The sequence below is a fragment of the Stenotrophomonas sp. genome (assembly GCF_050737575.1).
Taxonomy (GTDB): domain Bacteria; phylum Pseudomonadota; class Gammaproteobacteria; order Xanthomonadales; family Xanthomonadaceae; genus Stenotrophomonas.
The window spans coordinates 115,344-346,029 of the sequence record NZ_JBOHXW010000002.1 but is presented as its reverse complement, the minus strand read 5'-3'; the positions used below and the strand labels follow the sequence as shown (position 1 = coordinate 346,029).

The following is a 230,686-nucleotide window of genomic DNA, read 5'->3' as shown; positions in this document are numbered from 1 at the left end:
CCGGCAGACCCGGCTCCAGCTTCTGCGTGGCAGCGTTGAACGCCTTGCAGAATTCCATGATGTTCAGACCGCGCTGACCCAGCGCAGGACCGACCGGCGGCGAGGGATTGGCCTGACCGGCCTTCACCTGCAGCTTGATGTAACCGACAACTTTCTTTGCCATTTGAGTACTCTCCGGGTGCTAGCGCCTTGCGACAACAGGCTCCCCATCGGACCGAGAATCACGCGTCCCGGCATCGCGCTTTGAAATCCTTGAATCGCACCAAAGGCCACCTCGCGGCAGCCTTTGATTGAGCCCCCATTACAGGGAGCCGGCAATTCTAACAGTTTTTTCAACGCCCGCCTGAACAGGCGGACACAAAGGCATCAGACCGCCTTTTCGACCTGACCGAACTCGAGCTCGACCGGGGTGGCGCGACCGAAGATCAACACCGAGACGCGCACGCGGCTCTTCTCGTAGTTGACTTCTTCCACAACGCCATTGAAATCGTTGAACGGACCTTCGGTAACACGGACCATCTGGCCCGGCTCGAACAGCACCTTCGGACGCGGCTTCTCAACACCTTCCTGAACACGATCCAGGATGGCAGCAGCCTCTTCGTCACGAATCGGCAGCGGGCGATCAGCGGTGCCGCCGATGAAACCCATGACCTTCGGGGTTTCCTTCACCAAGTGCCAGCTTTCGTTGTCGATACGCGGAATGCCGCCTTCTTCGTGCGTCTCGATCTGGACCAGCACGTAACCCGGGAAGAACTTGCGCTCGGAACGGCGCTTCTGGCCGGAGCGCATCTCGATTACTTCTTCCGTGGGAACCAGGACGTCACCGAAAAGCTCCTGCATTTCGTCACGCACAATGCGGTCACGCAATGCCTGCGCTACCGACTTCTCAAAACCTGAATAGGCGTGAACGACGTACCAACGCTTCACTGATATCTCCTCAACGACCCAAGAACCACTGGGTCAGCTTCTGGATCACGAAATCGAACCCACCCAGGACCAGGCTCAACACGATCACCACCACGACCACCACCCATGTCATACGGATGGCTTCCTGGCGGGTCGGCCAAACGACCTTACGCAGTTCAAAACGGGATTCGGAAAGAAATTCGAGCGTCTGGCGGCCCTTGGTGCTCAGCATGAACACGCCACCACCGGCAACCAGACCCACTACGACAGCCAAGGCTCGCAACTGGCCGGACCATGCACCCAACTGGGCAGCACGCACCGGCTCAGAGAACCAGTACCACACGAACAGGCCCGCCAGCACCAACAATGCGGCGCCGACATACTTGACGATATCGCCACCGGAAGCGGCGGACTTGGAGTGGTCGATCTTGCTGTTCATCCGACTCTTGTTGCTAGTGCGACCAAGGTCACTGGATAGAGAGTTGCAAGTGGCACGCCAGGAGGGACTCGAACCCCCAACCTGCGGTTTTGGAGACCGCTGCTCTGCCAATTGAGCTACTGGCGTACTGAAAAAACCTGCCTTCCCTTAGACGGCGAAGGCGGACCGGATTTCCCGATCCGCCTTTCGCAAGACCGGCAGCGCTAAGCAACCGCCGGTATTACAAAATTACGCGATGATCTTGGCAACCACACCGGCGCCGACGGTACGACCGCCTTCACGGATGGCGAAGCGCAGACCTTCGTCCATTGCCACCGGGTTGATCAGGGTGACGGCCATCTTCACGTTGTCACCCGGCATCACCATTTCCACACCTTCCGGCAGTTCGCAAGCGCCGGTGATGTCGGTGGTACGGAAGTAGAACTGCGGACGGTAGCCCTTGAAGAACGGCGTGTGACGGCCGCCTTCGTCCTTCGACAGCACGTACACCTCAGCTTCAAACTGGGTGTGCGGCTTGATCGAACCCGGCTTGGCCAGAACCTGGCCACGCTCGACGTCGTCACGCTTGGTGCCGCGCAGCAGCAGACCGGCGTTGTCGCCTGCCTGACCCTGGTCGAGCAGCTTGCGGAACATTTCCACACCGGTGACGGTGGTCTTCTGGACCGGACGGATACCGACGATTTCGATTTCTTCGCCGACCTTGATCACGCCGCGCTCGATACGACCGGTCACCACGGTGCCGCGGCCCGAGATCGAGAACACGTCTTCCACCGGCATCAGGAAGGGCTTGTCCACGTCGCGCTCCGGCGTCGGGATCCAGGTATCCAGTGCATCGACCAGCTTCAGGATGGCCGGCACGCCGATGTCGCTCTGGTCGCCTTCCAGCGCCATACGAGCCGAACCCGAGATGATCGGGGTGTCATCGCCCGGGAAGTCGTACTTGCTCAGCAGCTCGCGGACTTCCATTTCGACCAGTTCCAGCAGCTCAGCGTCGTCCACCATGTCGGCCTTGTTCAGGAACACGACGATGTACGGCACGCCGACCTGACGCGACAGCAGGATGTGCTCGCGGGTCTGCGGCATCGGGCCGTCAGCAGCCGAACAGACCAGGATCGCGCCGTCCATCTGGGCAGCACCGGTGATCATGTTCTTGACGTAGTCAGCATGGCCCGGGCAATCGACGTGGGCGTAGTGACGCGACTCGGATTCATACTCAACGTGCGCGGTCGAGATCGTGATACCACGAGCCTTCTCTTCCGGGGCGGCGTCGATGGACGAGTAATCCTTGAATTCGCCACCGAAACGCTCTGCACCGATCTTGGTCAGTGCGGCGGTCAGCGTAGTCTTGCCGTGATCGACGTGGCCGATGGTGCCGACGTTGACGTGCGGCTTGGTACGTTCGAACTTACCCTTGGACATGGCTGACTCTTCTCGGTAACAGGTTGGTTATGGCGCTATCGGCAAGATGGTGCTCACGAAAGGAATCGAACCTTCGACCTCCTCCTTACCAAGGAGGTGCTCTACCGACTGAGCTACGTGAGCGAGTTTTCTATTATGACATGTTTTCAGAATCGTTCAATGGAGCGGGAGACGGGAATCGAACCCGCACCATTAGCTTGGAAGGCTAAGGTTCTACCGTTGAACTACTCCCGCACCGGGAACACACATCACAACATTAAAACTGGTGGAGGGAGGTGGATTCGAACCACCGAAGGCGTAAGCCAGCAGATTTACAGTCTGCCCCCGTTGGCCGCTTGGGTATCCCTCCGCTCCACCCCTTTTTTGAGGACCTTGGCCTAAACGGTCAGGGGTGGGAGAGCGCGCTATTCTGGTGATGAAGGCCGAAACTGTCAACAGAAATCTTCACATCTGATGAAATATTTCTGTCCACGCGCGGCACACACATCATTCGCCAGGCATCTTCAGCTTTTCACTGTCGAAAATCGCAACGTGCGGCACGCCATCGGCGCCAATCCAGCCGCGGTACATCCCCTCTGTATTGAATGGCGTGGAAGCGCTGCCGTCAGCCGACAACACGATGGCACCGCCATCACCGCCCAACTCGGGCACGCGCTTGCCAATGACCTCTTCACCGGCTTGCGCCGCGGTTTCTCCGAGGTATTGCATGCGGGCGCAGATTTCATGCGCGACCGCCAGGCGAATGTAGAACTCGCCCCAGCCCGTGCCGGACACCGCGCAGTGTGTGCTGGCGTAGGTGCCGGCGCCGATGATCGGTGAATCGCCAACGCGACCGTAGCGCTTGTTGGTCATGCCGCCGGTCGAGGTGCCAGCGGCCAGCTTGCCTTCCGTGTCCAGCGCCACCGCACCGACGGTGCCGAAATGCTTGGCGGTTTCCAGATCGGCATGTGCCTGGCCGTTCGCTTCTTCCCTCAATGCACGCTGCAGCTGCTGCCAGCGCTTCTCGGTGCGGAAGTAGGAAGGATCGACCAGCGGAATCTTCTGTTCGGTAGCGAACATCTCCGCGCCCTCGCCCGCCATCATTACGTGTGGCGAATGCTCCATCACCGCACGCGCGAGCAGGATCGGGTTCTTCACGGTGTGTACGCCAGCCACCGCGCCCGCGCGCAGCGTGGCGCCATCCATCAACGAGGCGTCCAACTCGTTCTTGCCGTCGTGGGTAAACACCGCACCGCGACCGGCATTGAAGGTGGGATCGTCTTCCAGCACGGTGATGGCGGCGGTCACTGCGTCCATCGCCGGCTTGCCCGCCATCAATGCTTCGTGACCTTTGCGCAGCGCTTCGGTCAACGCCGCACGCGCAGCGCGCTCCTCCTCCGGACTGAAATCCTTGCGCTCGACACCGGCACCGCCGTGGATGACCAGCAATGGCGAGGTCGCCGCCATCACGGCACCCGAGGACAACGACGCAAGGCCCAGCAATACCGCGGAAGTCAGCTTCATGTTTCGTCACTCCGGAAATGAACCCGATTCTAGGCGCCACATCGATGGCCTGAACAGAGACACATGAAAAAGGGGCCGAAGCCCCTTTCTACTCACACCCGCATGCGCGCCGCTCAGTGTGGCCGCAGCTGCAGTTCGCCATCCACCACGCTGGCGACAGCGGTGAAGGCCGCGTTGTCCACCTTGAAGCCATCCAGATGCAGGCGACTGCCCTCGCCCACGCCGGTCACCGGAATGGCGCTGAAATCCAGCGGTTCGCCGTTGCTCAATCGAGTGGCGGCATGGCGCGGCATCACCAGCCAGGCATAGCCGTCGTTCAAGGAATAGACGCGGCCACGTCCATCGGCCTCCACACACAGTGCGGTGTCTTCATCCACGCCGATGCCGACGATGTCGTTCTGGCCCTTTTCCTGTGCGGCACGGGCGACGAACACAATCAAGCGACCGAGCCGATCACGCTTGGCGAAGTGGGTGTCGGTGACCACGTTCGACAGATAGGGCATGGTCAGGAAATCCTTGTCCATGGTGACTTCATCACCCAACGGATCATTCATGGCGGCGTGCGAATTGACGCTGCCACCATCCAGTGCGCCATAGGCATGGCCACCGAGGATCGCCAGCCCAGCGCTGGTGCCGCCAATCGGCTTGCCAGCACGGATGTGCTCGTTCAATGCCGTATTGAGCGCAGTGCCCTTCCAGAAACGGATGTAGCGCGCCTGATCACCGCCGGCGATGAAGATGGCATCGGCACCGCGCACCACACGCAGCACCGCCGGATCGTCGGCGGCCTTGCGACTGTCGAACACCAACGTCTGCACGGCAGTGACACCGCCGATGTCGTTGTAGATCTCCTTCTGCAGTTCATCGGCGCCCGACGCACGCAGCACCACCACGCGGCCGTGACCGGCACGCTCGACCCACCAATGGAATGCATCCGGCGCGAAGTCGCCACCGCCCATCAGCATCATCGCGGCCTCGGTCTTGCCCGGGCGCGGCGCGGCGAGATCGCCGATCTCGTAGTACTGGTAGCCGGACTGGGAAATCGCGCGCGCATCCTGCGCAGCGGCAACACTCACCACGCCAGAAAATAGTGCCAACAGAAACCATCGACCGAGCGAAGAACTCTTACGTTTCATTACGCCTTTCAACCTGCACATGTAATCGCTTACAGCCCTAATGCCAGACTTTCCGGCAGTGGTCAAGGTTGTAAAAAAGGTGTTAGATGCGGCAAGCCCATTCACTTTTTCTGACTGGGATAGCCGGCACCTTCTGAGGCGCTGGATTGGGATTTTCCAGAACACTTTTCATCAGAGAGCTGATTCATGCGTAGACACGCAATGGTGTGTTCAATCCAGCTGGCCCTGTTGGCCATGTCTGCCCCCGTCCTTGCCCAGACCCCAGCAGGAGGCCAGCCACAACAACTGGACACCGTGCAGGTCACCGGCTCACGCATCCCGCGCGCGCAGGTGGAAGGCCCAGCGCCGATCACGGTGGTGACGGCCGAGCAGATTCAATCGGCGGGATTCACGTCCGTCCCTGATGTACTGCGCTCGTTGAGCCAGAACGGCGGCAGCACCCAAGGTCAACAGAACACCACCGGCGCGCAATCCACGCCTGGCGCGCAGGCGGTCGATCTGCGCGGTCTTGGCCCCAACCACACGCTCGTACTGGTCAATGGCCGCCGCATTGCCGACTTCCCGCTGCCGCTCAATGGCCGCAGCAACTTCACCGATGTCGGCAACATTCCGCTGGGAATGATTGACCGCGTCGAAGTGCTGACTGGCAGTGCATCGGCGGTGTATGGCTCCGACGCAATGGCAGGCGTCATCAACTTCATCCTGAAGAAATCCACCGATGGCACCACCATCGATTACCGCTATGGCGACACCAGCCGTGGCGGTGGTGAGTCGCACAAGCTGACGCTGACCACCGGTTTTGAGAAAGGCAATTTCAGCGGCATCGTCGGCGTGGAGTTGTTGGACAAGCGCCCGCTCTGGGGCACCGAACGCGGCGTGCAGGATTCAACCCTCGACTCCCCCGACGAATCGCGGCGCCGGCCGCGCCTCACCGCCCAGCTGATGAACTGGGAAACCGACGAGAACATTGCGCCGGCCGATGATTGTGCGGCGATGTCTGGCCTCAATGAGGGCACCACCGTATTGGCGGAGGGCGACTACGGCCCTTACTGCGGCAGCGAGCGCGCCATTGCGTACCGCACCATCGAAAACGAGCGCAAGGGCGCCAACGCCTACGGCTCGTTTGAATACCGCTTCTCCGACAGCCTGTCCTGGTTCGCCGATGTGCAGCTCGGCCATCAGAAGGTGAAGCTGCTGACCGGCACCAACGGCAACGATGTGGCCAGTGACCACATGGGTTGGGAATTCCACGATCCGGCATCGACCGACAACTATCGCAACAAGATTTTCTACAACGCCGCCACCGGCCAACGTGAACTGTGGACGCGCCAGTTCACGCCCGAAGAAGTGGGCGGCCTGCGAAACCGCATGAACACCACCACACAGAAGACCATGGCAGTGACCACCGGTCTGAAGGGCTATTTCGCCGACGCGTGGAACTGGGAAGCGGCGTACAACCATTCCGAGTACAAGGCCGATGTGAAGATGCCACGCATCAAGGCCGATGCTGCCAACCGCCTGTTCCTGGGCGAGCGACTGGGTTACGACGACGATGGTTATGCGATCTATAGCCCCGATCCGGCTCGCCTCTACACGCCACTGACCACGGCCGAGTTCGCTTCCATCGCGGCGATGTCCACGTTCAAGCCCAAGGCGAAGAACGACAACCTCAGCTTCACGATCGACAACTCCGCGCTGTTCACCCTGCCCGCCGGCGATGTCGGTTTCGCCGGCGCAGTGGAATACGGCAAGCAGTCCTATCGCATCAATCCCGATCCACTCGCACTGACGGAAGATGCGTATTACGGCCCCCGCTACGGCGATGGCAACGGCGACCGTGATCACTGGAGTGCCGCTGGCGAACTGCGCATACCGCTGCTGTCCACGCTGGATGCAAGTGTGGCCGGCCGTTATGACCGCTATAGCTACGGCAACAAGGACCCGGGCAAGTTCACCTACAGCGCCGGGCTTGAATGGCGCCCCATCGACACGCTGCTGATCCGCAGTTCCTACGGCACCGGCTTCCGCGCGCCGGACATGCACTACCTGTTCGCAGGCGACGATTACTACCGCACCCGCTATGCCACCGACTATTACCAATGCCGGACTACCGAGCCCGGTATCACCGACGGTGATTGCTACAGGCTTGGCGACTACGATGGCAGCACCTTTGACGTCTACAACGGCAACATGCAGCTGGACGTGGAGACCAGCAAGTCGTTCTCCGCCGGTTTCGTATGGTCGCCGGTCGCCAACTTCGATCTGGCAGTGGACTACTACAAGATCCGCATCGAGAACCAGGTGCAGACGCAGGATCGCGAACAACTGCGGATCGACGAAGCCAACTGCCGCCTCGGCGTCACCGACAGTGGCGCTTCGGTGGACATCAATTCACCGACCTGCGTTGACGCCCTGGCCCGCGTCATCCGCGATACGGATGGCAACATCACCAGCGTCCACTTCAGCCCGATCAACATCGCCAACGAAGAGACGTCGGGCATCGACGTTGCCGCGCATTACCGCCTGCAGACCGCAAGTGCCGGCAACTTCAGCTTCAGCGGCAACTACAACTGGACGCACCGCCACACGCGTCAACAGTTCCCGGGCGACCCGTCCGAAGACATGCTCGACGTCAGCTTCAGCGCCACCACCCTTCCGCGCACCAAGGGCAACCTGGGCGTGAGCTGGGACAAGGGTGCATGGGGCGCGAGCCTCTTCGGCAACTACCTGGGCCGCGTGGCCAACTACGACAACGATGCGTGGACCGATTCCACCTGGCGCTTCAATGCCGGCGGGCGTTATGACATCAACGACCATCTGCGCGTCTCGGTGTCGGTCAACAACCTGTTCGACAAGATGCCGCCGAAGGACGCCACCTGGTCCAACTACCCGTACTACGACACGTCATGGTTTGACAGCATCGGCCGCAGCTACTTCGTGCAGCTGACCTGGAAGCTGGGTGGCAGCGCGCTGTAAGCACCGCCACCATGCTCCAACCACAAAGCCCGCCGCATGGCGGGCTTTGTCTATTGAGGGAAAACCGAACGTTCCCGGCAGGACTTTATCGGCTGCGAAAATAAGAATTAGCTGATGTGCGCATCAGCCGGTGCTCCTTAGCATGCAGCAATGCATCGCCTCCTGCCTCGGCGCCCGGTTGTTGACGCCCCCTCGATGGCCGCCACGGTGCTGCTGCGCTGGCTGTCACTGTGTGTACTGCTGTGCCTGCTGGGCGCGGCAGGCTTCTATCTTGCGACGCAGCTGGGTGAAGACGCCTCACAGCATCGCCGAGACATGAATGCTGCGGCGTATCGGGCACAGCTGTACTTCGATCAACGCGAAGCCTTGCTGAACTATCTCGCGGATTCCGTGGTCACATCGCCCACGCTGCGCATCGACCCTTCCGCAGCCGACAATGTCGAGGACATGCGCTGCGTGCCGTTGGGCAGCAATCGCGATGGCCTGCCATTGCAGTTGTTGCTTTCCGCAAAGGCCGAGGACACGCTCGATGCGCTGGGTGCCCGGTTGTTGCATGTCAGCGATGATCCGGATGTTTCGATGCGTTGGCTGCATACCTCGTACCCTGACAGCGTCTCTCTGCTTCCGGAATTGAACCCCGCGTTGCTGTATCAGCACGCGATGTCAGCACACGGCAGCACGCGGGTGTTCTGGGTGGCACCGCCTCAGGAGAACGCAGCGCTCTATCTCTACCGCGCCGTAGGCGACAGCATTGATCCGCAGAACTGGCTGATCCTGGTGCTGGATGCACATGCGGTAAGCCGCGCCATCAAGCCCAGCGGCGTCGGCACCGTCACGCTGTTGAATCCTCACGACGTCCGCGTAACTTCCAACAGCACTGGCGCAACCCTACTCGCCACATGGATCGGCACACATCGAGAGGATGCATTCTCCGTGGTGTGGGCACACGGGCTGCCGGGGGGACTGGCGCTGGTCAAAGGTGTCGGCCAGGACGGCTGGCGGGTGGTCTATCACCTGCCGATGACTCAGCTGCTGCGCGACATCGGCAGTCATATCGCAGGTACCTTGCTGCTGTGCTTGCTGGCGGCAGCCACCTTGTGGGCATTGATGCGGCGGGTTGACCGGCAGTTGATCCAACCTGCGCACACGAAATATCGTCAACTACTGGAAAGTTTCGATTTCGGTGCCACCGTGATCGACCTGGCGCCAATCGGCATCTGCGTCCTGCGCTGCCGCGATGCCAAGGTGGTGCTTGATAACCAATGTGCACGCGATTGGCTGGGGTGGGACACCAGCAAAGGCGACTGGAATGGCCCGTGGCGGCATATCAACAGCACGTGCATGCCGCATGCCCGCAGCCCCATTGATTTCACCACCGGCGATGGCAGACAACTGCAGGTGTTGTATGCGACCACGCGTTACCACGACGAAGATGTGTTGCTGTGCGTCTTCAATGACGTCAGTCAACACCAGCAGATGCGTACGGCACTGGAAGCCGCGCGCACGAGCGCAGACAACGCCAGCCAGGCAAAAAGTGCATTCGTGGCGACACTGAGCCACGAGATCCGCACACCGCTGTACGGCATGCTCGGGACCTTGGAGCTGCTGACGCGCACGCCGCTGGACGCGAAGCAAACGCAGTATCTTCGCCTCATCCAGCAATCTTCGTCGGTACTGCAGCAACTGATCCGCGACACGCTGGATGTCTCTCGAATCGAGTCCGGTCAGTTGTCCCTCTCGGTCGCCGCCTTCTCGCCGCTGGATCTGGCCGAGGCCACGCTGCGCTCCTACGCCGACGCGGCCATGCGCAAACACTTGCAGATACTGGTCTGCACCGATCCACAACTGCCCGCACAGGTGCTGGGTGATGCCGACCGCATTCGCCAGGTGTTGGGCAACCTGCTCAGCAACGCCATCAAGTTCACTGACGCCGGCCGCATTTTTCTACGAGTGCACTTGCTGGGATGCAAGGGCGGCATTGCATCCATCCGTTGGCAGGTCACCGATACCGGCGCGGGCATTTCTGCGCTGGAACAGACGCGGTTGTTCAAGCCATTCGGGCAACTCAACAGTCAGGCACGCGGCGAAGGCAGCGGCCTGGGGCTGGCCATCAGCGATCATCTGGTGCGCTTGATGGAGGGCGAACTTCATCTGGTCAGCGAGCCTGGATCTGGCAGCAGCTTCAGCGTGATTCTGCCGCTGCCACTGGTCGACGCCGTCGGCACCGCCGCTGAGGACGACGCGCCACATCTGCAGGTCGATCCGCCCGTCTATGTCCGCGCCGCCATTCCCGAACTGGTGGAAAGCGCCTGCCAGTGGCTGCAACGCTGGGGCGCCACTGCGCTTCCCTACGTCGAAGGCACCGCACCGAGCACGGCCGACGCGATCCTCATCGATAGCGCCCCAGGTGACTGCCCTCTCCTCACCTGGTCAGGCCCGCGTGTTGTCGCCTTGCCGGAAGCAGGTGAGATGCCAAGCCGGGATGCGTCCCACCCGAACCAGGTGTCGGTGACAGTGTTCAGCATCCGCGCCATCGCCCAAGCCGTTGCCGACCTGCAGGGCAGCGTGCATCCAGCACCCGCTGCGGCGACGCCAACAACGACAATCCAGCTTGGGCTGCGCGTGCTGGTGGCCGAGGACAACCCCATCAACCTGTTGCTGCTCAAGGAGCAGTTGAGAACGTTGGGATGCAGCGTAGTCACTGCCTGTAATGGGCGCGAGGCATTGGCCTACTGCGTCACCGGGCAATTCGATGCTGTGCTGACAGACCTCAACATGCCGGAAATGGATGGCCTGAGTTTGACGCGTCAGTTACGCGAGCGCGGCTTCGCCGCCCCCATCATTGGCGCCAGCGCCGATGCCACCGCCGAAGACCGCACACGCGGCTTCCACGCAGGAATGGATGACTACCTGCTCAAGCCCATCAACATCGAAACGCTGCACCAGGCACTGAGCAAGGTGCAATGCGGTGACACGTAGCGCGCCGAAGGCCATGCGGCGACCACTCCCAACCCTCGCATCCCGTCACTTTCACAATGCGCCACAGGCATCCACCAAACCGCACTCGCATCGACGCCGCACGATCAACGGATCTCGTCCCACAGCACGTCCCTATCCCCGCCATGCACGCGCATGGCGCTATCCACGGAGCTGCAGACAATGGACCTGACTTTCACCGGCATGCACAGCGACCCGATCGTAATCCCGCAATCGATACGCGACGCCTTCCTGCCCGCGATGCGCAGCGATCAACGGCGGTTGACGGCGGCAATGCAGCTGCAGCGTTTTGATCTGATGCAGCAGATGTTGCATCGCATTCGCGGTGCGCTGGTGATTGTCTCGGCACAGCACCTTGCCGACACAGCCAAGCTGATCGAGGACGCCATCACCAAAGGCGCCGCCCCGGAAGACTGCCTGGAATTCACCGGCCGGTTTCTGGCAACGCTGGATTCCGCGCTGTCCAGCCTGGAACTCACCGACTGGCAACGCACCGATCCCAACGTCCCGCTGCCACCCATTTAAGGGACATCACGCATGAAGATCATCATTGCCGACGACCATCCCATCGTATTGGCCGGTGTCCGTGACGTCATCGCGAACGACTCGCGCTTCGACATCATAGGTCAGGCGCTGTCACCAACAGCGCTGGTGGAAATGATGTTCGCACTCACACCAGAACTGGTGATATGCGACTACAACATGCCGGGCGACGGCCCACTCGGCGATGGCATCAAGTTGATTTCGTACCTGCGGCGCCACTTTCCGAACTGCAAAGTGCTGGTGCTGACCATGATCTCCACGCCTTCGATGGTTGCGGCGATGTACCGCGCCGGCGCCAACGGTGTCGTGCGTAAAAGCGGCGACTTGATGGAACTACGCGTGGCCCTGTCCACGCTGTTGTTGCGACGCGTCTACCGTCGGCAACAATCGCCGGAAGAGCGGCGGCAGACGCCGGAGAGCATCCGCGAGATGGCCCTGTCCCCGCGCGAATTTGAAGTCATCCGTCTGTTTATCAGCGGAAAGAGCGTGAGTGAGATCGCCAGGCGATTGAACCGCAGCAGCAAGACCGTCAGCACGCAGAAGATCAACGCCATGCGCAAGCTCGGTACGCAGAGCGATCAGGACCTGATCACGCTGTGCCTGGAATCCGATCTTTTCCGCTGAGTCGCATCGCCAGGCAAGTTCTCCACAGCCCATGTGGAGACTGTCGAGGGAAACATGTGGATAAGCCGTGGCAGTCGTTGCGCGACAAGCGTTTCGGAGGGCCGATCAATTTTTCACCACGCATCGAATCGGTGATCAACGCCGCGACCGCATGCAATCCAGCACGTTTTCCACACCCCATGTGGAGCGGAGTGCGGGAAAGATGTGGATAACCACGCACAACGCAGTCACACCAATACTCTGCGAAGCGTGGTCAATTTTTCACCAGCCATTCGACTGAGCAGATCGCAATGCGGAAGATCGCTTCGGTCACTTTTCCACACCCCATGTGGAGTGGAATGCGGGAAAGATGTGGATAAGCTGAAAAAATCCAAATACAACAACAATTTACGAACCATGATCAAATTTTCGCCAGCAGCATGAAGGGTCGCAGCAGCGCCATGCTTACCGGCGAAAAGACACTTCGCGCGCGAACGCCCTTCAACAACCCGCTGAAACCACCTACGCCCAGACGCAACAAAGCCCCGCAATGCGGGGCTTTGTTGTCCTGCTGCAACGTTGTCTGGATCAGACGTTGAAGCGGAAATGCAGCACGTCGCCTTCCTTGACGATGTAATCCTTGCCTTCCAGACGCAGGCGGCCTGCTTCCTTGGCGCCCTGCTCGCCCTTGAGGTTGATGAAATCCTCATAGCTGATGGTTTCGGCACGGATGAAGCCGCGCTCGAAGTCGGTGTGGATCACGCCCGCTGCCTGCGGTGCGGTGGAACCCGCGCGCAGCTGCCAAGCACGGACTTCCTTCACACCGGCGGTGAAGTAGGTCTGCAGGCCAAGCAGCTTGTAGCCAGCACGGATCACACGATTCAAGCCCGGCTCTTCAAGACCAAGGTCCTTCAGGAACTCATCGCGGTCGGCATCGTCCAGCTGCGCCATTTCTTCTTCGATCGAAGCACACACCGGCACCACTTCGGCACCTTCGGCCTCGGCGCGCGCGCGCACCACGTCCAGCAGCGGATTGTTCTCAAAACCGTCTTCGGCAACGTTGGCGATGTACATGAGCGGCTTCAGCGTGATCAGGAACATGTCCCGGATCAGCGCCTTCTCTTCGGCATCCAGGCCGGCCGAACGCGCCGAACGACCCTGATCCAGTGCCGCCGACAACTTTTCCAGCACCGGCTTGCGGGCCAGCGCTTCCTTGTCGTTGGCCTTGGCCGCGCGGGTCGCGCGGTCCAGTGCCTTCAACACGGATTCCAGATCGGCCAGCGCAAGCTCGGTATCGATGGTCTCGATATCGGCGATCGGATCGACCTTGTTGGCGACGTGGATGACGTTGCCATCCTCGAAGCAGCGCACGACGTGGGCGATGGCGTCGGTCTCGCGGATGTGGGCCAGGAACTTGTTGCCCAGACCTTCACCCTTGGAGGCACCGGCAACCAGACCGGCGATGTCGACGAACTCCATCGTGGTCGGGATCACGCGCTCCGGCTTGACGATCGCAGCCAGCGCATCCAGACGCGGATCGGGCACCGGCACGACGCCCGTGTTCGGCTCGATCGTGCAGAACGGGAAATTGGCCGCAGCGATGCCCGCCTTGGTCAGTGCATTGAACAGGGTCGACTTGCCCACGTTGGGCAGACCGACGATGCCGCATTTGATACCCATGCTAACTCCACGATTCGAGATTCCGGCTTGCGCTCTCCAGCAGGCATCTGCCCGGGAAACCGCAAGCCGCAATCATGGCCGTGCGGTATGCAACCGCTTCATGGCCTCACTGAAATCACCTGCCACTGCCAGCGGCATCACGTCGATGGCCGCGTCGATGGCTTGATCCATCAACACCGCATCCTGAGGCGAGGGACGATTCAACACCCAGCCCACCACGCGGTCCTTGTGACCGGGATGGCCGATGCCCAAACGCAGACGATGGAACTTGCCGTGGCCAAGCAGACGAATGGTGTCACGCAGGCCGTTCTGGCCGCCGTGGCCGCCGTCGAACTTGAGCCGTGCCACGCCAGGCGGCATGTCCAGTTCGTCGTGTGCGAGCAGCGTCTGCTCCGGCTCGATCTTCCAGAACCGCTGTGCAGCGGTCACGGATTTTCCGGAAAGATTCATGAAGGTCGCCGGCTTGAGCAGCCACACCGGCTGTCCGCCAATATCAACCTTGGCAACTTCACCGAACAGCTTGCTTTCAAGCGTCCAGCGGGCGCCCGCCCGTTCTGCCAGGGCCTCAACGAAATGAAACCCGGCATTGTGCCGGGTCCGGGCGTGTTCGGGTCCGGGGTTTCCCAAACCGACGATCAATCGCAAGCCAGTCATCTGTCAGATGCATCCGTCATGCCCGCCCCGGAGGGCGGGCACAACATGCCGATTACTCGGCCGCTGCTTCTTCTTCAGCAGTGCCAACCTTGGCGATGACGACTGCGTCGTCATGGCCCTTGCCCAGCTTCAGCGCCGGAATTTCAACGCCAGCCGGCAGCTTCAGGCCCGACAGGTAGATCACGTCGCCAGCCTTCAGCTCGCCCAGGTCGACTTCGATCGACTCCGGCAGATCCTTCGGCAAGCAGGCGATAGCCACTTCCTTCAGTTCGTGGGTGACCAGCACGTCGGCAGCCTTGCCAGCCGGCGAGGTGTCTTCGTTGATGAAGGTCAGCGGCACCGAAGCGTGCAGCACTTCATTTTCGTTCACGCGCTGGAAATCCAGGTGCATGACCAGCTGCTTGTACGGGTGACGCTGCATATCGCGCAGCAGCACCTTGTGGATGGTGCCGTCGAGGTTCAGGTCGATGATCGAGGAGTAGAACCAATCGTTGAACTGGGCCAGCCAGATCTCGTTGTGGTTGAACTCGACCTTCACCGGCTCCTTATCACCGCCGTAAACGATACCCGGGACCACACCGGCATGACGCAGGCGGCGGCTCGCACCCTGACCTTGCACGTCACGACGGGCGACTTTGATTTCGTGGGACTTTGCCATGTTGACTACTCTAGGTTGTTGCACCGCCTCGCGGCGCTGCGTAAAGACTCTTCCGCGACCAGAAGAGCCCGTTGTGATCCCCGGCAAGCCGGGGATCGGGTTCATCAATCCACGTACATCGAGCTGACCGACTCACCGAAGGCGATGCGGCGCATCGTCTCGGCCAGCATTTCGGCCACGCTGATCTGGCGGATCTTGGGACAGACGCGAGCCACTTCGGAAAGCGGAATCGTGTCGGTCACCACCAGCTCGTCGAGCTGGGAGTTGTTCAAATTGTCCACCGCCGGGCCCGAAAGCACGGCGTGGGTGCAGTACGCGGCCACCTTCAGTGCACCGCGCGCCTTGAGGGCAGCAGCGGCAGCACACAGGGTGCCGGCGGTGTCGACGATGTCATCGACCATCACGCAGGTCTTGCCTTCAACGTCACCGATGATGTTCATCACCGTGGCGACGTTGGCACGCGGACGGCGCTTGTCGATGATGGCCAGATCGGCATCATCCAAACGCTTTGCCACGGCGCGGGCGCGTACCACGCCGCCAACGTCCGGGCTGACCACGATCAGGTTGTCGGTGCCGTAGGCGCGCCAGATATCGGCAAGCAGCAGCGGCGAGGCATACACGTTGTCCACGGGCATGTCGAAGAAGCCCTGGATCTGATCGGCGTGCAGGTCGACCGTGAGGATCTGGTCGGTATTCACGGCCGAGAACATCTTTGCAGCGACCTTGGCGGTGATCGGCACACGCGAGGAACGCATGCGGCGGTCCTGACGGGCATAACCGAAGTACGGCACCACCGCGGTGACGGACGCGGCGCTCGCGCGCTTGAGCGCGTCGATGATCACCAGCAGTTCCATCAGGTTTTCGGCACTCGGGGCGCCGGTGGACTGAACCACGAACACGTCCTGCTTACGCACGTTTTCCTGGATCTCGACCTGCACTTCGCCGTCGGAGAACTTGGAAACCAGCGCCTTGCCCGGCCTCACCCCCAGTTCCTTGCAGATACTCTGCGCAAGGTGACGGTTGGCATTGCCGGAAAAGACCAGCAGGTTCGGGGAATCTTGCATGACAGCTCTCTCGGGCGGGGGCGAGTAGCGGAAGGATCGGGATTACAGCAGGGATGGCGCGTGTTGCGATTCGCGCACATCCGTTGTGCTTACAACCTCAGGGAAGGGAGTGGCAGGGGCGGTAGGATTCGAACCTACGAATGCCAGGATCAAAACCTGGTGCCTTGGGCCTCTTGGCGACGCCCCTGCATCAAACAATTCCCGTCGTATCCAGTGCATCAAGCAGTGGCGAGCGATCAACACCCGCTGCTACCCATGCCCGCAGTTCTTTCGGCAATTTCGCCAGGGCCTGCTCTGCAGCAGTGCGCGTGGTGAATTCGACGAAACAACCGCTTCCCGACCCCGTGAGCCGTGCCCGACCGATACCTGACAAGGCCTGGAACACTGCCTCGATGGCAGGTTCCCGACGCCGTAGCACCGGTTCGAACGCATTTCCGAGGACGGTCCCGGAAGCGAAGTCCGCTATTTTCACGGGCACAGCATCCCGCGTCAAATGCTGTGAGTGAAAAAGTTCAGCCGTGGGCACGTGAACACCCGGATCCACCAGCACATACCACGCTTCTGGCAGGGTAATTGCCTGCAGCTTTTCACCCACGCCTTCGGCCCAGGCACTACGTCCGCGCGCAAAAACCGGCACATCGGCGCCCAGTTTCAGGCCGATGGCGGCCAGCGCATCCTCATCCAGACCCGTGCCCCACAGCGCGTTCAGCGCCACCAGCACGGTGGCCGCGTCGGACGAACCACCACCGAAACCGCCGCCGGCCGGAATTTTCTTCTCAACCCGGATATCCGCACCTTGACTGCAATTGGTCGCCGTTTGCAGGGCGATTGCGGCACGAACGACCAGATCATCCGACTCCGCCACGCCCGGCACCGATGGCCCGTCGCGGTGAATCCGGTCGTCTTCGCGCAGGCGCAGGCCGATGCGATCACCCCAGTCCAGCAGGCGAAAGACCGTCTGCAGCTCGTGGTAACCGTCCGGCCGCCGGCCGGTGATATGCAGGAATAGATTCAGCTTGGCCGGTGCTGGCCAGTACGACCAACCCGCCGTGTCGACCACACTCATTGCCCGCCCACGCCCCATTCATCAACGATCAACCGCACCTTGGCGTCGCCATTGACCGCCTCGATACGGCGCGGCAACGAGGGACGACCGGCGTCGGCCGGGTACCAATCCAGGTAATCAACTTGCCAACCCTGCTGGCGTAATACGCGCGGACGCCCTTCGGCGTCGAAGCCCTGGTGATCCGGAATGCCTGCCGCCTGCGCGGGAAGGCCGCGCACCCAGTCAGGCAACTGCGCAACGGGAATCTCCCAACCGGTGGCCTGCAGCAGCACCTGGCCGGCGTCATCGCCACCGCGCGGGCCGCCGTCCAAGCCTTCCAGCCGCGCTTGCTGACCCGCACCGCCGGTCAGCTGCCAACTTTGCCGGGTGACGGGTGCCGAGAGACTGATCCGATAGGTCTGATCCTGCTGTTGCCAGTCGATACGGCCATTGCCGCCCTTGTTGCCCTTGCTGATGGCAACCCGGCCCTGGAACGTCCACTCCGGCTGCGCGCGCAGCGTGGCTTGGCGCGCCTGCTCGGCGGCCTGCGCCTGCGCGGAAACGCGCTCCACTTCCGCCGCTACCGGTGCTTTCTGTTTGGTGGATACCGAGGTACATGCGCCCAGCGCGCCCGCCACCAGCAGCACCAGTGGTGCCCGCCACATCATTGTTTTCATGCGCCAAATTTCTCGATCGCACGCTGCAGCGCGCGGTTGTCCGGATCCAGTTTGCGGGCCTCGTCGAAGAAGCGTCGCGCTTCCTCCTTATTGCCCAGCACCCACAGCACTTCGCCGACATGCGCGGCGATTTCCGGGTCCTTGTTCAAGCCCCAGGCGCGGCGCAGATGCACCAGCGCTTCTTCGTTACGACCCAGGCGATACAGCACCCAGCCGTAGCTGTCGACGATGGCGGCGTTGTCCGGCTCGGACACGCGTGCGCGATCGATCAGCTCCAGCGCTTCCTGATAACGCTGGGTGCGGTCGGCCAGCGTGTAGCCCAGCGCATTGAGTGCCGCAACGTTTTCCGGCTCGGCCACCAGAATCTTGCGCAGATCGGCCTCGGCACGCGGCACGTTGTCATTGCGCTCCCAGGCCAGCGCGCGGGCATACAGCAGCGCGCTGTCGTCCGGATACGCGGCCAGGCCACGGGTCAGGACATCCATTTCCGCATCGGCATTGTTCTCGCGCTGCTGCAGCTCGGCTTCCAGCAGATACGCATCGCGACGCAGGTCGTCATCCACCGCGGCATCGGCCTGGATGGCATGCACTTCGGTGGTGGCCTGCGCCTTTTTGTCCATCAGGTACAAGGCGTTGACCGCTCGCAACTGCGCTTCGCCGCGCTGCGGGCCGCCGGGCACGCCGTGGTACCAATCCACGGCTTCCTGGTAGCGCTTGAGGTATTCGGCGATCTTGCCCAGCAACAGGCGCTGCTCGGGATCGGGCTTGCTGGCCTTGCTGGAGATGTCCTGATACAGCGCCAGCAGCGCCACATCGTCCTTCTGTTTGGCCAGCAACGAGGCACGCATGCCCCAGGTCTGCAGGTTCTGTTCGCCCATCGCCAACACGTGCTCGGCCGCCGTGGGTTCGCCCAGCATGTCGTAGGTGATGGCCAGTGCGTTGCGCAGCTCCTGATCCTGCGCTGCCTTGGGCTCCACGTTCTTCAGCAGCGCCAACGCCTCGTCTTTCTTGCCGGCCTGATTGAGCTGGCTGGCGTGCAGCAAGGCCACGCGCGGCTCGTCCGGGAAGCGCTTGACCACTTCACCGACCATGCGCCGCGCCAGTTCCGGGCGCTCCATGCGCAGGGCCAGCCGGCCGAACTCCTGCCAGGCTTCCAGATCCTCGGGAATGGCATTGGCGTCGACCAACTCACCCAGCACCTGCGCCGGCACCGCCGGATCACGGCCGCCGGTGGCCAGCGCCAGCAACGCGTAGCGCCAGGCACGGGGTTCGGAGGAACGCAGCACGGCCAGCAGTTCCTTGCGGGCCAGACGGGTGTCGCCCTTGCGCATGGCCAGCGAGGCACGGGTGGCGCGCACCGCTACCGCGCCCGGATCGCGCTGCGCCCAGAGCGCCAGCGCGCGGCTGGCGCCGGCATCGTCGCCGGCCAGCATGGCGATGCGGGTCGCCCGTTCGGCCAGTCCCACATCCCCTTCCGCCTCCTGCGCCGCCTGCAGATACCAGCGCGCCGAATCGGCCAACTTACCGGCCTGCAACGAAAATTCCCCGGCCAGGACCGGGGTCATGGGACCTGCTGCTTCAGCCGCAGAGGGCGCCTGAGCGGTCCGCGCGGGGGCCGCCAGCACCGGAAAAACCGGCAGGGAAAACAACAGAACGGTGCATATGCGATGGAATACGGGCATCTGACGCGACCGGGCCGTAAAATGGCGGCCTTCAACAGCCAGCAGCTTATCGCAAGCAACTGAACAGATGACCCTGTGGGTGCTCGGACTCAATCACCAAACGGCGCCGGTGGAACTGCGCGAACGTGCTGCCTTTGGCGGTGACGCTTTGCCGCGCGCGATGGATTCGTTGCGCCAAGCGCCACAGCTGGCCGAAGCGGTGTTGCTGTCCACCTGCAACCGCACCGAGCTGTACGCGGTGGCCGAGGACAGCCAAGCGCTTGCGCACTGGCTGGAACACCACGCCGGCAACCTGCAGGGCTATCTGTACCAGCACAGCGAAAGCGAGGCCGTGCGCCACCTGTTCCGCGTGGCCACCGGTTTGGATTCGATGGTGCTGGGCGAACCGCAGATTCTGGGTCAGGTTAAGGATGCCTGGGCGCGCGCGCACGACAGCGGCGTCATCGGCCATCAGCTCGACCGCCTGTTCCAGAAGTCGTTCTCGGTCGCCAAGCGCGCCCGCACCGACACCCGCGTGGGCGCCAATCCGGTCTCGGTGGCGTCCACCGCGGTGCGGCTGGCGCAGGATTCATTCGCACGGCTGGACGAATCCACCGTTCTGCTGGTCGGCGCTGGCGAAACCATTGAGCTGGCCGCCAAGCACTTGAGCGAAGCCAAGGTGAAGCGGCTGCTGATCGCCAACCGCACCCTCGCCCACGCACAGGACCTGGCCAGCCTTCATGGCGGCGTGGCGCTGCCGCTGAGTGAGCTGGAACGGCACTTGGGCGAGGCGGATGTGGTGTTTTCGGCCACCGCCGCACGCGAACCGGTGATTCTGAAAAACCACGTTGCCACCGCCCTGCGTTCGCGCAAGCACAAGCCGATGTTGTTGTTCGACCTGGCGGTGCCGCGCGATATCGAAGCCGGCGTCGGCGAGCTGGCCGACGCCTATCTGTACAGCGTTGACGACATGGAACGGGCGGTGGAAGAAAACCGCCGCAGCCGCCGTGAAGCCGCCGCCGAGGCCGAAGCCATCATCGATCTGCAGGTTGGCCGTTATCAGGACAACCTGCGCGCAGCCCAGTTGCAGACGCCGATCCGCCAACTGCGCGCCTTTGGTGAAGCCTCCCGTGCCGAACTGCTGGCCAAGGCCCGGCAGCAACTGGCCCACGGCAAGGACGCGGATGAAGTGCTTGAGCAATTGGCGCACGGCCTGACCAACCGCCTGCTGCATCCCCCGACAGCCGCCCTGCGCCAAGCCGCGCTGGACGGCGATACTGACCTGACCCGCGCCGCCGAGCGCCTGTTCCCGGCCACACCCGGGTATCACCACCCTGTAGTGAGGACCGATGACGCCGACCCTGCGCCGTAAGTTGCTGGCCCTGGCCGAGCGCCGCGAAGAACTGGAACGCCTGCTTTCCGACCCGGCCGTCGTCGCCGACAACGAACGCTTCCGCAATTTCTCCCGCGAGTTTTCGCAATTGGAGCCGGTCGCCAACGCACTGGCTGCCGAAACGCGCGCCAAGGCCGACCTGGCCTCGGCTGAAGCGATGCGCGCTGATCCGGAACTGCGTGAGTTGGCCGAAGAGGAAATCGCCGCTGCACAGGAGCGACTGCAGGCGCTGGACGAAGAACTGGCACTGCTGCTGGTGCCACGCGATCCGCGTGATGAAGGCAATCTGTTTCTGGAGGTGCGCGCCGGCACCGGTGGCGACGAAGCGGCGATCTTCGCTGGCGATCTGTTCCGCATGTATGCGCGTTATGCCGAGCGTCAGGGCTGGAAGGTCGAAATCGAATCGGACAACCCGGGCGAACATGGCGGCTACAAGGAAGTGGTGGCGCGCGTGGTCGGCCGTGGCGCGTACTCGCGGCTGAAATTCGAGTCCGGCACCCACCGCGTGCAGCGCGTGCCCGCCACCGAATCGCAGGGCCGCATCCACACCTCCGCCGCCACCGTGGCGATCATTCCCGAAGCCGATGACGTGGAAGATATCGTCATCAATCCCGCTGATCTGCGCGTGGATACGTATCGCTCCTCCGGCGCGGGTGGCCAGCACGTCAACAAGACCGAGTCGGCGATCCGCATCACGCATCTACCCAGCGGCGTGGTGGTCGAATGCCAAACCGAGCGCAGCCAGCACGCCAATCGCGACAAGGCAATGAAGCGCCTGAAAGCGCAGCTGCTGGATGCCGAACGCAGCAAGCAGGCCGCGGCGCAGGCGGAATCGCGGCGCTTGCAGGTTGGCAGCGGTGATCGCAGCCAGCGCATCCGCACCTACAACTTTCCGCAGGGACGCATCACCGACCATCGCGTCGAAGGACTGACCCTGTACGACCTGCCCAACATCATCGAGGGTGAGCTGGATTCGTTGGTGAGTCGTTTGCAGCACGAACACCAGGTGGATGAGTTGGCACGTCTGGCCGAGGGCAGCTGAGCCTACACCCACTCCCTTGTGCGCAAGGGATGCTTTAGCTGCTGCTTTGGCTTTTGACTTACCGGGTTCCCTTCCGCAGCGACGGAGCTGGCAGATACGGCCCCAAACGGGGAGCGAAAGCCTTTGATCTTGTTTCTGCTTCAAGACCCAACAGCGAAAGCAGAATGCAGAAGCAAGAGCTTTCACTCCCCTTCGGGGAGCGAGTTACTTTTCTTTGCTTGTGCAAAGAAAAGCTAACCAAAAGAAGCGCTCTTCAACAGCCGGAGGCTGGTCAAGCACACCCTGCCTCCGCGCCCTGCGCGCTGCGCGCTCCAGGTCCACTCCGCTAACGGGATTTTTCGACTAGACATCCGTGTCTCGTCGAAAAACGACGTGCATCCATGCACGTCGCCCCATTCGGGGTCTTGTCCGTCAGCTCCGTCGCTACGGAAGGGAACCCAAACATCAAAAACCAAAGCCAGAGCCAAAGCCAAAGCCAGCACCAGAACCCATTGCTCTCCTTTGCTGCGCGAAAGGGAGAGCGCGCACGCAACATTCCTCGCCATGCTTCCTGCGCTGCTTCCGCCGATGCGCCCGACCGAGCAAAAGCCTGGCCGACACGGCAGAATCACGGCAATTGCTCCAACCGCAGCCTGATTCAATGCCCAACGCCCCCAGCGAACGCGACCAGCTTCGCAATGCCGTCACCCGCCAGCCTGCGGACTTCATTGCCTGGGTAATGTTGGCCGACGCCGAACTCGGTGCAGGCGATATCGCTGCTGGAGAAGCCGCCGCACAACGCGCTTTGCGCCTGCGCCCGGATCATCCCGAAGCCCTCGCCCGCCTCGGCCGCGCGCGCTGGATGCAGAACCAGCATCAGCAGGCGGCCGAACTGCTGCAGCGCGCCTGCCAACTGGCGCCGCAACATCCCGGCATGGCGCTGTGGCTGGGCCATGTGCTTGAAGACGCCAACCAGCCCGAAGCCGCTGCCGACGCTTACCGTCGCGCGCATCAGTTGGCACCGGATGAGGCCTACATGGCGGCGCAGCGGCTGAACTGGCAACGCCGCCTGTGCGACTGGCGCGAACTGGATGCCTTGTCACGCCAGGTTCGCAGCGCTGTCGCCCAGGGCAACCCGGCCGTGGAACCGTTCGCCTTTCTCAGTGAAGACGCCAGCCCGGCCGAGCAGCTTGCCTGCGCCCGGCAGCGCGCGCAGGTGCTGGCGCAGTCCATTCCGCGCCTGCCTGCCACCACCGTGCGCAGTCATGGCCTGCTACGGGTCGGCTTCCTGTCCAACGGCTTTGGCGCGCATCCGACCGGCCTGCTGACGGTGGCGTTGTTTGAACAACTGCGTGCCGCTCCCCAACTGCAGCTGCATTTGTTCGCGTTGAATCACGACGACGGCAGCGGCATCCGCAAGCGCCTGCACGCGGCCGCGCATGTGCTGCACGATGTCTCGGCACAGCCGCATATCGCCATTGCACGCCACATTCGTGAGGCCGGCATTGATGTGTTGTTCGACCTGCGCGGCTGGGGCGGCGGTGGCACGCCGGAGGTACTGGCGATGCGACCTGCGCCGGTGCAGATCAACTGGCTGGCCTACCCCGGCACTTCGGGTGCGCCGTGGCTGGATTACGTGCTGGCCGATGATTTCGTGCTGCCGCCGATGCTGGAGTCCGCCTTCAGTGAAAAGGTGCTGCGCCTGCCGCGCGCCTTCCAGCCATCGGACAACACCCGCGTTGTTGATGAAGCGCCGTCGCGACGCGATTGCGGGCTGCCGGCGCAAGGCGTGGTGTTCTGCTGTTTCAACAACAGCTACAAGCTCAATCCGCGCAGCGTGAGCCGCTTGCTTGACGTGCTCAAGGGCGTTCCCGGCAGCGTGCTTTGGCTGTTGTCCGGGCCGGGCAAGGCGGATGAGCGACTGCGCGAGGTCGCGCGCCACAACGGCGTGGAGCCGTCGCGATTGGTCTTCATGAGCAAGCTGCCGCATCCGCAGTATCTGGCGCGCTATCGCCACGCCGACCTGTTTCTGGACACGCATCCATACAACGCGCACACCACGGCCTCCGATGCGCTGTGGGCGGGTTGCCCGGTGCTGACCGCGCCCGGCGATACGTTCGCTGCGCGCGTGGCCGGCAGCCTCAACCATCACCTGGGGCTGGACGACATGAACGTGGCCGACGATGCCACTTTCATCGCAACCGCCATCACCCTGGGCAATGACCCGGCCGCACTGCAGACGTTGCGTCAGCGGCTGGCCGATGCACGCAACCGTGCTGGGGTGTTCGACATGGCCGGCTTCGCAACGGACTTCGCTGCACTGTTGCAGCGACTGGCTCGCGAGCACGGCTGGCAAGGCACTGACGCCGGCTGACACCACGCTGCGCTAGGCTCGGCACTTCACACCGGGAGCGACCATGGCCAAGCTCAAGCGCAAGGAATACGAACAGCTGCTGGAACCCATGCAGCTGGAACTGGCCAACATGGCGCGCTGGGCACAGCATTGCGGGCAGCGCGTACTGGTCCTGTTCGAGGGCCGCGACACCGCCGGCAAGGGCGGCGCCATCCAGGATGTGGCAAAGCACCTCAACCCACGCCAATGCCGCGTGGTCGCGCTGCCCAAGCCCACCGAGCGCGAAAGCACGCAGTGGTATTTCCAGCGGCACATTGCCCACCTGCCGGCTGCGGGCGAAATCGTGTTGATGGACCGCAGCTGGTACAACCGCGCCGGCGTGGAAAAGGTGATGGGCTATTGCACCGATGCGCAATACCAGGCCTTCCTGGCGCAGGCGCCGGTGTTCGAGAAGCTGCTGGTGGACGATGGGATTCTGTTGTTCAAGTACTGGCTGTGCGTGGACCAGGAGCAGCAGGAAAAACGCTTTGCCGAGCGCCGCGAGGATCCACTCAAGGGCTGGAAGCTGTCACCGGTGGATTTGAAGTCACGCCTGGCGTATGACGACTACAGCCGCGCTCGCGAGGCCATGCTGCAGGCAACGCATAGTCACCACGCGCCGTGGACGCTGGTGGATTTCAACGACCAGAAACGCGGCCGACTGACCTTGATCCGCGACCTGCTGGATCGCCTGCCTGACACCCATATCGACGAGCCACTGGTGGAGTTGCCGCCACTGAAGGGCAAGCCGAAGAAAGAGAAATATGGCGTGGTGAAGCCGTTGCCTTCGATAGTGTTGAGCATCGATGCGCCGTAGGCGTTCGCATCCTCTGGCCGGGAGTTGCGTTGAACAAAAACGCTGAAGCCCCTCTCCCGTTTACGGGAGAGGGGTTGGGGTGAGGGAATGCTTTTTGGAAGCATTGAAGCCCCTCATCCGCCCTTCGGGCACCTTCTCCCGCGAGCGGGAGAAGGGAAGGAGCCCCTCGCTATCGTCTTACGCCGCCTTGCCGCCGGCAGCCGCAATCGCCTGCTCGATGTCGTGCGCGTTGACTGGGCCCAGGAACTGCTTGGCAACCTTGCCGTCCGGTGCGATCAGGTAGGTCATCGGCAAGCCGCGCGGGGTGGCGAAATCACTGGGCGGGCGGTAGGTGTCAACGATGGCGATGGGATAGGCCACGGGGTGCTCTTTGAGGAAGGTCTGCATCTCGTCCAGCTCGATGTCCTCGTATGCCAGCCCGATCACTTCCACGTTGCTGCGCATGGCGTGCAGCGCCGACAACTCCGGCATTTCCTGCAGGCACGGTGCGCACCAGGTCGCCCAGAAATTGATCACCACCCACTGCCCGCGATGGCTGGCCAGATCGTAGGCCTTGCCGTCCACGGTCTGCACCTTCAACTGCGGCATCTCCGCGGTCTGTTGCACGACGCCAGGCTGTTCCGCTGCGGCGGGCTCGGTGGCTTGCGGCGGCGTGGTGGGCGCCGGTTCGGGCGTTGCGGTGGGTGCTGCGGGTTTGCAGCCCGCCAACAGCAGGCCCAGCAACGCGAAGGGAAGCAACTTGCGGATCATCGGGAATCTCCAGTGTTCGTGTAGATATCGTCCACGCGGCGCTTGAGCAGCTCGCGCAATGGCACGCGCAGTTCATCCAGCGCGCGGCAGGCCGCCTGGCCCAGTGCGTCGTCGCGGAAAGGCAGGTATTCCTCGGCCACCGGAATGCGTAGCTGCGCGCTTTCGTACAGCTCGTTCAGGGTGATGCGATCCAGGTCGCGGGCCAGAAACCATTGGCCTTGTTCGTCACGACGCAGCAGGTCGATGCCTTCCATCTGCTCCAGCAACTGCTGCAGCAGCGAGTCGGTGAGCATCGGCTCCAGCGTCAGTATCTGCTCTTCGTCCAGCCCCTTGCCCTGTTCCCGCGCCTCGCGGAAACGGCCGAGCAGACGCAGCAGGCCATACAACTCGCCGCCCTGCGGCAGCCGCAAGGCCACCGGCTGGTAACGGAAGGCGGCACTGGAGGACGCCAGCGATGCGCCGAGCAGTACCGACACCCAGCCCAGATAGATCCACAGCAGCAGGATCGGCACGAACGCCACGGTGCCGTAGAGCTTCTGGTACGACTGGAAACTGCCCAGGTACAGGCCCATGCCCCACTTCACCGATTCCAGCATCAGCACTGCCAGCATCGCGCCCGGAATGGCGTGCCGCCACTTCACGGTGTGGTGCGGCACCACGCGGTAGATCAGCACCACGCAGGCCAGTTCGATCAACACCGGCGCCAGCCGCAGACCGATATCCGCCAGCCAGCGGCCTTCGTTGGTGCCGAACAACGGCAGCGACAACACCTTGGCCGACACCGCCAGCGAGGCGGCAGCCAGCATCGCGCCCAGCGTCAGCACCGTCCAATACACCAGGAAGCGGGTCAGCGTGGGCCGCGCCGAGGCGACCCGCCAGATGCGGTTGAAGGTCTGCTCGACGTTGTTGAGCGTAATCAGCAGCGACACTACCAAAGCGATGAAGCCGGCGGCGGTCAGTTGCCCGGCACTGGCCGAGAACTGCCGCAGGTAGCCTTCCGCCGCACGCGCTGCCGACGGCACGAAATTGGAGAACACGTAGTCACTCAGTGCCTCGCTCCAGCGCTCGAACATCGGGAACGCCGAGAGCACACCAAACACCACGATGGCCAGCGGCACCAGCGCGAAGACCGTGGTGTAGGCCAGTGAACCCGCCGCCTGGAACAGGCGGTCATCGACAAAGCGATGCCACAGAAAGCGCGCGAAGCTGATGTTCCGCGCCCGGTCGCGCACGCGTTCCATCCATAGATTGAGTGAGTCCAAAGGTTCCATGCGGCAAGGGTACCCGATGCAAAGCGCGGCCCGCATCGCCGATACTGCCGGCTCCTGCGTGATGATTGGATGGTGTGATGGCGGAAATCCTGGTGCTGTATTACAGCCGTGGCGGCTCGGTGGCGCGGTTGGCCCGGCAGATCGCCCGTGGCATTGGCGAGGTGCCCGGCATGAGCGCACGCCTGCGCACGGTGCCGCCGGTAGCCGCTGTCACCCAGACCAGCGCTCCGCCGGTGCCTGACGATGGCGCCCCGTATGTGGAGATCAGCGACCTGGCCGAGTGCGACGGCATCGTGCTGGGCAGCCCCACCCGCTTCGGCAACATGGCCGCGCCGGTCAAACACTTTCTGGATGGTCTGGGCGCCGAATGGGTGAACGGCACGCTGGCCGGCAAACCGGCCGCCGTGTTCACCTCCACCGCCTCGATGCACGGCGGCCAGGAATCGACTCTGCTGTCGATGCAGATCCCGCTGCTGCACCACGGCTGTCTGATTGTCGGCATCCCGTTCACCGAGCCGGCGCTCAGCCACACCACCACCGGCGGCACGCCTTACGGCGCCAGCCATGTGGCCGGCGCCCAGGACGATCCGCAACCCAGCGACGATGAAGCCCATCTGGCCCGCGTGCTGGGCCGACGCGTGGCCGACATCGCCAAGCGGCTGGCGCAATGAGTTCGCGCGGCCGCGATCTGCTGCTCAGTCTGGCCTTGCTGCTGCTGGCAGCGTTGTTTGCGTGGTGGTTCCGCGCCGACCGCCAATTGGTTGCCGTACTGCTGATATTCGTCGCCCCACCGCTGCTGTTGCTGGCCGGCGTACTGGCACAGCGTGCGGTCGCCCGCTTCTGGGCCGGGGTGCTGGCGCTGTTCTGGTTCAGCCACGGCGTGATGAATGCCTGGGCATACCGTGACGTGGCGCTGTACGCCTGGGCCGAGATTGCGCTGTCACTGCTGATCGTGGCACTGGTCAGCGTGCCGGGCGTGCGTGCGCGGTTTGCGCGTAAAAAGGCCGAGCAAGGCTGAAGCCGGGCTGGGAAAGCGGGTAGCGCCGAGCCATGCTCGGCTGGAGCTTTCCCGACGACGCGCAGCCGAGCATGGCTCGGCGCTACAGGGCTTTGCCTCGCTCGACGCTACCGGGCCTTCCGGCTTTATCATGCGCAGCATCGCGGCACAGCGCCGCACGCAGTCACCGCAAGGATTTACCGCAATGATGGAAGAACTCCTGGTCGTCACCACCGGCGGCACGATCGACAAGATCTACTTCGACGACAAATCCGATTACCAGATCGGCGACCCGCAGATCGGCATGATCCTGCGCGAGCTGGGCGTGACGTTCCGCTTCAATGTGATCCCGATCCTGCGCAAGGATTCGCTGCACATCAGCGATGACGACCGCGAGCTGATCCGCGCCACCATCGCCGCGCAGCCGACCCGCCATGTGCTGGTCACCCACGGCACTGATTCGATGGTCGCCACCGGCAAGGTGCTGCAGACCATTCCCGACAAGACCATCGTGATGACCGGTGCGCTCAGCCCGGCGCGGTTCCGTGGTTCGGATGCGGAGTTCAACATCGGCTGCGCCATCGGCGCGGTGCAGTCGCTGCCGCCGGGTGTTTTCATCGCCATGAACGGCCGTATCTGGGACCCCACCCAGGTGCGCAAGAACGTGGACGCAAACCGCTTCGAGGCGATCTGAGTGGCCAAGGGCACTCGCGCCAACGCCGCCCTGGACAAGGCCGGGATCGCCCACGGGTTGCACGCATATGACTATTCGGCCGATGTCGATAGCAAGGGCCTGGCCGCCGCGCAGGCGCTGGGCATCGCGCCAGCACGGATGTTCAAGACCTTGATGGCGTGGGTGGACAAGCAGCCGGTGATCGCGGTGATCCCCAGCGACCAGCGCTTGTCGTTGAAGAAACTTGCCGCCCATTGCGGCGGCAAGCATGCGCAGATGATGGAAGTCACCGAGGCCGAGCGCCGCAGCGGTTACAAGGTGGGCGGCATCAGCCCGTTCGCACAACAGCGCCCGGCCAGCATCGTGTTTGCCGATGACGTGCAACAGCACGCCTCGGTGTACCTCAACGCCGGCCAACGCGGCCTGCTGCTGGATATCGCCCCGATCGATGCACTGCGCTTTCTGCAAGCGCAGTGCGCGGACATTCTTGAGGGTTGAGTTGGACTTGAAGCCTGGGCCTGGGCTTGGGATTACGTTTCCGACCATCTCTCAGACCGTCATTCCCGCGCAGGCGGGGCTTTCAACCGACGAATGTCGGGTAATCGCTGTGGCTTCCGCTGTCAGGTGGCTGAACCAGATCCAGCACGATTCCCGCTACGCGGGAAGGCCTCGCTGAGCGCAACAGCCTCACAGCACCCTCACCCCAACCCCTCTCCCGCTCGCGGGAGAGGGGCTTGGAGAACTGCGAGTGCAAGCAACATGAGCCCCTCGCCCGCGAGCGGGAGAGGGGTTGGGGTGAGGGCAGCCGTTGAAAACCAACCCGCAGCCACAACCGTCAACAAAAAACCCGCCACGTCTCCGCAGCGGGTTTTTAAAGTTTGCGTGGCGGCAGAACTCAGCCGGCCAGGCGCACCAACCAACCGTGACGGTCCGGCTGACGGCCGTACTGGATGTCGGTCAGTTCCTTGCGCAGCGACATGGTCACTTCACCCGCCGGCGCGCTCAGGTCGCCTACCGAGAAGCCTTCACCCTTGAGCTGGCCAATCGGAGTGATGACCGCCGCAGTACCGCAGGCGAACACTTCGGTGATCTCGCCCGAAGCCACGCCCTGCTTCCACTCGTCGATGGTCACCTTGCGCTCTTCCACGTTCATGCCGCGGTCGCGGGCAAGTTGCAGGATCGATTCGCGGGTGATGCCTTCCAGGATGCTGCCCGACAGTTCCGGGGTGACCAGGGTATTGGTCTTGCCGTACACCAGGAACACGTTCATGCCGCCCAGTTCTTCCAGGTACTTGCCTTCGACCGGGTCCAGGAACAGCACCTGCGAGCAACCCTGTGCCTGCGCCTGCTGCTGCGGCAGCAGCGAAGCGGCGTAGTTGCCACCGCACTTGGCCGCGCCGGTGCCGCCCTTGGCGGCACGCGCGTAGTCGGTGGACAGCCAGATGGCGACCGGTGCCACGCCCTTGGCGAAGTACGGGCCGGCCGGGCTGGCGATCACGTAGTAACTGGCCTTCTGCGCGCCGCGCACGCCGAGGAACGCCTCGTCGCCGATCATGAAGGGGCGGAAGTACAGGCTGGCCTCGTCGGCATCGGACACCCAGTCCTTGTCCAACGCCACCAGTTGCTTGAGCGACTCGACAAAGATGTCGGCCGGCAGCTCCGGCAGCACCAGACGGCGCGCCGAACGCTGCAGGCGTGCCGCGTTGGCTTCCGGACGGAACGTCCACACCGAGCCGTCAGCGTGACGGTAGGCCTTGATGCCCTCGAAAATTTCCTGACCGTAATGCAGTACGGCAGCGGCCGGGTCCAATGCGATCGGGCCGTACGGCGTTACCGCCGCGTCGTGCCAGCCGGTGTCCTTGTCCCAGCGTACGGCCACCATGTGGTCGGTGAAGTGCAGGCCAAAGCCCGGCTTCTCCAGGATCTTGGCGCGCTCATCGGCGCTGCGCGGGTTGGCCGAACGGGTGACAGCAAAGCTCAGGGAAGACTGGGACACCGGGTAATTCCTTCCAGATTGCGGGATGGGCACCGGCGCCACTGCGGCCGCCGGTTGATTGCGAGCCGGCTTCCCCCTGCAGTTTCCAGTCAACACCGGTGCTGCAGGAGCGAGCCAACCGTTACAGCATGCCAGTTTCCAGACGCGCCGCCTCAGACATCATGTGACGCCCCCACGGTGGGTCGAACACCAGATCGACGTCGGCCTGCGCCACCGTCGGAATCATTTCCAGTTTGCTGCGCACGTCGTCGACCAGAATCTCACCCATGCCGCAACCGGGCGCGGTCAGGGTCATCTTGACGTCGACCTCGCGCTGGCCATCGTCCAGGTGCTTGATGTCCACTTCGTAGATCAGCCCCAGGTCAACGATGTTGAACGGGATTTCCGGGTCGAAACAGGTCCGCAGCTGCTGCCAGACCAGTTTCTCGACGTCTTCGTCGGCGGCGCCTTCGGGCAGTTCCAGCCCCGGCGGCGGTTCCTTGCCGATGGCGTCGCCATCCTTGCCGGCGATGCGGAACAAGTTGCCTTCGACGAACACGGTATAGCTGCCACCCAGTGCCTGGGTGATGTAACCGTAACTGCCAGCGGGCAGGGTCACGCTATCGCCCTGCGGCACCATGACGGCCGGGCAATCACGTTCGAAATGGACGGGTTCACTGCTACGCGAATACATGTGGATCGATATGGGGACGCGGGGGCTGCCCGCAAGGTGCGACATTTTATCCGACTGAGCGCCTCCCCCGCTGACCGGCTATGCTGCGTGACCTGTTTGGGAATACCCATGTCCTCTGTTTCCTCGTCGGCGCGCTCCACCCACCACTGGCTTTGGCCACTGCTGTTGCTGCTGGGAAGTATCACCATCACCGTCGCGTGGCTGCTGGCCGCGCTGGCCACCGGCACCCAAGCCGGCTGGATGGCGGTCGTGGCTGCGCTGGAAGCCGCATGGATGCTGCGTCTTGGCACATTCCGTGCCGGCCCGGCCCGAGTGGCCGTCGCCATCGCCGCGACGCTGTTGATCGCATTGGCCGCCAACTGGGCAATTGCTGCTGCGTACATCGGCGGGCCGATGGGGCTCACTCCGTGGGAATCAGCGTTTCGTATGGGGCCACATCTGGCCTGGACGCTGCTGTCGCTGGCCAACGGCCTGGCAGAGGGCATCTGGCTGGTGATCGCCGCGCTGGTGGCCTGGCGCGTCGCGCGCTGAGCACGCCCTGATCTTGCTGGGATTTCATCCCAGCCCACGAGTTGAATCCTGATCGCATTCCTGGCTACGGATATCGGCGGCCCGTGGAGGCGTTGTCCGTAGGTTGGGATGAAACAACGCGCAATCCCAGCGATGACGGGCGATTGCATCGTCTGTGCCGGGACGCCATCCCAGCCTACGACCCTGGTTGGGTGCCGCTGTTCATTTCCCCACCAATCACTCCTAGTAATTTCGGTTACACAAAATTTCACCCATGTGAAACCAAATGTCAGTTTCGGCACATTTTTCTGTGCCGGAACGGCACATCCAAAGGCGTTAAATATTCGTAATTTCGTGACTCCCCTGCACCAACACAGCGGAGTCAAATGTGAGTATCCAGCCTCTGAGTCACGCAATTCGTTGTGCCCTGTTGCCCGTGTCCACCGCCGCACTGGCGCTGGGAGCGGCTGGCAGCGTCCTTGCCCAGGACACCCCGCCCAAGGAAGAGGCCACCAATCTGGACCGCATTCAGGTCACCGGCTCGCGCATCAAGCGCGCCGATCTGGAAACCTCCAGCCCCGTTTTCACCATCGACCGTCAAAACATTGAAAGCTCTGGTGCCGCCACGGTCGGCGAATTCCTGCAACGCACGCCGGCCATTGCCGGTGCAGCCACCAATCCCCAGGTCAACAACGGCGGCGGCGCAGGCGCGGCCACGGTCGATCTGCGCGGCCTGGGTGTGAACCGCTCGCTGGTGCTGGTGGATGGCAAGCGCTGGATCGGCACCATCTCCAATGCCAACGGCGCGGTGGACGTGAACTCCATCCCGATGGCGCTGATTGAACGCGTGGAGGTGCTGAAGGACGGCGCATCGGCCATCTACGGTTCCGACGCCATCGGCGGCGTGGTCAACTTCATCCTGCGCAAGGATTTCCAGGGTCTGGAAGCCAGCGCCTTCTACGGCACGTCCTCACGCGGCGATGCCTCTACACAGCGTTTCGATGCCACCTTCGGCATGGTCGGCGACAAGGGCCGGATGATGCTCGGCGCCAGCTACGACAAGGAAGATTCGGTCAGCGCCGCCGACCGCAGCTATTCCAGTCAGCCTTATCAGTTGTATGCCGGTGAAAAAGGCATCGGCGGCACCAGCCGCATCCTGACCGGTCGTTATGTCGTACCGCGGGCGTCGGCCACCGGTGTGGACCTGACTGATCCCGCCTGCCCGGCCCCGCCGACTGATCCGGGTGATCCCGACAACGTGACGTTGACCCGCATCGAAGGCCGTTCGGGCAGCTCGCAATCCGATTTCCGCTGCTTCAATCCCGCCACCGACGTCTACAACTTCCAGGCAGACGGCAACCTCAACCTCACACCGCAGGAACGCACCGCGTTGTTCATGAGCGGCAGTTACCAGCTCACCGACAACATCGAAGCCTTCATGCTCGGTTCGTGGTTGCGTACGGAATCCTCGTTCTTCATCGCGCCGCTGCCATTCGATGGTCGCGCTGCCGTGGACAACGTGCCGATCAGCGCGGACAGCCTCTACAACCCGTTCGGCGTGGACATCACCGATGCACGCCTGCGTCTGCGTGATTTCATCCCTACCCGCACCACCCGTTTCGAGACCGAGACCTACCAGATCACCGGCGGCCTGCGCGGTGTGTTTGGTGACAGCACTTGGAGTTGGGATGCGTCCTATGGCTATGGCCGTACACCGCAGTCCTCAGCCGTGCGCGGTTATCTATACAGCCCGGGCCTGACCGATGCGTTGGGGCCGTCGATGATCGACCCCGCCACCGGCAATCCGATCTGCGTCCGCACGCCCGGCGATCCGGCCACCGCAATTGCCGGCTGCCTGCCAGTCAACTTCCTTGGCCCTGCACCGGATGCAAGCACCCCGGCCGGACAGGCGCAGCTGGCCGCGTTGGAACTGATCAACCCGACCATCCACAGCACCAACGAGAACGACCTGAAGGTCTTCAACGCCAACGTCACCGGCGACCTCTTCAGCATGCCCGCCGGTGCGGTATCACTGGCCGTCGGTGTGGAACGTCGTATCGAATCGGCCAGTTCCAGCAGCGACTTCCTGACCATCATCCCGCCGGGCGAAACCGTCTGCCTGATCACCCAGGAAGCCTGTACCTTCGGCGACATCAACGGCGAGTTCGACGTCAACGAAATCTACGCCGAGGCCTTGATTCCGCTGCTTGCGGATGTTCCGTTCGCCGAGAAGCTCAACGTTTCGCTCGGCACGCGGTATTCGGACTACTCCAACTTCGGCGGCACCACCAACTCCAAGATCGGCGTGGAATGGAAGCCGTTCTCCGACCTGTTGGTCCGCGCCACCTATGCCGATGTATTCCGCGCCCCCACCATCGGCGATCTGTACTCGCCCACCGTGCCCAGCGCCAGCACCTACACCGATCCCTGCAATGGCTATACCGGTGGCAACCCAACGGCCTGCGCTGGCGTGCCGACGAACGGCTCGTTCCGCCAGAGCAACAACCAGGTCACCTCGTTCCAGGTGTCCAATCCCAACCTGTTGCCGGAAGAAGGCGATGTGCTGACCTACGGCTTCGTCTACAGCCCGAGCTGGCTGGAAGGCTTCAGCGTCACCGCCGACTACTGGCGCGTGAAGCTGGACCAGTTCATCACCAACCTGCCGGAGAACGTGCTGCTCAACCAGTGCTTCAACTTTGGCCGCTTCTGCGACACCTTCGTTCGCGACAGCGCGGGTGATGTCGCACAGATGACCAACGTCACCGGCAACTTCGGCTCGCTGAAGACCTCCGGCATGGATCTTGGCTTCCGTTATCTGTTCCCGGAAAACGGCTGGGGCAAGTTCAGCTGGAACCTAGATACGACCTATCTGGCCGAGTACGAGGTGCAGCTGCTGTCCGGCGACCCAAGCAGCAATGTCGGCGCGTTCCCGGGTATTCCCGGCAGCACCGGACTGGCCGGCACGTTCGTTGACAACGCGTCGTCGGGCTTCGGCAACATGGCCCGCTGGCGCGCGCTCAACGACCTCAGCTGGACACGCGGCAACCTCAGCGCCAGCCTCACCACACGCTATGTGCACCATGTGTATGAGGCGCCCGATGTGGCTGACGTAAAAGACCCCGGCTATGTCGCCCGGCGCCGGGTGCCATCCTTCACCCAGACCGATTTCCAGATCGGCTACCGCCTCGAGGGTCTGAACAACAGCTCCATCCAGATCGGCGTGCGCAACCTTACTGACCGCCAGCCGCCGTTGATCTATTCTGGCTTCAACGCCTCGACGGACATGCGGACCTACGATGCAATCGGCCGTTACTACTGGATGCGCTGGACTGCCCGCTTCTGACCTTGCGTCAGCAACACCTGCATCCGCCGCGGCACCTGCCGCGGCGGATGTTCATGGCAGCGACCTGCGCCACTACATCCGCACCTACGACAACAGCCTGGCGCCGGAGCTGTGCGGCAAGCTGATCGACTCGTTCAATACACTCGCACGCTTCCAGCAGCGCAATGGACGAGGCGTGCGCGCTGGCCTGGAAGAAAGCGCCTGGACCGAACTGGATGTCAGCAAGCTCTCGGATGCCGGATTTCTGGCTTTTTTCCGCCAACTTGTCAGCCAGTCATTGCAGCGCTACAACGCCGATGTCGGCCTGCCCATCGCGGTGCCGGACAGTCCATTGCTGAGCCCCTTGATCCTCAAACGCTACCGCGCGGGCGATGAAGAAAAATTCCAGACGCACTTTGATTCGATCAACGAGGTCTGCGATCGCTACCTGGTGTTCCTCTGGTATTTGAACGATGTGGACGACGGCGGCCAGACCTGGTTCCCGGGATTGCAGACTGGCGTTGCACCGCGCGCGGGGCGGCTGCTGATGTTCCCGCCGTACTGGATGTACGCGCATCAAGGGCAATCCTCGCCGCATCAGGACAAGTACATTCTGTCCACTTACCTGCGCTTTCCGCAGCGTCAGTCCAGCCCGTAACCGTAGCGCTGCAGCCACGGCGCAAGTGTGGCCAAGATGGCTTCACTGAAGTGCTCGCGATAGCGCAACCAGCGACCGACCGCATTGGCGTTGATCGGCTGAATCACCTGCGCGTAGCTGGGCGTATTGATACGCCGCGTGCGTGCCGCTGATGCTTGGTGCGAGGCCAATTGCGCCGGCTCCAGCTGCAGCGACAGGAACGCCATCACCGCGTCCAGTTCCGCTGCCGGTGCCTGCACCAGATCTTCGTAACGCAGCACATGCACCTGTGCAGGAACGAGCTGCCGCTGCGCCTCCCACCACGCCATCACCGTCGCATAGGTGTTGGCGGTGGATTCCAAGGAGGCAAACGCCAGCGCACCGCCATTGATGCCGAACGCCTGCATATGGCAACTCAACACGCAGTCGCAGGGATGTCGCAGCAACAGCAGCCATTGCGCCTGCGGAAACAACCGCGCCACGTACGGCAATCGGGTCATGGTCAGCGGATATTTATCCACCAGACGGCCGCTTGGCTGCAGATGGCGATGCACTTGCTGCCAATAGATTTCACGCGCCTGCTTGAGTTGTTCGGACGTCAGCCGATTCAACGACGCATCCAGGTCGTCATCGTTCCAACCGGACTGCGCGCGCAGGTATTCAATCGCAACCTCCAGCGCGGGCCGCTCATCCAGTACATCCAACTGCCGATGACCGTCGAGCATGCGTTCCAGCAGCGTTGTACCGGAGCGCGGAAAACCAACCAGGAAGATCGGATCGGCCGGCTGCGCATCATCCACCATTGCATTCCATGCCTCCGGCGCGTGCTGCCGCATGCTTTGCTGCAGCCAACCGAGCACGGCCGGCGCGGTGGCATTCGGCATGCGCTGCTGGAATGCGCGGCCTGCAGCATCGTGCGCGCGCGCCAGCGCTTTCATCACCTCATCAACCGCGCCGCCTGCGTCATGGCACTTTGCCTGCTCGAACTGCAGCTGCGCCTGCATCGTCAGCGGAACGGGCTGTGGCAAGGCAGCACGCAGGCATTCGATGGCTTCAAGCGCGCGTCCTTGCCGACGCAACACCCGGGCCGACGCCAGCGCCCACATGCCGCTGGTATCCGCTGCCGCCAGCTTCAGCGCATCGGCGGCGTCATCAACGCGATTGAGCCGCTCAAGCAGCAGCGCCAAGCGGATGCGCGATTCGTGATCTGCAGGCATCGCCGCCAATCGCTGCTGATAAAGCGCGAGCGCCTGTTCGTCGTTGCCGGCCTGCGCCCACAACCAGGCCAACGCGCCTTGTTGAACAACATTCAGATCAGCCGCACGGATACCGACAAGACACGCCGCCAATTCATCAAACCGCTCCAACTCGGACAACGATTGCGCGTACGCCAGACGCACATCGGCTGCATCCGGCTCAACCGCGAATGCCTTCTTCAGCACCTCATGCGCATCCACAAAACGCTGCAGACCCAGCCACGCCAGCCCCTGCCCCAGCAGTACCGCGACGTCGTCACCTGCCAATTCACGCGCATGCTGGAAGGCGCTATCGGCAGCCGCGTGATCGCCACATTCCAGACAGGCGTTGCCAAGATTGATCCACGCATCCGGCGCTTTCGGCTGCCGCTGTGTCGCCTCACTGAACAAGGCGCGTGCTTCTTCTGCCCTGCCTTGTTGCGCCACCGCCAACGCCAACAATTGCAGTGCGTCCATCGCATCAGGCGTAACTTGCATTACATGTTTCAGCAGCGCCTCGGCTTCATCGGCGCGCCCGCATTGCAATCGTTCAAGCGCCTGATCGAGTTGAATCTTGGTCACTGCAACGCCCTCTTCAGTTACGGAAGAAATCATCTCTGCGAATTCACAACAACGGGCTATCCGAATGCAAATTCAGGTACGTCGGCCACTCTCGTCTGTGCGCAGCATAGAGTTGTCTGGAAGCCTGGCAACTCTCTCACAGGCGTAGCCTTCCTCAGCCCCGCGATGCAGCGGGACAAGCAAGGACCTTCCAGATCTGCCCGGCTTGCCCGGGCTTTTTTTTCATTAGTTTTTCACACACGTTTCCGCGAACATGAGCGCGGCGATCACGGCTGCACCTTGCGTGCGCAGGTGACAGCAAGCACGCGCAATCCGCTGATGTGTTCTCCCGCCATTTCATCGCACCGCAGGCCTCATGCCAGCCACGGAACCACAGTGAGAATCCAGCATCATCCGCTTCATGGTGCCCAGTCATTGGACCTGCACACGCAGCCGCTGCCGCAGGTACATGCCATTGTCGGCAACAGCCGCGGCTCACGCCTGACCATTCCGGCCGGATGGATCAGCATCACGCTGGTGCTACGTGGCGTACTGGAACTGGCCAGCGGCGATTCCCCCTGGCAGTTGATCTCGCACCATCAACAACTCTGGCTGGATGGTGGCCTGCGCCTTGTCAGCCGCACGCCCTGTTGGTGGCTGTGTGTCGCCGCACCGGCGCCGTTGTGGCGTGAGCTTCCGCACAGTTCGCCTTGCGACACCAGCCTGATTCCGGTGGAAACCCGTTGCCCAACACCGTTGGCCCGCGCCTTGGTGCATATCAGCCGCACGCACTGGTTCGACAAAAACTGTGATGCCGGAACCATCATCGACAACATGGTCTGGCTGCGCGATGCCATCGTCGAGCATCAGGACGCCCAGCATCAGCAGATGGACCGCTGCAGCGGCCGCACTGCGCTGCGTCGGCATCAGACCTTGTTGCGCCTGCTCCGCGTACAGCACCTGATCCGCTGCAATATCGATGACCGTATCGACCTGACCCGGCTGGCCGCCATCGCCAACTATTCGCCCACCCATCTGATCCGCGTATACCGCGAGGTCTTCGGCGAGACGCCCAGCGAATACGCCACGCGGCTGCGTCACCAGCGCGCGTGGGAGCTGGTGCGCTCCACCGAGATGTCTGTCTGCGAGATTGCCGATGCACTCGGCTTTGAAAGCGAGAGCGCGTTCTGTCGTGCGTTCAAGCACGCATTCGGCTGCACCACCAGCGAAGCGCGGCGTGGTGCCCGCGCCATGATCGCCGTGCATGGTCATGTCGGTTTGACCAGCGATGACGCCCGTCACATCCGCACGGGCGAACCCGTGCCGATGCTCTGACCGCTGACTCAGTGCCCGCCGTCCAGCGCCTTCAACTCGCTGACCAGTGAGCTCGCCGCTTCGGCACCGTCGCCGTACAACATGCGGGTGTTGTCGGCGTAAAAGAGCGCGTTTTCGATGCCGGCAAACCCGGTGCCCTTGCCGCGCTTGATGACAATGGTGTTCCGGGAATTGACCACGTCCAGAATCGGCATGCCGTAGATCGGGCTGGTCGGATCGGTCTTGGCGACCGGGTTGACCACGTCATTGGCACCGATCACCAGCGACACGTCGGTGACGGCAAATTCGGGATTGATGTCGTCCATGTCGGCGATCAGGTCATACGGCACGCCGGCCTCGGCCAGCAGCACGTTCATATGCCCGGGCATGCGCCCTGCCACCGGGTGGATGGCGAATTTCACCTTCACTCCGCGCTCGATCAAGCGCTGCGCCAACTCCCAGATTTTGTGCTGGGCCTGCGCCACCGCCATGCCGTAGCCGGGCACGATCACCACGCGCTCGGCGAAGGCCATCATCGCGGCCACATCGGCCGCTTCAATGGGCTTCTGGCTGCCGCTGATTTCCGCACCCTGACCACCGCCACCGAAGTTGGAGAACAGCACGCCGCTGATCGGTCGGTTCATGGCCTTGGCCATCAAGCGGGTGAGCAGGATGCCGGCCGCGCCGACCATCATGCCGGCGATGATCAATGCCTCGTTGCCGAGCACATAGCCTTCAAACGCCACCGCCAGGCCGGTGAACGCGTTGTACAGCGAAATGACCACCGGCATGTCGGCGCCACCGATGGGCAGCGTCATCAACACGCCCAATGCCAGCGCCACCACGAAGAAGCTGATGATCGCCACCGGTTGCAGGCTTACCGCCGCCCACACGCCCAGCACCACCATTGCCACGGCGACCAACAGGTTGAACACCTGCTGTCCCGGGAACGTGACCCGCTTGTCGAGGCGACCGTCGAGCTTTGCCCAGGCAATGATCGAACCGGACAGCGACACCGCACCAATCGCCGAGCCGATCACCGCCAAGGCCAACACCGTGTTGGATGGCAGCCGCGCCGCCAGATCGGCAATGGCCTGCGCGCTCCAATGGCTGGTGTCGCGACTGGCCACATCCGAAAAGCGCAGCAGTTCCACCGCACCAATCGCCGCCGCCGAACCACCGCCCATGCCGTTGTACAACGCCACCATCTGCGGCATGTCGGTGATGGCCACCTTCTTGGCCGACACCCATGCCAGGCCGGTGCCCAGCACCAGCGCCACCAGGATCAGCGCGATGTTCTGCAGACCCGGCAGGAAGAACGTGGCAACGGAGGCGATCAACATGCCCAACCCGGCCCAATGGATGCCGCTGCGCGCGGTCTTGGGCGACGCCATCCGCTGCAGGCCCAGCAGGAACAACGTCGCGGCCACCAGATAACTCGTTTTCACCAGCAACAGCATGCTCATGCACCCGCCTCCGAAACACCGTGTTCTTGTTTGCCAACCTGTTTGTCCAGGCGATGGTGCTCACGCATTTCGATGGCTGTTTTCAGCAGGCCGATCATGCCCAGCCCAAACGCCACCAGACCCAACGAAAGCTGGCTCAATGCCGTGGAATCGGCCAGGGCCGCACCCAGCAGGCCCAATACGATCGGCACCAGCGTCTGCAGAGCGATCAGCCAGAGCATGAAGCGACCCTTGCGCGGGTCCTCCCATACCTTGCGGGAGACCTTGTTCTGCGTCTTGGTGGGATCCTGCAGCGACGCCATGCCAATGCCCACACCGGCATACAGCAAGGCACTGTTGTAGGCATCGAGCATGCCTTCCATTCCATTGAAGAGCGGCCGCGCCGCGTACGCCAAGCCCACCAGTAATGCGGGGTATTGCAGATAACTGAGCCACTGAAAAACCTGCCGCACATCCAGCTGACGCGCGGGGGCCGCGGACGTCGTCGCCGTCATTGCCCCTTCCCGTCCGGCTTTTTGGAGCTCTTGAACATCTCCAGCATGCGCTCGGTGACCACATAGCCGCCGGCGGCATTGCCCGCGCCCAGCATCACGGCGATGAAGCCGATGGCCTTCTCCAGCGTGGTGTCGGCATGTCCCAGCACCACCATTGCACCAATCAGCACGATGCCGTGGATGAAGTTGGAACCGGACATCAACGGGGTATGCAGGATCACCGGCACCCGCGAAATGATCACATGGCCGGCAATGGCTGCCAGCATGAAGATATACAACGCCACGAACCCATCGCTCATTGCTGCTTTCTCCAAGGCTGGAACGGCCTGCCCGGCATCATAACCATGCCGGTCAAGCCGATGCGACCGTTGCGGTGTCAACCAATCCGGCCCTCGCGCGTTAACACCCCCAGTACCGACCGGAACGCTACCCTGTGCTGGTGACCAGCCCACCCCTGATGCCCATCGCCCCACCCGCCTCGCTGGATGCCTTTCTGGCCGGCATCGGGCCGCGCGCCTTCCGTTTCGCCGAGGCCGGCCTGCGCCAGCGCGACGATGCGCTGGACGCGGTACAGGACGCGATGGAACGCATGCTGGGCTACCGCGAGCGGCCATCCGAGGAATGGACACCGCTGTTCTGGAGCATCCTGCGCCGGCGCATCATCGACCTGCAGCGCCGGCGTGGTTTCCGTTTGAAATTCTGGGCGCCGCAGGAAGAACACGACCAGGACAGCACCATCGACTGGGCCGATGAAACCGCCGGCCCGGCCCAGCAACACGAGCAGCAGCAGGAGTACGCGCGGCTGGTACAGGCACTGCGGCAGTTGCCGGCCCGCCAGCGCGAAGCGTTCGGCCTGCGCGTATTGCAGGAGCTGGACGTTGCGACCACGGCCAAGGCCATGGGCTGTTCGGAAGGCTCGGTCAAAACCCACCTGTCGCGTGCGCGCGACGCTTTGCAGAAACAACTGGAGGCCACGCGGTGAATCGCATGCCCACATCCCCGCACGAAGATTTCGACCAGTCGCTGCGGCAGCTACAGCAACGGGCCGAAGGCGCACTCTCGCCTGCCACGTTGTCGCGGCTGCGGCAGGCACGCCAGCAGGCCAGCGCAGCGCACGCGGCGGGGTCACCCTGGCGGCGCCGTGGCTGGTGGCTGGCAACGGCCTGCTCGGCCGTGCTGGCAGTGACGGTGGCGGTGCGCTTCAACACCACCGCACCGCCGGTCCTGCCGGCCAGCACCGCTGCGATCTCCGGCGACGATGCCGCCGATGACACCTTGCTGTTCGACGAAAGCCCGGAGCTATATCTGTGGCTGGGTTCGGACGGCGCCTTGGCAATGGAATGAACACCATGAAGATCCTGACACCGCACCTGCTCCTGCCGCTGCTGCTGGCCTTGGCCAGCGCGCCCGCATTTGCCCAGCAACCACCGCTGCCGGAATGGGAGCAACTCAGCCCAGCCCAGCGCGAAACTCTGATCGCGCCCATGCGCGACCGCTGGAACGCTTCGCCCGAACGCCGGCAGCGCGTATACGACCATGCCCGCAGCTGGCAGCAGATGACGCCGGAGCAGCGCGAACAAGCCCGGCGCGGCATGCACCGCTTCGAGCACATGGCACCGCAACAACGTCGCGAGGCGCAGGCCTTGTTCGCCAAGATGCGCGGCATGGACAAGGCGCAACGCCAGCAGCTGCACGACCAATGGCAGAAGATGACGCCGGAGCAGCGCCGGCAATGGGTGGAAGCAAATCCGCCACCGGCGCGGCCGCAGCGTTGAGGGTTGGCAGTTTTTAACCGCGTAGTGCGCGGCGCATAACCCGTAGGCTGGGATGAAATTCCAGCAGGCTTGCTGCTTTTCGCTTGGGCTTTTTGCACGGAAGCGGAGCAAAAGCGGAACGTCAAACGCTCCCCTCATCCGCCCCTGCGGGGCACCTCGCTCCGCGCCCCGGCCACGCACAGCGTGCGTGGCGTTCAGCCATGCACGAGCCAGTGGCTCGTAAGGCCGCATGCCCTCACCCCGCTCGCGGGAGAAGGGATTGCGATGTCGCCCAGTGTCAATGAGTCGTTCTGCACCACGAACGTTTCAGAACAAGCGAAACGTCAAAGGCCCCCTCATCCGCCCTTCGGGCACCTTCTCCCGCATGCGGGAGAAGGGATTGCAGTGTCGCTCAGTATCAGTGAGTCGCTCTGGACCGCGAACGTTTCAGAACAGGTCGCTCCGCGCCGCGAACGTTTCAGCACAAGCAGAACCCATCCCTTCTCCCGCATGCGGGAGAAGGTGGTGCGAAGCACCGGATGAGGGCGCTCCTGGCTTCTGGCTCCTGGCTTCTGGCTCCTGGCTTCTGGCTCTTCGCTCCTGGCCGTTGACGCGTGGCGCTTCGCCTTCGCCCCAAACCTCAAACCGGCGGAATCTCCCCGCCCGCCGGCCGTGCCGGCCACACCGTCTTGGCCAACAATTCATCGTTCCAATCGAACTGCAGCGCGCCGTCCTTCAGGAACAGCGCGACGAAGTTGTAGACGTTGCGTGCGTACATCTCGCTGGCGTGCACCGCGCCCATGCTGGCCAGATCCAGCGGGCCGGCGACGGTGACGCCACCGACATCCACGGTTTCGCCCGGGCGCGTGGCTTCGCAGTTGCCGCCGGTTTCCGCGGCCAGATCCACGATCACGCTGCCGGGGCGCATGCCGTCCACCATCGCGGCGGTGATGATTTTCGGTGCCGGCCTGCCCGGCACGGCGGCGGTGCAGACCACCACATCCACGCCTTTCAGATGCTCCGCCAGCCGGCGCTGCTGCTCGGCACGCTCGTCGTCGGTCAGTTGCCGCGCGTAGCCGCCTTCACCTGCAGCGCTGACGCCCAGATCAAGGAACTTGCCACCCAGCGATTCAATCTGCTCGCGGGTTTCCGGGCGCACGTCGAAACCTTCCACCTGCGCGCCGAGCCGCTTGGCCGTCGCTACCGCCTGCAAACCAGCGACACCGGCACCGACGATCAACACCTTGGACGGACGAATGGTGCCGGCCGCCGTCGTCAGCATCGGGAAAAAGCGCGGCGCGAGCTGGGCCGCGATCAAGGTTGCTTTATAGCCGGCCATGCCGGCCTGTGAGCTGAGCACGTCCATCGCCTGCGCCCGCGTGGTGCGCGGCAAACGTTCCAATGGGAAGGTCTGCAGCTGCCGCGATTGCAGCGCGCTGCTGCGTTCGGTGTCGGCCTGTGGATGCAACATGCCGACCAGCGTGGCGCCGGGTTTGAGGCGTGCGATCACATCCGTTGGCGGCGTCTGTACGCACAGCACCAAGTCACCCTGTTCCAGCGCGTCATCCAACTGCGCGCCGACATCCAGATAGGCCTGATCGGTGAAACCGGCAGACTGGCCCGCGCCGGGCTGCACATGCACCCGTGCGCCTGCGGCCAGCAACTTCTTCACTGTTTCCGGGGTGGCGGAAACGCGCCGCTCACCGCTTGCAGCTTCCTTCAACACCCTTACATCAACGGCCATTCCGGTACCCGATGCGCAGTGGATCAACGCCCGGATCGTAGCAAAGCCGAAGCCGCGCGGCAGATTGTCTGCCGCACGACGGTCAGTTGGCTTGTGCGGCCTGCGGTTCGAGGCGGTCGATCACGCCCTGCATGGCACTGTCGAAGGCGCCATCGTCCACATGCGGACGTAGTCGGCCCAGCCGCACCATCACCGCCAGTTCCTCGGGCGAGGCCACGCAGAAGCGGATGCCGCGGCGGCTGACGAACAACAGCCGCGACGAGATCGGGCTCACCCAGGACAGCTTGCCGGCCTGCATCTTGCCGTCCTTGTCGATGAAGTCCAGCCAGGTGCCGATTTCCATGCGGCGGAAACGTTCGGCGTCGGCATCATCGAATTCCTCGGCCTTGGCGCTGTTGCCGAACTCAATGGCAGGCGCTTCCTGTGCCGGCGGGCTGGGCAACACCACCTGCGGTAATTCCGGCAGCGCGCGTTCCAGTTCGGGACGGGCTTCGGCGATGGCCTGCAGCGTGTCGTGCAGGGCGTCGATGGCACTGCTGCCGCCGTCGCCGTGCAGGCCCACGCTGGAAAACACTTTGCGCAGCGCCGGCTGACAGGCCTGCAGCCACGGCTTGCCGACAATGTGCCGGCGCGCCTGGGCAACTTCTTCAAGCATGTCGTCGGCCAGCTTCAAGGCTTCATTGATGCCCTCGCCTTCGTCGCCTTCGCGCAGCAGCGTCATCGTCAGATGATGGCTCCACGGCTGGCGCAGGAAATCGTCGATCGCCTTCGGCAGCGTGGCGCCTTCCACACGCTTGTCCAACTCGGCAATCGCGCGGGTGCGCGCCATCTCCAGTTTTTCCTGGCCGCGCTGGGTTTCAGCGGCACGGCGCTCGGCAATTTCGATGCGGCGGCGGTGCTGCGCCAGGAACTCGCGGAATTCTTCTTCCAGAGTCAGGAAGATCGCCAGGTTCTCGTTGAACTCGGCGGTCAGCCGCTCAATGATCTCTTCGACCTTGCCCATCAGCGCGCGCTCGGCCTGGCTTTCGCCAGCGTTGCCTTCGCAGGCCTCGGCCAGCGAGTTGAGCAGCTTGCGGGCGGGATGGGTTTTCTGCACGAACATGCGCCGGTCGAGCATGGCGACTTTGACGAACGGCACCACCAAGCGGCCGATCAGCTCACGCGAGCGGCCTTCCAGATCACGCTCGTCCAGCATCACGTCGAACAGCATGCCGACCAGATCGATGGCGTCTTCGTCCTGCGGGTCCAGGTTGGCCTGCGACGGATCAACGCCCAAGCGGGTGGCGCCGGACAGCACTTCGCTCTTGAGCCGCTGCGCCAGCGATTCACCGTCTTCGCCGACCGCGGCGCGCAGCGTGGCGCTGGGCGTGGCCTGCAGCAACGACAGCACCGACATCATTTCGCGCTGGTTGAGCGAACGTTGCTGCGCGTTGGCGTTGTTCAGCGCGGCGCCTGCGGCACTCACACCTTCGCGGGTCTGGCGGGTCTGGGCCAGCAGTTCGTGCAGCGCTTCAAGCACCACACTCTGGTGATTGACAAAGCCGCCGTCTTCGTCAAAACCACCGCCCGCCGATGCGCCACCGGCGTCATGGCCGGCACCGCCGGACATGCTGCTGCGGCGCTGGCTCCAGCGTTCAGAGAACCGCTGCGCCCACATCGGGGCGTGGCCGGCGTCCTGGCTGTCGTCGTCATCCTGTTGTTCTGCAGCCTTCGGGCGCACCGGTGCGGCACGGCGCGGGGCCGGCACTTCCGGCGCGGCGCCGGCCTGGGCCAGGCGTTCGTCCACCGATTCGTACAACTTGCCGATGCCGGCGGCGAACTCGCGCTCGCACAGCTTGAACAGCACCAGCCGTACTTCCGGGGCCAGCTCGCAGGTATAGAACGCTTCGTGCACGGCCACGCCGATGTGCTCGGGGCCGATGGGATTGGTGTCTGCGTCCAGCGCGGGTACGCCGCCGATCCAGGCCAGGCGGTGATCCAGCCGCGCCAGCACCTGCTTCCAATCGCGCAGCAGCACGGTTGCGAAATTACGCACCGCCAGCCGCGATTCAAGAATGTGTTCGGGGACCAGACTCAGGCCGCCGCCTTCACTCTGGCCGGCCAATACGCTGTCGGCCGACAACGGCGTGCCGGCTTCCAGCGCTGACCAGGCCTGCCGCAGGTGGCTGCCGAAGCGCTGGGCAATTTCGTCGCGGCGCCGGCGCAACTCACGCATGCCGTCCAGAAAGGCCAGCTGCGAAGGGCCAGCGGTTTCGGCACGGTCAAACAACACGTCGTCAAAGCCAGCCAACACCTTGCTGAACGCCTGTGACAGCAGTGGCAACGCGGCCTCGCGAGCCATCGCCAGCAAGGTGGGATTACGGCCGGGCTGACCGGCCGGGTGCGGATTGGACATCATGCGCAAAGGCTCCGCACCTGATAAGGCGCTGGACTACTGGAAAACGGATGGTTGATTGCAGACGCGGCCCCTGAACCCGCGAGCGCATGGTAGGCGGATAAGCTGAACAGGGTCAGTGATGCAGTGCGCACTTCGTACCTCATGACCGGCAGGCCGGTATAAGCCCACATGCTAAGCGTGCTGCGGGATATTGGCGAATCCTGCTGCTTTCAGGGCCGCTGACGGAGTGCACAGAATTGCCGGCTGCGACGCCTTCAGGGCCGTCTTGGCCCCGACGTCTATAATCCATGACCGTGTTTAGCCCCCGGTGAGTCATGCCCGACAACTGCTTCTTGCAGGCGCTGGACCAGCGCCTTTCGGTCCCCTCCAAGCAACTGGGTGAACCCGCCCCGGACACCGCCACCCTGCTGCGGATGCTGCAGTCGGCCGTCCGCGTGCCCGACCACGGCAAGCTGGTGCCGTACCGCTTCCTGCAACTGCGCGGCGATGCGCGTCACGCGCTGGGTGAATTCCTGGCCCAGCGCAGCCGTCAGCGCGACCCACAGGCCGCCGAGGCCGTGGTCGAAAAGGACCGCCTGCGGTTCTCGCACGCGCCGCTGATCGTCACCGTCATCGCCCGTCTGCAGCCGGACCACAAAGTGCCCGCACAGGAACAACTGCTGACCGCCGGCAGCGTGTGCTTTGCGCTGCTGCAGGCCGCGCAGGGCTTCGGCTTCGGTGCGCAGTGGCTGACCGCGTGGATGGCCTACGACGCCGAGGTCGCCCGCCATCTCGGGCTGACCGACAACGAGCATATCGTCGGCTTCATCCACATCGGCACGCCCAAGCTGCAGATGCCCGACCGCGACCGCCCGGACCCGGCCACCTTGCTGCAGGACTGGCAGCCGTGAGCGCAGCGCCGGTGCGGCAACCGCTCTATCTGATCGATGCCAGCCTGTATGTGTTCCGCGCCTGGCACTCGATGCCGAATGAGTTCCAGGACAACCAGGGTTGGCCGGTCAACGCCGTGCATGGCTTTGCCCGTTTCCTGCTGGACCTGCTGGAACGCGAGCGCCCGCGCCATATTGCAGTGGCCTTCGACGAAGCGCTGGACAGCTGCTTCCGCCACGCGCTGTACCCGGCCTACAAGGCCAACCGCGATCCGGCACCAGACGAACTGCGCCGCCAGTTCGCGCATTGCAAGGCGCTGTGCGCAGCACTGGGACTGGATGTATTGGCTGACCGCGAATACGAAGCCGATGACCTGATCGGCAGCGCGTTGCAGGCCGGCCATCAGCACAGCCTGCGCGGGGTGATCGTCTCCGCCGACAAGGATCTGTCGCAGCTGCTGCTGGAACACGACGAGCAGTGGGATTACGCGCGCAACCAGCGCTGGGGCGCGGCCGGCGTGAAGGCACGCCACGGCGTGCATGCGCACCAGATGGCCGACTACCTTGCGCTGTGCGGCGACGCGGTGGACAACATTCCCGGCGTTTCCGGCATTGGCGCCAAATCGGCCGCGGTACTGCTGGCCCATTTCGGCAGCCTGGACACGCTGCTGGAACGCATCGACGAAGTGCCGTTCCTGCGCCTGCGCGGCGCCGCCACCATGGCGGTGCGCCTGCGCGAACAACGCGAGCAGGTGTTGTTGTTCCGCCAGCTCACCACCGTTGCGATCCATGCGCCGCTGACCAACGCGCAGCCTGCCTTCGTGCGCAGCCCCGCCGATGCGGACATGCTCAGCGGCCTGTGCGAAGCGCTGCGCTTCGGCCCGCTGACCCGGCGCCGCCTGCTGGCCGCAGCCGGCATTGCATCCCCTTCCTCTCCCGCCAACGAGTTCGCATGAGCCAGAACACTGCAGCGCCCCGCGTCGTCTACGAAGGCAAATACCAGCGCATGGTCGTGCGCGGCACCTGGGAATACAGCGAGCGCACCCACGCCGGTGGCCTGGCTGCGATCATCATCGCAGTCACGCCGGATGATGAAGTGCTGTTCGTCGAACAGTTCCGCGTGCCACTGCAGGCGCGCACCATCGAAATGCCAGCCGGCTTGGTCGGCGACATCACTGCCGGCGAATCCATCGAGGATTCGGCCGTGCGTGAGTTGGAAGAAGAAACCGGCTGGACCGCCGACCACGCCGAGGTGCTGATGATTGGCCCCACATCATCCGGCGCCAGCAGCGAGAAGATCGCCTTCGTGCGCGCCACCGGTCTGCGCAAGGTCGGCAGTGGCGGCGGCGATGCCAGCGAGGACATCACCGTGCACAGCATTCCGCGCAACCGCGCCGCTGCGTGGCTGGTGGAAAAGATGGGCGAAGGCTACGAGCTGGACGCCAAACTCTGGGCCGGTCTGTGGATGATCGAACACCACCTCGACGGGAGGCCGCGTGGCTGATTCAGGCCTGCAATCGTTGCCGGCCCTGCTCGGCGCCGACGACCCGCCACTGTTCACCGTGCACAACCCGCACGGCAGCTCGCCGTTCGTGTTGTTGGCCGATCACGCGGGCCAGCAAGTGCCCAGGATTTTGAGTGATCTCGGTTTGCCGCAAGCCGAGTTGGACCGCCACATCGGCTGGGACATCGGCATTGCCGGCACCACCCGCGCGTTGGCCAAACGGCTGGATGCGTGGGCCATCGAACAAACCTATTCGCGCTTGTTGATCGACTGCAACCGGCCGCTGGCCTCGCCCACCTTGATCCCTGAGATCAGCGACGGCACCGCCATTCCCGGCAACCTCGGTTTGAGCGAGGCGCAACGCGAGCAACGCATCGCGGCAATCCACACGCCGTACCACGCGCATATCAACAGCGAACTGGATCGCCGCCGCGATGCGGGCGTCCCCACGCTGTTGGTGATGATGCACAGCTTCACTCCCGCGATGAACGGCTTCCAGCGTCCGTGGCAGGCCGGCGTGCTGTATCACCAGGACACGCGCTTTGCGCATGCGTTGTTGAAGGCACTGCGTGACGAAGGCGATCTGGTAGTCGGCGACAACGAGCCGTATTCGATCAACAGCAACAGCGACTACGCGGTGCCGATGCACGGCGAAGCGCGCGGTCTGGTGCATGTGGAACTGGAAATCCGCCAGGACCTCATCGCCGATGCCGCCGGCCAACAGGCATGGGCGGAACGACTGGAGCGCATCTTCCGTGCCCTGCAGCCGGAGCTGCTGCAACGGTAGTGCCGAGCCACGCTCGGCGGGAATTTCGCAGGGAACCCAGGAGTTGGGATTCGGGGTTTACAAGAAGCGGCTGCGCCGCTGCCCCTCTCCTGCCTGCGGCATCCTCTCCCGCAGGGGGAGAGGAGTACAGCAACCGCGCCGTTCCGCTTTGCCGCTTTATGCGGCGAAGGAATCGGTGGCGCGCACCAGCGCATCCACGTTTTCGGCTTCAAACGCGGAGTGACCCGAGGCCGGCGAAATCGTCAGTTGCGCCTTCGGCCAGGCCTTGTGCAGTTCCCAGGCATTGGCCAGCGGGCACACCACGTCGTAGCGGCCGTGCACGATCACGCCGGGGATATGCGCGATCTTGTGCGCGTCGCGCAGCAGCTGGTCTTCCACGTCAAAGAAACCACCGTTGACGAAGTAGTGGTTCTCGATGCGGGCGAATGCCAAGGCGAACTGCGGGTCTTCGTGGCTGTTGATGAAGTCGTCGTCCACGTGCAGGAAGCTGGTGGCGCCTTCCCACACGCTCCACGCCTTGGCGGCGGCCAGACGGGTGGCTTCGTCATCGCTGGTCAGGCGGCGATGGAAGGCGGAAATCAGATCGTGACGCTCCACCTGCGGAATCGCTGCGATGTAGTGGTCCCACGCATCCGGGAACAGGCGGCTGGCGCCTTCCTGATAGAACCACTCCAGCTCCCAGCGGCGCAGCATGAAGATGCCGCGCAGCACCAGTTCGGTGACGCGCTGCGGATGGGTTTCGGCATAGGCCAACGCCAGCGTCGAACCCCAGCTGCCGCCAAACACCTGCCACTGCGCAATGCCCAGCTTTTCACGCAGCTTCTCGATATCGGCGACCAGATCCCAGGTGGTGTTGTCCACCAGATCGGCGTGCGGCGTGGAGCGGCCGGCGCCGCGCTGATCGAACAGGATGATCCGGTACTTGGCCGGGTCGTGGAAACGACGCATGTTGTCCGAGCACCCACCGCCCGGGCCACCGTGCAGCATCACCACCGGCTTGCCGTCCGGGTTGCCGCACTGCTCGAAATACAGCGTGTGGCGATCATCGACCTGCAGCGTGCCGGTGTCGTAAGGGGTGATTTCGGGGTAGAGCGTGCGCATGGCAACCTCGCGGGAAACGGATTCGCTAGTTTAGCGCAGGGCTGTTTTCGCAATGTCTGCGAAGTGTTTGTGCGGGATTTGCAGCGCTTGGCGGTTTGCCCTCGCCCCAACCCCTCTCCCTCAGGAGAGGGGCTTTCATTGCGCGATCTAGCGTGGCGGGTAAGTGGCCGGTGTGATGCGGTCCAGCAACAGCAGGCCATCGAAGCGTTGCCGTGCTTCGGGCAGTGACAACGTCTCCTGGTAATCCATGCTCCACAGCCGCGCCGCCGGGTTGTTCTCGCCCGGCAATGCACCGGCATGCAGGTCAATAAACACCGCCCCGCTCGGCGATGCGGCGGTCAATGCGGGCTCCAGCAAATCCGGCTTGGCCTGCACATCGATCACGTGTTGATCGACGTAGTCCAGGTAGCGCCCCTGTGCACCGGCGAAATGCAGCACATAGGTATGCGCCTGCAACGCCGCGGGCAGCGCACGGGTGACGTTGTCCACCGGCGGCAGGCCACCGGCATGGCCGTCGCGATAACCGCCCAGCCGATTGAGATGCCCGAAGTGTCCCCACACCACCACTTTGCGGCCGGGATAGGCCTGCTCCATCAGCCACTGCAGGTTGCCGGCCATCACCGGATCGTGTTCGTCGAAGGGCCGCCGCTGCCACACCACTTCGGCCATGCGCTGCACGCTGGCGTTGACCCGCCGCCAGAAACCATCGCTGTTGAACACATCCTCACCGTGCGCGCTGGCCGGCGCCGACAGCAACGTGTCCAGCCATTGTGCGTCCTGCAGGAACTGCGTCTGCTCGGCTGCATCCGCCTTGAACAGTTGCCCATCGAGTAGACGCTGCGTCTGATCCAGATGACGTTCCAGACGTAGCGTCTGCGACGCATCCAGCAGTTGCCGCGAAAGATGCGCACGCAGCTGCGGCACCAATTCCTTCCTCGACAGGCTGCCACTCAGCCGCCCGTCCAAACCCGCCAACTCCAGCGGCCGCGCGCTGCTGCGTTGTGCATCCAGATAATCGAACAGCGGCCACACCTCGGTGCTGTTGGCATACATGTAGAAAATATTGCCCGGTGCCAACGTGCGCACCGGTTGCCGCAGCTGCCACAGGCGCGCCACGTCGAAGAAGCCGCTTTCCAGCACCAGCACATCAAAGCCCTTGCGCGCGTGCAGGTAGCGCACTACGCGGGCCTTGTAGGCGTAGACATTGCCTTCGCCATGCGTGAGTTCGTCGAGCATCACGATGCGTTTGTCGCCGATGGCATCGCCCAGTGGCGCCAGGTCGGCGAAGTCATCCTGCACGGGAATTTCCGCACGCACCGGATGCAGCGGTGCATCGGCGGCACATGCCGCAACCGACAGGCAGACCAGCAACAGCGCCAGCAGGAAGCCGGCATTCGGCAATCGATTCATCAGGCGTCCACGGTGGCTGAGGGCGTCCCGATCCTAGGTGCGCCCCTGGCCCGTTGTCACGGCAAAAGCAGGGTTTTGCTGACCGACAACTGCAATGTCCCGCGCACTGACGCCTTGCGGCGCGACGCCTGTGTCCCTGCATGCATCAAAGACGCGCCACCACTGCGACGGCGCGTCATTGCATGACGTTCTGCAACGGACGATCAGACAGCCAGTCGCCCCAACGTGACCCGGTCGCGCTGTTCCATATCCTGCACGGTCTGCGCTTCGGCAAAACCGGCCTGTTCCAGCAATTCGCGGATCGCCTCGCCCTGGTCCCAACCGTGTTCCAGCAGCAGCCAGCCGCCGGGCACCAGATGTTCGTGTGCCCCGCCGATGATTTCGCGGATGGCATCCAACCCATCCGCACCGGACGCCAATGCCGGCGGCGGCTCGAAACGCAGGTCGCCCTGCTGCAGATGCGGGTCGCCCGCCGCGATGTACGGCGGGTTGCTGACGATCATGTCGAAGCGGTCCGCACCCAGCGCGGTGTACCAATGACCGCGACGGAACCAGACGTTTTCCAGCCCGTGCGCCTGTGCGTTCTTCACCGCGACGGCCAGCGTGGGGCCGAGCAGGTCGGTCGCCATCACCGTCGCCAAGGGCCGCTCACTGGCGATGGACAAAGCGACCGCGCCGCTGCCGGTGCCCAGGTCAGCCACCCGCACCATGTCGTCGGCCGGCAACCGCGCCAGCGCCTGTTCGACCAGCAGCTCGGTTTCCGGGCGCGGGATCAAGGTGGCGACGTTGACTTCGAGGTCCAGCGTCCAGAAACCGCGTCGGCCGACCAGATAGGCCAAGGGATGACCTTCCACGCGGCGCTGCAGCAGCAGCTCGAACCGTTCCCGGTCGGCCTCGTCCACCGTATCGGTGGCATGGGCAAACAACCAGGCGCGTTCCACGCCCAGCACATGAATCAGCAACTGCTCGGCCTCGTGCCGTGCCTCTTCGCCCGACAGCCGTGCGGCGGCATCACGCAACAGTTCGGCAACCTTCACCGTGGACACTTCTCTACCTCTTCGCGGGACGTTTCCGGACGGCGAGGATAGTCACCGCGCCCGGCGCTGCCTACCGCTCATGCATTTGCCATGGATATAGCGCGCCTATGCCGAAGCGTTCAGCTTGGCCAAACCGGTGCTTGGAAACCCGCCAAAGCCCCCGATATCAAGGCCTGGGCCCATCTCGCGGACCCCGGCGATAGTTAAAACCTATTGATACGATGCATCCAATTCATTTGTTTTATTAGTTTTTGCCTATTAGTCTTGCCCCAACGATTCACCCAGACCCTTCACCCAAGAGGAAGCACCATGTCCCTTATCAACACCCAGGTTCAGCCGTTCAAGGTCAACGCGTTCCACAACGGCAAGTTCATTGAAGTCACCGACGCCTCGCTGAAGGGCAAGTGGTCCGTGCTGATCTTCATGCCGGCCGCATTCACCTTCAACTGCCCGACCGAGATTGAAGACGCTGCGGACAACTATGCCGAGTTCCAGAAGGCCGGTGCCGAGGTCTACATCGTGACCACCGATACCCACTTCTCGCACAAGGTGTGGCACGAAACCTCGCCGGCCGTTGGCAAGGCGAAGTTCCCGCTGGTCGGCGACCCGACCCATCAGCTGACCAACGCGTTCGGCGTGCACATTGCCGAAGAAGGCCTGGCCCTGCGCGGCACCTTCGTGATCAACCCGGAAGGCGTGATCAAGACCTCGGAGATCCACTCCAACGAGATCGCCCGTGACGTGTCCGAGACCCTGCGCAAGCTGAAGGCTGCCCAGTTCACCGCCGCACACCCGAACGAAGTGTGCCCGGCCAAGTGGAAGGAAGGCGAAAAGACCCTGACCCCGTCGCTGGACCTGGTCGGCAAGATCTAAGTCGTACCCGCTCCCACCCCGCCCTCGCGGCGGGCGTGGGGGTGAACCGCAGCGTGTTGATGCCAGCCAGCACCACGCCCGCACGCCACGCAGCCCGCTGCGGTTCACCCCTACTTTTTACTGGCGCCCCGCTTCACGCAGCGGCGCCACTCCCCCGCTTTGCCTCAACGAAGGAGTTGACCGTGCTCGACGACAGCCTCAAGACTCAGCTGCAGCAGTACATGGGCCTGCTGCGCCAGCCACTGCGCCTGATCGCCTCGCTCGACGACAGCAGCGCCAGCCAGGACATGCGCGGCCTGCTTGACGATATCGTCGCGGCCGGCGGCGGCAAGATCACGCTGGATACCTCCGGCAACGATGCGCGCACGCCCTCGTTCGTCATCGCCCGCGAAGGCCAGAACCACGGCGTGCGTTTCGCCGGCCTGCCGCTGGGTCACGAATTTGAATCGCTGGTGCTGGCGCTGCTGTGGACCGGCGGCCACCCGCCGAAGGTGACGCAGGAAGTCATCGACAGCATCACCGCGATCGATGGCGAGTTCAGCTTTGACGTCTATATGTCGCTGACTTGCCACAACTGCCCGGACGTGGTGCAGGCGCTGGCGCTGATGGCGATTTTGAATCCGAAGATCAGCACCACGGTGATCGAGGGCGGCACGTTCCAGCAGGAAGTGGAACAGCGCCAGGTGATGGCGGTGCCGATGGTGTTCCAGGGCGGCGAGATGTTCGATTCCGGCCGCATGAGCCTGGAGCAGATCGTCGCCAAGCTCGACACCGGCGCCATTGCCCGCGAGGCCGAGAAGATCAAGGCCAAGGACGCATTCGACGTGCTGGTGGTGGGCGGTGGCCCGGCCGGTTCGGCAGCGGCCATCTATGCGGCCCGCAAGGGCATCCGCACCGGCGTTGCCGCTGAGCGTTTCGGTGGGCAGGTGCTGGACACCATGGCCATCGAGAACTTCATCTCGGTGCAGCACACCGAAGGCCCGAAGCTGGCCAGCGCGTTGGAAGCGCATGTGCGCGAATACGACGTGGACATCATGAACCTGCAGCGTGCCACGCAATTGGTGCCGGCCGGTGCCGATGGTCTGGTCGAAGTGCAGCTGGAAAACGGTGCCTCGCTGAAGTCCAAGACGGTGATTCTGTCCACCGGCGCACGCTGGCGGCAGATGAACGTGCCGGGCGAAAACGAATACCGCAACAAGGGCGTGGCGTACTGCCCGCATTGCGATGGCCCGCTGTTCAAGGGCAAGCGCGTGGCGGTGGTCGGTGGCGGCAACTCCGGCATTGAAGCAGCCATTGATCTGGCCGGCATCGTCAGCCATGTCACCGTGTTCGAGTTCGACAGCAAGCTGCGCGCCGACCAGGTGCTGCAGGCCAAGCTCAACAGCCTGCCCAACGTGAAGGTGGTGCTCAACGCACAGACCACCGAAGTGCTGGGCGACGGCCAGAAGGTCACCGGTCTGGTCTACTCCGACCGCGTCGGTGGCGATTCGCACCGGGTCGAGCTGGAAGGCATCTTCGTGCAAATCGGCCTGCTGCCCAACACCGAATGGCTGCGCGGCACGGTGGAACTGAGCAACCGCGGCGAGATCATCATCGACGACCGTGGCCAGACCAACGTCCCGGGCGTATTCGCCGCCGGCGACTGCACCACGGTGCCGTACAAGCAGATCATCATCGCCATGGGCGCTGGCTCGACCGCAGCACTGAGCGCGTTCGACCATCTGATCCGTACGCCGGCACTGCAGCCGGAAGCGGCAGAAGCCGAAACCGCCTGAAGCCTGAAGCCCCTCTCCCTCTGGGGTGAGAGGGGCAGTTTGCGAACCACTGGTTCGCTGCCTCACGAACGCCCCCGCGTCAGCGCGGGGGCCGGGGCGCGAAGCGGAGGTTGCGGTGAGGGTAAGGGTGAAACCCATTGCTCCCATGAAATCCATGGAGTTCGCCACCCTCATCTGCCCCTTCGGGGCACCTTCTCCCACGGGGAGAAGGAAACATCCGGGAGCCCGACATGAACCTGCGTGACCTCAAATACCTCGTCGCGCTGGCCGAACACAAACACTTCGGCCGCGCCGCCGCGGCCTGTTTCGTCAGCCAGCCCACGCTGTCCACCCAGATCAAGAAACTGGAGGAAGAGCTGGGCGTGCCGCTGGTCGAACGCGCACCGCGCAAGGTGATGCTGACCCCGGCCGGGCGCGAAGCCGCCGCGCGTGCGCGCAGCATCGTGGCCGAGGTCGAGCAGATGAAAGAAGCCGCCCGCCGCAGCCGTGACCCGGAAGCGGGCACGGTGCGCCTTGGCATCTTCCCGACACTTGGTCCGTACCTGTTGCCACACGTGGTGCCGACCCTTCGCCAACGTTTTCCGCAACTGGAAATGCTGCTGGTCGAGGAAAAGAGCGACGTGCTGATGGCGCAGCTGCGCAACGGCCAACTTGATGCCGCGATCCTGGCGCTGCCGATCAACGACGACCAACTGCATATCGAGTTTCTGTTCGAGGAACCGTTCGTACTGGCCGCGCCGGAAGGCCACCCGCTGACATCACATGCCTCGCTGACCATGGACGATCTGTCCAACCAGCGCCTGTTGCTGCTGCAGGACGGTCACTGCCTGCGCGATCAGGCCTTGGATGTCTGCCACTTGGCCGGCGCGCTGGAAAAGTCCGAATTCCAGGCCACCAGTCTGGAAACGCTGCGACAAATGGTCGCAGCCAACGTCGGCGTGACCCTGCTCCCCATGCTGGCGGTGAAGCCGCCAGTAGCCCGTTCGGAAAACATCCAGCTGATCCCCTTCAAAGGCGACCCGGGCCCGAACCGCCGCATCGCGATGGTCTGGCGCCGCAGCTCGGCAATGGGCGCGTTCCTGCAGCAGCTGGCAGAACTGTTCAGGCAGCTACCGGCTGGCCTGCTGGAGATCGCCCAGACGCCTGTGCGAGCGCGGGCCTGAAGGCGCGAGCGGCTTAATTTGGCGTTTGTCGCAGGCGCCAAAGCAAACACCCAACCCCTCCCCGAACCTCCCCTTGCCTCCGGCAAAGGGAGGGGGCCGTTTTGCTCGAACTGGCCAGATCGCCGGAAAGCCGCTTCTACCCCATCCCTTGCGCTGGAGGCGGAGGGAAGGGCTGGGGAGGCGTGGCCTTCAAGATTTCCCTTGAGCAATCCCTGCCCACAAAGCTGAACACTGCGGCCCCCCACATTGCATCCGGCCGTAGTCGGCCCCATGATCGGTACAGGGTCGCAACCGGCCCGTGTTACCAGCACAATAGTGATCAGGCGGCGCCGACAAGGCGTCGCCTTTTGCTTGCTTTTTCAATAGATTTTTTTCAACAGATAAGGAACATCCAATGACCAGCCACAGCGGTCTGCCGCCATCCATCACTGTCTCCAGCCGCGACCTGGCTCGCCTTGAGGCCATGCTCGACTCCCCGGCCCTGAGCCGGCACCCCGCCGCTGTCGCTCTGTCCCTGGAGCTGGAACGCGCGCAGGTGCTGCCGCCGGAAGAAATCCCCGCAGGCATCGTCACCATGCATTCGCGTGTGGATTGCGTTGACGAGCTGCACGATGAAACGCATTCCCTGACCCTGGTCTATCCGCACGAAGCGGATTTCGACAAGGGCCATGTCTCGGTTCTGGCACCGGTTGGCAGCGCCCTGCTCGGCCTGTCGGTTGGTCAGACCATCGACTGGACTGCGCCGGGTGGCCGTCAGTTGCGCCTGCGCGTGACCGCCGTGCATTACCAGCCCGAAGCGGCTGGCGACCTCAACCGCTGAGCGCACCGCGCCGGCACCGCTCCACAGGAACACGCAATGACCCAGGCCCCCTCCAAACTCGCCCAGCTGCGCGAACTGTCCGTTGTTGTCGCCGACACCGGCGACTACGACGCCATCAAACGCCTGCGCCCGGTGGACTGCACCACCAACCCGACGTTGGTGAAAAAAGCCCTCGACCTGCCGGTCTACGCCGGCCTGATCGAGCGCGAGCTGCAGTGGGGCCGCGCGCAAACCGGTGACACGCAGGCCATCGCCAACGCCGTGGTTGATCGCCTGACCGTCGGCGTTGGCACCATGCTCGCGGAGCTGGTGCCCGGCCGCGTCTCCACCGAAGTGGACGCCGACCAGGCGCACAACACCGAGGCGACGATTGCCAAGGCGCGCGAATTCATCGCCATGTACGAAGCGGCCGGCGTGTCGCGTAGCAAGGTGTTGATCAAGATCGCCGCCACCTGGGCCGGCATCGAAGCGGCCCGCGTGCTGCAGGCCGAAGGCATCGATTGCAACCTGACGCTGATCTTCAACCCGACCCAAGCGCTGGCCTGTTCGGAAGCGGGTTCGTTCCTGATCTCGCCGTTCGTCGGCCGCATTCTGGATTGGTACGTCGCCAACGGCCAGACGCCTGCAAGCATCGACGAAGACCCGGGCGTGCAGTTCGTGCGCGGCGTATTCGCCGAGTTCAAGCGTCGTGGTTCCAACACCGTGGTGATGGGCGCCTCGTTCCGCTCCACCGCACAGATTGAAGCGCTGGCTGGCTGCGACCGTTTGACCATCTCGCCGGACCTGCTGGAAAAGCTGGATGCCGATTTCGGCGAGCTGCCGCGCAAGCTGGTGGCCGGTGCTGTGCAAGCGGTGAATGTCGCAGCGATTGATGAAGCGCAGTTCGATGCGGATATGGCCGCCGATCCGATGGCGACGGAAAAGCTGGCCACTGGTATCGATGCGTTTGCGAAGGATCTGCAGACCTTGCGTCAGCGGATTGCGGATGAGTTGGCGGCCTGATTTTCAGGCGGGGATGAAGCGAAGCGGAGGCCCCGCCAAACAAGCAGAAGCCTGACAACCTCCCTTCTCCCGCGTGCGGGCGAAAGTGCCCCGAAGGGGCGGATGAGGGGGCTTTTGCTCTACGTGCTTTCAGAGCGCCCTCACCCCAACCCCTCTCCCGTAAACGGGAGAGGGGCTTGAGCAAAGGCTTTAAGCAAAGCCTAAAAAATCCCCAGCTCCAGGCCTGCTGCGAGCAATGCACCCAGTTCCCGTGCACGTTCCAACGCTTCCTCCGGCAACTGCTTCACCGCCGCAATCGCCTCCGGCGTCTGTGCATGCGTACACACCAGCACCGGCTCGGCCACTTCGCGCATGCGCAGCCCCAACGCAATCCGCTGCAGCTGCGCAATGGTCGGATGCCCATCCGAGCCGGCGCTCACCAGCAACGCATACGGTTTTCCCTCGCAGCGCCCCAATAGCGGGTAATAACTGCGATCAAAAAAATCCTTCATCGCGCCGCTGATCGATGCCAGGGTTTCCGGCGTGGCGAACACCACCGCATCGGCGGCCAGCACATCTTCAGCACCTGCGTCAGCGGCGTGCAGAACGCTCACCTGCACCGCCTCACCGCCCACGTCACGCGCCGACGCAGCCAATGCCTCAGCCAGCGTGCGCGTAGCGCCGGTAAAGCTGTGCCACACCACCAGCAAGCGTCGTGGTGCGGCCCCCATCACTCAGGCGTCCAGACCAATCGGGCAACTCACGCCGGTGCCGCCAATGCCGCAATAGCCATTGGGATTCTTCGCCAGATATTGCTGGTGATAGTCCTCGGCGTAATAGAACGGCGGCGCCGGGAAGGCGATTTCCGTGGTGATATCGCCATAGCCCGCCGCATGCAGCTGCTGTTGGTAGACGTCACGGCTGGCCAACACCGCGTCGTACTGTTCCTGCGTATGGCAGTAGATGGCCGAGCGGTACTGCGTGCCGGTGTCGTTGCCCTGGCGCATGCCTTGGGTGGGATCGTGGTTTTCCCAGAAGGTGCGCAGCACCGTATCCAAGCTGACCTGTGCCGGGTCAAACACCACCCGCACCGCTTCGGTGTGGCCGGTGAGCCCCGAGCAGGCTTCCTCATAGGTTGGATTGGGCGTGACGCCGCCCTGATAGCCGACGGCCGTGGTCACCACGCCGGGCAATTGCCAGAACTTGCGCTCGGCGCCCCAGAAACAGCCCAAGCCCACCTCCAGCACCTGCAGGCCGGCGAAATCACCGCGCAGCGGTTGGCCGTTGACGAAATGCACGTTGTGCAGCGGCAATGCCGCCCCACGCCCCGGCAACGCTTCTTCCGGGCGTGGCAGGCGCTGCTTGAACGCACCGATGCCCAACAGCCCTTGGCCGATTCCCAACATGATCAACTCCTCACAAAAACGTAGGTGCGATGCCACTGCATGCCCTCGCCCACAATGGGCGGGAACCGCCATTCAGGCCGGCAGAAACCCCGGCGCGTCGTCATCATCGGAAATGGGGTCGGCCGGGCCCGCGTCCAAGTCCAGAAGTGCGACGACTTCATCGGCCTCGGGCTTGGCCATGTCCGGCACGCACACCCGCAACAGGCCGAAGATCGGCAGCTCGCCGCCCGCGCCCAGCAGCGACTCCCCGAACACAAACGCCGGGATACCCGCATCCTCCAGCGCGTGTTTGACCAGATGCGCGTCGAACAGGTTGTTTGTCTGGTAGACCAGCTGCATGGCGGCTCCTTGGCCGTTCAGGCCCGCCGGCACGGAGCGCGGCGGGCAGTCTGAGCGACGGTTCATGGACGTGACGGGATTGCGCGGCCTCAGCATAGGCCTATCGGCGGCAGGCCGCGCTCGCCTCGGCTAAACTTGCGGTTTACTTTAGAAAACGCCGCGCCCCCATGTCCGAGAACACGCCTGCCGCCGACGCCACGCCGGAAAACGCCCCCGCCGAAAAGCGCGACTTCATTCGTCAGATCGTCCGTGAGGACCTGGCCAGCGGCAAGCACACGGCCATCAAGACCCGCTTCCCGCCCGAGCCCAACGGCTACCTGCACATTGGCCACGCCAAGTCGATCTGCCTGAATTTCGGCATCGCCGGCGAGTTCAACGGTGTGTGCAACCTGCGCTTTGACGACACCAACCCGGCCAAGGAAGACCCCGAGTACGTCAACGCCATCCAGGACGACGTGCGCTGGCTGGGCTTTGAGTGGAACGAGCTGCGCCATGCCTCGGACTATTTCGATGCCTATTACCTGGCCGCGCAGAAGCTGATCCGCGACGGCAAGGCCTACGTCTGCGACCTGTCGGCCGAAGAAGTGCGCGCCTACCGCGGCAGCCTGACCGAGCCAGGCCGCCCGTCGCCGTACCGCGAGCGCAGCGCCGAGGAAAGCCTGGACCTGTTCAAGCGCATGCGCGCCGGCGAATTCCCCGATGGCGCCCGCACCTTGCGCGCCAAGATCGACATGGCCAGCGGCAACATCAACCTGCGTGACCCGGCGATCTACCGCATCAAGCACGTCGAGCACCAGAACACCGGCAATGCGTGGCCGATCTACCCGATGTACGACTACGCACACGCGCTGGGCGATTCGCTGGAAGGCATCACCCACTCGCTGTGCACGCTGGAGTTTGAAGACCACCGCCCACTGTACGACTGGTGCGTGGACAACGTGGACTACGCCCACGACAACGCGCTGACCCAGCCGCTGGTCGACAAGGGCCTGCCGCGTGAAGCCGCCAAGCCACGCCAGATCGAGTTCTCGCGTTTGAACATCAACTACACGGTGATGAGCAAGCGCAAGCTGATGGCGCTGGTCACCGAGCAGTTGGTCGATGGCTGGGACGACCCGCGCATGCCGACCTTGCAGGGCCTGCGTCGTCGCGGTTACACGCCGGCAGCAATGCGTCTGTTCGCCGAGCGCGTGGGTATTTCCAAGCAGAATTCGATGATCGATTTCAGCGTGCTGGAAGGCGCACTGCGCGAAGATCTGGACAGCGCCGCGGCACGCCGCATGGCGGTGATCGATCCGCTCAAGCTGGTGCTGACCAACCTGCCCGAAGACCACGAAGAAACCCTGACCTTCAGCAATCATCCGAAGGACGAGAGCTTCGGCACCCGCGAGATTCCGTTCGCACGCGAGCTGTGGATCGAGCGCGAAGATTTTGCCGAAGTGCCGCCGAAGGGCTGGAAGCGTCTGGTGCCGGGCGGCGAAGTGCGCCTGCGTGGCGCCGGCATTGCCCGCGTCGATGAAGTGATCAAGAACGACGCCGGCGAGATCATCGAGCTGCGCGGCTGGCTGGATCCGGAATCGCGCCCGGGCATGGAAGGCGCCAACCGCAAGATCAAGGGCACCATCCATTGGGTCAGCGCCCAGCACGCGGTGGAAGCCGAAGTGCGTCTGTACGACCGCCTGTTCTCGGTGGAAAACCCGGACGACGAATCCGAAGGCAAGACCTACCGCGATTACCTGAACCCGGAATCGCGCAAGGTCGTCACCGGTTACGTCGAGCCGTCCGCCGCGCTGGCCGCACCGGAGCAGTCGTTCCAGTTCGAGCGCACCGGCTATTTCGTTGCCGATCGCCGCGACCACACCGCTGCCAAGCCGGTGTTCAACCGCAGCGTGACCTTGCGCGATACCTGGACCGCGTAAATCAGTCCGTGTAGTGCCGAGCCACGCTCGGCATGGGCGTTTCTGATCGGGCCAAGCCGTAGGCTGGGATGAACATCCCGGCCTACGGATCGCATGCAGATCGCGAGCTACTTCTTCCCCGGCTCCACCACGCTGCTGCGCCATACCTCCAGAAACTGGCGCCGCTTCAGTGCGTCCAGATACACCAGCAAACCCGGGCCCAGTTGGATCGGGCGCAGGTTGCGGGCCGGGTCGTTGTCGCGGCCGTCGCCGCGAATGATCGGCATCAACCGTGCTTCACGCGACAGCACCTGCTGGCCGCGCGGTGACAGCAGGTAATCCAGAAACTGCTTGGCTTCGGTCGAATGCGGACTCGTGCGCGGGATCACCGCCGTGCGCAGCACCACCAAGGTGTAGTCCTCCGGTTCAACGATACCCAACGGTGCGCCCGCATCGATGCGCGCCTGTGCATACGAACCGAGCACGTTGTAGACCAGCGACAGTTCGCCCTTGCTCACCTTGTCCAGCAGCACGCCGGTACGTTCTTCGCGCACGACGCCGTTGTCGCCCAGCGCGCCGAACAATGCTCCAGCGATGCTGCCGCGCTGCGCATCCTGGGTGGCCAGCAGATAACCGACGCTGCTGCGCTCGATGTCATAGGTGCCAACTTTGCCGCGCAACGGTGCGTCTTCGGCACGCAGCAGATCCAGCAACTGGCGACGCGTGTGCGGCACTTTGGCCGTCGGCAAGGCGCGGGTGTTGTAGACCATCGCCACCGGTTCGTAGCTGATGCCGAATGCCTCGTTGCGCCATTTCGCCCAGGCCGGCACCGCTTCGGTCTGCAATGAGCGGTGCGGCAATGCGTGGCCGTCGTTGACCAGCTTTGCCTGCAGGTCCATGCCACTGGAAATCAGCAGGTCTGGCGACGTCGGCCCTTGCCGATCACGCAGATAACGCGTGTACAAATCCTGCGCGATGATGTCCTCGTAAACCACCTCGGTTTCCGGATGCAGCTGCTGGTAATCGGCGATGACCACGGCAAACACTTCGCTATCGGTGGTGCCGTGGATGCGCAGATGTTCGGTGGCCGTGCCACGCGCGGGAAAACGCTGTACGTCGCCCGGCGCAGCCAGCGCCTGCCATGCGATCAGCGCACACACGATCCCCAGCAACCAACGTTTCATGCAGCACTCCGGGGCAGACGAATGGTGGCGACCAGGCCACCTTGCGGGCGGTTGGCCAGATCGATGCTGCCGCCGTGACTGTCAACAACGCGTTTGACGATGGCCAGGCCCAGACCGGCGCCACCGGCCGGTGCATCTTCGCCACGACCAAAACGCTCGAACACACGCTCGGCATCGGCGGCGGTGATGCCCGCGCCGTGATCGGCGATGGTCAATACCGCGTGTTTCCCATCCACCGTCAATGCGATCTGCAAGGCGCCGTCACCACCGTATTTGAGCGCGTTGTCGACCAGGTTCTTGATGGCCTCACGCAGCAACAACGCATCGCCATTGACCAGCACCACGGCATTGGTCATCGCCAGCTGTACGCGCGGCGCGGGCCCGGCCTGCGGCAAGGCTTCATGCAGGGCTTGATGCACGGTTTCGGCCAGATCAACCGGTTGAAAGCGCTGCAGGTGTGAGCGATGGATCACGCTGGCGTCGCTGAGCAACTGGTTGAGCAGGCGGCTCATATGTGTGGCGTTGCGTTCGATGGCCTGCAGGCTGCGGCGCATGTCCTGCGGGTCTTCATCGTCCAGCGCCAATTGCGCCTGTGCGCGCAGTGCCGCCAACGGCGTGCGCATCTGGTGTGCGGCCTCGGCCATGAACGCGCGCAGGGTTTCGTTGCTGCTGGACAGGCGTTCCATGAAGCGGTTCAACGCCGCCACCATCTGGTCCATTTCGCGCGGCACCCGCGCATCCAGCGGTTTGAGGTCTGACGGCTCGCGGCGCGACAGCTCGCGCTCCACCCGCACCAACGGCCGGAAAACACGATGCACCGCGAACGCCACCAAGGCCAGCAACAAGCCCGACAGCACGCCGATGGCCAACAGCGCGCGGTTCACCATGTCCTGCGCCAACACCGCGCGAGCGCGGCGCGTCTGTCCCACCTGCACCTGCACTTCGCCCTGCGCCGAGGCGGCGGCAAAGCTGCGTGTGACCACCACAAAGCGAACCAGTTCGCCGCTGTACGGCGCGTCGAACAACTGCGCGCGCGTGCCTGGTTTACGTGGTGGCGCGGGCAGATCGCCATAGCCGGTAATCAAGCGGCCCTGGCTGTCGGCAACGCGGTAGAACACCCGGTCTTCCTCTGCCATCGACAGCAGGTCCAACGCGGCATACGGCAGATCCACCTGCCATTGGCCCTCGACCAAGGCCACCGAATCGGCAATGGACAGCGCCGAGGACACCAACAGGTGATCGAACGAACGATTGGCGGCACGCTGGCCGTATTCGCGTGCGGCGAACAACAACGCCACTGCGAACACTGCCAGCAGCGCGCCGAGATACAGCATCAAGGTGCGTCGCAGTGACACCGGCGCGCGTGCTTCAGTCGGCTCCATCGGTGCCACCGTCGCAGGCTTCCAGCATGTAACCGACACCGCGCACAGTGGTGATGCGCAGCGGCGCGCCGATCAACTTTTTTCGCAGGCGACCGATGTACAACTCGATGGCATTCGGCCCAGCTTCGTCATCAAAACCGAACAGGCCGTTGCCGATTTCATCTTTGCCAACCACCTGCCCCAGCCGGCCGACCAGAATCTCCAGCAGGCGGAATTCGCGATTGGGCAGCTCGATCTGCGCGCCATCCAGGCTCACGCGATGCGCGGCGTTGTCGAACTGGAAACCGCCCACCTGCACCACACCACTGGCCTGCCCGCGCGTGCGTCGCATCAGCACCCGGCAACGCGCCTCGAACTCGCGGAAATCAAAGGGCTTGCCGAGATAGTCATCGGCACCGACATCCAGCGCCTGCACGCGGTCTTCAATGCCATCGCGCGCGGTCAACATCAACACCGGGGTGCTGTCGCCGCGCTCGCGCATGCCGGCCAGCACGCGCAGGCCGTCGAGCTTTGGCAGGCCGATATCCAGCACGACCAAGTCGAAACTTTGATAGCGCAGCACGCTGGCGGCGGCCAGGCCGTCGGCCTGCCAATCCACCGCGTGGCCACTGCGGCGCATGCGACGGATGATCGCATCGGCCAAATCCGGGTTGTCTTCGACCAGCAGCAGGCGCATGGGGCACGGGGGGCGTGGGGAGCGGGAATGCTAACGCGCAGGCGCGCCTCGCGCAGGCATCTCGCTTCGTTTGATGCAGCGCACAAACCACTGACAGGCGGATGACAGCTTGCCGCCGCCAGACTGCGCCCTCGCACCGCCCGGTGCCTCATCCGACGCGCCCGATGCGCACCAAGGAGGGTTCATGAGCAACCACACAGCATGCTGGCGCAACGGCGCCGCACTGACGTTGATGGCGCTGGCCGCACCCGCTTTTGCTACCGATGATGATCGCCCGGTCACGGCCACATTCGGTGGCCGTCTGCATCTGGATTTCGCCAGCTTCGACAACGACGGTCGTGGCACCCCGAACAAGGACGACACCGAAGTGCGTCGCGCCTGGCTGGATGTCTCCGGCAAATTCTTCGCCGTGGATTACAAGTTGGAAGCCGACTTCTCCGGCGACCAGGTCGAAGCCAAGGACGTTTACGTCAGCCGCAGCTTCGGCGATGCCGGCAAGCTCACCGTGGGCCAGTTCAAGCAGTACTACTCGCTGGACGACCGCACCGGCTCCAACTACGGCAGCTTCCTGGAACGCGCCAGCGCGGCCACCACGTTGGCACCGCTGTACCGCCTGGGTGCGTCGTGGCAGGCCAATCCGGGCGACTTCACCTGGGCAGCCAGCGTCTACAGCCTGGAAAGCATTGATGCGTGGAAGGTGAAAGGCCGCGCTGCCGGTGGTCGCGCCACCTGGGCACCGAGCCCGGCTGCCGGTGATGTGCTGCACCTCGGCGTGTCGCTGGCACGCGAGGCCTATGACAACCCGGGCGCCAACGGCGTGCCTGCACTGCGCATCCGCCCGCGCCCGGCTGGCCATCTGTCCGACGAAAGCCGCCTGACGATGGTGGATTTCTCCGCCGGCCGCGATACCGACGTCAACAAGTGGGCACTGGAATACGCGCAGGTACACGGCCCGTTGTCGTGGCAGGGAGAGTTCAGCGGCGCCACCTTCGACGACGGCGCACAACGCGGCGACGTGATGGCCGCGTACGGCATGGTCAGCTGGTTCGTCACCGGCGAATCACGCAGCTACGACCGCAAAACCGGCCGCTTCGCCCGCATCAAGGACATCCGCCACAAGGCCGGCGCGTTCGAGCTGGCACTGCGCTACGACCAGATGCGTGGTGCGCAGCACCTCGACGGCCAACCGGACCTGCGCCGTGCCAGCACCGAAGCATGGACGCTGGCAGGCAACTGGTACCTGCGCGACAACCTGCGCTTGATGCTCGACCTGATCGAGAGCCGCAACCGCGATCGCCTGGCCGACACCACGCTGGACCGCACCCGCGCGGTTACCGGCCGCCTGCAATTCGATTTCTAAGCCCTTCCTCCCCGTCCCATTCCCACAAGGAGTCTGCAGATGATGCTGACCATCCTCGGCTTCGGCATGGTGCTGACGTTCATGTATCTCATCATGAGCAAGCGCCTGTCACCGCTGGTTGCACTGATCACCGTCCCCATCGTTTTCGCCCTGATCGGCGGCTTCGGCGCCGGGCTGGACGAGATGATGCTCGACGGCATCAAGAAGATCGCGCCCACCGGCGTGATGTTGATGTTCGCCATCCTCTACTTCGGCGTGATGATCGACGCCGGCCTGTTCGACCCGCTGGTACGCATCATCCTGCGCATGGTCAAGGGCGACCCGATGAAGATCGTGATGGGCACTGGCGTGCTGGCGATGCTGATCTCGCTCGACGGCGATGGCTCGACCACCTACATGATCACCGTCTCGGCGATGCTGCCGCTGTACCGGCGGTTGGGCATGAACGCCTTGAACATGACCTGCGTGACCATCCTCGCCGGTGGCGTGATGAACCTCACGCCGTGGGGCGGCCCCACCGCGCGTGCCGCCACCGCGCTGCATGTGGATCCAGCCGATGTGTTTGTGCCGCTGATTCCAGCGATGGTGCTGGCCTGTGCGGGCATTCTGTTGCTGGCCTGGTATCTGGGCATGAAGGAACGCCGCCGCCTGGGCGTGCTGACGCTGCCGCAGGGTGGTTCGTGGATGGACGCCAGCGTCTCCGACGACGGCGATGCGCTGCCCACCGTGGAAGATGCCGAAGACACCAAGCGGCCCAAACTGCTGTGGGTGAACCTGGTGCTGACGCTGGCCTTGATAGGCGCGCTGGTGGTTGGCCTGCTGCCGATGCCGATCCTGTTCATGGTTGGCTTCGCCATCGCGCTGGTCATCAACTACCCGAACCTGGCCGAACAGCGCCGCCGCGTGGTGAATCACGCCGGCAATGTGTTGTCGGTGGTGTCGCTGATCTTCGCGGCGGGCATCTTCACCGGCATCCTGTCCAACACCGGCATGGTCGAGGCGATGTCGCGCGGTTTCCTGTCGGTGATTCCAGATGCGTGGGGCCCGTACCTGGCGGTGATCACCGCCATTGCCTCAATGCCGTTCACCTTCTTCATGTCCAACGACGCGTTCTACTTCGGCGTGCTGCCGATCCTGTCCGAGGCCGCCGGTCATTACGGCATCACTCCAGTGGAAATGGCCCGCGCTTCATTGGCCGGGCAGCCGGTGCATCTGCTCAGCCCGCTGGTGCCGTCCACGTATCTGCTGGTGGGCCTGGCCAAAGTGGATTTTGCCGACCACCAGAAGTTCACCCTGAAATGGGCGGTGGCGATATCCCTGTTGCTGATGATCGGCAGCCTGCTGTGCGCCTTGTACCCGCTGGCCGCGTGAACGGCCCCGCCTTGAACTGGAGCTTCATATGACTCTTCGCATTGCATACGTCACCAGCGGCATGGGCAGCGTGGGTACTGCCATCTGCCAAACCCTGTCGCGCAGCGGCCACACCGTGGTCGCCGGCTGCGCGCCCAATTCGCCACGCAAGGCCAATTGGTTGCGGGAACAGCGCGAGCTGGGCTTTGACTTCATCGCCTCCGAAGGCAACGCCACCGACTGGAATTCCACCGTCGCCGCCTTCGCCAAGGTGCGAGCGGAAGTCGGTGAAGTCGATGTGCTGGTCAACAACTCCGGCGGCAGCCGCGACATGCTGTTCCGGCAGATGACGGTGGAAGATTGGAATGCGGTGATCGCGTCCAATCTCAACTCGCTGTTCAACCTCACCAAACAAGTGGTCGATGGCATGGCCAGCCGTGGCTGGGGCCGGGTCATCAATATCGGCTCGGTGAGTGCGCAGAAAGGCCAGATCGGCCAGGTCAATTACGCCACGGCCAAGGCCGCGATGCATGGCTTCAGCCGTGCGTTGGCCGCTGAAGTCGCCGCGCGCAATGTCACCGTCAATACGCTTTCACCCGGCTACATCGCCAGCCAGGCGATCAGCAGCTTCCCGCCGGATGTACTCGACCGGCTCGCCGCATCGGTGCCGATCCGCCGTCTCGGCAAGCCCGAGGAAGTGGCAGCATTGTGCGCATGGCTGGCCTCGGATGAAGCGGCTTATGTGACCGGCGCCGACTATGCCGTCAACGGCGGCCTGTACATGGGTTGATCCCCGCTTTCATCGTCTCCTCAAGACGACGCCGCGATGTTCTGCATCGCGGCTTTTTTTCGGCTGCGCTTGTAACGACCAATTGGCTTCGCAGAGTGGTTGAGCGCCGGCTGCACCGCGCCAGACCTTCATCGCCCTGAGCGCCGGCTCCCAAGCCTTGAAGCTTTCAAGCCCCTCTCCCTTCACGGGAGAGGGGTTGGGGAGAGGGCGCTTCAGCTTTTACGAGAGATCAGCTCGGGTCATGCCAGCAATGGCTCAACCACCGCGCCACCTCCAGCCAATTCCCGCCGCCACTCAAACCACTTTTCACAGCCACCACAGCTGAACACGCCCCACCGCTCCAGTGAGGCCATCCTCCCAGTCCGCTACACTGGCCGCCGTTTTGTCCAAAGGTCGGTCATCGTCATGCTTCACGCGCAGGTTCATCTCACTCTCCCCGTCTGGATCCACGATGCGGTCGACAGCCAGCACGCGTATACCAGCGACGCGGACAAGGTGGCCCTGGCGATCGAACTGTCGCGGCTGAATGTCGAACACGCCAGTGGCGGCCCGTTCGGCGCCGTGGTGTTCGGCCCGGATCACCGCGTGATCGCTGCCGCCGTGAACCGCGTGGTGCCGCACGCCACCTCGCTGGCGCATGCCGAAAACATGGCCTATATGCTGGCCCAGCAGAAGCTCAATACGCCGCGTCTGAACGCCGAGCTGTCGCCGATCACCCTGGCTACGTCCTCGCAGCCGTGCTGCCAGTGCTACGGCGCCACCGTGTGGGCCGGCATCGACCGCCTGCTGATCGGTGCCAATGCGGCCGACGTGGAAGAACTCACCCCGTTCGACGAAGGCCCGCTTCCGGCGGATTGGGTGGGTGAGTTGAACAAGCGTGGCATCGAAGTCGTCCAAGGCATCTGCCGCGACGACGCACGCGCAGTGCTGCACAGCTACGGCAAGAACGACGGCGCGCACTACTGACTTTCCAAAGCCCCTCTCCCGCTAGCGGGAGAGGGGTTGGGGTGAGGGCCCGGCAAGCCGCATGCTACCTGCAATCAAGTCGTGCCCACCCTCATCCGCCCCTGCAGGGCAGCTTCTCCCAACAGGAGAAGGAAGCCCCCTCTGCTCGACACCAAGGATTTCCATGACCGGCCTGCTCTGCTACTGCCGCCAAGGCTTTGAACCGGAACTGGCCGGCGAATTGAATGAACGTGCCGGCGCTGCCGGCATCGCCGGTTATGCGCGCACCCAGCGCAATGACGGCTACGTGGTGTTTGTCACCGACGAAGCCGCCGCGCTCAACCAGCGTCTGCAATGGCGCGACCTGATCTTCGCCCGCCAGAAACTGCAGGTGCTGGCCGAACTGCCGCAGCTCGATGCCAGCGACCGCATCACCCCGATCATCGCCGCACTGGAAGGTCAGCCGCGTTTTGGTGACTTGTGGGTGGAACACCCCGATTCCGACGCCGGCAAACCGCTGGCCGGCCTGGCCCGCAGTTTCGGCAACGCACTGCGCCCGGCGCTGCGCAAGGCGGGCCTGCTCACCGACAAAGCCAACGGCAAGCTGCCGCGCCTGCACATCGTGTTCGTTGATGGCACGCATGCCTTCGTGTGCGTGGCCGACACCCGCGACAGCGCACCGTGGCCGCTCGGCATCCCGCGCCTGAAGCTGTTGCCCGACGCGCCCTCGCGCTCGGCGCTGAAGCTGGAAGAAGCGCTGATGACGCTGCTTACCCCAGAGGAGCGCGAAGCGCTGGTCGTGCCCGGCATGCGTGCCGCCGACCTCGGCGCCGCGCCCGGCGGCTGGACCTGGGTGCTCACCCGCCAGCACCTGCGCGTCAGCAGCATCGACAACGGCCCGCTGCGCCAGCATGTGATCGACACCGGACTGGTCGAACACCTTCGCGCCGATGGCTTCCATTGGCAGCCGGAGGTGCCTTTGGACTGGATGGTCTGCGACATGGTCGAACAACCCCGCCGCGTCGCCGAACGCATGGGCACCTGGCTGCGCGAAGGCTGGTGCAAGCACGCCATCTTCAACCTCAAGCTGCCGATGAAGAAGCGCTGGGACGAGACCAAGCTGTGCCTGGATCTGTTCGCCGACAAGGCCGATAAATCGCTGATCATCCGCGCCAAGCAGCTGTACCACGACCGTGAAGAAATCACGGTATTCGTGACGCCGCGGCCCAAGGGCTCCTGATCAAAGCCCCTCTCCTGCGAAGCGGGAGAGGGGTTGGGGTGAGGGCAGCTTCTGCATCTGCTTTCAGCGTTTGCCTAGCTTTCGCTCTCCGCGACAACAGCAAAGCCAACGCGCCCTCATCCGCCCTGCGGGCACCTTCTCCCGCTTGCGGGAGAAGGGATAAACAGCAAAGCCAAAGCCCAAGCCAAAACAAAAACCAAAACCAAAGCCAAAGCCAAAGCCAAAGCAACAGCCGCAGCAGACGCTGAAAGCACGAACCCGCGCTTTCCTCTGCATGGTTGCCCAAGCAACCACACCCTCGCTCCAGCACAACGCTCTGGCACACTCCGCTTCCACCCACACGGAGGCCGCCGTCATCGCCCGTCAGATCACCCTTGCCCGCATCGCCGCCTCCGCGCTGATCGCCGTTGGCAGCACCGCATGCGCTGCCGACAACTTCATCGTCCGCGACCACGTCGCCGATGGCACCTTCACCCAAGGCATCGAAGGCCCGGCCACCGGCCCGGATGGCGCGCTGTATGTCGTCAACATCGGCAAGGACGGCACCATCGGCCGGGTGGATGACAGCGGCAAGGCCGCACTGTTCGTCACCCTGCCCGACGGCAGCATCGGCAATGGCATCCGCTTCGGCAATGACGGCGCGATGTATGTCGCCGACTATCCGAAGCACAACATCCTGCGCATCGATCCAACCACGCATGCGGTCAGCGTGTTCGCGCACCTGCCCGATGCACATCAGCCCAACGACATCGCGCTGGCCCCGGACGGCACGCTGTATGCCAGCGATCCAGATTGGGCCAAGACGGACAACGGCCAGCTGTGGCGCATCAATCGCGACGGCAGCGTGCACCTGCTCGAGCGCGACATGGGCACCACCAACGGCATCGAGGTCAGCGCCGACGGTCGCCATCTGTATGTCAACGAAAGCGTGCAGCGCAACGTCTGGGCCTATGACCTGGATGACGCCGGCAATATCTCCAACAAGCACCTGCTGATCCGCTTCGACGACCACGGCATGGATGGCATGCGCAGCGATGTGGACGGCAACCTCTATATCGCCCGTTACGATGCCGGTGTAGTCGCCGTGGTGTCACCCGCTGGCGAATTGCTGCGTGAAGTTCCGCTCAAAGGCCGCAAGCCCACCAACGTGGCGTTCGGCGGTGTCGATGGCCGGCAGGTATTCGTGACCTTGCAGGATCGCGGCGCGGTGGAGACCTTCCAGGTTGATCGGCCCGGACGTGAATACGGCCTGCAGCACACCGGCACCCGCTGAAGCCGCCCCAGTCTCAATCCATGCCACAGGGATCGTGCATCCTGTGCATTCATGGGAGCACACCGATGCATGCAATTGAACTGAAGAACCCGGCCGCGTTCGGCGACGAATTCCTGCGCCTGACCCTGCTGCAGGGATTCCAGTCACTGACCAAACGCGACCTGGAACTGCTGATCTTCGTGCTGCTTGAGCGCGATGGTGCCATCGAACGCAGCGCCTCCAATGCCGCCGTGGCGCTGCAGTTGCGGGTGACGCCGGCCAAGGTCAAAGGCCTGCGCCGCGATGGCTATGCACGCTGGCGCGCGCTGGTGCCGGAGGAAGGCGACAACGCCCTGCAGCGCATCGTCGCAGCGGCGCTGACCGAGGCCAACCTGCGCGCCTGCATCAAGCACGTCACCGAGCGCAGTCGCAAGGAAGGCTTCCTCGCCATCCGCATCGAGCATCCCGACGATGCGCAGCGTTTCGAGCAGGCCATTCTCGATGTCGGCGCCATTCCGGTATACGAGCGCAACCGCGAGGTAGTGGCCGTACGCTTCGACACGTTGCTCACCATCGCCGAGCGCTGGAACTATCTGCAGCCCGATCCCAAAGCCATCTCCGATGCCTTGAAGAAGCTCGCCCCGACTTCCGAAGAAGTGGCCGATCTTCTGAAGAAGGACATTAGCCAGTTGCGTTGGGACGACGCGCGCCGGGCACTCAACAGTCTCGGCGCCAAGGCCATCAGCTCAACCGCAGAGGGCGGCCTCAAAGGTCTCTTGAAACTGGTCTTCCCGTTCATTCCGGGCTGAGGCTGCATCTTCATGATGGCCCGGCTACCATCCGGGCTGTTCTCCGGCGCCGCATGAATCACTGCAGTGCGCCGCCCCCCGCACTCCGATAGAAGCCACCATGACCGTTCCCGCACTTCGCTACGCCCTGCCGTTCGCCATCGCCGCGCTGCTGCCTTTCGCCGCCCTGGCACAAAGCGCTCAGCGGCCCGCGCCGGCGGTGAGTTCACCGTTGCTTGATACGCCGGTCAGCGTGCGCGAACAGCCATTGGCCACTGGCAAAGTTACCCACGCGGTACAGATCCAGACCCCACCGGGACATGCACAGGTCACCGTGCGCTCAGTGCAGGCGGACAGCGTGGTCGGCAATTACCGCATTGATTTCGATGCGCTGGATCTCAACGGCGACGGCTTCATCAGCCGCGAAGAAGCGCAGAGCAACCCGGCATTGGCTGACGAATTCAACGCATTGGATACGGGACGTCGCGGCAAGTTGTCGCGCGAACAGCTGGCCGGCTGGCTGCGCTGAAAGCGCCGACGCTCAGCCAACCACAACACCCGGATCGCAGGCGGCTTTCGTAGGAGCGGCGTCAGCCGCGAAACACGCAGTGCCGAACGCAACATCCGCTCGATTGCCCTGCACATCGCCAGCATCGCAACCAAGCTCGCTCCTGCCGCCGCATCCATCTCACAACCCCGAGGCGCGCTTCCAGAACAGCGACAACAACGGCGGCATGCGCCCGGCCAAACCCAGCAGCGCACCGCGCGCCAGGGTGAGGTGCATTTCGTCGTTGGAGAACACCTTGTTGATCGCGTCAAAGCTGTAAGCGGCCACCGTATTCTCACTGCGACGCGTCCGCGCCCAACGCTGCAGGCGGTGCGCGGATGTCCAGTCCTGACGCCGCTGTTTCGCATCGCGGACCAGATCACGCAGCGCCGCGACATCACGCAACCCCAGGTTCACGCCCTGCCCGGCCAGCGGATGCACCACGTGCGCCGCATCGCCCAAGGTCAGCACGCGCCCCGCGACATAACCCTTGGCCAACTGCCGGCGCAGCGGGAACGCAGCGCGCGGTGAAGCCATCTGCATCTTGCCCAGACGGCCAGCAAACGCATTGGTGAGTTCGCGCGCAAAACTTGTATCGTCCAAAGCCAGCACACGCTCGGCCTCAGCATCAGGCAAGGTCCAGACAATGGAACTGCGGTGCTTGTCGTACGGCAACACCGCGAGCGGGCCGGTATCGAGGAAACGCTGCCACGCGGTGGCTTCATTCGGCAGCTCGCTGTCGACATAGCCGACCACACCGCGCTGGCCGTAATCGTGGCGGGTGACGTCCAGCCCGGCCAGCGTGCGCAAGGTCGATTCGGCGCCGTCGGCCGCGATGGCGATGGCCGCCTCGATGCGTCGGCCATCGTCCAGCCGCAGGCGCACGCTTTGCGCATCCTGCTCCATCACTTCCACGCGCGCCGGGCAATACACCTGCACGCCGGCAGCCGGCAACGCGGCCCACAGCCGGTCCACCAACAATCCGTTCTCGACAATCCAGCCCAGCTCGCGCCGGCCCAGCGTGTCTGCATCAAAGGTCAGATCGCCGCCACCGCCGGCGTCCCACACCCGCATGCGGCGATACGCGCAGGCGCGGCCTTGTTCCACCTGCGACCAGACGCCAAGTGAATCCAGCAGCGCCGCGTTGTCGGCGGCGAAGGCAAACACGCGCAGATCCGGCTGTTGCGGCGACCACGGCGACGGCTCGCGGCCTTCCACCAAGGCGACCTGCAACCCTTGCTTGGCCAAGGCCAACGCGCAGGCACCGCCCACCACGCCGCCACCGACCACCACTGCATCCCATTGCCCGCGGCGACTCATCGCACTTCGCTCCTGCACAGTTCGGGCACCTGCCCACGGAAACCCATCGCGCCGCCGACCAGAAACGACTGCACCGGCGTCGCCTGCGCCGCGGCCACCAAGCCCAGGCTGCGCAGCGGGCGCATCAATGGCGACGCATTGCTGGTCAACCGGGCCAGTCCATCGGAGAACGCCAACGTCTGCTCGCGGTCGGGGCCGCGTCGCTGCACATAGGCCTGCAGCAGCGCATCGCTACCTGCGTCCTGCGACGCATCGCCGATCAATTCGGCCAGAGTCAGCGCATCGCGCAGGCCCAGGTTGAAACCCTGCGCGCCCAGCGGGTGAATCGTCTGCGCGGCGTTGCCCAGCAGCAGCGCGCGTTCGCCCACCAATTTCTTCGCCAGCACCTGGATCAGCGGATACGCACTGCGCGGACCGCTTTCCAGCAGGCGCCCGGCACGCCAGCCCACCGCATCCTGCAGGCGGGCCAGCCACGCGGTGTCGCTCAATGCCATCACCGCATCAGCTTCATCGCGCGCAACGCCGTGGACCACACCGTAATGACGGTCGCCGCGCGGCAGCAGCGCGGTCGGGCCGGTATCGGTGAAGCGCTCATAGGCGCAACCATCCGGCGCCTTGGCCGGACGCACCCGCGCCACGAACAAGGTCTGCAGATAATCGTGTTCGGTAACGTCGATCCCCAGCGACTGACGCACCGCGCTGCGGGTGCCGTCGGCGCCGACCACCAACCGCGCCTGCAGCCGACGCTCGCCATCGGCGTCGGCAATCACCACGTCGCGACGGCCTTCAGCACTGGCGCCCAGCCCAACAAACGTGGCCGGGCGGTAACGGGTGAGGTGCTTCAGCTCGCCCAGCCGCGCTTCCAGCGCCTGGCCGAAGTCGCGCGCCACCACCACCTGGCCAAACGCCTCGCGGCCGTAGTCCTGCGCCTGCATCACCACCCGGCCGAAATCACCGGCGCGGCTGACATGGATGCGCCGGATCGGGCTGTCGGCGTTGCTCAGGCGCTGCATCACGCCCAACGCGGTCAAGGCATTGACGGTGGCTGCGGCAAAACTGAGGCTGCGCTGGTCGAACACCGCCGGCAGCGTGCCGCCCGGGGTCGCCTCCACCAAGCCCACGTCCACGCCCAGCCCATCCAGGGCAATGGCCAGGCTGGCACCGACCAGCCCGCCGCCTACGATCACTACGTCATGGTTCGCACTCATGGGCGCCATGATAAAGGTTCCCCTGCCCGCGTCGGCTCCGCTCATGCGGCGCTGCAACCGCAGGTTCACCCGCACTGCGGCTAGAATGGCCGCCTGATTCCGCCGGACCGATCACTGTCATGACCGCCAACGCCCAACGTCTCTTCGTCCTGTCCCTGCTGGTGCTGCTGATGGCTGGCACCCGCATCAACCATTTCGCGCCGATCCCGGATGCGTCCTGGGCGGTGTTCTTCATCGGCGGCTTCTACCTGCGCAACTGGACCCGCTGGGCGTTCCCGTTGCTGATGGGCCTGGCCGTGGTCGTCGACTGGGCGGTCATTTCCAGCCAGGGCATGAGCTTCTGGCAGCACTACTGCGTCTCGGCCGCGTACTGGATGCTGATCCCGGCGTACTTCGCCATGTGGGCCGGCGGCATGCTGCTGCGTCGTCATTACAAGCGCGCCAGCCTGCAGTCGCTGGGCCTGTTGGCCGCCACCCTGATCGGCTCGGTGGCGCTGTGCCATCTGATCGCCCAGGGCAGCTTCTACTGGATCAGCGCCTCGGTCGCCGAACCGACCTTCGCCGGTTGGGCCAAGAACTACGCCGATTGGCTGTTGCCGTACCTGCGCACCGCCGCCCTTTACACCGGCGTCGCCGCGTTGGTGCAGGTCGCTGTTGAAGTGGTCGGCAAGCAGTCGGCCACTGGCCGCACCGCGCACTAAGGGCGGTCTGCAACCATGGGTAACCGCCTTTCCAAGATCTACACCCGCACCGGTGACGATGGCAGCACCGGCCTGGGTGACGGCAGCCGCACCGGCAAGGATTCGTTCCGGGTCAACGCCTACGGCACCGTCGATGAGGCCAACTCGGCCATCGGCGTGCTGCTGGCCGTGGACCTGCCCGAAGACGTGCGCAACCTGCTGACCACCATCCAGCACCAGTTGTTCGACCTGGGCGGCGAGCTGTGCATTCCCGGCCACGCCGCCATCCACGCCGCCGACATCGACGCGCTGGAGCAGCACCTGGACCGCTACAACGACGACCTGCCGCCACTGAAGGATTTCATCCTGCCCGCCGGTGGCGAGGGCGCCGCGCGTTGCCACCTGGCCCGCACCATCGTGCGCCGGGCCGAGCGCGAAACCGTCGCCCTGGCGCGTGTTGAAGAGGTACGCGGTGAAGCAGTGCGTTACCTCAACCGCCTGTCGGACCTGCTGTTCGTGCTGTCCCGGGTACTGGCCCGCGCCAGCGGCCACGGCGAAGTGCTGTGGAACCACGAGCGCCGTCGCGGCTGATCGCTGCGGCAGTTCGCCAGCGCCAATTGCCCATCTGATGCTTTGGTAGGGCCCGCCGCGCAAAGCTCTGCGCAGCCGGTTACAGTTCGGCAATGCTCGTATTCACCCATCCCGCCTGCCTGGGCCACGACCCGGGCGCCGATCATCCTGAATCCCCGGAACGCCTGCGCGAGGTGATTGCCGCCTTGCGCGGCGAATTCCCCGATCAGCTGCAATGGCGTGAAGCGCCGCCGGCCAAACTGGGCGAACTGGCGCGGGTGCATTGTCGTGAGCTGATCGACGACGTTCTGCAGGCGCAGGCGCAACCGCTGCGGCGCATCGACCTGGACACCTTCACCTCGCCCGGCTCGGCCAGTGCTGCGCTGCATGCGGCCGGTGCCGGTGTGGCGGCGGTCGATGCGGTGATGCTGGAGGACAACGCACGCCGCGCGTTCTGCGCAGTGCGCCCGCCCGGCCACCACGCCACCGCCGATACCGCGATGGGCTTCTGCCTGTTCAACAACGCCGCCATCGCAGCCGCCTATGCGCGCGACAAGTACGGTCTGGAGCGCATCGCCATCGTCGATTTCGACGTTCACCACGGCAATGGCACCCAAGCGATCTTCGAGACCGACCCGCAGGTGGCGTATTACAGCACCCACCAATCCGGCCTGTTTCCGTACTCGGGCAGCATGCGCGAGCGCGGCGTCGGCAACATCTGCAACATCCTGTTGCCCCCGGGCAGTGGCGGGTTCCGCTTCCGCAATACCTGGGCCGACGAGATGCTGCCGCAGATCGAAGACTTCCGGCCACAGTTGCTGTTCATTTCCGCCGGATTCGACGCGCATATGCGCGACCCGCAAGCCGACCTGATGGTGGAAACCGAAGATTTCGGCTGGTTGACCGCCGAACTGGTCAGCATCGCCAATCGCCACGGCAGCGGCCGTGTGGTCTCCCTGCTGGAAGGCGGCTATGACCTGCAGGCGCTGCGCGAATGCAGCGTGGCGCACGTCCAGGCCTTGCTGGACGGCTGACTCGGCCGCCGCAGCCGACTCCTATCTGACTGACACGCATCCATCGCGCATGCCGGCCTGCCCCGGCAACGCAGACGCCGTCGTCAGCGGGGTCAATGAACCCGAACCGGCTCCCTCCAACCACCTTCATTGCCCCCATGCAGGCGATGGGGCAAGCTAGCGACCGTTTTCCCCCGAACCCTGACCGCGTGCGCCGAGCCTTCCGCCTGCTTCCGTTACCCCTGGGAATTGCCATCTGCCTGCCGGCGATGGCCGATGATAAGCCGGTGAACTGGGGCCTCTGCCCAGCCACCGACGTCCTGCCCGCCTTCAGCGAAGCACCCAAGGCCGATCCGGCCGCTGCCGCCAGTCGCGAGCAGTTGCCCACCGATATTGAAGGCAATGAGCTGAGCGGCACCAGCACCATTCCCCAATACCAAGGCAATGTGGTGCTCAAGCGCGGTGACCAGTTCATGGGCACTGACAACCTGCGCTTCGACACCGAGACCGGCAATTACATCGCCGAGGGCAATGTCCGTTATTCGGACACCTCGATCCGGATGATGGCCGAACGTGCCGAAGGCAACCAGGAAGCAGACAGCCACAAGATCAGCAACATCCAGTACCAGTTGGTCTCCCGGCGCGGCAACGGTGGCGCCGAGTCGATCGACCTGCAGGGCTCGGTGGGGCAGATGCACCACTCCACCTACACCACCTGCGATCCCTCGCAACCGGTGTGGAAGTTGGTAGCACCGCAGATCGAAGTGGACAACGAGGCCGGCTTCGGCACCGCCCGCAACGCAGTGCTGCGTATCGGCAAGGTGCCGGTGTTCTATGCGCCCTGGTTCAAATTCCCGATCGATGACCGTCGCCAGACCGGTTTGCTTTACCCGAAGTTGAGCATGTCCGGCCGCAACGGTTTCGACTATGCCCAGCCGATCTATTTCAACCTGGCCCCGAACTACGACGACACCCTCAGCCCGCGCTACATGAGCAAGCGCGGCCTGATGCTGGACAACGAGTTCCGCTATCTCTATTCCGGCGGCAGGGGCCAGCTGGATACCGCGTATCTGCCCAACGACTCGTTGCGCGACAAGGATCGCGGCAAAGTCCAGTTCAGCGGCTACCACAACATTGATCGCCACTGGCAGGCCCGCGCCAACGTGGCCTGGGTCAGCGACGAACGCTACATGGAGGATTTCGCCAATCGCCTGCTCGGCGTGACGGCCTCCAACCTGCAGAGCAGCGCCGGCCTGTACGGCTCCGGCCGCAGCTGGACCGCCGGTCTGATGGCCGACGAGTGGCAGCTCACCGATTACACGTTGACCGAAAGCTCCCTGCCCTATAGCCGCCAGCCACGCCTGTTCGGCACCTGGGAGGAGAGCTACGGCAACTGGTTTGAAACCGGCGTTTACGCTGAAGCCGTGCGTTTCACCCACGACGACATCCACCAGAAAAGAGTTGATGCCGATGGCGAGTACGTCCGCACCGGTCAGGTAACCCTCAAGCCCGGCGGCTCCCGCCTGGACATCAAACCCTATATCTCGATGCCGCTGGCCGGTGCCTCCTGGTACATCACCCCGACCCTGGCCTGGCGCTACACCGCCTATGACCTGGAGCGGGGCCTGGCCGACGACATCCGTCGGCAGAACCTGCAGGCAGCTGGCATCAACCCGAATACGGCTACGCCGGAGCAACTGCGCGGTAACACCTCGCCCAGCCGCAGCGTGCCAATCGGCAGCATCGACATGGGCATGTTCTTTGACCGCGAGACCAGCATCGGGGGCAAGTCCTACCTCAACACCCTGGAGCCGCGGCTGTTCTACCTGAACACGCCGTACCGCGACCAGGACGACATGCCGCTGTTCGACACCCGTGCCTTCACCTTCAGCTGGGGCCAGTTATTCCGCGACTCGCGCTTCACCGGCGCAGACCGCCAGAACGATGCCAACCAGCTGACCACGGCGCTGACCACCCGCCTGATCCGCCAGGAAGACGGACGTGAAAAGCTGTCGGCCAGCATCGGTCAGATCACCTATTTCGACGATTCGCTGGTCACCCTCAATCCCAATGATCCGGTCGTGCGCGACGGCAAGTCCGCGTGGGTGGCCGACGTCAACTGGGCCATCACCGACCGCTGGACGCTGGGCAGCACCTACCAGTGGAACCCCAAGTACCGCAAGGAAGATCTGGCCAGCATTCGCGGTCGCTACCTGTTCCCGAACGACGGTATCGTCAACCTGAGTTACCGTTACCGCCGCAATCCCAGCACCAATACCGATCAGCTCAAACAGGTGGATTTCTCCTTCCTGTACCCGATCAATCCGCGCTGGAGCATTGTCGGTCGCTATTACTACTCGCTGCTTGAAGCCGACAAGAAGCCGCTGGAGATCATCGGTGGTGTGCAGTGGGACAGCTGCTGCCTGGCCGTGCGCGCGCTGGCCCGTCGTTACGTCAAGAACCGCGAGGGTGACCTCAACAACTCCTTCCAGATCGAGTTCGTGCTCAAGGGCCTGAGCTCGGTTGGACAAGACACGGACCGCACTTTGCGCCGTGCTATTCTCGGCTACAACCGAGATGACCTGTACCTCGTACCGCCCAGCAACATCGAGGCGCTCGAGGACGACTACGATCCGAATCTGATTCCATGACCAAAACTCTTCCCGTAGTCCTCGCCACTTTGCTGGCGTTTTCCGGTGTGACTGCTCCTGCAGCCGCCCAGCAGCAGAACGAGCCGCTGGATCGTATCGCCGCCATCGTTGACGAAAACGTGATCCTGCAGAGCGAACTGCAGCGCGCGGTCAACAACATCAAGGGCCAATACGCCGGCCGCGAGGCACAGTTGCCGCCGGACAGCGTGCTGGAGCGTCAGGTACTGGAGCGTCTGGTGCTGGTCAAGCTGCAGGTGGCGCGTGCCGATGGCAGCGGCATCCATGTCAGCGACGAAGAACTGAATCACGCCATCAGCAGCATCGCCCAGCAGAACGGCAGCGATGTCGACACGCTGCGTCAGCGACTGGCCCAGGACGGCATCGGTTTCTCCGATTTCCGTAACTCGGTGCGCGAGGAAATCATCACCCAGCGTTTGCGCCAGAGCTTCGCGCAGAGCCGCATCAGCGTCAGCGAAGGCGAAGTTGACGCCGCGCTGGCCCAGCAGAATGCCGGCGGCGCGCAGTACCACCTCGCCCACATCCTGGTGGCTGTGCCCGAAGGCGCCACCGCCGAGCAGATCGCCACCGGCCAGAGCAAGGTCGATGGCATCAAGAACCTGCTGGACAAGGGTGAACTGGATTTCGCCGCAGCAGCGGTGCGTTATTCGGACAGCCCCAACGCTCTGGAAAGCGGTGACCTGGGCTGGCGCAGTCTGGATGAAATCCCCAGCGCGTTCTCCAACCAGATCAAGAGCATGAAGTCGGGCGATGTGCTTGGCCCGATCCGCGGTCCCAGCGGCTTCCAGCTGCTGAAGCTGGTGGAAGTGCGTGACAGCAATGCCGGCGGCGATGCCCGCAAGGTCACCGAGCTCCACGCCCGTCACATCCTGATCCGCGTGACCGACCAGGTCAGCGACGCGGCTGCCAAGGCCAAGATCGAAACCCTGCGCGCGCAGATTGCCGGCGGCGCCGATTTCCAGGCCGTGGCCAAGGAGTCCTCGGACGACACCAACAGCCGTGGCCAGGGCGGTGATCTGGGCTGGTTCCCGGCCGATGCGTTCGGCCCGGATTTCGGCAAGCAGGTGGAAAGCGTCAGCGATGGCGGCGTGACCGGCGCGTTCCGTACCGATGCCGGCTGGCACATCGTCCAGCGCGTCGCCACGCGACAGACTGATGTGACCGACGACAACAAGCGCGCACAGGTGCGTGAGCAGATCGGCCGCCGCAAGCTGGATGACGAGTACAACCGTTTCCTGCAGGAGCTGCGTGGCGAAGCCTACGTCAGCTTCCGCAGCGGTGACCGTGCCGAAGGCACGGCCGAACCCGAACCTACCAAGCCCTGATCGATGATTCCCCAGCTCGCTCTGGTTCCGGGCGAGCCTTCCGGGATTGGCCCGGAACTCTGTATCCGACTCGCCCAACAGCCGCGCAATGATTGCCGGCTGTTGGCATTTGCAGACCCGGATACCCTGCGCGCGGCCGCTGCCGCACTGGCCCTGCCGCTGCAGTTGCTGCCCGAAGATGCCCGCGCCGTTGCGCCCGGCGACCTGCGCCTGCGCGCAGTACCCAATGCTGTCCCCAGCCGGTTTGGTACGCCCGACGCCCGCAATGCGCGTGCGGTGATCGACGCCCTGCTCGGCGCCGGTCAGGCCTGCCTGGACGGCAGCCTGGATGGCGTGGTCACTGGCCCGGTGCACAAGGCGGTGATCAACGAGGGCGGCATCGCCTACAGCGGCACCACCGAACTGCTGGCCAACCAGGCCGGGGTGGACGTGGTGATGATGCTGGCCAACGACATCGTCCGCGTTGCCCTGGCCACCACCCATTTGCCGCTGCGGGACGTGGCCGACGCCATCACCGCTGCCGGCCTGCGCAAGGTGATCAGCACCACGCATACCGCGCTGCGCCGTGATTTCGGCCTGTCGCAACCGCGCATTGCGGTGCTCGGGCTGAATCCGCATGCCGGCGAAGACGGGCATCTGGGCCGCGAAGAACTGGACGTGATGATCCCGTTGCTGGAGCAGCTGCGCAGCGAAGGCATGAACCTGATCGGCCCGCTGCCGGCGGACACCGCATTCCTGCCGGCCAAGTTGGCCGGTTTCGACACCGTGCTGGCCATGTATCACGACCAGGGCCTGCCGGTGCTCAAGTACAGCGGCTTCGAGCAGGCCACCAACATCACCCTCGGCCTGCCCTACCCGCGCGTGGCCGTGGACCACGGCACCGCGCTGGATCTGGCCGGCAAAGGCGTTGCCGACCCCTCCAGCTTGTTTGCCGCCACGGTTTTGTGCGCCAGGCTGGCTGCACAACGTAAAATCCCCCAATGAATTCCTCACACTCCCCGCGCATGAGCGGCAGCGGCTTCAGTGCGCCGCCGAAGAAGCAGCTGGGCCAGCATTTTCTGGCCGACAAGTACTACGTCGAAAAGATCGTGATGGCGGTCGACCCGAAGGGCGACGACCGTCTGGTCGAAATCGGCCCCGGCCAGGGCGCCATTACCTTCCCGTTGCTGCGCCGCCACCCGCGGCTGACGGTCATCGAGTTCGACCGTGACCTGATCACGCCACTCACCGAAGCCGCCGCGCCGCTGGGCGAGCTGACCATCGTCCACCGCGACGTGCTGCAGGTGAATTTCACCGAGCTGGCCGCCGGTGGGCAGATCCGTCTGGTCGGCAACCTGCCCTACAACATCTCCTCGCCGATCCTGTTCCACGCGCTGGAACACGCCGCCGCGATCTCTGACATGACCTTCATGCTGCAGAAGGAAGTGGTCGACCGCATGGCCGCCGGCCCGGGCAGCAAGGTCTACGGCCGTTTGAGCGTGATGTTGCAGGCATGGTGCGAAGTCCAGGCGCTGTTCGTGGTGCCGCCGGGCGCGTTCCGGCCGCCGCCGAAGGTGGATTCGGCCGTGGTGCGCATGGTGCCGCGTGATCCCGCAACGGTGGGCATCAATGACCGCAAGCGCTTTGCCGATGTGGTTCGCGCCGCGTTCGGCCAACGCCGCAAAACCCTGCGCAACGCGCTCAACGGCGTGATTGACGAGGCCCAGTTCGCGGCCGCCGGCGTGCGCAGTGACGCGCGTGCCGAACAACTTGAAGTTGCCGATTTCATCCGCCTTGCCAACCTGCCGCACGCTTGATTGCGGCAGTTGCGCATTCCGATCACCTGCTTTTGCTTACACTCCCCGCATGGAAGATTCCCGCCACTACGCGATCGAGATCGAGGTCTCCCCTCGCTTCATCGACGAACAGTCGGCCCCTGAAGACGGGCGCTTTGCGTTCGCCTACACGATCCGCATCCACAACCGCGGCACCATGCCGGCGCGGCTGATCAGCCGGCATTGGCGCATCACCGACGGCGAAGGCCGGGTCGAGCACGTCGACGGCGATGGCGTGGTCGGTGAACAACCGCGGCTGCGCCCGGGCGAGGAGTTCCGTTACACCTCCGGCATCATGCTCGGCACCGAGCACGGCACCATGCAGGGCCACTACGACATGGTCGCCGACGACGGCACCGAGTTCGCTGCGGCGATCGCGCCGTTTGTATTGGCCATTCCCAGGACGCTGCACTGATGGCGATCTGGGCAATCGGCGACCTGCAAGGCTGCTACGACGTCACCCAGCGCCTGCTGGAGAAGATCAACTTCGATCCGGCTGCCGACAAACTGTGGTTCTGTGGTGACCTGGTCAACCGTGGCGGGCAATCGCTGGAGACGCTGCGGCTGGTGCATTCGCTGCGCGAGCAGTCGGTGGTGGTGCTCGGCAATCATGACCTTTCGCTGCTGGCCATCGGCGCACGCAGCGACGAGGAGCAGCGCAAGGTCAACCAGGACCTGCAGCGCATCGTGCTGGCCGAAGACCGCAATGTGCTGCTGGACTGGCTGCGCATGCAGAAGCTGGTGCACGTGGATCGCGAGCTGGGCTGGATGATGTTCCATGCTGGCCTGGCGCCGAAGTGGACTGTTGCACTGGCCGAAAAGCATGCGCGCGAAGTCGAGCAGCAGTTGCACGGCAATGGCTATCGCAAGCTGTTCCGCAACATGTACGGCGACAAGCCGGTGTGGGCGCCGGGTCTGAGTGGCTACGACCGCTCGCGCGCGATCATCAACATGTTCACCCGGATGCGTTACTGCACGCCGGGCGGGCGCATCAGCATGGAAGACAAAGGCACGCCCGGTACGCAGGCACAGGGCATGTACCCGTGGTTTGAAGTGCCGGGCCGGGTCGAGCGCGAGTTGAAGATGGTCTGCGGCCATTGGTCGGCCTTGGGCCTGACCATCACCCAGGGCGTGCACGCCATTGATACCGGCGCAGTGTGGGGCGGCAAGCTGACCGCACTGCAGTTGGACAGCGAAGACCTGCGCGTCGTGCAGGTGCCGGGCCGTGATGTCCCGGCACCAGTGCCGGGCGCACAGCCGCCGCGTAAGCCCCAGCCGGCGGCACAAGCGGAACGTCGCGCTGAGCCGCGCAGTGAAGGCGGCAACAACGAGCGCAGCGAACAACGCCGACGCCCGCGTCGCCATCGCCCGCGCGGCAATGGCGGTGGTGCTGGCAACGGCAACCCGGGCGGCAACCAGAACAAGCCGGCGCCGACCGAATGAAGCCTTGGTCATCGGCATCGCTGCTGATGGCCATGCTGTTGCTCGGCGCCTGCCAACAAAACCCGGATGCGGTAGATGATCACGCCGCAGCTTCGATCGAACCCGCCGCTGCAGTTCCCGCACCGTCGCCACCGTTGGTGGCTGCCGCACGCGCGCAAGTTGGGCGCACTGTCCGCTACGATCCCGCCTACTTTTCCCTGCGATATCCGAACGGTGACGTGCCCCTAGATCGCGGCGTCTGCACCGATGTGGTCATTCGCGCACTGCGCGAACAAGGCATCGATCTGCAGGCGCGCATCCATGACGACATGCGCGCGCACTTCTCTGAATACCCGGCGTTGTGGGGGCTGAAACGGGCTGATCCAAACATCGATCACCGCCGCGTGCCCAACCAGATGCGCTGGTTTGAGCGGCAAGGCTGGCAGCGGCCGAGCAGTGATCACGCCGGTGATTATCGTCCCGGCGATATCGTGGCGTGGAAGCTCAACGGCAATGGGTTACTGCACATCGGCATCGTCTCCGACCGGCGCTTGGCCGATGGCACGCCGCTGATTCTGCACAACATCGCGCGCGGCACGCAGGAGGAGGATCTGCTGTTCCAGCACGCGATCATTGGACACTACCGGCCGGCAGTTTGATGGCTGGTGTGGGGGGAGAAGCACCTCTCCCCAGCCCTCTCCTTCGCCTGCGGCGAAAGGGAGGGCAAAATGCAGAAGCTTCGCAACCTGACAGTTCACGTATTCCGTCCTGTCCCTTTGGCGTAGCCGCGGGAAAGTTGGGCTTTTCAATTGCCGATCACCACAACCGCTTTGCGGTCGAGGCCGCTCACCTTCGCTGGTAGTGCACGAAACGGAACGCGAACGCGTGCCGCTCATCGGCGTGATGCAGTTGGCTGTCCACTTCCTGCCATTGCGCCCGGTCAACTTCGGGGAAGTGCGTGTCTGCCGCTACTTCCGTCTCCACCCAGGTCAAGTACAGATCCGTGGCCTGATCCAGCAGCAGGCGATAAATCTCGCCGCCACCGATCACACACAACTCGCTGGCGCCCTCTTCTGCCGCGATGGCCTGCGCCTGCTCCAATGACGCCACCGCACGCATCCCGGCGAACGGCACCTGGCCGCTGCGGGTCAACACAAGGTTGGTGCGGCCCGGCAGTGCGCGGCCCAATGATTCGGCGGTCTTTCGCCCCATCAGAATCGGCTTGCCGAGCGTCAGCGCCTTGAAGTGTTTGAAATCATCCGGCAGATGCCACGGCATCGCGTTGTCGCGACCAATGCCGCGATTGCGATCGAGTGCGGCAATAAGCGAAAGCCGGGAACCGGGGGCAGCGAACGGAGAATCGCCTGAAGTCACCGCATCTGCATGACCCAACATTCCCGGTTCCCGGCTCCCCGTTCCCTGCGCTTGGTTCATACCGCCACCGGCGCCTTGATCGCCGGATGCGGGTCGTAACCATCGATGCGGATGTCGTCGAACTGGAAGCCAAACAGGTCGGTCACTTCCGGGTTCAACCACAGCGTGGGCAGCGCGCGCGGTTCGCGCGACAGCTGCTCGCGGGCCTGTTCGTAATGGTTGGAATACAAATGCGCGTCGCCCAGCGTGTGCACAAAATCGCCCACGCCCAGGCCGGTGGCCTGCGCGACCATATGGGTCAGCAGCGCGTAGCTGGCGATGTTGAACGGCACGCCGAGGAAAATGTCGCCGCTGCGCTGGTACAGCTGGCAGCTGAGCTTGCCGTCCACTACGTAGAACTGGAACAGGTTGTGGCATGGCATCAGTGCCATCTGCGACAACTCGCCCACGTTCCACGCGCTGACCACCAAACGTCGCGAATCCGGGTTGCGTTTGATCTCGTCCACCAGCCACTGCATCTGGTCGATCTGTTTGCCGTCGGCCGTCGCCCAGCTGCGCCACTGCTTGCCGTACACCGGGCCAAGGTCGCCGTTGGCATCGGCCCACTCGTCCCAGATGTTGACCTTGTTGTCCTTCAGGTAGCCGATGTTGGTGTCGCCTTTCAGGAACCACAGCAGCTCGTGGATGATCGAGCGCAGGTGCAGTTTCTTGGTGGTGACCAGCGGGAAGCCCTGGTTGAGGTCGAAGCGCATCTGCCAACCGAATACGCTGCGCGTGCCGGTGCCGGTGCGGTCGGACTTCTCACTGCCATGCTCGAGGACGTGCTGCAGCAGATCCAGATAGGGCTTCACGCTTTCTCTCCAGTGGGCAGGACGGGATGCAGGACCGGGGCGCAGCGCGACATCAGCAGCAGGCCAACACCGAGTGCGATCAGCGGCAGGCTCAGGATCTGCCCGCGCGTGAGCCAGTCGAACGCGACATAGACGCCGTTGTCGGGCATGCGCACGAACTCGACCAGAAAGCGGAAGCTGCCGTACATCAGCGCGAACAAGCCAGACACCACATAACGCGCGCGCGGTTTCATCGAGAACGCCCACAGCACGACGAACATCACCAGCCCTTCCAACAACGCTTCATACAACTGCGAGGGATGGCGTGCGTACTGATTGAGCAGGCCGGCTGCGTAGTCCTGCTGGATCTGCGCGGCAGACATCAGTTGCTGCATGGTCGGCAAGCCGGCGGGAATGTCCTTCAACGGCGCATGCGGGAAGATCACGCCCCAGCTGGCATTGGTGAACTTGCCGTACAACTCGCCACCGATGAAGTTGCCCAGCCGACCGAAGCCCAGGCCCAGCGGCACCAGCGGCGCGACGAAATCCAGCGTGTCGAAGACATGCAGCTTGTGCTTGCGCGTCCACCACCAGCCCGCCGCGATCACACCGAGCAGGCCGCCGTGGAAGCTCATGCCGCCTTCCCACACCCGCAGCAGGATCAGCGGGTTGTGCAGGAAGTCAGCGGTTGCATAGAACAGCATGTAGCCGATGCGCCCGCCCAGCACGACGCCGAGCATGGCGTAGAACAGCAGATCGGAAAAACCATTCATGTCCACGCCGGGCAGGCGCCCGGCACGGATGCGGGTACGCCCCAGCCACCAGGCGGCGGCGAAACCCAGCAGGTACATGACGCCGTACCAGTGCACCTTGATCGGCCCCAGCGAGAAGGCGATGGGGTCTATGTCATGGAGGTAGATCATGCAGGTGCTGTCCAGCGAAACGAACGATTGCCTATTCTCAGGGCAGCCTCCCCCGGGCTCAAGCCATGCCGTCAGGTCAGCCCGTTGCGGGTTCAGCCCAGCAGCTGCGGTCGATCCGGCAATTCATTGCCTGACGGGCGTGAGGAATCCGGCGGGAAGTACATCGCCAGCAGTTGTGAAACCTCGGCCACCGCCGCCAGCACGGAGGCTTCGCGATCGCCCTGCTGCAGTTGCTCGCGCAAGTGGTCGCACACCTGTTGCCAACGCGCCGCATCCACCGCCTCACGCAAGCCACGGTCGGCGACGATCTCGATGGCGTGATCGGCCAGCAACAGATAGATCAACACACCGTTGTTGGCACGGGTGTCCCAGGTGCGCAGTACAGCGAAGGCATGATCGGCACGATCACGCGGGCTGACGCCCTTCCAGATGGCGGACAGCGGCAAGTCGGATTCAACCGCGAACATCACCTGGCCGTCGTGCAGACGCTCGCCCTCGGCGATGGCCTTGGCGATGCGATCCAGGCTCGGTTCCGGGAAGGCCGCCTGCGCTGAAGGTGCAAACAGATGCCGCCACCAACGCATCACCAACTCCCCGAGGCGCCACCGCCTCCTGAACGACCACCGCCGCCACCCCAGCCGCCGCCTCCTCCGAAGCCACCGCCGCCGAAACCGCCACCGCCTCCAAATCCGCCTCCACCCCAACCACCGCCACGGGCGAAGCCGCCACGCGACGCATTGCCGAACGAGAGGAAGAACGCCACCAGCGCGGCAATGCCGCCGCCCATCATCGACAACAGCAGCAGCCCGGCGCCACCGGCAAGCAGCCCAGCCACCAGGCCACGCAGCGCGCGTGGCAATCGCGACAACAGCACACGCATGAACGCCGATGCCAGCACACCGATGACGATGGCGACGAAGAAGGTCTGGTCGCCATCACCGCCCGGCTCGCGGTTGCTGCTCACCGGCGGCGGCAGTTCCTCGCCGTCGATCAGCTTGACCAGCACGGCCGTGGCGGCAGTGATGCCACCGGCGTAATCGTCCTGACGAAAATGCGGCACCAGGTATTCCTGGATGACCCGGTTGGCGATGGCGTCGGGAATGGCGCCCTCCAATCCGTAACCCGGCTCGATCCGCACCCGCCGGTCATTTTTGGCGACCACCAACAACACGCCATCGTCCACACCCTTGCGGCCGATGGCCCATTGCTCGATGACCCGCGTGGCGTACTGGGAAATTTCTTCCGGCGCGGTGCTGGGTACGATCAGCACCTGCAGCTGGCTGCCCTTGCGCTGCTGCAGGGCCAGCGCCTGTTGTTCCAATGCCTGCTTCTGTGCGGCATCCAGAGTGCCGGTGGTGTCGACCACCGGCGAATCCAGCGGCGGAATCGGCGCCAGCTGCTGCGCACCGGCCAAGCCTGCCCAGCTCAACCCGAGCAGGCAGACCAGCCACCACAGCCGTGGCAACACGCCACTCACCGATGCCGACTCACTGCGCCGGAGCCGGGGCCGGCGGCGTGGCCGGCTGCGGGTTGCCGAACTTCACTTCCGGTGGCTGCGAAATCTGCGCCTCGTTCTCGACCGTGAAGTTGGGCTTGGCCGCATAGCCGAACATTTTTGCGGTGATCACCTGCGGGAACGAGCGGATGTAGGTGTTGTAGTCCTGCACCAGCTGGATGTAGCGACCGCGCGCCACGGTGATGCGGTTTTCGGTGCCTTCCAGCTGCGCCTGCAGGTCACGGAAATTCTGGTCCGACTTCAGCGTCGGGTAGTTCTCGCTGACCACCAGCAACCGCGACAGCGCGCTGCCCAGTTCGCCCTGCGCCTGCTGGAACTGCTGCAGCGAGGCCGCATCGTCGGCATTGACCTGGATCTGCCCGACCTTGGCGCGAGCGTTGGTGACTTCGGTCAGCACCTGCCGTTCCTGCTGGGCATAGCCCTGCACGGTGTTGACCAGGTTGGGAATCAAATCGGCGCGGCGCTTGTATTGGTTCAGCACCTCGGACCAGCCGGCCTTGACCGCTTCGTCCTTCTGCTGGATGGCGTTGTAGCCACACCCGGATATCGAAATCACCGCGACAACAAGCAGCATCAGACGGAGGTACTGGCGCATGGTCGGACCCTTGGACGGCAGAGGGGCCGAGCATGCCACGGTCCGTGTGCAGCGTGTGCATACAAGAAGGGCCGGCAATGTGCCGGCCCTTCGGTTGCTGCGGGGCGAACCTGACCGACGTGATGGCCGGCCAGCTCACTCGCTTACCAGTTGTCCGCGCCCGGCACGTGGTGGGCCTTGGCGTTGCGGCGCATCAGCAGGTTCAACCACTCCACCATCACCGAGAAGCCCATGGCGGCGTAGATGTAGGGCTTGGGCACGTGCACGTCCAGGCCATCAAGCACCAGCACCGCACCGACCAGCAGGATGAAGGCCAGCGCCAGCAGCTTCACGGTCGGGTTGGCGTCAATGAAGCGGCCCAGCGGGTTGGCCGCCAGCAGCATCACCGCCACCGACAGCAGCACCGCGCAGACCATCACCGGTACATGGTCGGCGATGCCGACGGCGGTGATGACCGAGTCCAGCGAGAACACGATGTCGATAACCGCGATCTGCGCGATCACCATGCCAAACGACGCGGTGGCCTTGGTGGTGGTCGGGTCGGCATCTTCGCCGCCGCTGACCAGTTCGCGGATTTCCGCGATGCCCTTGTAGAGCAGGAACAGACCGCCAATCACCAGCACCAGGTCACGGATGGAAATGCCCATGCCGAACACGTTGAACAGGTTGTTTTCCATGTGCGCCAGGTAAGCCAGCGACACCAGCAACAGGATGCGGGTGATGCACGCCACCGCGATGCCGACGCGACGTGCCACCGGGCGCTGATGTTCCGGCAAGCGGCCCACGGCGATGGAAATGAACACCAGGTTGTCGATACCGAGCACGATTTCCAGCGCGCTCAACATGAACAAGGTCAACCACACATTGGGGTCGGCAAGAATCTCAAAAGACATGCAGGCAATCCTTCAACAAAAACGTGAAACCACCGCCACTCGGCGGATGGTTTTTCAGAGAAAACGCGGCGCCAGGATCAATCCCCAGCACAGCAACACATTCATCATCAGCACGAACACCGCGGCCGATCCCATGTCCTTGGCGCGCCCGGCCAGCACGTGGTACTCCGGGCCATAGCGCTCGATCACGGCCTCGATGGCCGAATTGGCCAGCTCCATCGCCAGCACCAGCAGCATCGAGCCGATCAGCAGCACCTGTTCGATCGGCCCATGCCCCAGCCACAGCGCCAGCGGCGCCAGCACCACGAACAGGCAAACCTCCAGCCGGAACGAGGACTCATGCAGCCAAGCGGCCTTCAGGCCCTGCCAGGACCATTGCGCCGCCTTGAAGATGCGGGCCGGCCCGCGCGGCATATGCCCGGTCTGATCAGCCATGGGACACCTGGCACGCAGCCACGCGACGGTCACACCAAAGTTGCCGGAACTGGGAAGCTGGCATGCAGAAAATACCGGTTGGGTGGAAAAACAATCGGCAATTTTGCCACATTCGCCCTCACGGCACCCTAAGCCGGGTCCCAGGGCGCCTCAGCGGTAGTGCAGGGTTGCCGTGGTGCCGACGCCTTCACGGCTCTCCAGCGTGATCCGCCAGCCGCAGCGTTCACACAGCCGCCGCACGATGGGCAGGCCCAGCCCGGCGCCCTGTGGCTGGCCTTCCTCGCCCCGGAAAAACGGCTCGAACACCCGCGACAACGCTTCAGCGCTCATGCCGATGCCGGTATCGCGCACCACCACCCGGCCCTCTGCCACCTGCACCTCGATTTCGCCGGCATCGGTGAAGTGGCAGGCATTGCGCAGCAGATTGCCGACCACGACATGCATCACCCGTGGCGGTGCCACCATCGGCTGCGGGCCATCAATCAGTAACCGCAGTTCCACGGGTTTGCCGACCAGCAGCTCAGCGACGGCATCTACTTCCTGGCGCACCACATCGCCCACGTCGAAGGCTTCGGACAATGGCTCTACGTCGGTTTCGCGGGCCAGCAGCAGGAAGGCATCGACGATGGCTTCCATGTCGCGACCGGAGCGCTGGATGCGCTGCAGCCCACGCTGCAGGCGCGGGGTGAGCCCGGGGTCGGCCAAAGCCATGTCGCTGGCCATGCGGATCACCGTCAATGGCGTGCGCAGTTCGTGACTGGCATCGCGGGTGAAGTTGCGCTCGCGGGCAACGTGTTCACTGACCCGACCGGCCATGCCATGCAACGCCAGCGCCAGTTGCCGCGCCTCGCCCTGCACTTCGGCCGGCAATCGCTCCGGCGCCAGCTCGCTGGCATCGGGGTAACGCGGGTCCCAGCGCGCCACCCGCCGCGCCAGCCAGTTCACCGGCGACACCAACCGCCAGGATGCCCGGTAGGTGAGCCACGACAAAGCGTAGATCGCCAGCAGCACCAGCATCACCGGCAACACGCCGAGCCAGAACGCCGCGCGGCGCGCCTGCGAATGGGGAAACACCAGATACAGCCGAGCACCCGGCTGCTGGTCAACCAACACCAGCTGCTCGGCAGCTTCCACCTCATGGAAACCCGGCGCCAGCGCGCGTAGATCGGCCGGAATCTGTTCGGCAGGCTGGCCATCGGCCAGCAGATAACCACGGATATGACGCGTATTGGGCAATGGCGCATCGGCCGACTGCGCACGCAGCGACCAGTAGTGCTGCGCCTCGTCCTTCAGCACCACATTCACCAAGCCGTGCTGGATCAGCAGCGATACCAGATAGCCGCCCAGCAGCACGCCCAGGCTTGCCAGCAGCGCCTGCAGAATGAACGCGACTTTGATCTTGTGCGGCAAGCCGTACGGCATTGCGTCCATCCCCCTGAACCGCCGTGATTATAGGGAGTGACCGCCTGCCAATGACGCCATACCCACTGCAACCGCCGCCCGTCATCGGCGGCGGTTATGCCTGCTCTGAGGGTCAGCCCATCGGCTGGCCGATGTCGGCGATGCGATAGCCCGCGCTCTGCACGGTGTGCAGCAACGGGCGGTCGAACGGCTTGTCGATGATTTTTCGCAGGTTGTAGAGGTGGCTGCGCAAGGTGTCCGAATCCGGTAGGCCATTGCCCCAGATCTCGCGCTCGATCTCCTGGCGGGTGACCACGCGCGGCGATTCGCGCATCAAGATGGTGAGCAGGCGCAGGCCAATCGGCGACAGCTGCAACTCGCTGCCGGCGCGGGTGGCGCGCATGCTGACCGGGTCCAGCACCAGGTCGGCGACCTTCAAGACCTCGGCGCCCACTTGGCGGCGTTCGCGGCGGATCAGCGCACGCAGGCGCGCTTCCAGTTCCTGGATCGCGAAGGGTTTGGTCAGGTAGTCATCGGCGCCGTAACCCAGCCCGGTGAGTTTGTCGTCCAGCGTGTCGCGCGCGGTCAGCATCAATACCGGCGTGGATTTACGCGCTTCATTACGCAGGCGGCGGCAGACTTCGATGCCGTCCAGACGCGGCAGCATCAGGTCCAGCACCACCACGTCGTAGCTGTTCTCGGCCGCCAGCCGATAACCGTCCAGGCCATCGACCGCGTAGTCCACTTCAAAGCCCTTGCCTTCCAGGTACTCGCCAATCATCTCGGAGATGTTGCGGTTGTCCTCGACAACCAGCACGAGCCCGGATGATTCCTTGGTCTGTCGCATGGAGCCTCCTTAGTCTTCAGCTTTGTGAAAGATGCCGGATGACAAGTAGAAACCATGTGAAGGCATCTGGCGGGAATTTGTTTTATCTGCAACCAAAACAAGGCCGTCGCGGCAAATCCGGCCGCGCGATCCGCGTCCCGACGCTGATGGCAGTGGCAGCCACCCAAGCATGCATTCGCCACTTTCAAAATCGATGACAGCGCAGGCCTATGCTGTCGGCCCGTCCCCGACAAACCCGCTCATGCCCGCCCCGCCCTTTACCGCCTACCTGTATCCGGTGTTGCTGCTGATCGCCAGCAATGTGTTCATGACCGTGGCTTGGTACGGCCACCTCAAGTACAAATCCGCGCCGCTGATGACCGTCGTCCTGGTCAGCTGGGGCATCGCGTTCTTCGAGTACTGCCTGCAGGTGCCCGGCAATCGTTTGGGCAGCGCGGTGTATTCGGCACCGCAGCTCAAGGGCATGCAGGAAGTGATCACCCTGCTGGTGTTTGCGGTGTTCTCGGCGACCTATCTGGACCAACCCTTGAAATGGAACCACTGGGCCGCGTTCGGGCTGATCGTCGTGGCGGCGTTGTTGATGTTCAAGGAGTGAGGCGACGGCGGCTGACGGGTAGGAGCGCCTTCAGGCGCGAAGCCGGGGCTCCGCCCGCCGATGCGGTTGCTGCAGTTGCAGGCCGCATCAGCTTCGCGGCCGAGGCCGCTCTTACTTGGCCGCATCGACGTACTGGGTGAACACCGCATCGATCTTCGCGCTATCCACTGCCGCGCCGTCCTTGACGGCCTCGGCCTGCTCGAACAGCGGAATGATCATCGCCATGCCGTCCAGCTTGGTCTTCAGGTGCACGCCCGGCGCCTTGCCGAGGAAGCCATCCCAGCGCTGACGCACCTGCGCCCAGAAGCCCGACGTGCCCTTCCAGTAGCTGTAGGCAGGCGCAAAGTCGACGTCCGTGGTCTTGAGGTAATCGTTGAAACCGAACTCGCGCGCGATTTCCACCTGGCTGCCGTCAGCATTGCGCTGCACCTTGGTGTTGAACTGTTCGTGCGTCCAGCCATTGGGCGTGAGCGTGTGACGGTTCACCACGGACAACGCGTTGTAGTCGCTGCGCTTGGTGTACTCACGACGCGGCAACGGGCGCCAGCTCAGGTCGCTGGTCCAGGTCGGCACGTTGTTGTCGTAGCTCCACTTGCCGGTGCCGCAGTAACGCGGCGCGTCACTGACTTCGTACACGCATTGCGTCCAGGCGCCCTGGTTCACTGCTGCGGGGATGCTGCGCACCAACCAGTTCTGGTCGGCAGTGAACTCAAAACGGTTGGGCGCTTCGTACACCCAGTCCTGACGCCAATGCTTGGTGACGTGGCCGCTCTTTTCATCCACCAACAGGTGCTGCAGCACGATGCGCTGCGGCGTGTCTTCAATGACGATCACCACTTCATTGCCGCCGCTGCGCATGGCCGCCGCGCGCTCATAGCCGGGCTTGAGCAGGACGGTTTCGTCGAAGGCGAAATCCACGGTGTACTCGCCCTGCATGGCCAGGATGAAATCGTGGTCGCGGGCGATGCTGGCGGGTGCTGCACTGGCGGCACCGCAGGCGGTGGCGAGCAACAACAGGCTGGCGTGATGGAGCTTCATTGAGCGTTCCTTTGTGCGTTGCGAAGAGGGAATGGCCATCCGTGGCCGCAGTCGATCCTTCGGAGTCGGCCCTTGCGGAACCGGAGAGAGAAGGTTTGGTGTTACCAGGACACCGCGACGCTGGCCGATACCGTGCGGCCCGGGTTGCTGTAACGGTCGATGACAGTGCTGCCGGTTGCCAGCGTCGAGGTGATGCTGGACCAGTCGATGTAGTTGCGATCAGCCAGGTTGAACACGCCGACGTTGAACTTGGCACCGGGCGCGAACTCCCAATGGCCCATCAGGTCGAGCACACCGTAGCCGGCCGGGCGGTAGGCGTCTGCATCGGCGATACGGGTCTTGCGCTTGGCAAAGGTGCCGGCCAGTTCCACGCCCCACGCATCACGGTCGTACATCAGGCCGACCGTGCCACGCAGCGGGTCCACCGAATCCAGCGGCACGTCTTCGGTACGGTTCTGGCCGTGCGACCACGCCAGTGCGCTGCGCAGCGACCAACCGTCCAGCGCAGCGCTGAGCTGACCGAAATCCACACCGGCCTTCAGCTCCGCGCCGTAGATACGGGCTTCGGAAATATTCTGCGACTGGAACACCAACAAGCCCTGCGCGTTGCGGCCGACGTTGCGCTGCGACTCGATGAAATCCTTGTAGTCGTTCCAGTAGCCGCTGACGCTGACGTAAGCGGCCGGAGTGAGATAACGCATGCCCAGTTCCACCCCATTGCTGGTTTCCGGCATCAGGTCCGGATTGGGAATGGCGGTGTAGCCGAACATCACGTTGGTGAAACCGAGGTTCACGTCGTTGTACGGCGGCGAGCGGAACCCGTGCGAATAACCGGCGAACAGTGACCACTCATCGTCGAAGCGCCACACCATGCCCAGCTTCGGCGACACGCTGGTCTTGCTCAGCGACGCGACCGGCATATCTGGATTGTCCTCGCGGAAGATGCTGTCCAGCTCCGGCGAGAGGCGGTAGTGATCCACGCGCAGGCCCGGCACCAGCGACAGCCGGCCGCCGGCCATGCGCATTTCGTCCTGCACATACAGGCCCAACTCGGTGGTCTTGCTGATCGGGAAATCACGCACCGGGAATGCATCCGGAAGAATCGTGGTGCTGGTGCTGCCATTGGCCAGCACCTGGAAGCCATCACGCTTCTGCTTCACTTCGGTCCACGCGCCATCAAAGCCCCAGGTCAATGCGTGTTCGACATCGCCGGTCTGCAGGCCCTTGTTGAACTGCGCCTGCGCGCCATACACGCGCTGGTCGAAATTGAACTCGCGATGACGACGGCTGCCGTTGGTGCGGCCTTCATTGGTGACCTGCGTGGTCTCGCTGTCCTGGCGGTACAGCTGCCAATGCAGGCTGTCGGCGAACGCACTATTCAACGCATCCATTTCATGCGCGAACGAAACGCGCGTGCGCGTCTGTTTGTCGTGCGCGGTCATATCGGTGGTGGTGCGTGCCGAAGGCGTCGGATGCGTATCGTTGATCGACGAATAGACATCGGTATCGGTGATGTCTTCATTTCCTTCCACCGTCAAACGGAAGCGCTGGGTGTCATCCGGTGCGTAGACCAGTTTGGACAACATGCTGCGACCGTCGCGCTCCTGCGGATTGGGCGCGGTGCGGGTGTAATCGTGGCTGCGGTTGTCGCCCTTGTTGTCGGTTTCCTGGCCTTGGCGATGGTTGACGTTGACCATGCCGCTCCAGCGCTCGCCGCCAAACGCGGTGGTGACGCTCCCCAACAGGCCCTGCCAGTCACCGTCGTAACCGAACTTCAGGCCGACGTAACTGTCCTTGCCGTCCTTCAGGTAGTCGGCCGGATCTTTGGTAACGAATGCCACCACGCCGCCCAACGCATCGGAACCGTACAGCGAGCTGGCCGGGCCGCGCACGATCTCCACGCGCTTGAGCGTTTCCAAATCGGTGAAGTTGCGGTTGGCGTTGGCGAAATTGCCAATGTCGAAACTCTTCGGCATGGCGATGCCGTCGGTCTGGATCAGCACGCGATTGCCGTCCAGGCCACGGATGCGGAAGCCGCCCAGGCCGAAACGGGTCGCGCTGCGGGTCACCGAAATGCCCGGTTCGTAACGAACCAGATCGCTGATGTCATGCACCAGCTGATTGTCCAACTGCTCGCGGTCGATCACGTCCACGGTCGCGGCGACGTCGCTGACGGCACGTTCGGTACGGGTGGCGGTGACCTGCACGCGGTCGAAATCACGCGTATCGGCCGAGGCAGCGGTTTCTGCGTGCACGGGAGAAAGTACCGCCCACAGGGCAGCACTCAGAACAGTTGGACGAATCATGGAAGCCTTGAATCCGTTGGAGATGCAGAACCCTTGGCGGGACGACCGGATTGCCTGGACAACCCGGCCGCTGCCAAGGGGGGGAGAGATGTGCGATTCAGACGGGCAAGGCGCACGGCGGCGCCGGCCCACAGGGAACGCGACCTGCCGTTATTTGGTCAGGATCAACTTGTCGTTGCTGGTGTGGCGCAGGCGATAGAACTTGTCGCCGTGCTGGATGACGATTTCACGCTGGCCCTTGAGCAGGGCGCCGCTGTCGACAACACCGTCGGCCGACATCAACTGGACCGGACGCTGCGGCAGGTGGAGGGTGCGGGGGCGAAGCAGGATGGGCTGAGCGGACATCGAGGTGATTCCGTGCTGGGGACGGAGTTGATGATAATGATTCTCAATATCAATGCAATACCCATTCGCAAAAAGAATTCGCATCACCCATAGGAGCGGCTTCAGCAGCGATGCCCGAAGCATCTTCCGCGACAGCTAAACCCTGCGATTACAGCCACGCAGACGCCGGCTGCATCGCCGACTTCGCGGCTGAATCGCTCCTACCCTGCTGTCGCAGATAGCAGAACGGCCCGGTGCGAGGCCGGGCCGTTCAAGTGGACGTCATTGCTACCGGAAACGGCGGCAATCAGCCAAAGATGGCTTCGATGCGCTGCCAGCCCTGCGCGTCCACGCGATCCAAGACATCCAGCGCGCGCAGGTTTTCCTCCAGCTGCGAAACCCGGCTGGCGCCGAGGATCACGCTGGACACGTTCGGGTTGCGCAGGCACCAGGCAATGGCCAGCTGCGCCGGCGACTCACCCAGCTCGGCAGCCAGCGCACTGAAGGCGCGCACCTTGCCCAGACGATCCTCTGCCGGCTCGCCAAGCACGGCGGTCTGCAGCCATTCCAGCGACGGCTGGCCCAGGCGCGAATCGGTGGCGATGCCGTCGTTGTACTTGCCGGTCAGCAGGCCCGAGGCCAGCGGCGACCAGATGGTGGTGCCCAGCCCGGCATCGGCGTACAGCGGCGCGTACTCCTGCTCCACCCGCTTGCGGTGCAGCAGGTTGTACTGCGGCTGCTCCATCGTCGGTGCGTACAGGTGGTTGGCGCGGGCGAAGGCCACGGCCTCGGCGATCTGCGCACCGGACCATTCCGAGGTGCCCCAATACAGCACCTTGCCCTGGCGAATCAGGGTGTCCATGGCCAGTACGGTCTCGCTGATCGGGGTTTCCGGATCCGGACGATGGCAGTAATACAGGTCCAGGTAATCCACCCGCAGGCGCGTGAGCGCGGCGTGGCAGGCGTCGGTGACGTGCTTGCGCGACAAGCCGCGCTGGGTCGGCGCCGGGTCTTCGGCCGAGCCGAAAAACACCTTGCTCGACACGCAGTAACCGTCGCGCGGCAGGCGCAGGTCGGCGATCACATCGCCCATCACCTGCTCGGCGCGGCCCTTGGCATAGCCCTCGGCGTTGTCGAAGAAGTTGACCCCGTTGTCCCAGGCCGCGGCGACCAGGTTGCGGGACTCATCGCGCCCGATCTGGCTGCCAAAGGTCACCCAGGCGCCAAAGGACAGGGCGGAAAGCTGCAGGCCGGACGACCCGAGACGACGGTATTGCATGGCTCACTCCAGGATTTCAGTCCGCGCCGGCAGCGCGGAAGGGCCGCCAGTGTAACTGGCCGACCTGCCCGTTCAGCCCTCAGACCTTGCCGATACCGGCGCAATCCAGACAGTTCGCCGCATATGCCCCGAAGATTCTTGCCCGGCATAAGCCGCTGCTCTAGGCTTGCGTCTTTTGCGGGTTCGCCCGGGGATTCATCATGGTCGAAGGTTTGGGCAGGATTGGCTTCGGCCTCTTCGGCCTGGCGGTGCTGTTGGGCATCACCTGGCTGTTCTCCAATAACAAGAAAGCAGTGGACTGGAAGCTGGTTGCCACCGGCATCACCCTGCAGATCGCTTTTGCCGCGCTGGTGTTGCTGGTTCCCGGCGGCCGCGACGTGTTCGACTGGCTGGGCAAGGGCTTCGTCAAGATCCTGAGCTTCGTCAATGAAGGTTCCAACTTCATTTTCGGCAGCCTGATGGACATCCCCAAATACGGCTTCATCTTTGCGTTCCAGGTGCTGCCGACCATCATCTTCTTCTCGGCGCTGATGGGCGTGATGTACCACCTGGGCGTGATGCAGGCCATCGTGCGGGTCATGGCGGCGGCCATCACCAAGGTGATGCGCGTGTCCGGTGCGGAAACCACCAGCGTCTGTGCCAGCGTGTTCATCGGCCAGACCGAAGCCCCGCTGACCGTTCGCCCGTACATCTCCAAGATGACCCAGTCCGAGTTGATCACGATGATGATCGGCGGCATGGCGCACATTGCCGGCGGCGTGCTGGCGGCGTATGTGGGCATGCTGGGCGGCGGCGACCCGGCCGCGCAGGCGTTCTACGCCAAGCATCTGCTGGCCGCGTCGATCATGGCTGCACCGGCCACGCTGGTGATCGCCAAGCTGCTGGTGCCTGAAACCGGCACCCCGCTGACCCGTGGCACGGTGAAGATGGAAGTGGAAAAAACCTCTTCCAACATCATTGATGCCGCTGCGGGCGGCGCTGCCGACGGCCTGCGCCTGGCGCTGAACATCGGTGCGATGCTGCTGGCCTTCATCGCCCTGATCGCCCTGCTCAATGCGCCGCTGACCTGGATCGGTGATGTCACCGGCCTGGCGGCCGCCATCGGCAAGCCGACCAATCTGGCCACCATCTTCGGTTACGTGCTGGCCCCGATTGCCTGGGTGATCGGTACGCCGTGGGCCGATGCCACCACCGTGGGTTCGCTGATTGGCCAGAAGGTCGTGATCAATGAATTTGTGGCGTACATGGACCTGTCGCAGATCATCCAAGGCAACGTTCCCGGCGTCACCCTGAGTGACGAAGGCCGCCTGATCGCCACCTACGCGCTGTGCGGTTTTGCCAACTTCAGCTCCATCGCCATCCAGATCGGTGGCATTGGTGGCCTGGCACCGGACCGTCGCCAGGATCTGGCAAAGTTCGGCCTGCGTGCGGTGCTGGGCGGCACGGTTGCCACCCTGATGACCGCTACCATTGCCGGCGTGTTGACCCATTTCGGCTGATTCATCAGCCAACTTAGAGACGTAGATTCCATGAGTTCTGTTGTCATTGCCGGTTCTTTCAATGTCGACCATGTCTGGCGCTGCGATGCCCTGCCCGCGCCAGGGGCGACCATTGCCGGACGCTACAGCACCGGCCCCGGCGGCAAGGGCTTCAACCAGGCCGTGGCGGCCCGCCGCGCCGGCGCCGAGGCCAGCTTTGTCTGCGCCCTGGGTGACGACGCCGGTGGCACGCTGGCACGCCAGCTGGCAGCAGCGGACGGCATCCAACTGGTGGCCGAAGCCAGCAGCGAGCCGACCGGCACCGCCGGTATCTACGTCGATGGCCGTGGCCGCAACTCCATCGTGATCGGCGCTGGCGCCAATGCCTCGCTGAGCACGGAGTTCATGTCGGCCAACGCGGCACTGATCAGCGGCGCCAAGGTGCTGCTGGCACAGCTGGAATCGCCGGTGGAAACCATCGAAGCCGCACTCAGCCTGGCCCGTGAGGCCGGCGTGTTGACCATGCTCAACGCCGCGCCGGCCAATGCGCCGTCCACCATCAGCCTGCTCAAGCTGGCCGATGTACTCACCCCGAACGAAACCGAGTTCGCCGCCCTGCTCGGTCGCCATGTCGGCGAACGCGTGGAAGCGGACGACGTGGCCGCGCTGGATGGCGCCAGCCTGCACGCGCTGTGCCGCAAGCTGTCGGGCAACACCGTGGTGGTGACGCTGGGCGCAGTGGGTGTGTTTGTCTCGCATGACGAAGACAAGCTGCGCGGCGACAGCCAGCCGTACTACCGCGTGGCCGCCGAGTCGGTGCAGGTGGTGGACACCACCGGCGCCGGCGACGCCTTCAACGGCGCACTGGCCGCCTCGCTGGCGCATACACCCGATGCAGCGTTCATCAAGCACGTGCGCTTTGCCAACCAGTACGCCGCCCGCTCCACCGAGCAGGAAGGCGCAGCGGTGTCGATGCCGCGGATGACACCGGCCGACGCCTGAGTCCATCCACATCGTTTGATCCCATGACGGCCCGGAAACGGGCCGTCATGCCGTTCAGGCGCCACGTTCCTGTCGGACAACTACAATACGCAGCATGCAGATCGGCCCCTACACCATCGCCCCGAACGTGGTGCTCGCTCCCATGGCGGGCGTCACCGACAAACCGTTCCGACAGCTGTGCAAGCGGCTGGGTGCGGGTTTGGCTGCCTCGGAAATGACCATCAGCGATCCGCGCTTCTGGAATACCCGCAAGTCGCTGCATCGCATGGACCATGCCGGCGAACCGGCACCGATCAGCGTGCAGATCGCAGGCACCGAACCGCAGCAGCTGGCTGAAGCGGCGCGTTACAACGTTGACCACGGCGCGCAGATCATCGACATCAACATGGGCTGCCCGGCCAAGAAAGTCTGCAACGCCTGGGCCGGCTCAGCGCTGATGCGCGACGAAGCCTTGGTCGCGCGCATTCTTGAAGCGGTGGTCAACGCGGTGCCGGTGCCGGTCACGCTGAAGATCCGCACGGGTTGGTGCGCGGACGTACGCAATGCACCGGCCATCGCCCGCATCGCCGAAGACAGCGGCATCGCCGCGCTGGCCGTGCACGGCCGCACCCGCGACCAGCACTACACCGGCGTGGCCGAGTACGACACCATCGCCGCGATCAAGGCGATGCTGCGCATCCCGGTGTTGGCCAATGGCGACATCGATTCGCCGCAGAAGGCCGAGCAGGTGCTCAAGCACACCGGCGCCGATGCGGTGATGGTTGGCCGCGCCGCGCAGGGCCGGCCGTGGATCTTCCGCGAGATCGGCCACTACCTGGCCACCGGCGAACAGCTGCCGCCGCCATCGCTGCAGGAAGTGCGCGACATCCTGATCGCCCACCTCATCGACCTGCACGCCTTTTACGGTGAGCCGCAAGGCGTGCGCATCGCCCGCAAACATCTGGGCTGGTATGCCAAGGATCGCCCCGAAAATGCCGCCTTCCGCGCGGTGGTCAACGCTGCTGAGAGCACCGACGCACAGCTGCGGCTGACCCGCGATTACTTCGATGCATTGATCGCCGGTGAAGTGCCGGCACGTTCACCGGCGGCGTGATCAAGAAAGCGCTGGGATTTCATCTCAGCCGACGCAGCTGATCTACCGCCGCAGGCTGGGATGGAGCAACGCGCAATCCCAGCGCGCTTCGCAGCTCAATGCATCACACCAGATCCGGATGCCGATCCACCAACGCCTGCTTGCGTTCCTGCAGGTCACTGATCCTGTTCTGCAAGCCATCAATCTGCACATCCAGATCATCCACACGCGCTTCGATATGGTCATACGCTTCCTGCAGCAACTCGCGCGCCTCGCGGCGGCTGGACGCATTGGGTGTATCGCCATGCAGTGGACGATTGGCGGTTTCACGCATCAACAAAGCCGTCACCAAGCCCACCACGGCCACCACCATCAAGTAGTACGCCGGCATCATCAAATCGCCGGTCACCTCTACCAACCACGCCGCAGCGGTCGGTGTCAGGCCGCAGAAGATCACCGAAATATTGAACGCCGTGGCCAGCGCGCTGTAACGCACGCGCGTGGGAAACATCGCCGGCAACGTGGACGCCATCACGCCGATCAGGCAGTTCAACAACACCGCCAGCAACAACAGGCCCACAAAGATCAAACCGATGTTGCCGCTGTTGATCAGATGAAACGCCGGGATCGCAGCCACCAGCAGACCAAGACTGCCGGCCGCGATGAAGGGCCTGCGCCCAACGCGATCACTGGCCCAGCCCACCATCGGCTGCACGAACAACATACCAATCATCACCACGATGATGATCAGCACGCCGTGATCTTCGGAGTAATGCAGGTTGTGCGACAAGTAGGTCGGCATATAGGTCAGCAACATGTAATAGGTCACATTGGTGACCAGCACGATGCCCACGCATACCAGCAACGAACGCCAATACTTCGTCGCAATCTCCATGACAGAGATGCGCGGCGGACTGCCAACGGCGTCCTGATCCTCGCGCTCCATGCGCTCCAGTTGTTCGGTAAAGGCCGGCGTTTCTTCCGCCGCATGGCGCAGGTACAGGCCGATCAGGCCCAACGGCGCAGCAAGGAAGAACGGCACGCGCCAGCCCCATTCCAGAAAACGCACTTCCCCAAGAATGCTGCTGAGTACCACCACCACGCCCGCACCCAACACGAAGCCGGCGATGGAACCAAAATCCAGCCAACTACTGAGGAAGCCGCGCTTCCGATCCGGCGCGAACTCCGCCACGAACACCGCTGCACCGGTGTACTCACCGCCCACCGAAAACCCCTGCACCAACTTGCATAACAGCAGCAGAATCGGCGCAAGGATGCCGATGCTTTCATACGACGGAATCAAGCCGATGCAGAACGTACTGATCGCCATCAGGATGATGGTGGCCGACAACACTTTCTGCCGCCCGAACTTGTCGCCCATCACACCGAAGAACACGCCACCCAACGGACGCACCAGGAACGGCACCGAGAACGTACCCAGCGCGGCGATGGTCTGCACACTCGGCGACGCCTCGGGAAAAAACACTTTGCCAAGGGCATAGGCAACAAAGCCGTAGACACCGAAGTCGAACCATTCCATTGCGTTGCCAAGCGCAGCGGCGGTGACGGCTTTTTTGACTCTGCCCTTGTCGATGACGGTGATGTCACCAATCTGCATCGGTTCATTACGAATAGCGGATTCACTTGTAGACATGCAGTACCAGTCCTCCCGTGATTGAGTGGGATGCGTGCAAGGCCTGGGCACACTGAATCCAGCGCAGGCCGTAATGCGCACGAATGAATGACCCACAGCAGCGCTGCGGGAACGGTCGGGGACAGTAAAGAACCAGGAACAAGGCCTGGAAAGGCGAAAAGCCGGCTGTCCAAGTACCCAGGCGTGAATGCCCTGCGCGAAGCGCGTGAGGTACCGAGCCTGCTTATTTTACGCGGGCCGGTGTTAAGACAATCTAAAGATCACGCCACGCGCGCATTCATCCGCGCGTGCAAATGCATTCAACGCACTTGTTTGAATTGCCTTGAAACAAGCGTATTTCTGCAGAAAACAAGCAACGCCGCGGCCATGCAACCCACCGCGTAGCAGGCGATATCGCCCCACGAGAACGTGTTGCCGATGACCGTGTACATCACATCGCCACGCACGAATCCCAATCTTTCCGCGAGTCGAAAGTACTGCGCGAACTCAATGCAGCAGGCAAACACGAACACCGCCAGCAGCAGGACGTAATCATTGGCACGCAGCACGCTGCGCACCGCCGCATAGATCAGCACTACCACCAGCGCGTCACCCAGATACGCGCGTATCCACGACACATGCGGCAGCTGCGTGGCGATGATCACTTCCATCACAAACACCAGCACCGCCAGAACGGCATGTGGCCAGCTGAAGCCAAACGCCAGCCGTTGCTGCGAAACACGCATATCCGACCTCAGCGCCAGTTGGCGTTGTTTTCCCAGAACGTCACCGCACGGCGATACGCATCACGGTCCATCGACACGCCCGAGCCGCCCTCTTCCACACCCAGTGCGTTGCGCATCATGGTGATCGGCGCCATCGGAATTTCTTCCGGCGCAGCGGTGTACAGGCAACCAACCACGCCCCACTCCGCATCGATGACCGAGCCTTCTTTTTCCAACTGTTCGCGGCTGTACATGATGACCACCAGGTAGTCGGCCACCGGTGATTCCACGCCTTCAAACCAGCGCACCAGTACCGGCAATTCTTCGCGCATGCGCGCCTCATACGCCGAACGCAGCAGATGGCGATTGTCGTCCGTGATGGGAACGGTCAGGCAACGCGTGCTGGTCCAGTTGCGATAGACAAACAATTTGCAGAACGGCGCATAGCCATCAATCACCTTGTCCGGCGCGTGTGCATTCAAGTGCTGCTCGAACTGCTCGGCGCTGCAATCCTGGATGGTATTGGGGCGCGGCGTGCGCGGGAACAAACGGGTGCGGGCAAACGAGGTGAGATGGATGGACATGGCAAGGTCTTTCGGAAGCTGCGCACATTGTCGGTGATCGGCGCCCACCATGGCAGTGGCCGCGTATTGAACGGCAGGAAAACATTGCCGCTGCGCCTACGCGGTTACGACAGCACTCCGACGTTCGCACGCCGACAGTGCGTACTGTCCCTGCAGAGCACTGCCATGCGCCACATCGATTCCCGCGATGCCATCAAGGTGCCCGCCATCACCCTGGGCTTCTGGGTCATCAAGATATTGGCCACGACGCTGGGCGAAGTCGGCGGTGATGCGGTCAGCATGTCGATGGGGCTGGGCTATCTGCTGAGCACGGCATTGTTCGCGGTGGTGTTTGTGCTGGCGGTTGCCGCGCAGATCCGCGCACGCGCCTTTCAACCTTGGCTGTACTGGTCGGCCATCATCGCCAGCACCACCGTCGGCACGACCCTGGCCGATTACGTGAAGCGCTCGCTCGGCCTGGGCTACAACGGCGGCACCGCCTTGCTGCTGTCGCTGTTGCTGGCGTCGTTGTGGCTGTGGAGGCAGGCAACCGGCTCGGTCTCCGTCGCCAGCATCAACACGCCACGCAGCGAGCTCTTCTATTGGCTGACCATCACCTTCTCGCAGACGCTGGGCACCGCGCTCGGCGATTGGGTCGCCGACACCCAGGGGCTGGGCTACAGCGGCGGCATCGCGCTCTTTTCCGGCCTGCTCGCCCTGATCGCGCTGCTGTACGCCACGACCCGGCTGCCGCGCACCCTGCTGTTCTGGTCGGCCTTCGTGCTCACCCGGCCGCTGGGCGCCGTGGTGGGCGACTTCCTGGACAAACCCCTCGACCACGGCGGCCTGGCCTTGAGCCGCTACGCCGGCACCGCGTTGCTGCTGTTGGTCATTGCCGCCTGCGTCGCATGGCTGCCGCAGCGGCCCGCCGCACGGGCGCACTGAGGCCCAGATCGCGGTCTCGCCTGAAACCATTGCACATCCATCTTGATGGAGAGATATAATGCCGAGCATTCCGATATGCCCGGCTGCTTTCCATGACCGCGATCAGCTTCGAGTTCTACCCGCCCAAGACCGACGACCAGCGCGCACAGCTGGACCGCACCGCTGCCAAGCTCAAGGCGCACGGCCCCGAGTACGTGTCCTGTACGTTCGGTGCCGGCGGTTCGACCTTGAGCTACACCTCCGAAACCGTGCGCCACCTCAACCAGCACCACGGCCTGCAGGCGGCGCCGCATCTGTCGTGCGTGGGTGGCACCCGCGAGGAGATCCGCGAGCTGCTCAAGCTGTACCGCGCCATCGGCGTGAAGCGCTTGGTCGCGCTGCGCGGTGACTTACCTTCGGGCATGGGCTTCCCCGGCGACCTGCGCTACGCCTCCGAGCTGATCGCCTTCATCCGCGCCGAGCACGGCGATGCCTTCCGCATCGAAGTCGGCGCCTACCCGGAAACCCACCCGCAAGCCAGCGACGCACTGGCCGATCTTCGCCACTTCAAGACCAAGATCGACGCCGGTGCCGATGCGGCCATCACCCAGTACTTCTACAACGCCGACGCCTATTTCCACTTCGTCGATGCCAGCCGCAAGCTCGGCGTGGACGTACCGATCATTCCCGGCGTGATGCCCATTTCCAACTTCAGCCAGCTGCGTCGCTTCTCCGAACAATGCGGCGCCGAGATCCCACGCTGGATCAGCAAGCGTATGCAGGCTTTTGGTGATGACGCCGAGTCGGTACGCAGCTTTGGCGCCGACGTGGTTGCCACCTTGTGCGAGCGCCTGATCGCCGGCGGTGCGCCATCGCTGCACTTCTACACGTTGAATCTGGCCAAGCCGACCCACGCCGTGTTGCAGCGCCTGCGCAGCGCCTGATCAACAACACCACCGCCGTCACTTCCTGCAAACCGGCGCAGCCGCTACGCTTGCGCGATGCGAACCGCGTTGCTGCTGTTGTTGTCTTCCTGCCTTGCCCTGTTGGCGTTCAACGCGCAGGCGCAGCAGGTCAACCGCTGTACCAACGCGCAGGGCCAGACGGTCTACGGTGATAAGCCCTGCGAGGTCATGGGCGCCCGTGCACGGCTGTTGCCGGCGCGCCCTGCCGGTGGCAGCGGGCTATACCGCGACAGCTGTGCGCGCCGCCTCAGCGAGCTGGTGGGGCAGATTCAATCCGCCGCGCAGGCGCAGGACGCCAACCGCCTGTCCAGCATCTACTTGTGGAACGGCCTGTCCACCGCCGCCGCCACCCAGGTGATGGACCGGCTGCATGAAATCGTGCAGCGGCCGCTGCTGGATATCGCGCCGGTATTCCCCGAAGTGGCCTCTTACGAGCCGGCACCCACCGAGCCTTTCACCTACACCGATGGCACTGCGGTAGACCCCACGCAAACCACTCCGGCCCCGCTGATCAGCAACGCCGCGCCGCCGGCGCGTCGGCCGGTTGCCCTGCGACTGGAACAAACGCTGCCACGCAGCAGCACGCCCACGCGCACCGTGTTCCGGCTGCGGCGTCAGTACAACTGCTTCTGGATCACGCTGTAGGCGCAGGCCACAGCGAACGGATCGCCGCCACGCCCAGCGCACCATGTTGGCGCGCCTTTTCGATATCACTGGCGGCCATGCCACCAATGGCGTAGATCGGCAGCGACACCTGCTCACGCAACTGCTCGAAGGCCTCCCAGCCCAACGGCGCTGCGCCCGGATGCGTGGCAGTAGCCTGCACCGGCCCCAACACCACAAAGTCACAGCCCAGCCGCTGCGCGGCCTGCAGCTGGGCCAGATCGTGGCAGGACGCCGCCACCGGCAACGACTCGGGCAATGGCCGCGCAGACAGCGACAACAACTGCTCGCCGCCCAGGTGCACGCCCACGCCCAGCTCGCGCGCCAAGGCGATATCACGGTTGAGCAGCACCTCCACCTGCGAGGCGAAACGCTCGGCCACCGCACGCGCCAATGCGTCGCGGTCGCTCGCCTGTGGCGTGCGCAGCTGAATCCGACGGATACCGCTTTCAATGGCCGCGCCGATTCCGCCCAGCCACGCCTCGACGCCCTGTCCCGGCTCGGGTGTGACCAGATAACGGTCGGGCTGACGCAGCGCCGCCACCACCGGCAGATCGGCCGGCGGCATCGAGTAGCGCGACAGCTTGTCCGGCGTCACCCAGGTAATGGCTTGGCCTTCACGGCCGCGCGCCGAACCTTTCCAGCTGCGCACCATGCGCACTTCCAGACGCAGGCGTTTGTCCGGATACAGCTGCGGCACATCCATCAACCACTCGCCGATCTGCGCCTCGATGCCAAGCTCTTCGTGCAGCTCCCGGGCCAGCGCCTGTTCCGAGCTTTCACCGGGCTCGCGCTTGCCCCCCGGGAACTCCCACAAGCCCGCCATGTCACTGTTGCCAGTGCGGCGGTTGAGCAGGATGCGGCCACGCGCGTCGGTGATGACGGCGGCCACGACATGGATGGAGCGCAAAGGAGAATTCATGGGCTGAGAATGCCGAAAACCCCGCCGAACGCGCAACGGTCACATGCGCCCCGGAAGCAACAGGCGGCATACCACCACGCAGCATGGGCACCCGCAACACGGCAGGATCGCCAAAGAAAAACCCCGCTTTCGCGGGGTTTTTCGTCAATCAGTTCAACTGACCGTGGCAGTGCTTGTACTTCTTGCCACTGCCGCAGGGGCACGGGTCGTTACGGCCGACCTTGGGCTCGTTGGCGGCGTTGACCACCTCGGCGGCCTCTTCGTCGGCGCTGTAGCCACCGTTGTCCTGGTGCTGGAACTGCGACATCTGCAAACGCGCTTCGGCCTGCTGGCGCTCCAATGCCTCCATCGCGGCGACTTCTTCCTCGCTGCGCACGCGCACGCGCGACAGCAGGTTGATCACTTCGCTCTTGACGTCTTCCAGCATCTGCGAGAACAGCTCGAAGGCTTCCTTCTTGTATTCCTGCTTGGGCTGCTTCTGCGCATAACCACGCAGGTAGATGCCCTGACGCAGGTAATCCATGCGTGCCAGATGCTCCTTCCAGCTCTGGTCGAGCACGGTCAACATCACGTGCTTTTCCAGCGCGCGCATGGTGTCGCCGCCAACGGCCGCTTCCTTCTGTGCGAAGTGCTCTTCCATCCGCTCGACCACCTTCTGCGCGATCGCATCGGCATCCAGTTCTTCGTGCTGCGTGACCAGACCCACCACGTCCATCTGCACGCCCAGCTCGGTGTCCAGCGTGGCCTGCAGGCCAGCCAGGTCCCACTGCTCGTCCACCGAGTTCGGCGGCACGAAGCGCGCGACCAGGTCATAGATCACATCGCCACGAATGCCGTCGATGTTTTCCTTCACCGAGTCCGCGTCCAGCAACTCATCGCGCTGCGAGTAGATCACCTTGCGCTGGTCGTTGTTGACGTCGTCAAAGTCCAGCAGGTTCTTGCGGATGTCGAAGTTGTGCGCTTCGACCTTGCGCTGCGCTTTCTCGATCTGACGGCTGACCATGCGGTCTTCAATGACGTCGTCTTCCTTCATGCCCATCATGCGCATCGCCTTCTGCACCCAGTCAGAGGCGAAGATGCGCATCAGGTTGTCTTCCAGCGACAGGTAGAAACGGGACGAACCCGGGTCACCCTGACGGCCGGAACGACCACGCAGCTGGTTATCGATACGACGCGATTCATGGCGCTCGGTGCCGACGATATGCAGACCGCCCGCAGCCTTCACGGCTTCGTGGCGCTCCTGCCATGCCGCCTTCACGGCGGCTTTCTGCTCCTCGCTGATGTCTTCACCCAGCTCGTGCAGTTCGGTTTCCAGCGAGCCGCCCAACACGATGTCGGTACCGCGACCGGCCATGTTGGTGGCGATGGTCACCGAGCCCGGACGACCGGCGTTGGCGACGATGGTCGCTTCGCGGTCATGCTGCTTGGCGTTGAGCACTTCGTGATGCACACCCGCCTTGCGCAGGTGCTCGGACAACATCTCCGAGGTTTCAATCGAGGTGGTACCCACCAGCACCGGCTGACCGCGCTTGGCGCACTCTTCGATATCGGCCAGCACCGCGTTGAACTTGCCCTGGCGGTTGAGGAACACCTGGTCCGGGTAGTCCTTGCGCACGGTCGGCTTGTTGGTCGGAATCACCACCACTTCCAGGCCATAAATGCTCTGGAACTCGAAGGCTTCCGTATCGGCCGTACCGGTCATGCCGGACAGCTTCTTGTACATGCGGAACAGATTCTGGAAGGTGATGCTGGCCAGCGTCTGGTTCTCACGCTGTACCGGCACGCCCTCCTTCGCTTCCACGGCCTGGTGCAGGCCATCGGACCAGCGACGACCGGCCAGCGTACGACCGGTGAATTCGTCGACGATCACCACTTCGCCATCGCGCACGATGTAGTCCACGTCACGCTGGTAAATAGCGTGCGCGCGCAGTGCGGCGTTGAGGTGATGGACGACAGTCAGGTTCTGCGCGGCGTACAGGCCGTTGTCGTTGTCTTCGCCGATGATGCCGGCTTCGCGCAGCAGTTCTTCTGCATGCCCCATGCCTTCTTCGGACAGGTGCACCTGCTTGCCCTTTTCATCCACCCAGAAGTCGCCCTCGCCGTCTTCCAGCTCCTGTTTGATCAGGTGCGGCACGACGCGGTTGACGCGGATGTACAGCTCGGGGGAATCATCGGCCGGGCCGGAAATGATCAGCGGGGTACGCGCTTCGTCGATCAGGATCGAGTCGACTTCATCGACGATGGCGTAATGCAGGCCGCGCTGGTAACGATCAGCCTTGGTCAGCGCCATGTTGTCGCGCAGGTAATCGAAACCGAATTCGTTGTTGGTGCCGTAGGTGATGTCGCTGCCGTAGGCCTCACGCTTGTCACCGTGCGGCATGCCCGGATAGACCACGCCTACGCTCAGGCCCAGCCAGTTGTACAGCTTGCCCATCTGCGCGGCATCGCGGCGGGCCAGGTAGTCATTGACCGTGACCACGTGGACGCCCTTGCCTTCCAGCGCATTGAGGTAGACCGGCAGCGTTGCCACCAGCGTCTTGCCTTCACCGGTACGCATTTCGGCGATCTTGCCCAAGTGCAGCACCATGCCGCCGATCAGCTGCACGTCGTAATGGCGCATGCCCAGCACACGCAGTGACGCCTCGCGGCAGACCGCGAACGCCTCCGGCAGCACCTTGTCCAGGGCTTCGCCACCGGCGATGCGCTCACGGAATTCGGGCGTCTTGGCCTTCAGCTGGTCATCGGAGAGCTTCTGGATCTCCGGCTCCAAGGCGTTGATCTTGGCGACGATACGGTTGAGCTGGCGCAACTGGCGTTCATTACGACTGCCAAAAACGCGGGTAAGCAGGCTGTTGATCATTGAAGGAACCGGTTTGAATGAAATGCCGTGCGACAGACAGGCCCCCTGGGACCTCCCCTCACAAACGAAACAGGGCGCAATGCGCCCTGTCGATGGCAACGCCTATTGTAGCTTGGGGCGAGGGCTTGGCGATTCAAGCTCCCGACCCAGCTATTTGTCAGCCGCGGCTGAGACGCCCCACGGGCGTGTTGCCGCCTTCGCCGAGGAACTTGCGCGGGTTCATCACCTGGCCGTTCTGCCAGACCTCAAAATGCACGTGGGCACCGGTGGAACGGCCCGTGGAACCGGCCTTGGCCACTTCCTGCCCGGCACGCACCAGGCTGCCCTCACGCACGGTCAGGCGCGAATTGTGCGCATACAAGGTCTTGTAGCCGTTGCCGTGGTCGATCTCGACCACATTGCCGTAGCCGCCCTTCACCCCGGAATAGCTGACCACACCATCGGCCACGGCCATGACCGGGTCACCGACGCGGGCGTGGAAGTCCATGCCCTTGTGGTTGCCAGCACCGCGACCAAACGGGTCAGCGCGGGTACCGAAGCTGGAGGTGATGTAGGTGTTGCTGATCGGCATGCGCGACGGCACGGCGTTCTGCTCAAGCTGGTGATCGAACAGCAACGATTCCAGCACCGACAACTGTTTGCCTGAAGCAGCGAACCGCTGCCCCAGCACCTGTAAGTCGGTGACAACCGCGCTGGCCGGGATGTCCTGGGTCGGGCCCGGCTCGCCTTCACCCATACCGGGCGTTTCGTTGAAGTCGAACTCGCCGTCCTGCAGCTTGCCCATCTGGGTCAAGCGCTCGCCCAGCGCGTTCAGACGCGTGGCCTGTGCCTGCAGCTCGCCCAGACGCGCGGCCAGAGCATTGACCTGGGTCTGCGCATCGGCGCGCACCTTGGCCAGCTCCTGCTCCTGCCGGTCAACCTTGGCTTGCAGCGCCGAATCACCCACCATGCCCAGCGCCAGGCTCAAGGCCAAGCCCACCAGACAACCCAACCCAAGTACGCTGCCCAGCAACGCCTTGGGGCGATCCTCGAAATACATCTGAACGCGAGCGAGCGCCGTCTTGGCCTGCCGTTCACGCGTTTTGATTACGATCTTTTTAAATGTCATTGAAGAATTCTTATGTCTGAGCCGAAATCCAGCGTTCGTTCCCGTTCCGCGCCCAAACAGGCGCTGGAAGCGGCGATGGCGGACAAAGCTGGAAACCCGTTGCGACGAGCCCTGTGGCTCGATGCGTTGGACCGGCAATTGCGCCCCCATCTGCCGCCGGCGCTGGCAAACCGTTGCCGGTTGGCCAATGTGGACGGCGAACACCTCGTTTTTCTCGTCGAATCGCCGGTGTGGCATGCCAAGGTACGGCTTGCCGAGGACCAGCTGATCGACGCGGCCCGATCCATCGGGCTGAAGGCCACGCGAGTGACCGTCAAGACTGCCACTGCGCCCCCGCACTCCCCAGTGCGTAATGACCAGCGCAGTACCGCAGTTTCGGAAGCCACGCATAAGGGATTGCGCGACGCCCTGGCTGCACTCCAGGACGTGAAATCCACGCGATCCTGAAATCCGGGAGCCGTACCGGCCCCGGTTCCCGCCCTTTGCCCAACGGGTCAAAGCAGGAAGCCGGAGGAATCCTAGCGGTGGATTGCCCCCCGGGAGTTAGTCTTTTGTTAATTTTTCGCTAAATTCAGGCTCGAACCCTTACTGGGTTCACAAATCCATGACATAGCTGCATCTGGTCCTAAGAATTCGCCAGCGCTCTTACACATGGATGCGGGTCGCCGGGTCTCGCCAGCGCAGAATTCGGAATGAAGCGCGCGGACGGAGGGGCGGATGAGCAACCGGGGCATTAAATGCCCGACTGCGTCCTTCTCCCGTTTACGGGAGCAAGGTGCCCCGGAGGGGCGGATGAGGGGCTTTTGATGTTCTTGGGAACCCGACATCCATTGTCAACCAGCGTGCCGGCTGACTCGTTTGCGCCGATTTCGACGCCCCCTCACCCCACCCCCTCTCCCGCAGGCGGGAGAGGGGCTCAAGCAGGGATTTGGTGCTTATCCGGCACATCTCGGTAAAGCCTCGGCGAAGCATGGCTTCGCTCTACTCAGGTCCAAGAAGGTCCGGGACAGGCTGTTGGAATATCCAAGAAGTTCCCGCTCGGCCACCCATGCAGTTCCGTGGCTGGACATGGCTGACATGGATTTCCTCAACGCCAGACAGCAGAACGGCCGGTTGAACCGGCCGTTTCAGTGTTTCTTTGTGTCCCGCCTCAAGCGTAAGCCGGCAGACCGTAGACCACCGGGTCGGCGGCAACCGGGGAATCGAAGCTGGCCCATTCCCAGGCGGTTTCGTCGGCCAGGAGGGCGCGCACCAGCTTGTTGTTGAGCGCATGGCCAGACTTGAAGCCATCGTAGGCACCGAGCACCTGGCCGCCGGCCAGATACAGGTCGCCGATGGCGTCGAGGATCTTGTGGCGTACGAATTCGTCGACGTAGCGCAGACCGTCTTCATTCAACACACGGAATTCGTCCAGCACGATGGCATTGTCCATCGAGCCACCCAGGCCCAGATTGCGCTCGCGCATGTACTCCAGGTCACGCATGAAGCCAAACGTGCGGGCGCGGGAAATCTCTTTGACGTACGCAGCCGTGGAGAACTCGATCTCCGCGCGCGACTGCTTGGCCGGAATCATCGGATGGTCGAACTGGATGGTGAAGCCCAGTTTGTAGCCTTCATATGGGTCGAAGCGGGCAACCTTGTCGCCGTCGCGCACCTCCACCGTTTTGAGGATGCGCAGGAAACGCTTGGGCGCGTCCTGTTCGACAACGCCTGCCGACTGCAGCAGGAACACGAACGGGCCCGAGGAGCCGTCCATGATCGGCAACTCAGCCGAAGACAGTTCCACGATCACGTTGTCCACGCCGAGGCCGGCCAGGGCCGACATCAGGTGTTCGACGGTTTGGATCTTGGCACCTTCACAGGTCAGGCCGGTGCACAGGGTCACTTCGGTGACCAGGTCTGCACGGGCCGGCACGACAACCACCGGATCCAGATCGACGCGACGGAACACGATGCCATGGTTCACCGGCGCAGGGCGCAACGTCATATAGACCTTGTCACCGCTGTGCAGGCCGACGCCAGTGGCGCGGATCGTGTTCTTGAGGGTGCGTTGCTGGATCATGGGTTCGGAACCGGATAAGCCGCGCATGCGCGGCTGGGGACAAACAAGAATAACACGCGTTAACAACCGCTCCCCGGAACGCCAGACAACGGCAGCACGTACAGGGAAGGACGGAAAATGCCGCCGGGCCGATCCTGGCCCGGCGACAAAGGACATGGTTTTGCCCGTCAGGGTGGACATCCCTGACGTGTATTGCAGCGGCAACTGCCCCGCTCCGCTTGGACGAACCGGCCCGACCCGCGCCGCCGACAGGCGCGTGACCAGACCCGGTCCGCTCAGACGAGCCGGACCAGCCTGCCGATCAGTCTGCCTGGCGGCGCAGGAACGCCGGAATATCCAGGTAGTCGTTCGGCAGTTCAGCCGCCGCCGGCGAGGCCGACGAAGCGGAAGAAGATGCTGCCGCGGTGTCTGCGCTCGGACGACGCAGGCCCATGCCCAGCGAGTTGCCGACTGCCTTGGCCACAGCATCGGCCGGGCTTTCGTACTCGCCGAATTCCGGCTGACCGGTGGTGGCGTTGCGGACGAGCTTGATCGGTGCGCGCTCGCCCGGACGCTGTGCGTTCTTGGCGGTTGCACGGTTCAGGCCGGTGGCCACAACGGTCACGCGCACTTCGTCCTGCATGTCCGGGTCCAGCACGGTGCCGACCACGACCGTGGCGTCTTCCGAGGAGAAACCTTCGATGGTGCGGCCGATTTCGTCGAACTCGCTCATGGTGAAGTCCGGGCCGGCAGTGATGTTGACCAGGATGCCGTTGGCACCGGCCAGATTCACATCGTCCAGCAGCGGGTTCTGGATGGCGGCTTCGGCGGCGGCCTGGGCGCGGTCATCGCCACGCGCGGTGCCGGTGCCCATCATGGCCAGGCCCATTTCCGACATCACGGTGCGCACGTCGGCAAAGTCGACGTTGATCAGACCCGGACGCACGATCAGATCGGCGATGCCCTGCACCGCGCCCTGCAGCACGTCGTTGGCGGCACGGAAGGCCTGCACCATGGTGGCGTTGCGGCCGAGCACGGTGATCAGCTTTTCGTTCGGGATGGTGATCAGCGAGTCGACGTGCTGGCTCAGTTCTTCGATGCCCTTCAGCGCGACCTGCATGCGGCGACGGCCTTCAAACGGGAACGGCTTGGTGACCACGGCCACGGTCAGGATGCCCATTTCCTTGGCCAGCTGTGCCACCACCGGCGCAGCGCCGGTGCCGGTGCCACCGCCCATGCCGGCGGTGATGAACACCATATCCGCACCCTGCAGCGCGTCCATGATGCGTTCGCGATCTTCCAGTGCGGCCTGACGGCCGACTTCCGGGTTGGCGCCAGCGCCAAGGCCCTTGGTGACGTTGGTACCCAGCTGCAGCTGCAGCTTGGCACCACAGTTCTTGATGGCCTGCGAGTCGGTGTTGGCAGTGATGAATTCCACGCCATCGACGGCGCTGTTGACCATGTGGGCCACGGCATTGCCGCCGCCACCGCCAACACCCACCACCTTGATCACCGCGTTCGGTGCCATCTTTTCAATCAGTTCGAAATGCGCCATGTCCATGTCCTCTCTATTGCCGTGATTGGGTCGAGCATCCGGGAAGAATCCTTCTCCTTCTGCGCCCGCCCGCACCGGCGAGTTGTTTTAGGTTTTCCGCTTGGGGTTACCCCTTCACGGTGGTTGTTGCCTGTATCAATGACTGCGTTACTGCACTTCGTCTTGCCCTACTGCTTGCTTCACTGCCTTACTGCCTGGCACCGCGCTTAGAACTCGCCGCGGAACCAGTTTTTCAACTTGTTGAACAGGCTGCCGGCGCGCCCGGTGGGCAGCGACGGACGACGCGGGTGTTCGATCTGACTGCCCATCAGCAGCAGGCCCACGCCAGTGGCATGCACCGGATTGCCAACCACTTCGCCCAGCCCGGTGACGTGCTGCGGAATACCCACGCGTACCGGCATCTGCAGCATTTCCTCGGCCAGTTCGACCACGCCTTCCATCTTCGAGGCTCCGCCGGTGAGCACCATGCCGGCGCGCACCATTTCCTCGAAACCGGAGCGACGCAGCTCGGCCTGTACCATTTCAAAAATTTCTTCGTAGCGGCCCTGCACTGCCTGCGCCAGCGAATGACGCGGCATGCGACGCGGCGGGCGATCACCGACCGACGGCACCTGGATGCTTTCTTCGGCGGTTGCCAGCTGCGCCAGCGCACAGGCGTAACGCACCTTGATCTGCTCGGCTTCCGGCGTCGGCGTGCGTAGCATGTGCGCGATGTCGTTGGTGACGTGGTCACCGGCAATCGGCAACGAGGCGGTGTGGCAGATCGCGCCTTGCACGAACACGGCGATGTCGGTGGTGCCAGCACCGATATCCACCATCACCACGCCCAGCTCGCGCTCGTCGGCGGTGAGCACGGCCACGCTGGAGGCCAGCGAGGAAAGCACCAGGTCATCCACCTGCAAGCCGCAGCGTTGCACGCACTTGCTGACGTTGGCGGCGGCCGACTGCGCGCACACCACCAGGTGCGCATGCACCTCCAGGCGCACACCGGTCATGCCGACCGGATTGCGGATGCCTTCCTGCGAATCGTCCAGCACGTATTCGCGCGGAATCGCATGCAGGATTTTCTGGTCGGCCGGAATCGCCACGGCCTTGGCCGCTTCCAGCACGCGGTCCAGGTCGCCCCAGCTCACTTCGCCTTCGCGGATCGGGGTGATGCCCTGCGAGTTGCGGCACTGCACGTGGTTGCCGGAGATCGACGCATAGACTGAACGGATCTCGCAGCCGGCCATCAATTCCGCTTCTTCGATGGCGCGCTGGATGGACTGTACCGTCGATTCGATGTCCACCACCACGCCGCGCTTGAGCCCGCGCGATTCATGCGAGCCAATGCCGATGACTTCGATCGGGCTGCCTGGCGAGTACTCGCCCACCAGCGCCACCACCTTGGAGGTGCCGATATCGAGCCCGACGATCAGTGATTTATCACCCTTGCGATTCATGTCCTGTCCTGCGTTTGCTTTGTGGCCGGCGGTGGGGTTCCCCAGCTCAGCGTGAAACCATTGGTATAGCGAAGGTCGGCGCGCTCGATCGGCACCTGCGTGCGCGTGAGCTGAGGCAGCACGCGCACGAAGCGCGACAGCCGCGAACGTGCATCGTTGCGGCCGACGATGATTTCGGTGCCGTTGTTCAACGCCAGCGACCAACTGCCGCGCGCGTCCATGGCGACCTTGCGCACGTCCACACCGGCTGGCGCGAACAAGGCACGGGAATCGTTGTAAAGCTCGACCACTTCCGCGGTCTTGGCATCGGGGCCGTCCAGCTCCGGCAGCGGCGCGTTTTCCAGGCCATGCGGCACAGCGAACAAGCGGCCCTGCTCGGACAACAAACGATCCTTGCCCCAGCGTGCAAACGGCTTGTGTTCGACGATGGAAACTTCCAGCACGTCCGGCCACTGCTTGCGCACGCGCGCGCTTTCCACCCACGGTAGTTTTTCGACGGCGTGCTGGGCGTCCTGCAGCTTCACTGCGAAGTAGCCGGCACGCGCATATGGCAGCAAGGTCTTCTGCAGATCTTCGGCCGGCACCCGCTCGAACTCGCCATGCACGCGCAGCTTGGCCAGCGGCCAGCGCTCGGTGCCGACCCAGCCGTTGAGCACCGCAACCACCGGCAAGGCGACCAGCGCGATGGCCAACAACCAGGCAAGGATGCGCAGCACGGCATTCATTGCGCGCCCTCCCCTGCATTCCAGGCGCAGGCGCGCAGCACCGACCGCAGAGCAGTGGTGCATGCAGGCAGCAACGGGAATGCATGAAGGTTCATTCGCCCGTGGACTCCTTGAAGCCTTCGGTCGCCACAATCTGGGCAACGTGGCCGATGTCGCCCGCGCCCATCATCAACAGCAGATCGCCGTCCTGCAGCACGTCCGGCAGCACCGACACCAGATCAGCGGCTTGACCCACCACCACCGGCTCGCTGCGGCCGCGCGCACGAATGGCGCGTGCCAGCGACTTGGAATCGGCACCCGGAATCGGCGCTTCGCCGGCCGGGTAGACCTCGCTCAGCACCAGCGCATCGACTTCCGACAACACCGCAGCGAACGCATCGAACTGGTCGCGCGTGCGGCTGTAACGGTGCGGCTGGAACGCCACCACCAGACGCTGCGACGGCCAACCGCCACGGGCCGCGGCAAACACCGCTTCCAGTTCGCGCGGGTGATGGCCGTAGTCATCGATGACACGAACTTTTGCACCCTTGTGCGTGGTCACGATGCCCAGGTCATTGAAGCGGCGACCAACGCCTTCAAATTTTTCCAGCGCCGAGGCGATGGCTTCCGGCGCCACGCCCAGCTGCCAGGCAACCGCGGCAGCGGCCAATGCATTGAGCACGTTGTGCTTGCCCGGCAGCGCAAGCTTCACCGGCACGCTGCTGCCTTCCGGCAAGCGCAGGGTGAAGCGCATGCACGGACCTTCCTGCACCACGTCTTCAGCACGCACGTCGGCGTTGCTGCTCATGCCATAACTCATCACGTGACGCGGTGTTTTGGCGGCAAGTGCGGCCACCTCCGGGTCGTCGATGCACAGCACGGCCAAGCCATAGAACGGCAGGCGCTGCAGGAATTCGGCAAAGGCTTCCTGCACGCGAGCGAAGTCGTTACCGTAATTTTCCAGGTGATCGGAATCGATGTTGGTGATCACCGCGACCAGCGGATTCAGGCGCAGGAAGCTGCCATCACTTTCATCGGCCTCGGCCACCAACCACTGGCCACCGCCGAGCTTGGCGTTGGCACCGGCTGCCAACAGCTGGCCGCCGATGACGAAGGTCGGATCCAGTCCACCTTCGCTCAGCACCGCAGCAGTCAGCGAGGTGGTGGTGGTCTTGCCGTGCGTGCCGGCCACCGCGATGCCGCGACGGAAGCGCATCAGCTCGGCCAACATCGCCGCGCGCGGCATGATCGGAATGCGTTGGCTGCGCGCTTCCATCAACTCGGGGTTGTCGTCGCGAATGGCGCTCGACACCACCACGCAATCGGTGCCCAGCACGTTGGCGGCGGAGTGACCGCGCATCACGCGCGCGCCCAGCCGCGACAAACGGCGGGTGGCCGCGTTGTCGGAGTTGTCGGAACCTGACACTTCGTAGCCCAGCGTCAGCATCACTTCAGCGATGCCGCTCATGCCGGTGCCGCCGATGCCGACGAAATGCACGCGCGGGAATGCGCGCACCAGATCAGTGGTGTCGTGGAGGCGACGGCTCATTGTGTGCCTCCGATGTGGCGGGCGCGGGAGCGCGGTGCCGTGTTCATGCTGCTTCCTCAAAAATGATGTCTGCGATGCGTTCGGCCGCATCGACCTTGGCCAGTGCACGCGCGGCTTGCGCCATCTGCATGCGAGCGGCGAGATTGTTGACGAGCGCGCGCAGCACGCCCTCCAGGTTGGTGGCCAGTGCGTCGTCCTGCTTGAGCAGTTCGGCGGCACCGCGCTCGACCAGATATTCGGCATTACGGGTCTGGTGGTCATCGACCGCGGCGGCAAACGGCACCAGCACACTGCCGATGCCCACCGCACACAACTCGGCCAGCGTGGATGCGCCGGCACGGCACACCACCACATCTGCCCAGCCATAGGCCGCTGCCATGTCACTGATGAAGGCATCAACGCGACCGGACACACCGGCATCGCGATAGGCCTGCAGTGCTTCTTCGTGCAACTTCTCGCCGCACTGGTGCCAGACGTCGATGGCAACGCTGTCGCCCAGCGCAGCCAGTGCCTTGGGCACGGCATTGTTCAATGCGCGCGCACCTTGGCTACCGCCCAGCACCAGCAGACGCATGGGACCCGTGCGATCCGCCAAGCGCTGTTCCGGCACCTGCAGCGCGGCGATTTCAGCGCGCACCGGGTTGCCGACGACTTCTTCTTTGCCACCTGCAAAACTGCCCGGGAAGCCGGTCAGCAGCCGCCGTGCAAAGCGCGACAAGATGCGGTTGGTCATGCCCGGCGCACGGTTCTGTTCGTGCACCAGCAACGGCAAACCGTGCAGACGCGCGGCCATGCCGCCGGGGCCGGACGCAAAGCCACCAAAGGCGACCACGGCGCGCGGATTGCGATCACGCAGCACGTAGCCGGCATCACGAATGGCGCGCAGCACACGGACCGGCGCACCCAGCAGCGCCAGCTTGCCTTTGCCGCGTAGGCCGGAGATGGCCAAGGTGTCGATCTGGATGCCGTGCTGCGGAACCAAACGGGTTTCCATGCCGCCATCAGCACCCAGCCACACCACCGGCACGCCGCGCTCGCGCAGCACCTTGGCCACGGCCAGACCCGGGAAAATATGACCGCCGGTTCCGCCCGCCATGATCATCACCGGGCGCGGCTTCGTGTTGTTCGGCGAATTGCTCATGCAATCCTCCCGAACGTCGGCTCAACCCGCTGCTGCATACGGCTGGTGCCTCGTGTGGCGTTGTTCTGCATGGCTGCGGCCACCGCCGAAGCTGACGGTGCAGCTGCCGGTGCCAACTCAGCGTCTTCGACCATCGGCTCGATGTCGTCGCGCACTTCCTGGCGACGCACCGCACGGTTGTATTCGTAGGACACGCGCAGCAGCAGGCCCATCGCTACGCAGGTCATCATCACGCTGGAGCCGCCGGAGGAGATCAGCGGCAGGGTCAGACCCTTGGTCGGCAGAATGCCCAGGTTCACGCCAATCGACACGAAGGTCTGCAGGCTGATCCACAAGGCAATGCCGAAGGCAATGTAACCGGCGAAATGACGGCGCATTTCGATGCAGCGCATACCCAACCAGAACGCACGGCCGACCAGCAGCACGTACAGGCTGATGATGCCACACACGCCGATGAAACCCAGCTCCTCGGCGATCACCGAGAAAATGAAATCGGTATGCGATTCGGGCAGGTAGTTGAGCTTCTGGATCGACGCACCCAAACCCACGCCCGTCCACTCACCACGGCCAATGGCCATTAGTGCGTTGGACAACTGATAGCCCGAGCCCAGCTGATCCTGCCACGGGTCCATGAACGAAGTGACGCGGCGCATGCGGTACGGCTCGAAGATCACCAGTAGCACCAAGCCCGGCAGCAACAACAACACCGGCAGGATGATGCGGGTGATCTGAGCGCCGCCCAGCACCAGCATGCAGATGGTGATGCCCAGCAGCAGCATCGACGAACCAAAGTCCGGCTGCATCAGCAACAGACCGACCAGCAGACCAACCACGCCGACCGGCTTCAACATCGCCTGCCAGGTCGCATTGACCTCGTCGCGGAAGCGCACCAGGTAGCTCGACAACCAAACGATGTACAGCACCTTCACCGCTTCCACGGTTTGGAACTTGGACACGCCCAGGTTCACCCAGCGGCGGGCGCCATTGACGCTGCTGCCCAGCCCGGGGATGAACACCACGATCAACAACGCGAAGCAGCCCAGCAACAACAGCTGGTTGTACTTCTCGATTTCCTTCAACTCCACCCGCATCGTCACCATTGCCAGAATGACGCCGATGCCGATGAACACCAGGTGGCGGGTGAGGTAATAGAACGGACTCTGCGTCAGCGCGATGGAGCTGGAAGCCACCATCACGATGCCGATCGAAGCCAGGGTCACGGCGGCGCCCAACAGCCACTTGTCGTAGCTGCCGCCAATGGCTTCGAGTCGGGTTGCCTGGCGCGAGTAGTCGTCCATCAGCGTACCTTCAAGGTTGCCAGGCCGATCAACACGAGCACCACCGAGATGATCCAGAAACGCACGATCACGCGCGGCTCCGGCCAGCCCTTCAGCTCAAAATGGTGGTGAATGGGCGCCATGCGGAACACGCGCTTGCCGGTGAGCTTGAACGAGGCCACCTGGATCATCACCGACAGGGTTTCGATCACGAACACGCCGCCCATGATCACCAGCACCAGTTCCTGGCGCACGATCACCGCGATGGTGCCGAGCACCGCACCCAGCGCCAGCGCGCCGACGTCGCCCATGAACACCATGGCCGGGTAAGTGTTGAACCAGAGGAAGCCCAAGCCTGCGCCGGCAATGGCCGCGCAGATGATGACCAGTTCGCCGGCACCGGGAATCTGCGGGATCTGCAGGTAGCTGGAGAACACCGCATTGCCCGAGGCATAGGCGAACACACCCAGCGCACAGGCCACCAGCACCGTCGGCATGATCGCCAGGCCATCCAGGCCGTCGGTCAGATTCACCGCGTTGGAGAAACCGACAATCCAGAAGTAAGCAATGGTCACAAAGCTGATGCCGGCCAGCGGCAGCGCGATGGACTTGAACATCGGGATGTACAGCGTCAACGCCGCCGGTACGTCGGCCGTGTAGAACAGGAACAAGCCCGCGCCCAGACCGAAGATCGACTGCAGCAGGTACTTCCAGCGCGACTTCAAACCGTTCGGATCGCGCTTGGCAATCTTCAACCAGTCGTCGTACCAGCCAATGGCGCCGAAGCAGAGCATCACCGCCATCACCACCCACACATAGCGGTTGCGCAGGTCAGCCCACAGCAGCACCGAGATCAGCACCGTGGTGATGATCAAGCCACCGCCCATGGTCGGCGTACCGGCCTTGGAAAAATGGGATTGCGGGCCGTCCTTGCGGATCGGCTGGCCACCCTTGAGCTGGGCCAGGCGACGGATCGCCATCGGCCCCAGCCACAGCGACAGACCGAGCGCGGTCAGCGCGCCGAGAATGCCGCGGAAAGTGATGTAGTTGAACAACCGGAACAAATCGTCCAGCTGCTGCAACCAACGGGCCAGTTCAAGCAACATGCATAGTGTCCTCGCCGCGCCCCAACAGCGCGGTCACAATCTTGTCCATGGCACTGCCGCGCGAGCCTTTGATCAGGCAACGCACGCCAGCATGAAGTTCGGTTTCCAGTGCAGCGGCCAGCGCGGCGTGCGAGTCGAAGTGACGCCCGCCCTCACCAAATGCCGTTGATGCGGCTTCGCTCAGCGGGCCCAGCGTGTACAGACGCTTGAGTCCGGCTTCGCGGGCGTGCTGCCCGGCCTGTGCGTGCAGCGCCTGCGCGCCCTCGCCCAGTTCGCGCATGTCGCCCAGCACCAGCCATCCTTCCTGTTTGCCGGCGGCCAATGCACTGATCGCAGCAGCCAGCGAACCCGGGTTGGCGTTGTAGCTGTCGTCGATCAGCACCGCACCGTTGACCAGCGTGTGTGCAACCTGACGACCCGCAACCGGGCGCGCCTGCGCCAGCCCTTCCACCACCAGCGGCAGGTCGATGCCCGCAGCCAACGCCAGTGAAGCGGCAGCCAGCGCATTGAGTACGTTGTGGCGGCCAGCCAGGTGCAGCTCCACCGACGCATCGCCCTGCGGCGTGATCAGGGTGAAGTGCGAACCTTCGCCGCCCAGCACGATGGCGCTGGCGCGCACATCGGCACTGTGTTCCAGCCCGAAGCGCAGCACCTTGCAACGTGCCGGCGAGCCAATGAAGTGCTGCTCGAAGAATGGCGCAAATGCATCGTCGGCATTGATCACCGCCACGCCGTCTTCCGGCAGCGCCGCGTAGATGGCGCCCTTGGTGGTGGCGACGCCCAACAGGCTACCCATGCGCTCAAGGTGCGCGGCGGCGACGTTGTTGACCAGTGCGTAATGCGGGTGCACGACATCGGTCAAATAGGCGATATCGCCCGGCTTGCCGGCGCCCATTTCATACACGGCGTAGTCGGCATCTTCCGGTGCGTCGATCACCGCCAGCGGCAGGCCGATTTCGTTATTGCGATTGCCCGGTGTGGCATAGACCTGACGGCCTTGCGCCGGTGCAGCGTGCTGCAGGATCGCCAGCAGCAGCGACTTGACGCTGGTCTTGCCGTTGCTGCCGGTGATGGCAAACACGCGTGTGGCACGGTCATGCTGCATGGCGGCGGCAATCCTGGCCAGCGCCAGTTCGGTATTGGCAACCACGATCTGCGGCACGTCCTGCGGCTGCAGGGTATCCACCAGCAATGCACTGGCACCACGCGCTACCGCGTTGGCCGCAAACATGTGGCCATCAAAACGTTCGCCACGCAGCGCCACATACAGACTGCCTGCGCTGAGCGTACGGGTGTCGTTGCTGACCGCATCAATCGTGGCGTCTTCGCCGTGAATCTCGCCACCGGCCCAATGGGCGATCAGCGACAGTGGAGTGCGCTTCATGAACGCACCTCCTGGCCGACGACGGCGCGCGACTTCAGCGCGCGCGATGCCACGTCGGTGTCATCGAAAGGATGTTTGATACCTGCAATCTCCTGATAGGGCTCGTGGCCCTTGCCGGCAACCAGCACGATGTCACCGGGGCCGGCCTGCGCAACGGCCGCGCCAATGGCGCGGGCACGGTCACGCTGCACATTGACCCGGGACGCGTCAGCAAACCCAGCCATGATGTCGGCGACGATCACGTCACCGTCTTCGCCGCGCGGATTGTCGTCAGTGACAAACACCACGTCGGCCAGTTCTTCGGCAATGGCGGCCATTTGCGGACGCTTGCCGGTGTCGCGATCACCGCCGCAACCGAACACGCACAACAGACGGCCATTGAGATGGCCATGCAGACTGCGCAGCGCTTGTTCCAGCGCGTCGGGCGTGTGTGCGTAATCAATGACCACGGTCGGCTCGCCTTGGCCACCAAGGCGATTCATGCGTCCGGCAATCGGCTGCAATTGGCCCAGTACCTCGGCAATCGTCGACGCCGGCTGACCCAGCCCGTGCAATGCACCGGCCACCGCCAACAGATTGTCGACATTGAAGCGGCCCAGCAGCGGGGAACGCAGCGGATAGCGCGCCTCGCCGATGACCAGGTCGAAGCCAATGCCCTGCCCGTCCAGCACCAGATTTTCAGCACGCAGCGTGGCGCCGCTCTGGCCAGTCGAGCTCAGGCCAATGGCCTGCACGTCCGACGCCAGCGTGGCGATCAGCTCGCGGCCGAATGCATCGTCCAGATTGATCGCCGCAGCCTTCAACCCTGGGCGCTGGAACAGCTTGGCCTTGGCGGCGCCGTAGGCCTCCATGCTGCCGTGGTAATCCAGATGATCGCGGGTGAGGTTGGTGAACACGGCCACGTCGTAATGCACGGCATCGACGCGGCCCTGGTCCAGCGCATGCGAGCTGACTTCCATTGCCACGGCCTTGGCACCGTCGTCGCGCAGCTGTGCCAGTACCTGATGCATCTGCAGCACCAGCGGCGTGGTGAAACCGGTCGGCACCACATTGCCGTACAGGCCAACGCCGAGCGTGCCAATCGACCCGCAGCGGATGCCCAGCAAATGCCACGCCTGCGTCAGCAACTGCACCGTCGAAGTTTTACCGTTGGTGCCGGTGACACCGACCATCGTCATTGCACGCGACGGATGACCGTGGAACTGGTCGGCCATCACGCCCATCCGCGAACGCAGACCGGGCACCGCGATGGCTTCGGCCGGTGCAGGCAATTCAGCGGGCGCCGGCGGATCAAACAACACCGCAACCGCACCGGCCGCCTTGGCCTGTTCGACAAAACCCAGCCCGTGCGCGCCAAAGCCGGCAATCGCAACAAACGCATCGCCCGGGCGAACAAAACGCGAGTCCAGCACCAAGCCGCTGACCTGCGGATCGTGCGCCAGCGTCAGCTCAGGCAGCAATGTGGACAACGGCATGGTGCGGCTCACTGGCGCACCTCCGTCGGAGCCGCTGTTGGCGCAATGGCCGTCGGCAACGCGGCGTCGAATTCAGCAGCCGCATTCGGCGCGTCAATCGCTTCCTGCGGAATCGGCAACGGCGCAGCGCCGCTGCCCGGCTTGCCACCCACCTTGCCCGCGGCCTGCGCAGCCAGCCACGACTGAATGTCGTCCGGCGGCACATCCATCAGACGCAGCGTGCCTTCCATCACATGGTGGAACACCGGTGCGGATACCAGACCGCCGTATTGCTTCGCGCCCTGTGGATCGTTGACCACCACCACCGCGGCAAAGCGCGGCGCAGTGGCCGGCACCACGCCAGCGAACAGCAGATTGTAGTGACCGCGCTCGTAACCGTTGGGGCCATTCTTGCGCGCGGTGCCGGTCTTGCCGGCAACGTGATAGCCCAGAATCGCCGCCTGCTTGGCGCCGCCATTGGTGACCACGGTTTCCATCATCCGCACCACTTCCTGCGCGATAGCGGGCTCCAGCACTTGCCGCGCCTCGTTGCGCTGCCCCTTGATGAAGGTCGGTTCGATCACGTTGCCGCCGTTGGCCAACGCCGAGTACGCCTGCGCGATCTGCAGCGGCGTCACTGCCAAGCCGTAGCCGTAGGACATCGTGGTTTTGGTGGTGCCATACCAGTTCGGGCTGCCAGGACGCGGCACGACGCCGGACGACTCGCCCGGGAAGCCGCTACCCGGTGCCACGCCATATCCGAAGGCGCGCACGCTGTCGTAGAACGTCTGGTCTGGAATGCGCGCCGCAATCTTGGCCGCACCGATGTTCGAGCTGCGGGTGATCACGCCGGTGACGTTGAGCACGCCGTTGTTACGCGGCACGTCGCGGATGGTGTAGCGGCCCAGCGACAGATAGCCCGGATTGGTGTCGATGACCGTGTCCGGGGTGACCACATGGTTCTGCAACGCGGTGGCGATGGTCAGCGGCTTCATCGTCGAACCCGGCTCGATCAAGTCGGTCACCGCGCGGTTACGACGCGTGTCCGGCGTGGCGCCACTGACCGCGTTCGGGTTGTAGGTCGGCAGGTTGGCCATAGCCAACACTTCACCGGTGGCCACGTCCATCACCACGATGGAACCACCGGCGGCCTTGTTCTCGGTGACCGCATTGCGCAGCTCGCGCATGGCCAGGAACTGGATGCGGCGGTCGATGCTCAGGGTCAAATCTTTGCCGGGCTCGGCGGGGCGCACCTGATCGATGTTCTCGACAATCGCGCCCTTGCGGTCGCGGATCACTTTCTTGGCACCGGCCTTGCCGCGCAGCCATTCGTCGAAGGCCAGCTCCAGCCCTTCCTGGCCACGGTCGTCGATGTTGGTGAACCCCAACACGTGCGCCATCGCCTCACCCTGCGGGTAGAAACGACGGAACTCGCGCTGCGAAAACACGCCCGGAATCTTCAGCGCCACGACCTGCTCGGCCACATCCGGATTCATGCGGCGGCGCAGGTACATGAATTCCTTGTCGGCCTTCTGGGTGAGCTTGGTGGTCAGCTCATCGACCGGTAGACCGAGTGCACGCGCAAGCTCGGGGATGCGTTCCGGCGCCTGCAGCAATTCCTGCGGATTCGCCCAGATCGAAGCGACCGGCGTGGAGACCGCCACCGGCTCGCCGTTGCGGTCGGTGATCATGCCGCGCGAGGTCGGGATCGGTACTTCGCGCAGGTAACGCGCTTCGCCCTGGCGCTGGTAGAAATCGCTGTCGATCAACTGCACATAAGCCGCACGGCCAACCAGCGTCACCGCACACAGGCCCAGCGCAACGCCGACCATCATCAGGCGGTTGCCGAGGTCGAACTGGCTGCGGGTGCGGTTGCGGCTGGATTTGTTCACGGGCGGATCACCACGATGTCGGCCGCTTCCGGGAACTTCATCCCCAGCCGACCGCGCGCTTCCTGATCAACACGCGTGGCCTGCGCCAGCGTTGCCTGTTCCAACTGCAGGCGGCCGAACTCGATATTGAGTTCGTCGCGCGCGTGTTCGAGCTTGGACAGCTCGACAAACAGCTGCCGATGACGGTGACGCATGAACACCACACCGATCGCCGAAGCGATGGTGCAGGCCAGCAGCACGATCAACAGCAGACGGCTCATCGCGCGTCTCCCTTGGAGGCCGGGATCGGGGAATGGGGATTGGGGAATGAAGCTTTACCGGGGTTCTTCAGTCCCGGTTCCCCACTCCCTGTCTCCCGCTTCTCAGCAACCCGCAGCACGGCGCTGCGCGAGCGCGGATTGACCGCCAACTCGTCGTCTTCCGCCTTGATGGCACCGCCAATCAGGTCCAGCGTCGGCACGAACACGCTGATCTCGGGCAGACGGCGGTTGGTCGGCGGCGCTTTGGCGTGGCGATTCATGAACTGCTTGACGATGCGGTCTTCCAGCGAATGGAAGCTGATCACCGCCAGACGGCCACCGGGCTTGAGCCGCGCCATCGCCGCGTCCAGCCCGGCTTCAAGATCGGACAGTTCACGGTTGATGTGGATGCGGATGGCCTGGAAGCTGCGCGTGGCCGGGTGGATCTTGTCCTTGCCGCGCGGCATCACCGACGCAATCAAATCCGCCAGCTCCGCCGTGCGCGAGAACGGCTGGGTTTCGCGGCGGGCAACAATGGCACGGGCGATGCGGCGGCTCTGGCGTTCTTCGCCATAGGTCCACAGCACATCGGCGATTTCGCGATCATCAACGCGGTTGAGCCACTGCGCCGCGCTCTCGCCCGAATCCGGGTCCATGCGCATGTCCAGCGGGCCATCCTTGCCGAAGCTGAAACCCCGCTCGGCCACATCCAGCTGCGGCGAAGACACGCCCAGGTCGAACAACACGCCATCCAGACCGGCGGCGGTCTGCTCCCAATTCAACAGGTCGGCAAAGCTGCCGCGATAGATCGACACACGGCCATCGGGCGCAAAGTCGCGCTCGGCCACGGCAATGGCTTCGGGGTCCTTGTCCATGACCAACAGACGGCCGTCCGCGCCCAGTTGGCGCAGCACGCCGGCGGCATGACCGCCACGTCCGAACGTGCCATCCAGATAGGTACCGTTTTCGATCACCCTCAGGCCCTCAAGGACCTGGGTGTACAGCACCGGCAGATGACCCGCCGGCGGCTGTGACACCGGAGGGTGACCGGTTTGCGCTTGACCGCGCACCCGGGCACCCCGGCTCACAACTTCAGATCGAGTAGCCCATCGCCCAGATCCTCGTCAGACAACGTCTGCTGGATCAGTGCGCGATGCGCTTGCTCGCTCCACAACTCAAACTTTTCACCCATGCCCATCAGCACTGCTTTCTTCTCGATGCCCACCGCGCTGCGATGACTGGAAGGAAGGCTGATGCGGCCGTTCCCATCCAACTCCAGATGGGCGGCGGAACCGACAAGCTTCTGCTGAAGGGTGCGCACTACGCGCTGGGTATTGGGCTTTGCCATTACATCGTCCCGCACCCGCTCCCACTCCTGCTCTGAGTACAACCACAGGCAACCGGCTTCAAACGGGTTGTAGGTCAGCACCAGACGATTGCCGCTGGCACGCGCAACGAGGTCGCGGTAGGCGGTGGGCACCGCCATGCGTCCCTTGTCGTCAACCGTGATGGCCGTCTCGCCCTGAAACACCCGTATGCACCCGTTTGTCTGATTGCGTAAGGAAAGTTATTGAACCACGAAAAACCACAAAAGACCCGGTTTTCCCTCTGATACCCACCTTAGCAGTGGCACAAAGGTTGTCAACAACTTTCCGCAAAGAAAATCACTATTTGCATCAAGGGTTTGCGGCAATGTTTAGAGACTTGTTCAAGGCTTATCCACAAGTTGCTGTTTCGTCTCAAATTTTGAGATTCCCAGGAAATTCAGCACTGTAGAGACCGCGTGAAAATAGGACCGCAACCACCCCACCATTCAGACTGGGATGGCCGGGAACTGCGCAACGCGGCACACTCCGTGCATGTGTCTCGTCACCATTGCTTGGAATTGCCATCCCCGCTGGCGCTTGGCCATGGCGGGCAACCGTGACGAGTTCCATGCACGCCCCACCGCGCCACTGCAGCGCTGGGCGGAACCGTATGAAGCGGTAATCGCCGGACGCGACCTGCGCTCAGGCGGCAGCTGGATGGGAGCGAACGTGCGCGGCCATGCGGCCGTGGTTACCAATGTGCGCGACCCAACCGCCCCCACAGGCGGACCATCGCGCGGTGAATTGATCGCCGGCTATCTGAGCGGCTCGCTGGACAGCATTCGCTACACCGAAGCACTGGCCAATCGCGCCGGCCAATTTGCGCCCTTCAATCTGCTGATTGCCGATGCAGAGCACTGCGCCTACCTCGGCAATCATCCGGCCGGCTGGCAGAACCTGCCGCCGGGCGTGCACGGCATGTCCAACGGCAGCCTGGATGCGCCGTGGCCCAAAACCCTGCGGCTGATGCGCGCGATGGAAAAGTGGTTGGCACAGGACGCGACCACGCTGGATGCGATCTGGCAGGCGCTGGCGGACGAAAGCCGCCCCACCGATTCGGAACTCCCACACACCGGCGTCCCCATGGAATTGGAGCGCCGCCTGTCCAGTGCATTCATCCGTGGCGCCGACTACGGCACCCGCGCCAGCACGGTGATCGTCATTGATCACGCAGGGCAAGGCTTCATCCACGAACGGCGCTTTGGCCCGGAAGGTGTTTTTCTCGGCGAAACCCGAGCGGAGATTCCTGGCGACGGGAACTGAGAAAGCCGGCGCGAAAGCGCTGCTTGTTGGTGGATGGAGCCCTACCGAAAACAAGGGCCCCCTCATCCGCCCTCCGGGCACCTTCTCCCGCGAGCGGGAGAAGGGCTGAGATACAACACCCTTCGCATGCCTGAAGCGATGCGACGCGAGCCAAGCAATCCCAATGGAGTAGCGCTTCTCGCATGCCTGAAGCGATGCGAAGCGAGCCAAGCAATCTCTATGGAGTAGCGCCTCTCGCATGCCTGAAGCGATGCGAAGCGAGCCAAGCAATCTCTATGGAGTAGCGCCTCTCGCATGCCTGGAGCGATGCGAAGCGAGCCAAGCAATCTCAATCACACTAGAGCCCCCTTTAGTAAAGGGGGCGCGCCGACAGGCGCGGGGAATTGGAAGGCCAGAGGCCCGGGGCCCAAGATTTCGCCCTGCGAAACCTTGGGGCTTTTCCCGCCTGGTAGGCGGGAAAAGCGGCGGAGCCGGCCGATAAGCCGGGTTTTGTCGTGAGCAGTCATTCCTCTAGGCGCCACGTCACCGTGACGCTCAAGCAACCTACCCGGACCCGACGCGGGCCACGCCATTAGGTCCCTATTTGGTCTTGCTCCAGGTGGGGTTTGCCGTACCGGTCTGTTGCCAGACTCGCGGTGCGCTCTTACCGCACCATTTCACCCTTACCACGCACCCGAAGGCCGTTCGGCGGTATCTTTCTGTTGCACTTTCCGTCGGCTCGCGCCGCCCAGGCGTTACCTGGCACCTTGCCCTGTGGAGCCCGGACTTTCCTCGGCATTCCCGAAGGAATGACGCGACTGCCTGGCCGACTCCGCCGCGCGCATTGTCGCATCGGGGCAGGAAATGGGGAACAGTGAATCGGGAATGCAGGGCGGAAGCAGGCTGCTGCGCCATGCAACCATTCAGGCAGACGAGAGAGGCGAGATGCTTCGGCACCCTGCACTACACCTCAAATCTGTCGCAGGGCTGCAAGGCCCACCAGCCCGCATCGGCAAGCGACTTCCCATTCCCTGCTCCCCGTTCCCCGCTTAAAACCCGTACAACGCCTTGCGCGGTGCGCCGCTCAGTTCGGCGGCGAGCTTGGCGGCGGTGGACGGCGGCAGGTGTTCGTTGAGCTTGGCGTAGAGGCGGCGGCCTTCGGCGATCTTGCCCTCTTCGTCGTCGGCGGCGCCTTGCACCATCACCACGAATTCGCCCTTGCGCTGGTTGTCGTCGGCCAGCACCTTGGCCAGCAACTGCTCCAGCGTGCCGTCGAGCACGGTCTCGAATAATTTGGTCAACTCGCGTGCGACCACGGCCGGGCGGTCGTTGCCGAAGGCGGCGCCCATGTCGGCCAGCGATTCAGCAATGCGGTGCGAGGACTCATAGAACACCAGCGTGCCGGTTTCGCTGGCCAAGCGCTGTAGGCGCTCACGCCGGCCCGACGATTTGGCCGGCAGGAAGCCTTCAAATACAAAGCGATCGCTCGGCAATCCGGCCACGCTCAATGCGGCGATGGCGGCGCAGGCGCCGGGAATCGGGCTGACCTTGACACCGGCCGCGCGCGCGGCGCGCACCAGCCGGAAGCCGGGATCGCTCACCAACGGCGTACCAGCATCACTCACCACCGCCAGCGATTCACCGGCCAGCAGCCGCGAAACCACGCGCTCGGCCATCGCCTCTTCGTTGTGATCATGCAGCGCCACCAACGGCTTGCTGATGCCGAAATGCGACAACAGCTGGCCGGTGTGACGCGTGTCTTCCGCACAGATCGCCGCCACCGACCGCAGCACGTCCTGCGCACGCGGCGTCAGATCGCCAAGGTTGCCGATGGGCGTGGCAACAACAAACAAGGTGGCGGCTGGGGTACTCATCATCGGCTTTTCCATGGGCAAGGGTAGAATCGTACCGTTTCCCCCGCCCGGCACCGCCGCGCCCTGTCGAACGGATATCAAATGAACAAGTCTGTCGCCGCCCGGATTTCCGCCCTGTCGCTGTCGATACTGCTCTTCGCGGGCTGTGCCACCACCAGCGTTGCGCCCACCAGCTCGCCCGCCCAGCAGGCCGCCATTGCGCTGCTTGAACAAGGCAAACCGCGCGAGGCTGCGCAGCAGTTGGAAGCCCAGGCCGCACTGGCGCGTGGCGCGGCCAAGTCGCTGTTGCTGGCTGACGCGGCGTTCGCCTGGCACGAAGCCGGCGACAGCGCCCGTGCCCGCATGCTGATCCCACAGGTACAGTCGCGCCAGCTCAGTGGCGCCACCCAGCAGCGTTACAACCTGATGCTGGCCGAGCTGGCCTTGACCGAAAAACAACCGGCCGTCGCCCTGCAGGCATTGGCCGGCAGCGCCGACCAACTGCCCGCACCGCTACAGGCCCGCTGGTATCTGGCGCGCGCGCAGGCGCTTGAAACCACCGGTGATGCCTTCAACGCCGCGGTCGAGCGCGCCCGCGCCGCCGCTCTGCTCACCGGCACTGCGCGCAACGACAACCAACGCGCCATCACCCGCCTGCTGGCCGGTCTGGACGATGCCACGCTCGCCAGCCGCACCGCCGCGTTGCCGGCTGGCGACCCGCTGTACAACCATGCGGGCCGCGCACTGATCGCACGCGGCTTGCCGTTGCCGCGCCCCTTCGAGCGTGGCGCCGCCTGGCAGCTGGATACCGGCAAGCGTCCGCCGGCCGATCCCGATGGCTACCGCCCGCCGGTGAAGATGGCCGTGCTGCTGCCGCTCAGCGGCAACATGGCGACCGCTGCCGCACCGGTGCGCGATGGCCTGTTGGCCGGTTACTACGCTGAAAACCGCCGTCGTCCGCAAATTGATTTCATCGACACCCACGGCACCGCTGCCGGTGCCAATGCCGCCTACGACAAGGCCGTGGCCTCGGGCGTGGATTTTGTGGTCGGGCCGTTGGGCCGCGATGAAGTGGATGCACTGTTCCAACGCGAACTGCAGGTGCCGTTGCTGGCACTGAACCGCGGCAAGGACAGCCCGCCCGCGGGCAGCGCCGGTTTCTCGCTGGCGCCGGAAGACGACGGCATCATGGCCGCCGAATACCTGCTCAGCCGCGAGCGCGGCAACGTGCTGGTGATCGCCAGCAATGACGATGCCGGCCGTCGCGCCAGTAGCGCATTCAAGGAGCGCTTCGCCGAGCGCGGCGGCAAGGTCGCCGCCAGCATCAACGTCGGCGACGCGCCGGGCGACATCGGCGCGCAGCTGCGCCAGACCAACGGCGTGGATGCGGTGTTCCTGGCGGTCAAGGGCAACCAGGCGCGCGCACTGGCGCCGCAGCTGGCATTGGCCGGGCTGTCGGCAGTGAGCCGCGTTGGCACCTCGCAGTTGATCAGCAACACCGGCAAGGCCGACGAAGACACTGCGCTGGACGGCATTGTCTATCCGAGCGAAGCCTGGACCACGCGCGGCGTTGCCGGCCTGCCCGCTGCCAGCAGCGTGGCCAGCACCCTGCCGACCGCTCGCGGCGCCGCGGCACGTTTGTTCGCCTTCGGCTTTGATGCGTGGAAGATCACCGCGTATCTGGAAAAGCTGGCCAACAGCACCAGCGGCGGCCTGTTCGGCGCGACCGGCACGCTGCACCTGGACGGCTTCGGCAATGTGCTGCGCACGCCGGCATGGTCCACCTTCAGCGGCGGCCGCCCGACTCCGATCGGTGATGGCCGCTGATCCACTGCAGCGCGGCGCGGCGGTCGAAAGCGCCGCCCGCGCGCATCTGGAAGCCGCCGGCCTGCGTTGCCTGGCGACCAATGTGCGTTTTCGCGGCGGTGAGTTGGACCTGGTTATGCGTGACCCCGCCACCGACACGCTCGTTTTTGTCGAAGTGCGCTATCGGCGCTCTGCGGCCTTTGGCGGCGGCGCAGCATCGGTGGATGTCGGCAAGCGTCGCAAGCTGCTGCTTGCCGCGCAGTTGTACCTGGCCAGCAACCCACGCTTGGCCAACGCGCCGTGTCGCTTCGACGTGGTCGAAGCCAGTGGCGAGCCGCCGCGCCTGCACTGGATAACCGACGCCTTCCGCGCTGACGACTGCTGATGCCAAGTATCTTCACCCACGCTGCGGTTCCGCTTGCGCTGTGGTGCGCCAGTGAGCGCGACCGCATTTCGCCGCGACTGCTTGGCGCCGGCGTGATCGCCGCGATGCTGCCCGATGCCGATGTGCTGGCATTCGCGCTGCACATTCCCTATGCCGATGCCTTTGGCCATCGCGGCGCCAGTCACTCCTTGCTGTTCTCCGCGTTGATAGCGCTGCTTGCGTTGCTGTTGGCGCGCCCATTGCGGGCGACACGTCTGCAGGCTGCCGCGTTTGTGTTCATCTGCGCGCTCTCGCATCCGTTGCTGGATGCATTCACCTCCGGCGGTCTTGGTGTCGCGCTGTGGTGGCCGTGGAGTGACGCACGCTTGTTCGCGCCATGGCGGCCGATACGCGTGTCGCCGTTTGCCAATAATTTCTTCAGCGCACGCGGCTTGCAGACCGTTCTATCGGAACTGCGCTGGGTGTGGCTGCCGCTGTTCCTCTGCGTGCTGGGCTGGAAAGCCATCCAACAGCGCGCGCCGGTTGATTCCCGATGCCCATGACTGCCCTGCCCGACACCTTCAGCCAAACCTTGTCGCAATTGCTCGGCGATGGCTGGCGCACCGACGCCAATACGCTGGAAGCGCACGCGCAGGACAACTCCTGGCGTCACGCCCTGCCGCAAGGCGTGGCGCTGCCGAGCACCCGCGAACAGGTGCAGGCCATTGTCCGCGCCTGCCGCGAACACGGCGTGCCGCTGGTCGGCCGTGGCGCAGGCACCGGCACCACCGGCGCGGCGGTGCCGACCGCTGGCGGCGTGGTGCTGTCGTTCGCGCGCATGAATCGCATTGTCGATATCCGTGCTGGCGACCGCTGTGCAGTGGTCGAGCCCGGCGTGCTCAATGGCGATCTGCAACAGGCGTTGACGCCGCATGGTTTGTTCTGGCCGCCGGATCCGTCCAGCGCCGACATCTGCAGCATCGGCGGCAATCTGGCCTGCAATGCCGGCGGCCCGCGCGCGGTGAAATACGGCACCAGCCGCGACAACGTACTTGGCCTGGTTGCGGTCACCGGCACCGGCGAGCTGATTCAATGCGGCGGCGCCTATACCAAGGATGCGACCGGCTTCGACCTCACCCATTTGATCGTCGGCAGCGAAGGCACGCTCGCCTTGATCGTTGAAGCCACGCTCAAACTGGCACCGCGCCCACGCGCACAGGCCGGCTTGCGCGTGCTGTACCGCGATGCTGCCGCCGCCGCTGCAGCGGTATCGCGCGTGATGGCGCAGCCGGTCACGCCGACCATGCTCGAATTCATGGATGCGCGCAGCCTGGAGCTGTTGCGCCGCAATGGCGCGCAGGTGCCGGAGGCAGGCGCAATGCTGTTGATCGAAGCCGATGGCGACGACGACACCCTGCCCTATCTGCTCAACGCATTGGCGCAAGCAGCCGAAGGCGACGGCATGCTGGAACTGGATGTCGCCACCGACGGCAGCGCGCGCGACAAACTGTGGGCTGCGCGCCGCGCGTTGTCGCCCGCGTTGAAAAGCATCGCGCCGGGCAAGATCAACGAAGACGTGGGGGTGCCGGTATCGCGCATCCCGGAGCTGGTGGAAGGCGTGCAGCAGCTGTCAGCCGAAGCACGGCTGCCGATTGTCACCTTCGGCCATGCCGGCAACGGCAACCTGCACGTCAACATTCTTTATCACCCGGATGACGCCGACGAAAACGCACGCGCGCATGCGGCGTTGCCGAAAGTATTCGCACTGGCACTGGGATTGGGCGGCACACTGTCCGGCGAGCACGGCATCGGCATCGCCAAACGTGACTTCATGGCGCAGGCATTTTCCGCCAGCACGCTGGATGCGATGCGCGCGATCAAAAAGGCGCTGGACCCGGACGGCATTCTCAATCCGGGAAAAGTGTTGCCACCGACGTCGGCCCAGCACTGAAACAGCGCCGTAGGCTGGGGTGTCATCCCGGCACCTCAACGTCATGCAAACAATGCGGATCGGCCTAGCCGGAAAACGCTACTGGGATTTCATCCCCGCCGACGCGGCCACTTCCATCGCGCGTGCAACAACGCGCTATCAGGCCAGCGCTTCGGCATAGCGGCAGGACAACAACGCCTTGACCAGGAAATCCACCTGCATCGCTTCGCGCGCGTCCACCCACATCACCGGCAGGCGATGGCCGGCGGCGGCAAGCCCGTCACGCAACGCACCAAATGCGAACCCCGGTTCGCGATCCTGGCAGGTGACGCCGACGGCGAAACACGCCTCCGGCGCCAAGGCGCGGAAGTGTTCCAGCAACGTCAACGTACTTGGCAGCGCGCGCGGATTGAGTGCGCTCACAAGTACGATGACGCCGATTGCGCCCTCGGCCACGATGGGCCACATGAAATCCAGATACGCCTGACCAGGCACGCCGTAGACGTGCAGCAACTCGCCACCGCCCAGCTCGATGGAGCTGTAATCCAGCGCCACGGTGGTGTGTGATTTGCCCTGCGATACCTGCAGCGCATCTTCATCGCTGATGGGCATCTCCGTACTGATCGGTTCCATGTCCGAGATCGACCGGATGGCAGTCGTTTTTCCCGCACCCATTTCACCGACGAAAACCAGTTTGGTTGCCATATGTCAGTCCTGAAGCCCTTTGAAAGTGAGCCCGAATCGCTTGGCAATGCGCGTAAAGAAACCGGTCACCGTACTGCCACTTGTGCGTGATGTTGCTTGAACGACGGCGGTGTCGAGCAGCCCGCTGCACGCCGCCGCGGCCATGATACGGGCAATTTCCACCTGCGGCATATCGATGGCAAGCGCCAATTCGGCGCATCGCCAAGGGCGCTGCATCAGGGCCGCCATCGGCAACAACCACGCCACCGGCAAGGCGCCGGTCTGCACCTCCGGCCAACCGCGCAGCTGCCAGAGCTGGGCCATTTCCACCGGCACCAGCGGCTCATTGACCAACGCCGCAGCCTGCCAGCAGAAGTCCTCGAAAACGTGTTGACTGACGGCGTCGTCCAACGTGTCGGAGGTCGCCAGCGTCAAGGTCCAATTTGATTCAGCAGCGGCCTTCAAACAGTTTTCATACGGAAGATCACGCAGCAGCGTCACCCGGCTGCGCTCAGCATTGACCTGCAACTTGAACAGGCCCATGTGCAACTCGCAGGCGCTGCCCTTGCTCTGCGCAAGGCTGGCGAACAGGGTGCGCGATGGGGGCCGCTCGACAACGGGATGTTCCTGCTGCTGCAGCAGCTGACGCAGGTGCTGGAAGATGTCGCGAACGCTGGCGCCGTAAGCAACGCCCGGCACCGACAATGCAGCCAACGTGCGCCGGCTCACCGCCAGCACTGGCACGCCGTTGTGCCTGGCTTCGTGCACCACCAACTGCCCTTCGGCGTCATCGGCAAACGCCACCAGCAGATCCACCTTCTGGCGGTTCCACTCATGCACCTCAGCCTGGATGTACTCGGCCATCAGCAGCGAACTGGCGACCTTCAGCCGCATCATGTGCAGCACGTCCAGGCCATGGCATCCAATCACGGCAGCAGAAATATTGCGTGCGGATGCACTCATCGGTTTGATCGGGCGTGGACGTGAAAGTGCGTCATGCACACCGCTGCCCGGAAGGCGGGCAGCGATGCGTCAACAGATCACTTGAAATCGAGCGTCTGCTCAAACGACTTCAGCTCATGGCGGGCGAGCGCCAGGTTGGCACGGGAACGGTCCAGCACCACATACAGGAACAGATCCTGGTTGCTCTCCAACGGACGCACCAGGTGGTACTGCTTGGACAGCGTGATCAGGATGTCCTCGATGCTGTCGGACAGGCCCAGCGATGCGGCAACGCGACGCTTTGCGCGCACCACTTCGGTGTTGCCGGCTGCAGCGACTTCCAGGTTGATCGGGCCGCCACCGAGCATGCCAAGGGCCATGCCGCTGTCGCTGTCCACCAGCGCTGCACCGACGAAGCCAGCGATCTCATTGAGCTTTTCCAGTTTGACGTTTCCAGCCATGTCTTTCTCCGTGCACTCGTTTTGTTGTCTTGCCAGGATGCGTCGCCATGCCGTAGCGCGGAATGAGCAGAACGCGTATTTGCAGAACCCAATCCATCGGTGCCGGTCTGTCGCATGACAGCCGGAGCACCGCTGACACAGGCGCGTTGCAACAGGATTTACAGCAATGATCCGATCCGGGCCGCGGCATCGCGGGCCGTGTACAACAAGATCGCAAGCGACGTGTCGGCATGCCCCAATGCCGCCAATGTGTACGGCCGTCCCGCAGCCACACGCACCAGCACCATGCTTCCCTGTGAGGTGGACAGCGTCACGTAATCAGCCGTGCTCAGGCCGAGCTCGCGCGACAGTGTTTCGCCCAAGGTAAGGAAGGAATTGCTCATCGCCGAAAGGCGGCGCGGATCAAGCGTGTTGTAGGAACGATGGGCAACGGCGCGGCCGTCCCCGGTCGATACCAGCAACATTGAAACCCCCGTGCCACGGGACAGGACGGCATCCAGTTCGGCTTCCAATGCCGGGTTATCACCCGACGCCAAAGGCGCACCTACATCCCCGATCTTCGCCCTGACCTTTTCCAGCGTTGCCGTTTCCACTACCAAGCCCCCTGCTTGCCGTCGCCGATGCGAACCCCCGCATCAAAAACACGACGCTCATCACGGTTGCGATGATAAATATGAATAGGTGGATGATGTGTGAATGGAATCCACACGCCGCGCGGCGGGCTTTTCTTATTGACCTGCTACCGAAAAATGGTCGAAGCCCAACCGCGATGTCGCCAACACCGTGCCCTCCCCATTGACCAGTTGAACCCCACTTCCGGCCCGAATATAGCCAATACGGGACACCGGAACTGCTACGCAGGCCATGCTTTCGGACACCTGTGCACGCAGCGCGGCCGGCGCGGTGAAGCACACCTCGTAGTCGTCACCCGCCGTCGCACGCAGCGCGCGGAACAATTCGGTCTCGCCCACTTGGTCGGCCATCGACGAGGTTGGCAACGCACTTTCCAGCACTTCCGCAGCGACCTGGCTGCGCTCGCAGATGTGGCCCAGGTCGGCCAGCAGGCCATCGGATACATCAATGGCGGCGGTCGCCAAACCCCGCAGTGCCAAGCCTGCCGCCAAGCGCGGCGTCGGCCGTGCCAATCGGCAGCGCAGGTATTCCAGCACGGTATCTGCGGACGCGACGCTGACGTCCAGCCGCTGCTGCTGCCACAACGCCAAGGCCACACCCGCTTCGCCGGGCACGCCAGTCACCCACACATCGTCGCCGGCTTGTGCGCCATCACGGCGCAGTGCTTCGCCGGCCGGCACATGCCCCATCGCGGTGATCGAGATCGACAGCGGACCGCGCGTGGTGTCGCCACCAATCAAGGCGATGCCATGTTGATCGGCCAACTGGAAGAAGCCATCGGCGAAGGCATCCACCCAATCGGGCGACGCCTCCGGTAACGACAGCGACAAGGTGCACCAGGCCGGCGCAGCGCCCATCGCGGCGAGATCGGAAAGATTCACCGCCAACGCCTTCCAGCCGATGTCGGCCGGCGGCGTCTCTGGCGGGAAATGCACACCGCTGTTGAGCGTGTCGGCGGTGACCACCAATTGCTGGCCGGCCGGCATCTGCAGCAGCGCGGCGTCATCGCCAATGCCCAGCGCGACATCGTCCCGCGCACCGGCACGGCGGCGGATGCGCTCGATCAGACCAAACTCGTCCAGGCTCATGTTCAGGCCCCTCTAAAAACAACAACGCCGGAGCCGATGATGCCGGCCCCGGCGCAGTGATGGAAAACCGCTGGCGGAAGTCACCGCCCGCCCGGGCTTAGTGGCCCGATTCAGTCTTGCGCCATTCCACCGCAGCGCGGTCGAGCACGCCGTTGACGTAGGTGTGGCCGTGTTCGGAACCAAACCGCTTGGCGGTTTCGATGGCCTCGTTGATCACCACGCGATAGGGCACGTCCTGGCGGTAACGCAGTTCGTAGGCAGCCACGCGCAGCACGGCGCGTTCGATGGCATCCACTTCTTCCACGCCACGGTCCACGAACGGCGCCAGCGCCTCGTCCAGATCACGGCGGTTGTCGAGCACGCCACGCAGCAGGCTCTCGAAGTAGGTCAGATCGGCGATTTCATGCGCCTGCTCGTGGGCGAACTGCGCCAGCAGCGACTCGGCGTTACCGCCGGAAATCTGCCAGGCGTAGATCGCCTGCAGGGCACGACGACGGGCGCGCGAGCGCAGCACCGGGTCGACGCCATCGCGACGGACCGGCTTTCCGGCAGGCTTGCCGTTGTTCTTGTTGTTCATGGCAACTGCTCCAGAAGATTGACCATTTCCAAGGCCGCCAATGCGGCCTCCTCACCCTTGTTGCCGTGGCTGCCGCCTGCGCGGGCCTCGGCATCCTCCACCCGTTCCACCGCCAGCACGCCATTGAGCACCGGCACGCCGAAGTCCAGCTGCGCACGCATCAGGCCCTCGGCGCAACGGTCGGCAACGTGTTCGTAATGGCGGGTGTCGCCACGGATCACACAGCCCAAGGTAATGATGGCGGCATGCTGACCAGCGGCGGCCAAACGGGTCGCCACCAGCGGAATTTCCCACGCACCGGGCACGCGCACCACGTCGATGGCGTCCTCGCCGATGCCGTTACCGGCCAGGCTCTGGCGTGCACCGGCCACCAGCACATCGGTGATGCGGGCGTTCCAGCGGCTGGCGATGATGGCAAAACGGGCCGGACCGGCCGGGCGGAGGTCGCCTTCGTAGTGGCTCATGGGGTGTGGGGGATCCTGAGGGTGGGTAAGTTTAACGTGCGCGGGCAGTGGGGGTGCGGGCCGGGATGCGAGTAGAGCGCGGTGATTGGGGAGGAAAAGGCAAAAAGCCGCTCCCTCCCCCCACACTCAGGCCTCAGGCCTCAGGCCTGTACGGTCTCGACAATCTCCAGCCCATAGCCGGCCAGGCCGATCTGCCGGCGCGGCGTACCGAGCACGCGCAGCTTGCCCAGGCCGAGGTCGGCCAGGATCTGCGCACCGGCACCGTTACGGCGCCACTGGCTCACATCCTTGTCCTTGCCCGGGACGACCGGCGCCGGCTGCTGCAGCAAGCGGGCCAACAACGCGCTGGTATCGCGCGGTGCCGACAACACCACCATCACGCCGGCTCCAGCCGCGTCGATGGCGCGCAGCGCGTCGGTGTTGGCCACGCCGAAATCATCACGACGCCAATGCAGCAGATCGGCCAGCGGGTTTTCCACCTGCACGCGCACCAAGGTGGGCGTGTCCTTGTCCGGGGTGCCTCGGACCAGTGCGAAATGCAGGTCGTTGGCAATGCGGTCGCGGTAGGTGACGAGCTTGAACGGGCCGAATTCGGTCTCGATCTCACGTTCGTCCACACGCTCGACGGTGTGCTCGGTGGCCAGACGGTAGGCGATCAAGTCGGCGATGGAGCCCATCTTCAAACCGTGTTCGCGGGCGAACACTTCCAACTCCGGGCGGCGCGCCATGCTGCCGTCGGGGTTGAGGATTTCCACCAGCACACCGGCCGGCTCCAGCCCGGCCAACATGGCCAGATCCACGCCCGCCTCGGTGTGACCGGCGCGGGTCAGCACGCCGCCCGGTTGAGCGATCAGCGGGAAGATGTGGCCCGGCTGGTGCAGATCCGACGGCTTGGCGTTGGGCTTCACCGCCGTACGGATGGTGTGTGCGCGGTCGTGCGCGGAGATGCCGGTGGTGACGCCTTCGGCCGCTTCGATGCTGACCGTGAAGTTGGTCTGGAACTGCGCGGTATTGGCCTGCACCATCGGCGCCAGACCGAGGTCGGCGGCGCGGGTGCGGGTCAGCGGCAGACACACCAGACCACGGCCATGCGTGACCATGAAATTGATGTCCGACGGCTTGACCAGCTCGGCGGCCATGATCAGGTCGCCTTCGTTCTCGCGGTCTTCGTCATCGACGATGACGACCATGCGACCAGCGCGGATTTCTTCCAGCAGTTCCGGAACGGGGGCGAAATTCATTGCGCGGCTCCTTGGCCCAGCAGGCGCTCGACATAGCGGGCGACCAGATCGATTTCCAGATTCACCGCACTGCCCACGGCCGTGGCCGAGAACGCGGTGTTGGCGACGGTGTGCGGGATCAACGCCACCTCAAAACCTTCGTCATCGGCTTCGTTGACGGTGAGGCTGACGCCATCCACGCAGATCGAGCCCTTCTTGGCGATGTACTTGAGCAGCGGTTTAGGCGCTGCAAAACGCCAACGCAGCGAACGCGCATCCTCGTGGATGGACAGCACCTTGCCGAGGCCATCGACGTGGCCGCTGACCAGGTGGCCGCCGAGACGGTCGGTTGGGCGCATGGCGCGTTCGAGATTGATGACCGCGCCTTCGGCCAATGCCCCCAGCGTGGTCAACGCCAGGGTTTCGGTCGAGGCATCGGCCTTGAAGCTGTTGCCGTCGAATTCGATGACAGTCAGGCATACGCCGTTGATGGCGATGCTTTCGCCCATCTGCACCTGATCAAACGGCAGGTTGCCGACATTGAAGGTGAAGCGGACATCGCCGCCGATGGGTTCGCGTGCGGCCAGACGGCCGACGCCTTCGATGATTCCAGTGAACACTAAACGTTCTCCGCAGTTGGTGAGCGAAAAACGCCGCAAGGCAAACAGGCGCACGGACCCCGCAAAGGGCCCGAAACACCGTCTTCTTTCATCCGGACTATGACCGTCGGCTCCGGCATCTGACCGGATCTGCTGACCTTTGACTGGCAGAACCAGGCAAAGCGCTCGCGGGCTCACAAGGGCCCCATCGGGGATTCCCTGCCTACCGCCGGTGGGGAATTGCACCCCGCCCTGAAGACGTTTGTGTGATTGCCGGCGAACCGGCGCGGCGATTGTACCAGTGCCGGTGAATGGCTGGCTTAATGTAAATTTTTCGTTAGAATCACCCCGCCGCGACATGAGGTCGCGGAACCAGCCCGCAAAGGGCTGGCCGAAATGGACATCACTTTCTGAACAAAGGAATCCCCATGCGCAAGACCCTGTTTCTGGCTGCCCTGCTGGCAGCCACCCCGTTTGCTGCGTCCGCTGACGAGCTGAGCTACACCTACGTCGAAGGTGGCCTGACCCAGGTCCGCGTCAACGACGATTTCCTGAACGATCCCCACGCCAATGGCGGCTATGTGCGCGGCTCGTTCGCCATTGCCGAGCAGGTCAACGTGTTCGGCGGCTACTCGCAGGCCTCCAAGAGCCAGCGTGTCTACGGCACCCGCGTGAAGTACGAAGTAGGCCAGCCGGAGCTGGGCATCGGTTACCACATGAACATGTCCGATCGCGTGGATTTCACTGCCGATATCGCCGTGCTGCGCCTGAATGTCGAAGCGAAGATCTCCGGCACGCCCGGCTATACCGGCGAAACGATCAAGGACCACACCACCGCCGGCCGCGCCACGCTGGGCGTCCGTGGCAAGCCCTCGGCCCGTACCGAAGCCTGGCTGAAGGCCGGCGTGATCGACGGCAGCGACATCGACAGCGAGTTCGTCGGCGTGCTGGGCGGCCAGGTGAAGTTCAACAAGACCTGGGGCCTGGTGGCTGAAGTGCAGATGCTGCAGGACGTCACCCAGTACTCCGCCGGCGTGCGCGCCAGCTTCTGATCCAGCCGCACTGGATTGGACACGACGGGAGCCGAAAGGCTCCCGTTTTTGTTGCACCGCCGCCATCGCGCCAGTGCGTGCAAACCCCACCTCCGCGGGCTTGCTCGTATCAGGCAGGACGCAACGACAGTCGCAGGTCCTTGCCGAGCATCCGCGCATCCTTCACGTCCAACCGAACCGCCTGCGCCATCGTTTCGATGCCCAGGCCGGCAAGCAGCGGCTTGGCGCTGTCGCCCATCAACAACGGCGCGATGTACAGCAACACCTCATCCACCAGACCTGCGTTGACCAGCGCGCCGCAGAGTGTGGGGCCGGCTTCGACATGCACTTCATTGATGCCGCGCGCGGCCAGCGAGGCCATCACCGCGTGCAGATCAAAGCGGCCATCGGCCAGCAGCGGCGACGCGGCGAATTCGGCGCCATCCAGCACCGGCGCAGTCAATGCGGGATCGTGCAGGTACAAGGTGGCCGCATCACCTTCGCGCACGCGGGCGCAGTGCAAGGTGCGCAACTGCGCGTCCAGCACCACCCGCAATGGCGGCAGGAACTCGCCTGTTTCTGGCCGCGCGGTCAACAGCGGATCATCGGCCAGCACGGTCGCCGCGCCGGTCAGAATGGCACCGGCGCGTGCGCGCCAGTGCTGCACGTCGGCACGCGCCGCTTCGCCGGTGATCCACTTGGATTCACCGTTGGCCATCGCCGTGCGTCCGTCCAGACTGCCGGCCAGTTTGATGCGCACAAAGGGACGCCCGCGTTCAATGCGCGACAGAAAGCCTTGGTTGAGTTCGCGCGCCTTGTCGCCCATCAAACCCACCGCAACCTCGATGCCGGCCTGCCGCAGCAGTGCGAAACCGCCGCCATCGACATCCGGGAACGGATCGCCCATCGCCGCAACCACGCGCGCCACGCCGGCTTCGATCAAGGCCAATGCACACGGCGGCGTGCGGCCGTAATGCGCACACGGCTCCAAGGTGACGTACGCGGTGGCGCCGCGTGCGCGCTCACCGGCTTGGCGCAAGGCGAACACTTCGGCATGCGGGCCACCGGCACGCTGGTGCCAGCCCTCGCCCACCACCTCGTCACCGTGAGCGATGACGCAACCGACCATCGGATTGGGCCGCGTGGTCCACGCGGCACGCTCGGCCAGGCGCAATGCGCGGGCCATCAGCAGGTGGTCGGTGGCGGTGAAAGCGTGCATGAAGGTCTCCGATACGGTGCATCGCGCAATCACGCAACAGCTGCGTCGCGCGGCATTTTCTGCAGGGAAGAGTAGAGCCAATCAATGGCGGTTGCATGGATGGGCGGGATTGCTGATCCGTAAATGTGCATGACGGCGTTCGCAGGAGCGGCCTTGGCCGCGAAGCCGGGACATGGTCAGTTTCGCGACCAAGGCCGCTCCTACAAGCAACCCATGGAGCCGACGAACGGCTTCTCTACGAATCTCTGGTCGCAATCGCCATCACGGTGATCGCCAGCGGCCCCAGCTGCAACTGGGTGTGTACGTGCCAGCCCAGGCTCAGGTACCAGTCCACTTTCTGCGCTTCGCAGTACAGATACAGCGTTGGCACATCGAGCGCGGCGGCCTGGGCGACGCAATGGCGCACCAGTTGCGCGCCGACGCCCTTGCCGCGTGCGCGCGGTTGTACATACAGCGACGCCAACCAAGGCGACCAGCCACGGATCTGTTCGTGATCGTCGTGCAGCAGGCTTACCGAACCGAGCCAACCGGCGTCATCCTCGGCCAGCCAGGTGCAGGGAATGGCGTCGCGTTGTTGCGTCCGCAATTCCTGCTCGGCTTGGGCGAGTGTCCAGTCAGGCAGCAACGCGCCGAAGGCCTGCACATGCGCAGCCGCCAACGCGGGCAGCACGGCCAGCCGGTCGTGCAGATTGACGATGCGCATCGGTTTCAGCGTGCGATTTTCCTGGCGCGGCGGGCACCGCCTTCCAGCAAGGGAAGTTGATCGTCGTCGGTGGGATGGTCGCGCTCGAGTTTTTCGATCTCGTCGCGAAAATCGGCCACGTCTTCAAAACTGCGGTACACCGAGGCGAAGCGCACATAGCCGACATGGTCGAGCTTGCGCAGTTCATCCATGACGAACTCACCCAGGCGGATCGACGGCACTTCGCGTTCGCCGCTCATGCGCAACTGGTGCACCACCGCGCGTACTGCCGCTTCGATACGTTCTTCCGACACCGGCCGCTTGCGCAGCGCGCGATCAAACCCTACCCGCAACTTGCGCGCATCGAAGGCCTCGCGCCCACCATCACTTTTGACGATGACCGGCAGTTTGAGTTCGATGGTTTCCAACGTACTGAAACGCTCACCGCAAGCCTCACAGCCACGACGACGGCGGATGGTCGCGCCATCTTCGGAAACGCGGGAGTCGATCACGCGGGTGTCAGTGTGTTGGCAGAAGGGACAATGCATCAGCAGAACCGGGAATGGGGATCAGGGAGCGGGGAATGCGGGATTTCCGCTGCTTTCGCCACTTTACGTTGAAGCGCTTTCTTCAGCGCCTGCAACTGGATGGAAACGCTGCGGTGCTGTGCCAACGCCGTATCGGCCACCACCTGATCGACAAAGCCCAGACGCAGCGCAAGCAACAGCTGGGTCTGGAGTTCCGCCAGTGAACCGGATGCCATGGAAAGAAAGCGCAGGTAATCGGGGATGGAATACCGTGCATTGCCTTCGGCGATGCACGAAGGCACGGAAACCGCGACCCGCTTGATCTGACTGCTCAGACCGAACCGCTCGTCGAGCGGAAACCGCGCTGCGATTTCATAGACCTTCTCCACCAGGACCATCGCTTCTTCCCACACCCTCAAGTCGCGGAAATTCGTTGCCATGCCCATCCCTGGATGACACTGACAGGCCACAACGGCCTGTCATTCCCTGTTCCCTAATCCCGGTTCCCAGCTATCAGCCGTAAACCGGGAACTGCTTGCACTGCAGGGTGACGTTCTCACGCACGCCGGCAATCACCTTTTCATCGCTCGGGTTGTCCAACACGTCGGCAATCCAGTTGGCCAGGGCCACGCTGTCTGCTTCCTTGTAACCGCGGGTGGTGATGGCCGGGGTGCCCAGGCGCAGGCCCGAGGTCACGAACGGCGAACGCGGGTCGTTGGGCACCGAGTTCTTGTTGACGGTGATGTGGGCCTTGCCCAGCGCGGCTTCTGCGTCCTTGCCGGACACGTCCTTGCCGATCATGTCCACCAGCATCAGATGGTTCTGGGTGCCGCCGGAGACGATCTTGTAGCCGCGCGAAATCAGCGTGGTCGCCATCGCCTGGGCGTTCTTCACCACCTGCTGCTGGTAGGCCTTGAATTCCGGCTCCAGCGCTTCCTTGAACGCCACGGCCTTGGCGGCGATGACGTGCATCAGCGGGCCGCCCTGGATGCCCGGGAACACGATGGACTGCAGCTTCTTCTCGATTTCCTCACCGGCGCCCTTGGCGATGATGAAGCCACCACGCGGACCACGCAGGGTCTTGTGGGTGGTCGAGGTCACCACGTGCGCGTGCTCGATCGGGTTCGGGTAGACGCCTGCGGCGATCAGACCGGCGACGTGCGCCATGTCCACGAACAGGTACGCGCCCACCTTGTCGGCGATGGCACGGAAACGTGCCCAGTCGATGACCTGCGAGTAAGCCGAGAAACCGGCAACCACCATCTTCGGCTTGTGTTCCAGCGCCAGGCGCTCGACTTCGTCGTAGTCGATCAGGCCGGCTTCGTTCACGCCGTACTGGATCGCGTTGAAAATCTTGCCCGAGGCATTGACCTTGGCACCGTGGGTCAGGTGACCGCCGTGGGCCAGACTCATGCCCAGGATGGTGTCGCCCGGCTGCAGCAGCGCGAAGTAGACGGCCTGGTTGGCCTGCGAGCCGCTGTGCGGCTGCACGTTGGCGTAATCGGCGCCGAACAGCTGCTTGAGGCGGTCGATGGCGAGCTTTTCGGCCACGTCCACATATTCACAGCCGCCGTAATAGCGCTTGCCCGGGTAACCCTCGGCATATTTGTTGGTCAGCTGGCTGCCCTGGGCTTCCATCACCATCGGGCTGGCGTAGTTTTCGCTGGCAATCAGCTCGACATGGTCTTCCTGGCGCTGGCATTCCTGGGCAATGGCCTTGGCCAACTCGGGATCGTAGGACTCGATACGGACATCACGCGAGAACATCACAGCTCCTGGTACTGGGCGAGGGAGCTGCCGATTGTAGCCCGTTCCGGCCGTCCAGCCGCCCCTTTATCGGCGTTATGGCCGCCGCCACGCACAGGACCCAAATGAGACGACCGTCACACAATAAAACGGTTTCGTAAGAACGGTGATCGTCTCCGCCTGCTTCTCACGGTTAACCAGATAAGCCGCCGGTTCTATCCGCCGCACGGCGCCTTTGAACCGTAAGGAACACGCTCTGATGCAACGCCCTGGCCGCTCCCGCTATGCCCGCCCCTTCCGCCCGCTGCCGCTGCGCGCGGGCCTGCTTGCCTTGGCGCTGGCCGCCGTTAACGGCCAGTCCGTCTGGGCGCAGACGGCCGATGCCGCGCCGGCCACTGCACCGGCAGCGGCCACCTTGCAGATTGCCCGGGTCACCGTGGAAGGCGTGGGCGAGCACCCGGCCAGCGGCATCAGCCCGGCGGCCATTGATGCCATCGCCAACCAGGCGCTGCGTGAGATCAGCCCAACGCTGCCGGCGGCGCTGAATTTCGAGCAGATCCAGCAGATCAACAACCGCATCACCCAGGCTTACCGCGATGCGGGGTTTCTGGTGTCGCTGGCCTACGTGCCGCCGCAGCAGATTGGCGACAACCAGACACTGACCCTGAAAGTCATGGAAGGCCGCGTCGGCCGGGTGCTGGTGCAAGGCAGCCAGCGTTATCGCGACGACCAGCTCAACGCCAGCAGCCTGGGCTTGATCGGCCGGCCGCTGCGCAAGGCCGAACTGGACCGCGCCCTGCTCTACGCCCGCGATCTGCCCGGCGTGTCGGTCACCTCGGTGCTGCAGCCGGGCCAGAACGAAGGCGAAACCGACATCATCCTGGTGGCCACCGACAGCACCCACCCTTACGAAATCAGCGCGGGGCTGAGCAACCACGGCACCGACAGCACCGGCAAGTACCGCGCCGAGCTGGGCGTGAGCGCGTTCAACGCGCTGGGCGCCGGTGACGTGCTGGCCGCCAGCGTCGGCTACGGGCTGAACCCGGCCGACAGCTGGCAGGCGGCACTGTCGTTGAGCATTCCCTCGTCCCAGGTGGACGGACTGAGCGCCATTGCCGGCATCAGCCGCAGCGAAATGGAACTGAACTCCGGCCCGTTCGCCGCCCTCGGCATCAACGGCCCGACCACGCAGTTCTATGCCGGCAGCGACTGGAAGTTCATCCAGCGCACCGACCTGCAGGTACAGGCCTCGGCCCGGCTGATCCACGAACAATCGCGGCTCGACGGCCTGGGCATGGAGTTGTCGCGGCATGCCTTCAACGTGGTCGATGCGGGCTTGAGCCTGCGCCATACCGACCGCCGCTGGCGCGGCATCAACCTGGCGCAACTGTCGGTACGCAAATCCTTCGACGACCAATCCTCGCCGATGAACTGGCTGTATCCCGCCCACGACGCGTACTTCTGGGTCAGCCGCTTGACCGCTGCGCGTCTGCAGGCCCTGCCTGCCAACCAGCGCCTGCTGCTGCGTGGCAGCGCCCAGTTCACCGATGACGCGCTCACCCCGATGGAGCAGTTCAGCGTGGGCGGGCCGACCAGCGTGCGCGCCTATCCGCTGTCCGCCGCCTTGGGCGACCGCGGCGTGCAAGCCACGTTTGAGTACCAACTCAGCGCACCGGGCTTTGCCGACACGCCGTCGCCGTTCAACGGCCGCCGCTGGGGCGATCTGCTGGAGCTGTCGCTGTTCTACGACTGGGGCCGCACGTCGCCGGCGTCGGACAACCGCCGCCTCGGCATCCTGCCGACCACGCTGGAAGGCGCCGGCATCGCCGTTGGCCTGCACCTCCCCTGGCAGCCCGCGCTGAAGCTGGACCTGAGCGCCGCTAAACCAACTGGCCGCTACCGCGCCCCCGATGCTGATGACGTCCAGGTGTGGGCGCGCATCGGTATGAATTTCTGAGGATCTGAACCATGAATCGCATCTACCGTCTTGTGTTCAACCACGCTCTTGGCCAAGTCCAGGTGACCTCCGAAATCGGCGCGTCCCCACGCGCAGCCACCGGCGCTTCCCGTCGCCTGCCGGCACGCCTGCGCCTGCTGCCGTTGGCATTGGCGCTTGCCTACGCTGCAGGGGCGCAGGCCGTGGAGTTGCCGGGAAGTGGGGCCGCCACCGGCGCAACCATCTCGATTAATGGCAACACGATGACGATTACCCAGGCTCAGGCCAAAGCACTGATCCACTGGGGGAGTTTCAATATCGGCGAGGGTGGCGCCGTCAACATCACCACTCCAGATGCAAACAGCGTCACCTTGAACATGGTGTCCAGCGGGACGCCGAGCAGCATTGATGGCGCATTGAAATCGAATGGCCATGTGTTCCTGATCAACCCCAGCGGCATTGCCTTCGGCAGTGGAGCGCAAGTGAGTGTTGCTGGGCTGGTTGCCAGCTCGCTGGCGTTGAGCCAGGACGATGACAACAGGAACTATGTGTTTGCTCAGAACGGCGCAGCGGCAGGCGTCAGCAATGCAGGGGCCATCACCAGCAGTGGCCCGGTAGTGTTGATGGGATCTTCTGTTTCCAACAGCGGCGTTATCACCGGCGGAACGGTGAATCTGATTTCGGCCGGCAATGTCCTGCTCACTTACGATCCTCTGTCAGGTGCCACGGCACTGTTGAATGGGGCTACCAGCAGCTTGCCGGGCGGCACCTCCGCTGCCGTGAGCAACACCGGCACCATCACGGCCGACCGGATCGTATTGCAGGCAAACCTGCATCCAGCACTGGCAGCGTCGGCCATCAACCTGGGTGGCGCGGTGGTGGCGACGCAGCTGCTTTCTGCAGATGTCGTTGGCGGAGGGCTGCAAATATCAGGTGATGTCAACGCCGAAAGCATCCGCTTTGTCGGTGATAAAGGCGTCAGCCAAAGTGCCGGGCGCCTGGTCACCAGAGCGCTTGATTTGAATGTCACCGGCGACGCCGCACTGAGCAGTGCGACCAACGAGGTAGCCAGAATCGGCGGAACGGTTAGCGGAAATCTTGCATTGAGCAACTCCACCGCTCTTACCCAGACCGGGGCGCTGGAGGTGACGGGTACCACCGCGCTGAGCAACGTATCCAAAGATGTAGCGTTGACCAATGCCGGCAACCGCTTCGGCGGGAATGTATCGCTCGACGCCGGCAATGTAGCCATCTCAGCCGCTGGCAGCTTGGCCTTGGGCAACGTCAAAGTTGACTCACTGGACGCAACCGCTGGATCCATATATCTGCCTGCCGTGATCCGTAGTGCTGGGGCGCAGAGATACAACGGCGCCGTAGTGCTGGGGAGGGACACTGCCCTGTCCAGTTCACTGGGTACGATCAGATTCAACGGAGTGATTGACGGCGCCCATGCCTTGTCGGTCACAGCGGGTGGGGAAGTCAGTTTTGGTGGTGCGGTGGGAGGCTCAACAGCGTTGACGTCGCTGGATGTCGCCGGTGCATCGGGCATATCGTTGCCGTCGAACGTCACCACCACTGGCATGCAGCGCTACGGCGGTCCGGTGAACTTGTGGGGGGCGACCTCGCTGGGCAGCCAGTCGGCAGGTGCCATCGACTTCAGCTCCACCATCAATGGCGCACATGGTTTGACCGTCAATACTGCGGGAACCACCACCTTCGCTGGCGCCATAGGTGGGACTACAGCCCTTGCTTCCTTGACCACCGATGCAGCGGGTAGTACCCGGTTGGGCGGCAATGTGCGAACAACGGGAAGCCAGACTTATGGCGATACCGTTTCGCTGACCGGGCCTGTCACGGTGAGCAGTGCGGCGGCCGGCAACATTTCGTTTGGCAGCAGCGTCACTGGCACCGCCGGCTTGGTCGCCAACACGACCGGGCGGACCACATTTGGCGGCGTGGTCAATCTGGATTCGCTGATCACCGATGCCGGTGGCAGCACCCAGCTGGGCGGCAATGTGACCACCCGCGGTGCGCAGACCTACGACGACGAATTGGTACTGGCTGGCAATGTCACGCTGACAAGCACGCATGGTGATTCCATCAGCATCAATGCCGGAGCCAACGGCGCGCATTCACTGTCAGTAAACACGGCGGGCACCACGACGCTGGCTGGCGGTCTTGGCAGCACCACTGCATTGGCATCATTAATGACCGACGGGGTTGGTGATACGCGCTTGTCGGGTGTTGTCCGGACTTCGGGTAACCAGATTTATGGTGACAAGGTCGTACTTTTCGGCAATACCGCGCTTACGAGTTTCTCTAACTCCATTTTCTTCCAAGGCACGCTGGATGGCGCCCATGCACTGACGACAAATGCAGCGGCGCAAACGCATTTCCAGGGTGATGTAGGGGCAACAAATGCACTGGCATCACTGGCAGTCTCTGCTGGGTCATTCGGCGCGCGGCGCATCAACACCAGCGGCAACCTCAGCCTAAACGTCTCCGACAGTATCGCGCAGCAGACCGGGGCCTACTCCGTTGGCGGCGATGCCAGCTTCGCTTCGGATGGCGATCTGTTGCTGGGAGCAGAGAATAACTTCCACGGCAAGGTTGCGCTCGACGGCAGCGATGTCCAAATCTTTGCAAACTCAGCGCTGGACATCAGCCACGCCCAGGCCACTACGCTGGGCGCACAGGCCTTCGGTGCCCTGGCACTGGATAACGCCACCATCGGAATCGGTGGCGCCACTCTTATCGGGGGGGCAATGTTGCTGGGCTCCATCACGGTCACCGATGGCGGTCACCTGTGGGTTGACGGCGGTTCCATCAGCCAATTCGGGACGCTGGACGTTTCCGGTGCAAGCGTATTCAACGCGCGTGTCGGCAACATCACATTGGGCGCCCGCAATGCATTTGGCGGCCATGTCAATCTGATGGGCACTGATGTCCTCATCAATGCAGGCGACCTGCTCAAATTGGGCGGTGTCAGTGCGCGCAACCTGGAGGCCGGGGCAGCCCAGCTGCAATTTTTCAGCAACATAACCACGACAGGCTACCAACGCTACGTCGGCGCACTTGGATTGACGCGTGACACCTCGCTGGTCGCAGGTGGAGCGCTGAACATCACCGGTAGCATTGATGGAGGATTTGGACTTGCGCTGAACTCAGGTAGCGCGGTCCGAATTGCCGGAGGTGTAGGGCAATCGACAGCGCTCTCCAGCCTGTCGGTGTCAGGCCCAGCGGCCATCGATAGCGCAGTGACCACAACTGGCGCGCAGACGTTCAACGGCGCGCTGCAGTTGAACGGCGACAGCAGCCTGACCAGCTTGCAAGGCAACCTGACTCTGGCAGCCGTGGATGGCCCGCACGCATTGGCATTGAATGCAGGCAATGGCGCGGTGCATGTCGGATCGGTCGGCGCAAGCAGTGCACTGACCCGCCTGCAGGTCGACAGTGCCGCGCTCGGCTTCCTGGGGACATCGGTAACGACCAGCGGTGCGCAGCAGTACAACGCATCAGTGGTGATGACCAAGGACGTGGCCCTTGCCAGTATCGGAGTAGGCGACATCGGGTTTGGCGGCAGCATCGACGGTGGCTATGCGCTGCAGGTCAATACCGCCGGTGTCACCCGCTTCGGTGGCACGGTAGGAGGTATCACCGCATTGGCGTCACTGACGACAAATGCCGCCGGCACCACCGAGCTGGGCGGCGGGGTCACCGCCAGTGGCAACGTTGCCTTCAATGATGCGGTGAACCTGAAAGCACTCACCAGCGTGCACAGCCAGAACGGTACAACGACCTTCGGAAGCACCGTTGTCGGGCCTTGGGCACTGGCCGCAACAGGTGGTGCTGGCACCATCTTCGGCGGCGCGGTCAATGTGCGGAGTCTGCTGGTACAAGGCGGCGGCACCACCACGCTGGGAGGCGACGTAAGCGTCGATACCAGCGCCGTGTTCAATCGTCCTGTTTTGTTGACCGATGATGTGACCGTGGATGCACGAACTGTCTCCTTTGCGGGGGCGATCAACGGCGCGCATGCACTGGACATCGCCGCTACCGGTGCGGTGACCATTGGTGATCATATTGGCGCGACTACCGCATTGGACGCGTTGACCGTGCGCGGCGCATCGTTGAATACCCAGGGCATCAGGACAACCGGCAACCTTGCCGTGGATGTTGTCGGTGATATCACCCAGACAGCTGCTTATTCGGTGGGGGGCGCTGCCAACTTCAAATCGCAGGGCAACATCACGCTGGGCAACATCGGCAACAATTTCGGTGGCGCGGTAGCGCTGGACGGTGGCGCGATTCAGATAGCCAGTGCATTCGCACTTGATCTGGACGTTGTGCAGGCAGACAGTCTTTCTGCAACGGCCTACGGCGGACTGAGACTGGGCAATGCCGTGATCGCAGGAAGCACCTTCCTGTCGGGCAACGGGATCGTCTTCGACGATGCCACGATACAGGGCCAGCTTGGGGCAATCAGCAACGGCTCCATCCAGCAGAGTGGAGCGTTGAATGTCGCTGGTACCAGCCAGCTCAATGCCGCTGACGACATCATCCTGAGCAACCCGCAGAATGCGTTTGGTGACGACGTGTCAGTGGGCGCAGATAATGCAGACATCGTCAGTTCGACCGCGCTTTCGCTTGGTACATCCAGCGTTGGCCATCTGAAAGCCCGCACGGCTGGCGACCTGCGGCTGACCGGCCAGATCTACTCCAACAACGTTGATCTGGCAACCGATGGCAACTTCGACAATCGCTACGGTGCCAGCGCGATTCGGTTGAACGGTAATGGCCGCTGGCACATCTACCTGAGCTCTCCAACGTCCGCGCACAACTTCGGCAACCTGGACAGCGGCAACACCGCCATCTGGAATACCGGCGCATTCGCGGGAACCTCCGCAGCTGGCAATCGCTATCTGTTTGCGTGGCAGCCGACCCTGACCGTGACAGGCGCAGTACTTCACAAAATCTATGGCGATACCGCTGACCTGACCAACGCCTTCACCACCAGCGGCTTGATGGGCGGCGTGGCCGGCGCGTATTTCGGCGACAGTTTTGCCGGGGTGTTTTCAGGCATGCCGCACCTCACCTCGACAGGCGCAAGCGGCAACGCCAATGCTTCCACGTCGCCGTATGCGATTGATGTAGCCCAAGGCACGCTGGATGCTGGCAGCTCCGGCTACGCACTGACGTTCGCTCCGGGGCAATTGTTCGTAGACCGCAGGGCACTCAACATCACCGCGCAGGATGGCAACAAGACCTATGGCCAGAATGGCGGTCTGGGTGGCTACCGCGTCGATGGCTTGCTCAACACCGACAACGTGGCGTCGGTCGATCTGGGCAGCAACGGCACCGGCGCTACCGCCAACGTCGGCGATTACACGATCACTGCTTCCAACGCTGACGGCACTGGCCTGTCCAACTACGACATCACTTACAACGATGGCGTGCTGTCCATCGGCAAGGCTGGATTGACCATCACGGCCAACAACGGGAACAAGACCTATGGCCAGAATGGCGGTCTGGGTGGCTACCGCGTGGATGGCTTGCTCAACACCGACAACGTGGCGTCGGTTGATCTGGGCAGCAACGGCACCGGCGCTACCGCCAACGTCGGCAACTACACGATCACCGCCAGCAACGCCGATGGCACCGGGCTGTCCAACTACGACATCACCTACACCGACGGCGTGCTGTCCATCGGCAAGGCTGGGCTGACCATCACCGCCAACAACGGTGGCAAGACCTACGGTCAGAACGGTGGATTGGCTGGCTACCGCGTTGATGGCTTGCTCAACACCGACAACGTGGCGTCGGTTGATCTGGGCAGCAACGGCACCGGCGCTACCGCCAACGTCGGCAACTACACCATCACCGCCAGCAATGCAGACGGCACCGGCCTGTCCAACTACGACATCACCTACACCGACGGCGTGCTGTCCATCGGTAAAGCCGGCCTGACCATCACCGCCAACAACGGTGGCAAGACCTACGGTCAGAACGGTGGATTGGCTGGCTACCGCGTTGATGGCTTGCTCAACACCGACAACGTGGCGTCGGTTGATCTGGGCAGCAACGGCAGCGCCGCCACCGCCAACGTCGGCAACTACACCATCACCGCCAGCAACGCCGATGGCACCGGCCTGTCCAACTACGACATCACTTACACCGACGGCGTGTTGTCCATCGGCAAAGCTGGACTGACCATCACCGCTGACAACGGCAGCAAGACCTATGGCCAGAATGGTGGTCTGGGTGGCTACCGCGTTGATGGCTTGCTCAACACCGACAACGTGGCGTCGGTTGATCTGGGCAGCAACGGCACCGGCGCCACCGCCAACGTCGGCAACTACACCATCACCGCCAGCAACGCCGACGGCACCGGGCTGTCCAACTACGACATCACTTACACCGACGGCGTGTTGTCCATCGGTAAAGCCGGCCTGACCATCACGGCCAACAACGGCGGCAAGACCTATGGCCAGAATGGTGGCCTGGGTAGCTACCGCGTTGATGGCTTGCTCAACACCGACAACGTGTTGTCGGTCGATCTGGGCAGCAACGGCAGCGCCGCCACCGCCAACGTCGGCAACTACAAAATCACCGCCAGCAATGCAGACGGCACCGGCCTGTCCAACTACGACATCACCTACACCGACGGCGTGCTGTCCATCGGTAAAGCCGGCCTGACCATCACCGCCAACAACGGTGGCAAGACCTACGGTCAGAACGGTGGATTGGCTGGCTACCGCGTTGATGGCTTGCTCAACACCGACAACGTGGCGTCGGTTGATCTGGGCAGCAACGGCAGCGCCGCCACCGCCAACGTCGGCGATTACACGATCACTGCTTCCAACGCAGACGGCACCGGGCTGTCCAACTACGACATCACTTACACCGACGGCGTGTTGTCCATCGGTAAAGCCGGCCTGACCATCACGGCCAACAACGCCAGCAAGAACACCGGCCAGTCCACGTTGTTCAACGGCTACACCGCAGATGGTCTGCTCAATGGCGACACGCTTGATGGCGTCAAGCTGTCCAGCAACGGCGGTGACGTGAGCGCCAAGCCGGGTACTTACACCATCGTCGCCAGTGATGCGCACGGTGCGCAGCTCGGTAACTACGACGTCACCTATCGCGAAGGAACGCTGGAAGTCGTTGATGTGCCCAACTGGCACAACGTGCAGATTGGCCGCGAAGTGGCGGCCAACCTGAGCAAGCCCGTCGCCCGCGCGCTCACCGATTCACCGGATGCGCCGCTGTACCGGATGAGCGACGCGGCCATCAGGCCGGCCAGCGACGCGTGCACGTCGATTGGGGAGATCGGTTGCCTCGCTCGCCAACCGGAGTGATGGCCGGTTGTTGAAACAGAAAAGGCGCATCGTTCGATGCGCCTTTTTCAATCAAGCCCCTCTCCCCTCGCGGGAGAGGGGTTGGGGAGAGGGGGAAAGAAAACCCCCTTCCCCACAAAGCTCCTCCCAGCTCCACAGGTCATCAGCTGTGACGTGACTCAGCTACTCATGGCCAGTGCTCAATGGTTGAACACAATGTCCGCGATGATGCCGGTGGCGATAGCGACCATCAGCATGTTGCCGCGGTCATCACGGATCCAGTGGTGGCCATGCGGCGGGCGATGCAGGTGGTGGCGGCTGTAATCGTTGACCACATACACCGGGCCACCGTAGTAGTTGCCGTAGCGGTGGCCGCGCTGGAAACCATACGGGCGATAAACCACACGCGGCGGCGGCGCATGGTAACGACGGTCGTTGTAACGGGCGTCGCGGTAACCCTCACGGTAACCGTTGCTGTAATGGCGGCGGTCATCACGACGGTCGTGGCCTCGGCCGCGATCATGGCCGCGACCGCGATCGTCCCAGCCGTGGCGGCCACGGTCATGGTCCCGGTCGCCTGCGGCGAAGGCCGGGGCGGTGGCGCCGAAAGCCAGCAGGGCGGTCATCGCAGCGACAATTAGGCGGTTCATCTTCATGGGTGGCCTTCGCAGGTTTGGGTGGACGGTTTCCATAATGCTCACGCGATATGAACAGATTCCGGCTGGAACCGTTTCCGGACTAATCCCATTCATAAATGAGCAAGCCACACGCCTCAGCCGGCCTCCCCGGGCTTGCGGCTATAATTGGCGATTCCTTTTTGCCTTGTGCCCTGTCCAGTCCCGGACCGGGGGCGGGCGTGCGCTACGGAGACGTCATGTCCTCGCAATACATCTACACCATGAACCGCGTCAGCAAGGTGGTCCCGCCCAAGCGGCAGATCATCAAGGACATCTCGCTGTCGTTCTTCCCCGGCGCCAAGATCGGCCTGCTTGGCCTGAACGGCGCCGGCAAGTCGACCGTGCTGAAGATCATGGCCGGCGTGGACACCGATTTCGAGGGCGAAGCCCGCCCGCAGGCCGGCATCAAGGTCGGCTACCTGGCCCAGGAGCCGGAGCTGGACCCGACCAAGACCGTGCGTGAAGCCGTCGAGGAAGGCGTGGGCGAAGTGCTGCAGGCCCAGGCCGCGCTGGACGCGGTCTATCTGGCCTATGCCGAGGAAGGCGCCGATTTCGACAAGCTGGCCAAAGAACAGGAGCGCCTGGAGGCGATCCTCGCCGCTGGCGATGCCCACACTCTGGAAAACCAGCTGGACGTGGCCGCCGACGCGCTGCGCCTGCCGCCGTGGGAAGCCATCGTGGGCAAGCTGTCCGGTGGTGAGAAGCGCCGCGTCGCCCTGTGCCGCCTGCTGCTGCAGAAGCCGGACATGCTGCTGCTCGACGAACCGACCAACCACCTGGACGCCGAGTCCGTGGAATGGCTGGAACAGTTCCTGGCGCGCTACACCGGCACCGTGGTGGCTGTTACCCATGATCGCTACTTCCTGGACAACGCCGCCGAGTGGATCCTGGAACTGGACCGCGGCCGCGGCATTCCGTGGAAGGGCAACTACACCGACTGGCTGATGCAGAAGGACGAGCGCCTGAAGCAGGAAGACAACCAGGAGAAGTCGCGCCAGAAGGCAATCCAGAAGGAACTGGAATGGTCGCGCCAGAACGCCAAGGGCGGCCGTACCAAGGGCAAGGCACGTCTTGCACGCCTGGAAGAGCTGCAGTCGGTTGACTACCAGAAGCGCAACGAGACCAATGAAATCTTCATCCCGCCGGGCGAGCGCCTGGGCAACTCGGTGATGGAGTTCAAGAACGTCTCCAAGAAGTTCGGTGACCGTCTGTTGTTCGACGAACTGAGCTTCCTGGTGCCGGCCGGCGCCATCGTCGGCATCATCGGCCCCAACGGTGCCGGTAAGTCGACCCTGTTCAAGATGATCACCGGCCAGGAAAAGCCGGATTCCGGTGAGATCGTGGTCGGCCCGACCGTCAAGCTGTCCTACGTGGACCAGAGCCGCGACGCGCTGGAAGGCAACCACAACGTGTTCCAGGAAATCGCTGGCGGCCTGGACATCCTCAACATCAACGGCGTGGAGATCCAGTCGCGCGCCTACATCGGCCGCTTCAACTTCAAGGGCCAGGACCAGCAGAAGCTGGTCGGTTCGCTGTCCGGTGGTGAGCGTGGCCGCCTGCACATGGCCAAGACCCTGCTGCAGGGTGGCAACGTGCTGCTGCTCGATGAACCGTCCAACGATCTGGACATCGAAACCCTGCGTGCGCTGGAAGATGCGCTGCTGGAGTTCCCGGGCAACACCTTCGTGATTTCGCATGACCGCTGGTTCCTGGATCGCATCGCGACCCACATCCTGGCGTTCGAGGGCGATTCGCACGTGGAGTTCTTCCAGGGCAACTACCGCGAGTACGAAGAAGACAAGCGCCGCCGCATGGGCGACGACGCAGCGCCGAAGCGCCTGCGCTTCAAGGCGCTCAAGTAAGAGCCCCACAGACGGCCGCCCAGTGCGGCCGTCTGCTTTTTTGCTCGGCCACATTGGCTGCCGGATATTCTGGCTCCCTCTCCCCAACCCCTCTCCCGTAAAGGGAGAGGGGCTTTCAAGCTGCGATCGCAAGCAAACATTCGACCTGCAGGATTCGGGCCCCTCTCCCTTTACGGGAGAGGGGTTGGGGAGAGGGTAGCCTTCCCCTGCAAAGGCAACCAACGAAACAACAGCAGCCGCCTCTCCTTTCCGCCAAGGGAGGGGAAAGCATCCAATCCACCGGAACATTTCCATGTCTTTACTCGACCGCCTGTTCAAGCTGCAGCAGCACGGCACCAGCGTCCGCACTGAAGTGCTGGCCGGCCTGACCACCTTCCTGACGATGTCCTACATCGTCTTCGTCAACCCGGAAATCCTCGGCACCACCGGCATGGATCCGGGCGCGGTGTTCGTGGCGACCTGCCTTGCCGCGGCCGTCGGTTCGGCGGTGATGGCGCTGGCGGCGAACTTCCCGGTCGGCATGGCGCCGGGCATGGGCTTGAATGCGTTCTTCGCGTTCACCGTGGTGGGCGCGACCGGCTTGCCGTGGCAGCAGGCGCTGGCGGCGGTGTTCATCTCCGGCCTGCTGTTCTGGGTGCTGACCTTGACCGGCGTGCGCGCATGGCTGGTGGCGGGCATTCCCGCGTCACTGCGCTCGGCGATTGTCGCCGGCATCGGTTTGTTCCTGGCAATCATCGCGTTGCAGAAGTCCAATGTGATCGTTGCCAACGAAGACACCATGCTCACGCTGGGGCCACTCAACACCGCGCCGCCGTTGCTGGCGCTGGGCGGTTTTCTGCTGATATCGGTACTGGAAGCGCGCAAGGTACGCGGCGCGATTCTGATCGGCATCCTCGCCGTCACCGGCGTGGCGTGGGCCATCGGCAATGTGCAGTACCAGGGCATCGTGTCGCTGCCGCCCAGCCTTGCCCCGACCTTCCTGCAGCTGGATCTGCCCGGCCTGCTGCATCACGACGGCGGCGCGCCGCTGGCGGTGTTGCTGCAGGTGGTGCTGGTGTTCGTACTGGTGGAAGTGTTCGATGCCACCGGCACGCTGTATGGCGTGGTCGGCCGTGCCGGTTTGTTGAAACTGGACGATGGCAAGAAGCGCTTTGGCCGCGCCCTGCTGGCCGACAGTACCGCGATTGTGGCCGGCTCGTTGCTGGGCACCAGCTCGACCACCGCCTTCGCCGAGAGCGCCTCCGGCGTGCAGGTCGGCGGCCGCACCGGACTGACTGCATTGGTCGTCGCCGCGTTGTTCCTGGCCGCGTTGTTGTTCTCGCCACTGGCGGCGATGGTGCCGTCCTACGCGACCGCACCGGCGCTGTTGTTCGTGGCCGGACTGATGCTGCGCGAGCTGGTCGAAGTGAAGTGGGACGACCTCACCGAGTCGGTGCCGGCGGCGTTGTGTGCGCTGGCAATGCCGTTCACCTACTCCATCGCCAATGGCCTGGCGTTCGGCTTCATCGCCTATGCCGCATTGAAGGCCGGCACCGGCCGTTGGCGTGAAGTGCGCCCGGCCGTGTGGTTGGTGGCCGGGTTGTTTGTGCTGCGCTACGCGCTGGAGTGAGCCGCGCTGCGATGCGGCTGGCTCACGCCCGCCACGTCACCACGATCGTTGCAACCAGCACCAGCACGGTGCTGGTCACCGAGAACACCCCCAGCGCCACCGCCGTGCGCCACAACGTGGACAGCAATGGGCGCGTGGCGAAGAACTGCATCAACGAAGCAGCGCCGTAGACCATGCCCATCAGGCCCGCCAGCGACTGCGCATAAGGCAGCCAGCGGTGCAGCGGGATCAGCAGGAGCCAGATGACGAAGGTCTGCACGGTCAGCAGGGTGGATATCACCAGCCACTCCGGGTAGTTCAACCTGCTGAAACGACGGAACACCAGCCAGAACGTCAGCGCCTCGAACGGCAACAGCATCAGCGTGAACGCCGCGAAATGCCCACTGATCCACTCGCCCACCGTGCGCGAAGCCAGCATGAACTGCTGCAACTGCTCAGGTACCGCCTGGCCTGTGGCAATGGCCTGGTGAGCGCCCCCGTCGATCAGGCTACCGCCGCTGACCAGCTTGTTGAGCAGCACCACCGCCGCCGACATCATCGTGATCAGCAACAACGGTTTGACCTGGTTGCCGCGCCGCCCCTCAATGTAGTCGCGCAACAGCACCCCCGGCCGCAGCATCAACTGCTTGAGCGAATACAGGATGCCGCGGTCCATGTGCAGCACGCTGTGCTCCAGCTCATGGCCGAGGAAGTGCCAGTCGATGCGATGCACCGGCGTGGGCTGGCCGCAGTTCGGGCAGAATTTCTGCCCGGTGCCGGCAACAGCCCACTCACAATTGATACACCTGCTGTTGTCGTGCATCCCCATGCAGCCTTCCCCGATGGCAAGGCCGCATTCTAGAACGGCGGAGTTGCGCGCAACCACCCTTCAGTTCGGCACCCAGGCGGGCGGGCTCCACTGCAACATGAAGTGCTCCTGCCGTTGTACCGAAGACGGCCCTGGCCGGGATGATTTTGTATCCAAAGAAATCTTGAGAAGGCAGCGCTCTCAAGGAGCAAGTCCGAGGCACATCACTCCACGTGCCATCAATCGTATTGAATGTCGTAGACCGCCACGCTCCTCACCAATCCTGCGTCCACCTTTCCTGCGCGGGTCTGGATGAAACGCGCACGCAATGGCAGCGTCAGCGTTGCCGTGCCACCGCCAGTCCTGCCCATATTGATCTTCTGATTGAAGACCACCGGCCGCTCAGTCGTCCCCTCCATCCGTGCGATCTGAATGCCCACCCCTTTGGCGGAACCAGGATCGCCACTGATTCCCAATACGCCGGCAAGGCTTGAGCCAGAGGGGTTGCGGCTATCGTCCAGGCTGATGCTTACGCCTCTGAAATCAGCGCCGTTGCACTGGAGACTGACATTGAAGTTTCGGATCGGCCCAACACTGCCAACCCCGGTAAACGTCGAGCTCGGCTCTTCACCCATGTTCACGACAGGCTGGCCTGCTGTACCCGCGGCCGGGCTACAGGTGGCCCCCGTGATTCTGATAGGCAAAGTCAGCCAAAGCTCCGAAAGCGGCCTTGCTGCTGTATCGCCATTTAGATAGCCATACACAAGCCGCATTGGCACCGGAAAAATATCGCCCGTACCTACTTCCGCACCTGTCCTGACCAGGGCTAATGAGTAGGTTGGACTCGCTATTGCCAGTGAACTTGTTCTCGCGAAAGTTTCGTCTCTGGGGAAGTTTGTAGCTACGTGATTTACCCGGATGCGCACCCCCACACCTTTCACATTCGTCTTGTAAACGCCACTGCTTCCATAAACAGGATCAAGCTCCAAACCCGGTGCGGCCAGCCAGCGCAGGTACCCGTCGTTCGTGCAGGATCCATTCCTGAATGTCTGGAACGAGAAGCCCGAATAGGAAGGAAAGAAGTTGCTGCCGACGGTTTGTCCTGGCGGTACGACCACATGGTTTGCACCGTTTGTCTGCAAATCGATCCTCAGCGTGTTGTCATTTGGATGCATGTAGCAAATCGCATTCGCTGAGAATGCCAACACGCTGCTTGTCAGAAGAACCGCTCCCATCACGCATAACCGGCGCATTGAAAATGTCATCGGCATGTTGCCTCCAGATTGATCAAGCCCGCTGACGATGCAACGTCCTGCCCATTGATTTGATAGTCAAAGCTGCAGCGCTGCTGCGCTTGCGTGCCCCATTGGATCTGCAGTTCACCGGCGTCGTGCTCGGTGCGCACATAGACCTTGCCGCCCTGCCCGACCATGCCCAGCACCTGGCCCTGTGCATCGGCAACCTGTGCGCCCAGCGGCAGCACCTTGCCGTCGGTGCTGCGCACCTGGATCAACAGCGCCCGGCCCTTGCGCGTGTCGAACTGCAGCCGACTGATGGCACCGGCAAACGGCGCCACGGACTGGCTGCTGGTCTGCAGTTCCACGTCCTGCGACATGCCACTGGGATCCAGAGTGATAGTGCTCATCCGGTACGGCATGACATACGGCACCACGGCGTAGCCGCGCCCATCAACCCGCAGACCTGCAGCATTGGTAACCCGGGCATCACGCGCGCCGGGCGCCTGGATCAGCACCATCGTGTCGCCGCGCTGCGGCGCCAGCGTGATGCCACCGGCATGCACGACGACACTGCCACTGGCGCCCAGCGACGCTTGTCGGAAGTCACTGGAATGGTTGTACGAACCACTCAGTGCCGCATAGCGGCTGCTATAGGCCGCGTAGACCGAGCTCTCGGTGTTGCCATTACGGCGGTCGGACAACGTCACGCCGTAGGAAAGATTGTTGTCCACGCCAGCAACGCCGGCGATGCCGATCCGGCTGTTTTCATAGCCGTGATCGCGTGCGCCGACATCTGCAGTGAAGGACAGAGGACGGGCGCGGCGACCCAACGGCACGCTTACGCTCAGCAGGTACTGGGTGTCGGACGCGCCGGAGGTCGTGTCCTCGGTACGGACAGCCGAAAGACCATAGCTCAGCGCCCGCCAATTATTGTTGTAGCCCACCTGGTACTCGCTGCTGGTACCGGGACGATCATGGAAATCGCGTACCGAACCGCTCACATACAGTGCACCGCCGGCATCACCCAGTGATTGATTCACCGTCACCTGGAACTGACTGCGTCGACGCCCGCTCCAGTTGGGATCCAACCCGATACTTACTGCCTCACGCGCGCGCAGCGCATCGTTAAGGCTGAGGAAGCCGCTGGTGGAATAACGGTACGCCGCCAGCGTGAAGTTGGTGCCGGTCTGCGCGATAAGGTTGCTGTAGCTCACCCGTGCACTGGAACCCTGACGCTTGCCTGCCTGCTGCAGCGTGGCGCGTGCATGGGTGATATCGGCAGCAACCGCGCCAATCGGCGTTGCCACACCCGCGCCATACAGCACCGATGCGTAGTCCTGGCCCAACACACTGCCGGTATACAACGTGAGCCGGTTGCCCATGCCGCGCTGATAGGTGCCCTGCAGCATCCAGGGGTCATCCCGCAACTGCGTATTGCGGACCTGCCCTGCGGTTACCGCATAGCGCGATACGCCCGCGCGCAGCATCTGTGCCACCGAGCCATAGGGCACCTTGAACATCCGTTTCCGGCCATCGGCTTCGACCACGCTTACTTCCAGGTCACCGCCATAGCCGGTGGGATACAGATCATCAATGACGAAGTTGCCTGGCGACACCGTCATTGAATAGATCAATTGCCCGTTCTGGTGGATTTCCACCTTCGCGTTGGTTTCCGCAATGCCGCGCACGACCGGCGCGTAACCACGCAGCGAATCCGGCAACATGCGGTCGTCGCTGACCAGGCTGGCGCCACGGTAGGCGATGGAGTCGAACAACTCACCGCTGGTGTACGCGTCACCCAAGGTCAGCATGCCCCCCACTTTTGGCAGTGCCCGCTGCGCATAGGTGGCAATGTTCTGCCAGCGACGGCCTTCGCCTTCGCTCCAGGCAAGACTGGAGTCATGGCGCAATTGCCAGCCCCCCAGGTTCAGCCCTGCGTTCATGCCCAGATACGCATTGCGGTTGCGGCTACCACCCGGCAAACGGTTTTCGTTGTCCACCGCATTGAACGTGTAACCAATAAAGCCGGCATTGATGCCGCGGTCCCACAGCGCCGGGTTTACATACCCGCGTGCCTCGCGGCGCAGATACGCCTGCGGGATGCTCAGGTCGTATCGCAGGCTGCCGCTGTCATAGGTACCGAAAGCATCGGTCATGCGCGCGTGCGCTGGCGCACAGGCATCGGCCGAGCCCTCTGCCTGCGGCGCGTTCAGCTGGCTGGTATCAACACCCAGCTCTTCCAGCAGTACAAGGCTCAGGCATGCGTCTACACGGCCTTGGGCATCGGCCTTGAAATCCAGATCGCGGCGCCCTTTCCAGTCGCCGTTGACGTACACGTCCACGCGGTAGCTGCCAGTCGTCATGGGATTGCCGTCGGCAAAGGCCGCCAGGTTCACCTGCTGGCTCTGGCCCGAAAGCATGTCGGCATTGAAGCGCGCCCGTGCCGGTGCCTTGCCCACGCCAGCGCGCACCAACAAGGCCTGCTCACCCAGATTCACTGTGCCTGATGCTGAGGCCGCCACCTGCTGCGGCAACAGCGCGGCCAACAGCAGTACGCACCACCCTGATGCCGCTGCGGCAGCCCCTGACGCACGCTGCGTCAAGGCTTGTTGAACCGCCAATGCCAATCTATTCCCAATCACGCTGACATTCCTTTGCAAGGACCATGGAGCAGCCATCCAAACCACGCCTGATCAGTTGCCATTGCCCACTACCGCCGTACGTTCCACGCGGCCGCCGTAATCATTGATGGTTGAAAAACGCACCTGTGTGACTCCGGCAGATGCGGGAAATTCCTGGCTCTTCCCAGGCGCGAGCATCACGCTCTTTTCCTTGATCTCGGATTCGCTTGTGCCGGTACCAACGTGTATTTCGGAAAAGCTCACGTGATACGGCGTGGGGTTCTCCACGCGCAGGCGATTACCGTCCAGGCGCCACAGCAGCGCAGCCGGCGCTTCGTTGGCTTCGCCTTGCAACGCCCGTGGCCGGTAGAAAAGTTTCACGCGCGAGCGGAACGCCACCTGCAGAAAATTCTGCTCCTCGGCACTGGGTTCCGGCGACGGTGGTACGTCCAGCACGTTGAGCCAGAACAGCGACTCCTGCGTCTCTGGCAGCTGGGCACCGGAAAACATCAGCCGCACCGCTTGACTACGGCCGGCTTCGATTCGCGCGATGGGCGGCAGCAGTACGAAAGGCGCATCGCTGGTGTCTGGCGTCTGCCGGGCATCACCACTATCGACCCAGACCTGCACCAGCGAAGGGGCCTCCCCCGTGTTCTGCAGCTGCACGGTCACTTCACGCGCCTGTTCGGGATAAACCACACGCGTGCCGTTGATCACGACCCCTGCATGCGCAGCCGGACACAGCACTGCCACCAGCGCTGACATGAGCAGCGCCCTTGTGAAAAAGGCTTTCATCAAAACGCACCTGACCGCTGTTGGGAGCAAGAGCCAACAGCCAGTGCTGCGCACCGGCTGTCGGTGGTAGCAACAATCAGTTGTAGATGATGGTGTACTGCACGCTGGTGCTCAGGTCACCGGCAGTCGCTGCTGCCGTTGCGTAGTACTCGGCAAAGTAGTTCAGGGTGGCGTTGCCATCACCATCCACGGTGACCATCTGTGAATTTGGCTGGGCCAACAGCACCGGCAACGCGTTGCCGTTCCCGCCTACCAACTGGATCTGCACATTGCCGGCCGCATTGGTGGTCAACTGGTTGTTCAGACGGCCGCTGCTCTGATCAACGGTGGTGCCCGACTCGAAGTAGGTACCCACCTGGCCGGGTGAGCACTGGCTCAGGTTGATGGCGAACGGGGTACGCGCGGCCACCGCGCCAGCCGCCGCCAGGCTGCTGGTCGACACCGTCGGCAGCGGGACAGTGAAGTCCTTGCCAGCTCCTGTTGTGATGTCGCAGGTCTTGTCGGTGATCTTGCCGGTGAAGGTGATCGTGCCGTCAGCGGCACTGGCAGCCATCGGCGCCACGGCCAACATGAGGATCGAGAGAAGAGTGATCTTACGCATTACGGATACCTAACCTCGCTAATGGGAAATGAAAAATAGAGAGGTGAGGCAAGGAATACCTTGTTCTGAGCAATCGCCATCCTTGCGCCACACCTGCACCCGGAACGACGCAATCGCGCAATTCCGTGACGCAAGTCTAGAAAATTATGTGATTCAATTTGCACAAGCTACCAAAACGGCTTGTTTGACAGCCCATGTTGAACCCGCTAGTCCCGCGAAAAATCCTCGCGCAAGCCGCACAGGGAACGCAGCGTTCAATCGCGTAAAGCCGCTCGCGAACCTGGGCAACGCCGCACACCAAAACAATATGGGGAAAACCGTGGCGCTCGCTACAGATTCACATCTCCGAGCTTCTTTCAGAGTGCGAAATGGGCGCCTACTCAGTACTCCGGACAACGGAGAAAGCCCATGAAAGCGGCTCATTTTCTGTATGCGGCATTGCTTTCAACCAGCGCGATGGCCTCGGCACAAACAGGCACGGTGCGCTTCAGCGGTCGCGTCGTGGATCCCGTCTGCGTGCCCAGCCTCAGCGGACAACAGCACCTGCAACTGGATGCCTGCCCCGCATCAGCCAAGGATCTGCGCGTCACCATCCATACGCAGGAAAGTGACGCTTCAACGGCCGAATTGATCGCAAAAACGCCACAGCTGTCGGCGCGGGTTTCAGGTACAGGCGATCTGACATTTTCAGACCGCTATCGGATCGAACCGCCAGAATCCGGCACCTACCTGGTCGTCATCGATTACCCGTGACACCCAACGCGCATGGATGCAGAGTCGAGGTTGCGGTCACTTCAATCGCCAATCGCCTATGCGCAACGATGCGCACACGCCAGACGCCCCTGTTGCGATGCAGGGGCGTCTTCGTTCTTGATCGGATTTGGCGCTGCAATGTGTGCAAAAGCTCGTAAAACAAAGCATATTTCGCGCGATTCAGCAGACACCTGGCAGGCGACAGAACTGTACCCACCTTACAACGGGGACATTCGTTGGCAATGGATGTGCACCTGATCGAATCACTCAACCGGGTTGACGACTCACATCGATATGGCAGACATGCACGTCAAACCATTTACTCGCCGTCCGGCACCGGCACCTGGAACACCTGCCGCAGATACGCCAGATAGCCCGGGTCATCGCACATGCTCTTGCCCGGCGAATCACTGAGCTTGGCCACCGGCTGACCGTTGCAGCGAACCATCTTGATGACGATGTTCAACGGCGTCGGGCCAAGATCGTTGGTGAGGTGCGTACCGACACCGAATGCCACCTGGCAGCGGCCACGGAAGTAATCGAACAGCTGCATCACCTTCTCGATGTTCAAGCCATCGCTGAACACCAGGATCTTGCTGGTCGGATCGGTGCGATTGGCCTTGAAGTGCGCCAGCATGCGGTCGCCCCAGCTGAAGGGATCGCCGGAGTCATGGCGCACGCCGTCAAACAACTTGCAGAAGTAGGCATCGAAGTCGCGCAGGAATGCATCCAGGCCAACCACGTCGGCCAGCGCAATGCCCAGGTCACCACGGTATTCGCGCGCCCACGATTCCAGCGCCGCCACCTGCGAGTCGAGCAAGCGCGGCCCCAGGGCCTGGAACGCCTGCAGGTATTCGTGCGCCATCGTGCCGTGCGGCGTCATGCCGTACATGCGGGCGAAGTAAACATTGCTGGTGCCGACAAACTGCGGGCCCAGCGCGTCGCGCAGCATCGGCAACATGGTGCCGTGCCATTGCCGTGAATAGCGCCGGCGGGTGCCGTAATCAGCGATGCGGCAATCCTCGAAACCGGGCGTGTCACGCAGCAATGCCGTCTTGGCCTGCAGGCGACGTTCGCCTTCGCTGAAATCGTTGCTGCTGGTGTTGCGGAACCACACTTCGTTGATGATCGCCAGCAACGGCACTTCAAACATGATGGTGTGCAGCCACGGGCCGGTGATGTCCAGCTCGATCTCACCCGGCACGGTCTGCGAGGCACGCAGTTCGATGTACTTGCGATCCAGATGGAACAGGCCCAGGAAGTCGACAAAGTCCGGCTTCACGAAACGCAGCCGGCGCATGTATTCCAACTCCTCGCGGGAGAAGCGCAGGCTGCACAGGTGGTCGATCTCGGTATTGATCTCGTCCAGATAGCGCGCCAGGTCAATGCCCTGCGTACGGCACTTGAACCGGTACTGGACGATGGCGCCGGGGTACTGATGCAGCACCGCCTGCATCATCGTGAACTTGTAGAGGTCGGTGTCGAGCAGGGATTGGATGATCATGCCCGGCATTATGCGCTGCTGGCGATGGCGGCCATGCGAAGACCCGGGCGCTTGTTCACTCGCCATGGCATTGGTGTGTGCGCCAAGAGGCGTACCGTGCAGCACGGTCGAACGCAGACAGACCGCAGGAGCGACCTTGGTCGCGAAGCCGATGAATCTACAGCGGCCGCTTCCCTATCCCGCTGCGCGATGCATGCAGGCTTCGGGCACGATCGGCTTCGCGGCCGAGGCCGCTCCTACGCGGGACTTCAGCGCAGCAGCAGGCGCGGCACCTGCAGCGCGGCGTGCGCCCAGATCGCGCACCACACGCCCGCGCGTACCGGCAGGCTGCGTTGCGGAGCCTCGAATTTCTTGAAGTAACGCCACAGGCCGCGGTGCTTGTGCCATTCGACAAAGAACGGCCGCGAACGGCTGGATACGCCGCGCACATGCACCACCTGCAGGCCATTGGCGATGGCGACCGTCGCGCCGGCCTCGCGTGCGCGGCGGCACAGGTCCAGATCCTCCGCGTGCAGGCGGTAGCCGCTGTCCCATCCACCCAGCCGCACAAACAGACTGCGCGGCAGCAGCAGCAGCGCGCCGGACAACGCCTGCACCTGCTGCAAGGGCACCGAATGATCCACCAGCACCGCTAGCCGCGAGCCCGCGCCGGGGTGGCGCAACATGGCGGCGAAATCCGGATCGCGTCGGCGCACCGCGGCATCGGCGTTGCCCTGCTCGTCCACCTGCTCCACGCCCAGCAGGCAATCACCGAGCGGGCGTCCCAGCTCGCGCAGTTGCGCCAATGTCTGCGGCTCGACCATCAGGTCCGGATTGATGAACGCCAGCCACGGCGCACTGCAGTCGTCCGCACCCTGATTGCAGGCGGTGGCGAAGCCGGGATTGTCGGGGTTGGCGATGAAGCGCACGCGCGGATCGGCAATGGCGTGACGCTGCGCGATATCCACCGTGCCATCGCTGGAATTGTTGTCCACCACGCGGATCTCGCTTACATCCTGCGCGGCGCGCAGGCGCTGCAGGCAATCGTCCAGGGTGCTCGCGCTCTGGTAGCTGACAACAACAACGGCAATCGAATCGCTCACACCGGCTCCGCACCTGAAAGAGAGCCACAGGCGTCAAAAAGGTCGCGCTGGGCCAGCGGCATTATCGCCTGCTCGCACAGCGTCTGCAGATGCGCGCGATGGGCGTGCAACGGGTCGTCCATCAAAAAACCGGCAAGTCGCGCAGTCCAGGTCGGCCAGCGATTGGCCAGCACGTCCATGTCACCCTCGGCCGGCTGCCCTTCCTGCTGGCGGCCCACGAAGGCGTTGTCGCACAGCACGTTGCGCCAGCCCAGGCCGGACATGCGCAGGCTCAGGTCCACCAGCGCGGCATACCACGAGCCATAACTGTGGATATCCAGGCCGCCCGCGCGACGGCGGGCGCTGCCACGGATCAGCACTGCGTGGGTCACCGCTGATGGCAACTCCGGGTGCAGCAAAGGCATTGCCGACAAGGCCTGCGTCAGCCGCACGGTGTCCAAAGGCAATGCATTCACTTCGGCCAAGCGCGGCCACGACACCGCTTCACCAACATTGCTCCACGGCGTGGCGGTGGCGATGGACGCATCGCGGGCCAGGCAGGCCTGCAGCTGCTGCAGCCAGCCCGGCGTCGGCACGCTGTCGGGCGCAAGTACCGCCACATCAAGGCCATCACAGGCGCGCAGCATTTCATCCAGATGCGCCGCTTCGCCCAATGAACGTGCGCGGCGGGTGTATTCGGCCTGCAGCGCGGTATGCGCCAGCCAATGTTCGACCACGGCCTGCGCACGCGGCCCGGCTTGTGCATCGTCAGCCAGCCAGATCGACGTACCGGCGGGCGTGGTTTGATCCAGCGCGGCGAGACAACGATCCAATGCGTCATCGTCCACGCCCAACGGCAACAACACGATCACTGCCACCCCCTTCCGTCCAGATCAGGCGCACCGGTCAGGGTGCGCATCGGCTTGCATCACGGCTTTTGTCGCGGTGTATTGATCGGCTCCATCGCGCGGAACTTTTGGCTGTATTCGTCGGTGAGGTTACGCGCCTCCTGGCCGTTGCGGACGATGGTCGGGGTCAACAGCACAATCACCTCCGTGCGCCGGCTGTTGCGGCTCTTGCTTCCAAACAACGCGCCCAGTACGGGGATGCGGCTCAGCCCGGGCACGCCGTTGTGGCCATTGGTGGCGCTGTCGGTGATCAGGCCCGCCATCATGATGGTGTCACCGCTCTGCACGGCTGCTTCGGTAGCGAGTTTGCGGGTGGAAATGCGCGGATTGCACGAGGTCTTGGAGGGATCGCAGTTGGCCGGCACATCGGCCGCACTGCTGACTTCCTGCACCACGTCCATGAACACCATGCCGTCGCGGGTCACGCGCGGGCGCACTTTGAGGATCACGCCGGTGTCGATGTACTGCACCTGGCTGTAGGTGTTGTCACTCACGCCGCTGGTGTTCACCGACACGGTGTTGATCGGCACCTTGTCGCCCACGTTGAGCGTGGCCTCGGCGTTGTTGCGTACGAAGATGGAGGGCGTCTGCAGCAGACGCAGGTCGGTCACCTTGTCCAACGCGCTGACCACTGCCGCGGCGTTGCGGCCGAGGAAGGTCCAGCCCAATCCGCTGCCGCCGGTAATGGCACCGGCATAGGTGCCCCAGATGTCGCGCCCAGCGGCGCTGGGCAGGCCTGCGCCGCCTTCGCCCACCGGCTGGTTGACCGCATTCTCGAAGTACCAGTTGACGCCGTAACTCAGCTCGCCGGTCAAGGCCACTTCCGCAACCTGCGCTTCGATATGTACCTGCAGCGGCATCACGTCCAGCTTCTCGATCACTTGCTGGATCGAGCGCCATGCCTGCGGTGTGGAGCGCACCAGCAAGGCATTGGTTTCCTCCACCGCCGACACGCCCACCTGATCGCCGGCCACTTCCAGCGCGACGCTGATATTGCCCTGCTGCCGCTGCGGCAGGCTCATGCTGCCGTCGTTCCCCCGGTTTGCCGCACCGTCCTGACCGAGGCTGTCCTGCAGGCCCGTATTGCCGCTTTCAAGCTGCGACGGCACCGCACCCGGCGCCAATGCGGTTGGTGCGCTGTCACGGCTACCCTGCGTTGTGTTGCTGGAGCCAAACACTTCCGCCAGCCGCTCGGCCAGATCCTTGGCCTTGATGTACTTCAATTCATACGAGAACAAGCGTGCGCTGCCACCGGCACTGTCGATGCGGTCCAGCCATTGCTGGATCTGATCCAGATAGCGCGCCTGCGGGGTAATCACCAATACCGCATTGGCGTTCTCCAGCGGCATGAAACGGAACATGCCGGCACTGGGCGTCTTGCTGGTTTCGCCGAACACTTTTTCCAGATCACCGGCCACCTGCACAGCGCGACCGGACTGCAGCGGGAACACGCCCACCGACATGCCCGACAGCCAATCCACATCGAAAATCTCAACCGTGCGCAGGTAGTTTTCCAGCTCGGTGCGGGTGCCGCCCAAGGTGATCACGTTGCGCGAGCCATCCACGCCGACAATGGCGTTCGGCCGCGCATACGGCTCCAGCACTTTCTTCATTTCGGTGGCGGAGATGTACTGCAGCGGCACCACGCGCACTTCGTAACCGCGTGCCGACGAAGCCGGCGCGGTGCTCGGCGCCAGCGTGCCAGCCAGCGATTGATCGGCGGGAATCACGTTGTAGCGGCCACCGCTGTAGATCAGCCGCGCATTGTTCCAGCCCAGCACCATCTCCAGCAGGTTCAGCGCCTGCGCTGGCGATACCGGCTTTGGCGTGGCCAACGTGACGGTGCCCTGCACGGTCGGGGCGATGACGTAGTTCTGGCCCAGCATGTCGCCAAGGATCGCCTTGGTGACGGCCTGCACCGACTCGCCTTCAAAGTTGAACACCGCGCTGCCGTTGCCGGCGGCGGACAACACCGGTGATGGCGCTGCAGCGGCGGCGCGGTTGATGACCGTGCCATTGCCACGGCGGATCACCGCGCGGCCCTGACCTTCATCGGTTTGTGGGGCGTCTACCGTTTCCAACGCACGGGTGCGCGCCGGCTCGCCCGCGGCGGGCGCAGTCAGCTCGCTGCTGGGTGCATTGCGGCGGACCTCCGGCACCGGCGTGGTGGCGCAACTGCTCAGGGCGCCGATCAGCAGGGTGATGGGAACGATGCGTGACGTCATGAGCTCACTCTAGGGGTTCGGGCGGCCAGCGCCGCCGTTCTGTTGCTGTTGCGCCTGCCTGCGGCGGGCCTGGATGCGTTCGCGGATGGCTTGGATCTGATCAGCCGATGGCCCGGCAGCTGCGTCCGCAGCAGGCGCATTGCTGGTGGATGCCGGCACTGCGGGCGCCGGCGCAGGCAGTGTGGGCGCGCCCTCGGTTTTGACGGCCGGGCTGGCGCTGAATACCTGCAGTTCAAGATTGAGCGTGCCCGACGGGCCACTGACCACCGCGCTTCGGGGCTGCAATGACAACAGCTGCCAACCGTCCTGCGGTTCGCCGCCCACACGCAGGCGCAACGAACGCCCTTGATCGGTGGTCAGCGTCGCCATCTCCAATTCGGGCGTGATCAACACGCCACTCAATCGAACCGTGCCGACCGTAGTCTGTTCACCATCACCCATCACAAACGGATGCGGGCGGCGATCGCTGGCGAACAATGGCCGCGCCAGCGCTTCGGTGTTGTCCAACGCACGCGTATCTGCCGCGTCGGCCACCGGCACGGCGGGCAAGGCCGGCAATGCGGTCGATGGCGGCGGCGCGCTGATGCGACTGCCAAGGCCAAACAAACTGGCCGCCCACACCGCCAGCGCCCACGCGCCGACTGCCGCGAGCAACCAGGTACGCAGACCGGCAACGTCATTGCGCATCGGACACCTCCGCGGCAGGCGGGGTGATGCCGGGGCGCAGGTAGCCGCTGAGTTCAAAACTCACGTCCAGGCCATTGCCGCCTTCCGGGCCAACTCCCGAGGCCAGAATATCCAGCCGATCCACGCGCAGCTGCGGCGCGCCGGTTTCCAAAGCCTGCAACACGGTCATCCATTCGCTCATTCCACAGCGCAACCGCACCTGCACCGAAACACGCACGAAGCGGCCGCTGGTATCGGCCGGCAACGGCGAGCGGTCGCTGATCGCACAACTGCGGTTGTCCGGGCTGGCCTGACGCGCGGCTTCTTCCAAACGCTGCACCAGGCGCGACGTGGCCAGCTCGGCCGACGCTTCGGGCATGAAGCCGGGTTGCTCGGCCAGCGCCTGTTGCGCCTGCTGCAGACGCTGCGCCACCTGCGGCGCCTGCTGCAGTTGAATACCAATACGCTGCTGGCGTTCCTGCAGCGTGGCGATCTGTGCATCCACCGCCCGCATTGGCTGCGTCCACAGCGGATGCACGACCAGCAGATAGACCGCACCGATCACGGCAAGCAGCAGGCCCAGGGCCAACCAACGATCACGGCGTGTGGGCTGCGGCGCCATTGGCGACCTCCTGTCGGGGTGCCAGCAGTTCGGCGGTGAGGGTGAAGCGTTCGCGCTTGCTGCCACCGCCGGCCTGCAGTACGCCGGTCAGTGACGGGGTTTTCCACAACGTGGAGCCTTCCAGTCTGGAGACCAGCGAGGATGCGCTGCCGCTCATACCGATCAACTGCAGGCGACCGCCTTCGATGGAGAGCTTCTCCAGCCAGGTGTCATCGTCGAGCCGACGACTGAGTTCGTTGATGACCTCGGTCGCGGTGGGCTGCTGCGCACGTTGCGCAGCGAAAAACGCATGGCCATCGACCAGATCCTGCAACTGCTGGCGCTGCGCGGCCACGGCACGCGCGCGAACCGCCGTGGCCTCCACTTGTGCGGCCAGCTGCGCTGCGGCGTTGCGGCGATTATCCAGCAACTGCCAACCGGCCAACACCAGCATCACCAGCGCGCCCAGCAACAGCATGCGGTTGAGCCGACGCATGGGATCTTGGCGCTGGCGTCGCTGCGCCTGCGGCAGCAGGTTCACGCCCAGCGGCGTGCCGCCTGCGGTGGCGACATCCACACCATCGAGTTGGCCCTGCCAGGCCTCGCGCGGTGACAGCAGCGATTCGATGACGTGACGCGGCGCGACCACCAATTCGGTGTCCAACTGCCCGTCGCTGCGGCGCCCGAGCAAGCGCACGTCGTAATACACCTGCTCGGCAGTGAACGGTGTTTGCCGGTCGATTTCAAAACCCAATACGTCATGCAGCCGCGCTTCGGCGGCAGCAGGCAGGCGCATCGCTTTGCGCAGCACCGCATGGGACGGCAACAAGGCAAAGCGCGGCAAGTTGGATTCGCGTGCCGGCACGGCCGCTTCCAACGCCTGCGGGCCAGATTGCTCAGGCAGCAGGGTCAACGGCCGCAATTGGCCGTCGTACGCCTGCAGCACTTCAATGCGATCGCCTTGCGCTGACAACAACAACCGAGCGTCCGACAAACCAAGCAGCGCCTGCCAGCGCGGCGGCAGCCATGACAGCAACGCACACTTCCACCACGCCCAGAAGCCGCCGGCTCCCGGTGCGATGCGTGCCCCCCATTGCCCCAGTCTTTCGCGCAACGCCGTCATCTCGCTACCGCTCCCTGTTCCCACCGTAACACTGTGTACGCTGTACCCTGCGCGCCCTGTGGCGCCAACCGGACCACGCCGCGCAGCACCGCCACACGGCCGTTCCCCAGCTGCACCCGGCTGTCGACACTATAAGTGCCGCTGCCGGCCTCCACGGCCAGCGGCGGCGTTTGACCGATCCCATCGGCGGCGCCCTGCCGCTCGCGCTGAGCGATCACCAGTGCCGCATCCATGCCCAGCGCGGTCAGCACCGGCGCAGCGGCAAAACGCGGATTGGGACGACTGCCGCCGAACACGGTCACCAGCGGCGCCATCTGTGTGTACAGCGCCGCGTCCATGCCGAGCAGGCGCTGCAGTTCGCCAATGCTGTCGAAGCGCGCGTTCTTGGCGCCATAGGGGTAACCGGCAGCGGCATAGTCCGCACTTTCGGCACCGCCGCTGGGTTGTTTCAGATCGTCGGCATCGCGCCAATCCAGGATCGCGCCAGCCACTTGAGTGGCACGCGTTGGCTCCACCGCGAGCGCGCGCAGCAGGCCTTCCAGCAGCGGGCGGTCGGCCTGATTCAAATCGACCTTGCCGGTTTCATCAACGATGCGCAGGTCCACGCTGCGGCCAGCAAACTGCCAGCGGTAGCGGCGCCCATCGGCATGCCAGCCGGGTTGCGTGGGCGTGGCGCGCATCCGTGACAGTGCGTAATCAATGCCGGCGTGGGCGATCTGCTGACCGCCGCCCAGATCGGCAGTCACGCGCCCCTGCATGTATTCCACGCGCGCGGTCAACGCGAATGCACCAATCGTCGCCGCCAACAAGGCGATCATCCACAACACCAACACCAGCGCGGCACCACGCATGTTCATTGCCAACTCCCCGCCACGCCCTGCTGCGGCAATGCCACCAGCAACGGCGGCCACGCAGCGCCGGTGGCCGGCATCACTTCGATGGACACCCAGCGCGGCATGCGCCCGGGCACCTGCCACTGTGGCTGCCAATCAGTGAGCTGGTTGCTGGCCGGGTCGATGCCGCGATAGCGCAGACGCACTTGTTTGAGATCGTCGGCCAGCAGCTCCATGCCGCGCGGTGGATTCTCCGGTATCTGCTGCCCGGCCTGCAGCAAGGTCAAGCCGATCTTCAGTTGCTGCGTCTCGCCTTGGCCGCTGACTTCCAACGTGTGGACGTAGGGACCGCCACGGCCCAGATAATCGGGAACATCAGCGATGAAACGCATGCGTTGCGCATCGCCAGCGAACACCGTGGCAGTGCCGCTGACCCTGTCGGTTTCCATCGGCAACGGCATCGCCGAGGCCAGGCGACGACGCAGGAAACCTTCCACCCCGCGCATGCGTTCGTTGTGGCTGGCGATGGCTTCGCCGCGCGTACTGATCGCCAGCGTCGAACGCACGATGGCGAACGCCAACGCCATGCCGGCAGCCAGCAACACCGTCGCCAGCAGCACTTCAATCAGCGTGAAGCCGCGCATGGTTGAAGCCGGGCGCATCATGGCTGCGCTCCGGCCGCGGCATCGGTGCGCAGTCGCAAGGTGCGCCACTGCAGTTGCTCCGCGGCGCTTTCGCCCCAGCGCACCTGCAGGTCCAACTGCCACAACCGCGAACCAGCCTGACGTGGCTCCACATACGGCGCCACCTGCAATGACCAGCGATAGCGGCCTTTTTCCCAGTCGCCCTGCTGCTTGCCCGCCGTCAATGGCGCATCCATGCCGACCGTCGCCAGCAGAGATTCGGCATGCAACGCCGCGCGGCCTTGATCGTCAGCGATGCGCACCTGCCGTGCGGCGCCGGACAAACTGCCCAGCAACAAGGTCGCCGCCAACGCCATCAGTGCGAAGGCCACGATCACTTCAATCAATGAATAACCGCGCTGATGCTTCACGCGCCGTCACCACGCAACGGGCCGGAACGCACTTCGCCGGTGATCCAGCCAATGTCGATGCGCCACACCGCGCGCTTGGCGATCAGCTCGATGCGCCCGCCACTGGAGGCACCATCCTCGAAGAAACGCACCACGCCGACATCGCTGCGGCGCTGCAGCTGCTGCGCGCCGGTGTAACGCAACGACAAGGCCGTCGGCAGTTCGCCGTGTCGCCCTTCCGGGCCTTTCCAGCGGTGGGTGCGCACATCCAACTCAAACTGTTGCGGAACGCCGGTGGCAATCGCGCGGGTGCGCGCATGCCGCAATTCGGCAGCCAGCGACTTGCCCGCCGAGCGCAGGCGCATGCCTTCCAAGCCGCCGTTCAACGCCGCCGCTGCCAACAAGGAGATGGCGGCGATCAAGGCCAGCACCAACATCATTTCCAGCAGCGACAAGCCCGCCATCACGCCACGCCGAGGTGACGTGGTCGCCCGCACGGAAACGCGGCGAAACAGGGCGAGCGACGACGGCATCGGGCTTATTCGTAACGGATGTCGGCGTTGTAACTGTCACCGCCGGGTTGGCCATCCTTGCCCAGGCTGATCAGATCAAACGGACGTCCTTCACCGGGCGCACGGTATTCGATGGCATGGCCCCACGGATCGTTGAACTCGGCCGGTTTGGCATACGGCCCCAGCCAACCGCTGCTGCCTGCAGGCTGCGTCGCCAGCTCATCGAGTTTGGCCGGCAAGCGGCCGGTGTCGAGCTGGAAGTTCTCCACCTTGCCGGCCAGTGTCTGGATCTGCGTCTTGGCGAGATTGGCTTTGCCACGGTCGGCGCCGCCCAGCACGCGGCTGCCCACCAAGGTGAGTACCGCGCCGATCAGGACGATGACGATGATGATTTCCAGCAGGCTCATGCCTGCCTGGCGTGCGCGTGAGATCGGTTGTTTCAGGGTTCGCTTCATGGGTTGCCTCCTTGATTGCATGTCACGTTCAGCCGATTGCATTGGTCAGGTCGTACAGCGGCACCAGCACCGCGATGATCACCACGCCCACCACCGAGGCCAGTGCCAGGGTGATCACCGGCACCAGCGCGGCGAGCATGCGGTCGATGGCGCGCGCGCTTTCCTGCTCGAAGGTATCGGCGGTCTTGAGCAGCATGTTTTCCAGCGTGCCGGATTCCTCGCCGACCTGGATCATCTGTTGCGCCAGGCGTGGAAAGCGGCCGTTGCGGGCGAGCGATGCAGCCAAGCCGGCGCCGTTCTTCACTGCCTCTGCCGCTTCGGCGACATCGGCCGACAAGGCGCGGTTGCCCAGCACATTGCGGGCGATGCCCAAACCCGCAAGCAGCGGCACGCCGTTGCGCAGCAAGGTGCCCAGCGTGCGGGTCAGCCGTGCGGTTTCCAGCTTGGCAACCAATCCGCCGATCATCGGCCGGCGCAGCAGCCAGCCATCGAACGCCAGACGAAAATCCGCATCGCGGCGTTTGCGTTCAATCCACAACAACGCCACGGCCGGCACCACCACAAATACCAGCCACCACTGCCGCACGAACAAACCCGCGGCAAGCACTGCGCTGGTGAACCACGGCAAGGTGACGTCCAGACTTTCATACATCTGCGCGAACTGCGGCACCACATAACCGAGCAGAAACAGCAGCGCACCGCCGACCACCAGCAGCAGGATGGCCGGGTAGATCAAGGCATTGATGACCCGCGCTTTCAGCTCCTGGCTGCGTTCCAGATAGTCGGCCAGCCGCTGCAGGGTCTCATGCAGGCTGCCGCCGGCTTCACCGGCGCGCACCATGTTGACGTACAGCCGCGAGAACAGCCCGTGTTGACGTTCCAGCGCCTGCGATAGCGGCGCACCGCCACGCACGGCATCGCGGATATCGCCAATCACCCGGCGCGAGCGCGCGTCTTCCGGCGTGTCCAGCAAAATGGAAAGCGCACGATCCAGCGGTTGACCCGCGCCGAGCAAGGTCGCCAGTTGCTGGGTGAACTGCACCAGCGCGGCACCAGAGAATGGCCGTTGCCGCCATTGCTTCCAGCTCGCCCCTTCCAGTGCGGAACCGGTGGCGAGTTTGGTTTCCACCGGCAGATGGCCCTGCTCCTGCAGACGCGCGATGACCTCGGCGTCATTGGCCGCATCCATCTGCCCGTCCAGCATTTCGCCATGGGCATCGAGTGCCTTGTAACGGTACAGCGGCATCAGCGCGGCGGCTCCCGGTGCAGGCGTTTGGTCATGCATCCTCCGTGACGCGCAGCACTTCTTCCAGCGTGGTTTCACCGCGCAACGCCTTGACGATGCCATCCTCGTACATGCTGCGCATGCCGGCGGCACGCGCCAGTTGTTCGATCTCGCCCATGCCCGCCTTGCGCATCACTGCGTTACGCAGTTCGTCATTCATCACCAGGAATTCAACGATGGTGGTGCGCCCCTTGTAACCGGTGGGCGCAATGGCGGAAGGCTGTGGCCGATACAGATGGATGTCGCCTTGCGGCTGGTAACGGCGCAGGTTGAAGCGTTCGATTTCTTCGGCCGACGCCGGATAGCGCTGCGCATGCGTCGGCTCCAACTTACGCACCAGACGCTGGGCGAGGATGCCGTTGATGGTGGAAGTGAGCAGGTAATCCTCCACGCCCATGTCCAGCAAACGGGTAATGCCGCCGGCGGCGTTGTTGGTATGCAGCGTGGACAACACCAGGTGGCCGGTGAGCGCGGACTGGATCGCGATGCGCGCGGTTTCCAGGTCGCGCATTTCGCCGATCATGATGATGTCCGGATCCTGTCGCACGATGCTGCGCAGCGCATTGGCGAAGTCCAGCCCGATCTGCGGCTTGGCCTGGATCTGGTTGATGCCCTCCAGCTGATACTCAACCGGATCTTCGACGGTGATGATCTTCACCCTGTCGGTATTGAGCTGGCTGAGTGCGGTGTACAGCGTGGTGGTCTTGCCCGAACCGGTCGGGCCGGTGACCAGCAGAATGCCGTGCGGCTGGGTCAGCACCTTGCGGAACTGCGGCAGGAAATCTTCGGAGAAACCCAGCCGCTGGAAGTCGAACACCACCGCCTCGCGGTCGAGCAGGCGCATCACCACGCTCTCACCGTGCGCGGTGGGCATGGTGCTGACGCGCAGATCCAACTCCTTGCCCTGCACGCGCAGCATGATGCGGCCGTCCTGCGGCAGGCGACGTTCGGCGATGTTGAGTTTGCCCATGATCTTGATGCGGCTGATCACCGCCGCGGTGAGATTCACTGGCGGGCTTTCGCCATCAATCAATACACCATCGACGCGATACCGCACCTTGAGTCGATTCTCAAAGGGCTCGATGTGGATATCCGACGCACGCAATTCCACCGCACGTTGAATCAGCAGGTTCACCAGGCGGATGACCGGTGCTTCGGACGCCAGGTCACGCAGATGTTCGATGTCATCCAGCGGTGCGGCTTCACCGTCGGCCGATTCCAGAATGGTGCCCATCGCGCTGCGGCCCTGGCCGTGCCAACGCTCGATCACTTCATCTATTTCACTGCGCAGGCCAATCACCGGCGCCACTTCGCAACCGGTGGCCAAGGCAATGGCGTCGCGCGCGTAAGCATCCTGCGGGTCGGCCATCCACAAGCGGATGCGGCCGTGCTGTTCACCCAGCGGCAGCACCAGAAACTGTTTGAGAAAACGCAGCGGCACCGGATCCGCGCCGTCCACCAGCTCTGGCGGTTGCTCGGGCAACTCGCGCGCGGAGAGCACGCGCAGTTCCAGCACCTTGGCGCAGGCTTCGGCGTGATCGCGTTCGGACACCAGGCCCAGCCGGGCCAGCAGCACCAACAGATCGCCGGCGGATTCCTGGTGCAATTGCCGTGCACGCTGCAGATCGGCCTCTTTGAGGCGGCCTTGCGCCAGCAGCTCGGCGACAACGTTGTCGGCAGGCGTGGGCACACGTTGGGCGTGGTGGGCTGCCGCGTTCACGCAATCCTCCTGTAAGTGTCGGGACTTTAGCAGTTCAGCCCCACCATTCGGGCGGAACGGCGGGCAGATATTCTGTCATCACGTTCTGTCTTGTGGCGCAGTGGCGAACGTCAGCTGGATTACGTTATTTCTGTGCAGGTACGGGACATCGCACAAGGGTACGACGCGGCAGGCACAGTGCTTTCCAGCATCTGCAGGCGGTGATGCAGCAACGGGCGATTCCTGCGATTTCGCCAGTGGGGTCCGCCGCTGGGATTACATCCCGGCCTATGTTGGCGTGTCGCGTGGCATCTCAGTGCGGTCGCTGCAAACAAAGAACCCCGGCATGGCCGGGGTTCCTTGTTGCTGCAAGACGCTTGCTTACTGACGGGCAACCAGACTCACGCCGGCATACGATGCGGCGCCGACCAGCTTGACGTAGTAGGTGCCGGCCGCCGGTGCGGTGAAGCGCACCGTTTCACTGTTGCCGGCGCGGGTGGAACGTGCGTCGGACGCGGCGGTGGTCGGCTCCGCGTCGTGACTGACGTACAACGACACATTACCGGTGCCGCCGTAGGTCATGAAGGTCAGCACCTTGCCGGCTTCGGCTTCGAAGCTGTACAGCACTTCGCTGCCGCTGTTGCCGGCCAGACCGTTGACCGCCACCTTGTTGACCAGCGCCGTAGCAACCGGACCGCAGTCGTCCACGTTCGGATCGCAGGGCGGCGTGGTGGCCTTGTCCAGCGCCGCCTTGATGTCGAGGATGCCCGCACCAAGCGGCGTAGCGGCCGGGATGGTCACCCCAAACGGCTTGACGGTCGAGACCAGCAAGTCACGCATCTGCACCCAGGTCAGCGGCGTGTCGACCACGCTCTGCACCATGGCCGCGGCAGCGGCCACATGTGGCGAGGCCATGGATGTGCCGACCATGCCGGTCGGTCCCCATTCACCGGTCGGCCCCTGCTGGCCCTTGTTGGTCACCTGCCAGATCCAGCCGTTGTTGTTCTGTTCGGCATTGCCGCCCGGTGCGGACAGGTCAACACGGGGGCCGTAGTTGGAGTAGTAGGCCTTGCCGCCGTTGAAGCCGGTAGCGCCTACCGAGATGACGTTGTTGCACGAGGACATCGTGTAACTGCCGGCATTGCCGTTGCTGTTGCCGGCCGCCACCACGATGATGCTGCCACGGCCGATGGCGCCGTTGATGGCGTCCTGATAGATGGTCGGACAGGTTGCCGGCCCGCCACTGCCCAGGCTCATGTTGATCACTTCAGCCGGATTGGGATTTGCAGGCAGGCCCGGCACGGTGCCGCCCGAGGCCCAGATGATGCCGTCGGAAATATCACTGCCGAAGCCGCCACAGGAACCCAGCACGCGCACCGGCATCACCTTGGCCTTGAACGCCAGGCCGGCGAGGTTGAGCCCGTTGTTGGTGTCCTGGGCGATGGTGCCCGAGACATGGCTGCCGTGCCACGAGCTGGTATCAGCATCATGCGGGTTGGCACTTGCCCAGCCGGTGCAGTAGTCCTTCTCCACCCAATCGCCAACATCCCAGCCACCGGCAACGCGGTCGTCGGTAGCACGGCGCGACACGCGCTTGTCGCTGATCATGTCGTAGCCAGGAATGACCGCGGTCTGCAGGTCCGGGTTGCCCTGCGTGATGCCGGTGTCGATCACCGCCACCACCACGCCTTCACCCTGCGAGATATCCCACGCAGCGGTTGCGTTGACGCCGCTGAGCGCGTTGTAGAAATTCCACTGCGCCGAGGTCTGCGGATCATTCGGCGTGAAGCTCGGGTTCTCAGTACCCATGTGGTGATACAGACGGTCGACCTCCACGCTTTCCACGGCCGGGTTGGCCTTCATCTCACGGATGAACTGGGCCGACTCGGCGGCGTTGAGCGCACGCGAGCTCTTGACCACCGCCCAGCCCGGGCTGCCCATGCGGCGCAGCAACGCGGCGCTGGCAGCAGGACGCGCAGCGGAGCGGCCCATTGCCGGCGTCGCACGGTTCAGACCGGCACGCGACACGGCAGCGCCGATGCCCCGGTTGGCCGCAGCTGCGTCACGCAACTCGCTGGAGCCAGCACGGTACTTCACGACGAAACGGTAGCCGCCATCGCCTGCAGCAGGCGCGGCACTGAGCGGTCGCGTGGGCATGTTGGTTGCCCCTGCGGCGGTCGCCATGGGAACACCGATTGAAGCCATCAGCACGACACCTGCGACTGCCACTCCAAGCTTGGTCTTCTTCTTCATGTTCGATCTCTCGTCTGGTGAAACAGGGATGGAACTCCATTGCTGCATTGCCTTGCCGTCCTGGCTCGCACCGGCCGCATCGGGGGATGACGCCGCCGGTGGTCACGAACCTGGATGCCCCCGCCGCAGCGGACGGGGGCAAAACCTTGCCGTGGTTACCAGCCGAAACCGGCGCCGATACCCACCGAACTGTCATCACTGCTGAACGCGCCGCCCAGGGTGACCGTCGCGCGGTCACTGATCGCCCGCTGGTAACCCAGCGACAGCGCCGACTCACCACTCTGGAAGCCCACGCCCACGCCGACCCGGTTCTGGGTGCGCACGCCGGCGGCGCTGGTGGCCATGTTCAACATTGCAGCGTTCATGGCGCCTTGCCGGTCGATACGACGATCGACATTACGCAGGCGGTTGTCCATGTCATTGCGCAGACCACTGAAGCTGTCGGTCAGGCTGCTCATCTTGCTGTCGGTATAGCTGTTGGCCGAGGCGACGCCTTGATCCAACTGAGCCTTGTTGACCGCATCGGTTGCCTGTGTGCCGGCCGCGACATTGGTGACCTGACGCTCGCTGCCGCTGCTGCCCACCGACACCGTGTTGGCACGGTCAGCGACCGAACCCTGGCCCAACGCCACCGCGCCTTGTGCGGTGACACTGGCACCCTGGCCCAGCGCCGTACCCGACGCCGCCGTGACCGATGCGCCCTCGCCCGCCGCCAGCGCATTGGTTGCCGCTGCGGTGATGTGGGTGTTGGCACCTACTGCGGTGCTGCCGTCGGCATCGACGCGGGAGTTGCTGCCCAGTGCAGTGTCGTTGGGGCCATGCGCATAGCCGTTGGCGCCCACTGCGGTACCGCTGGTGTGATTGGCTGCAGCCTGGCTACCCAACACGGTGCCGCCGGTGCTTGTGGTCGCGGGTGTCGGCGTGTCCGGCGTACGCGGTCCATTGCCGTTTCCATTGCCGTTTCCATTGCCGTTTCCGTTTCCGTGCCCGTTGCCGTTGCCGTTGCCGTTTCCATTACCGGCAATGCGGGTATTGATCGAACTGACCTGCTGGTCGAGCGCGTTCAACGCAGCACCCACGTTGTTGTAGCTGCTGCCCTGGATCACATAGGTCGGTGCGACAAACACGCCCTGCATGCCGATGCCTGCACCGCCGCCCAGGAAGCTGGCCATATTGCCCAGCGACTGGAACAACTGCCCACCGTTGATCGCCTGCATGCTGCCGGAGGAAATGCTGCCGGCGGCCACGTTGTCCAGCGTGGTGCCCTGCAAGCCGGACAACGTCAACGTGCTGCGGCTGGCGTCGTCGTAGGTCACCGCGTTGGCGGTCACGCCTTCCACTTCGCCGATGCGGCCGTCGATGTCGTTGACCCGCGTTTCCACCGCGCCCACCCGCGTATTGGTGACATGCAGTTGACCGCCGGTGACTGCATCGCTGCTGCCTTCGGCCACGCGGCCATTGGCCACGTTGATGATGCGGCGCGTGGCCGGGCCGGTACCGCCAACCCCTGCACCCACCGACACCACATTGGCTTCGGTGGCACGCGAGCCTGCACCCAGCGCCACCGAGTTGGCACCGGACACGCCGGCACCGGAGCCGATAGCCACGCCGTTGATGCCATTACTGGCAAACGCGCCGTAACCAATCGCCACGCCATTGACAGCAGTGATCGAGGTCTGCCTGCCCAACGCGGTGCTGTTGGTCGCACGCGCCGAGGCATCGGCACCCACCGCCGTCGCCCCGTTGGCATTGGCCAGGCTGTCCGTGCCCAGTGCAGTGCTGCGCGTGGCACTGGCCACAGCGCCAGAACCGGCCGCCATGCTGTTACTGCCACTTGCGTTGGCCACGCCGTCACCGCTGGCCTGGAAGTACTTGTTGGTTTCTCCGGCCAGATCCGCCACAGCGTCCAACTGGCTCTTGTTCACCGCGTCGGTGCCTTCCGTACCGGCGGCAACGTTGGTGATTTGACGCTCTGCGCCTTCACTGCCGACTGAGACGCTGTTGTCGCGATCAGCGACCGAGCCTGCGCCGAGTGCCACCGAATTGGTGTTACCGGCTTCGGCACCCATACCGATCGCTGTCGACTGCTGACCGAAGGCAATCGAATTCGCACCCACTGCAGTGGAATCATCACCAAACGCCCAGCTTCCGCTACCAATCGCTACCGCGTTGGTCGATCCGATACCGAAGAGACCAAAGCCGGTCTCGGCACCGTCACCAATCGCCAGGCTGCCTGCACCCAATGCGGAGGCATTGCGGCCCACTGCGACGTTGCCGTCTTCATACGCGGCTGCGTTGAAGCCGACCGCTGTGGTGCCAGCGCCTTCGGCCAAGCTCTGCGAACCGGTCGCGGTGCTGTAATCACCCAGCGCGTTGGCGACTGCGCCGTTGGCGGTGGATTGATCACCGCTGGCCTGCGCGCCGACGCCGGTTGCGGTTGCGGCGAAGCCGTCCGCGTTGGCGCTGGCACCGAGTGCAGTGCCACCAACGCCGGCCGAGGTCGCGCCGGTTTCCACCGGGATACCGCCGACGTTGATCAACGGATCACCGTTTTCATCGACTGCATTGCCGCCGACCGCGACTGCGCCCGGGCCGATGGCTTGCGCGTTCTGACCGAACGCCGCTGCGTTCTGGCCGGCAGCGAGCGCATTCATGCCGACTGCCGTTGCGCCATCTGCGACCGCATTTGCACCACTGCCGAACGCCGAAGCACCGTTGCCGATGGCATTGGTCGCTTCACCGGAAGCGGTGGCGTTATCGCCTTCGACATACGCGCCAGCATCACTGTCAGCGCTGCCGGTGGCCTTGAAGTACTTGGCAACCTGTTGGCCCTCTTCCGCCACTGCAGCAACGTCGTCGAGCTGCGACTTGTTGACTGCATCGGTGGCTTCGGTGCCCGCCGCCACGTTGGTGATCTGGCGTTCGGCACCTTCGCTACCGACCGACACGCTGTTGTCGCGATCAGCAACCGAGCCTGCGCCCAGTGCGACCGAGTTGGTGCCGCTGGCTTCAGCGCCCATACCGATAGCGGTGGTCTGCTGACCCACTGCCCAGGCATTGGCGCCGATCGCAGTGGAATCATCACCAAACGCCCAACTTCCGCTACCAATCGCGACGGCGTTGGTCGAACCGATGCCGAAGAGGCCAAAGCCGGTCTCGGCACCGTCACCAATCGCCAGGCTACCTTCACCCAATGCGGAGGCATTGCGACCCACTGCGACGTTGCCGTCTTCATACGCCGCAGCGTTGAAGCCGACCGCCGTGGTGCCCGCACCTTCCGCCAAGCTCTGCGAGCCGGTCGCGGTGCTGTAATCGCCCAATGCATTGGCGACTGCGCCGTTGGCGGTGGATTGATCACCACTGGCCTGCGCGCCGACGCCGGTTGCGGTTGCGGCAAAGCCGTCCGCGTTGGCGCTTGCACCGAGTGCGGTGCCACCAACGCCCGCCGAGGTCGCACCGGTTTCCACCGGGATACCGCCGACGTTGATCAACGGATCACCGTTTTCATCGACTGCATTGCCGCCGACCGCGACTGCGCCCGGGCCGATGGCTTGCGCGTTCTGACCGAACGCCGCTGCGTTCTGGCCCGCAGCGAGCGCGTTCATACCGACCGCCGTTGCGCCATCAGCGACTGCGTTTGCGCCGCTGCCGAAGGCCGATGCACCGTTGCCGATGGCATTGGTCGCCTCGCCGGAAGCGGTGGCGTTATCGCCTTCGACATACGCGCCAGCATCACTGTCAGCGCTGCCGCTGGCTTTGAAGTACTTGGCAACCTGCTGGCCTTCTTCCGCCACTGCCGCCACATCGTCGAGCTGCGACTTGTTCACCGCATCGGTGGCTTCCGTACCAGCAGCCACATTGGTGATTTGCCGCTCTGCACCTTCACTGCCGACCGACACGCTGTTGTCGCGATCAGCAACCGAGCCTGCGCCCAGTGCAACCGAGTTGGTGCCGCTTGCTTCAGCGCCCATGCCCAGCGCAGTGGTCTGCTGACCCACTGCCCAGGCATTCGCGCCGACCGCAGTGGAATCATCACCAAACGCCCAACTTCCGCTACCAATCGCCACCGCGTTGGTCGAACCGATGCCGAAGAGGCCAAAGCCGGTCTCGGCACCGTCACCAATCGCCAGGCTGCCTTCACCCAATGCGGAGGCATTGCGACCCACTGCGACGTTGCCGTCTTCATACGCGGCGGCGTTGAAGCCGACCGCCGTGGTGCCCGCACCTTCCGCCAAGCTCTGCGAACCCGTCGCGGTGCTGTAATCGCCCAGTGCGTTGGCGACTGCGCCATTGGCGGTGGATTGATCACCACTGGCCTGCGCGCCGACGCCGGTTGCGGTTGCGGCAAAGCCGTCCGCATTGGCGCTGGCACCAAGCGCGGTGCCACCAACGCCGGCCGAGGTCGCACCGGTTTCCACCGGGACGCCGCCGACGTTGATCAACGGATCACCATTTTCATCGACCGCATTGCCGCCGACGGCTACTGCACCCGGGCCGATGGCTTGTGCGTTTTGACCGAACGCGGCAGCGTTCTGGCCCGCAGCGAGCGCATTCATGCCGACGGCGGTTGCGCCATCTGCGACCGCATTTGCACCACTGCCGAACGCCGAAGCACCGTTGCCGATGGCATTGGTCGCTTCACCGGAAGCGGTGGCGTTATCGCCTTCGACATACGCGCCAGCATCACTGTCATCGCTGCCGGTGGCCTTGAAGTACTTGGCAACCTGTTGGCCTTCTTCGGCCGCTGCAGCCACATCGTCGAGCTGCGATTTGTTGACTGCATCGGTGGCTTCCGTACCAGCAGCCACATTGGTGATTTGCCGCTCTGCGCCTTCACTGCCAACCGACACGCTGTTGTCGCGATCAGCGACCGAGCCTGCGCCCAGTGCAACCGAGTTGGTGCCGCTTGCTTCAGCGCCCATACCGATGGCGGTGGTCTGCTGACCCACTGCCCAGGCATTGGCGCCGACCGCAGTGGAGTCATCACCAAACGCCCAGCTTCCGCTACCAATCGCCACCGCGTTGGTCGAACCGATGCCGAAGAGGCCAAAACCGGTCTCGGCACCGTCACCAATCGCCAGACTGCCTTCACCCAATGCGGAGGCATTGCGGCCCACTGCGACGTTGCCGTCTTCATACGCGGCGGCGTTGAAGCCGACCGCCGTGGTGCCAGCGCCTTCGGCCAGGCTCTGCGAGCCGGTGGCGGTGCTGTAATCGCCCAGTGCATTGGCGACTGCGCCGTTGGCGGTGGATTGATCACCGCTGGCCTGCGCGCCAACACCGGTTGCGGTTGCGGCGAAGCCGTCCGCGTTGGCGCTGGCACCGAGTGCAGTGCCACCAACGCCGGCCGAGGTCGCACCGGTTTCCACCGGGATACCGCCGACGTTGATCAACGGATCACCGTTTTCATTCACGGCATTGCCGCCAACGGCGACCGCACCCGGGCCGATGGCCTGTGCATTTTGACCGAACGCCGCAGCGTTCTGGCCGGCAGCCAGGGCATTCATGCCGACTGCCGTTGCGCCATCAGCGACTGCGTTTGCACCGCTGCCGAAGGCCGATGCACCGTTGCCGATGGCATTGGTCGCTTCACCGGAAGCGGTGGCGTTATCGCCTTCGACATACGCGCCAGCATCACTGTCATCGCTGCCGGTGGCCTTGAAGTACTTGGCCACTTGCTGGCCTTCTTCGGCCACTGCAGCCACATCGTCGAGCTGCGACTTGTTGACTGCATCGGTGCCTTCCGTACCGGCGGCCACGTTGGTGATTTGCCGCTCTGCGCCTTCACTGCCGACCGACACGCTGTTGTCGCGATCAGCGATCGAGCCTGCGCCCAGTGCAACCGAGTTGGTGCCGCTGGCTTCAGCGCCCATGCCCAGCGCAGTGGTCTGCTGACCCACTGCCCAGGCATTGGCGCCGACCGCAGTGGAATCGTCACCAAACGCCCAGCTGGCGCTGCCGATCGCGACGGCGTTGGTCGAACCGATGCCGAAGAGGCCAAAGCCCGTCTCGGCACCGTCACCAATCGCCAGGCTGCCTTCACCCAATGCGGAGGCATTGCGACCGACTGCCACGTTGCCGTCTTCATACGCGGCGGCGTTGAAGCCGACTGCCGTGGTGCCAGCGCCTTCGGCCAAGCTCTGCGAGCCGGTGGCAGTGCTGTAATCGCCCAGTGCATTGGCGACCGCACCGTTCGCGGTGGATTGATCACCACTGGCCTGCGCGCCAACACCGGTTGCGGTTGCGGCGAAGCCGTCCGCGTTGGCGCTGGCACCGAGTGCAGTGCCGCCAACGCCGGCCGAGGTCGCACCGGTTTCCACCGGGATACCGCCGACGTTGATCAACGGATCACCGTTTTCATCGACCGCATTGCCGCCGACCGCGACGGCACCCGGGCCGATGGCCTGTGCGTTTTGACCGAACGCCGCTGCGTTCTGGCCGGCAGCGAGCGCATTCATGCCGACTGCCGTTGCGCCATCTGCGACCGCATTTGCACCACTGCCGAACGCAGAAGCACCGTTGCCGATGGCATTGGTCGCTTCGCCGGAAGCGGTGGCGTTATCACCTTCGACATACGCGCCAGCATCACTGTCAGCGCTGCCGCTGGCTTTGAAGTACTTGCTGGTGGTTTCCGCCACTGCAGCAACGTCGTCGAGCTGCGACTTGTTGACTGCATCCGTGGCTTCGGTGCCGGCCGCCACGTTGGTGATCTGGCGCTCTGTACCAACATCGCCAACGGAAACGGTGTTCTCACGATCAGCCCAGGAATTGGCGCCGATGGCGATGCTGTTGGCCGCTTCGGCAACCGCATTTGCGCCGAGTGCAACGCTGCTCTCCGCATCGGCCCAGCTGTTGAAGCCAATGGCCGTGGTTTCGTCTGCCACCGCCCATGCGCCGTTGCCGAACGCGGACGCGCCGGTGCCCGTTGCCTGGGTGCTGATGAAGCCGCCAAAGGTGGTGCCGCCGACCGCGGTGGATTCCTCACCCGATGCGATAGCCGATTCGCCGACCGCCGTAGTGCTGGTGCCTGCCGCCGCTGCGCCAAGGCCCATCGCTACGCCGTAATCGCCCGTCGCCTCGGCGCCGTAACCCACGGCCGAGGACAGATCACCGGACGCAACGCTGTAGCTGCCAACAGCGGTCGTACCGCGACCGGTCGCTTCCGCGCGGAAGCCATTGGCCAGCGCCTGCTGCCCGGCCGCATACGCCTGCGCGCCCTGCGCGGTTGAGAGCGCACCGGATGCTTCGGCACCTGCGCCCAGCGCGGTGCTGTCCTCGCCACTGGCCACGCTGGATGCACCAACGGCGGTTGCGTTGTCGGCATCAGCCAAGGCGCTGTCACCGACCACCAGGCTGTTGGCACCGGTGGCGATGCTGTTGCTGCCCACGGCGGTGGCGTTGTCGCCGACCACCAGGTTGGAGTAGCCGAACGCGTTGCTGTTCTGGCCGTCCACTTGGTTGAAATTGCCCACCGCCGAGCTGTTCTCACCGTTGGCGGTATTCACGTAACCCAGCGCGCTGGCGTAGTCGCCGGCGGCGACGTTGTAGCTGCCCACCGCGACACTTTCCGCGCCGCTGGCCACTGAACCCACGCCGGCGGCCGTCGCACCAGTTCCGCTGGCCTGTGCATCGTCGCTGCCATCGGCGGCGCCATTGGCCTTGAAGTAACGCCCTGCCAGCAGCGCACCTTCGGCGGCGGCATTGAGCTGATCCACATTCACCGCGTCGGTGCCCTGCGTACCGGCGGCGACATTGCTGATCTGACGTTCGTTGCCGACGCTGCCCACCGACACCGTGTTCGCGCGCAGCGCCACCGAATTGGCGCCCAATGCGACGCTGTTATCACCCGAGGCGACGGTCGATGCGCCAATAGCCACCGCATTGACGCCACTGGCCTGTGCATCACCGGCAATGGCGCAATCCTGCAAGGTCGTGCTGCCCAGCACCACGCACTGCCCGGAACCGCCCACTTCCAGCGACTGGGCCTGCGCCAGCGGTATCAGCGCCCCCCCTCCCAATCCCAACGCAATTGCCAGCGACAAGGCCTGCAGCCGGTGCGAGTGCGCATGGCGCTCGTCAACGACGTTCCCCGGCGAATTGGAACTGGCTAATTCCGAAGCCACTACCAATTGCCCCAATGCCTTGTTCCAAACCTTGCGATAAATCCGATTCATCGTCACTGCTCCATGAAGTGGGCTGGTTTCTTTGTCGCTGGCAGATAGCGTGATCGCCGAGCTGAATGCGCCCGGCGACCCCCCCCCTGGGGTGGTAAATCCCGCTACCCGGGCATGCCGGGCACGTAAGGCTCACGTCTGTCGTGGCAGCCCCTGCGTTCCATACGCATGGGTTTGCTACAGGATGGTTTGAGTGTTGAACGACCGTTCATCCAGCGTCAAGCATTTGACTAGTCGTGATCATTTTGTGAAGTAGCCCACAAAACAGCCGGTTTTCGGACCGCCGCCAATCAGAAATCGCTTAAGAAACAATCCGATGTACCCGTCCAACCCTCGGACAGTTGCCTTTCCCCGTTTCGGTGGACGACGGGCAAACAAAAAAGCCCGCAGGCCTTGGCCTACGGGCTTCTCGCAGCGATTTTTGGTTTCAGTCGAAAATTTTTTGATGTCGCCTATTCAGCTGCACCATTCTTTTGCGTTGCGGAACTTTGTAGCTGTAGGAATTTCCTGACCCTGCATCGTTTCGCACTCGACTTTCGCCGAGCCAAACCGCCCGCATCGACCGCTTTTATCGCCGCTCGCGCGATTGCTGAATTGTCATCCGCGCACTCACCAGCCAAAACCTGCACCGATGCCAATCGAGCTGTCGTCACCACCAAACGCGCCACCGAAGGTCAATGTCGCGCGGTCACTCAAGGCGCGTTGGTAGCCAATCGACAGCGCAGACTCACCGCCCTGGAAACCGATACCGACGCCGACACGGTTGTCGGTGCGGATCCCCGCCATGCTCGTGGCCATGTTCAACATCGCCGCGTTCATCGCGCCTTGCCGATCAAGGCGGCGTTCCACCTGTCGCAGACGAACATCCATGTCGTTGCGCAGCAGCTCGAAACGATCATTCATGCCGACGAACGTGCTGTCGGTATAGCGATTGGCCGATGCAATACCCGTGTCCAACTGCGCCTTGTTGACCGCATCGCTGTCCTCGGTACCTGCCGCGACATGGGTGATTTGCCGTTCAATGGCTGCGCTTCCCACCGACACCGTGTTGGCGCGATCGGCTACCGAATCCTGCCCCAATGCCACTGCGCCGGTGGCGCTGACACGCGCGCCGGAACCAATCGCCGTACCACCGCTGGCACTGACACTCGCACCATCGCCCAACGCGACCGCGCCGTCCGCACCCGCGCTGATCCGGGCGTTCGCGCCGATGGCAGTTCCCGCGTCGGCAAACACACCGGCGGCGCTGCCCACTGCGGTTCCATTCCGGTACGCGGCTTGCGCGTCATGGCCAATACTTACGTCCGATTCCTGCGACGCAGTCGCTCTATCGCCCTGTACCACGCCACCACCGTTATTGCCCTCGCTACCGTCGCCGATGGTGCGGGAATTGAGCACGGTGATCTGCGCATCAAGTGCGCTCAACGCGTCGCCCACAGTGTTGTAGCTGGCGCCTTGAACGACATAGTTTGGCGCGACAAACAGACTCTGCATGCCCAGCGCGGCACCACCGCCGAGCACACTCGCCACCGCGCCGAGCGCGTCGTACAACTGCCCACCATTGATCGCCTGCCGGCTGCCCGAGGCGACATCACCAGCAGCCACATTATTCAGCGTCGTTCCCTGTCCGCCGGAGAGCGTCAACACGTCGCGGTCAGCTGCGTCGTAACTCACCGCATTGATAGCCAGGCCTTCCACATTCCCGATACGCGCATCGATGTCATCCACCCGGTTTTCCACCGTCCCCAGGCGCTGGTTGGTGGCATGCAATTGGCTGCCAGTCACCGCATCCGTACTGTCATCGGCCAAGCGGCCTTCACCGACGTTAACGATGCGTCGCGTGGCCGGCCCGTCGCTGCCATCACCACCGCCAACTGAGATCACATTGTCTTCGAGCGCTTGAGCGCCGCTCCCCAATGCAATGGAGTTGATGCCACTGGCCAACGTCCCGTTGCCCGCCGATACACTGCCATCGCCCGACGCGAGCGCATTCTGACCGACAGCCACTGCGCCCACACCGCTAGCTACCGCATCGTCGCTGCCATCGGCGGCGCCATCGGAAGCCAAGTACCGGTTGGCTGCACCGGCCGCAATGAAGACCGCATCCAACTGCGCTTTGTTCACTGCGTCGGTGGATTGCGTTCCCGCAGCCACGTTGATTATTTGTCGCTCGGCATCCACAGCACCCACCGAAATCGCATTGGCGCGATCTGCGACCGAACCGGCGCCCAACGCAACGCTTCCATCGGCTGATGCGACCGCATTTCGGCCAATGGCAGAAGCGCCAACGCCGCTAGCGACGGCGTCATCGCTTCCATCATCAGCACCGTCAGACCTGAAGTAGCGAACGGCTGCTTCCGCTGCATCGGCAGCCACCTCAACAGCGGCAACCGAAGCTGCAACAGAAGCCGCGTCCAACTGCGCTTTGTTGACTGCGTCGGTGGATTGCGTCCCGGCAGCCACATTGGTGATCTGTCGCTCCGCATCCAAAGCGCCTACCGAAATCGCATTGGCGCGATCCGCGATCGAGCCTGCGCCCAACGCAACGCTTCCATCAGCTGAAGCCAACGCATTTCGGCCAATGGCAGAAGCGCCAACGCCGCTAGCGATGGCGTCGTCGCTTCCATCCTCCGCGCCGTCAGACCTGAAGTAGCGAACCGCTGCTTCCACTGCATCGGCAGCCACCTCAACAGCGGCAACCGAAGCTGCAACAGAAACCGCATCCAACTGCGCCTTGTTCACTGCGTCGGTGGATTGCGTTCCCGCAGCCACATTGGTGATCTGTCGCTCTGCATCCACAGCACCCACCGAAATCGCATTGGCGCGATCTGCGACCGAGCCTGCGCCCAACGCCACGCTTCCATCGGCTGATGCGACCGCATTTCGGCCAATGGCAGAAGCGCCAACGCCGCTAGCGACGGCGTCATCGCTTCCATCATCAGCACCGTCAGACCTGAAGTAGCGAACGGCTGCTTCCGCTGCATCGGCAGCCACCTCAACAGTGGCAACCGAGGCTGCAGCAGAAACCGCATCCAACTGTGCTTTATTCACCGCATCAGTCGCTTGCGTTCCCGCAGCCACGTTGATGATTTGTCGTTCCGCATTCAAAGCACCCACCGAAATTGCATTGGCGCGATCTGCGACCGAGCCTGCGCCCACCGCCACGCTTCCATCGGCTGATGCGACCGCATTGCGACCAATAGCTGAAGCGCCAACGCCGCTAGCGACGGCGTCATCGCTTCCATCATCAGCACCGTCAGACCTGAAGTAGCGAACCGCAGCTTCCGCTGCATCGGCAGCCACCTCAACAGCGGCAACCGAGGCTGCAACAGAAACCGCGTCCAACTGTGCTTTATTCACCGCATCAGTCGCTTGCGTACCCGCAGCCACATTGATGATCTGTCGCTCGGCATCCAGGCCCCCCACCGAAATCGCGTTGACGCGATCGGCTACGGATCCCGTTCCAAGCGCAACCGCGTTGGATGCTGACGCTATCGCCGCAGCCCCCAATGCAATCGCGCCGTCGGCGCTCACCAACACACCATCGCCAGCTGCAAGACCGGCGTTTGCGCTGGCCCGGCTATTGCTGCCAATCACGACGGAGTTGCTGCCTTCCACCGTATTGGAGAAGCCGAATGCGCTGCTGTTCTCGCCATCCACTTGATTCAAACTGCCAATTGCCGAGCTATAGATGCCCTCCGCGGTGTTCATGTAGCCCACCGCGTTCGCATAGTCGCCGATGGCCGCGTTGTAGCTGCCCATTGCGGTGCTTTCCGCACCGCTGGCTTGCGACCCCACGCCTACGGCACTCGCACCCACACCTCCCGCGACGGCTGCGTCGCTGCCATCACCAAAGCCATTGGCCTGGAAGTAGCTGACGGCCAGTTCCAGCTGTTCCTTGTTGACTGCATCCGTGGCTTCGACACCGGCTGCAACATTGATGATCTGGCGCTCGTCACCCAAGCGACCGACCGATACCGTGTTGGCCCGATCAGCCACCGCATTGGCACCCAGCGCGACGCTGTTGGCTGCGCCGGCAAGACTGGATGCTCCAATAGCAACCGCATTGCTTCCGCTCGCGACGGCGCTACCTACTTCAACGCAGTTCACGCGCGGCGCGTTGGGAATGAAGCTGGAAAAGCATTGCGCTACACCGCCTATTCCAACCGACTGCGCACGCACCGTTGGGGGCGCTGACAGCAGGAGTCCAAGCCCCAGCGCAAGCGCAAGCGCAAGCGGCGGCAGCCGCAACCGCTTTCCCGTCGGACCCGCCGCACCATCCGGCACTACGTTGATACGCGCCAAAGCCCGGTTCCACACCTTGCGGCAAATACGGTTCATGGCACTGCTCCAGGAAGGCAGGGCTTTCAATCACCGGGCCAAGCGTCGCCTCACGGGATTCAACGCTCAGAGGATTCCTGCACTTTTTCCATCTATGGCTGCACTGGCGGCAGATCTGCCAGGCGCGGCTGGAGTTTTGAAAGACGTTGTCTCCAGCGTCAAGTTGTTCACCCGCAGGTACAGCTGCGGCGGTACAGCTGAAAACAGATGGTTGAATCGACGTACGCGGCCGGTAAGTTCATGTAGAACAACCCTGTCTCCTACAACGCGGGGACAGTGCGGTCCAATCCATTGCCCGCGTGTAGCACACAAAAAAAAGCCCACAAGCGTTGGCCTGTGGGCCTCTTCCAACTTTATTGAATGCAGTGGAAACGAGAGGACGAAATGCCTGTTCATCAGCGCCTTGTTCTGGCGTTTCAGCCCTTCCGCATCAAAACGGGGATCCCCGATGCTGTATCCAACTGCACTGAGAAGGGGGAAAGGAACCCCGGCACTGCCGGGGTTCAAGGGGCTACGGATAAAGACCTATTGACGGGCTACCAGGTTCACGCCGGTATATGCATTCTTGGGCGGCGGGTTGCCAATGGGCGGGAACAGCGGTTGCACCTTTGGCCCTATCAGCTTGATGTAGTACGTGCCCGCCTTGGGCGCGGTAAAGCGGACCGTCTGGCTGGTGGTTTTGCTACGGCTGGAACGGGCGTCATAGTCCGTGCTAGTCGGCTCCCGCTCGTGGCCGACATACATGAATACCTCACCCGTGCCGCCATAGGTCATGAACGAGAGCACCTTGCCAGCCTCGGCCTGGAAGCTGTAAAGCACTTCATCACCTTCAACACCCGTCAACGGCGAAACTACTTGTTTGTTGACCAGTGCAGTCGCATCGGGACCACACGTCTCGGCTTCAGGGTTGCAGGGCACCTTGGTGGCTTCGGCCAATGCTGCATCCACGTTGAGAATGCCAGCACCGATACTTGTGTTGGCCGGAATCGTGACGGGGAACGGGCTCGCAGTCTTGCGCAGAAGGTCACGCATCTGCTGCCAGGTCAGCGGTGTCTGAACCACGCTCTGGATCATCGCCGCCGCGGCTGCCGCATGCGGCGAAGCCATCGAAGTACCGATGAAACCACTAAGCCTCCAATTTGCCTCCCCCTCCAAGGGTCGGGTGGTTCCCCTATTGATCATCTGCCAGACACCGCCATTGGGATTGCCATCGGCCGCATCGCCTGCCGGTGCTGCGAAATCCACGCGGGGGCCATGATTGGAAGCGGAGTATTTGCCGCCGGTATAACGAGAACCACCTACCACGATCACGTTCTTGCACGACCCCATGGTGTGGTCGCCAGCCACTCCATTACTGTTGCCGGCAGCCACCATGATGATGGCGCCCAGGCTGTTGGCCTTGTCAATGGCTTCCTGGTAACTCGTAGGACAGGCCGCCGGGAGTGAACTTCCCAGGCTCATGTTGATGATTTCCGCTGGATTGGGATTCAGCGGCAACCCGGGCACCTCTCCGCCCGCTGCCCAGAGAATGCCGTCAGAGATGTCACTCCCGAATCCACCACAGGAGCCAAGCACGCGCACCGGCACGACCTTTGCCTTGTACGCCAGTCCGGCGACGCCCTTACCGTTGTGGGTTTCCTGGGCGACGGTGCCGCCCACGTGCGTACCGTGCCAACTACTGTCCGCTGCCCTGTGCGAACCATTTGCGGCCCAGCCCGAGCAGTAGTTCGCTTCAACCCAGTCGCCCTCATCCCAGCCCCCGGCCGCGCGCCCATCACTATCACGTCGGGAAACGCGCTTGTCGGTGATCATGTCGTAACCGGGCAGCACATTGTTCTGCAGATCCGGATTGCCACGGACAAAGCCGGTGTCGATCACCGCCACCACCACGCCATCACCCTGCGAACGCTCCCATGCCTGCGGCGCACGCACGCCGCTGATGGCATTGTGGAAATGCCATTGCAACCTCTGGTAGTCAGGATCATTCGGCGCGGCTGCGATGCGGTGGCTCACCATCGGCACCATCATCACGTCGATCTCGACGGATTCGACCGCAGGGTCCGCCTTCAGCTCGCGCATGAAGGCAGCTGCTTCGGCCCGATCCAATCGCCGTGAAGCGCGAAGGACATTCCAGCCGGGCATGGCCATCGAACGCTGGAAACGCATCTGTACCGCTGGCCGCGCTGACATGGTTGCCGTCGCGCGCACCAGGCGGTCAACGCCTGCACGCGATGCAGCCTTCATGGCGCCGATGTTGATCCGCGCCGCATCATGCCGTTCAACAGCACCGTCGCGGTACTTGACCACAAACCGATACGCACCGCCGTCATCGTTTCCGGGTTGCCCGAACTCGCGCAGCTGCCCGTCCTGCGGTGAAGCAGCCATGCCGTCGGAAACGCCCATTGAAGCCATCATCACACCCGCCAATGCCACACCAAACTTGATTCTGTTCATCTATTAGGTCCTTGGTCACAGGATTGAGTACTGCTGCATAAGACCTCCCGCCCCGCTGCCGCCCTTATGAAGGGGTGACAGTTGAGAAGGGAGGAAGGACAACGGGTTACCAGCCGAAGCCGGCACCGATACCGATGGAACTGTCGTCACCGCTGAAGGCGCCGCCCAAGGTGACCGTGGCGCGGTCACTGATGGCACGTTGGTAGCCAATCGACAGTGCCGATTCACCGCCCTGGAAGCCCACACCCGCCCCCAGGCGGTTCTGCGTGCGCAGGCCGGCGGCACTGGTGGCCATGTTCAACATCGCCGCACCCATCGCGCCCTGACGATCCAGTCGTCGGTCGACATGACGCAGACGCTTGTCCATGTCATCGCGCAACCCGGTGAAGCTGTCATTCAAGCCGCTCATCTGGCTGTCGGTATAGGCATTGGCCGAAGCGATGCCGGTGTCCAACTGCTGCTTGTTGACCGCATCGGTAGCCTGCGTGCCGGCAGCGACATTGGTGATCTGACGCTCGCCGCCAACGGTTCCCACCGACACCGTATTGGCACGATCAGCAACCGCGCCCTGGCCCAGGGCAACTGCGCCCTGTGCGGTGACGCTGGCACCTTGGCCAATGGCCGTACCCGCCGTGGCAGTTACCGACGCGCTCTCACCCACCGCCACCGCGTTGTCTGCGTCCTGCGAAATGCTGGCATTTGCGCCGACTGCCGTGCTGCCATCCGCATGCACGCGAGCATTGCTGCCTATCGCGGTGTCATTGACGCCAATGGCCAGTGCGTCATGGCCGATGCCGGTACCCTTCACATCCGGTGCGGTCGCGCGATCACCCAGCACCACGCCACCGCCGCTGGGACCACCTGGACCGCCGCCGTCACCGCCGCCGTTTTCCGCCAGATAGTTGTTGATGGTGGTCACCTGTCCGTCCAGCGCGCGCAGTGCATCACCCACGTTGTTGAAGCTGGAACCCTGGATGACATAGGTCGGGGCCACGAACACGCCCTGCATGCCCATCGCCGCGCCGCCGCCCAGGATCGTGGCCATGGAGCTCAGCGATTGATACAGCTGACCACCGTTGACCGCCTGCATGCTGCCCGTGGCAATGCGGCCTTCGGCCACGTTGTCGAGCGTGGTGCCCTGCAGGCCGGACAGCGTGATCACATCGCGGTTGGTGTCGTCATACACCACCGCATTGGTGGTGACGCTTTCGATAGTGCCAATGCGGCCATCCATATCGTTGACGCGGGTTTCCACCGCGCCCACGCGTTGGTTGGTCACATGCAGCTGGCCGCCGTTGACTGCATCGGTACTGCCTTCGGCAATACGGCCTGCACCGACGTTGACGATGCGACGTGTTGTCGGCCCGTTGATGCCGTCACCGCCACCTACCGACACCACATTGGCCTCGGTCGCTCGCGAACCTGCGCCCAGCGCAACCGAATTGGCACCCGACACGCCCGCATTGGCGCCGATGGCAATGCCGTTTACGCCATTGCTGGCAAATGCGCCAAAGCCAACCGCCACACCATTTGCCGCGGTGATGGCGCTGTTGCGGCCCAGCGCGGTGCTGTTCACGGCACGCGCGGAGGCATCAGTGCCCACCGCCGTAGCACCGGTTGCTGTCGCCTCGCTGGACATGCCCAGCGCCATGCTGCGCTCACCGCTGGCAACTGCCGCCGCACCGGCCGCCACGCTGTTGGTGCCGCTGGCCACCGCAGCGCCTTCACCATTGGCCTGGAAGTACTGGTTGGAGGTGCCAATGGCGTCGGCCAGTTCATCCAGCTGCGACTTGTTCACCGCGTCGGTGTCCTGCGTACCGGCTGCCACATTGGTGATCTGCCGCTCTGCACCGGCACTGCCCACCGACACCGTGTTGGCGCGGCCTGCAACCGAGTACGCACCCAAGGCCACGGCGTTGGCCGCATTGGCCTGCGCCGACACGCCCAGCGCCATGCTCTGCTGCCCGCTTGCCCGGGCGCGATTGCCCAGAGCGACCGAGCCTTCGCCGACGGCTGCTGCATCCGCACCCAAGGCCATCGAGTTCCTGCCGCTGGCCTCTGCGCCGACACCCAAGGCCAAGCTGCTCTCGCCACTGGCCACACTGGATGCACCCACCGCCACTGCCAGATCCGCACCGGCCAAGGCACCGTGCCCAGACGCCAGGCTGGAATTACCGGATGCCACCGCGCTGCTGCCAATCGCGGTGGCGTTGTCGCCCGCCGCCACGTTGTAATTGCCTACCGCCGTACTCTTCGCGCCGGTTGCCTGCGAGCCGACACCCGCGGCCATTGCACCTGCACCACTGGCCACTGCGTCGTCGCTGCCGTCATTCAAACCGTTGGCGGTGAAGTAGCGCTGCGTGCCATCGGCAACACTGGCCACTTCATCCAACTGCGACTTGTTCACCGCATCGGTGTCTTCGGTGCCAGCGGCGACGTTGGTGATCTGCCGCTCTGAGCCGGCGCTACCGACGGACACGGTGTTGGCCCGATCTGCCACCGAATCCGCACCAAGGGCGATACTGCGTTCCGCATCGGCCTGCGCGCCTGCGCCGAGTGCCACACTGCGCTCACCGCTGGCAACACTGGATGCACCCACCGCCAACGCATGGTCGGCACCTGCAAGCGCGCCATCGCCGGCGGCAAAGCTGTAGTTGCCGGAAGCCACTGAATTACTGCCAATCGCGGTGGCGTTGTCGCCATCCACCAAGTTGGCAAAGCCAAACGCGCTGCTGTTTTCACCATCAACCTGGTTGAAGTTGCCGACTGCCGAACTGTTCACGCCATTGGCGGTGTTCACATAGCCCAGTGCGCTGCTGTAATCACCACTGGCCACGTTGTAGCTGCCGACCGCCGTGCTCTGTGCACCGGTTGCCTGCGAACCAACACCCGCCGCCGTCGCACCTGCACCGCTGGCCACGGCATCGTCGCTGCCGTCATTCAAACCGTTGGCGGTGAAGTAGCGCTGCGTGCCATCGGCAACATCAGCGACTGCATCCAACTGCGACTTGTTCACCGCATCGGTGTCTTCGGTACCGGCAGCAACATTGGTGATCTGACGCTCGGCACCGGCCTTGCCTACCGACACACTGTTGTCGCGATCCGCAAGCGAACCTGCACCAAGTGCGACCGAGTTGGTCTTGCCGGCCTCAGCTCCCGTACCGATAGCCGTCGATTGCTGACCAAAGGCCATGGTGTTCGCACCGACCGCCGTGGTGTCATCGCCGAAGGCCCAACTGCCGCTACCGATCGCAACCGCATTGCTCGCACCGATATCAAAGGCACCGAAGCCGGTTTCAGCACCATCACCAATCGCCAGGCTGCCAGCACCCAATGCAGATGCGTTGCGGCCGACTGCAACGTTGCCCTCTTCATACGCCGCCGCGTTGAAGCCCACTGCCGTGGTGCCGGCACCTGCCGCAAAGCTCTCCGAGCCGGTCGCGGTGCTGTAATCACCCAGCGCAGTGGCGATTGCACCACTGGCAGTGGATTGATCGCCACTGGCCTGTGCACCGACACCCGTTGCGGTCGCGGCGAAGCCGCTCGCATCGGCGCTGGCACCCAGCGCGGTTCCGCCGACACCGGCACTGGTCGCCCCGGTGCTGACCGGCGCACCCTCGAACGTAATCAGCGGATCGCCGTTTTCGTCCACCGCATTGCCGCCCACGGCCACCGCACCAGGGCCGGTGGCGCTGGCGTTTTGGCCGAACGCAGCGCTGTTCTGGCCGCTGGCCAGGGCGTTCACGCCCATGGCGGTCGCGCCATCGGCTACTGCGTTCGCGCCGCCGCCAAAAGCGGATGCCCCATTGCCGATGGCGTTGGTTGCTTCACCTGCAGCCGTTGCGTTGTCACCTTCGACATAAGCACCGGCATCACTGTCGGCACTGCCGGTGGCCTTGAAGTACTTGTCAGTGTTGTCGGCCACCGCCGCCACGTCATCCAGCTGCGACTTGTTCACCGCGTCGGTGTCTTCGGTGCCGGCGGCGACGTTGGTGATCTGTCGTTCAAGGCCAACCCGGCCGACCGATACACTGAGATCGCGATCCGTCTCCGAAAGTGCGCCCAGCGCAACACTTCTCTCGTGGTTGGCCCGCGCCCCGAGACCCAGCGCCGTAGCAGCTTCAGCGGTTGCAGCCGCATTCGCACCGAATGCAGCTGCACTGATGCCCGTGGCATAGGACATGACGCCCACAGCGGTTGCATTCAAGGCTTCGGCGGATGCGCCGCTACCCAGCGCTGTTGCATATTTGCCAGTTGCAAATGTCGGACTGTGAATGATCATGTCGTCATCGACGATCTCATAAGCCCCGCCAATCGCGACTGCGCCATCCGCCGTGGTAAACGCAGACTGCCCCATGGCGATGCTTGAATTCCCTTCGGCGCGCCCACTGCCAAGCGCTATTGACACGTCACCCAAGGCATTTGCGCTAGCGCCGATAGCCGTACTTCCCCGGCCAACGGCATTGGACTCATTGCCAAATGCGCTTGCTGCTATACCGATTGCTGAAGCCTTGTAGCCCAGCGCACTGCTCCTCAAACTTTCAGCGCTTGCCTGATAGCCGATAGCTACTGCGCCGATGCCACTCGCATTGCTTTGGTGGCCAGCAGCCAGACTGGATTGTCCAATGGCAGCAGCCGCCTCACCCGCCGCAAAGCTGTCAGCGCCCGAAGCGATGCTGTTGCTACCCACCACAGTGGCGTTGTCGCCGTCCACTAGATTGGCAAAGCCAAACGCGCTGCTGTTTTCGCCATCCACTTGATTGAAATTGCCGACCGCGGAGCTGTTCACGCCATTGGCAGTGTTCACATAGCCAATGGCACTGGCGTAATCACCGACAGCGGCGTTGTAACTACCGACCGCCGTGCTCTCTGCACCGGTGGCCTGCGATCCAACACCTGCTGCAGTCGCGCCCTCACCACTGGCCACTGCATCGTCGCTGCCATCAGCCAGACCATTGGCGGTGAAATAGCGTTGCGTGCCTTCAGCAACATCAGCCACGTCATCCAGCTGTGACTTGTTCACCGCGTCGGTGTCTTCGGTGCCGGCTGCGACGTTGGTGATCTGTCGTTCGGCGCCGGCCGTGCCCACCGACACGCTGTTTTCGCGGTCTGCCAATGAGTAGGCACCCAGCGCCACACTATTGAATGCGTCTGCCTGCGCTCCCGAGCCCAAGGCCGTGCTGCGTTCCTCATTTGCGCCGGAGCCCGCGCCCAACGCGGCGGCGGCCTCGGCATTGGCAAACGCCCCCCAGCCTATTGCAGTTGCATAGTCGGCATTCGCCTGTGCGGCAGCGCCCAAAGCAATTGCGTTGTTTCCTCTTGCCGAAGTCGACCAGGCGATTCCATCGACGACGTCTTGCCCACCGATCGCAATGGATCGATCACCAATCGCCCGGGCGTTTGTACCGACGGCAATACTTTTCGTTCCAGCCGATATTGCACCAGAGCCAAGCGCTACAGACGTGTCGCCATCAGCAAACGAATACAGACCGACCGCAACTCCGCCATAACCAGTTGCCTTGGCATCAAATCCCTGCGCGACGGTTTCGTCGCCTTGTGCAAGTGCACCACTGCCCGAAGCTACGCTGTTCTGCCCAGCCGCCTGGGCGTCTCGCCCAAGAGCAAGACTGTTGTCTCCCGTGGCACTGGCATTCATTCCAACTGCACTGCTGCCCTCGGCCATTGCATTGGCGCCATTACCGACCGCAACAGCCCCCTTGCCAATGGCATTGGCGCCCTCACCAGCAGCGGTCGCGCCATCACCTTCTGCGTAGGCACCGGCATCACTCTCGGCGCTGCCGGTGGCTTTGAAGTACTTGTCAGTGTTGCCGGCCACCGCAGCTACATCATCGAGTTGCGACTTGTTCACCGCGTCGGTGTCTTCCGTACCGGCAGCGACGTTGGTGATCTGGCGTTCCGTACCGACATCACCCACCGATACGGTGTTGTCACGTTCGGCCACCGAATTGGCACCCAAGGCAACACTGTTGACCGCCATTGCCATGGAACGCTGACCGATGGCCGTAGCATCACGTGCGTCGGCCCAGCTACTGAAACCGACCGCCGTGGCGTAGTCACCCGTTGCCCATGCGCCACTACCGAACGCCGCTGCACCGTCGCCGGATGCTTCAGCATTGATCATTCCCAACGCATAGCCGCCCACTGCGGTCGCCGAATCACCTGACGCCAATGCCCCTGCACCTACGGCAAGGCTTTGGTTGCCCGTTGCCTCGGCCGCGTAACCAAACGCCTGAGCCATGTATTCGGAAGCCACAGCAAAACCGCCTACTGCGGTGGAGTTGTCCCCCTCTGCATTGGCCATCACACCGTTTGCAACGGACTGCTCACCCGATGCCTTCGCCAAGGCGCCTTGGGCAATTGCATACTCCCCGGTCGCCTGCGCATCCCAGCCCAGTGCCACGGCACTGTTGTTGCTGGCCACGCTGCCATGTCCGACCGCTACCGCATCCTCCGCCAAAGCCGAGGCCGCATCACCCAGCACCACGCTGTAATCGCCCGATGCGACCGAATTGCTGCCAATCGCCGTGGCGTTGTCGCCATCCACCAGGTTGGCAAAACCAAACGCATTGCTGTTTTCGCCATCGACCTGGTTGAAGTTGCCGACCGCCGAGCTGTTCGCACCATTGGCGGTATTCACGTAGCCCAGTGCACTGCTGTAGTCACCTTCGGCCACGTTGTAGCTGCCAACCGCTGTGCTTTCCGCACCGGTTGCCTGCGAACCAACACCGGCCGCCGTTGCACCCGCACCGCTGGCCACCGCATCGTCGCTGCCGTCATTCAAACCATTCGCGGTGAAGTAACGCTGCGTGCCTTCGGCAACATCGGCCACGACATCGAGCTGCGACTTGTTCACCGCATCAGTGTCTGCAGTACCCGCGGCGACGTTGGTGATCTGGCGCTCGGCACCGACGCTGCCGACTGACACCGTGTTGGCGCGATCAGCCTCCGAGTACGCGCCCAAGGCCACGGAATTGGCAGCATTGGCCTGCGCTGAAACGCCCAGTGCCATGCTCTGCCGCGCCGTTACCCGCGCGCGATTGCCCAAGGCAACCGACCCTTCACCGATGGCGGCGGTGTCCGCCCCCAAGGCCATCGCGTTCCTGCCGGTCGCCTGTGCAGCAACACCCATCGCCACGCTGTACTCGGCACTGGCCGCACTGGATGCACCCATCGCCATGGCACCGGTACCCGTGACCACTGCATCGTCGCTGCCATCGGCCCGGCCATTGGCGGTGAAGTAGCGCTGCACATTGCCGGCGACAACGGCCACCGCGTCGAGTTGTGCCTTGTTCACCGCATCGGTTGCGGCCGTGCCGGCAGCAACATTGGTGATCTGACGCTCGCCGCCAACGCTGCCCACGGAAACGCTGCCGGCACGGTCAGCCACCGAATTGGCGCCCAGCGCGACACTGTTGTCTGCGTTCGCACGCGCGGATGCGCCAAAGGCGGTTGCATTGGCGCCCAACGCCACTGCGGTACCCCCCAATGCACAATCCTGCAGTTCCATGGCGCCTATCACCACACACTTGCCGGTGCCGCCCACAGCCAGTGATTGCGCCTGCACACCCGGGATGGCGAGACCTGCTGCCAACGCCAGAGCAACCGCGATGACCATCGCCTGCAAACGGTGGCTACCACTGCTGCGTTGATCCACCACCACGCCGGACGAATCGGACGATGCAAGTTCCGATGCCACCACCATCTGTCCCAACGCCTTGTTCCAAACCTTGCGATAGATCCGATTCATCACATTGCTCCTGAGTGGACTGTTTTTTGTGCTCACGAAGAAATCCCACCACCGGCGCGCATAGCCCTCTTCAAAGGCTCAGTCGGCACGGTGTTCCTGAGTTCCCTGTGCGGGGCGCGCCGGTGTTTGGCCGGTGGGCGGACGTCGCTTTGAATCCCCTTTCGTTGGCGATGTCTGCAGGACGGAGCGGAGTTGAAGACACGCGCTGCAGCGCCGTCAAATTTCTGACTGTCTGCCAAACAGTTGATGCACTCGTCACAAATCCCAAAATCAAATGAGATTTTCAGGAATAGATTTTTGGAAACAACGCTGTCCAATCACCCCCGGGTACAGACCGGCGGCGGTGCGTTGACGGCAAAAAAAAGGCCAAAAAAAACCCGCAGGCCTTGGCCTGCGGGCGTTTTCAAACTTTTTTCATTTCAACTGAAAATTTTCTCTGTGCAGCCTCAGCTCAGCCACACCAAACACGCGCATTGCGGAACATGCGCAGCCACGGCGAGTCTTCGCCCCAGCTGCCCGGCGCCCAGCTCAGATTGGCCGTGCGCGGGGTACGTTCCGGGTGCGGCATCAGGATGGTGACGCGGCCATCGCTGCTGGTCAGGCCGGTGATGCCGTCCGGCGAACCGTTCGGGTTCAGCGGGTACTGCTCGGCCACGCGGCCGTCACCGTCGATGTAACGCAGCGCGATGCTGGCGGCGGCCTGGTCCACGGCATTGTCGAACTCGGCGCGGCCTTCGCCGTGTGCCACGGCCACCGGCAGGCGCGAGCCGGCCATGCCACGCAGCAGGATCGATGGCGACTCCAGCACTTCCAGCAACGCGGTGCGTGCCTCGAACTGTTCGCTGCGGTTACGCAGGAACTTCGGCCAATGCGCGGCACCGGGAATGATGTCCTTCAGTTGGCTCATCATCTGGCAACCGTTGCACACGCCCAGCGCGAAGGTATCCGGACGCGCGAAGAACGTCGCAAACGCCTCACGCAGCGCCGGACGCTCCAGAACCGAGGTCGCCCAGCCACGGCCGGCACCGAGCACGTCGCCGTAACTGAAGCCACCGCACGCAGCCAGACCACGGAAATCCGACAACCGCACGCGGCCTTCAATCAGGTCGCTCATGTGCACGTCGTAGGCATCAAAACCGGCGCGCTCGAAGATGTTGGCCATTTCGATCTGGCCGTTGACGCCCTGCTCGCGCAGGATCGCCACCTTCGGCCGCGCACCCGTTGCGATGAACGGCGCCGCCACATCGTCGGCGGGATCAAACGCCAGCTTCGGCTTCAGCCCCGGTGCGTTGAAGTTGCGGGCAATGGCGCGCTCCTGATCGGCCGCTTCCGGGTTGTCACGCAGCTTCTGCATGGCGTGCGTCACCGACCACCAGGCATCAAACAATTCTTCCCAACGCCACTCGGCCAGGCTCTCGCCGCCCAGCTGCACGCGAACCGTCGGCGCAGTAGTGGGGCGTGCAATGCGCTGCGCGCATTCGGTCAAGGCATGACGCTCGACCAGGTCGGCAAACGCCGCGCGGTCTTCCTTGGCGATCTGCACCACGGCGCCCAGTTCTTCATTGAACAGGCTGCGGAACGGATCATCGCCCCAGGCATCGAGCACGATGTCCAGGCCCTGACGCGAGGCGAACGACATTTCACACAACGCGGCGAACGCACCACCATCGCTGCGGTCGTGGTACGCCAGCAGCAGGCCAGCTTCGCGTGCATCGCGGATCAATTCAAAGAAGCCACGCAGCAGCTGCGGATCATCCAGATCCGGCACTTCCCCGGCAAACGCCGGCAGTGCGCTGTGGTCGGCCTGCGTCTGCGCCAGGATCGAACCACCCAAGCGCTGTTTGCCCGCACCCAGGCCAATCAACCACAACTCGCTTTCGGTCTCGCGATCGAGCAGCGGGGTGAGTTGTTGACGCGCATCGGCCACCGGCGCGAACGCGGTGATGACCAGCGAAACAGGTGAAACGCTCTTATGCGTTTCACCGGGAACGGGGATCGGGGAACCGGGAATGACGGAGGACGGGGTACTTTCATTCCCACTTCCCTGTTCCCCATTCCCCGCAACAACCCACTGCGCCTGCATGGACAGAGAGTCCTTGCCCACCGGGATGCTGATATCCAGCTGCGGGCACAGCTCCATGCCCACGGCCTTGACCGCGTCGTACAGCAGCGCGTCTTCGCCGTTGTGACCGCACGCGGCCATCCAGTTGGCCGACAGCTTCACCGTATCCAGCGACTGCACCGGCGCGGCGCACAGATTGGTGATGGCTTCACCCACCGCCATGCGTGCCGACGCCGCAGCGTCCAGCAGCGCCAGCGGCGTGCGTTCGCCCAGCGACATCGCTTCACCGGCATAGGTGTCGAACCCGGCCAGGGTGATGGCCACGTCGGACATCGGCAGCTGCCACGGGCCGATCATCTGTTCGCGGGCGGTCAAGCCGCCCACGCTGCGGTCACCAATGGTGACCAGGAAGCTCTTCGAGGCCACGGTCGGGTGCGCCAACACGCGCAGGCCCGCCGCGTGCAGATCCACGCCGTCGGTCTTCAGCTGCGGCCAACGCGGCGCGGCCGGATGCGCGGTGTCGCGGTGCATCTTCGGCGCCTTGCCGAACAGCACGTCCATCGGCAGATCAATCGGTGCATCGGCCGGGATGTTGTCCGGCGTCGCGCCGTACGCCACCACCAGATGTTCCTTGGTGGTGGCAACGCCGACTGCCGCAAACGGGCAACGCTCGCGCGCGCAGATGTCGGTGAACTCGGCCAGACGCGCGGCCGGAATACCCAGCACATAGCGTTCCTGCGATTCGTTGCACCACAGTTCCAGCGGCGACAGCGACGGGTCATCGGTGGGCACCTTGCCCAGGTCGATCACACCGCCCACGCCGGAGTCATGCAGCAATTCCGGAATGGCGTTGGACAGACCACCGGCGCCCACGTCATGGAAGAACTTGATCGGGTTGTCGGTGCCCATGGCAACGCAACGGTCGATCACCTCCTGACAGCGGCGCTCCATTTCCGGGTTCTCGCGCTGCACGCTGGCAAAGTCGAGGTCTTCGGCGCTTTCGCCCGAGGCCACCGACGATGCGGCACCGCCGCCCAGGCCAATCAACATCGCCGGGCCACCGAGCACGATGACGACATCGCCTTCCTGCAGCAGCAGCTTGTCGACCTGGATGCGATCAATCGCGCCCAGGCCACCGGCCAACATGATCGGCTTGTCGTAGGCGCGGGTGATGTCGCCTTCCGGCAGCTCGAAGCTGCGGAAGTAACCCAGCAGATTCGGGCGACCAAATTCGTTGTTGAACGCAGCGCCGCCGAGCGGGCCGTCGAGCATGATGTCCAACGCCGGTGCCATGCGCGGGTTCAGCGCGCGCGGTGCTTCCCACGGCTGCGGCAGGGTCGGAATGCGCAGGTGCGAGACCGAGAAACCGGTCAGGCCCGCCTTGGGCTTGCCGCCACGGCCGGTAGCACCTTCGTCGCGGATTTCGCCACCGGCACCGGTCGCCGCACCGGGGAACGGTGCAATGGCGGTCGGATGATTATGGGTTTCCACCTTGATCTGGAACGCGCTGGGCAGCACCGCTTCGCTGCGGTACTTGCCGCTGGCCGGGTCCGGGCGATAACGCGCAGCCGGCTCGCCTTCAATCACCGCCGCGTTGTCGCTGTACGCGCTGAGCGTGTGCTGCGGCGTCTGCTGGTGCGTGTTCTTGATCATCTTGAACAGCGAGCGATCCTGCTCGCGTCCATCAATCGTCCAACTGGCGTTGAAGATCTTGTGGCGGCAATGCTCGGAGTTGGCCTGCGCGAACATCATCAGTTCAACGTCGGACGGATCGCGGCCCAGCTCGCCATAACGCTGGCGCAGGTAATCGATTTCGTCGTCAGCCAGGGCCAGGCCCAGGCGCTTGTTGGCCGCTTCCAGCTCAGCCAGCGCAATGCGCTCCAGCTGGCCACGCGCCAGGCTGGTGAACAGCGCCTGCGCCTGGTCGATGTCTTCCAGCAGCGATTGGGTCATCGGGTCGTGCAGCAGCTTGGCCACGGCGGCCTGCTGTGCCGGATCGGACGGCCAGCCGCTCAGGTCGATGCGGGTACCGCGCTCGACCCGCTGGATCGCCAGACCGGCACCGCGCACCAGCTCGGTGGCTTTGCTCGACCAAGGCGACAACGTGCCCAGACGCGGCACCACATAGCGCGACACCGCGCCATCCGCGCGTTCGGCAGCCTGTGGCTGGCCCTGCACGATGCGGCCCAGCGTGGTCAGGTCGACCGCGCCGGCATCGGCGGCTTGAGTGAAATAGACGTGCCAAGCACCGGTGATACGCAGATCGGCGGCGATGGACTGCAGGCGGGATTCAAGACGTTCGCGGCGGAACGGCGAAAGGGCAGCTGCGCCCTCGAGGACGATCATGTCCGGGAGACCATGGTGGGAATCGGGCCCGCCATTCTACCGGAGTCCGCCGCCCGGGCCCCGTTTCCTGCCAAGGCCGGTTCGGCGAGGGTTCGGCCAGCGCAAGCCGGCCACAGCAGGCTGTGCTCAGGAACCACATAAAAAGCAGCATTACATTCTGCCGCCGCTATCTTCAGGCCCGCCGGTGGCGCTGCCCCGGCCCGCCAGCCAGCGCCCTGCCGGCCGCCGGAATCCTCCCAAAACCCTTGCCCCTAGTGCTGGCGCGTGCCGCCAGCCAGCCGAAGGCGTGCCTCACCGCACGTCACCCGACAGGAGATTGACCATGACGGACCACCCTGCAAGCCGCGTTTCGGTTTCACCTCCCCGCCCCGCTACAGCGGGCCGGCGCCCTTGGCTGGCCTTGCTGGCCATCAGCGCCTTTGCGCCGTCATTGGCGCTGGCCGCCGACTGCACCGGCGTGAAAGCCTGGGCCGGCACCACCATTTACCAGCCCGGCCACACCCTGCAAAAGGGCGGCGTGCTGTATCAGGTCAATCACCTCATCTGGAACGCACCGCCCGATCATCCAGCCGGCCGCCGTTACTACAACAACCTCGGCCGCTGCGACGCGCCGACGGGGGGCGGCAATGAGAATGGTGGGAATGGCGGCGGCGCCAACCAGGCACCAACGATCACCCTGACCTCGCCGCGTTCCGGCGCCAGCTTCGCCGCTGGCAGCCCGATCACCCTGTCCGCCACCGCCAGCGACAGTGATGGCCATATCGGCAAGGTCGAGTTCTTCAACGGCAGCGTGTCCTTGGGCGTCGATACCCAGGCGCCGTACAGCGTCATCTGGCGCAACGCGCCGGCCGGCAGCCACGCCCTCACCGCCGTCGCCACCGACAACCGCAATGCCAGCACCCGCTCGGCCACGGCCCGGATAACCGTCACCGCCGAGAGCAAGGACACCACTGCGCCCAGCGTGCCGACCGGCCTGCATGCATCGGCGCAAACCCCGAACTCACTCCAACTGGTCTGGAATGTCGCCAGCGACAATCCCGGCGGCAGCGGCGTGGTCGGATATGACCTGTATCGCAATGGCAACTTGATCGCCTCGCCCAGCGCCGCGCGTCATCTGGACAACGGCCTGCGTCCGAGCACCTCCTACACCTACACGGTGCGGGCACGCGACAAGGCCGGCAATGCGTCGGCCCGCAGCGCTGCGGTGACGATCACCACTTCGGCGGAAGAAACCGGTGGCGGTAATTCGGGCGCGGGCAATGACGGCGACAAACGTGTCATCGGCTACTTCACCCAATGGGGCATCTACGGCCGCAATTACCGGGTCAAGAACATCGACACCAGCGGCTCGGCGGCACGCCTGACCCACATCAATTACGCCTTCGGCAACGTCCGCAACAACCGCTGCGAAGTCGGCGTCACCCAGATGGCCGATGCCAACAGCGGTGCCGGCGGCGACGCGTTTGCCGACTACACCAAGGCATTCGGCGCCAGCGAAAGCGTCAACGGCCGCAGCGACACCTGGAATCAACCGCTGCGTGGCAACTGGAACCAGCTCAAGCAGCTCAAGGCCAAGCATCCGCAGCTGAAAGTACTGATCTCGCTCGGCGGCTGGACCTGGTCGCGCGGCTTTGCCAGCGCCGCGCGCCCGGAAAACCGCCAGGCCTTTGTCGCCTCCTGCATCGACGCCTACATCAAAGGCAACCTGCCGTTCACCGACAACGCCGGTGGCCCAGGCGTGGCGGCGGGCATTTTTGACGGCATCGACGTGGATTGGGAATACCCGGCCGCCTGTGGCCTGAGTTGCGGCACGCCGGCAGACCGCGAGAACTTCAATGGCCTGCTGGCCGAGTTCCGCCGCCAGCTCGACGCCACGCGCCCCGGACTGCTGCTGACCGTGGCCGTGGGTGCAGGCATCGACAAAATCCGCGTCACCGATCCGGGCACGTATCAGCGGCATCTGGATTTCATCAACGTGATGACCTACGACTTCCACGGCGCCTGGGCACCCAACACCAACCACCACACCGCGTTGTTCGACTCCCCGGCCGATCCCTCCAGCGGCGATGCCAGGCACTACAACAGCAACGACGCCATCGAGGCCTACCTCCGCGCGGGCGTGCCGGCGTCCAAGTTGAATCTCGGCGTGGGCTTCTATGGCCGCGGCTGGACGCAGGTGCCCAACGTCAACAATGGCTTGTACCAAAGCGGCCGACCGGCATCGGGTCGCTACGAGGCCGGCATTGAAGACTGGAAGGTGCTCAAGAACCTCGGCTGGCCGGTTTATACCGACCAGGTTGCCAAGGCCACCTGGCTCTACAACGGCACCACGTTCTGGAGTGTGGATACGCCCGAGCTGCTCGCCGAGAAGATGGCCTACGTCAAGGCACAAGGCTTGGGCGGCACGTTCTTCTGGGAGTTCAGCGGCGACGACACGCAGGGCACGCTGGTCAACACCCTCAGCGATGGCCTGAAGTAAGTTCCTCGGGGATGGGGGAGTGAGATGCCCCTGCTGCTCAGGCAGCAGGGGCATTTCTTTTTGCCGACTCCTCGCCGAGCTTGGTTTTCCCTGTAGCGCCGAGCCATGCTCGGCGGGGGTTTTGCCGGGAACGCCTCTGCCGAGCATGGCTCGGCGCTACCGAACGCCGGTATTCCATCGCTCAAAAAGCAACGCGCCCCGCCTGTTGCCAGGAAGGGCGCGCTTTTATTTCCCGGCAGCAGCGCTGAACTCAGCGGCTGCCAGCGGCCGCGGTACCAATGCGCTCCAGCGCAGCCTTGATCTGTGCCGGCGGCAGGTAACCACCCAACTGGCTGCCATCGGCAGCGAAGATCGCCGGGGTGCCGTTGATGCCCAGTTGCTGGCCGAGGTTGTACTGCATGGCCACCGGATTGGTGCAGGTCTTGGACGGCACGGCCGCACCACCCTTGGCTGCAGTCAAAGCGGCCTTGCGGTCGTCAGCGCACCAGACCGAGATCATGTCGGTGTAATCCTTGCTGCCCAGGCCCATGCGCGGAAATGCCAGGTATTCGACGGCAATGCCGTTGCGGTTCAACTCAGCGATGTCCTGATGCAGCTTGCGGCAGTAGCCGCACTCGATATCGGTGAAGACGCTGATGGTGTACTTGGCATTCGGCGGCGCGAATACGATGCGGTCGGCATGCGGCAGGGTATCCAGCAGGCCGCGGCGGTACTGCAGCAAACCGGTGCTGGTGGCCATCGCACGCTTTTCGATGTCGTAGGGCTGCGACTGCATCAGGAAGCGGCCGTCATCGGTGACGTACAGCACCTGCCCGGACACGATCACCTCACGGAAGCCGGGGAACGGCGCCGCACCGATGTATTCCGGCTTGAAGTTGGGGTCCAGCTCCTTGAGCGCATCACGCACGCGCTTCTCTACCGGGCCGTCTGCAGCCGGAGCAGCGGCGCTGGCAGTTGCGGCGGTGGTCGGCGGCGTCTGCTGCGCGCAAGCGGTGAGGCTGACCGCAGCCAACAGCGTGGCAATGGCAATTCGGAACATCGGCAACCCATTCAGAGATAAAGAATTCGCGGATTCTCGCACACCGCTCCCACTGCCGTCGGCCCGCCCAGTGCTCGCTCCCATGCGGCATCTGGACAAATTTTCACCACCCGCTCGAAAGGCGTCTGTGCCAAGGGCTGCCGCCCTTTATCCACAACTTGTGCGTGCCCTACCGCACATGCGTTGTGGATAGCGGCCCGTACCCGCGCTGCTGACGGATGCTGGGATTCCGCTGCGCTGTATCCCAGCCTACGTTTGCTATCGATTCCACCCACGGCGCGCTCGAACTCAACCGCGCGGATGATGTTTGCGGTGCAACTTCTGCAGGTGTTCGCGCGCTACCAGGGTGTAGATCTGGGTGGTGGACAGCGAACTGTGGCCGAGCAGCATCTGCAGCGCGCGCAGGTCGGCGCCGTGGTTGAGCAGGTGCGTGGCGAAACTGTGGCGCAGGCCGTGCGGGCTGATCTTGGCCGGGTCGATACCCGCCACCGCGGCACAGGTTTTCACCAAGGCCCAGAACTGTTGCCGGCTCAAGGCGGTGCGGTCGACGCCGACAAACAGCGGCACCTGGCCGTCGGCCATCGCCACGGCCGGCTTGCCGCCGGTCAACTGCGCGCGGGCCTGCGCCAGATAACGCTCCAACCAATGCTGCGACTCCTCGCCCAGCGGCACCAGCCGTTCCTTGCTGCCCTTGCCGGTCACCCGCAGCACGCCTTGACGCAGGTTGACCGCGTTGGCCGGCAGGTTGACCAGCTCACTCACGCGCAGGCCGGCGGCGTACATCAACTCCAGCATCGCGCGGTCGCGCAGGCCCAGCGGGCTGTCGACATCCGGCGCGGCCAACAACGCCTCGATCTGGCTTTCGGCCAAGGCCTTGGGCAGCGAGCGCGGCAACTTGGGCGGCTCCAACAAGGCGGAAGGATCGTCGGCGCGGTCGCCGCGTTTGAGCGCATGGCCGAAGAAGGCGCGCAATGCCGACAACAAGCGCGCGTTGCTGCGTGCGGTCCAGCCATTGCGGGTGCGCCAGGCCAGGTAATCAAACAGTCCGGCACGGTCGATGCCGACCAATCCACCGCTGCCACCATCTCGCCAGCGCGCCAGCCCTTCCAGATCACGCCGGTAGCTGTCCAACGACGCCCGCGCCAGCCCGTGCTCGGCCCAGATCGCATCCAGAAAGCGCTGGATCGGTCGCGCATCGGCATCGCGCAAGGGTGGCAGTTGCTGCACCAGTTGGCGGCGTTCGGCAGGAGTGTGTGCGACGGACATCGGCGCAAGGATAGAGCCTGCACCGGCGGCTGCCCATGCACCGACGCCACCACAGACCGTATGCTCGGCCCATGAGCACAACCGCTGACGAATCCGCGCGCCCTTCCGCCTTGCTGCCACGGCGGCTCGCGGCGTTGTTCTACGACTTCTGGCCGGTATTGGCGCTGTGGATGCTGATCTCGGCCGCGTTCACCCTTGGCTACACCTTCTCCGGGCACGCCACGCGCGAAAACATCCAGCCCTACAGCGCGCTGCAGTGGCTGCTGTGGTTGTGCTGCTGGGCCGTCGCCGGTCTCTATGCGACCGCCAGCTGGAAACGCGGCGGACAGACCTTGGGCATGCGCCCGTGGCATCTGCATCTGCGTTCAATGAGCGGCGGGCCGGCCAGCAACGCCGCGCTATGGAAGCGCTACGCGGCAGGCACCTTGTCATTGCTGTGCGGCGGCCTGGGTTTCTGGTGGGCACTGTTCGACCGCGAACGCCTGACCTGGCACGACCGCCTCAGCGGCACCCGCTTGGTAAAGCTGCCAAAACCCACCTGATCTGCGCGATAGCGTTGTAGCGCCGAGCCATGCCCGGCAAAGCGCTACCGACAACGTCGCAGCGGAGCATGGCTCCGCCTTACTGACCGCGCGCGTCTCAACCCACGCGCCGTCGCGACAACCAGCCGGAGATGGCCAGCATCAGGATCGGCGGCAACGCATAGGCGATGCGGTAATCGAACTTCAACGCGCCGGCCATGCGGCCGAAGAACATCTGCAGCAGCATGAAGCCCAGCGCAAACAACATGCCCAGGAACAAACGCTTGCCCATGCCGCCGCTGCGCAGCGAGCCAAACGCAAACGGCACGGCGGCCAGACACAGCGCCAGCACGTTCAACGGATAGAACCAGCGGCTCCAATACGTGTCTTCGTAGTCACGCGCATCCAACCCGTTGCGCTTGCGGTACTCGATGCTGGTCTTCAGTTCGCCGGCGCTGAGGTTGCGTGGCTTGGCCAGGCCGGCCGCCAACGCGGCAGCGTCCAGCTTTGAATCCCACAGCTCGCTTTCCACCGTCTGCCGAGTGACCGAGCGCTCGCCGAACACGTCGCGCCGCACCTTGTTGAGCATCCAGCCCTTGTCGTTGTGCGTCGCTGTCGCTGCATAGGTGAGCGCCGCCAGACGCCCATCGGCGTCCAACGTGTACAAGCGCACGTCATGCAGCTCCAAGCGCGTGCCCTTGTCGCCATCCAGCAACTCTTCGCCCGACTGCGCATTGAGGAACGTGTCGCCCTCGCGCGCCCACAGGCCCGAATACCGGGCTACCGACAGATCGGCGTTGTACTTGGCACTGGTCTTCAGCGTGTCGGCGCGGTTCTGCGCCCACGGCGCCAGGGTTTCACCGTTCACCACCATCAAGGCGGTCAACAACGACAACGCGATGGCCACCGACAAGGCAATCCGCCGCCGCGACACACCGACCGCGCGCAAAGCGGTCAATTCGGAGGTGGCTGCCAACTGGCCCAGTCCCATCAGCGCGCCAATCACCGCAGCCATCGGGAACAGGGTGTAGGCGCGACGCGGCAGGGTATAGGCCGTCGCCGCCAAGGCGTGGCCAAAGGTGTAACTGCCGATGCCGATGTTCTTGCTTTCGCTGGACAGCGCCATGATGCCGTCCAGCCCCAGCAGCACCAGCCACACCACCAGAACGGTGAACAGCACGTTGCGGCCGACATACACATCATGGATACGCGGGAGCAGCCTCATGCCTTGGCTCCTGCACGCGAACGCGGACGGGACAGGCGTCCATCACGGAAGTACAGCCACAGCGCGAACGCCAACAGCGGCAGGGTCAACCACCACATGCCCGCGACCAGCGGCACCTTGCCCTCGGCCAACCACTGGCGGCCGATGATCGTCATGTTCACCGCCAGCATGTACGCCAGGAAGGCCAGCATGATGCGGCCGTAGCGCGACTGTCGCGGCGCACTGCGCGCCAGCGGCAGGGCAAGCAGGGCAAATGCCAGCGCCAGCAAGGCGGGCGTGATGCGCGAATGCAGCTGCGCGCGCGCTTCGGGGCGTGCGTCGCCCAGCAACTTCATGGTCGGCATCATTTCCGGGTCGTTCTCGTCGCGGACTTCATCACGGTCCGGCAGCGCCATTTCATTGCTGGCGTAGCGCATCAATCGGTAATCCAGCTCACCGTTCTCTGGCCCTTCCACCCGGTAACCGTCTTCCAAACGCAGGTAACGCTGGCGTTCGCCTTCCACAAATACCGTGCCGCCGTTGGCCGACACCACATCCAGCCGGCCGTCCTTCTGCCGCTGCATGAACACCTTGCCCATCTTGCTGCCGTCTTCATTGAGCGAGGACAGATACACCACGCCGCCGCCACTCAAGGGGGTGAACTTGCCCGGCTCCAGCCCGGCCAGCACCACGTTGCGGCTGGCCGCATCGAGCATGCGCTCGGCAGTGCGATCGGCCCACGGCCCCAGCCACAGCGAGCAGGTCGCCACCAAGGCCACCACCGGCACCACCAGCATCAACAACGGCTTGAGCAGCCGCTTCGGGCCGACGCCAATCGCGGTCAATACCGCCATTTCCGAATCCCGATAGAGCCTGGCAATGGCCAACGCCAGGCCGAGCAGCAGGGCCAGCGGCAGGATGATGGGCAGATAAACGATGAATTGCAGGCCCAGTTGCGACAGCAACAGCCCTGCGGGAATCCGGCCATCGGCGATACGGCCCAGAATATCGACCAATACGCCGCCCACACTCACCACCAGCAGCACGGTCAAAGTGGCCAGAAAGCTCTGGACGAAGTCACTCAGCAGGTAGCGATCAAGCTTTGCCATGGGGTCGGTGGTTTAAACTCTCGGTTTCGTCCGCGGCACGGGTGGCTCAGCAGCCACGCGCAAGTAGCCCGCGATTGTACGGATTTGGCAACGGAATCTGATCAATGTCTCTGGAATTCACCCTGAACCACGCCGCGCCCGCCTCTGCTGAGGTGGATTGCATCATCGTCGGCGCCTTCTCCGACAAGTCGCTGACTCCCGCAGCGCAGGCCCTGGACACCGCCTCAGGCGGTCGTATCGCGGCGCTGGTCGAGCGCGGCGACGTCGGTGTCAAAACCGGCAACACCACCTTGTTGCACGACCTGGAAGGCGTCAACGCCGCCCGCATGCTGGTGGTTGGCCTCGGCGAGCCGGCCAAATTTGGCGTGGCGCAGTACATCAAGGCGGTCGGCGATGCCGCCCGTGCGCTGAAGACCGGCGCCACCCGCAGCGCGCTGTTCACCCTGGCCGAGCTGGAAGTGAAGGGCCGCGACGCCGCCTGGAACATCCGCCAGGCCGTGATTGCCGCCAATCACGCCAATTACCGCTACACCGCCACCCTGGGCAAGAAGAAGCCCGAAGCACCGGGTCTGGAAACGCTGGCCATCGCCGGTAACGACGACACCGCGCTGCTGCAGGGCCACGCCATCGCCGCCGGCGTGGAATACGCCCGCGAGCTGGGCAACCTGCCGCCGAATTTCTGCACCCCGGCATACCTGGCCGAATCGTCGGTCAAGTTCGCTGCCGAACACGACGGCGCCGAAGCCGAGATCCTGGACGAGGCGCAGATGGAAGCGCTGGGCATGGGCTCGCTGCTGGCCGTGGCCCGTGGTTCGGCCAACCGCCCCAAGCTGGTCGTGCTGAAGTGGAACAACGGCGGTGACGCCAAGCCGTACGTGCTGGTCGGCAAGGGCATCACCTTCGACACCGGCGGCGTCAACCTGAAGACCCAGGGCGGCATCGAGGAAATGAAGTACGACATGTGCGGTGGCGCCAACGTCATCGGCACCTTCGTCGCCACGGTCAAGGCCAAGCTGCCGCTGAACCTGATCGTGGTCGTGCCGGCGGTGGAAAACGCCATCGACGGCAATGCCTACCGCCCGTCGGACGTCATCACCTCGATGTCCGGCAAGACCATCGAAGTCGGCAACACCGACGCCGAAGGCCGCCTGATCCTGTGCGACGCGCTGACCTATGCGCAGCGCTTCGAGCCGGCCGCACTGATTGACGTGGCAACGCTCACCGGCGCCTGCATGGTGGCCCTGGGCCACCAGACCGCCGGCCTGATGAGCAAGCACGACGACTTGGCCAACGAACTGATCGCCGCTGGCGAAAACGTGTTCGACCGCGCCTGGCGCCTGCCGTTGTGGGACGAGTACCAGGGCATGCTGGATTCCAGCTTTGCCGACGTCTACAACATCGGCGGCCGCTGGGCTGGCGCCATCACCGCTGGCTGCTTCCTGTCGCGCTTTGCCGAAGGCCAGCGCTGGGCGCACCTGGACATCGCCGGCGTGGCCAGCGATGAAGGCAAGCGCGGCATGGCCACCGGTCGCCCGGTCGGCCTGCTGACCCAGTGGTTGCTGGATCGCGTTGCCTGAAGAAGAAGCCGGGATTGGGGAACGGGGAGCGGGGAATGAAGGTTCCCTGCCTCTGAGCTTCAATCACGCAACGGCAGGGAACGGGGGTTCGGGAGCAGGGAATCAAGGTTCTCCGCGCCCGGCTCCAATCCCGCCAACACGGTTTCATTCCCCAGTCCCTGTTCCCCGCTCCCTCCTTCTAATTGGTCCCCTGCCCTGATGCGCGCCGACTTCTACCTGATTGCCAAGCCGCGCTTTCTCACCGAGCCCTTGAAGCTGGTGTGCGAGCTCGCCCGCAAAGCCAATGACGGCGGTCTGTACACGCTGGTGCTGGCGCGCGATGCGGCCCAGGCCGAGGAACTGGACGAGCTGCTGTGGTCGTTCGACCCGGACGCCTACATTCCGCACCAGATCATCGGTGAGGACGTGGACGAGGAAGAAGCCATCGTGCTGATCGCCGTACCGGGTGCCGATGCGCCGGAGCGGCCCTTGGTGATCAACCTGCGCGACGCGCCCTATATGGGCGCCTGCGAGCGCGTGCTGGAAGTGGTGCCGGCCGACCCGGAAGCACGCGAACCGCTGCGCGAGCGCTGGCGCCAGTACAAGGCCGCCGGCTACGCGCTCAACAAACACGACATGTAAGGACTACGCCAATGCGCCTGTTGATCGCCATCCTGCTGCCGTGGCTGGCCTTTTTCACGATTGGCCGCCCGATTTCCGGCATTGTCTGCCTCATCCTGCAGATCACCTTGATCGGCTGGCTGCCCGCCGCCATCTGGGCTGCATACGCCGTCAGCCAGTACCACACTGACCAGAAGATCCAGCGCGCGCTCGGCCGCTGATCTCCCCTCCGCTTTTATCCGGTTCCCCCGCATGACCCAACTTGCCTCCAGCTACGACCCCAAGTCTTTCGAAACGGATCTCTACGATGCGTGGGAAAAGGCCGGCCACTTCAAGCCGTCCGGCAAGGGCGAGCCGTACACCATCCTGCTGCCGCCGCCGAACGTCACCGGCACGCTGCACATGGGCCACGCCTTCCAGCAGACGCTGATGGACGCGCTGATCCGCTACCACCGCATGCGTGGCTACGACACGCTGTGGCAGGTGGGCACCGACCACGCCGGCATCGCCACTGAAATGGTGGTCAGCCGCAACCTGGCGATGGAAGGCAAGGGTGAAACCCGCGACTCGCTGGGCCGCGATGGCTTCATCGACAAGGTGTGGGAGTGGAAGGCGCACTCGGGCAACGTGATCGAAGGCCAGATGCGCCGCCTCGGCACCTCGGCCGACTGGTCACGCAGCACCTTCACCATGGACCCGGGCCCGAGCGAGGCGGTGATTGAATCGTTCCTGCGCTGGCACGAGCAGGGCCTGATCTACCGTGGCCAGCGTCTGGTCAACTGGGATCCGGTGCTGAAGACCGCCATTTCCGACCTGGAAGTGGAGAGCGTGGAAGAAGACGGCTTCATGTGGTCGATTGCCTACGCGCTGGAAGACGGCGCCAGCTACGAGCATGTCGAAGTCGATGCCGACGGCAACGAAACCCTGCGCGAAACCCGCCATTACCTGGTCGTGGCCACCACCCGCCCGGAAACCCTGCTGGGCGACACCGCGGTGATGGTGCACCCGGAAGACAGCCGTTACGCGCACCTGATCGGCAAGCGCGTGACCCTGCCGCTGACCGGCCGCAGCGTGCCGGTGATCGGCGACGACTACGTCGACAAGGCGTTCGGCACCGGCGTGGTCAAAGTGACCCCGGCGCATGACTTCAACGATTACCAGGTGGGCGTTCGTCACGGCCTGCCGATGATCAACCTGTTCACCACCATCGCCACGCTCAACGAAAACGCCCCGGAAAAATACCGTGGCCTGGACCGTTACGAAGCACGCAAGGTGATCCTGGCCGAACTGGAAGACCTGGGCATCCTGGTCGAAACCAAGGCGCACAAGCTGCAGGTGCCGCGCGGCGACCGTACCGGCCAGGTGATCGAGCCGTATCTGACCGACCAGTGGTTCGTGAAGATGGACGGCCTGGCCAAGCGCGGCCTGGAACTGGTTGAGAACGGTTCGATCAAGTTCGTGCCCGCCAACTGGATCAACACGTACCGCCACTGGATGGAGAACATCCAGGATTGGTGCATCAGCCGCCAGCTGTGGTGGGGCCACCGCATTCCGGCGTGGTTCGACGAAGCGGGCAACTGCTACGTCGGTCGCAACGAAGCCGACGCGCGCGCCAAGGCCGGGCTGGGCGACGACGTGGTGCTGACCCAGGACAGCGACGTGCTGGAGACCTGGTTCTCCTCGCAGCTGTGGCCGTTCTCCACGCTGGGCTGGCCGAACGAAGCGGCGATGACCGAGCGCGGTTTCGACCGCTACCTGCCGTCGAACGTGCTGATCACCGGCTTCGACATCATCTTCTTCTGGGTGGCCCGCATGATCATGGCCACCGACAGCTTCACCGGGCAGATCCCGTTCAAGGACGTCTACATCACCGGCCTGATCCGCGACGGTCAGGGCCAGAAGATGTCCAAGTCCAAGGGCAACGTGCTCGATCCGCTGGACATCATCGACGGCATCACCATCGACGACCTGGTCGCCAAGCGCACGCATGGCCTGATGCAGCCGAAGATGGCCGAGAAGATCGAAAAGGCCACGCGCAAGGAATTCCCGGACGGCATCATCGCCCACGGTGCCGATGCGCTGCGCTTCACCATCGCCGCGCTGGCCACCCACGGCCGCGACATCAAGTTCGACATGAGCCGCGCCGAGGGCTACAAGAACTTCTGCAACAAGCTGTGGAACGCCAGCCGCTTTACGCTGATGAACACCGAAGGCTTCGTGCTCCCCTCTCCCACCGGGAGAGCGGCTGGGGGTGAGGGTACGCCTGCGGCGAACACCGATGCCGAGAAGTGGATCCTCGCCCGCCTGGCCAAAGTCTCGACCGAAGCGCAGCAGCACTACGCCGATTACCGCTTCGACCTGTTGGCACAGGCGCTGTACGAGTTCGTCTGGAACGAGTTCTGCGATTGGTTCCTGGAGCTGACCAAGCCCGCGCTCAACGGCGACAACGCCGAAGATGCGGCCAGCACCCGTCACACCCTGCTGTACGTGCTGGAAGCCGTGCTGCGCCTGCTGCACCCGCTGACCCCGTTCGTCACCGAGCAGCTGTGGCAGCAGGTGGCACCGCGTCTTGGTATCACCACCGACACGCTGTCGCTGCGCGCCTACCCCACCGCCGAAGAATTCGCCGGTGATTACGCGCAGGCCGAAACCGACGTGGAATGGTTCAAGAGCATGGTCAGCGCCCTGCGCCGCGTGCGCAGCGAGTTGAACGTGCCACCGTCCAAGCAGGTGCGCCTGCTGTTGCAGGGTGGCCAAGCGGCCGACCGCGCACGCGTGGAGCGCTTCACCTCGCAGCTGCGCTTCCTGCTCAAGCTGGAAAGCATCGAGTGGTTGGCAGCCGATGCACAGACCCCGCCGGCAGCCACTGCCATCGTCGGCGAATTGAAGTTGCTGGTGCCGCTGGAAGGCCTGGTCGATCTGGATGCCGAGCGCGCGCGCCTGGACAAGGAAATCGCCCGCGTCTCCTCGGAGAAGGAGAAGAGCGAGACCAAGTTGTCCAAGTTCACCGACAAGGTGCCGGCAGCGGTGGTCGAGCAGGAACGCGTACGCCTGATCGACTGGAACAGCCAGCTCGCGGGTTTGCAGGAACAGCGCGCGAAGCTCTAAGGATTTGTTGATCTGCTGATTGAAAACGCCGCCTTCGGGCGGCGTTTTCTTTTGCGCGTTGAAAAGATGGAAAGCCAGAAGCTAAAGGCGAAGAGCCCCCTCATCCGCCCTGACGGGCACCTTCTCCCGCAAGCGGGAGAAGGGACCGCAATGCGTCATGCACTCCTGCGAGTCGACTGCTCCCTTCACCACGCAATGCCGACAACTCAGCAAGCCCACAGATAGAACAAAACTGCGCAATCCCATCCCTTCTCCCGCTTGCGGGAGAAGGTGCCCGTCAGGGCGGATGAGGGGCTCTTGAGCTCTTGAGCTCTTGAGCTCTTGAGCTTTTGAGCTTTTGGCTCCTAAGCGTTTGACCTTCGCCTCCCAACACCACCACCTCCCAATCCCAGCTACCCTCCCCCAGCCCCCCAACCACCGACACCCAATGTCCCTCGGCCTCTTCTGCGCCGTCCTGTTCGCCGCGCTGCTGCACGCCAGCTGGAACGCCATCGTCAAACTCGGTGGCGACAAACTATTGACCACGATTCTGGTCACCGGCTGGGCCGCTGCACTGTCCGCATTGCTGCTGCCGTGGCTGCCACTTCCAGCGCCGGCCAGTTGGCCGTGGCTTGCGATGTCTGCGCTGCTGCAACTTGGCTACTACCTGCTGGTGGCGCGTGCGTATCACGTCGCCGACATGAGCCTGGCCTATCCGTTGATGCGCGGCTGCGCGCCATTGCTGGTCGCGCTGGTAGGCAGCGTCGTGTTCGGCGAGCACCTGCCCGTCAGCGGATGGGCCGGCGTTGCCCTGGTCAGCCTCGGCATCCTGTGCATGGCCGGCAGCGGCCACCGGCGCAACCTGCAACTACCGCTGTTCATCGCACTGCTGATCGCCACTTACACCGTGGTGGATGCGCAAGGCGCGCGCTTGTCGGGAAACCCGTTGAGCTACACCTTGTGGCTGTTCCTGCTGTCGGGCCTGCCGCTTCCACTCTGGGCACTACTTACCCGCCGCCGGCAACTGCAGGCGTATTTCCGCGACAACTGGACGCGCGGCCTGATCGGCGGCATCGGTACCACCACGTCCTACGGCATCGCGCTGTGGGCAATGACCTTGGCTCCAGTCGCGATCATCGCCGCGCTGCGCGAAACCTCGATCCTGTTCGCGCTGCTGATATCTGCCATGGTGTTGAAAGAACGTATCACCCACCGCCGCGTGCTGGCAGCAGGCCTGATCGTGATTGGCGTGATTACGCTGCGGCTGGGTTGAACCACCAGCAGCAACATCAAACGTGTGGGAGTTCCAGCCCGCCTACGAACCGATTGCGCTTACGCGATCACAGCGGCGGCATGGTGGTGATGTCGTCATCCACCAGTTCCATCGCCATCACCAGCGCATCCTCGCGGCCGTGCTCGGTCGGGTAATAGCGCGGGCGTCGACCAATCTCGTTGAAGCCTTCGCTGTGATACAGCGCAATCGCCGGCGTGTTGGACGGCCGCACTTCCAGGAACACCCGCACCGCACCGCGCTGCCGCGCCGCACGCACCAACTCACGCAGCAACTGCCGGCCGTGGCCGCGCGATTGCACCTTCGGGTCCACACATACATTGAGCACATGCGCTTCATCAGCGGCCAAGCTCACCATCCCGTAGCCAGCGATACGTCCATCCAACAGCAGCACGCGGCCGGGATAACCGGCGCGCAGGCAATCCTGAAAAATGCCCGGCGTCCACGGAAACGGATAAGCGCGAAGCTCGACCTCCATCACCGCGTCCAGATCGTCCTCGAACATCGGCCGCATGGCTGGCCGCGGCTCCCGGGCCTGCGCGTTCATTGCCGTGACTTCCGCCGCAATGCGCGCAGCTGCGGCCACAGCGCGCGCTTGGCGGCCGGATCGGCACGCAGCTCGGCCAGCGGCCAGCTGTCCATCAAGACGCGGGTCTGCGGATCGTTCGGGTTGCAGCCGGAGGCGCGCAGCAAGGCAATCTGCAGGCGATCGGGCATGCGCAGGCCACCGGCACGACGGCCCGCATTCGGCGGTTTGCTGGCGGTGGTGACCGGGGTTTCCGGCGCGGACGCTTGCGGGGCTTCCCTGCGTGGCGCCGGTGCCGCACGCGGAGCCGGTGCAGCCGCCGGTTCAATCTCGACCGCTATCGGCGCAGGCGTTGCCGCCTCCGCCAAGGCAAGCGCGTCCAGCGCGCTGCCTTCCAGATACACCGTGTAGCCCATCGCCTGCAGCCATGCCTGCTGCTGCGCGGACCACACTACTTCGGGCGCGGTGTCGGTCACTGCACCTTGCCGGTCGGCTGACGCCAACGCTGCAATGCCCACATCACCGGGCCAGACAACGCGTACACCACGCCTACCGCAAACAGCGCGCGCGCCGGGTCCAGCACCATGACGGCAATGATCACCGGCACCAGGGCCAGCATCAGGAACGACACACGCTCCGAGCGCGGGCCCTTCTCGCCGCCGCCCTTGAAGCTCCAGAAGCGGATGCGGCTGACCATCAACAGGCCGGAGACAATCGTCACCGCCAGCGCCACATAACGCAGTTCCTCGCCATTCCAGCCAAGGTTGCCGTCGGCGAAGGCCCAGACAAAGGACATCATCAAACCGGCAGCGGCCGGACTGGCCAAGCCAATAAACCAGCGCTTGTCGACCGAACCCACCTGGGTATTGAAGCGGGCCAGGCGCAATGCCGCGCAGGCGGCGTACAGGAAAGCAGCCGACCAGCCGACGCGGCCGAGGATCTCGCCGTCAAACTTCAGCGACGACAGCGCCCAGTGGTACATGACCAGCGCCGGCGCCATGCCGAAGCTGACCAGATCGGCCAACGAGTCGTATTGCACGCCGAATTCGCTGCTGGTGCCGGTCAAACGCGCAACGCGCCCGTCCAGCCCGTCCATGA

General features: G+C 63.8%; 189 protein-coding genes, 5 tRNA genes, 1 other RNA gene and 1 riboswitch (2 of these 196 only partly in view). Of the genes, 73 read left to right on the top strand and 122 right to left on the bottom strand.

Features of this window, described 5'->3' with window-relative positions:
- From rplK to ACREP4_RS04685, 10 genes are all read right to left on the bottom strand, one after another.
- A protein-coding gene (gene rplK, locus ACREP4_RS04730; protein WP_431595043.1) for a 50S ribosomal protein L11 crosses the window boundary here: on the bottom strand, window positions 1-163 show its 5' end (the start). The gene continues 266 nt to the left of window position 1, outside the view; the window shows 163 of its 429 coding nt (coding positions 1-163); the start codon lies at window positions 161-163; the stop codon falls past the left edge of the window.
- A 203-nt stretch (window positions 164-366) separates the two neighbouring features.
- The gene (nusG, locus tag ACREP4_RS04725; protein WP_431595042.1) at window positions 367-927 is read right to left on the bottom strand and encodes a transcription termination/antitermination protein NusG; all 561 of its coding nucleotides are present in this window, start codon (window positions 925-927) and stop codon (window positions 367-369) included.
- Window positions 928-937: 10 nt separating this feature from the next.
- Entirely contained in the window at window positions 938-1,345 is a 408-nt protein-coding gene (gene secE, locus ACREP4_RS04720; protein WP_431595041.1) for a preprotein translocase subunit SecE, read from the bottom strand.
- A gap of 50 nt (window positions 1,346-1,395) precedes the next feature.
- A tRNA-Trp gene (locus ACREP4_RS04715) sits at window positions 1,396-1,471 on the bottom strand.
- 102 nt (window positions 1,472-1,573) lie between these two features.
- Window positions 1,574-2,764: an elongation factor Tu gene (gene tuf, locus ACREP4_RS04710; protein WP_431595040.1), complete on the bottom strand. Its 1,191-nt coding sequence runs from the start codon at window positions 2,762-2,764 to the stop codon at window positions 1,574-1,576.
- A gap of 47 nt (window positions 2,765-2,811) precedes the next feature.
- Window positions 2,812-2,887: transfer RNA gene (locus ACREP4_RS04705), tRNA-Thr, on the bottom strand.
- Between the two features lie 37 nt (window positions 2,888-2,924).
- Window positions 2,925-2,998 (bottom strand) — tRNA-Gly (locus tag ACREP4_RS04700).
- Between the two features lie 29 nt (window positions 2,999-3,027).
- Window positions 3,028-3,113 (bottom strand) — tRNA-Tyr (locus ACREP4_RS04695).
- 137 nt (window positions 3,114-3,250) lie between these two features.
- A complete protein-coding gene (locus tag ACREP4_RS04690) occupies window positions 3,251-4,267 on the bottom strand; it encodes an isoaspartyl peptidase/L-asparaginase family protein (RefSeq protein WP_431595039.1) in 1,017 nt (338 codons plus the stop codon).
- Between the two features lie 113 nt (window positions 4,268-4,380).
- Window positions 4,381-5,403, bottom strand: coding sequence for a cyanophycinase (locus tag ACREP4_RS04685; protein ID WP_431595038.1), 1,023 nt, complete (start codon window positions 5,401-5,403; stop codon window positions 4,381-4,383).
- Window positions 5,404-5,589: 186 nt separating this feature from the next.
- Between ACREP4_RS04685 and ACREP4_RS04680 the strand changes: the two genes are divergently transcribed.
- The 4 genes from ACREP4_RS04680 to ACREP4_RS04665 all read left to right on the top strand — a co-directional run bounded on the left by ACREP4_RS04680 (window position 5,590) and on the right by ACREP4_RS04665 (window position 12,543).
- On the top strand, window positions 5,590-8,379 hold the full coding sequence (locus ACREP4_RS04680) for a TonB-dependent receptor plug domain-containing protein (RefSeq protein ID WP_431595037.1): 2,790 nt from the start codon (window positions 5,590-5,592) through the stop codon (window positions 8,377-8,379).
- Between the two features lie 150 nt (window positions 8,380-8,529).
- Window positions 8,530-11,358, top strand: a complete 2,829-nt coding sequence (locus tag ACREP4_RS04675; protein WP_431595036.1) for a response regulator — start codon at window positions 8,530-8,532, stop codon at window positions 11,356-11,358.
- Window positions 11,359-11,538: 180 nt separating this feature from the next.
- Complete coding sequence (locus ACREP4_RS04670; RefSeq protein WP_431595035.1) at window positions 11,539-11,901, top strand: Hpt domain-containing protein; 363 nt, start codon at window positions 11,539-11,541, stop codon at window positions 11,899-11,901.
- A 12-nt stretch (window positions 11,902-11,913) separates the two neighbouring features.
- Window positions 11,914-12,543: a response regulator gene (locus ACREP4_RS04665; RefSeq protein WP_431595034.1), complete on the top strand. Its 630-nt coding sequence runs from the start codon at window positions 11,914-11,916 to the stop codon at window positions 12,541-12,543.
- 567 nt (window positions 12,544-13,110) lie between these two features.
- On the opposite strand, the gene ychF is transcribed toward ACREP4_RS04665, so the two are convergent.
- From ychF to ACREP4_RS04625, 8 genes are all read right to left on the bottom strand, one after another.
- Entirely contained in the window at window positions 13,111-14,202 is a 1,092-nt protein-coding gene (ychF, locus tag ACREP4_RS04660; RefSeq protein WP_431595033.1) for a redox-regulated ATPase YchF, read from the bottom strand.
- 72 nt (window positions 14,203-14,274) lie between these two features.
- Window positions 14,275-14,856 (bottom strand): aminoacyl-tRNA hydrolase, encoded by a 582-nt coding sequence (gene pth / locus ACREP4_RS04655; protein WP_431595032.1) that lies wholly within the window; start codon window positions 14,854-14,856, stop codon window positions 14,275-14,277.
- Window positions 14,857-14,908: 52 nt separating this feature from the next.
- Window positions 14,909-15,514 carry a 50S ribosomal protein L25/general stress protein Ctc gene (locus ACREP4_RS04650; protein ID WP_431595031.1) on the bottom strand — a complete coding sequence of 202 codons (606 nt, stop codon included), beginning with the start codon at window positions 15,512-15,514 and terminating at the stop codon, window positions 14,909-14,911.
- Between the two features lie 104 nt (window positions 15,515-15,618).
- Complete coding sequence (locus tag ACREP4_RS04645; protein ID WP_431595030.1) at window positions 15,619-16,578, bottom strand: ribose-phosphate diphosphokinase; 960 nt, start codon at window positions 16,576-16,578, stop codon at window positions 15,619-15,621.
- Window positions 16,579-16,688: 110 nt separating this feature from the next.
- Window positions 16,689-16,765: transfer RNA gene (locus tag ACREP4_RS04640), tRNA-Gln, on the bottom strand.
- A gap of 3 nt (window positions 16,766-16,768) precedes the next feature.
- Window positions 16,769-17,644 (bottom strand): 4-(cytidine 5'-diphospho)-2-C-methyl-D-erythritol kinase, encoded by an 876-nt coding sequence (ispE, locus tag ACREP4_RS04635; protein WP_431595029.1) that lies wholly within the window; start codon window positions 17,642-17,644, stop codon window positions 16,769-16,771.
- Window positions 17,641-18,300 (bottom strand): lipoprotein insertase outer membrane protein LolB, encoded by a 660-nt coding sequence (gene lolB, locus ACREP4_RS04630; protein ID WP_431595028.1) that lies wholly within the window; start codon window positions 18,298-18,300, stop codon window positions 17,641-17,643. The genes ispE and lolB overlap by 4 nt, the downstream gene beginning before the upstream one ends.
- Window positions 18,297-19,982, bottom strand: coding sequence for a tetratricopeptide repeat protein (locus ACREP4_RS04625; RefSeq protein WP_431595027.1), 1,686 nt, complete (start codon window positions 19,980-19,982; stop codon window positions 18,297-18,299). The genes lolB and ACREP4_RS04625 overlap by 4 nt, the downstream gene beginning before the upstream one ends.
- A gap of 67 nt (window positions 19,983-20,049) precedes the next feature.
- Here ACREP4_RS04625 and hemA point away from each other — a divergent pair, with 67 nt between their 5' ends.
- From hemA to ppk2, 4 genes are all read left to right on the top strand, one after another.
- Window positions 20,050-21,333: a glutamyl-tRNA reductase gene (hemA, locus tag ACREP4_RS04620; RefSeq protein ID WP_431595026.1), complete on the top strand. Its 1,284-nt coding sequence runs from the start codon at window positions 20,050-20,052 to the stop codon at window positions 21,331-21,333.
- A complete protein-coding gene (prfA, locus tag ACREP4_RS04615; protein WP_431595025.1) occupies window positions 21,311-22,396 on the top strand; it encodes a peptide chain release factor 1 in 1,086 nt (361 codons plus the stop codon). The genes hemA and prfA overlap by 23 nt, the downstream gene beginning before the upstream one ends.
- Window positions 22,397-23,036: 640 nt before the next feature.
- On the top strand, window positions 23,037-24,749 hold the full coding sequence (locus ACREP4_RS04610; protein WP_431595024.1) for a tetratricopeptide repeat protein: 1,713 nt from the start codon (window positions 23,037-23,039) through the stop codon (window positions 24,747-24,749).
- Between the two features lie 43 nt (window positions 24,750-24,792).
- The gene (gene ppk2, locus ACREP4_RS04605) at window positions 24,793-25,584 is read left to right on the top strand and encodes a polyphosphate kinase 2 (RefSeq protein ID WP_431595023.1); all 792 of its coding nucleotides are present in this window, start codon (window positions 24,793-24,795) and stop codon (window positions 25,582-25,584) included.
- 177 nt (window positions 25,585-25,761) lie between these two features.
- Here the strand turns inward: ppk2 and ACREP4_RS04600 are convergent, their stop codons facing one another.
- Complete coding sequence (locus tag ACREP4_RS04600) at window positions 25,762-26,334, bottom strand: TlpA family protein disulfide reductase (protein ID WP_431595022.1); 573 nt, start codon at window positions 26,332-26,334, stop codon at window positions 25,762-25,764.
- Window positions 26,331-27,605, bottom strand: coding sequence for a YihY family inner membrane protein (locus tag ACREP4_RS04595; RefSeq protein WP_431595021.1), 1,275 nt, complete (start codon window positions 27,603-27,605; stop codon window positions 26,331-26,333). The genes ACREP4_RS04600 and ACREP4_RS04595 overlap by 4 nt, the downstream gene beginning before the upstream one ends.
- Before the next feature lie 77 nt (window positions 27,606-27,682).
- On the opposite strand from ACREP4_RS04595, the gene wrbA reads away from it, so the two are divergent.
- The 4 genes from wrbA to ybaK all read left to right on the top strand — a co-directional run bounded on the left by wrbA (window position 27,683) and on the right by ybaK (window position 29,773).
- Window positions 27,683-28,276, top strand: a complete 594-nt coding sequence (wrbA, locus tag ACREP4_RS04590) for an NAD(P)H:quinone oxidoreductase (RefSeq protein WP_057633191.1) — start codon at window positions 27,683-27,685, stop codon at window positions 28,274-28,276.
- The gene (locus ACREP4_RS04585; RefSeq protein ID WP_431595020.1) at window positions 28,273-28,623 is read left to right on the top strand and encodes a DUF2069 domain-containing protein; all 351 of its coding nucleotides are present in this window, start codon (window positions 28,273-28,275) and stop codon (window positions 28,621-28,623) included. The genes wrbA and ACREP4_RS04585 overlap by 4 nt, the downstream gene beginning before the upstream one ends.
- Window positions 28,624-28,810: 187 nt before the next feature.
- On the top strand, window positions 28,811-29,296 hold the full coding sequence (locus ACREP4_RS04580) for an asparaginase domain-containing protein (RefSeq protein WP_431595320.1): 486 nt from the start codon (window positions 28,811-28,813) through the stop codon (window positions 29,294-29,296).
- Entirely contained in the window at window positions 29,297-29,773 is a 477-nt protein-coding gene (gene ybaK / locus ACREP4_RS04575) for a Cys-tRNA(Pro) deacylase (protein WP_431595019.1), read from the top strand.
- A gap of 397 nt (window positions 29,774-30,170) precedes the next feature.
- Here the strand turns inward: ybaK and ACREP4_RS04570 are convergent, their stop codons facing one another.
- On the bottom strand, window positions 30,171-31,271 hold the full coding sequence (locus ACREP4_RS04570) for a branched-chain amino acid aminotransferase (RefSeq protein ID WP_431595018.1): 1,101 nt from the start codon (window positions 31,269-31,271) through the stop codon (window positions 30,171-30,173).
- 121 nt (window positions 31,272-31,392) lie between these two features.
- Entirely contained in the window at window positions 31,393-31,944 is a 552-nt protein-coding gene (gene sufT / locus ACREP4_RS04565; RefSeq protein WP_269790228.1) for a putative Fe-S cluster assembly protein SufT, read from the bottom strand.
- 108 nt (window positions 31,945-32,052) lie between these two features.
- On the opposite strand from sufT, the gene ACREP4_RS04560 reads away from it, so the two are divergent.
- The 3 genes from ACREP4_RS04560 (at window position 32,053) to ACREP4_RS04550 (ending at window position 36,434) form a co-directional block, all read left to right on the top strand.
- On the top strand, window positions 32,053-32,475 hold the full coding sequence (locus tag ACREP4_RS04560; protein ID WP_431595017.1) for a hypothetical protein: 423 nt from the start codon (window positions 32,053-32,055) through the stop codon (window positions 32,473-32,475).
- 367 nt (window positions 32,476-32,842) lie between these two features.
- Entirely contained in the window at window positions 32,843-35,797 is a 2,955-nt protein-coding gene (locus ACREP4_RS04555) for a TonB-dependent receptor domain-containing protein (protein WP_431595016.1), read from the top strand.
- Window positions 35,751-36,434, top strand: coding sequence for a 2OG-Fe(II) oxygenase (locus ACREP4_RS04550; RefSeq protein WP_431595015.1), 684 nt, complete (start codon window positions 35,751-35,753; stop codon window positions 36,432-36,434). The genes ACREP4_RS04555 and ACREP4_RS04550 overlap by 47 nt, the downstream gene beginning before the upstream one ends.
- Here ACREP4_RS04550 and ACREP4_RS04545 read toward each other — a convergent pair.
- The gene (locus ACREP4_RS04545; RefSeq protein ID WP_431595014.1) at window positions 36,419-38,263 is read right to left on the bottom strand and encodes a sulfotransferase; all 1,845 of its coding nucleotides are present in this window, start codon (window positions 38,261-38,263) and stop codon (window positions 36,419-36,421) included. The two genes, ACREP4_RS04550 and ACREP4_RS04545, sit on opposite strands and share 16 nt — an antisense overlap.
- A gap of 381 nt (window positions 38,264-38,644) precedes the next feature.
- Between ACREP4_RS04545 and ACREP4_RS04540 the strand changes: the two genes are divergently transcribed.
- A complete protein-coding gene (locus ACREP4_RS04540) occupies window positions 38,645-39,544 on the top strand; it encodes a helix-turn-helix transcriptional regulator (RefSeq protein ID WP_431595013.1) in 900 nt (299 codons plus the stop codon).
- Window positions 39,545-39,552: 8 nt separating this feature from the next.
- On the opposite strand, the gene ACREP4_RS04535 is transcribed toward ACREP4_RS04540, so the two are convergent.
- Genes ACREP4_RS04535 through ACREP4_RS04525 form a run of 3 tightly spaced genes read right to left on the bottom strand, consistent with a single transcriptional unit; the run spans window position 39,553 to window position 41,782 of the window.
- A complete protein-coding gene (locus ACREP4_RS04535) occupies window positions 39,553-40,989 on the bottom strand; it encodes an NAD(P)(+) transhydrogenase (Re/Si-specific) subunit beta (RefSeq protein ID WP_431595012.1) in 1,437 nt (478 codons plus the stop codon).
- Window positions 40,986-41,483 (bottom strand): hypothetical protein, encoded by a 498-nt coding sequence (locus tag ACREP4_RS04530; protein WP_431595011.1) that lies wholly within the window; start codon window positions 41,481-41,483, stop codon window positions 40,986-40,988. The genes ACREP4_RS04535 and ACREP4_RS04530 overlap by 4 nt, the downstream gene beginning before the upstream one ends.
- On the bottom strand, window positions 41,480-41,782 hold the full coding sequence (locus ACREP4_RS04525; protein ID WP_431595010.1) for an NAD(P) transhydrogenase subunit alpha: 303 nt from the start codon (window positions 41,780-41,782) through the stop codon (window positions 41,480-41,482). The genes ACREP4_RS04530 and ACREP4_RS04525 overlap by 4 nt, the downstream gene beginning before the upstream one ends.
- 158 nt (window positions 41,783-41,940) lie before the next feature.
- Between ACREP4_RS04525 and ACREP4_RS04520 the strand changes: the two genes are divergently transcribed.
- Genes ACREP4_RS04520 through ACREP4_RS04510 form a run of 3 tightly spaced genes read left to right on the top strand, consistent with a single transcriptional unit; the run spans window position 41,941 to window position 43,258 of the window.
- The gene (locus ACREP4_RS04520; RefSeq protein WP_431595009.1) at window positions 41,941-42,465 is read left to right on the top strand and encodes an RNA polymerase sigma factor; all 525 of its coding nucleotides are present in this window, start codon (window positions 41,941-41,943) and stop codon (window positions 42,463-42,465) included.
- Between the two features lie 5 nt (window positions 42,466-42,470).
- A complete protein-coding gene (locus tag ACREP4_RS04515; RefSeq protein WP_431595008.1) occupies window positions 42,471-42,827 on the top strand; it encodes a hypothetical protein in 357 nt (118 codons plus the stop codon).
- Between the two features lie 5 nt (window positions 42,828-42,832).
- The gene (locus tag ACREP4_RS04510) at window positions 42,833-43,258 is read left to right on the top strand and encodes a DUF3106 domain-containing protein (protein ID WP_431595007.1); all 426 of its coding nucleotides are present in this window, start codon (window positions 42,833-42,835) and stop codon (window positions 43,256-43,258) included.
- Window positions 43,259-43,877: 619 nt separating this feature from the next.
- Here the strand turns inward: ACREP4_RS04510 and ACREP4_RS04505 are convergent.
- Window positions 43,878-44,981, bottom strand: coding sequence for an NAD(P) transhydrogenase subunit alpha (locus ACREP4_RS04505; protein ID WP_431595006.1), 1,104 nt, complete (start codon window positions 44,979-44,981; stop codon window positions 43,878-43,880).
- A gap of 82 nt (window positions 44,982-45,063) precedes the next feature.
- On the bottom strand, window positions 45,064-47,379 hold the full coding sequence (locus ACREP4_RS04500; protein ID WP_431595005.1) for a DUF1631 domain-containing protein: 2,316 nt from the start codon (window positions 47,377-47,379) through the stop codon (window positions 45,064-45,066).
- A gap of 314 nt (window positions 47,380-47,693) precedes the next feature.
- Here ACREP4_RS04500 and ACREP4_RS04495 point away from each other — a divergent pair, with 314 nt between their 5' ends.
- Genes ACREP4_RS04495 through ACREP4_RS04480 form a run of 4 tightly spaced genes read left to right on the top strand, consistent with a single transcriptional unit; the run spans window position 47,694 to window position 50,539 of the window.
- Window positions 47,694-48,269, top strand: a complete 576-nt coding sequence (locus ACREP4_RS04495) for a nitroreductase family protein (RefSeq protein WP_431595004.1) — start codon at window positions 47,694-47,696, stop codon at window positions 48,267-48,269.
- Window positions 48,257-49,204, top strand: coding sequence for a 5'-3' exonuclease (locus tag ACREP4_RS04490; RefSeq protein WP_431595319.1), 948 nt, complete (start codon window positions 48,257-48,259; stop codon window positions 49,202-49,204). Before ACREP4_RS04495 ends, ACREP4_RS04490 begins: the two co-directional genes overlap by 13 nt.
- The gene (locus tag ACREP4_RS04485) at window positions 49,201-49,752 is read left to right on the top strand and encodes an NUDIX hydrolase (RefSeq protein ID WP_431595003.1); all 552 of its coding nucleotides are present in this window, start codon (window positions 49,201-49,203) and stop codon (window positions 49,750-49,752) included. The genes ACREP4_RS04490 and ACREP4_RS04485 overlap by 4 nt, the downstream gene beginning before the upstream one ends.
- A complete protein-coding gene (locus ACREP4_RS04480; protein WP_431595002.1) occupies window positions 49,745-50,539 on the top strand; it encodes an N-formylglutamate amidohydrolase in 795 nt (264 codons plus the stop codon). Before ACREP4_RS04485 ends, ACREP4_RS04480 begins: the two co-directional genes overlap by 8 nt.
- Window positions 50,540-50,695: 156 nt before the next feature.
- On the opposite strand, the gene pip is transcribed toward ACREP4_RS04480, so the two are convergent.
- From pip to prmC, 3 genes are all read right to left on the bottom strand, one after another.
- Window positions 50,696-51,640: a prolyl aminopeptidase gene (gene pip / locus ACREP4_RS04475; protein ID WP_431595001.1), complete on the bottom strand. Its 945-nt coding sequence runs from the start codon at window positions 51,638-51,640 to the stop codon at window positions 50,696-50,698.
- Between the two features lie 147 nt (window positions 51,641-51,787).
- A complete protein-coding gene (locus tag ACREP4_RS04470; RefSeq protein WP_431595000.1) occupies window positions 51,788-53,050 on the bottom strand; it encodes an erythromycin esterase family protein in 1,263 nt (420 codons plus the stop codon).
- Window positions 53,051-53,253: 203 nt separating this feature from the next.
- Window positions 53,254-54,087: a peptide chain release factor N(5)-glutamine methyltransferase gene (gene prmC, locus ACREP4_RS04465; protein ID WP_431595318.1), complete on the bottom strand. Its 834-nt coding sequence runs from the start codon at window positions 54,085-54,087 to the stop codon at window positions 53,254-53,256.
- A 309-nt stretch (window positions 54,088-54,396) separates the two neighbouring features.
- Between prmC and ahpC the strand changes: the two genes are divergently transcribed.
- The 5 genes from ahpC to ACREP4_RS04440 all read left to right on the top strand — a co-directional run bounded on the left by ahpC (window position 54,397) and on the right by ACREP4_RS04440 (window position 59,720).
- Window positions 54,397-54,960: an alkyl hydroperoxide reductase subunit C gene (gene ahpC / locus ACREP4_RS04460; RefSeq protein WP_057633045.1), complete on the top strand. Its 564-nt coding sequence runs from the start codon at window positions 54,397-54,399 to the stop codon at window positions 54,958-54,960.
- A gap of 182 nt (window positions 54,961-55,142) precedes the next feature.
- A complete protein-coding gene (ahpF, locus tag ACREP4_RS04455) occupies window positions 55,143-56,735 on the top strand; it encodes an alkyl hydroperoxide reductase subunit F (protein WP_431594999.1) in 1,593 nt (530 codons plus the stop codon).
- Between the two features lie 230 nt (window positions 56,736-56,965).
- The gene (oxyR, locus tag ACREP4_RS04450; protein ID WP_431594998.1) at window positions 56,966-57,898 is read left to right on the top strand and encodes a DNA-binding transcriptional regulator OxyR; all 933 of its coding nucleotides are present in this window, start codon (window positions 56,966-56,968) and stop codon (window positions 57,896-57,898) included.
- 394 nt (window positions 57,899-58,292) lie between these two features.
- Window positions 58,293-58,718 (top strand): nucleoside diphosphate kinase regulator, encoded by a 426-nt coding sequence (gene rnk / locus ACREP4_RS04445; protein WP_431594997.1) that lies wholly within the window; start codon window positions 58,293-58,295, stop codon window positions 58,716-58,718.
- Window positions 58,719-58,754: 36 nt separating this feature from the next.
- Window positions 58,755-59,720 (top strand): transaldolase, encoded by a 966-nt coding sequence (locus tag ACREP4_RS04440; protein ID WP_431594996.1) that lies wholly within the window; start codon window positions 58,755-58,757, stop codon window positions 59,718-59,720.
- A gap of 200 nt (window positions 59,721-59,920) precedes the next feature.
- Here ACREP4_RS04440 and ACREP4_RS04435 read toward each other — a convergent pair whose 3' ends face one another.
- The 3 genes from ACREP4_RS04435 to ACREP4_RS04425 form a co-directional block, all read right to left on the bottom strand.
- On the bottom strand, window positions 59,921-60,430 hold the full coding sequence (locus ACREP4_RS04435) for a flavodoxin family protein (RefSeq protein WP_431594995.1): 510 nt from the start codon (window positions 60,428-60,430) through the stop codon (window positions 59,921-59,923).
- A 3-nt stretch (window positions 60,431-60,433) separates the two neighbouring features.
- The gene (msrA, locus tag ACREP4_RS04430) at window positions 60,434-61,084 is read right to left on the bottom strand and encodes a peptide-methionine (S)-S-oxide reductase MsrA (protein WP_431595317.1); all 651 of its coding nucleotides are present in this window, start codon (window positions 61,082-61,084) and stop codon (window positions 60,434-60,436) included.
- A gap of 93 nt (window positions 61,085-61,177) precedes the next feature.
- Window positions 61,178-61,444: a DUF2007 domain-containing protein gene (locus ACREP4_RS04425; RefSeq protein ID WP_431594994.1), complete on the bottom strand. Its 267-nt coding sequence runs from the start codon at window positions 61,442-61,444 to the stop codon at window positions 61,178-61,180.
- Between the two features lie 167 nt (window positions 61,445-61,611).
- Between ACREP4_RS04425 and ACREP4_RS04420 the strand changes: the two genes are divergently transcribed.
- Complete coding sequence (locus ACREP4_RS04420) at window positions 61,612-63,363, top strand: glutamine--tRNA ligase/YqeY domain fusion protein (protein ID WP_431594993.1); 1,752 nt, start codon at window positions 61,612-61,614, stop codon at window positions 63,361-63,363.
- Between the two features lie 107 nt (window positions 63,364-63,470).
- On the opposite strand, the gene ACREP4_RS04415 is transcribed toward ACREP4_RS04420, so the two are convergent.
- From ACREP4_RS04415 to ACREP4_RS04405, 3 genes are read right to left on the bottom strand one after another with little or no spacing between them, the layout of a single operon-like run.
- Entirely contained in the window at window positions 63,471-64,526 is a 1,056-nt protein-coding gene (locus tag ACREP4_RS04415) for an ABC transporter substrate-binding protein (RefSeq protein WP_431594992.1), read from the bottom strand.
- Window positions 64,523-65,908, bottom strand: coding sequence for a sensor histidine kinase N-terminal domain-containing protein (locus ACREP4_RS04410; RefSeq protein ID WP_431594991.1), 1,386 nt, complete (start codon window positions 65,906-65,908; stop codon window positions 64,523-64,525). The genes ACREP4_RS04415 and ACREP4_RS04410 overlap by 4 nt, the downstream gene beginning before the upstream one ends.
- Window positions 65,895-66,584, bottom strand: coding sequence for a response regulator (locus tag ACREP4_RS04405; protein ID WP_431594990.1), 690 nt, complete (start codon window positions 66,582-66,584; stop codon window positions 65,895-65,897). Before ACREP4_RS04405 ends, ACREP4_RS04410 begins: the two co-directional genes overlap by 14 nt.
- Window positions 66,585-66,768: 184 nt before the next feature.
- Here ACREP4_RS04405 and ACREP4_RS04400 point away from each other — a divergent pair, with 184 nt between their 5' ends.
- The 8 genes from ACREP4_RS04400 to ACREP4_RS04365 all read left to right on the top strand — a co-directional run bounded on the left by ACREP4_RS04400 (window position 66,769) and on the right by ACREP4_RS04365 (window position 74,838).
- Window positions 66,769-67,944 carry an OprO/OprP family phosphate-selective porin gene (locus ACREP4_RS04400; RefSeq protein ID WP_431594989.1) on the top strand — a complete coding sequence of 392 codons (1,176 nt, stop codon included), beginning with the start codon at window positions 66,769-66,771 and terminating at the stop codon, window positions 67,942-67,944.
- A gap of 42 nt (window positions 67,945-67,986) precedes the next feature.
- Window positions 67,987-69,315 (top strand): CitMHS family transporter, encoded by a 1,329-nt coding sequence (locus ACREP4_RS04395; protein WP_431595316.1) that lies wholly within the window; start codon window positions 67,987-67,989, stop codon window positions 69,313-69,315.
- 28 nt (window positions 69,316-69,343) lie between these two features.
- Window positions 69,344-70,084: an acetoacetyl-CoA reductase gene (phbB, locus tag ACREP4_RS04390; RefSeq protein WP_431594988.1), complete on the top strand. Its 741-nt coding sequence runs from the start codon at window positions 69,344-69,346 to the stop codon at window positions 70,082-70,084.
- 405 nt (window positions 70,085-70,489) lie between these two features.
- On the top strand, window positions 70,490-71,050 hold the full coding sequence (locus ACREP4_RS04385; protein WP_431594987.1) for a nucleoside deaminase: 561 nt from the start codon (window positions 70,490-70,492) through the stop codon (window positions 71,048-71,050).
- Between the two features lie 163 nt (window positions 71,051-71,213).
- A complete protein-coding gene (gene rlmM, locus ACREP4_RS04380) occupies window positions 71,214-72,269 on the top strand; it encodes a 23S rRNA (cytidine(2498)-2'-O)-methyltransferase RlmM (RefSeq protein ID WP_431594986.1) in 1,056 nt (351 codons plus the stop codon).
- Window positions 72,270-72,636: 367 nt separating this feature from the next.
- Complete coding sequence (locus ACREP4_RS04375; RefSeq protein WP_431595315.1) at window positions 72,637-73,542, top strand: SMP-30/gluconolactonase/LRE family protein; 906 nt, start codon at window positions 72,637-72,639, stop codon at window positions 73,540-73,542.
- 65 nt (window positions 73,543-73,607) lie between these two features.
- Entirely contained in the window at window positions 73,608-74,330 is a 723-nt protein-coding gene (locus ACREP4_RS04370; protein ID WP_431594985.1) for a hypothetical protein, read from the top strand.
- Between the two features lie 100 nt (window positions 74,331-74,430).
- Window positions 74,431-74,838, top strand: coding sequence for an EF-hand domain-containing protein (locus ACREP4_RS04365; RefSeq protein WP_431594984.1), 408 nt, complete (start codon window positions 74,431-74,433; stop codon window positions 74,836-74,838).
- Window positions 74,839-74,997: 159 nt separating this feature from the next.
- Here ACREP4_RS04365 and ACREP4_RS04360 read toward each other — a convergent pair whose 3' ends face one another.
- The gene (locus ACREP4_RS04360) at window positions 74,998-76,176 is read right to left on the bottom strand and encodes a UbiH/UbiF family hydroxylase (RefSeq protein WP_431594983.1); all 1,179 of its coding nucleotides are present in this window, start codon (window positions 76,174-76,176) and stop codon (window positions 74,998-75,000) included.
- Entirely contained in the window at window positions 76,173-77,384 is a 1,212-nt protein-coding gene (ubiH, locus tag ACREP4_RS04355) for a 2-octaprenyl-6-methoxyphenyl hydroxylase (RefSeq protein WP_431594982.1), read from the bottom strand. Before ubiH ends, ACREP4_RS04360 begins: the two co-directional genes overlap by 4 nt.
- 119 nt (window positions 77,385-77,503) lie before the next feature.
- Here ubiH and ACREP4_RS04350 point away from each other — a divergent pair, with 119 nt between their 5' ends.
- From ACREP4_RS04350 to ACREP4_RS04305, 10 genes are all read left to right on the top strand, one after another.
- On the top strand, window positions 77,504-78,085 hold the full coding sequence (locus ACREP4_RS04350) for a hypothetical protein (protein ID WP_431594981.1): 582 nt from the start codon (window positions 77,504-77,506) through the stop codon (window positions 78,083-78,085).
- Between the two features lie 15 nt (window positions 78,086-78,100).
- A complete protein-coding gene (locus ACREP4_RS04345; protein WP_431594980.1) occupies window positions 78,101-78,655 on the top strand; it encodes a cob(I)yrinic acid a,c-diamide adenosyltransferase in 555 nt (184 codons plus the stop codon).
- A 92-nt stretch (window positions 78,656-78,747) separates the two neighbouring features.
- Window positions 78,748-79,668, top strand: coding sequence for a histone deacetylase family protein (locus tag ACREP4_RS04340; protein WP_431594979.1), 921 nt, complete (start codon window positions 78,748-78,750; stop codon window positions 79,666-79,668).
- 188 nt (window positions 79,669-79,856) lie between these two features.
- A complete protein-coding gene (lptD, locus tag ACREP4_RS04335; RefSeq protein ID WP_431594978.1) occupies window positions 79,857-82,298 on the top strand; it encodes an LPS-assembly protein LptD in 2,442 nt (813 codons plus the stop codon).
- The gene (locus ACREP4_RS04330) at window positions 82,295-83,641 is read left to right on the top strand and encodes a peptidylprolyl isomerase (RefSeq protein WP_431594977.1); all 1,347 of its coding nucleotides are present in this window, start codon (window positions 82,295-82,297) and stop codon (window positions 83,639-83,641) included. Before lptD ends, ACREP4_RS04330 begins: the two co-directional genes overlap by 4 nt.
- 3 nt (window positions 83,642-83,644) lie before the next feature.
- Window positions 83,645-84,625 carry a 4-hydroxythreonine-4-phosphate dehydrogenase PdxA gene (pdxA, locus tag ACREP4_RS04325; RefSeq protein WP_431594976.1) on the top strand — a complete coding sequence of 327 codons (981 nt, stop codon included), beginning with the start codon at window positions 83,645-83,647 and terminating at the stop codon, window positions 84,623-84,625.
- Complete coding sequence (rsmA, locus tag ACREP4_RS04320; protein ID WP_431594975.1) at window positions 84,622-85,437, top strand: 16S rRNA (adenine(1518)-N(6)/adenine(1519)-N(6))-dimethyltransferase RsmA; 816 nt, start codon at window positions 84,622-84,624, stop codon at window positions 85,435-85,437. The genes pdxA and rsmA overlap by 4 nt, the downstream gene beginning before the upstream one ends.
- A gap of 49 nt (window positions 85,438-85,486) precedes the next feature.
- On the top strand, window positions 85,487-85,870 hold the full coding sequence (gene apaG / locus ACREP4_RS04315; protein ID WP_431594974.1) for a Co2+/Mg2+ efflux protein ApaG: 384 nt from the start codon (window positions 85,487-85,489) through the stop codon (window positions 85,868-85,870).
- Window positions 85,870-86,898 (top strand): symmetrical bis(5'-nucleosyl)-tetraphosphatase, encoded by a 1,029-nt coding sequence (locus ACREP4_RS04310; RefSeq protein ID WP_431594973.1) that lies wholly within the window; start codon window positions 85,870-85,872, stop codon window positions 86,896-86,898. Before apaG ends, ACREP4_RS04310 begins: the two co-directional genes overlap by 1 nt.
- The gene (locus tag ACREP4_RS04305) at window positions 86,895-87,536 is read left to right on the top strand and encodes a DUF1287 domain-containing protein (protein WP_431594972.1); all 642 of its coding nucleotides are present in this window, start codon (window positions 86,895-86,897) and stop codon (window positions 87,534-87,536) included. The genes ACREP4_RS04310 and ACREP4_RS04305 overlap by 4 nt, the downstream gene beginning before the upstream one ends.
- A gap of 187 nt (window positions 87,537-87,723) precedes the next feature.
- On the opposite strand, the gene ACREP4_RS04300 is transcribed toward ACREP4_RS04305, so the two are convergent.
- The 10 genes from ACREP4_RS04300 to ACREP4_RS04255 all read right to left on the bottom strand — a co-directional run bounded on the left by ACREP4_RS04300 (window position 87,724) and on the right by ACREP4_RS04255 (window position 95,691).
- The gene (locus ACREP4_RS04300) at window positions 87,724-88,272 is read right to left on the bottom strand and encodes a dihydrofolate reductase (protein WP_431594971.1); all 549 of its coding nucleotides are present in this window, start codon (window positions 88,270-88,272) and stop codon (window positions 87,724-87,726) included.
- A gap of 35 nt (window positions 88,273-88,307) precedes the next feature.
- On the bottom strand, window positions 88,308-89,102 hold the full coding sequence (locus ACREP4_RS04295) for a thymidylate synthase (protein WP_431594970.1): 795 nt from the start codon (window positions 89,100-89,102) through the stop codon (window positions 88,308-88,310).
- Window positions 89,099-90,004 (bottom strand): prolipoprotein diacylglyceryl transferase, encoded by a 906-nt coding sequence (gene lgt, locus ACREP4_RS04290; protein ID WP_431594969.1) that lies wholly within the window; start codon window positions 90,002-90,004, stop codon window positions 89,099-89,101. Before lgt ends, ACREP4_RS04295 begins: the two co-directional genes overlap by 4 nt.
- A 92-nt stretch (window positions 90,005-90,096) precedes the next feature.
- Window positions 90,097-90,588 (bottom strand): TPM domain-containing protein, encoded by a 492-nt coding sequence (locus ACREP4_RS04285; RefSeq protein ID WP_431594968.1) that lies wholly within the window; start codon window positions 90,586-90,588, stop codon window positions 90,097-90,099.
- Entirely contained in the window at window positions 90,588-91,481 is an 894-nt protein-coding gene (locus ACREP4_RS04280) for a TPM domain-containing protein (RefSeq protein ID WP_431594967.1), read from the bottom strand. Before ACREP4_RS04280 ends, ACREP4_RS04285 begins: the two co-directional genes overlap by 1 nt.
- Window positions 91,482-91,491: 10 nt before the next feature.
- Window positions 91,492-92,115, bottom strand: a complete 624-nt coding sequence (locus tag ACREP4_RS04275; protein WP_431594966.1) for a LemA family protein — start codon at window positions 92,113-92,115, stop codon at window positions 91,492-91,494.
- Window positions 92,116-92,258: 143 nt separating this feature from the next.
- Window positions 92,259-93,008 carry a TerC family protein gene (locus ACREP4_RS04270; RefSeq protein WP_431594965.1) on the bottom strand — a complete coding sequence of 250 codons (750 nt, stop codon included), beginning with the start codon at window positions 93,006-93,008 and terminating at the stop codon, window positions 92,259-92,261.
- A gap of 54 nt (window positions 93,009-93,062) precedes the next feature.
- A complete protein-coding gene (locus ACREP4_RS04265) occupies window positions 93,063-93,443 on the bottom strand; it encodes a diacylglycerol kinase (protein ID WP_431594964.1) in 381 nt (126 codons plus the stop codon).
- 150 nt (window positions 93,444-93,593) lie between these two features.
- Window positions 93,594-94,865, bottom strand: a complete 1,272-nt coding sequence (locus ACREP4_RS04260) for a sensor histidine kinase (protein ID WP_431595314.1) — start codon at window positions 94,863-94,865, stop codon at window positions 93,594-93,596.
- A gap of 112 nt (window positions 94,866-94,977) precedes the next feature.
- On the bottom strand, window positions 94,978-95,691 hold the full coding sequence (locus tag ACREP4_RS04255) for a response regulator transcription factor (protein WP_057633435.1): 714 nt from the start codon (window positions 95,689-95,691) through the stop codon (window positions 94,978-94,980).
- A gap of 241 nt (window positions 95,692-95,932) precedes the next feature.
- Here ACREP4_RS04255 and ACREP4_RS04250 point away from each other — a divergent pair, with 241 nt between their 5' ends.
- Window positions 95,933-96,286, top strand: coding sequence for a DMT family protein (locus ACREP4_RS04250; protein ID WP_431594963.1), 354 nt, complete (start codon window positions 95,933-95,935; stop codon window positions 96,284-96,286).
- Between the two features lie 111 nt (window positions 96,287-96,397).
- On the opposite strand, the gene ACREP4_RS04245 is transcribed toward ACREP4_RS04250, so the two are convergent.
- The 4 genes from ACREP4_RS04245 to ACREP4_RS04230 all read right to left on the bottom strand — a co-directional run bounded on the left by ACREP4_RS04245 (window position 96,398) and on the right by ACREP4_RS04230 (window position 101,233).
- Window positions 96,398-97,324, bottom strand: a complete 927-nt coding sequence (locus tag ACREP4_RS04245) for a DUF6607 family protein (protein WP_431594962.1) — start codon at window positions 97,322-97,324, stop codon at window positions 96,398-96,400.
- Window positions 97,325-97,425: 101 nt separating this feature from the next.
- A complete protein-coding gene (locus ACREP4_RS04240) occupies window positions 97,426-99,630 on the bottom strand; it encodes a TonB-dependent hemoglobin/transferrin/lactoferrin family receptor (RefSeq protein WP_431594961.1) in 2,205 nt (734 codons plus the stop codon).
- Window positions 99,631-99,780: 150 nt separating this feature from the next.
- Window positions 99,781-99,975: a hemin uptake protein HemP gene (hemP, locus tag ACREP4_RS04235; RefSeq protein WP_057633428.1), complete on the bottom strand. Its 195-nt coding sequence runs from the start codon at window positions 99,973-99,975 to the stop codon at window positions 99,781-99,783.
- 286 nt (window positions 99,976-100,261) lie between these two features.
- Window positions 100,262-101,233: a potassium channel beta subunit family protein gene (locus tag ACREP4_RS04230; protein WP_431594960.1), complete on the bottom strand. Its 972-nt coding sequence runs from the start codon at window positions 101,231-101,233 to the stop codon at window positions 100,262-100,264.
- A 200-nt stretch (window positions 101,234-101,433) separates the two neighbouring features.
- Between ACREP4_RS04230 and ACREP4_RS04225 the strand changes: the two genes are divergently transcribed.
- From ACREP4_RS04225 to dusB, 3 genes are all read left to right on the top strand, one after another.
- The gene (locus ACREP4_RS04225; RefSeq protein WP_431594959.1) at window positions 101,434-102,732 is read left to right on the top strand and encodes a NupC/NupG family nucleoside CNT transporter; all 1,299 of its coding nucleotides are present in this window, start codon (window positions 101,434-101,436) and stop codon (window positions 102,730-102,732) included.
- A gap of 30 nt (window positions 102,733-102,762) precedes the next feature.
- Complete coding sequence (locus ACREP4_RS04220; protein ID WP_431594958.1) at window positions 102,763-103,713, top strand: ribokinase; 951 nt, start codon at window positions 102,763-102,765, stop codon at window positions 103,711-103,713.
- 94 nt (window positions 103,714-103,807) lie between these two features.
- A complete protein-coding gene (dusB, locus tag ACREP4_RS04215; RefSeq protein WP_431594957.1) occupies window positions 103,808-104,806 on the top strand; it encodes a tRNA dihydrouridine synthase DusB in 999 nt (332 codons plus the stop codon).
- Window positions 104,807-104,909: 103 nt separating this feature from the next.
- On the opposite strand, the gene proP is transcribed toward dusB, so the two are convergent.
- From proP to ACREP4_RS04200, 3 genes are all read right to left on the bottom strand, one after another.
- Window positions 104,910-106,439, bottom strand: coding sequence for a glycine betaine/L-proline transporter ProP (gene proP / locus ACREP4_RS04210; protein WP_431594956.1), 1,530 nt, complete (start codon window positions 106,437-106,439; stop codon window positions 104,910-104,912).
- 299 nt (window positions 106,440-106,738) lie between these two features.
- On the bottom strand, window positions 106,739-107,164 hold the full coding sequence (locus tag ACREP4_RS04205) for a DUF2809 domain-containing protein (protein ID WP_431594955.1): 426 nt from the start codon (window positions 107,162-107,164) through the stop codon (window positions 106,739-106,741).
- 8 nt (window positions 107,165-107,172) lie between these two features.
- Window positions 107,173-107,727: a DUF3228 family protein gene (locus tag ACREP4_RS04200; protein WP_431594954.1), complete on the bottom strand. Its 555-nt coding sequence runs from the start codon at window positions 107,725-107,727 to the stop codon at window positions 107,173-107,175.
- Between ACREP4_RS04200 and ACREP4_RS04195 the strand changes: the two genes are divergently transcribed.
- The 3 genes from ACREP4_RS04195 (at window position 107,716) to ACREP4_RS04185 (ending at window position 110,240) form a co-directional block, all read left to right on the top strand.
- Window positions 107,716-108,651 (top strand): COG4705 family protein, encoded by a 936-nt coding sequence (locus tag ACREP4_RS04195; RefSeq protein ID WP_431594953.1) that lies wholly within the window; start codon window positions 107,716-107,718, stop codon window positions 108,649-108,651. The two genes, ACREP4_RS04200 and ACREP4_RS04195, sit on opposite strands and share 12 nt — an antisense overlap.
- Window positions 108,652-108,743: 92 nt before the next feature.
- The gene (gene metF / locus ACREP4_RS04190) at window positions 108,744-109,574 is read left to right on the top strand and encodes a methylenetetrahydrofolate reductase [NAD(P)H] (RefSeq protein ID WP_431594952.1); all 831 of its coding nucleotides are present in this window, start codon (window positions 108,744-108,746) and stop codon (window positions 109,572-109,574) included.
- A 57-nt stretch (window positions 109,575-109,631) separates the two neighbouring features.
- Window positions 109,632-110,240, top strand: a complete 609-nt coding sequence (locus tag ACREP4_RS04185) for a DUF4124 domain-containing protein (protein WP_431594951.1) — start codon at window positions 109,632-109,634, stop codon at window positions 110,238-110,240.
- Here the strand turns inward: ACREP4_RS04185 and ACREP4_RS04180 are convergent.
- The 3 genes from ACREP4_RS04180 to ACREP4_RS04170 form a co-directional block, all read right to left on the bottom strand.
- On the bottom strand, window positions 110,230-111,180 hold the full coding sequence (locus ACREP4_RS04180; protein WP_431594950.1) for a Nudix family hydrolase: 951 nt from the start codon (window positions 111,178-111,180) through the stop codon (window positions 110,230-110,232). The genes ACREP4_RS04185 and ACREP4_RS04180 overlap by 11 nt on opposite strands.
- A gap of 148 nt (window positions 111,181-111,328) precedes the next feature.
- Window positions 111,329-114,040, bottom strand: coding sequence for a preprotein translocase subunit SecA (gene secA, locus ACREP4_RS04175; protein ID WP_431594949.1), 2,712 nt, complete (start codon window positions 114,038-114,040; stop codon window positions 111,329-111,331).
- A gap of 157 nt (window positions 114,041-114,197) precedes the next feature.
- Window positions 114,198-115,148, bottom strand: coding sequence for a peptidoglycan DD-metalloendopeptidase family protein (locus ACREP4_RS04170; protein ID WP_431594948.1), 951 nt, complete (start codon window positions 115,146-115,148; stop codon window positions 114,198-114,200).
- A gap of 12 nt (window positions 115,149-115,160) precedes the next feature.
- On the opposite strand from ACREP4_RS04170, the gene ACREP4_RS04165 reads away from it, so the two are divergent.
- On the top strand, window positions 115,161-115,595 hold the full coding sequence (locus ACREP4_RS04165; protein WP_431594947.1) for a DciA family protein: 435 nt from the start codon (window positions 115,161-115,163) through the stop codon (window positions 115,593-115,595).
- A gap of 703 nt (window positions 115,596-116,298) precedes the next feature.
- On the opposite strand, the gene lpxC is transcribed toward ACREP4_RS04165, so the two are convergent.
- The 14 genes from lpxC to ACREP4_RS04095 all read right to left on the bottom strand — a co-directional run bounded on the left by lpxC (window position 116,299) and on the right by ACREP4_RS04095 (window position 132,418).
- The gene (lpxC, locus tag ACREP4_RS04160) at window positions 116,299-117,210 is read right to left on the bottom strand and encodes a UDP-3-O-acyl-N-acetylglucosamine deacetylase (RefSeq protein WP_431594946.1); all 912 of its coding nucleotides are present in this window, start codon (window positions 117,208-117,210) and stop codon (window positions 116,299-116,301) included.
- A gap of 301 nt (window positions 117,211-117,511) precedes the next feature.
- Window positions 117,512-118,744, bottom strand: coding sequence for a cell division protein FtsZ (gene ftsZ, locus ACREP4_RS04155; RefSeq protein ID WP_431594945.1), 1,233 nt, complete (start codon window positions 118,742-118,744; stop codon window positions 117,512-117,514).
- A gap of 206 nt (window positions 118,745-118,950) precedes the next feature.
- Entirely contained in the window at window positions 118,951-120,186 is a 1,236-nt protein-coding gene (gene ftsA, locus ACREP4_RS04150; RefSeq protein ID WP_431594944.1) for a cell division protein FtsA, read from the bottom strand.
- Entirely contained in the window at window positions 120,183-120,911 is a 729-nt protein-coding gene (locus ACREP4_RS04145; protein WP_431594943.1) for a cell division protein FtsQ/DivIB, read from the bottom strand. Before ACREP4_RS04145 ends, ftsA begins: the two co-directional genes overlap by 4 nt.
- A 91-nt stretch (window positions 120,912-121,002) precedes the next feature.
- A complete protein-coding gene (gene murC / locus ACREP4_RS04140) occupies window positions 121,003-122,439 on the bottom strand; it encodes a UDP-N-acetylmuramate--L-alanine ligase (RefSeq protein WP_431594942.1) in 1,437 nt (478 codons plus the stop codon).
- 43 nt (window positions 122,440-122,482) lie between these two features.
- Window positions 122,483-123,580: an undecaprenyldiphospho-muramoylpentapeptide beta-N-acetylglucosaminyltransferase gene (gene murG, locus ACREP4_RS04135; RefSeq protein WP_431594941.1), complete on the bottom strand. Its 1,098-nt coding sequence runs from the start codon at window positions 123,578-123,580 to the stop codon at window positions 122,483-122,485.
- Window positions 123,577-124,878 (bottom strand): putative lipid II flippase FtsW, encoded by a 1,302-nt coding sequence (gene ftsW / locus ACREP4_RS04130; RefSeq protein ID WP_431594940.1) that lies wholly within the window; start codon window positions 124,876-124,878, stop codon window positions 123,577-123,579. The genes murG and ftsW overlap by 4 nt, the downstream gene beginning before the upstream one ends.
- Entirely contained in the window at window positions 124,878-125,963 is a 1,086-nt protein-coding gene (gene mraY, locus ACREP4_RS04125) for a phospho-N-acetylmuramoyl-pentapeptide-transferase (protein ID WP_431594939.1), read from the bottom strand. The genes ftsW and mraY overlap by 1 nt, the downstream gene beginning before the upstream one ends.
- Window positions 125,953-127,347 carry a UDP-N-acetylmuramoyl-tripeptide--D-alanyl-D-alanine ligase gene (locus tag ACREP4_RS04120; RefSeq protein ID WP_431594938.1) on the bottom strand — a complete coding sequence of 465 codons (1,395 nt, stop codon included), beginning with the start codon at window positions 127,345-127,347 and terminating at the stop codon, window positions 125,953-125,955. Before ACREP4_RS04120 ends, mraY begins: the two co-directional genes overlap by 11 nt.
- Window positions 127,344-128,834, bottom strand: a complete 1,491-nt coding sequence (locus ACREP4_RS04115) for a UDP-N-acetylmuramoyl-L-alanyl-D-glutamate--2,6-diaminopimelate ligase (RefSeq protein ID WP_431594937.1) — start codon at window positions 128,832-128,834, stop codon at window positions 127,344-127,346. Before ACREP4_RS04115 ends, ACREP4_RS04120 begins: the two co-directional genes overlap by 4 nt.
- Window positions 128,831-130,636, bottom strand: a complete 1,806-nt coding sequence (locus tag ACREP4_RS04110; protein ID WP_431595313.1) for a peptidoglycan D,D-transpeptidase FtsI family protein — start codon at window positions 130,634-130,636, stop codon at window positions 128,831-128,833. Before ACREP4_RS04110 ends, ACREP4_RS04115 begins: the two co-directional genes overlap by 4 nt.
- 53 nt (window positions 130,637-130,689) lie before the next feature.
- Window positions 130,690-130,953, bottom strand: coding sequence for a cell division protein FtsL (gene ftsL, locus ACREP4_RS04105; RefSeq protein ID WP_057633384.1), 264 nt, complete (start codon window positions 130,951-130,953; stop codon window positions 130,690-130,692).
- Window positions 130,950-132,002 carry a 16S rRNA (cytosine(1402)-N(4))-methyltransferase RsmH gene (gene rsmH / locus ACREP4_RS04100; protein ID WP_431595312.1) on the bottom strand — a complete coding sequence of 351 codons (1,053 nt, stop codon included), beginning with the start codon at window positions 132,000-132,002 and terminating at the stop codon, window positions 130,950-130,952. The genes ftsL and rsmH overlap by 4 nt, the downstream gene beginning before the upstream one ends.
- 14 nt (window positions 132,003-132,016) lie before the next feature.
- On the bottom strand, window positions 132,017-132,418 hold the full coding sequence (locus ACREP4_RS04095) for a division/cell wall cluster transcriptional repressor MraZ (RefSeq protein WP_231732509.1): 402 nt from the start codon (window positions 132,416-132,418) through the stop codon (window positions 132,017-132,019).
- A gap of 373 nt (window positions 132,419-132,791) precedes the next feature.
- On the opposite strand from ACREP4_RS04095, the gene ACREP4_RS04090 reads away from it, so the two are divergent.
- Entirely contained in the window at window positions 132,792-133,562 is a 771-nt protein-coding gene (locus ACREP4_RS04090; protein WP_431594936.1) for an NRDE family protein, read from the top strand.
- Window positions 133,563-134,024: 462 nt separating this feature from the next.
- Here ACREP4_RS04090 and rnpB read toward each other — a convergent pair.
- Together rnpB and rsmI are read right to left on the bottom strand one after the other, a co-directional pair.
- Window positions 134,025-134,375, bottom strand: an RNA gene (rnpB, locus tag ACREP4_RS04085) — RNase P RNA component class A.
- A 215-nt stretch (window positions 134,376-134,590) separates the two neighbouring features.
- Window positions 134,591-135,415 (bottom strand): 16S rRNA (cytidine(1402)-2'-O)-methyltransferase, encoded by an 825-nt coding sequence (gene rsmI / locus ACREP4_RS04080; protein WP_431594935.1) that lies wholly within the window; start codon window positions 135,413-135,415, stop codon window positions 134,591-134,593.
- An 81-nt stretch (window positions 135,416-135,496) separates the two neighbouring features.
- Here rsmI and ACREP4_RS04075 point away from each other — a divergent pair, with 81 nt between their 5' ends.
- The 4 genes from ACREP4_RS04075 to ACREP4_RS04060 are packed head-to-tail and all read left to right on the top strand — an operon-like array spanning window position 135,497 to window position 139,515.
- Complete coding sequence (locus ACREP4_RS04075) at window positions 135,497-137,221, top strand: penicillin-binding protein activator (protein WP_431594934.1); 1,725 nt, start codon at window positions 135,497-135,499, stop codon at window positions 137,219-137,221.
- Window positions 137,211-137,585 (top strand): YraN family protein, encoded by a 375-nt coding sequence (locus ACREP4_RS04070; protein ID WP_431594933.1) that lies wholly within the window; start codon window positions 137,211-137,213, stop codon window positions 137,583-137,585. The genes ACREP4_RS04075 and ACREP4_RS04070 overlap by 11 nt, the downstream gene beginning before the upstream one ends.
- On the top strand, window positions 137,585-138,127 hold the full coding sequence (locus ACREP4_RS04065) for a metal-dependent hydrolase (RefSeq protein ID WP_431594932.1): 543 nt from the start codon (window positions 137,585-137,587) through the stop codon (window positions 138,125-138,127). Before ACREP4_RS04070 ends, ACREP4_RS04065 begins: the two co-directional genes overlap by 1 nt.
- Complete coding sequence (locus ACREP4_RS04060; protein WP_431594931.1) at window positions 138,124-139,515, top strand: FAD-binding oxidoreductase; 1,392 nt, start codon at window positions 138,124-138,126, stop codon at window positions 139,513-139,515. Before ACREP4_RS04065 ends, ACREP4_RS04060 begins: the two co-directional genes overlap by 4 nt.
- A gap of 138 nt (window positions 139,516-139,653) precedes the next feature.
- Here ACREP4_RS04060 and ACREP4_RS04055 read toward each other — a convergent pair whose 3' ends face one another.
- The 9 genes from ACREP4_RS04055 to ACREP4_RS04015 form a co-directional block, all read right to left on the bottom strand.
- Window positions 139,654-140,199, bottom strand: coding sequence for a GTP-binding protein (locus ACREP4_RS04055; RefSeq protein WP_431594930.1), 546 nt, complete (start codon window positions 140,197-140,199; stop codon window positions 139,654-139,656).
- A 3-nt stretch (window positions 140,200-140,202) separates the two neighbouring features.
- A complete protein-coding gene (locus tag ACREP4_RS04050) occupies window positions 140,203-141,141 on the bottom strand; it encodes a hypothetical protein (protein WP_431594929.1) in 939 nt (312 codons plus the stop codon).
- Between the two features lie 77 nt (window positions 141,142-141,218).
- Complete coding sequence (locus ACREP4_RS04045) at window positions 141,219-141,581, bottom strand: roadblock/LC7 domain-containing protein (protein WP_431594928.1); 363 nt, start codon at window positions 141,579-141,581, stop codon at window positions 141,219-141,221.
- Between the two features lie 158 nt (window positions 141,582-141,739).
- Window positions 141,740-142,174, bottom strand: a complete 435-nt coding sequence (locus ACREP4_RS04040) for a roadblock/LC7 domain-containing protein (RefSeq protein ID WP_431594927.1) — start codon at window positions 142,172-142,174, stop codon at window positions 141,740-141,742.
- 135 nt (window positions 142,175-142,309) lie between these two features.
- On the bottom strand, window positions 142,310-143,296 hold the full coding sequence (gene thiL, locus ACREP4_RS04035) for a thiamine-phosphate kinase (RefSeq protein WP_431595311.1): 987 nt from the start codon (window positions 143,294-143,296) through the stop codon (window positions 142,310-142,312).
- 103 nt (window positions 143,297-143,399) lie between these two features.
- Window positions 143,400-143,879: a transcription antitermination factor NusB gene (gene nusB / locus ACREP4_RS04030; protein WP_057633372.1), complete on the bottom strand. Its 480-nt coding sequence runs from the start codon at window positions 143,877-143,879 to the stop codon at window positions 143,400-143,402.
- On the bottom strand, window positions 143,876-144,343 hold the full coding sequence (gene ribH / locus ACREP4_RS04025; RefSeq protein ID WP_431594926.1) for a 6,7-dimethyl-8-ribityllumazine synthase: 468 nt from the start codon (window positions 144,341-144,343) through the stop codon (window positions 143,876-143,878). Before ribH ends, nusB begins: the two co-directional genes overlap by 4 nt.
- 140 nt (window positions 144,344-144,483) lie before the next feature.
- Window positions 144,484-145,584: a 3,4-dihydroxy-2-butanone-4-phosphate synthase gene (gene ribB / locus ACREP4_RS04020; RefSeq protein ID WP_431594925.1), complete on the bottom strand. Its 1,101-nt coding sequence runs from the start codon at window positions 145,582-145,584 to the stop codon at window positions 144,484-144,486.
- Window positions 145,581-146,183, bottom strand: coding sequence for a riboflavin synthase (locus tag ACREP4_RS04015; protein ID WP_431594924.1), 603 nt, complete (start codon window positions 146,181-146,183; stop codon window positions 145,581-145,583). Before ACREP4_RS04015 ends, ribB begins: the two co-directional genes overlap by 4 nt.
- Before the next feature lie 76 nt (window positions 146,184-146,259).
- Window positions 146,260-146,426: riboswitch (FMN riboswitch) on the bottom strand.
- 164 nt (window positions 146,427-146,590) lie between these two features.
- On the opposite strand from ACREP4_RS04015, the gene ACREP4_RS04010 reads away from it, so the two are divergent.
- A complete protein-coding gene (locus ACREP4_RS04010) occupies window positions 146,591-147,214 on the top strand; it encodes an outer membrane beta-barrel protein (RefSeq protein ID WP_431594923.1) in 624 nt (207 codons plus the stop codon).
- Between the two features lie 109 nt (window positions 147,215-147,323).
- On the opposite strand, the gene ribD is transcribed toward ACREP4_RS04010, so the two are convergent.
- From ribD to glyA, 5 genes are all read right to left on the bottom strand, one after another.
- Window positions 147,324-148,412 carry a bifunctional diaminohydroxyphosphoribosylaminopyrimidine deaminase/5-amino-6-(5-phosphoribosylamino)uracil reductase RibD gene (gene ribD / locus ACREP4_RS04005; protein ID WP_431594922.1) on the bottom strand — a complete coding sequence of 363 codons (1,089 nt, stop codon included), beginning with the start codon at window positions 148,410-148,412 and terminating at the stop codon, window positions 147,324-147,326.
- Window positions 148,413-148,647: 235 nt separating this feature from the next.
- Window positions 148,648-149,115, bottom strand: a complete 468-nt coding sequence (locus ACREP4_RS04000) for a GNAT family N-acetyltransferase (RefSeq protein ID WP_431594921.1) — start codon at window positions 149,113-149,115, stop codon at window positions 148,648-148,650.
- A 5-nt stretch (window positions 149,116-149,120) separates the two neighbouring features.
- Complete coding sequence (nrdR, locus tag ACREP4_RS03995) at window positions 149,121-149,642, bottom strand: transcriptional regulator NrdR (protein WP_431594920.1); 522 nt, start codon at window positions 149,640-149,642, stop codon at window positions 149,121-149,123.
- A complete protein-coding gene (locus tag ACREP4_RS03990; protein WP_431594919.1) occupies window positions 149,642-150,061 on the bottom strand; it encodes a four helix bundle protein in 420 nt (139 codons plus the stop codon). The genes nrdR and ACREP4_RS03990 overlap by 1 nt, the downstream gene beginning before the upstream one ends.
- A gap of 73 nt (window positions 150,062-150,134) precedes the next feature.
- A complete protein-coding gene (glyA, locus tag ACREP4_RS03985) occupies window positions 150,135-151,388 on the bottom strand; it encodes a serine hydroxymethyltransferase (protein WP_431594918.1) in 1,254 nt (417 codons plus the stop codon).
- Window positions 151,389-151,626: 238 nt separating this feature from the next.
- Between glyA and ACREP4_RS03980 the strand changes: the two genes are divergently transcribed.
- Together ACREP4_RS03980 and ACREP4_RS03975 are read left to right on the top strand one after the other, a co-directional pair.
- Window positions 151,627-153,324 (top strand): ShlB/FhaC/HecB family hemolysin secretion/activation protein, encoded by a 1,698-nt coding sequence (locus ACREP4_RS03980; RefSeq protein ID WP_431594917.1) that lies wholly within the window; start codon window positions 151,627-151,629, stop codon window positions 153,322-153,324.
- 11 nt (window positions 153,325-153,335) lie between these two features.
- Window positions 153,336-160,664 carry an MBG domain-containing protein gene (locus ACREP4_RS03975; RefSeq protein WP_431594916.1) on the top strand — a complete coding sequence of 2,443 codons (7,329 nt, stop codon included), beginning with the start codon at window positions 153,336-153,338 and terminating at the stop codon, window positions 160,662-160,664.
- A gap of 179 nt (window positions 160,665-160,843) precedes the next feature.
- On the opposite strand, the gene ACREP4_RS03970 is transcribed toward ACREP4_RS03975, so the two are convergent.
- Window positions 160,844-161,299, bottom strand: coding sequence for an RcnB family protein (locus tag ACREP4_RS03970; protein ID WP_431594915.1), 456 nt, complete (start codon window positions 161,297-161,299; stop codon window positions 160,844-160,846).
- Window positions 161,300-161,517: 218 nt separating this feature from the next.
- Between ACREP4_RS03970 and ettA the strand changes: the two genes are divergently transcribed.
- Together ettA and ACREP4_RS03960 are read left to right on the top strand one after the other, a co-directional pair.
- Complete coding sequence (ettA, locus tag ACREP4_RS03965) at window positions 161,518-163,182, top strand: energy-dependent translational throttle protein EttA (RefSeq protein ID WP_431594914.1); 1,665 nt, start codon at window positions 161,518-161,520, stop codon at window positions 163,180-163,182.
- A 292-nt stretch (window positions 163,183-163,474) separates the two neighbouring features.
- Entirely contained in the window at window positions 163,475-164,791 is a 1,317-nt protein-coding gene (locus tag ACREP4_RS03960; RefSeq protein WP_431594913.1) for an NCS2 family permease, read from the top strand.
- Between the two features lie 22 nt (window positions 164,792-164,813).
- On the opposite strand, the gene ACREP4_RS03955 is transcribed toward ACREP4_RS03960, so the two are convergent.
- From ACREP4_RS03955 to ACREP4_RS03935, 5 genes are all read right to left on the bottom strand, one after another.
- Window positions 164,814-165,599 carry a DUF3667 domain-containing protein gene (locus ACREP4_RS03955; RefSeq protein ID WP_431594912.1) on the bottom strand — a complete coding sequence of 262 codons (786 nt, stop codon included), beginning with the start codon at window positions 165,597-165,599 and terminating at the stop codon, window positions 164,814-164,816.
- Window positions 165,600-165,817: 218 nt separating this feature from the next.
- Complete coding sequence (locus tag ACREP4_RS03950) at window positions 165,818-166,849, bottom strand: fimbrial protein (protein WP_431594911.1); 1,032 nt, start codon at window positions 166,847-166,849, stop codon at window positions 165,818-165,820.
- Window positions 166,840-169,458 carry a fimbria/pilus outer membrane usher protein gene (locus tag ACREP4_RS03945; protein WP_431594910.1) on the bottom strand — a complete coding sequence of 873 codons (2,619 nt, stop codon included), beginning with the start codon at window positions 169,456-169,458 and terminating at the stop codon, window positions 166,840-166,842. The genes ACREP4_RS03950 and ACREP4_RS03945 overlap by 10 nt, the downstream gene beginning before the upstream one ends.
- Before the next feature lie 51 nt (window positions 169,459-169,509).
- Window positions 169,510-170,232 (bottom strand): fimbrial biogenesis chaperone, encoded by a 723-nt coding sequence (locus ACREP4_RS03940; protein WP_431595310.1) that lies wholly within the window; start codon window positions 170,230-170,232, stop codon window positions 169,510-169,512.
- 76 nt (window positions 170,233-170,308) lie between these two features.
- Complete coding sequence (locus tag ACREP4_RS03935) at window positions 170,309-170,833, bottom strand: fimbrial protein (protein ID WP_431594909.1); 525 nt, start codon at window positions 170,831-170,833, stop codon at window positions 170,309-170,311.
- 408 nt (window positions 170,834-171,241) lie between these two features.
- On the opposite strand from ACREP4_RS03935, the gene ACREP4_RS03930 reads away from it, so the two are divergent.
- Entirely contained in the window at window positions 171,242-171,586 is a 345-nt protein-coding gene (locus ACREP4_RS03930) for a hypothetical protein (protein ID WP_431594908.1), read from the top strand.
- A 319-nt stretch (window positions 171,587-171,905) separates the two neighbouring features.
- Here the strand turns inward: ACREP4_RS03930 and pncB are convergent, their stop codons facing one another.
- The 20 genes from pncB to purL all read right to left on the bottom strand — a co-directional run bounded on the left by pncB (window position 171,906) and on the right by purL (window position 214,889).
- On the bottom strand, window positions 171,906-173,090 hold the full coding sequence (gene pncB / locus ACREP4_RS03925) for a nicotinate phosphoribosyltransferase (RefSeq protein ID WP_431594907.1): 1,185 nt from the start codon (window positions 173,088-173,090) through the stop codon (window positions 171,906-171,908).
- A gap of 248 nt (window positions 173,091-173,338) precedes the next feature.
- Window positions 173,339-174,172, bottom strand: a complete 834-nt coding sequence (locus ACREP4_RS03920; RefSeq protein ID WP_431594906.1) for a glycosyltransferase family 2 protein — start codon at window positions 174,170-174,172, stop codon at window positions 173,339-173,341.
- Complete coding sequence (locus tag ACREP4_RS03915; RefSeq protein ID WP_431594905.1) at window positions 174,169-175,029, bottom strand: glycosyltransferase family 2 protein; 861 nt, start codon at window positions 175,027-175,029, stop codon at window positions 174,169-174,171. The genes ACREP4_RS03920 and ACREP4_RS03915 overlap by 4 nt, the downstream gene beginning before the upstream one ends.
- 50 nt (window positions 175,030-175,079) lie before the next feature.
- Window positions 175,080-177,284 (bottom strand): type II secretion system secretin GspD, encoded by a 2,205-nt coding sequence (gene gspD / locus ACREP4_RS03910; protein WP_431594904.1) that lies wholly within the window; start codon window positions 177,282-177,284, stop codon window positions 175,080-175,082.
- 9 nt (window positions 177,285-177,293) lie between these two features.
- Window positions 177,294-177,971: a hypothetical protein gene (locus tag ACREP4_RS03905; protein WP_431594903.1), complete on the bottom strand. Its 678-nt coding sequence runs from the start codon at window positions 177,969-177,971 to the stop codon at window positions 177,294-177,296.
- Window positions 177,961-178,572 (bottom strand): type II secretion system protein GspM, encoded by a 612-nt coding sequence (gene gspM, locus ACREP4_RS03900; protein ID WP_431594902.1) that lies wholly within the window; start codon window positions 178,570-178,572, stop codon window positions 177,961-177,963. The genes ACREP4_RS03905 and gspM overlap by 11 nt, the downstream gene beginning before the upstream one ends.
- The gene (locus ACREP4_RS03895) at window positions 178,547-179,674 is read right to left on the bottom strand and encodes a PilN domain-containing protein (RefSeq protein WP_431594901.1); all 1,128 of its coding nucleotides are present in this window, start codon (window positions 179,672-179,674) and stop codon (window positions 178,547-178,549) included. Before ACREP4_RS03895 ends, gspM begins: the two co-directional genes overlap by 26 nt.
- Window positions 179,671-180,525, bottom strand: coding sequence for a general secretion pathway protein GspK (locus tag ACREP4_RS03890; protein ID WP_431595309.1), 855 nt, complete (start codon window positions 180,523-180,525; stop codon window positions 179,671-179,673). The genes ACREP4_RS03895 and ACREP4_RS03890 overlap by 4 nt, the downstream gene beginning before the upstream one ends.
- 2 nt (window positions 180,526-180,527) lie before the next feature.
- Complete coding sequence (locus ACREP4_RS03885) at window positions 180,528-181,172, bottom strand: prepilin-type N-terminal cleavage/methylation domain-containing protein (protein ID WP_431594900.1); 645 nt, start codon at window positions 181,170-181,172, stop codon at window positions 180,528-180,530.
- Window positions 181,169-181,561 carry a type II secretion system protein XpsI gene (gene xpsI / locus ACREP4_RS03880; protein ID WP_431594899.1) on the bottom strand — a complete coding sequence of 131 codons (393 nt, stop codon included), beginning with the start codon at window positions 181,559-181,561 and terminating at the stop codon, window positions 181,169-181,171. The genes ACREP4_RS03885 and xpsI overlap by 4 nt, the downstream gene beginning before the upstream one ends.
- A complete protein-coding gene (gene xpsH, locus ACREP4_RS03875) occupies window positions 181,558-182,073 on the bottom strand; it encodes a type II secretion system protein XpsH (RefSeq protein WP_431594898.1) in 516 nt (171 codons plus the stop codon). The genes xpsI and xpsH overlap by 4 nt, the downstream gene beginning before the upstream one ends.
- A gap of 5 nt (window positions 182,074-182,078) precedes the next feature.
- A complete protein-coding gene (gene gspG / locus ACREP4_RS03870) occupies window positions 182,079-182,507 on the bottom strand; it encodes a type II secretion system major pseudopilin GspG (protein WP_431594897.1) in 429 nt (142 codons plus the stop codon).
- A 28-nt stretch (window positions 182,508-182,535) separates the two neighbouring features.
- Window positions 182,536-183,753 (bottom strand): type II secretion system protein XpsF, encoded by a 1,218-nt coding sequence (xpsF, locus tag ACREP4_RS03865; protein WP_431594896.1) that lies wholly within the window; start codon window positions 183,751-183,753, stop codon window positions 182,536-182,538.
- Window positions 183,754-183,784: 31 nt separating this feature from the next.
- Complete coding sequence (gspE, locus tag ACREP4_RS03860; protein ID WP_431595308.1) at window positions 183,785-185,482, bottom strand: type II secretion system ATPase GspE; 1,698 nt, start codon at window positions 185,480-185,482, stop codon at window positions 183,785-183,787.
- A gap of 390 nt (window positions 185,483-185,872) precedes the next feature.
- A complete protein-coding gene (locus tag ACREP4_RS03855; RefSeq protein WP_431594895.1) occupies window positions 185,873-187,744 on the bottom strand; it encodes a S8 family serine peptidase in 1,872 nt (623 codons plus the stop codon).
- A gap of 155 nt (window positions 187,745-187,899) precedes the next feature.
- Entirely contained in the window at window positions 187,900-195,918 is an 8,019-nt protein-coding gene (locus tag ACREP4_RS03850) for an ESPR-type extended signal peptide-containing protein (RefSeq protein ID WP_431594894.1), read from the bottom strand.
- 609 nt (window positions 195,919-196,527) lie between these two features.
- Entirely contained in the window at window positions 196,528-200,259 is a 3,732-nt protein-coding gene (locus tag ACREP4_RS03845; protein WP_431594893.1) for a YadA family autotransporter adhesin, read from the bottom strand.
- Window positions 200,260-200,784: 525 nt separating this feature from the next.
- Window positions 200,785-202,713 (bottom strand): S8 family serine peptidase, encoded by a 1,929-nt coding sequence (locus ACREP4_RS03840; protein WP_431594892.1) that lies wholly within the window; start codon window positions 202,711-202,713, stop codon window positions 200,785-200,787.
- 106 nt (window positions 202,714-202,819) lie between these two features.
- Complete coding sequence (locus tag ACREP4_RS03835) at window positions 202,820-210,481, bottom strand: ESPR-type extended signal peptide-containing protein (protein WP_431594891.1); 7,662 nt, start codon at window positions 210,479-210,481, stop codon at window positions 202,820-202,822.
- 451 nt (window positions 210,482-210,932) lie between these two features.
- Window positions 210,933-214,889 (bottom strand): phosphoribosylformylglycinamidine synthase, encoded by a 3,957-nt coding sequence (gene purL / locus ACREP4_RS03830; RefSeq protein WP_431594890.1) that lies wholly within the window; start codon window positions 214,887-214,889, stop codon window positions 210,933-210,935.
- 322 nt (window positions 214,890-215,211) lie between these two features.
- Here purL and ACREP4_RS03825 point away from each other — a divergent pair, with 322 nt between their 5' ends.
- A complete protein-coding gene (locus ACREP4_RS03825; protein ID WP_431594889.1) occupies window positions 215,212-217,368 on the top strand; it encodes a glycosyl hydrolase family 18 protein in 2,157 nt (718 codons plus the stop codon).
- Between the two features lie 250 nt (window positions 217,369-217,618).
- On the opposite strand, the gene ACREP4_RS03820 is transcribed toward ACREP4_RS03825, so the two are convergent.
- Together ACREP4_RS03820 and xerD are read right to left on the bottom strand one after the other, a co-directional pair.
- Window positions 217,619-218,407, bottom strand: a complete 789-nt coding sequence (locus ACREP4_RS03820) for a DsbC family protein (RefSeq protein ID WP_431594888.1) — start codon at window positions 218,405-218,407, stop codon at window positions 217,619-217,621.
- A gap of 288 nt (window positions 218,408-218,695) precedes the next feature.
- Window positions 218,696-219,673 carry a site-specific tyrosine recombinase XerD gene (xerD, locus tag ACREP4_RS03815; RefSeq protein WP_431594887.1) on the bottom strand — a complete coding sequence of 326 codons (978 nt, stop codon included), beginning with the start codon at window positions 219,671-219,673 and terminating at the stop codon, window positions 218,696-218,698.
- Window positions 219,674-219,744: 71 nt separating this feature from the next.
- Here xerD and ACREP4_RS03810 point away from each other — a divergent pair, with 71 nt between their 5' ends.
- Window positions 219,745-220,215, top strand: a complete 471-nt coding sequence (locus tag ACREP4_RS03810; RefSeq protein WP_431594886.1) for an RDD family protein — start codon at window positions 219,745-219,747, stop codon at window positions 220,213-220,215.
- A gap of 97 nt (window positions 220,216-220,312) precedes the next feature.
- Here ACREP4_RS03810 and lptG read toward each other — a convergent pair whose 3' ends face one another.
- Together lptG and lptF are read right to left on the bottom strand one after the other, a co-directional pair.
- Window positions 220,313-221,419: an LPS export ABC transporter permease LptG gene (gene lptG / locus ACREP4_RS03805; protein ID WP_431594885.1), complete on the bottom strand. Its 1,107-nt coding sequence runs from the start codon at window positions 221,417-221,419 to the stop codon at window positions 220,313-220,315.
- Window positions 221,416-222,507 (bottom strand): LPS export ABC transporter permease LptF, encoded by a 1,092-nt coding sequence (lptF, locus tag ACREP4_RS03800; RefSeq protein WP_431594884.1) that lies wholly within the window; start codon window positions 222,505-222,507, stop codon window positions 221,416-221,418. Before lptF ends, lptG begins: the two co-directional genes overlap by 4 nt.
- Before the next feature lie 104 nt (window positions 222,508-222,611).
- Here lptF and ACREP4_RS03795 point away from each other — a divergent pair, with 104 nt between their 5' ends.
- The 5 genes from ACREP4_RS03795 to ACREP4_RS03775 all read left to right on the top strand — a co-directional run bounded on the left by ACREP4_RS03795 (window position 222,612) and on the right by ACREP4_RS03775 (window position 229,044).
- Entirely contained in the window at window positions 222,612-224,084 is a 1,473-nt protein-coding gene (locus ACREP4_RS03795; RefSeq protein ID WP_431594883.1) for a leucyl aminopeptidase, read from the top strand.
- A 195-nt stretch (window positions 224,085-224,279) separates the two neighbouring features.
- Window positions 224,280-224,705 carry a DNA polymerase III subunit chi gene (locus ACREP4_RS03790; protein ID WP_431595307.1) on the top strand — a complete coding sequence of 142 codons (426 nt, stop codon included), beginning with the start codon at window positions 224,280-224,282 and terminating at the stop codon, window positions 224,703-224,705.
- A gap of 11 nt (window positions 224,706-224,716) precedes the next feature.
- Entirely contained in the window at window positions 224,717-224,905 is a 189-nt protein-coding gene (locus ACREP4_RS03785; protein WP_431594882.1) for a YqaE/Pmp3 family membrane protein, read from the top strand.
- Window positions 224,906-224,936: 31 nt separating this feature from the next.
- Window positions 224,937-227,792: a valine--tRNA ligase gene (locus ACREP4_RS03780; protein WP_431594881.1), complete on the top strand. Its 2,856-nt coding sequence runs from the start codon at window positions 224,937-224,939 to the stop codon at window positions 227,790-227,792.
- 427 nt (window positions 227,793-228,219) lie between these two features.
- On the top strand, window positions 228,220-229,044 hold the full coding sequence (locus ACREP4_RS03775; RefSeq protein ID WP_431594880.1) for an EamA family transporter: 825 nt from the start codon (window positions 228,220-228,222) through the stop codon (window positions 229,042-229,044).
- A 67-nt stretch (window positions 229,045-229,111) separates the two neighbouring features.
- Here ACREP4_RS03775 and rimI read toward each other — a convergent pair whose 3' ends face one another.
- The 3 genes in view from rimI to pssA are tightly spaced (each overlapping or abutting the next) and all read right to left on the bottom strand, a layout consistent with a single transcriptional unit that may run on beyond the window.
- The gene (gene rimI / locus ACREP4_RS03770) at window positions 229,112-229,609 is read right to left on the bottom strand and encodes a ribosomal protein S18-alanine N-acetyltransferase (RefSeq protein ID WP_431594879.1); all 498 of its coding nucleotides are present in this window, start codon (window positions 229,607-229,609) and stop codon (window positions 229,112-229,114) included.
- On the bottom strand, window positions 229,606-230,064 hold the full coding sequence (locus tag ACREP4_RS03765) for an alanine acetyltransferase (RefSeq protein WP_431594878.1): 459 nt from the start codon (window positions 230,062-230,064) through the stop codon (window positions 229,606-229,608). Before ACREP4_RS03765 ends, rimI begins: the two co-directional genes overlap by 4 nt.
- On the bottom strand, window positions 230,061-230,686 hold the 3' portion of the coding sequence (gene pssA / locus ACREP4_RS03760; RefSeq protein ID WP_431594877.1) for a CDP-diacylglycerol--serine O-phosphatidyltransferase. The gene runs 154 nt beyond the window's last position; only the last 626 of its 780 coding nucleotides appear in the window; the start codon falls outside the window, past its right edge; it ends in the stop codon at window positions 230,061-230,063. Before pssA ends, ACREP4_RS03765 begins: the two co-directional genes overlap by 4 nt.

Excerpts from the sequence above, each read along its gene's own strand:
- secE (WP_431595041.1), bottom strand. The coding sequence starts at position 1,345 with ATGAACAGCAAGATCGACCACTCCAAGTCCGCCGCTTCCGGTGGCGAT.
- tuf (WP_431595040.1), bottom strand. The coding sequence starts at position 2,764 with ATGTCCAAGGGTAAGTTCGAACGTACCAAGCCGCACGTCAACGTCGGC.
- ACREP4_RS04690 (WP_431595039.1), bottom strand. The coding sequence starts at position 4,267 with ATGAAGCTGACTTCCGCGGTATTGCTGGGCCTTGCGTCGTTGTCCTCG.
- ACREP4_RS04685 (WP_431595038.1), bottom strand. The coding sequence starts at position 5,403 with ATGAAACGTAAGAGTTCTTCGCTCGGTCGATGGTTTCTGTTGGCACTA.
- ACREP4_RS04680 (WP_431595037.1), top strand. The coding sequence starts at position 5,590 with ATGCGTAGACACGCAATGGTGTGTTCAATCCAGCTGGCCCTGTTGGCC.
- ACREP4_RS04675 (WP_431595036.1), top strand. The coding sequence starts at position 8,530 with ATGCATCGCCTCCTGCCTCGGCGCCCGGTTGTTGACGCCCCCTCGATG.
- ACREP4_RS04670 (WP_431595035.1), top strand. The coding sequence starts at position 11,539 with ATGGACCTGACTTTCACCGGCATGCACAGCGACCCGATCGTAATCCCG.
- ACREP4_RS04665 (WP_431595034.1), top strand. The coding sequence starts at position 11,914 with ATGAAGATCATCATTGCCGACGACCATCCCATCGTATTGGCCGGTGTC.
- ychF (WP_431595033.1), bottom strand. The coding sequence starts at position 14,202 with ATGGGTATCAAATGCGGCATCGTCGGTCTGCCCAACGTGGGCAAGTCG.
- pth (WP_431595032.1), bottom strand. The coding sequence starts at position 14,856 with ATGACTGGCTTGCGATTGATCGTCGGTTTGGGAAACCCCGGACCCGAA.
- ACREP4_RS04650 (WP_431595031.1), bottom strand. The coding sequence starts at position 15,514 with ATGGCAAAGTCCCACGAAATCAAAGTCGCCCGTCGTGACGTGCAAGGT.
- ACREP4_RS04645 (WP_431595030.1), bottom strand. The coding sequence starts at position 16,578 with ATGCAAGATTCCCCGAACCTGCTGGTCTTTTCCGGCAATGCCAACCGT.
- ispE (WP_431595029.1), bottom strand. The coding sequence starts at position 17,644 with ATGAGTGTGGTCGACACGGCGGGTTGGTCGTACTGGCCAGCACCGGCC.
- lolB (WP_431595028.1), bottom strand. The coding sequence starts at position 18,300 with ATGAAAACAATGATGTGGCGGGCACCACTGGTGCTGCTGGTGGCGGGC.
- ACREP4_RS04625 (WP_431595027.1), bottom strand. The coding sequence starts at position 19,982 with ATGCCCGTATTCCATCGCATATGCACCGTTCTGTTGTTTTCCCTGCCG.
- hemA (WP_431595026.1), top strand. The coding sequence starts at position 20,050 with ATGACCCTGTGGGTGCTCGGACTCAATCACCAAACGGCGCCGGTGGAA.
- prfA (WP_431595025.1), top strand. The coding sequence starts at position 21,311 with ATGACGCCGACCCTGCGCCGTAAGTTGCTGGCCCTGGCCGAGCGCCGC.
- ACREP4_RS04610 (WP_431595024.1), top strand. The coding sequence starts at position 23,037 with ATGCCCAACGCCCCCAGCGAACGCGACCAGCTTCGCAATGCCGTCACC.
- ppk2 (WP_431595023.1), top strand. The coding sequence starts at position 24,793 with ATGGCCAAGCTCAAGCGCAAGGAATACGAACAGCTGCTGGAACCCATG.
- ACREP4_RS04600 (WP_431595022.1), bottom strand. The coding sequence starts at position 26,334 with ATGATCCGCAAGTTGCTTCCCTTCGCGTTGCTGGGCCTGCTGTTGGCG.
- ACREP4_RS04595 (WP_431595021.1), bottom strand. The coding sequence starts at position 27,605 with ATGGAACCTTTGGACTCACTCAATCTATGGATGGAACGCGTGCGCGAC.
- wrbA (WP_057633191.1), top strand. The coding sequence starts at position 27,683 with ATGGCGGAAATCCTGGTGCTGTATTACAGCCGTGGCGGCTCGGTGGCG.
- ACREP4_RS04585 (WP_431595020.1), top strand. The coding sequence starts at position 28,273 with ATGAGTTCGCGCGGCCGCGATCTGCTGCTCAGTCTGGCCTTGCTGCTG.
- ACREP4_RS04580 (WP_431595320.1), top strand. The coding sequence starts at position 28,811 with ATGGAAGAACTCCTGGTCGTCACCACCGGCGGCACGATCGACAAGATC.
- sufT (WP_269790228.1), bottom strand. The coding sequence starts at position 31,944 with ATGTATTCGCGTAGCAGTGAACCCGTCCATTTCGAACGTGATTGCCCG.
- ACREP4_RS04560 (WP_431595017.1), top strand. The coding sequence starts at position 32,053 with ATGTCCTCTGTTTCCTCGTCGGCGCGCTCCACCCACCACTGGCTTTGG.
- ACREP4_RS04550 (WP_431595015.1), top strand. The coding sequence starts at position 35,751 with ATGCAATCGGCCGTTACTACTGGATGCGCTGGACTGCCCGCTTCTGAC.
- ACREP4_RS04545 (WP_431595014.1), bottom strand. The coding sequence starts at position 38,263 with ATGATTTCTTCCGTAACTGAAGAGGGCGTTGCAGTGACCAAGATTCAA.
- ACREP4_RS04535 (WP_431595012.1), bottom strand. The coding sequence starts at position 40,989 with ATGAGCATGCTGTTGCTGGTGAAAACGAGTTATCTGGTGGCCGCGACG.
- ACREP4_RS04530 (WP_431595011.1), bottom strand. The coding sequence starts at position 41,483 with ATGACGGCGACGACGTCCGCGGCCCCCGCGCGTCAGCTGGATGTGCGG.
- ACREP4_RS04525 (WP_431595010.1), bottom strand. The coding sequence starts at position 41,782 with ATGAGCGATGGGTTCGTGGCGTTGTATATCTTCATGCTGGCAGCCATT.
- ACREP4_RS04520 (WP_431595009.1), top strand. The coding sequence starts at position 41,941 with ATGCCCATCGCCCCACCCGCCTCGCTGGATGCCTTTCTGGCCGGCATC.
- ACREP4_RS04515 (WP_431595008.1), top strand. The coding sequence starts at position 42,471 with ATGCCCACATCCCCGCACGAAGATTTCGACCAGTCGCTGCGGCAGCTA.
- ACREP4_RS04510 (WP_431595007.1), top strand. The coding sequence starts at position 42,833 with ATGAAGATCCTGACACCGCACCTGCTCCTGCCGCTGCTGCTGGCCTTG.
- ACREP4_RS04505 (WP_431595006.1), bottom strand. The coding sequence starts at position 44,981 with ATGGCCGTTGATGTAAGGGTGTTGAAGGAAGCTGCAAGCGGTGAGCGG.
- ACREP4_RS04500 (WP_431595005.1), bottom strand. The coding sequence starts at position 47,379 with ATGATGTCCAATCCGCACCCGGCCGGTCAGCCCGGCCGTAATCCCACC.
- ACREP4_RS04495 (WP_431595004.1), top strand. The coding sequence starts at position 47,694 with ATGCCCGACAACTGCTTCTTGCAGGCGCTGGACCAGCGCCTTTCGGTC.
- ACREP4_RS04485 (WP_431595003.1), top strand. The coding sequence starts at position 49,201 with ATGAGCCAGAACACTGCAGCGCCCCGCGTCGTCTACGAAGGCAAATAC.
- pip (WP_431595001.1), bottom strand. The coding sequence starts at position 51,640 with ATGCGCACGCTCTACCCCGAAATCACCCCTTACGACACCGGCACGCTG.
- ACREP4_RS04470 (WP_431595000.1), bottom strand. The coding sequence starts at position 53,050 with ATGAATCGATTGCCGAATGCCGGCTTCCTGCTGGCGCTGTTGCTGGTC.
- ahpC (WP_057633045.1), top strand. The coding sequence starts at position 54,397 with ATGTCCCTTATCAACACCCAGGTTCAGCCGTTCAAGGTCAACGCGTTC.
- oxyR (WP_431594998.1), top strand. The coding sequence starts at position 56,966 with ATGAACCTGCGTGACCTCAAATACCTCGTCGCGCTGGCCGAACACAAA.
- rnk (WP_431594997.1), top strand. The coding sequence starts at position 58,293 with ATGACCAGCCACAGCGGTCTGCCGCCATCCATCACTGTCTCCAGCCGC.
- ACREP4_RS04440 (WP_431594996.1), top strand. The coding sequence starts at position 58,755 with ATGACCCAGGCCCCCTCCAAACTCGCCCAGCTGCGCGAACTGTCCGTT.
- ACREP4_RS04435 (WP_431594995.1), bottom strand. The coding sequence starts at position 60,430 with ATGGGGGCCGCACCACGACGCTTGCTGGTGGTGTGGCACAGCTTTACC.
- ACREP4_RS04425 (WP_431594994.1), bottom strand. The coding sequence starts at position 61,444 with ATGCAGCTGGTCTACCAGACAAACAACCTGTTCGACGCGCATCTGGTC.
- ACREP4_RS04420 (WP_431594993.1), top strand. The coding sequence starts at position 61,612 with ATGTCCGAGAACACGCCTGCCGCCGACGCCACGCCGGAAAACGCCCCC.
- ACREP4_RS04415 (WP_431594992.1), bottom strand. The coding sequence starts at position 64,526 with ATGAAACGTTGGTTGCTGGGGATCGTGTGTGCGCTGATCGCATGGCAG.
- ACREP4_RS04410 (WP_431594991.1), bottom strand. The coding sequence starts at position 65,908 with ATGGAGCCGACTGAAGCACGCGCGCCGGTGTCACTGCGACGCACCTTG.
- ACREP4_RS04405 (WP_431594990.1), bottom strand. The coding sequence starts at position 66,584 with ATGCGCCTGCTGCTGGTCGAAGACAACCCGGATTTGGCCGATGCGATC.
- ACREP4_RS04400 (WP_431594989.1), top strand. The coding sequence starts at position 66,769 with ATGAGCAACCACACAGCATGCTGGCGCAACGGCGCCGCACTGACGTTG.
- ACREP4_RS04395 (WP_431595316.1), top strand. The coding sequence starts at position 67,987 with ATGCTGACCATCCTCGGCTTCGGCATGGTGCTGACGTTCATGTATCTC.
- phbB (WP_431594988.1), top strand. The coding sequence starts at position 69,344 with ATGACTCTTCGCATTGCATACGTCACCAGCGGCATGGGCAGCGTGGGT.
- ACREP4_RS04385 (WP_431594987.1), top strand. The coding sequence starts at position 70,490 with ATGCTTCACGCGCAGGTTCATCTCACTCTCCCCGTCTGGATCCACGAT.
- rlmM (WP_431594986.1), top strand. The coding sequence starts at position 71,214 with ATGACCGGCCTGCTCTGCTACTGCCGCCAAGGCTTTGAACCGGAACTG.
- ACREP4_RS04370 (WP_431594985.1), top strand. The coding sequence starts at position 73,608 with ATGCATGCAATTGAACTGAAGAACCCGGCCGCGTTCGGCGACGAATTC.
- ACREP4_RS04365 (WP_431594984.1), top strand. The coding sequence starts at position 74,431 with ATGACCGTTCCCGCACTTCGCTACGCCCTGCCGTTCGCCATCGCCGCG.
- ACREP4_RS04360 (WP_431594983.1), bottom strand. The coding sequence starts at position 76,176 with ATGAGTCGCCGCGGGCAATGGGATGCAGTGGTGGTCGGTGGCGGCGTG.
- ubiH (WP_431594982.1), bottom strand. The coding sequence starts at position 77,384 with ATGAGTGCGAACCATGACGTAGTGATCGTAGGCGGCGGGCTGGTCGGT.
- ACREP4_RS04350 (WP_431594981.1), top strand. The coding sequence starts at position 77,504 with ATGACCGCCAACGCCCAACGTCTCTTCGTCCTGTCCCTGCTGGTGCTG.
- ACREP4_RS04345 (WP_431594980.1), top strand. The coding sequence starts at position 78,101 with ATGGGTAACCGCCTTTCCAAGATCTACACCCGCACCGGTGACGATGGC.
- ACREP4_RS04340 (WP_431594979.1), top strand. The coding sequence starts at position 78,748 with ATGCTCGTATTCACCCATCCCGCCTGCCTGGGCCACGACCCGGGCGCC.
- ACREP4_RS04330 (WP_431594977.1), top strand. The coding sequence starts at position 82,295 with ATGACCAAAACTCTTCCCGTAGTCCTCGCCACTTTGCTGGCGTTTTCC.
- pdxA (WP_431594976.1), top strand. The coding sequence starts at position 83,645 with ATGATTCCCCAGCTCGCTCTGGTTCCGGGCGAGCCTTCCGGGATTGGC.
- rsmA (WP_431594975.1), top strand. The coding sequence starts at position 84,622 with ATGAATTCCTCACACTCCCCGCGCATGAGCGGCAGCGGCTTCAGTGCG.
- apaG (WP_431594974.1), top strand. The coding sequence starts at position 85,487 with ATGGAAGATTCCCGCCACTACGCGATCGAGATCGAGGTCTCCCCTCGC.
- ACREP4_RS04310 (WP_431594973.1), top strand. The coding sequence starts at position 85,870 with ATGGCGATCTGGGCAATCGGCGACCTGCAAGGCTGCTACGACGTCACC.
- ACREP4_RS04305 (WP_431594972.1), top strand. The coding sequence starts at position 86,895 with ATGAAGCCTTGGTCATCGGCATCGCTGCTGATGGCCATGCTGTTGCTC.
- ACREP4_RS04300 (WP_431594971.1), bottom strand. The coding sequence starts at position 88,272 with ATGTTGGGTCATGCAGATGCGGTGACTTCAGGCGATTCTCCGTTCGCT.
- lgt (WP_431594969.1), bottom strand. The coding sequence starts at position 90,004 with ATGATCTACCTCCATGACATAGACCCCATCGCCTTCTCGCTGGGGCCG.
- ACREP4_RS04285 (WP_431594968.1), bottom strand. The coding sequence starts at position 90,588 with ATGCGTTGGTGGCGGCATCTGTTTGCACCTTCAGCGCAGGCGGCCTTC.
- ACREP4_RS04275 (WP_431594966.1), bottom strand. The coding sequence starts at position 92,115 with ATGCGCCAGTACCTCCGTCTGATGCTGCTTGTTGTCGCGGTGATTTCG.
- ACREP4_RS04270 (WP_431594965.1), bottom strand. The coding sequence starts at position 93,008 with ATGTCTTTTGAGATTCTTGCCGACCCCAATGTGTGGTTGACCTTGTTC.
- ACREP4_RS04265 (WP_431594964.1), bottom strand. The coding sequence starts at position 93,443 with ATGGCTGATCAGACCGGGCATATGCCGCGCGGGCCGGCCCGCATCTTC.
- ACREP4_RS04260 (WP_431595314.1), bottom strand. The coding sequence starts at position 94,865 with ATGCCGTACGGCTTGCCGCACAAGATCAAAGTCGCGTTCATTCTGCAG.
- ACREP4_RS04255 (WP_057633435.1), bottom strand. The coding sequence starts at position 95,691 with ATGCGACAGACCAAGGAATCATCCGGGCTCGTGCTGGTTGTCGAGGAC.
- ACREP4_RS04250 (WP_431594963.1), top strand. The coding sequence starts at position 95,933 with ATGCCCGCCCCGCCCTTTACCGCCTACCTGTATCCGGTGTTGCTGCTG.
- ACREP4_RS04245 (WP_431594962.1), bottom strand. The coding sequence starts at position 97,324 with ATGAAGCTCCATCACGCCAGCCTGTTGTTGCTCGCCACCGCCTGCGGT.
- ACREP4_RS04240 (WP_431594961.1), bottom strand. The coding sequence starts at position 99,630 with ATGATTCGTCCAACTGTTCTGAGTGCTGCCCTGTGGGCGGTACTTTCT.
- hemP (WP_057633428.1), bottom strand. The coding sequence starts at position 99,975 with ATGTCCGCTCAGCCCATCCTGCTTCGCCCCCGCACCCTCCACCTGCCG.
- ACREP4_RS04230 (WP_431594960.1), bottom strand. The coding sequence starts at position 101,233 with ATGCAATACCGTCGTCTCGGGTCGTCCGGCCTGCAGCTTTCCGCCCTG.
- ACREP4_RS04225 (WP_431594959.1), top strand. The coding sequence starts at position 101,434 with ATGGTCGAAGGTTTGGGCAGGATTGGCTTCGGCCTCTTCGGCCTGGCG.
- ACREP4_RS04220 (WP_431594958.1), top strand. The coding sequence starts at position 102,763 with ATGAGTTCTGTTGTCATTGCCGGTTCTTTCAATGTCGACCATGTCTGG.
- dusB (WP_431594957.1), top strand. The coding sequence starts at position 103,808 with ATGCAGATCGGCCCCTACACCATCGCCCCGAACGTGGTGCTCGCTCCC.
- proP (WP_431594956.1), bottom strand. The coding sequence starts at position 106,439 with ATGTCTACAAGTGAATCCGCTATTCGTAATGAACCGATGCAGATTGGT.
- ACREP4_RS04205 (WP_431594955.1), bottom strand. The coding sequence starts at position 107,164 with ATGCGTGTTTCGCAGCAACGGCTGGCGTTTGGCTTCAGCTGGCCACAT.
- ACREP4_RS04195 (WP_431594953.1), top strand. The coding sequence starts at position 107,716 with ATGGATGGACATGGCAAGGTCTTTCGGAAGCTGCGCACATTGTCGGTG.
- ACREP4_RS04200 (WP_431594954.1), bottom strand. The coding sequence starts at position 107,727 with ATGTCCATCCATCTCACCTCGTTTGCCCGCACCCGTTTGTTCCCGCGC.
- metF (WP_431594952.1), top strand. The coding sequence starts at position 108,744 with ATGACCGCGATCAGCTTCGAGTTCTACCCGCCCAAGACCGACGACCAG.
- ACREP4_RS04185 (WP_431594951.1), top strand. The coding sequence starts at position 109,632 with ATGCGAACCGCGTTGCTGCTGTTGTTGTCTTCCTGCCTTGCCCTGTTG.
- ACREP4_RS04180 (WP_431594950.1), bottom strand. The coding sequence starts at position 111,180 with ATGAATTCTCCTTTGCGCTCCATCCATGTCGTGGCCGCCGTCATCACC.
- secA (WP_431594949.1), bottom strand. The coding sequence starts at position 114,040 with ATGATCAACAGCCTGCTTACCCGCGTTTTTGGCAGTCGTAATGAACGC.
- ACREP4_RS04170 (WP_431594948.1), bottom strand. The coding sequence starts at position 115,148 with ATGACATTTAAAAAGATCGTAATCAAAACGCGTGAACGGCAGGCCAAG.
- ACREP4_RS04165 (WP_431594947.1), top strand. The coding sequence starts at position 115,161 with ATGTCTGAGCCGAAATCCAGCGTTCGTTCCCGTTCCGCGCCCAAACAG.
- lpxC (WP_431594946.1), bottom strand. The coding sequence starts at position 117,210 with ATGATCCAGCAACGCACCCTCAAGAACACGATCCGCGCCACTGGCGTC.
- ftsZ (WP_431594945.1), bottom strand. The coding sequence starts at position 118,744 with ATGGCGCATTTCGAACTGATTGAAAAGATGGCACCGAACGCGGTGATC.
- ftsA (WP_431594944.1), bottom strand. The coding sequence starts at position 120,186 with ATGAATCGCAAGGGTGATAAATCACTGATCGTCGGGCTCGATATCGGC.
- ACREP4_RS04145 (WP_431594943.1), bottom strand. The coding sequence starts at position 120,911 with ATGAATGCCGTGCTGCGCATCCTTGCCTGGTTGTTGGCCATCGCGCTG.
- murC (WP_431594942.1), bottom strand. The coding sequence starts at position 122,439 with ATGAGCCGTCGCCTCCACGACACCACTGATCTGGTGCGCGCATTCCCG.
- murG (WP_431594941.1), bottom strand. The coding sequence starts at position 123,580 with ATGAGCAATTCGCCGAACAACACGAAGCCGCGCCCGGTGATGATCATG.
- ftsW (WP_431594940.1), bottom strand. The coding sequence starts at position 124,878 with ATGGACGACTACTCGCGCCAGGCAACCCGACTCGAAGCCATTGGCGGC.
- mraY (WP_431594939.1), bottom strand. The coding sequence starts at position 125,963 with ATGTTGCTTGAACTGGCCCGTTGGTTGCAGCAGCTGGACGATTTGTTC.
- ACREP4_RS04120 (WP_431594938.1), bottom strand. The coding sequence starts at position 127,347 with ATGAAGCGCACTCCACTGTCGCTGATCGCCCATTGGGCCGGTGGCGAG.
- ACREP4_RS04110 (WP_431595313.1), bottom strand. The coding sequence starts at position 130,636 with ATGATGGTCGGCGTTGCGCTGGGCCTGTGTGCGGTGACGCTGGTTGGC.
- ftsL (WP_057633384.1), bottom strand. The coding sequence starts at position 130,953 with ATGAGCCGTCTGCTGTTGATCGTGCTGCTGGCCTGCACCATCGCTTCG.
- ACREP4_RS04095 (WP_231732509.1), bottom strand. The coding sequence starts at position 132,418 with ATGGCGGTGCCCACCGCCTACCGCGACCTCGTTGCGCGTGCCAGCGGC.
- ACREP4_RS04090 (WP_431594936.1), top strand. The coding sequence starts at position 132,792 with ATGTGTCTCGTCACCATTGCTTGGAATTGCCATCCCCGCTGGCGCTTG.
- rsmI (WP_431594935.1), bottom strand. The coding sequence starts at position 135,415 with ATGAGTACCCCAGCCGCCACCTTGTTTGTTGTTGCCACGCCCATCGGC.
- ACREP4_RS04075 (WP_431594934.1), top strand. The coding sequence starts at position 135,497 with ATGAACAAGTCTGTCGCCGCCCGGATTTCCGCCCTGTCGCTGTCGATA.
- ACREP4_RS04070 (WP_431594933.1), top strand. The coding sequence starts at position 137,211 with ATGGCCGCTGATCCACTGCAGCGCGGCGCGGCGGTCGAAAGCGCCGCC.
- ACREP4_RS04065 (WP_431594932.1), top strand. The coding sequence starts at position 137,585 with ATGCCAAGTATCTTCACCCACGCTGCGGTTCCGCTTGCGCTGTGGTGC.
- ACREP4_RS04060 (WP_431594931.1), top strand. The coding sequence starts at position 138,124 with ATGACTGCCCTGCCCGACACCTTCAGCCAAACCTTGTCGCAATTGCTC.
- ACREP4_RS04055 (WP_431594930.1), bottom strand. The coding sequence starts at position 140,199 with ATGGCAACCAAACTGGTTTTCGTCGGTGAAATGGGTGCGGGAAAAACG.
- ACREP4_RS04050 (WP_431594929.1), bottom strand. The coding sequence starts at position 141,141 with ATGAGTGCATCCGCACGCAATATTTCTGCTGCCGTGATTGGATGCCAT.
- ACREP4_RS04045 (WP_431594928.1), bottom strand. The coding sequence starts at position 141,581 with ATGGCTGGAAACGTCAAACTGGAAAAGCTCAATGAGATCGCTGGCTTC.
- nusB (WP_057633372.1), bottom strand. The coding sequence starts at position 143,879 with ATGAACAACAAGAACAACGGCAAGCCTGCCGGAAAGCCGGTCCGTCGC.
- ribH (WP_431594926.1), bottom strand. The coding sequence starts at position 144,343 with ATGAGCCACTACGAAGGCGACCTCCGCCCGGCCGGTCCGGCCCGTTTT.
- ribB (WP_431594925.1), bottom strand. The coding sequence starts at position 145,584 with ATGAATTTCGCCCCCGTTCCGGAACTGCTGGAAGAAATCCGCGCTGGT.
- ACREP4_RS04010 (WP_431594923.1), top strand. The coding sequence starts at position 146,591 with ATGCGCAAGACCCTGTTTCTGGCTGCCCTGCTGGCAGCCACCCCGTTT.
- ribD (WP_431594922.1), bottom strand. The coding sequence starts at position 148,412 with ATGCACGCTTTCACCGCCACCGACCACCTGCTGATGGCCCGCGCATTG.
- ACREP4_RS04000 (WP_431594921.1), bottom strand. The coding sequence starts at position 149,115 with ATGCGCATCGTCAATCTGCACGACCGGCTGGCCGTGCTGCCCGCGTTG.
- nrdR (WP_431594920.1), bottom strand. The coding sequence starts at position 149,642 with ATGCATTGTCCCTTCTGCCAACACACTGACACCCGCGTGATCGACTCC.
- ACREP4_RS03990 (WP_431594919.1), bottom strand. The coding sequence starts at position 150,061 with ATGGCAACGAATTTCCGCGACTTGAGGGTGTGGGAAGAAGCGATGGTC.
- glyA (WP_431594918.1), bottom strand. The coding sequence starts at position 151,388 with ATGTTCTCGCGTGATGTCCGTATCGAGTCCTACGATCCCGAGTTGGCC.
- ACREP4_RS03980 (WP_431594917.1), top strand. The coding sequence starts at position 151,627 with ATGCAACGCCCTGGCCGCTCCCGCTATGCCCGCCCCTTCCGCCCGCTG.
- ACREP4_RS03975 (WP_431594916.1), top strand. The coding sequence starts at position 153,336 with ATGAATCGCATCTACCGTCTTGTGTTCAACCACGCTCTTGGCCAAGTC.
- ACREP4_RS03970 (WP_431594915.1), bottom strand. The coding sequence starts at position 161,299 with ATGAAGATGAACCGCCTAATTGTCGCTGCGATGACCGCCCTGCTGGCT.
- ettA (WP_431594914.1), top strand. The coding sequence starts at position 161,518 with ATGTCCTCGCAATACATCTACACCATGAACCGCGTCAGCAAGGTGGTC.
- ACREP4_RS03960 (WP_431594913.1), top strand. The coding sequence starts at position 163,475 with ATGTCTTTACTCGACCGCCTGTTCAAGCTGCAGCAGCACGGCACCAGC.
- ACREP4_RS03955 (WP_431594912.1), bottom strand. The coding sequence starts at position 165,599 with ATGGGGATGCACGACAACAGCAGGTGTATCAATTGTGAGTGGGCTGTT.
- ACREP4_RS03950 (WP_431594911.1), bottom strand. The coding sequence starts at position 166,849 with ATGCCGATGACATTTTCAATGCGCCGGTTATGCGTGATGGGAGCGGTT.
- ACREP4_RS03940 (WP_431595310.1), bottom strand. The coding sequence starts at position 170,232 with ATGAAAGCCTTTTTCACAAGGGCGCTGCTCATGTCAGCGCTGGTGGCA.
- ACREP4_RS03935 (WP_431594909.1), bottom strand. The coding sequence starts at position 170,833 with ATGCGTAAGATCACTCTTCTCTCGATCCTCATGTTGGCCGTGGCGCCG.
- ACREP4_RS03930 (WP_431594908.1), top strand. The coding sequence starts at position 171,242 with ATGAAAGCGGCTCATTTTCTGTATGCGGCATTGCTTTCAACCAGCGCG.
- pncB (WP_431594907.1), bottom strand. The coding sequence starts at position 173,090 with ATGATCATCCAATCCCTGCTCGACACCGACCTCTACAAGTTCACGATG.
- gspD (WP_431594904.1), bottom strand. The coding sequence starts at position 177,284 with ATGACGTCACGCATCGTTCCCATCACCCTGCTGATCGGCGCCCTGAGC.
- ACREP4_RS03905 (WP_431594903.1), bottom strand. The coding sequence starts at position 177,971 with ATGCGCAATGACGTTGCCGGTCTGCGTACCTGGTTGCTCGCGGCAGTC.
- gspM (WP_431594902.1), bottom strand. The coding sequence starts at position 178,572 with ATGGCGCCGCAGCCCACACGCCGTGATCGTTGGTTGGCCCTGGGCCTG.
- ACREP4_RS03895 (WP_431594901.1), bottom strand. The coding sequence starts at position 179,674 with ATGACGGCGTTGCGCGAAAGACTGGGGCAATGGGGGGCACGCATCGCA.
- ACREP4_RS03890 (WP_431595309.1), bottom strand. The coding sequence starts at position 180,525 with ATGCGTGGTGCCGCGCTGGTGTTGGTGTTGTGGATGATCGCCTTGTTG.
- ACREP4_RS03885 (WP_431594900.1), bottom strand. The coding sequence starts at position 181,172 with ATGATGCGCCCGGCTTCAACCATGCGCGGCTTCACGCTGATTGAAGTG.
- xpsH (WP_431594898.1), bottom strand. The coding sequence starts at position 182,073 with ATGCCGTCGTCGCTCGCCCTGTTTCGCCGCGTTTCCGTGCGGGCGACC.
- gspG (WP_431594897.1), bottom strand. The coding sequence starts at position 182,507 with ATGAAGCGAACCCTGAAACAACCGATCTCACGCGCACGCCAGGCAGGC.
- xpsF (WP_431594896.1), bottom strand. The coding sequence starts at position 183,753 with ATGCCGCTGTACCGTTACAAGGCACTCGATGCCCATGGCGAAATGCTG.
- ACREP4_RS03855 (WP_431594895.1), bottom strand. The coding sequence starts at position 187,744 with ATGAAGAAGAAGACCAAGCTTGGAGTGGCAGTCGCAGGTGTCGTGCTG.
- ACREP4_RS03850 (WP_431594894.1), bottom strand. The coding sequence starts at position 195,918 with ATGAATCGGATTTATCGCAAGGTTTGGAACAAGGCATTGGGGCAATTG.
- ACREP4_RS03845 (WP_431594893.1), bottom strand. The coding sequence starts at position 200,259 with ATGAACCGTATTTGCCGCAAGGTGTGGAACCGGGCTTTGGCGCGTATC.
- ACREP4_RS03840 (WP_431594892.1), bottom strand. The coding sequence starts at position 202,713 with ATGAACAGAATCAAGTTTGGTGTGGCATTGGCGGGTGTGATGATGGCT.
- ACREP4_RS03835 (WP_431594891.1), bottom strand. The coding sequence starts at position 210,481 with ATGAATCGGATCTATCGCAAGGTTTGGAACAAGGCGTTGGGACAGATG.
- purL (WP_431594890.1), bottom strand. The coding sequence starts at position 214,889 with ATGATCGTCCTCGAGGGCGCAGCTGCCCTTTCGCCGTTCCGCCGCGAA.
- ACREP4_RS03825 (WP_431594889.1), top strand. The coding sequence starts at position 215,212 with ATGACGGACCACCCTGCAAGCCGCGTTTCGGTTTCACCTCCCCGCCCC.
- ACREP4_RS03820 (WP_431594888.1), bottom strand. The coding sequence starts at position 218,407 with ATGTTCCGAATTGCCATTGCCACGCTGTTGGCTGCGGTCAGCCTCACC.
- xerD (WP_431594887.1), bottom strand. The coding sequence starts at position 219,673 with ATGTCCGTCGCACACACTCCTGCCGAACGCCGCCAACTGGTGCAGCAA.
- ACREP4_RS03810 (WP_431594886.1), top strand. The coding sequence starts at position 219,745 with ATGAGCACAACCGCTGACGAATCCGCGCGCCCTTCCGCCTTGCTGCCA.
- lptG (WP_431594885.1), bottom strand. The coding sequence starts at position 221,419 with ATGAGGCTGCTCCCGCGTATCCATGATGTGTATGTCGGCCGCAACGTG.
- lptF (WP_431594884.1), bottom strand. The coding sequence starts at position 222,507 with ATGGCAAAGCTTGATCGCTACCTGCTGAGTGACTTCGTCCAGAGCTTT.
- ACREP4_RS03795 (WP_431594883.1), top strand. The coding sequence starts at position 222,612 with ATGTCTCTGGAATTCACCCTGAACCACGCCGCGCCCGCCTCTGCTGAG.
- ACREP4_RS03785 (WP_431594882.1), top strand. The coding sequence starts at position 224,717 with ATGCGCCTGTTGATCGCCATCCTGCTGCCGTGGCTGGCCTTTTTCACG.
- ACREP4_RS03780 (WP_431594881.1), top strand. The coding sequence starts at position 224,937 with ATGACCCAACTTGCCTCCAGCTACGACCCCAAGTCTTTCGAAACGGAT.
- ACREP4_RS03775 (WP_431594880.1), top strand. The coding sequence starts at position 228,220 with ATGTCCCTCGGCCTCTTCTGCGCCGTCCTGTTCGCCGCGCTGCTGCAC.
- rimI (WP_431594879.1), bottom strand. The coding sequence starts at position 229,609 with ATGAACGCGCAGGCCCGGGAGCCGCGGCCAGCCATGCGGCCGATGTTC.